General features: G+C 32.8%; 193 protein-coding genes, 5 tRNA genes, 1 other RNA gene, 2 pseudogenes and 1 riboswitch (2 of these 202 only partly in view). Of the genes and pseudogenes, 146 read left to right on the plus strand and 55 right to left on the minus strand.

All coding sequences use genetic code 11. The features are described from left to right. Together BQ5371_RS05350 and BQ5371_RS05355 are read left to right on the plus strand one after the other, a co-directional pair. Window positions 1-8,696, plus strand: partial view of a helicase-related protein gene (locus tag BQ5371_RS05350; protein WP_071132857.1) — the 3' portion only. The gene continues 61 nt to the left of window position 1, outside the view; 8,696 of the gene's 8,757 nt are visible here — the last part of the coding sequence; its start codon lies off the left edge, out of view; it ends in the stop codon at window positions 8,694-8,696. 40 nt (window positions 8,697-8,736) lie between these two features. Beyond that, the gene (locus BQ5371_RS05355; RefSeq protein ID WP_000384989.1) at window positions 8,737-9,396 is read left to right on the plus strand and encodes a hypothetical protein; all 660 of its coding nucleotides are present in this window, start codon (window positions 8,737-8,739) and stop codon (window positions 9,394-9,396) included. 69 nt (window positions 9,397-9,465) lie between these two features. Here BQ5371_RS05355 and BQ5371_RS05360 read toward each other — a convergent pair whose 3' ends face one another. Next, window positions 9,466-10,797: a relaxase/mobilization nuclease domain-containing protein gene (locus BQ5371_RS05360; protein ID WP_047200377.1), complete on the minus strand. Its 1,332-nt coding sequence runs from the start codon at window positions 10,795-10,797 to the stop codon at window positions 9,466-9,468. Window positions 10,798-10,802: 5 nt separating this feature from the next. After that, window positions 10,803-11,153 carry a plasmid mobilization protein gene (locus tag BQ5371_RS05365; protein ID WP_007895148.1) on the minus strand — a complete coding sequence of 117 codons (351 nt, stop codon included), beginning with the start codon at window positions 11,151-11,153 and terminating at the stop codon, window positions 10,803-10,805. Between the two features lie 414 nt (window positions 11,154-11,567). On the opposite strand from BQ5371_RS05365, the gene BQ5371_RS05370 reads away from it, so the two are divergent. The 26 genes and pseudogenes from BQ5371_RS05370 to BQ5371_RS05490 all read left to right on the plus strand — a co-directional run bounded on the left by BQ5371_RS05370 (window position 11,568) and on the right by BQ5371_RS05490 (window position 38,007). Then, a complete protein-coding gene (locus tag BQ5371_RS05370) occupies window positions 11,568-12,845 on the plus strand; it encodes an IS110 family RNA-guided transposase (protein ID WP_071132107.1) in 1,278 nt (425 codons plus the stop codon). A 580-nt stretch (window positions 12,846-13,425) separates the two neighbouring features. Further along, on the plus strand, window positions 13,426-14,040 hold the full coding sequence (locus BQ5371_RS05375; RefSeq protein ID WP_000155678.1) for a TetR/AcrR family transcriptional regulator: 615 nt from the start codon (window positions 13,426-13,428) through the stop codon (window positions 14,038-14,040). Window positions 14,041-14,106: 66 nt separating this feature from the next. Beyond that, window positions 14,107-14,706 carry an MptD family putative ECF transporter S component gene (locus tag BQ5371_RS05380; RefSeq protein WP_000797113.1) on the plus strand — a complete coding sequence of 200 codons (600 nt, stop codon included), beginning with the start codon at window positions 14,107-14,109 and terminating at the stop codon, window positions 14,704-14,706. Further along, window positions 14,707-15,411: an energy-coupling factor transporter transmembrane component T gene (locus BQ5371_RS05385; RefSeq protein ID WP_047200375.1), complete on the plus strand. Its 705-nt coding sequence runs from the start codon at window positions 14,707-14,709 to the stop codon at window positions 15,409-15,411. Beyond that, window positions 15,408-16,877, plus strand: a complete 1,470-nt coding sequence (locus tag BQ5371_RS05390; RefSeq protein WP_000569061.1) for an ABC transporter ATP-binding protein — start codon at window positions 15,408-15,410, stop codon at window positions 16,875-16,877. Before BQ5371_RS05385 ends, BQ5371_RS05390 begins: the two co-directional genes overlap by 4 nt. Beyond that, entirely contained in the window at window positions 16,867-18,621 is a 1,755-nt protein-coding gene (locus tag BQ5371_RS05395; protein ID WP_071132858.1) for an ABC transporter ATP-binding protein, read from the plus strand. The genes BQ5371_RS05390 and BQ5371_RS05395 overlap by 11 nt, the downstream gene beginning before the upstream one ends. Then, on the plus strand, window positions 18,618-20,372 hold the full coding sequence (locus BQ5371_RS05400; protein WP_009346315.1) for an ABC transporter ATP-binding protein: 1,755 nt from the start codon (window positions 18,618-18,620) through the stop codon (window positions 20,370-20,372). The genes BQ5371_RS05395 and BQ5371_RS05400 overlap by 4 nt, the downstream gene beginning before the upstream one ends. Further along, window positions 20,369-20,953 carry an L-2-amino-thiazoline-4-carboxylic acid hydrolase gene (locus tag BQ5371_RS05405; protein ID WP_047200373.1) on the plus strand — a complete coding sequence of 195 codons (585 nt, stop codon included), beginning with the start codon at window positions 20,369-20,371 and terminating at the stop codon, window positions 20,951-20,953. Before BQ5371_RS05400 ends, BQ5371_RS05405 begins: the two co-directional genes overlap by 4 nt. Continuing rightward, a complete protein-coding gene (locus BQ5371_RS05410) occupies window positions 20,954-21,694 on the plus strand; it encodes a class I SAM-dependent methyltransferase (protein ID WP_017646121.1) in 741 nt (246 codons plus the stop codon). Window positions 21,695-21,713: 19 nt separating this feature from the next. After that, window positions 21,714-22,322, plus strand: coding sequence for an MptD family putative ECF transporter S component (locus tag BQ5371_RS05415; protein WP_000739616.1), 609 nt, complete (start codon window positions 21,714-21,716; stop codon window positions 22,320-22,322). A gap of 68 nt (window positions 22,323-22,390) precedes the next feature. Continuing rightward, complete coding sequence (locus BQ5371_RS05420; RefSeq protein ID WP_235821183.1) at window positions 22,391-23,017, plus strand: energy-coupling factor transporter transmembrane component T family protein; 627 nt, start codon at window positions 22,391-22,393, stop codon at window positions 23,015-23,017. Further along, window positions 23,014-24,411, plus strand: a complete 1,398-nt coding sequence (locus BQ5371_RS05425; RefSeq protein ID WP_000566323.1) for an ABC transporter ATP-binding protein — start codon at window positions 23,014-23,016, stop codon at window positions 24,409-24,411. The genes BQ5371_RS05420 and BQ5371_RS05425 overlap by 4 nt, the downstream gene beginning before the upstream one ends. A gap of 21 nt (window positions 24,412-24,432) precedes the next feature. Further along, window positions 24,433-25,812, plus strand: coding sequence for an MATE family efflux transporter (locus BQ5371_RS05430; protein ID WP_009346279.1), 1,380 nt, complete (start codon window positions 24,433-24,435; stop codon window positions 25,810-25,812). After that, window positions 25,809-27,632 (plus strand): serine hydrolase domain-containing protein, encoded by a 1,824-nt coding sequence (locus BQ5371_RS05435; protein ID WP_050201758.1) that lies wholly within the window; start codon window positions 25,809-25,811, stop codon window positions 27,630-27,632. The genes BQ5371_RS05430 and BQ5371_RS05435 overlap by 4 nt, the downstream gene beginning before the upstream one ends. Before the next feature lie 277 nt (window positions 27,633-27,909). Continuing rightward, complete coding sequence (locus tag BQ5371_RS05440) at window positions 27,910-28,326, plus strand: sigma factor-like helix-turn-helix DNA-binding protein (protein WP_001051308.1); 417 nt, start codon at window positions 27,910-27,912, stop codon at window positions 28,324-28,326. A gap of 448 nt (window positions 28,327-28,774) precedes the next feature. Further along, entirely contained in the window at window positions 28,775-28,921 is a 147-nt protein-coding gene (locus BQ5371_RS07045) for an SHOCT domain-containing protein (RefSeq protein ID WP_001058405.1), read from the plus strand. A 64-nt stretch (window positions 28,922-28,985) separates the two neighbouring features. After that, window positions 28,986-30,782 (plus strand): recombinase family protein, encoded by a 1,797-nt coding sequence (locus tag BQ5371_RS05445; RefSeq protein WP_071132859.1) that lies wholly within the window; start codon window positions 28,986-28,988, stop codon window positions 30,780-30,782. A gap of 142 nt (window positions 30,783-30,924) precedes the next feature. Beyond that, window positions 30,925-31,029: pseudogene (locus BQ5371_RS07115) on the plus strand (DNA-binding protein); the annotation flags it as partial. A 190-nt stretch (window positions 31,030-31,219) separates the two neighbouring features. Continuing rightward, entirely contained in the window at window positions 31,220-31,429 is a 210-nt protein-coding gene (locus tag BQ5371_RS05455) for a helix-turn-helix domain-containing protein (protein WP_071132860.1), read from the plus strand. A 3-nt stretch (window positions 31,430-31,432) separates the two neighbouring features. Then, window positions 31,433-32,752, plus strand: coding sequence for an adenine-specific methyltransferase EcoRI family protein (locus tag BQ5371_RS05460; RefSeq protein WP_083377440.1), 1,320 nt, complete (start codon window positions 31,433-31,435; stop codon window positions 32,750-32,752). Beyond that, the gene (locus BQ5371_RS05465) at window positions 32,721-32,924 is read left to right on the plus strand and encodes an adenine-specific methyltransferase EcoRI family protein (protein WP_071132861.1); all 204 of its coding nucleotides are present in this window, start codon (window positions 32,721-32,723) and stop codon (window positions 32,922-32,924) included. The genes BQ5371_RS05460 and BQ5371_RS05465 overlap by 32 nt, the downstream gene beginning before the upstream one ends. Further along, complete coding sequence (locus tag BQ5371_RS05470; protein WP_071132862.1) at window positions 32,921-34,045, plus strand: GmrSD restriction endonuclease domain-containing protein; 1,125 nt, start codon at window positions 32,921-32,923, stop codon at window positions 34,043-34,045. The genes BQ5371_RS05465 and BQ5371_RS05470 overlap by 4 nt, the downstream gene beginning before the upstream one ends. A gap of 197 nt (window positions 34,046-34,242) precedes the next feature. Continuing rightward, the gene (locus tag BQ5371_RS05475) at window positions 34,243-35,574 is read left to right on the plus strand and encodes an ATP-binding protein (protein WP_071132863.1); all 1,332 of its coding nucleotides are present in this window, start codon (window positions 34,243-34,245) and stop codon (window positions 35,572-35,574) included. A gap of 35 nt (window positions 35,575-35,609) precedes the next feature. Further along, window positions 35,610-36,287, plus strand: a complete 678-nt coding sequence (locus BQ5371_RS05480) for a DUF4357 domain-containing protein (protein WP_071132864.1) — start codon at window positions 35,610-35,612, stop codon at window positions 36,285-36,287. A gap of 177 nt (window positions 36,288-36,464) precedes the next feature. Then, window positions 36,465-37,127: pseudogene (dinD, locus tag BQ5371_RS05485) on the plus strand (DNA damage-inducible protein D); the annotation flags it as partial. Between the two features lie 178 nt (window positions 37,128-37,305). After that, entirely contained in the window at window positions 37,306-38,007 is a 702-nt protein-coding gene (locus tag BQ5371_RS05490; RefSeq protein ID WP_071132865.1) for a hypothetical protein, read from the plus strand. Between the two features lie 774 nt (window positions 38,008-38,781). Here BQ5371_RS05490 and BQ5371_RS07015 read toward each other — a convergent pair. Further along, window positions 38,782-38,931, minus strand: coding sequence for a hypothetical protein (locus BQ5371_RS07015; protein WP_159428261.1), 150 nt, complete (start codon window positions 38,929-38,931; stop codon window positions 38,782-38,784). Between the two features lie 690 nt (window positions 38,932-39,621). On the opposite strand from BQ5371_RS07015, the gene BQ5371_RS05500 reads away from it, so the two are divergent. The 12 genes from BQ5371_RS05500 to BQ5371_RS05550 all read left to right on the plus strand — a co-directional run bounded on the left by BQ5371_RS05500 (window position 39,622) and on the right by BQ5371_RS05550 (window position 46,307). Further along, on the plus strand, window positions 39,622-40,455 hold the full coding sequence (locus tag BQ5371_RS05500) for a DUF4268 domain-containing protein (protein WP_205408033.1): 834 nt from the start codon (window positions 39,622-39,624) through the stop codon (window positions 40,453-40,455). Window positions 40,456-40,546: 91 nt separating this feature from the next. Next, the gene (locus tag BQ5371_RS05505; RefSeq protein WP_071132867.1) at window positions 40,547-40,741 is read left to right on the plus strand and encodes a hypothetical protein; all 195 of its coding nucleotides are present in this window, start codon (window positions 40,547-40,549) and stop codon (window positions 40,739-40,741) included. Next, window positions 40,725-41,069 (plus strand): GTP pyrophosphokinase, encoded by a 345-nt coding sequence (locus tag BQ5371_RS05510; protein WP_135354794.1) that lies wholly within the window; start codon window positions 40,725-40,727, stop codon window positions 41,067-41,069. Before BQ5371_RS05505 ends, BQ5371_RS05510 begins: the two co-directional genes overlap by 17 nt. 392 nt (window positions 41,070-41,461) lie before the next feature. After that, window positions 41,462-41,836: a hypothetical protein gene (locus BQ5371_RS05515; protein ID WP_071132868.1), complete on the plus strand. Its 375-nt coding sequence runs from the start codon at window positions 41,462-41,464 to the stop codon at window positions 41,834-41,836. Window positions 41,837-41,868: 32 nt separating this feature from the next. Beyond that, a complete protein-coding gene (locus tag BQ5371_RS05520) occupies window positions 41,869-42,162 on the plus strand; it encodes a DUF7675 family protein (protein WP_071132869.1) in 294 nt (97 codons plus the stop codon). Then, on the plus strand, window positions 42,162-42,284 hold the full coding sequence (locus tag BQ5371_RS07120; RefSeq protein WP_268873208.1) for a hypothetical protein: 123 nt from the start codon (window positions 42,162-42,164) through the stop codon (window positions 42,282-42,284). Before BQ5371_RS05520 ends, BQ5371_RS07120 begins: the two co-directional genes overlap by 1 nt. Before the next feature lie 46 nt (window positions 42,285-42,330). After that, window positions 42,331-42,612 carry a hypothetical protein gene (locus BQ5371_RS05525; RefSeq protein ID WP_071132870.1) on the plus strand — a complete coding sequence of 94 codons (282 nt, stop codon included), beginning with the start codon at window positions 42,331-42,333 and terminating at the stop codon, window positions 42,610-42,612. A 528-nt stretch (window positions 42,613-43,140) separates the two neighbouring features. Beyond that, a complete protein-coding gene (locus BQ5371_RS05530) occupies window positions 43,141-43,428 on the plus strand; it encodes a hypothetical protein (RefSeq protein WP_083377442.1) in 288 nt (95 codons plus the stop codon). A gap of 255 nt (window positions 43,429-43,683) precedes the next feature. Beyond that, a complete protein-coding gene (locus tag BQ5371_RS05535; RefSeq protein ID WP_135354795.1) occupies window positions 43,684-44,130 on the plus strand; it encodes a DUF2871 domain-containing protein in 447 nt (148 codons plus the stop codon). Window positions 44,131-44,228: 98 nt separating this feature from the next. Continuing rightward, entirely contained in the window at window positions 44,229-45,125 is an 897-nt protein-coding gene (locus tag BQ5371_RS05540) for a radical SAM protein (protein WP_071132871.1), read from the plus strand. 118 nt (window positions 45,126-45,243) lie between these two features. Further along, the gene (locus BQ5371_RS05545) at window positions 45,244-45,705 is read left to right on the plus strand and encodes a hypothetical protein (RefSeq protein WP_328586043.1); all 462 of its coding nucleotides are present in this window, start codon (window positions 45,244-45,246) and stop codon (window positions 45,703-45,705) included. Next, entirely contained in the window at window positions 45,687-46,307 is a 621-nt protein-coding gene (locus tag BQ5371_RS05550) for an NUDIX hydrolase (RefSeq protein ID WP_083377443.1), read from the plus strand. The genes BQ5371_RS05545 and BQ5371_RS05550 overlap by 19 nt, the downstream gene beginning before the upstream one ends. Here the strand turns inward: BQ5371_RS05550 and BQ5371_RS05555 are convergent. Both BQ5371_RS05555 and BQ5371_RS05560 read right to left on the minus strand, forming a co-directional pair. Next, the gene (locus BQ5371_RS05555; protein ID WP_071132872.1) at window positions 46,281-47,156 is read right to left on the minus strand and encodes a YitT family protein; all 876 of its coding nucleotides are present in this window, start codon (window positions 47,154-47,156) and stop codon (window positions 46,281-46,283) included. The genes BQ5371_RS05550 and BQ5371_RS05555 overlap by 27 nt on opposite strands. Window positions 47,157-47,419: 263 nt before the next feature. Then, window positions 47,420-48,187, minus strand: coding sequence for a formate/nitrite transporter family protein (locus BQ5371_RS05560; protein ID WP_071132873.1), 768 nt, complete (start codon window positions 48,185-48,187; stop codon window positions 47,420-47,422). Window positions 48,188-48,546: 359 nt separating this feature from the next. Between BQ5371_RS05560 and BQ5371_RS05565 the strand changes: the two genes are divergently transcribed. The 65 genes from BQ5371_RS05565 (at window position 48,547) to BQ5371_RS05885 (ending at window position 119,456) form a co-directional block, all read left to right on the plus strand. Beyond that, window positions 48,547-49,086 carry a flavodoxin family protein gene (locus BQ5371_RS05565; RefSeq protein ID WP_071132874.1) on the plus strand — a complete coding sequence of 180 codons (540 nt, stop codon included), beginning with the start codon at window positions 48,547-48,549 and terminating at the stop codon, window positions 49,084-49,086. 202 nt (window positions 49,087-49,288) lie between these two features. Further along, the gene (locus BQ5371_RS05570; protein WP_071132875.1) at window positions 49,289-50,449 is read left to right on the plus strand and encodes a phosphoglycerate dehydrogenase; all 1,161 of its coding nucleotides are present in this window, start codon (window positions 49,289-49,291) and stop codon (window positions 50,447-50,449) included. 216 nt (window positions 50,450-50,665) lie between these two features. Next, complete coding sequence (locus BQ5371_RS05575) at window positions 50,666-51,478, plus strand: AAA family ATPase (protein WP_071132876.1); 813 nt, start codon at window positions 50,666-50,668, stop codon at window positions 51,476-51,478. 19 nt (window positions 51,479-51,497) lie between these two features. Next, window positions 51,498-52,700, plus strand: a complete 1,203-nt coding sequence (locus tag BQ5371_RS05580; protein ID WP_071132877.1) for a vWA domain-containing protein — start codon at window positions 51,498-51,500, stop codon at window positions 52,698-52,700. Between the two features lie 61 nt (window positions 52,701-52,761). Then, a complete protein-coding gene (locus BQ5371_RS05585; RefSeq protein WP_071132878.1) occupies window positions 52,762-53,223 on the plus strand; it encodes an S-ribosylhomocysteine lyase in 462 nt (153 codons plus the stop codon). Next, the gene (locus BQ5371_RS05590; protein WP_071132879.1) at window positions 53,213-53,938 is read left to right on the plus strand and encodes a 5'-methylthioadenosine/adenosylhomocysteine nucleosidase; all 726 of its coding nucleotides are present in this window, start codon (window positions 53,213-53,215) and stop codon (window positions 53,936-53,938) included. Before BQ5371_RS05585 ends, BQ5371_RS05590 begins: the two co-directional genes overlap by 11 nt. A gap of 29 nt (window positions 53,939-53,967) precedes the next feature. Continuing rightward, window positions 53,968-54,720, plus strand: coding sequence for an acyl-ACP thioesterase domain-containing protein (locus tag BQ5371_RS05595; protein WP_071132880.1), 753 nt, complete (start codon window positions 53,968-53,970; stop codon window positions 54,718-54,720). Window positions 54,721-55,022: 302 nt separating this feature from the next. Beyond that, window positions 55,023-55,454 carry a division/cell wall cluster transcriptional repressor MraZ gene (gene mraZ / locus BQ5371_RS05600; RefSeq protein ID WP_071132881.1) on the plus strand — a complete coding sequence of 144 codons (432 nt, stop codon included), beginning with the start codon at window positions 55,023-55,025 and terminating at the stop codon, window positions 55,452-55,454. A gap of 10 nt (window positions 55,455-55,464) precedes the next feature. Further along, the gene (rsmH, locus tag BQ5371_RS05605) at window positions 55,465-56,394 is read left to right on the plus strand and encodes a 16S rRNA (cytosine(1402)-N(4))-methyltransferase RsmH (RefSeq protein ID WP_071132882.1); all 930 of its coding nucleotides are present in this window, start codon (window positions 55,465-55,467) and stop codon (window positions 56,392-56,394) included. Window positions 56,395-56,429: 35 nt separating this feature from the next. Further along, window positions 56,430-56,834: a casein kinase II subunit beta family protein gene (locus tag BQ5371_RS05610; protein ID WP_071132883.1), complete on the plus strand. Its 405-nt coding sequence runs from the start codon at window positions 56,430-56,432 to the stop codon at window positions 56,832-56,834. 108 nt (window positions 56,835-56,942) lie between these two features. Continuing rightward, a complete protein-coding gene (locus tag BQ5371_RS05615) occupies window positions 56,943-58,961 on the plus strand; it encodes a penicillin-binding transpeptidase domain-containing protein (RefSeq protein WP_071132884.1) in 2,019 nt (672 codons plus the stop codon). A 20-nt stretch (window positions 58,962-58,981) separates the two neighbouring features. Further along, entirely contained in the window at window positions 58,982-60,433 is a 1,452-nt protein-coding gene (locus tag BQ5371_RS05620) for a UDP-N-acetylmuramoyl-tripeptide--D-alanyl-D-alanine ligase (RefSeq protein ID WP_071132885.1), read from the plus strand. Beyond that, window positions 60,424-61,383 carry a phospho-N-acetylmuramoyl-pentapeptide-transferase gene (gene mraY / locus BQ5371_RS05625; RefSeq protein WP_071132886.1) on the plus strand — a complete coding sequence of 320 codons (960 nt, stop codon included), beginning with the start codon at window positions 60,424-60,426 and terminating at the stop codon, window positions 61,381-61,383. Before BQ5371_RS05620 ends, mraY begins: the two co-directional genes overlap by 10 nt. A 28-nt stretch (window positions 61,384-61,411) precedes the next feature. Beyond that, the gene (gene murD, locus BQ5371_RS05630) at window positions 61,412-62,797 is read left to right on the plus strand and encodes a UDP-N-acetylmuramoyl-L-alanine--D-glutamate ligase (RefSeq protein WP_071132887.1); all 1,386 of its coding nucleotides are present in this window, start codon (window positions 61,412-61,414) and stop codon (window positions 62,795-62,797) included. A 12-nt stretch (window positions 62,798-62,809) separates the two neighbouring features. Next, complete coding sequence (gene ftsW / locus BQ5371_RS05635; protein ID WP_083377445.1) at window positions 62,810-63,997, plus strand: putative lipid II flippase FtsW; 1,188 nt, start codon at window positions 62,810-62,812, stop codon at window positions 63,995-63,997. 2 nt (window positions 63,998-63,999) lie between these two features. Then, on the plus strand, window positions 64,000-65,112 hold the full coding sequence (gene murG / locus BQ5371_RS05640; RefSeq protein ID WP_071132888.1) for an undecaprenyldiphospho-muramoylpentapeptide beta-N-acetylglucosaminyltransferase: 1,113 nt from the start codon (window positions 64,000-64,002) through the stop codon (window positions 65,110-65,112). Next, window positions 65,102-66,247, plus strand: coding sequence for a cell division protein FtsQ/DivIB (locus BQ5371_RS05645; RefSeq protein ID WP_071132889.1), 1,146 nt, complete (start codon window positions 65,102-65,104; stop codon window positions 66,245-66,247). The genes murG and BQ5371_RS05645 overlap by 11 nt, the downstream gene beginning before the upstream one ends. A 164-nt stretch (window positions 66,248-66,411) precedes the next feature. Beyond that, entirely contained in the window at window positions 66,412-67,557 is a 1,146-nt protein-coding gene (gene ftsZ / locus BQ5371_RS05650; protein WP_071132890.1) for a cell division protein FtsZ, read from the plus strand. A 16-nt stretch (window positions 67,558-67,573) separates the two neighbouring features. Continuing rightward, entirely contained in the window at window positions 67,574-68,377 is an 804-nt protein-coding gene (locus BQ5371_RS05655; protein ID WP_083377446.1) for a TrmH family RNA methyltransferase, read from the plus strand. Window positions 68,378-68,396: 19 nt separating this feature from the next. Beyond that, window positions 68,397-68,873: a cell division protein ZapA gene (locus BQ5371_RS05660; protein WP_071132892.1), complete on the plus strand. Its 477-nt coding sequence runs from the start codon at window positions 68,397-68,399 to the stop codon at window positions 68,871-68,873. A gap of 43 nt (window positions 68,874-68,916) precedes the next feature. Next, window positions 68,917-71,310, plus strand: a complete 2,394-nt coding sequence (locus tag BQ5371_RS05665) for an endonuclease MutS2 (RefSeq protein ID WP_071132893.1) — start codon at window positions 68,917-68,919, stop codon at window positions 71,308-71,310. Between the two features lie 2 nt (window positions 71,311-71,312). Then, complete coding sequence (locus BQ5371_RS05670; RefSeq protein ID WP_071132894.1) at window positions 71,313-71,786, plus strand: DUF523 domain-containing protein; 474 nt, start codon at window positions 71,313-71,315, stop codon at window positions 71,784-71,786. A 59-nt stretch (window positions 71,787-71,845) separates the two neighbouring features. Then, window positions 71,846-73,561, plus strand: a complete 1,716-nt coding sequence (gene argS, locus BQ5371_RS05675) for an arginine--tRNA ligase (RefSeq protein WP_071132895.1) — start codon at window positions 71,846-71,848, stop codon at window positions 73,559-73,561. Window positions 73,562-73,569: 8 nt separating this feature from the next. Beyond that, complete coding sequence (locus BQ5371_RS05680) at window positions 73,570-75,081, plus strand: B12-binding domain-containing radical SAM protein (protein WP_071132896.1); 1,512 nt, start codon at window positions 73,570-73,572, stop codon at window positions 75,079-75,081. Further along, on the plus strand, window positions 75,069-76,142 hold the full coding sequence (locus BQ5371_RS05685; protein ID WP_071132897.1) for a tetratricopeptide repeat protein: 1,074 nt from the start codon (window positions 75,069-75,071) through the stop codon (window positions 76,140-76,142). Before BQ5371_RS05680 ends, BQ5371_RS05685 begins: the two co-directional genes overlap by 13 nt. A gap of 59 nt (window positions 76,143-76,201) precedes the next feature. Next, window positions 76,202-76,276: transfer RNA gene (locus BQ5371_RS05690), tRNA-Asn, on the plus strand. Window positions 76,277-76,291: 15 nt separating this feature from the next. Then, a tRNA-Leu gene (locus BQ5371_RS05695) sits at window positions 76,292-76,380 on the plus strand. 7 nt (window positions 76,381-76,387) lie between these two features. Further along, window positions 76,388-76,463, plus strand: a tRNA-Met gene (locus BQ5371_RS05700). Window positions 76,464-76,697: 234 nt separating this feature from the next. After that, a complete protein-coding gene (sufC, locus tag BQ5371_RS05705; RefSeq protein WP_071132898.1) occupies window positions 76,698-77,462 on the plus strand; it encodes a Fe-S cluster assembly ATPase SufC in 765 nt (254 codons plus the stop codon). Further along, window positions 77,462-78,883, plus strand: coding sequence for a Fe-S cluster assembly protein SufB (gene sufB / locus BQ5371_RS05710; RefSeq protein ID WP_071132899.1), 1,422 nt, complete (start codon window positions 77,462-77,464; stop codon window positions 78,881-78,883). Before sufC ends, sufB begins: the two co-directional genes overlap by 1 nt. 13 nt (window positions 78,884-78,896) lie before the next feature. Next, complete coding sequence (locus BQ5371_RS05715) at window positions 78,897-79,952, plus strand: SufB/SufD family protein (RefSeq protein ID WP_071132900.1); 1,056 nt, start codon at window positions 78,897-78,899, stop codon at window positions 79,950-79,952. Between the two features lie 8 nt (window positions 79,953-79,960). Then, complete coding sequence (locus BQ5371_RS05720; protein WP_071132901.1) at window positions 79,961-81,175, plus strand: aminotransferase class V-fold PLP-dependent enzyme; 1,215 nt, start codon at window positions 79,961-79,963, stop codon at window positions 81,173-81,175. Then, a complete protein-coding gene (sufU, locus tag BQ5371_RS05725) occupies window positions 81,165-81,632 on the plus strand; it encodes a Fe-S cluster assembly sulfur transfer protein SufU (RefSeq protein ID WP_071132902.1) in 468 nt (155 codons plus the stop codon). Before BQ5371_RS05720 ends, sufU begins: the two co-directional genes overlap by 11 nt. 15 nt (window positions 81,633-81,647) lie before the next feature. After that, the gene (locus BQ5371_RS05730) at window positions 81,648-83,147 is read left to right on the plus strand and encodes a DUF1538 domain-containing protein (RefSeq protein WP_071132903.1); all 1,500 of its coding nucleotides are present in this window, start codon (window positions 81,648-81,650) and stop codon (window positions 83,145-83,147) included. Between the two features lie 38 nt (window positions 83,148-83,185). Further along, on the plus strand, window positions 83,186-83,854 hold the full coding sequence (locus BQ5371_RS05735) for a P-II family nitrogen regulator (protein WP_071132904.1): 669 nt from the start codon (window positions 83,186-83,188) through the stop codon (window positions 83,852-83,854). Between the two features lie 9 nt (window positions 83,855-83,863). Next, the gene (locus BQ5371_RS05740; RefSeq protein ID WP_071132905.1) at window positions 83,864-84,049 is read left to right on the plus strand and encodes a hypothetical protein; all 186 of its coding nucleotides are present in this window, start codon (window positions 83,864-83,866) and stop codon (window positions 84,047-84,049) included. Window positions 84,050-84,207: 158 nt separating this feature from the next. Next, a complete protein-coding gene (rny, locus tag BQ5371_RS05745) occupies window positions 84,208-85,752 on the plus strand; it encodes a ribonuclease Y (RefSeq protein WP_071132906.1) in 1,545 nt (514 codons plus the stop codon). Between the two features lie 100 nt (window positions 85,753-85,852). Then, window positions 85,853-87,037, plus strand: a complete 1,185-nt coding sequence (locus BQ5371_RS05750) for a cysteine desulfurase family protein (protein ID WP_071132907.1) — start codon at window positions 85,853-85,855, stop codon at window positions 87,035-87,037. 28 nt (window positions 87,038-87,065) lie between these two features. Beyond that, complete coding sequence (gene thiI / locus BQ5371_RS05755) at window positions 87,066-88,268, plus strand: tRNA uracil 4-sulfurtransferase ThiI (protein ID WP_071132908.1); 1,203 nt, start codon at window positions 87,066-87,068, stop codon at window positions 88,266-88,268. Between the two features lie 72 nt (window positions 88,269-88,340). Next, a complete protein-coding gene (sppA, locus tag BQ5371_RS05760; protein WP_071132909.1) occupies window positions 88,341-89,363 on the plus strand; it encodes a signal peptide peptidase SppA in 1,023 nt (340 codons plus the stop codon). Window positions 89,364-89,388: 25 nt separating this feature from the next. Further along, window positions 89,389-90,093 carry a UMP kinase gene (pyrH, locus tag BQ5371_RS05765; RefSeq protein WP_071132910.1) on the plus strand — a complete coding sequence of 235 codons (705 nt, stop codon included), beginning with the start codon at window positions 89,389-89,391 and terminating at the stop codon, window positions 90,091-90,093. Window positions 90,094-90,103: 10 nt separating this feature from the next. Further along, the gene (gene frr, locus BQ5371_RS05770) at window positions 90,104-90,652 is read left to right on the plus strand and encodes a ribosome recycling factor (RefSeq protein ID WP_071132911.1); all 549 of its coding nucleotides are present in this window, start codon (window positions 90,104-90,106) and stop codon (window positions 90,650-90,652) included. 72 nt (window positions 90,653-90,724) lie between these two features. Beyond that, window positions 90,725-91,480: an isoprenyl transferase gene (locus tag BQ5371_RS05775; RefSeq protein ID WP_071132912.1), complete on the plus strand. Its 756-nt coding sequence runs from the start codon at window positions 90,725-90,727 to the stop codon at window positions 91,478-91,480. Further along, on the plus strand, window positions 91,477-92,268 hold the full coding sequence (locus tag BQ5371_RS05780; RefSeq protein WP_071132913.1) for a phosphatidate cytidylyltransferase: 792 nt from the start codon (window positions 91,477-91,479) through the stop codon (window positions 92,266-92,268). The genes BQ5371_RS05775 and BQ5371_RS05780 overlap by 4 nt, the downstream gene beginning before the upstream one ends. Window positions 92,269-92,291: 23 nt before the next feature. After that, window positions 92,292-93,437, plus strand: coding sequence for a 1-deoxy-D-xylulose-5-phosphate reductoisomerase (gene dxr, locus BQ5371_RS05785; RefSeq protein ID WP_071132914.1), 1,146 nt, complete (start codon window positions 92,292-92,294; stop codon window positions 93,435-93,437). Next, complete coding sequence (gene rseP, locus BQ5371_RS05790) at window positions 93,437-94,438, plus strand: RIP metalloprotease RseP (protein ID WP_071132915.1); 1,002 nt, start codon at window positions 93,437-93,439, stop codon at window positions 94,436-94,438. Before dxr ends, rseP begins: the two co-directional genes overlap by 1 nt. Before the next feature lie 8 nt (window positions 94,439-94,446). After that, on the plus strand, window positions 94,447-95,514 hold the full coding sequence (gene ispG, locus BQ5371_RS05795; RefSeq protein WP_071132916.1) for a flavodoxin-dependent (E)-4-hydroxy-3-methylbut-2-enyl-diphosphate synthase: 1,068 nt from the start codon (window positions 94,447-94,449) through the stop codon (window positions 95,512-95,514). Beyond that, on the plus strand, window positions 95,507-98,950 hold the full coding sequence (locus BQ5371_RS05800; RefSeq protein WP_071132917.1) for a PolC-type DNA polymerase III: 3,444 nt from the start codon (window positions 95,507-95,509) through the stop codon (window positions 98,948-98,950). Before ispG ends, BQ5371_RS05800 begins: the two co-directional genes overlap by 8 nt. 126 nt (window positions 98,951-99,076) lie before the next feature. Further along, complete coding sequence (locus tag BQ5371_RS05805) at window positions 99,077-99,385, plus strand: ArsR/SmtB family transcription factor (RefSeq protein WP_205408034.1); 309 nt, start codon at window positions 99,077-99,079, stop codon at window positions 99,383-99,385. Window positions 99,386-99,441: 56 nt separating this feature from the next. Next, a complete protein-coding gene (locus BQ5371_RS05810) occupies window positions 99,442-99,660 on the plus strand; it encodes a cation transporter (RefSeq protein ID WP_071132918.1) in 219 nt (72 codons plus the stop codon). A 60-nt stretch (window positions 99,661-99,720) separates the two neighbouring features. Continuing rightward, window positions 99,721-101,706 carry a heavy metal translocating P-type ATPase gene (locus BQ5371_RS05815; protein WP_071132919.1) on the plus strand — a complete coding sequence of 662 codons (1,986 nt, stop codon included), beginning with the start codon at window positions 99,721-99,723 and terminating at the stop codon, window positions 101,704-101,706. An 85-nt stretch (window positions 101,707-101,791) separates the two neighbouring features. Then, the gene (locus BQ5371_RS05820; RefSeq protein ID WP_071132920.1) at window positions 101,792-102,280 is read left to right on the plus strand and encodes a ribosome maturation factor RimP; all 489 of its coding nucleotides are present in this window, start codon (window positions 101,792-101,794) and stop codon (window positions 102,278-102,280) included. A gap of 8 nt (window positions 102,281-102,288) precedes the next feature. Continuing rightward, on the plus strand, window positions 102,289-103,458 hold the full coding sequence (gene nusA / locus BQ5371_RS05825; RefSeq protein ID WP_071132921.1) for a transcription termination factor NusA: 1,170 nt from the start codon (window positions 102,289-102,291) through the stop codon (window positions 103,456-103,458). Window positions 103,459-103,480: 22 nt separating this feature from the next. Beyond that, entirely contained in the window at window positions 103,481-103,759 is a 279-nt protein-coding gene (locus tag BQ5371_RS05830) for a YlxR family protein (RefSeq protein WP_071132922.1), read from the plus strand. Further along, window positions 103,759-106,614, plus strand: coding sequence for a translation initiation factor IF-2 (gene infB, locus BQ5371_RS05835; RefSeq protein ID WP_071132923.1), 2,856 nt, complete (start codon window positions 103,759-103,761; stop codon window positions 106,612-106,614). The genes BQ5371_RS05830 and infB overlap by 1 nt, the downstream gene beginning before the upstream one ends. Window positions 106,615-106,701: 87 nt before the next feature. Further along, a complete protein-coding gene (gene rbfA / locus BQ5371_RS05840; protein WP_071132924.1) occupies window positions 106,702-107,091 on the plus strand; it encodes a 30S ribosome-binding factor RbfA in 390 nt (129 codons plus the stop codon). Further along, the gene (locus BQ5371_RS05845) at window positions 107,091-108,074 is read left to right on the plus strand and encodes a DHH family phosphoesterase (protein ID WP_071132925.1); all 984 of its coding nucleotides are present in this window, start codon (window positions 107,091-107,093) and stop codon (window positions 108,072-108,074) included. The genes rbfA and BQ5371_RS05845 overlap by 1 nt, the downstream gene beginning before the upstream one ends. Window positions 108,075-108,078: 4 nt before the next feature. After that, a complete protein-coding gene (gene truB / locus BQ5371_RS05850; RefSeq protein ID WP_071132926.1) occupies window positions 108,079-109,032 on the plus strand; it encodes a tRNA pseudouridine(55) synthase TruB in 954 nt (317 codons plus the stop codon). After that, complete coding sequence (locus BQ5371_RS05855) at window positions 109,019-109,972, plus strand: bifunctional riboflavin kinase/FAD synthetase (protein WP_071132927.1); 954 nt, start codon at window positions 109,019-109,021, stop codon at window positions 109,970-109,972. The genes truB and BQ5371_RS05855 overlap by 14 nt, the downstream gene beginning before the upstream one ends. A 194-nt stretch (window positions 109,973-110,166) precedes the next feature. Then, a complete protein-coding gene (locus BQ5371_RS05860) occupies window positions 110,167-112,743 on the plus strand; it encodes a CHAP domain-containing protein (protein ID WP_071132928.1) in 2,577 nt (858 codons plus the stop codon). A gap of 201 nt (window positions 112,744-112,944) precedes the next feature. Further along, on the plus strand, window positions 112,945-113,211 hold the full coding sequence (gene rpsO, locus BQ5371_RS05865; RefSeq protein WP_071132929.1) for a 30S ribosomal protein S15: 267 nt from the start codon (window positions 112,945-112,947) through the stop codon (window positions 113,209-113,211). Between the two features lie 85 nt (window positions 113,212-113,296). After that, window positions 113,297-115,414 carry a polyribonucleotide nucleotidyltransferase gene (gene pnp, locus BQ5371_RS05870; protein WP_071132930.1) on the plus strand — a complete coding sequence of 706 codons (2,118 nt, stop codon included), beginning with the start codon at window positions 113,297-113,299 and terminating at the stop codon, window positions 115,412-115,414. A 66-nt stretch (window positions 115,415-115,480) separates the two neighbouring features. Continuing rightward, window positions 115,481-117,430 carry a DUF2207 domain-containing protein gene (locus tag BQ5371_RS05875; RefSeq protein WP_071132931.1) on the plus strand — a complete coding sequence of 650 codons (1,950 nt, stop codon included), beginning with the start codon at window positions 115,481-115,483 and terminating at the stop codon, window positions 117,428-117,430. A 59-nt stretch (window positions 117,431-117,489) separates the two neighbouring features. After that, complete coding sequence (locus tag BQ5371_RS05880) at window positions 117,490-118,056, plus strand: LemA family protein (protein WP_071132932.1); 567 nt, start codon at window positions 117,490-117,492, stop codon at window positions 118,054-118,056. A 41-nt stretch (window positions 118,057-118,097) separates the two neighbouring features. Continuing rightward, window positions 118,098-119,456, plus strand: coding sequence for an MATE family efflux transporter (locus BQ5371_RS05885; RefSeq protein WP_083377449.1), 1,359 nt, complete (start codon window positions 118,098-118,100; stop codon window positions 119,454-119,456). 80 nt (window positions 119,457-119,536) lie between these two features. On the opposite strand, the gene BQ5371_RS05890 is transcribed toward BQ5371_RS05885, so the two are convergent. Next, a complete protein-coding gene (locus BQ5371_RS05890; protein WP_071132933.1) occupies window positions 119,537-120,196 on the minus strand; it encodes an HdeD family acid-resistance protein in 660 nt (219 codons plus the stop codon). Window positions 120,197-120,313: 117 nt separating this feature from the next. On the opposite strand from BQ5371_RS05890, the gene BQ5371_RS05895 reads away from it, so the two are divergent. Continuing rightward, window positions 120,314-122,170, plus strand: coding sequence for a polyphosphate kinase (locus BQ5371_RS05895; RefSeq protein WP_159428262.1), 1,857 nt, complete (start codon window positions 120,314-120,316; stop codon window positions 122,168-122,170). Between the two features lie 5 nt (window positions 122,171-122,175). Here BQ5371_RS05895 and BQ5371_RS05900 read toward each other — a convergent pair whose 3' ends face one another. Beyond that, window positions 122,176-122,880: a queuosine precursor transporter gene (locus BQ5371_RS05900; protein WP_071132935.1), complete on the minus strand. Its 705-nt coding sequence runs from the start codon at window positions 122,878-122,880 to the stop codon at window positions 122,176-122,178. A gap of 181 nt (window positions 122,881-123,061) precedes the next feature. On the opposite strand from BQ5371_RS05900, the gene ileS reads away from it, so the two are divergent. The 15 genes from ileS to BQ5371_RS05975 all read left to right on the plus strand — a co-directional run bounded on the left by ileS (window position 123,062) and on the right by BQ5371_RS05975 (window position 143,666). Next, entirely contained in the window at window positions 123,062-126,181 is a 3,120-nt protein-coding gene (gene ileS / locus BQ5371_RS05905; RefSeq protein WP_071132936.1) for an isoleucine--tRNA ligase, read from the plus strand. Between the two features lie 4 nt (window positions 126,182-126,185). Beyond that, window positions 126,186-127,226: a 23S rRNA (adenine(2503)-C(2))-methyltransferase RlmN gene (gene rlmN, locus BQ5371_RS05910; protein WP_071132937.1), complete on the plus strand. Its 1,041-nt coding sequence runs from the start codon at window positions 126,186-126,188 to the stop codon at window positions 127,224-127,226. A 64-nt stretch (window positions 127,227-127,290) separates the two neighbouring features. Next, window positions 127,291-127,404: riboswitch (FMN riboswitch) on the plus strand. 158 nt (window positions 127,405-127,562) lie between these two features. After that, window positions 127,563-128,798 (plus strand): bifunctional diaminohydroxyphosphoribosylaminopyrimidine deaminase/5-amino-6-(5-phosphoribosylamino)uracil reductase RibD, encoded by a 1,236-nt coding sequence (gene ribD / locus BQ5371_RS05915; RefSeq protein WP_083377450.1) that lies wholly within the window; start codon window positions 127,563-127,565, stop codon window positions 128,796-128,798. Then, window positions 128,798-129,451: a riboflavin synthase gene (locus BQ5371_RS05920; protein WP_071132938.1), complete on the plus strand. Its 654-nt coding sequence runs from the start codon at window positions 128,798-128,800 to the stop codon at window positions 129,449-129,451. The genes ribD and BQ5371_RS05920 overlap by 1 nt, the downstream gene beginning before the upstream one ends. Window positions 129,452-129,466: 15 nt before the next feature. Beyond that, window positions 129,467-130,681, plus strand: a complete 1,215-nt coding sequence (locus BQ5371_RS05925; protein WP_071132939.1) for a bifunctional 3,4-dihydroxy-2-butanone-4-phosphate synthase/GTP cyclohydrolase II — start codon at window positions 129,467-129,469, stop codon at window positions 130,679-130,681. A gap of 27 nt (window positions 130,682-130,708) precedes the next feature. Continuing rightward, the gene (gene ribH / locus BQ5371_RS05930; protein WP_071132940.1) at window positions 130,709-131,182 is read left to right on the plus strand and encodes a 6,7-dimethyl-8-ribityllumazine synthase; all 474 of its coding nucleotides are present in this window, start codon (window positions 130,709-130,711) and stop codon (window positions 131,180-131,182) included. A 159-nt stretch (window positions 131,183-131,341) separates the two neighbouring features. After that, a complete protein-coding gene (gene plsX, locus BQ5371_RS05935; RefSeq protein ID WP_071132941.1) occupies window positions 131,342-132,364 on the plus strand; it encodes a phosphate acyltransferase PlsX in 1,023 nt (340 codons plus the stop codon). After that, window positions 132,354-133,061, plus strand: coding sequence for a ribonuclease III (gene rnc, locus BQ5371_RS05940; RefSeq protein WP_071132942.1), 708 nt, complete (start codon window positions 132,354-132,356; stop codon window positions 133,059-133,061). Before plsX ends, rnc begins: the two co-directional genes overlap by 11 nt. 14 nt (window positions 133,062-133,075) lie before the next feature. Beyond that, window positions 133,076-136,621 (plus strand): chromosome segregation protein SMC, encoded by a 3,546-nt coding sequence (gene smc, locus BQ5371_RS05945; RefSeq protein ID WP_071132943.1) that lies wholly within the window; start codon window positions 133,076-133,078, stop codon window positions 136,619-136,621. A 9-nt stretch (window positions 136,622-136,630) separates the two neighbouring features. Further along, a complete protein-coding gene (gene ftsY, locus BQ5371_RS05950) occupies window positions 136,631-137,527 on the plus strand; it encodes a signal recognition particle-docking protein FtsY (protein WP_071132944.1) in 897 nt (298 codons plus the stop codon). Then, window positions 137,520-138,842: a ribosome biogenesis GTPase Der gene (gene der / locus BQ5371_RS05955; RefSeq protein WP_071132945.1), complete on the plus strand. Its 1,323-nt coding sequence runs from the start codon at window positions 137,520-137,522 to the stop codon at window positions 138,840-138,842. Before ftsY ends, der begins: the two co-directional genes overlap by 8 nt. 2 nt (window positions 138,843-138,844) lie before the next feature. Further along, on the plus strand, window positions 138,845-140,236 hold the full coding sequence (plsY, locus tag BQ5371_RS05960; protein ID WP_071132946.1) for a glycerol-3-phosphate 1-O-acyltransferase PlsY: 1,392 nt from the start codon (window positions 138,845-138,847) through the stop codon (window positions 140,234-140,236). 24 nt (window positions 140,237-140,260) lie between these two features. After that, window positions 140,261-141,580: a tRNA (N6-isopentenyl adenosine(37)-C2)-methylthiotransferase MiaB gene (miaB, locus tag BQ5371_RS05965; RefSeq protein WP_071132947.1), complete on the plus strand. Its 1,320-nt coding sequence runs from the start codon at window positions 140,261-140,263 to the stop codon at window positions 141,578-141,580. A gap of 15 nt (window positions 141,581-141,595) precedes the next feature. Further along, a complete protein-coding gene (locus BQ5371_RS05970) occupies window positions 141,596-142,324 on the plus strand; it encodes a site-2 protease family protein (RefSeq protein ID WP_083377452.1) in 729 nt (242 codons plus the stop codon). Between the two features lie 22 nt (window positions 142,325-142,346). Then, window positions 142,347-143,666: a Na+/H+ antiporter NhaC family protein gene (locus BQ5371_RS05975; protein WP_071132948.1), complete on the plus strand. Its 1,320-nt coding sequence runs from the start codon at window positions 142,347-142,349 to the stop codon at window positions 143,664-143,666. Window positions 143,667-143,993: 327 nt separating this feature from the next. Here the strand turns inward: BQ5371_RS05975 and sstT are convergent, their stop codons facing one another. Next, the gene (gene sstT, locus BQ5371_RS05980) at window positions 143,994-145,226 is read right to left on the minus strand and encodes a serine/threonine transporter SstT (RefSeq protein WP_071132949.1); all 1,233 of its coding nucleotides are present in this window, start codon (window positions 145,224-145,226) and stop codon (window positions 143,994-143,996) included. Window positions 145,227-145,599: 373 nt separating this feature from the next. Here sstT and clpB point away from each other — a divergent pair, with 373 nt between their 5' ends. The 3 genes from clpB to BQ5371_RS05995 are packed head-to-tail and all read left to right on the plus strand — an operon-like array spanning window position 145,600 to window position 150,177. Beyond that, a complete protein-coding gene (gene clpB, locus BQ5371_RS05985; RefSeq protein ID WP_071132950.1) occupies window positions 145,600-148,134 on the plus strand; it encodes an ATP-dependent chaperone ClpB in 2,535 nt (844 codons plus the stop codon). A gap of 14 nt (window positions 148,135-148,148) precedes the next feature. Next, a complete protein-coding gene (locus BQ5371_RS05990; protein WP_071132951.1) occupies window positions 148,149-149,108 on the plus strand; it encodes a serine aminopeptidase domain-containing protein in 960 nt (319 codons plus the stop codon). Beyond that, window positions 149,095-150,177 carry a YkvI family membrane protein gene (locus BQ5371_RS05995; RefSeq protein WP_135354797.1) on the plus strand — a complete coding sequence of 361 codons (1,083 nt, stop codon included), beginning with the start codon at window positions 149,095-149,097 and terminating at the stop codon, window positions 150,175-150,177. Before BQ5371_RS05990 ends, BQ5371_RS05995 begins: the two co-directional genes overlap by 14 nt. Here the strand turns inward: BQ5371_RS05995 and BQ5371_RS06000 are convergent. Continuing rightward, window positions 150,174-150,860, minus strand: coding sequence for a GntR family transcriptional regulator (locus BQ5371_RS06000; protein ID WP_071132953.1), 687 nt, complete (start codon window positions 150,858-150,860; stop codon window positions 150,174-150,176). The two genes, BQ5371_RS05995 and BQ5371_RS06000, sit on opposite strands and share 4 nt — an antisense overlap. 121 nt (window positions 150,861-150,981) lie before the next feature. Here BQ5371_RS06000 and nth point away from each other — a divergent pair, with 121 nt between their 5' ends. The 10 genes from nth (at window position 150,982) to BQ5371_RS06050 (ending at window position 162,439) form a co-directional block, all read left to right on the plus strand. After that, window positions 150,982-151,680, plus strand: a complete 699-nt coding sequence (gene nth, locus BQ5371_RS06005) for an endonuclease III (protein WP_071132954.1) — start codon at window positions 150,982-150,984, stop codon at window positions 151,678-151,680. Between the two features lie 76 nt (window positions 151,681-151,756). After that, complete coding sequence (gene gap, locus BQ5371_RS06010) at window positions 151,757-152,773, plus strand: type I glyceraldehyde-3-phosphate dehydrogenase (protein ID WP_071132955.1); 1,017 nt, start codon at window positions 151,757-151,759, stop codon at window positions 152,771-152,773. A 102-nt stretch (window positions 152,774-152,875) separates the two neighbouring features. Then, window positions 152,876-154,063: a phosphoglycerate kinase gene (locus BQ5371_RS06015; RefSeq protein ID WP_071132956.1), complete on the plus strand. Its 1,188-nt coding sequence runs from the start codon at window positions 152,876-152,878 to the stop codon at window positions 154,061-154,063. A gap of 12 nt (window positions 154,064-154,075) precedes the next feature. Further along, a complete protein-coding gene (tpiA, locus tag BQ5371_RS06020) occupies window positions 154,076-154,840 on the plus strand; it encodes a triose-phosphate isomerase (protein WP_071132957.1) in 765 nt (254 codons plus the stop codon). A 130-nt stretch (window positions 154,841-154,970) separates the two neighbouring features. Then, window positions 154,971-155,204: a preprotein translocase subunit SecG gene (gene secG, locus BQ5371_RS06025; protein ID WP_071132958.1), complete on the plus strand. Its 234-nt coding sequence runs from the start codon at window positions 154,971-154,973 to the stop codon at window positions 155,202-155,204. A gap of 116 nt (window positions 155,205-155,320) precedes the next feature. Next, window positions 155,321-157,336, plus strand: coding sequence for a sodium-translocating pyrophosphatase (locus BQ5371_RS06030; protein ID WP_071132959.1), 2,016 nt, complete (start codon window positions 155,321-155,323; stop codon window positions 157,334-157,336). A gap of 125 nt (window positions 157,337-157,461) precedes the next feature. Then, window positions 157,462-158,499, plus strand: a complete 1,038-nt coding sequence (gene pheS / locus BQ5371_RS06035) for a phenylalanine--tRNA ligase subunit alpha (RefSeq protein ID WP_071132960.1) — start codon at window positions 157,462-157,464, stop codon at window positions 158,497-158,499. A 14-nt stretch (window positions 158,500-158,513) separates the two neighbouring features. Next, entirely contained in the window at window positions 158,514-161,024 is a 2,511-nt protein-coding gene (gene pheT, locus BQ5371_RS06040) for a phenylalanine--tRNA ligase subunit beta (RefSeq protein WP_071132961.1), read from the plus strand. A 61-nt stretch (window positions 161,025-161,085) separates the two neighbouring features. Further along, window positions 161,086-162,048 carry an ATP-dependent 6-phosphofructokinase gene (locus BQ5371_RS06045; RefSeq protein ID WP_071133144.1) on the plus strand — a complete coding sequence of 321 codons (963 nt, stop codon included), beginning with the start codon at window positions 161,086-161,088 and terminating at the stop codon, window positions 162,046-162,048. Between the two features lie 151 nt (window positions 162,049-162,199). Then, window positions 162,200-162,439, plus strand: coding sequence for a hypothetical protein (locus BQ5371_RS06050; protein ID WP_071132962.1), 240 nt, complete (start codon window positions 162,200-162,202; stop codon window positions 162,437-162,439). A 63-nt stretch (window positions 162,440-162,502) separates the two neighbouring features. Here BQ5371_RS06050 and BQ5371_RS06055 read toward each other — a convergent pair whose 3' ends face one another. Then, window positions 162,503-163,198: a thiamine diphosphokinase gene (locus BQ5371_RS06055; protein WP_071132963.1), complete on the minus strand. Its 696-nt coding sequence runs from the start codon at window positions 163,196-163,198 to the stop codon at window positions 162,503-162,505. Between the two features lie 113 nt (window positions 163,199-163,311). Here BQ5371_RS06055 and BQ5371_RS06060 point away from each other — a divergent pair, with 113 nt between their 5' ends. Continuing rightward, window positions 163,312-164,310, plus strand: coding sequence for a DUF975 family protein (locus BQ5371_RS06060; protein WP_071132964.1), 999 nt, complete (start codon window positions 163,312-163,314; stop codon window positions 164,308-164,310). On the opposite strand, the gene BQ5371_RS06065 is transcribed toward BQ5371_RS06060, so the two are convergent. Genes BQ5371_RS06065 through pepF form a run of 3 tightly spaced genes read right to left on the minus strand, consistent with a single transcriptional unit; the run spans window position 164,302 to window position 167,953 of the window. Beyond that, window positions 164,302-165,234 (minus strand): RluA family pseudouridine synthase, encoded by a 933-nt coding sequence (locus BQ5371_RS06065; protein ID WP_071132965.1) that lies wholly within the window; start codon window positions 165,232-165,234, stop codon window positions 164,302-164,304. The genes BQ5371_RS06060 and BQ5371_RS06065 overlap by 9 nt on opposite strands. Before the next feature lie 4 nt (window positions 165,235-165,238). Continuing rightward, on the minus strand, window positions 165,239-166,081 hold the full coding sequence (locus BQ5371_RS06070) for an NAD(+)/NADH kinase (RefSeq protein ID WP_071132966.1): 843 nt from the start codon (window positions 166,079-166,081) through the stop codon (window positions 165,239-165,241). A gap of 45 nt (window positions 166,082-166,126) precedes the next feature. Next, window positions 166,127-167,953, minus strand: coding sequence for an oligoendopeptidase F (pepF, locus tag BQ5371_RS06075; RefSeq protein ID WP_071132967.1), 1,827 nt, complete (start codon window positions 167,951-167,953; stop codon window positions 166,127-166,129). A gap of 91 nt (window positions 167,954-168,044) precedes the next feature. Here pepF and BQ5371_RS06080 point away from each other — a divergent pair, with 91 nt between their 5' ends. The 10 genes from BQ5371_RS06080 to BQ5371_RS06125 all read left to right on the plus strand — a co-directional run bounded on the left by BQ5371_RS06080 (window position 168,045) and on the right by BQ5371_RS06125 (window position 181,486). Beyond that, window positions 168,045-168,548 carry a hypothetical protein gene (locus tag BQ5371_RS06080; RefSeq protein WP_071132968.1) on the plus strand — a complete coding sequence of 168 codons (504 nt, stop codon included), beginning with the start codon at window positions 168,045-168,047 and terminating at the stop codon, window positions 168,546-168,548. A 10-nt stretch (window positions 168,549-168,558) separates the two neighbouring features. Further along, complete coding sequence (locus BQ5371_RS06085) at window positions 168,559-169,785, plus strand: M16 family metallopeptidase (protein WP_071132969.1); 1,227 nt, start codon at window positions 168,559-168,561, stop codon at window positions 169,783-169,785. A 13-nt stretch (window positions 169,786-169,798) separates the two neighbouring features. Further along, entirely contained in the window at window positions 169,799-170,236 is a 438-nt protein-coding gene (gene dut / locus BQ5371_RS06090; protein ID WP_071132970.1) for a dUTP diphosphatase, read from the plus strand. A 3-nt stretch (window positions 170,237-170,239) separates the two neighbouring features. Next, the gene (locus tag BQ5371_RS06095; RefSeq protein ID WP_071132971.1) at window positions 170,240-171,244 is read left to right on the plus strand and encodes a deoxyguanosinetriphosphate triphosphohydrolase; all 1,005 of its coding nucleotides are present in this window, start codon (window positions 170,240-170,242) and stop codon (window positions 171,242-171,244) included. A 56-nt stretch (window positions 171,245-171,300) separates the two neighbouring features. After that, complete coding sequence (dnaG, locus tag BQ5371_RS06100; protein ID WP_071132972.1) at window positions 171,301-173,097, plus strand: DNA primase; 1,797 nt, start codon at window positions 171,301-171,303, stop codon at window positions 173,095-173,097. 1 nt (window position 173,098) lies between these two features. Next, window positions 173,099-174,322 (plus strand): RNA polymerase sigma factor RpoD, encoded by a 1,224-nt coding sequence (rpoD, locus tag BQ5371_RS06105; RefSeq protein ID WP_331462942.1) that lies wholly within the window; start codon window positions 173,099-173,101, stop codon window positions 174,320-174,322. A gap of 497 nt (window positions 174,323-174,819) precedes the next feature. Continuing rightward, window positions 174,820-175,938, plus strand: coding sequence for a glycoside hydrolase family 25 protein (locus BQ5371_RS06110; RefSeq protein ID WP_071132973.1), 1,119 nt, complete (start codon window positions 174,820-174,822; stop codon window positions 175,936-175,938). An 85-nt stretch (window positions 175,939-176,023) separates the two neighbouring features. Further along, on the plus strand, window positions 176,024-176,725 hold the full coding sequence (locus tag BQ5371_RS06115) for a tRNA (adenine(22)-N(1))-methyltransferase (protein ID WP_071132974.1): 702 nt from the start codon (window positions 176,024-176,026) through the stop codon (window positions 176,723-176,725). A 26-nt stretch (window positions 176,726-176,751) separates the two neighbouring features. After that, window positions 176,752-177,096, plus strand: an RNA gene (gene rnpB / locus BQ5371_RS06120) — RNase P RNA component class A. Between the two features lie 58 nt (window positions 177,097-177,154). Further along, complete coding sequence (locus BQ5371_RS06125; RefSeq protein WP_071132975.1) at window positions 177,155-181,486, plus strand: acyl-CoA dehydratase activase-related protein; 4,332 nt, start codon at window positions 177,155-177,157, stop codon at window positions 181,484-181,486. 122 nt (window positions 181,487-181,608) lie between these two features. Here the strand turns inward: BQ5371_RS06125 and BQ5371_RS06130 are convergent, their stop codons facing one another. From BQ5371_RS06130 to BQ5371_RS06330, 42 genes are all read right to left on the minus strand, one after another. After that, a complete protein-coding gene (locus tag BQ5371_RS06130; RefSeq protein WP_071132976.1) occupies window positions 181,609-182,508 on the minus strand; it encodes a TVP38/TMEM64 family protein in 900 nt (299 codons plus the stop codon). Window positions 182,509-182,602: 94 nt separating this feature from the next. After that, window positions 182,603-184,009: a methionine gamma-lyase family protein gene (locus BQ5371_RS06135; RefSeq protein ID WP_071132977.1), complete on the minus strand. Its 1,407-nt coding sequence runs from the start codon at window positions 184,007-184,009 to the stop codon at window positions 182,603-182,605. Beyond that, on the minus strand, window positions 184,006-185,139 hold the full coding sequence (locus tag BQ5371_RS06140; RefSeq protein WP_071132978.1) for a tyrosine-type recombinase/integrase: 1,134 nt from the start codon (window positions 185,137-185,139) through the stop codon (window positions 184,006-184,008). The genes BQ5371_RS06135 and BQ5371_RS06140 overlap by 4 nt, the downstream gene beginning before the upstream one ends. A 13-nt stretch (window positions 185,140-185,152) precedes the next feature. After that, entirely contained in the window at window positions 185,153-186,589 is a 1,437-nt protein-coding gene (gene miaA, locus BQ5371_RS06145) for a tRNA (adenosine(37)-N6)-dimethylallyltransferase MiaA (protein WP_235821178.1), read from the minus strand. Window positions 186,590-186,598: 9 nt separating this feature from the next. After that, window positions 186,599-188,476, minus strand: coding sequence for a DNA mismatch repair endonuclease MutL (gene mutL, locus BQ5371_RS06150; protein WP_071132979.1), 1,878 nt, complete (start codon window positions 188,474-188,476; stop codon window positions 186,599-186,601). A 39-nt stretch (window positions 188,477-188,515) separates the two neighbouring features. After that, a complete protein-coding gene (mutS, locus tag BQ5371_RS06155) occupies window positions 188,516-191,131 on the minus strand; it encodes a DNA mismatch repair protein MutS (protein WP_071132980.1) in 2,616 nt (871 codons plus the stop codon). A gap of 27 nt (window positions 191,132-191,158) precedes the next feature. After that, window positions 191,159-192,175, minus strand: coding sequence for a type I glyceraldehyde-3-phosphate dehydrogenase (gene gap, locus BQ5371_RS06160; RefSeq protein ID WP_071132981.1), 1,017 nt, complete (start codon window positions 192,173-192,175; stop codon window positions 191,159-191,161). A 109-nt stretch (window positions 192,176-192,284) separates the two neighbouring features. Then, the gene (locus tag BQ5371_RS06165; protein WP_071132982.1) at window positions 192,285-192,521 is read right to left on the minus strand and encodes a phosphopantetheine-binding protein; all 237 of its coding nucleotides are present in this window, start codon (window positions 192,519-192,521) and stop codon (window positions 192,285-192,287) included. Between the two features lie 12 nt (window positions 192,522-192,533). Next, window positions 192,534-193,364: a GNAT family N-acetyltransferase gene (locus tag BQ5371_RS06170; RefSeq protein ID WP_071132983.1), complete on the minus strand. Its 831-nt coding sequence runs from the start codon at window positions 193,362-193,364 to the stop codon at window positions 192,534-192,536. Then, the gene (locus tag BQ5371_RS06175) at window positions 193,357-194,868 is read right to left on the minus strand and encodes an amino acid adenylation domain-containing protein (RefSeq protein ID WP_071132984.1); all 1,512 of its coding nucleotides are present in this window, start codon (window positions 194,866-194,868) and stop codon (window positions 193,357-193,359) included. The genes BQ5371_RS06170 and BQ5371_RS06175 overlap by 8 nt, the downstream gene beginning before the upstream one ends. A gap of 47 nt (window positions 194,869-194,915) precedes the next feature. Continuing rightward, window positions 194,916-195,980 (minus strand): hypothetical protein, encoded by a 1,065-nt coding sequence (locus BQ5371_RS06180; RefSeq protein WP_071132985.1) that lies wholly within the window; start codon window positions 195,978-195,980, stop codon window positions 194,916-194,918. Between the two features lie 11 nt (window positions 195,981-195,991). Continuing rightward, the gene (locus BQ5371_RS06185) at window positions 195,992-197,593 is read right to left on the minus strand and encodes an MBOAT family O-acyltransferase (RefSeq protein WP_071132986.1); all 1,602 of its coding nucleotides are present in this window, start codon (window positions 197,591-197,593) and stop codon (window positions 195,992-195,994) included. Window positions 197,594-197,607: 14 nt separating this feature from the next. After that, window positions 197,608-198,801, minus strand: coding sequence for a pyridoxal phosphate-dependent aminotransferase (locus BQ5371_RS06190; RefSeq protein ID WP_071132987.1), 1,194 nt, complete (start codon window positions 198,799-198,801; stop codon window positions 197,608-197,610). An 80-nt stretch (window positions 198,802-198,881) separates the two neighbouring features. Continuing rightward, complete coding sequence (gene thiD / locus BQ5371_RS06195) at window positions 198,882-199,694, minus strand: bifunctional hydroxymethylpyrimidine kinase/phosphomethylpyrimidine kinase (RefSeq protein ID WP_071132988.1); 813 nt, start codon at window positions 199,692-199,694, stop codon at window positions 198,882-198,884. A 1-nt stretch (window position 199,695) separates the two neighbouring features. Then, entirely contained in the window at window positions 199,696-200,394 is a 699-nt protein-coding gene (gene thiE, locus BQ5371_RS06200; RefSeq protein WP_071132989.1) for a thiamine phosphate synthase, read from the minus strand. An 18-nt stretch (window positions 200,395-200,412) separates the two neighbouring features. Continuing rightward, window positions 200,413-201,222, minus strand: a complete 810-nt coding sequence (locus BQ5371_RS06205; RefSeq protein WP_071132990.1) for a TlyA family RNA methyltransferase — start codon at window positions 201,220-201,222, stop codon at window positions 200,413-200,415. Next, window positions 201,222-203,084 carry a 1-deoxy-D-xylulose-5-phosphate synthase gene (gene dxs, locus BQ5371_RS06210; RefSeq protein WP_071132991.1) on the minus strand — a complete coding sequence of 621 codons (1,863 nt, stop codon included), beginning with the start codon at window positions 203,082-203,084 and terminating at the stop codon, window positions 201,222-201,224. Before dxs ends, BQ5371_RS06205 begins: the two co-directional genes overlap by 1 nt. A gap of 41 nt (window positions 203,085-203,125) precedes the next feature. Continuing rightward, a complete protein-coding gene (locus BQ5371_RS06215) occupies window positions 203,126-204,013 on the minus strand; it encodes a polyprenyl synthetase family protein (protein ID WP_071132992.1) in 888 nt (295 codons plus the stop codon). Window positions 204,014-204,037: 24 nt separating this feature from the next. Then, entirely contained in the window at window positions 204,038-204,247 is a 210-nt protein-coding gene (gene xseB / locus BQ5371_RS06220; RefSeq protein ID WP_205408036.1) for an exodeoxyribonuclease VII small subunit, read from the minus strand. Next, the gene (gene xseA / locus BQ5371_RS06225) at window positions 204,237-205,394 is read right to left on the minus strand and encodes an exodeoxyribonuclease VII large subunit (protein WP_071132993.1); all 1,158 of its coding nucleotides are present in this window, start codon (window positions 205,392-205,394) and stop codon (window positions 204,237-204,239) included. The genes xseB and xseA overlap by 11 nt, the downstream gene beginning before the upstream one ends. Continuing rightward, the gene (locus BQ5371_RS06230; RefSeq protein WP_071132994.1) at window positions 205,391-206,362 is read right to left on the minus strand and encodes a tRNA (adenosine(37)-N6)-threonylcarbamoyltransferase complex transferase subunit TsaD; all 972 of its coding nucleotides are present in this window, start codon (window positions 206,360-206,362) and stop codon (window positions 205,391-205,393) included. The genes xseA and BQ5371_RS06230 overlap by 4 nt, the downstream gene beginning before the upstream one ends. Next, window positions 206,355-206,750, minus strand: coding sequence for a transcription antitermination factor NusB (gene nusB / locus BQ5371_RS06235; RefSeq protein WP_071132995.1), 396 nt, complete (start codon window positions 206,748-206,750; stop codon window positions 206,355-206,357). The genes BQ5371_RS06230 and nusB overlap by 8 nt, the downstream gene beginning before the upstream one ends. 9 nt (window positions 206,751-206,759) lie before the next feature. Then, on the minus strand, window positions 206,760-207,101 hold the full coding sequence (locus BQ5371_RS06240) for an Asp23/Gls24 family envelope stress response protein (RefSeq protein WP_071132996.1): 342 nt from the start codon (window positions 207,099-207,101) through the stop codon (window positions 206,760-206,762). After that, complete coding sequence (locus tag BQ5371_RS06245) at window positions 207,094-208,401, minus strand: hemolysin family protein (protein ID WP_071132997.1); 1,308 nt, start codon at window positions 208,399-208,401, stop codon at window positions 207,094-207,096. The genes BQ5371_RS06240 and BQ5371_RS06245 overlap by 8 nt, the downstream gene beginning before the upstream one ends. Continuing rightward, window positions 208,402-209,655, minus strand: coding sequence for a peptidase U32 family protein (locus BQ5371_RS06250; RefSeq protein ID WP_071132998.1), 1,254 nt, complete (start codon window positions 209,653-209,655; stop codon window positions 208,402-208,404). It lies immediately after the preceding gene. Between the two features lie 12 nt (window positions 209,656-209,667). Then, window positions 209,668-210,336, minus strand: a complete 669-nt coding sequence (locus tag BQ5371_RS06255; protein ID WP_071132999.1) for an O-methyltransferase — start codon at window positions 210,334-210,336, stop codon at window positions 209,668-209,670. After that, window positions 210,337-211,389, minus strand: coding sequence for an endolytic transglycosylase MltG (gene mltG / locus BQ5371_RS06260; protein WP_071133000.1), 1,053 nt, complete (start codon window positions 211,387-211,389; stop codon window positions 210,337-210,339). It lies immediately after the preceding gene. A gap of 31 nt (window positions 211,390-211,420) precedes the next feature. Then, window positions 211,421-211,984: an elongation factor P gene (gene efp / locus BQ5371_RS06265; RefSeq protein ID WP_071133001.1), complete on the minus strand. Its 564-nt coding sequence runs from the start codon at window positions 211,982-211,984 to the stop codon at window positions 211,421-211,423. Window positions 211,985-212,016: 32 nt separating this feature from the next. Next, entirely contained in the window at window positions 212,017-212,367 is a 351-nt protein-coding gene (locus BQ5371_RS06270) for a YlbF family regulator (RefSeq protein ID WP_071133002.1), read from the minus strand. Window positions 212,368-212,383: 16 nt separating this feature from the next. After that, window positions 212,384-214,270, minus strand: a complete 1,887-nt coding sequence (locus tag BQ5371_RS06275) for a ribonuclease J (RefSeq protein ID WP_083377455.1) — start codon at window positions 214,268-214,270, stop codon at window positions 212,384-212,386. Window positions 214,271-214,275: 5 nt separating this feature from the next. Then, window positions 214,276-216,765 (minus strand): leucine--tRNA ligase, encoded by a 2,490-nt coding sequence (gene leuS, locus BQ5371_RS06280; RefSeq protein WP_071133003.1) that lies wholly within the window; start codon window positions 216,763-216,765, stop codon window positions 214,276-214,278. Between the two features lie 26 nt (window positions 216,766-216,791). Next, window positions 216,792-217,133, minus strand: coding sequence for a ribosome silencing factor (gene rsfS, locus BQ5371_RS06285; RefSeq protein WP_071133004.1), 342 nt, complete (start codon window positions 217,131-217,133; stop codon window positions 216,792-216,794). After that, window positions 217,126-218,388 (minus strand): nicotinate (nicotinamide) nucleotide adenylyltransferase, encoded by a 1,263-nt coding sequence (nadD, locus tag BQ5371_RS06890; RefSeq protein ID WP_083377456.1) that lies wholly within the window; start codon window positions 218,386-218,388, stop codon window positions 217,126-217,128. The genes rsfS and nadD overlap by 8 nt, the downstream gene beginning before the upstream one ends. Continuing rightward, window positions 218,381-220,210 carry an aspartate--tRNA ligase gene (gene aspS / locus BQ5371_RS06295; RefSeq protein WP_071133005.1) on the minus strand — a complete coding sequence of 610 codons (1,830 nt, stop codon included), beginning with the start codon at window positions 220,208-220,210 and terminating at the stop codon, window positions 218,381-218,383. The genes nadD and aspS overlap by 8 nt, the downstream gene beginning before the upstream one ends. 96 nt (window positions 220,211-220,306) lie before the next feature. Next, window positions 220,307-221,551 carry a histidine--tRNA ligase gene (gene hisS / locus BQ5371_RS06300; RefSeq protein ID WP_071133006.1) on the minus strand — a complete coding sequence of 415 codons (1,245 nt, stop codon included), beginning with the start codon at window positions 221,549-221,551 and terminating at the stop codon, window positions 220,307-220,309. Between the two features lie 25 nt (window positions 221,552-221,576). Further along, on the minus strand, window positions 221,577-222,854 hold the full coding sequence (gene hemZ / locus BQ5371_RS06305; protein WP_083377457.1) for a coproporphyrinogen dehydrogenase HemZ: 1,278 nt from the start codon (window positions 222,852-222,854) through the stop codon (window positions 221,577-221,579). A 173-nt stretch (window positions 222,855-223,027) separates the two neighbouring features. Continuing rightward, window positions 223,028-223,660: an MBL fold metallo-hydrolase gene (locus BQ5371_RS06310; protein ID WP_071133008.1), complete on the minus strand. Its 633-nt coding sequence runs from the start codon at window positions 223,658-223,660 to the stop codon at window positions 223,028-223,030. 2 nt (window positions 223,661-223,662) lie between these two features. Next, on the minus strand, window positions 223,663-225,873 hold the full coding sequence (locus tag BQ5371_RS06315; protein ID WP_235821179.1) for a RelA/SpoT family protein: 2,211 nt from the start codon (window positions 225,871-225,873) through the stop codon (window positions 223,663-223,665). Between the two features lie 36 nt (window positions 225,874-225,909). Continuing rightward, window positions 225,910-228,177: a protein translocase subunit SecDF gene (locus tag BQ5371_RS06320; protein ID WP_071133010.1), complete on the minus strand. Its 2,268-nt coding sequence runs from the start codon at window positions 228,175-228,177 to the stop codon at window positions 225,910-225,912. A 246-nt stretch (window positions 228,178-228,423) separates the two neighbouring features. Further along, complete coding sequence (gene yajC, locus BQ5371_RS07020; RefSeq protein WP_083377458.1) at window positions 228,424-228,900, minus strand: preprotein translocase subunit YajC; 477 nt, start codon at window positions 228,898-228,900, stop codon at window positions 228,424-228,426. 38 nt (window positions 228,901-228,938) lie between these two features. Beyond that, a tRNA-Leu gene (locus tag BQ5371_RS06325) sits at window positions 228,939-229,025 on the minus strand. A 46-nt stretch (window positions 229,026-229,071) separates the two neighbouring features. After that, window positions 229,072-229,154 (minus strand) — tRNA-Leu (locus BQ5371_RS06330). A gap of 134 nt (window positions 229,155-229,288) precedes the next feature. On the opposite strand from BQ5371_RS06330, the gene nhaC reads away from it, so the two are divergent. Continuing rightward, a protein-coding gene (gene nhaC, locus BQ5371_RS06335) for a Na+/H+ antiporter NhaC (RefSeq protein WP_071133011.1) crosses the window boundary here: on the plus strand, window positions 229,289-230,686 show its 5' portion. 54 nt of this gene lie beyond the right edge of the window; the window shows 1,398 of its 1,452 coding nt (coding positions 1-1,398); it begins with the start codon at window positions 229,289-229,291; its stop codon lies beyond the right edge, outside the window.

A 230,686-nucleotide genomic window follows, 5' to 3' on the forward strand; every position in this document is an offset into this window, starting at 1 on the left:
AAGCAGAGTATCTGAAGCTCTTAAAGGTTGTCGGGAACAATCAGAAATACGATTTTAGAAGTCAGTTAAGTATTTATAATAAAAATACTGAAGCGACAGCTTGTGCCAAGTTTGACTACTGGAGAGAACACTTTAACCGAACCGTTATGCGAGGTCAAAAGGGTATTCCCATTTTAGAGGACTACGGCACATACAAAAAGGTGGACTATATCTTTGATATTAGTCAGACAGTTTCCAAAAACAGAGATGTCAATGAGGTAAATCTTTGGAGATTTGATAAAGAAGCTCATAGAGATGTATTAAAAGAAATGATAAAAGCTGAAGGCTATGAAGAAAGTGAAAACACCATAGAAAATATCTTTTCTTTAAGTAGGCTCTACGGAGATGAAAAAATAGATAGCTTGATGAATGAACTTAGAATATCTGATGAGGACAGAATATCTTTTACTAAATTTGTTAGGGATTCAGTAAGCTATGCAGTAGCTTCAAGATTTAAGTTAGACTATCCTATGGATAAGGATCTGTTAAAGGAAAACTTTGCAATGTTTGACAGCATTTCTCTTATGAGCCTTGGAGAAACGGTATCGGACATTAGCGGAACAGTCATTGATGCAACCATTCAAAAAAGCAAAGAGTTAGAGCTTCAAAAGGAAGTTTTAAGAGGCAAAGAAGCAGGATATAATAAAATAAAAGAAGAATTAGAGGAGGTAGAAGAAAATGTACTTCGACGAGATGATCAGGAAAGAATTAGTGAAAACGAGCGAATTTTCCGAAATGGAGAGTACGGACGAGATAATAGAGAAAATCAAAGAGAATACACTGAATCAGTTGGAGGAAGAGATGGACTTTATGAGGGAATATCCGAATCCGACATACGCAGTGATGAGGTTGGATTATCTTTCAAACAGCGAGGATCAGAGCCACTTCGAGATGTTAGTGGATCTATACAAGGAAAAGAAGCTGATAGGACACCTGATGGATACTCAGAAACAGGCGATAGAATTTATGAGAGCGGAGAAGCCGAAACTGATGATAGCTTGGAAGATAGAGGACGAGAGCCATCCGCAGTACCAAGCGATGATTTCAGCCCTCAAAGAAATGACAATCAAGGAAGTAGTGGAAATCTAAAAGAAAATACGGATAAAGAGATAAAAGAAGCTGACAAGGCTTCTTTTTCTTTACCCGAAAAAAACTCAGGACAGATTAAACTTACAATACCTCTTACTCAAAATGATATTGACAGTATTCTTGTAAACGGTGGAAATCATGAGGGTGGTAGACTTCCTATTATTGCTGAATTTTCCAAAGGAAAAACAGTAGAAGAATTAGGAGAATACCTTAAAGATACCTTTAGAGGCGGAAACGGTTTATTTCTTAATGGAGCAGAAGTATCTTCCTGGTATTCGGATAAAGGCATTCATTTAGCTTATGGAACTTCGGCAAGAGAAGATAGCACGCAAATTTTAAGCTGGAGTGATGCTGCAAGAAGAATCAGTGAGCTTTTAGAAACAGGAGAGTTTGCTACAAATGTAGAGCTTTTAGAAGCACAGGACTATGAAAGAGATAGAGTTTCAGAATCCTTATGGTATCTATACCACGATTTAAGTGAAGAAGGGAAAGCACAGGGATATTTTGACTTTATAGAAAGAGGTGGCGGCTTTCCGAAAGAAACAAGACAGTTATCGGAAGCTCTTAAAAATCCTGACTATCTAAAAAATGTTATTTCCGAGTACAGCCGTTTTTTAGCAGGATACAAAGAAAATAGAGATGTACTAAGATTTCATTATCACAAGGTAGATAGCCTTTATCAAAAATTGCAGGAGCTTGAACTTCCGAGAAAGGAATATACCTCTAATCTTACCGAACTTCCAAAGGTACAAGGATTTATTACAGAAGATGAAGTCCTTGCTACGATTTCAAGAGGAAGTGGAGTAGATAGAGGGAAAGAAAGAATTACAAAGTATTTTAAAGAAAACCATACGCTTCAGGAAAAAGCAAATTTCTTAAAAGACGAGTATGGAATTGGCGGAGGCTCTCATGCTGTTTCAGGCGAAAGAGGAAGTGGAGAATGGCACGATGCAAAGGGACTTAAATTACAGAAGAATCATTGTAACGATGTATTTCTTACATGGTCAAATGTAGCAAAGTATATAGATGAGCTGCTTTCTAAAAATCTTTATCTTGAAGAGAATAAAATTGAAAGCAAGACAGCGATAGAAGAACAAAAAGAGCCAAGTTATTACTCTAAAGACGATCCATACAATCTGATGACTGATGAAATGCTTGAGAAAGTTCCTGAGCTTTATGCACAAGAGGATGTCGCTTTAGCGGATAAACAGGTTCATGCAGCATATATTATTCCTTTCCGTTCTAATTGGACTTGGTATATGACGGAGTACGATAGAGAAAGCAAAGACGCTTTTGGACTTGTTTTAGGTATAGAACCGGAATGGGGATATTTTAATCTTGATGAGCTAAAGGAATTAAATGCCCAAAGACTTGTTTTAGAGGATTTTCCAAAGACCTTTAGAGAACTTAAAGACAGTGAACTTAAAAAGCAGATGGATGAGCAGGAGCTTTACCATGTCTTTAATGGAGAACTTAGCTTTGAGGAGAATAATACAGAGCTTGAAGCACCTGAAGAAGTAGAAGAAAGCATACAGGCAGAACCTCTTCAGGCTACCTTATTTGATTATCTAAAGGAAAAAGAAGAAGTAGAGCTTAACGAAAAAGAGGACAGCCCTTCAGATGAGTTTGTAGTTAAAGAAGGCGATACCGTCTATTTTAATCATGAGGAGTACAAAGTAAGGGAGATCTCTAAAAATCAAATCACAGGAAGAAATGATTTGTGGCTTGATCCTACAAGACAAGGTAATCATCAAATACCGATTATATCCTTTACAGATGATGAGGATTTATTAAGACAAGTAAATCTTGAAAGACCTGAATTTATCATCGGTGATGAAGTGAAGTACAAGGGAAAAGACTATACCATCACAAGATTTGATGATATGGGAAATAACCTAAAGACAGTAACGGTCAAGGATAATACAGAGTATCTTGGAGGTATGATTACAGGCTCCGATGTAATTCCTTATTACAAAGAAAGTGAGCTTGATAAAATCTTTGAAAATCTCACCAATGCAAAGCCCGAAAAGACTTTTAAGGAAGTAGAAATAAAGAAAAATGAGGCACATAATTTCAAGATTACAGAAGAAACTCTTCCTCAAAAGTTATCTCCAAGTGAGAGATTAAACAATAACCTTGAAGCAATCTCTATGCTTAACAGGGTGGAAAGCGGAGAACGAGAGCTTGATATTATAGCTCAGGAAGTTTTAGCAAAATATGTAGGTTGGGGCGGACTATCTGATGTCTTTGATGAAAGTAAAGAAGTACAGTGGAAAGAGGCAAGAGCTTTCTTAAAGGAAAATCTATCGTCATCAGAATATGAAGCTGCAAGAGAATCAACCTTAACGAGCTTTTACACACCGAAAACCGTTATTGATGGCGTATATAAGACGCTTTCAGGTATGGGATTTAAACAGGGAAATATCCTTGAGCCGTCAATGGGGATCGGGAACTTTATCGGTAATCTACCTGATGAAATGAATAAGTCCAAGTTTTATGGTGTAGAGCTTGATTCGGTAAGTGGTCGTATTGGAAAACTCTTATACCCTGAAAGTGAAGTACAGGTAAAGGGACTGGAAGAAACGGGATTTTCCAACAACTTCTTTGATGTTGCAATCGGAAATGTTCCCTTTGGAGAGTACAAGGTAAATGACAGAGAATATAACCGCAATAACTTTCTTATTCACGATTATTTCTTTGCCAAGTCCATTGATAAGGTAAGAAACGGCGGGGTTATCGCCTTTATTACATCTTCAGGGACAATGGATAAAAAAGACGAAAGTGTAAGACGCTATCTTGCAGCAAGATCCGAATTTTTAGGGGCAATCAGACTTCCAAACGATACCTTTAAGGGTGTTGCAGGAACTGAGGTAACAAGCGATATTATTTTCCTAAAGAAAAGAGATAGCGTACTTGAGCGAGATGAAGATTGGATACACCTTGCGGAAGATGAAAATGGACTTGTATATAACAAATACTTTGTCGAACATCCGGAGCAGGTGCTTGGTTCTATGCGTGAGGTAAGTGGTCGATTTGGAAAAACTCTAACTTGTGAGCCGATAGCCTTTTTAGGGCAAGAGAACAATATGGCTTCGTTAAAGGATCGTATCGAGATTGCGGGAGAAAGAATTTCAAAAGATGCAAAGTATGAAGAAATAGAGCTACTTGATGATGAAATAACATCAATTCCTGCAACCGATGATGTAAAGAACTTCTCATACACCTTAATTGATGATGAAGTTTATTATAGAGAAAACTCACTCTTTATCAAAAAGGAAGTATCAGACAAGAAAAAAGAAAAAATCAAGGATTACCTTGAGCTGAATGCTGCCTTAAAAGATGTGATTTACAAGCAGAAAGAAGATTTTAATGAAGAAGAAATTAAGGCTTCACAGGAAAAACTAAATGAAGTATATGACAATTTTTCAAAGAAACATGGCTTTGTAAATAACCTAAGTAATACCAGAGCCTTGAAAGAGGATAGCAACTTCCCGCTTGTTTCATCCATTGAAATCCTTGATGAAGAAGAAAATTTCAAGGCAAAGGGAGATATTTTCTCCAAAAGAACCATTACAAAAGCCAAAGTCATAGACCATGTGGATACCTCTTTAGAAGCTCTTGTTTTATCGGTATCTGAAAAAGGCTATGTGGATTTTGACTATATGGGAAGTCTTACCGGAAAAGACAGACCAACTTTAATTGAGGAGCTTCGAGGGGAAATCTACCTAAATATTAGAGAAGAACAAAACTTTTACAGACCGCTTTCCTTTAACTTAGAAGATGGTGATTTACCTTTTGCCTGTGCCAATGGCAGTAATTCCTATAAATATGGCTATGTAACAAAGGATGAATATTTAAGTGGAAATATCAGGGATAAGATTGCCATAGTAGACAGTTACTTATCAAAGCTCAGACAAACGGAAAGAGAACTTCCTCATCTTGGCTATGAAGAAAATGGAAAAGAAAAAGAGCTGATAAGCTATGAGATGAACCGTTTGGAATATCAAAAAGCAGAGCTTACAAAAGTTCTTCCAAAGGAGCTTGAAGCAAGTGAAATCAATGTGCGTCTTGGGGCAACTTGGATACCGATTAAAGATATTGAGAAATTCATCTTTGAAACGCTGAAAACTCCGGGATATGCAAGATGGGATATTAAGGTTAAGTTTTCAAACCTGACAAGTGAATGGAATGTAGAAGGAAAAAGCAGGGACAGAGGAAATGACCTTGCGGAGATGACTTACGGTACATCAAGGGTAAATGCCTATAAGCTGATTGAAGATGCCTTAAACCTGAAAGAAACAAAGGTATTTGACCAGATTGTAAATCCGGACGGTTCTAAAACTTCTGTCCTAAATAAAAAAGAAACCATGCTTGCAGGACAAAAGCAGGAGTTATTAAAAGAAGAATTTAAGAACTGGATATTTAACGATCAGGAAAGAAGAAGTCGTCTTGTAAAGCTGTATAATGAGCGTTTTAACTCTATCCGTAACAGAGAATATGACGGAAGCAATCTTTCCTTTGAGGGAATGAATACGGAGATTGACTTAAGACCTCATCAAAGAAATGCCATAGCAAGAAGTCTTTATGGAGGAAACACCTTGCTTGCCCATGTAGTAGGCAGTGGAAAGACCTTTGAAATGGTAGCTTCTGCAATGGAGAGTAAAAGGCTTGGTATGTGCAGTAAGTCCTTGTTTGTTGTACCAAATCACTTAACAGGACAAATCGGTCGTGAGTTTATGCAGCTATATCCGTCGGCTAACATTATGGTGGCAGATAAGAAAGATTTTGAGCCGAAAAACAGAAAGAGATTTATAGGCAAGATTGCTACAGGGGAATACGATGCGGTTGTTATCGGACATACGCAGTTTGAAAAAATTCCTATGAGTAAGGAATATCAGGAAAAGCATATTCAAGATCAGATTGATGAAATCGTAAACTATGTAGAAGAATACAAGCATGACAGAAATCAGAACTTTACTGTGAAACAGCTCGAAAAGACAAAGAAAAAACTGGAAACAAGGCTTGAAAAATTAAATGATGATTTTAAGAAAGACGATGTGATTACCTTTGAGGAATTAGGAGTTGATAAGCTCTTTGTTGACGAGGCACATGGCTTTAAGAACCTTTATCTCTATACCAAAATGCGTAATGTTGCAGGTATCGGGCAGTCAGAAGCCTTTAAGTCCTCCGATATGTTTATGAAATGCAGATATATGGACGAAATGACAGGCGGCAAAGGCGTGGTCTTTGCCACAGGAACGCCTGTAAGTAACTCTATGACAGAGCTTTATACCATGCAAAGGTATCTTCAGTATGAGAGCCTTAAAAAGAATGGACTGGAGCATTTTGATTCTTGGGCTTCCACTTTTGGAGAAACGCAAAGCTCCTTTGAACTATCTCCTGAAGGTACAGGGTATAGGGTAAAGACGAGATTTTCAAAGTTCTATAACTTACCTGAACTAATGAGTATGTTTAAGGAAGTTGCAGATATTCAGACTGCGGATATGCTTAACCTTCCTACACCTGAAGCTAACTATGAGGTTATTAAAACAGAGCCTTCTGAAGAACAAAAAGAAATTCTAAAGAGCCTTTCTGAAAGAGCAGATGATGTTAGAAATAGAGTTGTAGAGCCAGAGGTTGATAATATGCTTAAGATTACCAATGACGGTAAGAAACTTGCCTTAGATCAGCGTTTAATCAATCCTCTGCTTCCTGATAATCCTGATAGCAAGGTCAATGTATGCGTAAAGAATGTCTTTGCCATTTGGGATAAGACAAAAGAAAACAGGTCAACACAGCTACTTTTTTCTGATATGTCCACTCCAAAAGGAGATGGAGAATTTAACATCTATGATGATATTAGAGAAAAACTCGTAGCTATGGGAATACCAAAAGAAGAAATCGCCTTTATCCATGAAGCAAACTCAGACAAACAGAAAGATGAACTCTTTGCGAAAGTAAGAAAAGGCGAAGTTCGTATCTTAATGGGTTCAACGCAGAAGATGGGAGCAGGAACGAATGTGCAAAATAAGTTGATTGCTTTGCATGACCTCGATGTGCCTTGGCGTCCCGCTGACTTAGAGCAAAGAGCAGGGAGAATTGTAAGACAGGGGAACGAAAATGAGAAAGTAAATATCTATCGTTATGTTACAGAGAATACATTTGACAGCTACTTATGGCAGACGATAGAGAATAAGCAGAAATTCATTTCTCAGATTATGACTTCAAAGACTCCTGTTCGTGTTGCGGAAGATGTGGACGAAAGCTCTCTTAACTATGCAGAGATTAAAGCTCTTGCAACGGGTGATCCAAAGATTAAAGAGAAGATGGATTTGGACAACGAGGTTACAAAACTTAAAATGCTTGAAGCAAACTATAAGTCCAACCGTTACAGATTAGAGGATAAGGTGGTGAAAAACTATCCTGAAGAAATCGCAAGAACGGAAAAACTCATTGAAGCTGTCAGAAAAGATATATCCGATGTAGAGCCTAAAGCGGAAGGCGAGGAAAAGTTTACTTCCATTACCATTGCAGGAGAAAAAATTACCGATAAGAAATTAGCCGGAGAAAGACTTCTTGAAGCTATTTCAAAGGTTAAAATCAATGAAAGCAAGGTTATAGGAAAGTATAGAAATATGGATTTAGAAGTAAGTTATAACTTCTTTACCAATGAACATAACTTTAGCCTAAATGGTGCTGCAAAGCATTCAGGAGAGCTTGGAACAAGTGCGGACGGTAACCTTACAAGACTGGATAATGCTCTTGAGAAAATGCCTGAGAAATTAAACAGGCTTGAAGAAAAACTTATCAGTACAAAAGAACAACTGGAAAATGCCAAAGAGGAATTAAAAAAGCCTTTTGAAAAAGCTGATGAGCTGAAAACTAAGGTATTAAGACTTGCAGAATTGAATAAGCTACTCGATATGGGAGAAGTGGAAGAAAAGAGAAATGATAATCCGCTTATAGAAGATGTAAAAAGGGCAATCATTGATTTCTGTAACAGGGAATATGAAGAAAATCATAGCTATGATGAATTTAATACCCTGTATCCTGATTTAAAACATATCGGTATCGCCTATACCAATACGCCGGATGAAAGACATGGTATTCAGTATGAGCTTGATTTAGAGGAAAAAACTTGGACACAGTATATTGATGATATGCCTATCAAAACAGAGAGCTTTGATTATGAGAATAAAGGAGAAAATGAAGCTCTAAGAAACATCAAAAATGAAATAGAAATGTCCTCTTTTAGCGATTTGGTTTATGTTGATTCAGAAGATTTAAGAGCAGCAACGGGTCTTGATATTGACGATGAGGGCAACTTCTATGATCCACTTTCTAAAGACCTCGATAATGACGGTATTCCTGATAGATATGACAATGACTTTAAGGACAGTGATTATTTTGAGTCAACTTATGATGTGGAGGATAATCTTCATAGCAAAGAAGAAACCACACAAAAATCAGATGATAAGCCATCTATTTTAGGGCAGATAAGAGCATATCAAAATGAAAGTAAAACAGAAGAAAAGCAAAAAACAAAAGAACAGGAATTTTTAAGATAGGGAGGGTAACCTCCCTTTTGCCATGAAAGGAGATAAAAACATGGATTACAAAACAATGAGAAATCAAATAGAAGATATGGTAAATGATAACCACAAGGACTTTGTAAAAGCGATTATAAGCATGGAAAAAGGTATCAATGATGAAAGTGCTTTAGATAAGCTCTATGACGCTTATATGGACAATGACAGCCTTAATTTGCTACATGAAGAATTTGACTATATGATTGAGGATTTAAGAGAACAGGGACAGATAAAAGACCTGCCTTATGCTCAGGAAGAAAAGGATAATCTTATCAATATTGTTGGAAATATCGTTGGAGAGGTTGATGTAGTAGAAAGGGAAAATAAGAACGGAGAAGCTTTTAAGGTAGCGAACTTTTCCGTTGTATCCAAAGACGATGAGGGTAACAAAGTATATCATAATTGCTCCGCTTATGGAGAAAAGAGTGATATTCCAAAGGACTTTAAGCAGGGAGATTTTGTTAAGCTCTTTGGACAAATCAGAACCTCCATTGATGATAACGGTAAAGAGCATAGCAATATCAGGATACTTTCTTCCAAACTACTAAAGGCAAAGGAGCAGATGAGAGGTCGAGATGAAAAGAAAGAATCTGTACTTGGAGCTATAAAGAAATATCAAGCTGAAGATAAGGAAAAGCCGAAAGAAAAGAAAGAAGCAAGCAAAGAAACTGAGAGATAAATTTACGGTCGGTGTGGTCTTAGGACTGCACCGGCTATTTTTTATTGGTAGAAAAAAGAGGAGAGAACACTATCTCTCCATCTCCTTACTCATGTAAATTCCATAGTTCTTTCGTATTTGATAAAGCTCGTCCATAGTAGATTTTGTAGAAGAATACTCTTGCATTAGGGTATTCTTTTTTTCTTGCAATTTATCAAGTTTATCTAAAATATCCTTAGAATCAGGTAGCTTTGAATAGGACTTTTTGAGTTTTGCAAGATCTGTTTCGTAGCGTGTGATTTCAGACTTATGCTCCTCAAAAAATGCCTTATCAGAAGGATTTGCTTTATATTCCTTGTAGTAGGCTCGATATTTTTTAACAGTATGAATTTGTTCCATCGTATTAGAAAGTAGCTGCATATCCTTGTCAATTTCTTTGATTTTATCTTGTAAGCTCAGTCTTTCTTCAGCACTTTTCTTGATGTATTCATCAAGCTGTTTAACGGATTTAATGCCATGTTCTCTGATAAAAATAACTGACTCAGCCATTGTATTTAAGTTATGTTTTGTTGCCCAGTATTCATAGCCTTTGCTCTCTTTTACTTTGGCATTGGTATTCATATTGATAACATTTCCGATTCGTTTTTTTACAAATGGGGATTTAATAGATTGATTTTCTGTAATACGATCTTTTAATCTTTCTTCGGTATAATCCTCACCAATCGTCTTAGCCCTTGTAAATCTCTGCTTATCTTTTGGCTTAAAGGATATATGTTTTCCATGCTTTATTTCATAACCAAGTCCCGCCATTTTCTTTAGAAATTCTTCCCAATCTTTAGACTGTTTTATCAAACGATCAATGTCAAATTGAAGCCTGCTTTTCCAAGAAGTACCTTTTTTAGATTGCTCATTCTCATACCATGACTTACCATTTGTTTTGTACTTTCTCTTATAGATCTCGTAGAACTCATCAATCACAGATAGGTTGTTTTCTTTGCATAGCTTATCGCTTTGATACCTGATTTGGTGGTAGCTTTTCTTGTTGGATTGATAGCACTTGCCCGTTACCATATTTACATTATTAAAAATAATATGGTTATGGATATGTCCTTTATCTATGTGGGTAGATAAGACAAATTCGTACTCATCCTTTAATATCTTTTTACATAGTTCAAGACCGATTTGATGTGCAATTTCAGGACTTGCTTCTCCGGGTAAAAAGGATTGGATAAGGTGTCTTGCAAGGACAGTTCCGTTTGTTCCGGCATCATTTCGTGTCTTTAAAAACTGGGTATGAGCAGTTTCTTGATGACATTTATGAGTGCTTACTAAGATTTGTTCATCTGTTTTTTCTCCATTAACAATATATGAAATGGCAAGATTAAGGGTTGATTTTATAGGATGTATTTTTGTAATAGCCATAAAATTTAATCACCTCCAGAAGTTCTGTTAAGAAGCAGTGAATGTATTTGCCACAACTCTTTTGAGAAATGTTCAATCTGCTTTTTCATATCGTTTATATCATCTTTGTAGATTATGCCGGTCGAATTTACACGCTTTGCAATCTGATTTATGTTGTTTGTAGCGTTGGAAAGTAAGCCTTGTAAATCTCTAAATGGCTCTAAATCCACTTGATATATTTCCTTTTCTAAAACGCACTTGCGAATGAAAAGGCTCATATTTCTACACTTAGCAAGTTTTCTTTTCTCTTCAAAAAGAGCCTTTTCTTCTTCGGTTAATTTAATTTCAAGTCTTTCATTTCGTATTCTATTTGCCATAGGTAAATCCTCCTTTGAATGTATTTCGGGGTCTTAGGGTACACCCTAACAAGTTAAAAATTGATAAAAAAAGAAGCAGATCCCAGAGGGCTGCTTCATCAATTTTTTCGTAAGTGTCCGTACACTTACTGTGCTTGCTCATATACTAATAGTATAAGAACAGCTTTAAGCATAGTTCTTAAAAATGAACCTAATCATCTATGATAAAATTATAGATATTAGGGATGAAATGGGATTGTTTTATGTGCTTGCTGGGTTTCCAACTTAGGAATTACTCATTTGGTAGACTCCACCCTCATTCCATTGCCTTTCATCTTTTCGGTTGGTTAGGTTCATTCATTGATTACCTGTATAACTCGTGAGCCTGTTGTGGTTTTGGATTAACAGGGCATCCCAAATTATAGGAGGTATATTATGTCAGAAAAAATTGTTGTAGGAATTGATGTGAGTAAAGCTTTCAGTGATATCTGTATTCTATCACCTAATAATGACATCATCAAAAGACTTAAAATTTCTAATGATATTAATGGTATGAAGTCGCTCATCTATGTACTTGAAAAGGTAGAAGATGAGTACGAGGACAGAGCAGTAATTATCATGGAAGCTACTGCACACTATCATCAAATTTTAGCTAATTTTTTCCGTAAGCATAATTACGAAGTCATTGTAATTAATCCGATTCAAAGTGGAGCATTGAAAAATATCAATATCCGAAAAATTAAATCAGATAGAACAGATGCATATAATATAGCGTTGCTATATCGTATTAAGAATTACAACGAAACAATTACACATTCAGATACCGTTAACAGTATCAAAAAGCTTTGCAGACAGCATAAAGAATTGACGGATGAAATTGTGGAACACATCAACCGATTAATCGCTTTTTTAGATATTTCCTTTCCAGATTTCAAGAAAGTATTTGCGGATTTGCAAGGGAAAACACCTTTGTCTTTGCTTGAAAAATATCCTACTATACAGGAAGTCTTATCTCCTGAAAATAAGCAAGATATTATTCAACTGATAAAAGAAAATTCACATAAAAGCAGCTCCTATGCCGAAGTAAAATATGAAAAACTATTGAAAGCTGCTGAAAAATCTATTGAAGTTTGTATAGTAAGCCTTAGTTCAGCAGTACTTATTCAAACAACTGTGAGGGTTATTTTTAGTTTACAGGAAGCTTTGAAAGCAATCGATAATGAAATCAAAAGGCTATCACTTTTAGATGAAAAGTTTCATAAAGAAATAGTGCTTTTACAAAGTATTCCAGGAGTTGGAGAGTATACAGCATGTGTTGTTTTATCAGAGCTTGGAGATATATCCAATTTCTCGAAACCGAAAGAATTAGTTGCCTTCTTTGGCTTGGATCCAGGAGTAACCCAAAGTGGAACATACAATAGGAAAAACAATAAAATCTCTAAAAGAGGATCACCTCATGTTCGCTCAATTCTCCATATGCTGGCTAAATCTAATGTGTATCCAAATCGCAACAGAGAGTATTTAAATCCTGTTATGCGAGCTTATTTTGAAAAGAAGATAGCTGAAAAACCATACAAAGTTGTAATGTGTGCAATTATGCGAAAGATGGTTCAAATTATTTTTGCTGTCCTCAGAAATCAAAAATCATTTGAGTTAAGAACACCCGAAGAGCATCAAAAACTAATTCGAGAAAAGAGTAAGTTAGTCGCATAAACTATTAAAAGTGTTGCCTCAAAAAATGAAAGTGTATGAGGCTTGTTTGCTATGCACATTTTTAAGTTTTGTGACTTAAAAATTTTTAAAAAAATTTTTAAAATAACTATTGACTTCCTTAGTTGGTCTACAAAAGAATGATTAGGGTAGCAAGCGTTAAGCTTTTATTAAGTATTACATTTGTATTATACCATAAATCAATTCCTTTAGCTGTATTTATATCATAGGTTTTGTATTAATTTTAAAATATTTCTCTCCATAGAAGAACGCAGATTTGTTGATTTATATGGTGAATAATTCCAATCGAAGGACTTTTGTAATTCTTTATTATTTTGCAATAGTTTACATTCATAATAAACATTTCTTTGTTTTAAGGCTCAAAAAGTTTTGGATTAAAGATAACATTAGCATTATAAGTTTAATTTGTTCTCGTATGATTTAATTTTTAGAGTAAATTTCAAACAGGAAATTGAAAAAATGTGAATATTATTATGAATGTAAAAAAACTATTGACAACAATATACCATCGGTATATACTGGTGGTATATACCGATGGTATATTGTTGATGGAGGTGTTTAAATGACTATTTCTGAGACTCAAAAGAAAATATTGGCAGTCGGCAAGAAAGAATTTTTAAAAAAAGGATTTAAGGATGCTTCACTTAGAATAATTGTCGAGGAAGCAGGATTTACGAAAGGTGCTTTTTATGGTTACTATCCTAATAAAGCGGCCTTATTTGAAGCTATTGTTTCTGATGTAGCTGATGGGTTAATAGAACAGTTCAAAGCTGCACAAGATGCACATTTTGATTTAATTCCAGAAAATAAAACTTTAGAAAGCAGAGAGCTGTCTACAAAATATCTTTTGCATTTTGTGAATTATATTTATGATTATTTTGAAGAATTCAAGCTTGTAATTTGCTGTTCTGAAGGCACAAAATACGAAGATTATATTCATGAACTTGTAGAATTGGAAGTATCCCGTACGGAAAAATATTACGCTATTCTTAAAGAAAAAGGCAAAATGGCAGGAAACGTCAGTCATGATTTACATCACATGATTACCAGTGCATATTTTACAGCTGTTTTTGAAACGATTGTGCATGATATGACAAGAGAACAAGCCATTAAATATGTTAAAGAGCTTGCAGTTTTTTTTAATTCGGGATGGGATGGACTTTTAAGGTTTAAATAAAGCGTAAAATTTTCACGCAAGGTTAGCAAAGGCTAACAACTATATTTAGAAAGGATATAGATTATTATGAAAAATAGAGAAAATATATTACTAACAAGAGATTATATTTCCATAGGCGTTTTTTCACTTATTTATTTTGTTATTGCATTTGTTATAGGCGGTATCGCACAAATGACACCTGTCACTTTTCCGTTTATGCCGATGATAGTAGCTTTATTTGCGGGCAGTGTTTTTATGTTATACACCGCTAAAATACCGAAGCGCGGATCACTTTCCATACTTGGTATACTTGCCGGAATCTTGTTATTTGTTACCGGTATGTTTTGGATGATGTCGGTATTTTTCATCGTATTTGGATTTATTGCGGACTTTATTTGCCAATCAGGAAATTTCAAATCATTCAGAAGAAATTTACTTGCCTATTGCGTGTTTGCGCTGTCTCCAATGGGAGCCTATATTCCCATGGCTATCATGCCTGCACAGTTTGATGAATTCATGCGTAGAAAAGGAGATGTTTCTTCTTTTGAAGGAATCATCAATGCTATTAGAATAAATTGGTGGGTTATCCCCTTAATGATTTTGGGGACAATTATTTGTGCCATAATCGGAGGCCTTATAGGTAAAAAATTATTGAAAAAACATTTTGAAAAAGTGGGGATTATATAAATGGCTTTAGATCCCAGAACAAAGCTGCTGATTTTATCAATAACAAGTATTTCCGTGTTTCTGAATGAAAGTATCGTTATAGAATGCCTTTTTACAGCAATCCCTATATTATTGCTCTTACAGGCGAAAGAGTTCCGTACTGCTTCAAAATACGGAATTCTCTTTATTGTGTTATTGATGGTACAGCTTTTTGTTATATCAAAATTACCTGTTACGATCGGAGGCATCATATATATGTTTGATGTCTATATAAGAAAACTTATTCCTTGTTTTATGCTCGGCACATTTTTAATACAAACTACAAAGGTCAGTGCTTTTTTAGCTGCATTCAGTCGATTGCATTTGCCTAAAGGTTTCACTATTGCACTTTCTGTTACATTGCGATACTTTCCGACAATGGCTGAGGAATGGAACTATATTAAGGACGCCATGGCTCTTCGAGGGATAACCGCTTCTTTTACAGAATTTTTACGCCATCCGGTCAAAATAATGGAGTATGTATATGTACCCATGCTGGTATCTGCTTCTAAAATCTCTGATGAAATCACACAAGCCGCAATTACAAGAGGAATAGATCATGTCGGAAGGCGCAGCTGTATGGAAAAAGTTTGTTTTTCAATCCATGATGCTCTGATTGTAACAATCTATATAGGGATTATTTGCATGATATTTTTTGATTTTTTACGAGGAGGTGTATTCCCTTGATTGAATTTATAAAACTTTCTTTTTCCTACAAGGATATGGAAAAAGCTTCTTTACGGGAATTACACTTAAATATTCCAAAAGGACAATGTGTTCTCTTGTGCGGTGCATCAGGATGCGGAAAAACGACTCTTACCAGATTGGTAAACGGGCTGATTCCTCATTTTTTTGAAGGAAAACTTTCAGGCAAAGTAACTGTAAAAGGAATGAATGTTGCCGAGACCGAAATTTCAACTCTTTCCGATAGTGTCGGCACGGTTTTTCAAAATCCGAGAACACAATTTTTCAACACAGATACAGATAGTGAAATTGTTTTCGGACTGGAAAACAGAATGCTGGAGATGAAAGAATTAAAACAGCAGCTTGAAAGGATTACTAAAGATTTGCATATAGAAAAATTAAAAGGATGCAGCATTTTTGAACTTTCCGGAGGGGAAAAACAAAAAATTGCATTTGCGTCTGTGTATGCCACGAATCCGGATATTTTTGTATTGGATGAACCGTCCTCAAATCTGGATTTTCATTCCGTGCTTGAACTGAAAAAACTGATAGAAAAAATAAAACAACAAGGGAAAACGATTATCATTGCAGAACATCGCTTGTGGTATTTAACAGATGTTGCAGACAGGGTCATCTTAATGCAGGAGGGTCAGATTTTTAAGGATATGAGTATACAGGATTTTTGCGAGCTCCCGCTTGAACAAATACAAAATATGGGGCTCAGGTGTCGAAATCTTTCTGAAATCAAAACAAATACCAATGATAAAAAATTTTCCCAACACACCTTAGAGCTGAAAGATATTCATGTCAAATATGGTGAAAAGATTATCTTGCAAAACATCTCTTTTACCGCAAATGGTGGAGAGATCGTCGCAATTACCGGCGCAAACGGAACAGGAAAAACGACACTGGCACGCACGATATGCGGACTGATAAAACAAAAATCGGGAAATATTTTTGTAGACGGCAGGAGTTTGTCTGCAAAAGCGCGTATTAAAAAATCTTACATGGTGATGCAGGATGTCGGACATCAACTTTTTACGGATTGTGTGGAAACAGAATGCACACTCGGAACAAAAACAACAGATGAGTCTGTTATTGACGAAACTTTATCGGCCTTATCTCTTTCCGAATTAAAAAACAGACATCCCCTTTCACTTTCAGGAGGACAAAAACAGAGGTTGGCAGTGGCAATCAGCTTGCTTTGTGATAAAGAAATTCTTATTTTCGATGAACCGACCAGTGGGCTTGACTTAAAAAGCATGCGGGAAGTAGGAACGATGGTAGAGAGACTTTCTGAACAGGAAAAAATCCTGCTCATTATTACACACGACATTGAATTTATAAAAACAATATGTTCCAGAGTTTTGCTTTTGTCAGGCGGTAAAATAATTGCCGATTTGAGAGGTGAAGAAAAGAAAAATATCGAAAAATATATTTTAGCAGAAGGAGATCGAAATGAAGAATAAGAAGAACAAAAACACATTGCATCGCTTATTTGAGTTTGCCGGATCATGTAAAGGCTTGCTTTTAAGTTCGGTTGTTTTTGCCGTTCTTGGTGCAGGGTTTGGAATCGTCCCGTATATTGCAGTTTCACGCATTATTATTCAAATATGCGCCGGTGATTACAGCTTGAAATCAATCATGCCGATGGCAGTAATTGCTCTTTTGGGGTACCTTTTGCAGCTTGGTCTATCAACTGTATCTACGGTGCGGTCTCACAAAGCCGCATTTACTATACTAAAAAATATTCGTACTGCACTTACGAAAAAGTTGTCACGAGTGCCCATGGGATTTGTCTTGGATACCCCGTCAGGAAAATTCAAAACGATGCTTGTAGATACGGTTGAAAAACTGGAGTTACCCCTTGCTCACATGATACCGGAATTAACAGCAAATATTATGATTCCTGTCTTAATGTTGATTTATTTCATGTTCCTTGATTGGAGGCTGGCACTTATTGCTCTTTCAACCTTTCCTGTCGGGATGCTCTGTTATATGGGAATGATGAAAGATTATGAGAAGCGTTATGACAGAGTTATTAAAGCCGCAAAAGCTATGGATGCCGCTACGGTTGAATATATAGGCGGAATCGAAGTGGTTAAGGCTTTTAATCAAAGTAGCGATTCTTATCGCAAATATGCAGAGGCGGTAAAGGAGAATGAAAATTCTAAATCGGAATGGTTCAAAAAGACGAATCCGTACTATGCGGCAGGTATTGCAATAGCACCCTCAAGTCTAATCGGAGTTCTTCCTGTCGGAAGTTTGTTTTATATAGGCGGAAGCATAAGCGCAGGCAGTTTTATATCCTGCATTATTTTATCATTGGGCTTGATTGCTCCGCTTATTCAGGCATTGCGATATACAGACAGCCTTGCTATGGTAGATGCCACCGTAAAAGAAATCGGAAGCCTTTTGGATACGGAAGAAATGGAACGCCCGGAAAAACGAGTACAGCTTAAAGGAGAAAAAATAGAATTTTCCAACGTCTCTTTCTCTTACAAGGATACAGAGGTTTTACACAGCATTTCCTTTGAAGCGAATGAAAATGAAATGACGGCTTTGGTCGGACCGTCGGGATCGGGCAAATCCACTGTCGCCAGACTCATTGCGTCTTTTTGGAATGCGGGAAGCGGAACCGTGAAAATAGGCGGTGTCGATGTGCAGAACATACCGCTTTCGCAGATAATGGAACATATTGCGTATGTTTCACAGGATAATTATTTGTTTCATCTTTCTATACGAGAAAATATACGAATCGGTAAGCCGGATGCTACAAACAGCGAAATCGAAAATGCAGCAAAAAAAGCGGCATGCCATGATTTTATTACATCACTTCCCAATGGCTACGATACCGTTGTCGGAGACAGCGGAAGCAATCTTTCCGGCGGAGAAAATCAGCGCATTGCCATTGCAAGAGCCATATTAAAAGACAGCCCCGTAGTTATTTTAGATGAAGCTACCGCCTTTACAGACCCTGAAAATGAGTCGATAATTCAGCACTCCATCAGCGAGCTTGTAGCGGGAAAAACGCTGATTGTCATTGCACATCGATTATCTACTATCACATCAGCCGATAAGATTATCGTCATGAATGCAGGAAATATAGAAGCGGAAGGAAAACATGAGGAGCTTACCCAAAATTGTGTTCTTTACAGAGAACTTTGGAATACACATATCAGCACGCTTGATATGAAGGAGGTATCAGCATGATTCAGATGTTCAGACGACTTTTGGATTTTTCCGGAATGGAAAGAAAAAGATTGATTTTATCGTTTATTTTTCATATGTGCAATTCCGTGTTTGAGATGCTTCCCATTATGGCTGTGCTTGCAGTTTTGAACGGAATACTATTATCACTTTCAAGTGGCTTCATGTCGATTAAAACAATATGGGCAGCCTTGGGGATTATGCTTTTAAGTATTTCAGGACGCATTCTATTTACGAATCTTTCCGCTGTAAAAAGAACCCTTGGAAGCTTTTCCATGTGTTCCAAATGGCGCATGGAGCTTGGCGAAAAATTAAAACGCGTACCTATGGGATATTTTAATGAGCATCGCCTTGGAGATATTACAGCGGCAGTTACTACAACACTTGGAGATCTGGAAACCAATGCAGTTACCGTCATGGAAGCGGTAGCCGGAGGATTTATCCACGCTGCAGTGATAGGGATATGGCTTTTGTTTTATGAATGGAAAATTGGAGTTTTGATGTTCATAGGGCTTTTTCTTTCCCTTTGTGTGTACGCAAAAACACAAAAAGCTGGTATGAAATATTCTCCGCGCAGGCAAGCTGCACAGGCCGGACTTGTTACAGGCATTTTAGAATATATACAGGGGATGTCCGTGATAAAGGCATTCGGACTTGCCGACCGTTCGGACAAATCCGTAGACGCTGCAATCAATGAAAGCGCAGAGGCAAACATTGCTTTAGAAAAAGTTTTCTCCGGCTTAGCTGCCGTCTTTCAAATGATATTCAAATTTGCCAGATTCGCAATCCTTGTTGTTGCACCATACCTGCTTATGAACGGAGAAATAACTCCTGAAAAGTGCCTGCTCCTTATTGTCGCAAGCTTTATGATTTATACGACTGTGGAGCTTGCAGGAAGTACGGCTGCCGTTGCAAGAGTTGTGGATGCTTCTTTAGACAGATTGGAAACAATATCCAATATTCCCCTTCTTGATGAAAAGGGAACAGACCTTATCCCGAAAGCATACGACATAACCGTTTCAAACATTTCCTTTGCATATGAGGAAAAGGAAATTCTGCACGATGTAAGCTTTTCTGTTCCTCAAGGTACGAGCTGTGCCATTGTAGGACCATCAGGCTCAGGAAAGACGACCCTTTGCAGTTTAATTGCACGCTTTTGGGACGTAAAAGATGGTGAGATTCTTTTAGGTGGCGTTAATGTAAAAGACTATACTTGCGATAGCCTTCTTAAGAATTTTTCCATTGTGTTTCAAAGGGTTTACCTTTTTGAAGATACCATTGAAAATAACATTCTTTTTGGAAAACCGCAGTCAACAAAAGAAGAAATAGTGTCCGCGGCAAAGAAAGCATGCTGCCATGATTTCATATCCGCACTTCCGGATGGATACCAAACAAAGATTGGAGAAGGAGGTGCAACCCTTTCCGGCGGTGAGAAGCAGCGAATCTCTATCGCACGAGCGATTTTGAAAGATGCACCTGTTGTCATTTTAGATGAGGCTACGGCAAGTGTCGATCCTGAAAACGAACGGGAATTGCAGCAGGCTATTTCAGAGCTGACAAAAAATAAAACGCTTCTGATGATTGCTCACAGGTTGAATACAGTTCGAGAAGCAGATCAAATTCTTGTTCTTGAAAATGGACGAATTGTGCAAAGAGGAAAACATCAGGAGCTGATACAGCAGGAAGGACTTTATCGACGATTTGTTGAAATTCGGGGAAATGCAATTGGATGGAAATTAGGAGGCCTGGAATGACATACAAAAAATTTTACTTCGGAAAGTTAAATGCACAGATATTAAAAAAAATAGATGCGGAACATAAAACAAAAATGAAGCAGCTCATCAAAGAAATCAATCAAGGATCATGGACGGAAAAACAGAAAAAAAGGCAAAAAAGAAGCATTATTTCAAATATAGCCCTATACCGATGTTTCATAGATAAAGGGCTTTCAAAAAATGAGGCAAAAGAATTGGTAAAGGAGCATTCATTTTATGTTGCCCAAAAGGCACATAAGCTTTTGAAAACATTTTTTTATATCCCCGGGTTTTTCAGGCTGTTCCGCTTGTTTATGAAAAAAGGGATGTCGGGCGATGAAATATGGAAAAGCAGAATCCTGTCGGATGACGGGGAATACTACCGTGTCGATGTGCTCAAGTGCCTTTGGGCGGATACCTGCAATTTTTTTGAATGCCCAGAGCTTTGTGAGATATTCTGTCTGTGTGATCATATCGTATTCGGAAATATAAAGGGATTTGTATTTGAAAGAAGTCAGACACTGGGAATGAACGGTGAAAAATGCGACTTTTGCTTCATAAATAGGAAAGGGGAAAGTTAAATGAATAAGGCTGAGGAAAAATGGTCCGGGGATGCCGGAAAAATGAAAATGTTTCTTCTTCAAGAAATAGAAGAAAGAGGTCTGGAATGGAGAGGTTTGTTAGAACGGTGTCTTGGAGATTGTCAAAAAAACAAAATTTTAGATGTCGGATGTGGAACCGGGTTTATTTCGCTGCTTCTTGCACAAATTGGGTGTGATGTCATTGCAATAGACAATAATGTCGCAATGCTCAAGGAAGCTGAAAAAATATCTGAGGAGTTAGGATTTTCAAATAAAATCACTTTTATGCTTAAAGACACAGAGTTAGTGGATTTTCCCGATAATACCTTTAATGCAGTGGTCTCAAGACATGCCTTTTGGCTATTTAATAATCCGAAAAAAGTTTATGCGCAGTGGTACAGAATTTTGAAATCCGGCGGTTGTATGCTGAATTTAGATGCAAATTGGCTTTTCCCTTTTTGGGGAGAGGAACAGGCAAAGCTCTTTCAGTCAGATGAAAACATTTTAACAAAACGCTACGGCAAATTTCAGGATTATTATCATGATACAGATATGATGGACGAATTGAAAAAACTCCCTTTAAGTTATATAAAACGCCCGGAATGGGATTTGGAAACATGCAGAGAAACAGGTTTTAAGAACATTGAAACAGAGACACTGTTACAGGAAAAGTATTGGAATCCTTTTATGGCACGCAGGTATCGCACGATGCCGACCTTTATCATCAAAGCTCAAAAGTAATATTTACGGAGGAAAATAAATGAAAAAAAATAAAGCATTAAAATGGGAAATTAAAGATGTCATTGCGGCTGCTCTGTTGAGTCTCTTTCTCATTCTCATCCAGTTTATTGTAAATATGGTATGCATGACCAATCATTTTGTCAGTATGGTTTTATCAGTTGGTTTTACCATGTTCTTATGTGCACCTGTCTATTATCTGCTTTTGTGTCGGGTAAGGAAGCACTTTGTCAGCCTTGTTTATATGAGTATCGTCGGTATGATTTATCTGTTGATGGGGAACTGGTATCTTTTACCGTACTTTGTTGCAATTGGTATGATATGCGAAGCAATCTTGTGGAAAGATTGTTCTGAAAGGAATTCAAAACAAATTATAGCATCGTGGACTGTTGCCAGTCTTTTATATAACGGTGTCAATTTACTGCCGATTTGGTTCTTTTGGGAAACCTATTACAGCTTTGCAAAAAGCGGTGGCATGGATCAAAGCTATATAGACTCATATATCAGCTACTATAAGACTCCCGGATGGATTATATTCATTGTTATCTTTACGGCGATATGTGGGCTTGCGGGTGGTCTGGCAGGCAAAAAAATTATGGGAAAACATTTCAAAAAAACGGGACTTCTATAATGAGAAAAATTTCTTTTGCTGTCATAACTAAAATATGGGGATTCATTTGTGTACTAATAGCCATTTATATGGGAAAAGATGTCGTTTTCAGCTGCATCCTTACAATTGCCACTTTTTTATATTTAGGTATACAAGGGAAATGGAAAATCGTATTTGATTACGGCATATTCTATATCTTATTGGGAATTTTACTCTACGCCATACAACGTTTCGGACTCCATATGCTGATTTTTTCGGAGTTTTATGTGCTGATGCTTTGGAATCTTTCTCCTGCTTTCTTGGTATCATGGGATTTGATTACAACACCGCCTGGAAAAATTTCGGCATTCCTAAGTTCCATTCACCTTCCTACATCCGTTATTTTGGGTGTCCTTGTAGTATTTAGATTCTTCCCTACCATGAAATCGGAGTTAAGGAGTGTGTATCTATCTATGAAAAACAGAAATTTGACAGGTCTTAAACAGATATTGAAAGCACCCGCAAAGACATGTGAATATGTGCTGATTCCCCTACTCGTCAGAATCTTGATGATAGCAGATCAGCTTTCCGTTTCAGCTATTGCAAGAGGTGGGGAATCACCGGGGAAAAGAAGCAGCTACTATGAGAGCAAGATTGAAATAACGGATATATTTGCCATGATTTTATGGTTCGCTTTGATATCGGGTTATTTATGGATAGGAGGCATGAGAATATGATCGACTTACAGAATGTTTCCTTTCAGTATGCGGATAGCAATTATGGTGTGACGAATATAAATTTAGTGATAAAAGCCGGTGAATGTGTGGTTTTGACAGGAAAATCAGGATGTGGAAAAACGACCATTACAAGACTTATCAACGGTCTTGCTCCAAAATATTACAAAGGAACAAAAAAAGGCAGTATACGAATTGCAGGAAAAGATATTGAAATGATGCCGTCCTATGATATCGGTAAAATTGTTGGCAGCATATTTCAAGATCCTCAAAGACAATTCTTTTCATCAGAGCTTGAGGGTGAAATAGCATTTGGATGTGAAAATTACGGTTTCTCAAAGTTTGAAATTCAAAAAAGAACAAAGGATGCTATTCATAAGATGAGATTGGAAAACATAGGAAAGATTTCCTTAGATTTGCTTTCAAGTGGTGAAAAACAACGAGCAGCAGTAGCTTCTGTATATGCAATGCATCCGGAGGTTTTTGTGTTTGATGAGCCGACTGCAAATCTGGACAAAGACGGCATCATTCAAATGAAAAACATCCTTATGCAGTTAAAGAAAGCAGGATACACATTGCTGATTGCCGAGCATCGTCTCAGTTGGACAGAAGAACTTGCCGACAGGTATTTATATATGAAAGACGGACAGATACAGCATGAATATTCTTCTTTAGAATTTAGTACAATGAATGACTTGGAACGCATTTCAAAGGGACTTCGCCGTATTATAAATAAACCTTTTACAAAACAGATTGCCCCACCCCGAACGGACAATATTGCAATACAAGGAGAAAGGCTCTCTCTCAAGAAAAATAAAAAACAAATATTAAAAAATGTGGATATTTTTGCTAATGAGAAAAGTGTTACTGCAATCACAGGCAACAATGGTGCGGGAAAAACCAGTTTAGCTTTAATTTTAAGCGGACTTGAAAAATTAACAGAAGGTAATGTTTATATTCATGGTGAGAAGGCAGGGTACAGAGAACTTTGCAAACATACCTATTACTGTTCAAATGACACAGGGACACAATTTTTTACAGAAAGCATTTCAAAAGAACTTTTGCTTGGAACAAAATATGATGCAGAGAATTTAGAAAATGCAAAAAAATTGCTTAAGGATATGTGTTTATACGAATATAAAGATTCTCATCCTGCTTCCTTGTCGGGAGGTCAAAAACAAAGACTTGCAGTATGCTGTGCGTTGTTGTCAGGTAAAGATATTTTGATACTTGACGAACCGACCAGTGGCTTGGATGCCGAAAATATGTTTTTGATTGCAAGGGAACTAAAGAAAGCTGCAGAAAAAGAAAAAACTATTTTGGTAATCACTCATGATGAGGAATTTATGGATGCTTGCTGTGAATACAGAATAAGTATCGATAAAACGCAAAAATAAAGGACAAGGAGGGTTTTTATAATGGATGTTCGTGATAAATTACTTATGGAAAATCCTTGGAAATTGATGATTCATCTTAGTTTGCCGGCAATTTTGGGTCAACTGATAGTAGGATTATATGCCTTTGTCGATTCAATTTATGTCGGGCAAATGGTGGGAACCGATGCCATGAGTGCAGTTTCGGCGGCATCTCCGTTTGTATTAATCAATAATGCGATTGCTGTTCTTCTTGGGATAGGTTCGGGCTCTGTACTTTCTCGGGCAATCGGAAAAAAAGATAAAGAAACCGTGGATAAGATTATAGGAAATCTAACTTTCTTGGTAATCGTTTTATCATCAGTAGTTATGATTATCGGTATCATATTTGCTCCTGAATTTTTACGCTTATCTGGTGCCGGCGGTGAAGTGATGGAGATGGGTGTTTCTTATTTAAGAACAGTATATCTCGGCTCCATATTCGTAAATTTTATGCAGGGTGCAAATATGGTAATAAGGGCAGAGGGTCGCATGGGAATTGCAATGGGAATCATGGCGGCTGGTGCTATTTTAAATATTATATTAGATCCTATATTCATTCTGTTTATGCCATCTCGAGGACCGCAAGCTGTTGCAATCGCAACTGTGATTTCTCAAATCAGTCAAGCTTTGGTCACCTTAATATACTTCTTGAAAAAAAGTCCGGTGGTTCGTTTTCATGGGATAAAACCTGCAAAAGATTTATTACCTGAAATTTTTTCCGTGGGAATGAGCGCTATGCTCATGCAAATTATGATGTTGGTTCAAATGACAGTTGTATATAATACGGCAGTGCATTTTGGCGGAGAAAAGCAAATAGCTCTTATGGGAGCCGCTCAAAGAGTTATGCAGCTTGCATTTGTTCCGATATGGGGAATGAGTCAAGGGATGCAGCCCGCTGTCGGAACAAATTTCGGAGCAAAAGAATATATAAGGGTTAAAAAACTTACGAATGTATTTATTATAGGTTCTACTTGTCTTGCCGGATTTTTCTTTGCCATAATTGAAATTTTTTCAGTGCAGATATTATCTGCATTTATTACCGATTCAGTTATTGTAAGTTCAGGATTATCTAATTTTAGGCTTATGTACTGCATATTTCCTACTTATGGCATGCTCATAATGACAGTCACTTATTTTCAGGCTATCGGTAAAGCAAAGCAGGCAGGAGTATTGGTTATACTAAGGCAACTTGCGCTTGTAATCCCTTTAGTATTGATATTACCTCGTTTTCTGAACGAAAATGTTCTCGGAGTATGGCTGGCGTTGCCTTTGAATGATGTCGTTATAATTTTGATTGCCATTATATTGCTAATTAGTGAATACAAGCGCATTACTAAGCTTGCACAGGAAATAAACAAGGTTAATGTTGGTGAGATATCATGAAAAAAATCGTCATTTTGAGTTGTTTCATTGCTTTTGCCTTTGTCGTTTTATTTCCGCGTTCCTTTATTTTTGCTGCGGAAGAAACTGAACATTACGAAACTGTTATTGATAAAGTTGCGGATGCGTATATAGGTAAAAGCGTTCCAGGTGCATGTGTCATTGTATCTGAACACGGAGAAATTGTGTTTTCAAAAGCCTACGGATACGCTGATTTAGAAAAAAATATACCTATGGATCCTGAAAACACAGTTTTTGAATGGGGATCAATATCAAAAACCTTTATATGGGTAGGTGTGATGCAATTAAATGAAGAAGGAAAAATTGATTTGGATGCGGATATTCGCAACTATCTACCAAAAGGTTTTTTGAAAAATTTACACTATGATACACCTATTACAATGCGTCATCTCATGAATCATACGGCGGGCTTCGAGGAGCAGCTTATTAACCTTCGCTATTTTGAAAGTGATAAGGAATTTACATTAGCCGAAGTCTTGTCCTCACATCAACCCGAACAGGTATTTTCACCGGGCAAGGTAAGCGCATATTCTAACTGGGGCGCTGCATTAGCTGCATTTATTGTAGAAAGAGTGAGTGGTCAAAATTACAAAGAATATGTAAATGAACACATTTTGAAACCTTTAGATATGAACAATACATCGATAGGTCCATTTCAAAATGATAATCCTACGATTTTGGCAAGAAAGGCAGTCGGTTATTCTTTTTTTGAAAAGAGATTCCGCAAAGAACCGAATATGTATTTAAGAATGTACCCTGCTGGTGGAATGAATGGCTCAGCTGGGGATTTGTTGAATTATGCACAAGAGCTGGCTAAAAATAATGATAAAGATAATCTATTGTTTAATAATCCTCATACTAAAAAAGAAATGTTTACAGAAACCTATCGCTCCTATGGTGCAAATTCAGGTTTATCTCACGGCTTCTGGCAATATGCGAATAATCCGGAAATGCATGGACATGAAGGTGGAACATACGGATTCAAAACACAAATATGGGTAGAACCGAAAAATGAGAGAGCAATTTTAATATTGACAAATGTAATGGAGACGGAGTTTTGCTCGGAGATTATGGAAAAAATTGCATATACAGAAGCTGATGAAAAAAAGATAAAAGAAAATTTAGATCTCAAGATGTTAAGCGGAGATTATCTTCCTGCCCGCTCTGCATTGAAAAATGTTGGAAAAATACAAGGGAAAAAGCAAATGATTTCCATTAGAGTGACAGATGGAAATCGTCTTTGTCTTACCATGCCATTTGAAGATAAAAAGCAATATTACGAACAAATAGATTCTAACATTTTCTTTTGCAAGGATGCGAGTCCTGAAGAAAAAATACTTGCTTTTAATATAAATGACGGCAAAGTACATTCTATGAGCTTTAGATTAGCTCATGATTATATCCCTGCCACTAACACACAAGGGAAAATAGCATTTTTGTTCAGCTTGGGAACTTATATATCAACCACATTATTATTTTTAACATTACTGATTATATGCATCATTTCAACGATACAAAGGTGGAAGAGATGTATGCGACATCATATATATCTATATATTTGTGGAGCTATGCTTGGGATTTCTGGAATTACAGGAATGGCTCATTGGTTTTCAATATATGAAATTCTTGCTCATGAACTTATGATTATTATTATTGCTGGATGGTGTTTTAGTATTATAGGGATTTTATGTGGAGGATATGCAATTTTCAAAGAAAGAAGTATCAAAAACAGTGGATTACTACTAATATTTATAGCTCAGATTTTTTCGGCATATTATCTTGGGTTTTTAACTGTTGTATAGAGGATCTTTTAAAAGAATGCTCTAATATATATTTTTCGAGTAAGGAAAATTTGATTAAATAGTGGAGGTAATTGCTATGTGTTATGTAGGGTCTGTTATTTATATAGAAAATAATAATAGACCTTTTTGATGTCAGTAATTATTATAAACAATTAAATTTAAAACATTTTGGAAGAACAGGTTTCTTCCGTTTTCGAGGACTTTTTATGCTTATGTGCAGGAGTCCTCCTTTTTTGTCTGAAAAACAAATAGACAAAAAAGAAATGGAGGAAACTTTATGGCAAAAGAGTATTACCTTTATGTCAGAGGGCAAAAGGTAAAAGTCAGTGAAGATATTTATAAAGTCTACTGGCGAGAAAAAGAACACGAGAAGTATTTAGAGCAGGTGGACAGAAAAAACCACCTGCTTTTCTTTTCCTCTTTGGATCATGATGGGAATTTTGTAGATAACATCGCTGATGAAAGCGTTGATGTAGCAAAGATTGTTGAAACACAGATGATGATTGAGGCAGTCAGAAATGCTATATCAAAACTAAACGATGAGGAAAGGGACATCATAGAGCGTTTGTATTTCAATGATGAAACGCTATCAAGCATAGCGAGAGGTAAGAAAGTGAGCTATCAAGCTATACAATGGCGAAAAAATAGCATTCTTAAAAAACTAAGTGTGCTATTGGAAGAATTTATGAAGTAATCGCCTTGTGCATGAGGGCAGATTTTCCTTGTATAAAGTGAAGGGAGATCTGTCCTCTTAATCTAATTGAAGAATTATTTTCAAGAATTGCTTAAAAGAAAATCTCTCTAAAAGCCAATAGGCACTTGTTCCTTGACAACTGAATAGACCAAGGTAGGACTTTATCTACTTGTGGAGAATTATGACTTACGCCATGACCTTTCTGCTGAAAGAAATTTTGGTTTTATGAATACTGATAAATCAAGGAAACAAGAAAGCGAGCGATAAATAAGAATACATAAAAACAGATGTGGCAATCTGTTCGTTGAAACAAGTAGTGATAATGATACTTCAATAGTTTAAGCCGGCTCGTCTGGAATAAGAGGCGGAGGTGAGATTCCTATGTTGCTGCCAAGCACCTACCAATGTCATTAAACTTAAAAATAAATTTGAATGAGGAGGAGTTGAAATGAATAATGAATTATTAAAATACAGCCTCCAATTATCTATGCTGTCTATGTTACTTTCTAAGCACTTACTCAGCGATATTGAATATAAAAAGATAAAAATTAAATTGATGAAAAAGTATAACATTCCCACAGAATTATATTTATAATGTCTTGGAAGTGTGGTATAATAAAACTGCATAGAAAGATACAAAAAAAAAGGAGGCGGGTGCAGTGAAAAGAGATGTAAAAGTTATTAAAGGTGATACCACACTGAAAAGAACTGCATCAGGCTGTGTAGAGCGCTCAATAAAGAGGGTAGCAGCTTATTGCAGAGTCAGCACGGATACCGAAGATCAAATTAACAGCTATAATTCTCAAGTAGAACACTACACAGATTTTATAAAGCAAAATAATGAGTGGACACTTGCGGGGATATATGCTGATGAAGCGATAACCGGCACACAGGTTGACAGAAGAATTGATTTTCAAAGATTAATCAATGATTGTATGAACGGAGATATAGATATGGTAATTACAAAATCTATATCAAGATTTGCAAGAAATACTTTAGACACCTTGAAATATGTTAGAAAGCTGAAGGAATACAATGTTGCAGTATTTTTTGAAGAAGAAAATATCAATACATTAACGATGGATGGCGAATTGCTTTTGACTATTTTAAGTTCAGTCGCTCAACAGGAAGTGGAAAATATTTCAGCCAATGTTAAAAAAGGCTTGAGAATGAAGATGGAAAGAGGAGAAATGGTCGGGTTTCAAGGCTGCTTAGGTTATGACTATGATCCGGAGACCAAGAGTATTTCCGTCAATGAAAAAGAAGCTGAGATTGTACGATATATTTTCAGGAGATACCTTGAAGGTGTTGGTGGGATGGTTATTTCCAGAGAGCTTGAAGAACAAGGTTATTTATCACCAAGAGGGCATAAGAGGTGGACTGAAACCACTGTTTTAGGAATCATTAAGAATGAAAAATACAAGGGCGATCTTCTTATGGGCAAAACATTTACTGTTGATCCTATTTCAAAAAGAAGATTGGATAACTTCGGAGAACAAGATAAATTCTATATTGAGAATCATCACGAACCTATTATTTCTGAAGAAGATTTTGAAAAGGCGCAGGGGATTAGATTAAGAAGAGCAAAAAATAGAAATACTGTTGCTAACAATGGTGGCAAAAGAGAAAAGTATTCAAGAAAATACGCCTTTAGCAGTATGCTTGAATGTGGTTTTTGTGGACACATGCTTTCAAGAAGAAATTGGCATTCAAGCTCTGAATATACAAAGGTAATTTGGCAATGTGTTAATGCAACAAAAAACGGAAAGAAATATTGTCCACATAGCAAAGGCATTGAGGAAGAAGCCATAGAAAAAGCATTTATGGAAAGCTATCGTCAGGTATGCCACAATAATGTAGAAATTACAAATGAGTTCTTGAAAACTGTGGAAGAAGAGCTAAAAGATAATAGCTTAGCAAAGGACTTGAAGAAAATAAGCAATCAACTTGATAAAATACTGAAGAAAGAAAAAGACCTTGTAGAATTAAGACTTAATGAAGCAATCAGTATGGAGATATATCAAGAGAAATATAATGAAATAGCCATAAGCAAGGAAAAATTGCTCGAAGAAAAGAGGACTTTAGAGGTAACACTGACTGATGAAAAAGCATTGAAGAAAAGGCTTGAGGGGTTTAAGAAGTTACTGGAGTCTAATAAATATCTTGAAGAGTTTGATAGGACAGTATTTGAAAGTATAGTAGACAAAATCGTAATCGGTGGGACAAATGATGATGGTGATATTGATCCTGCAATGATTACTATCATATATAAGACAGGGAAAAAGGATTCTCAAAACGGACGATTATTCAAGAGCAGAAGAAAAAATGCAAAGGTTGTTGAGGAAAATGATGGCGATAAATTGTATTCTCAGTCAAGCAACGAGGTTAATAAATTGTGTTCCTATTCAACAGACAACACATATTGTAGTAGGAGAGTTAAAGACAAAATTAAGTAAAAATCTTTTCAGGAAATTAAATGAGCATTCTAAAGAATTACAGGTTAAACAAGAGGAGATTGCTAAGAAATATAATTCGTTAACAGCAGAATTAAAATATCTAAAATTTAATATGAATGAATATCTTGTAAGGGATATAACGGAGGAGAAAAAGAAATCCATTGTTGGAGAAATTAAGAAGCATCAAGCTGAAGATAAGGAAAAACTAAAAGAAAAGAAAGAAGCAAGCAAAGAAGCTGAGAGATAAATTTATGGTCGGTGTGGTCTTATGACGACGACGACTTCTTATATTTTATGACTTCACATATTTATATTGAGAAAATATAGAAATTTGTAAAATATAAAATAAAAATAGAGAGAACGCTATATTTTTGTCTTGGAATATGATATAATATTTTAAGTTAGATTTAGAGACTCATAGAAAGTGAGGAAATTTAATGAAAGCTAATTATAAAAAGCTATGGCATATTTTATTGGATAGGGACATGAAAAAGAAAGAGTTAGCTCAAATAGCTGGAGTCAGCACATATACTATAAATAAACTTAACAAGAACGATAATGTAACGGTGGAAGTTTTAGGTAAAATTTGCAAAGCTTTGAATTGTACATTAGACGATATTATGGAATTTGAAGAGGATGGTGAATAAAGAATGGCAAAAAATTCGAGTCTTAATGCTGCGAGTATAGCAAAGCAGGATGAGTTTTATACTCAGTATAAAGATATACAGAATGAATTAAATCACTATGAAAAACACTTCAAAGGAAAAACGGTTTTATGTAATTGTGATGATCCGTTTGAAAGTAATTTTTGCAAGTTTTTCTTGCGTAATTTTAACTATCTTGGTTTGAAAAGATTGATATGTACTTCTTATAGCACTTCAACTGTTGTAGGGCAACAAATGACATTATTTGATTATATGAATGAGCCGGTTGTTACTGGAAATGGTTATGTCATGGACATAACGGAAGTTCCAATGGCAAACGGTAGAGGTGTTTCCGATGAAGATATTGATAATTTACTAAAATCAAAAAAGCGTGGAGTAAAAAAGCTAAAAGGAGATGGTGATTTTCGTTCAGATGAATGTATTGAATATATGAAACAAGCAGATATTGTTGTAACAAATCCGCCTTTTAGTCTTTTTAGAGAATATGTAGCACTGCTGATGGAATATGACAAGAAATTTCTGATTATAGGAAATCAAAACAATATAACATATAAAGAAATATTTCCATTGATACAGGAAAATAAAATATGGTTGGGTTGCAAGTATGGAGATATGGCTTTTAGAGTTCCAGACCATTATGAACCGCGAGCTACAAGATTTTGGATAGACGAATCTGGACAGAAATGGCGTAGTTTTGGAACTATTTGTTGGTATACAAACTTAGACCATGAAAAGAGACACGAAGAATTGATATTGTATAAGAATTATTATGGGAATGAAGAGGACTATCCTAAATATGATAATTATGATGCAATCAATGTAAATAAAGTTGCAGACATTCCGAAAGATTATTTTAAGAGTATGGCAGTCCCTATCACATATGTTGATAAACATAATCCGGATCAGTTTGAAATAGTTAATGCTAATGATATTAGAACTAATCCTGATACTCCGCAAAAGGGGCATGGTTTGATAAAGGATAAAGATGCGGTAATTACCACAAAAAAAGCCTTGACAACAAAAGATGAAGAAAATTACGCTCTAACAGACAGACAGACAGACAGACAGACAGACAGACAGACAGACAGACAGACAGACGCATTACCTATGCGAGAATTGTCATCAGACGCAAGATGTAACGGAGTTATGGGAGTGCCAATCACATTCCTTGATAAGTACAACCCAGACCAATTCATCATCGTTGGGCTTGACAGATATGTCCCAGATAATCCGAAGTATGGACACAGATTCAAGGTTGGTGGACGAGAAACCTATGCAAGAATACTTATCAAGAGAAAAGTGTAGTGGAGTTATGGGCGTACCCATTACCTTTCTTGATAAATATAATCCGGAACAATTTGAAATACTTGGGTTAGCAAATAGTGCAAGATATTTAGGTAATTATCCATGTTATACAATAATTGATGGTAAGAAAATTTATAATAGAATTTTAATTAGAAGGAGAAAACGGCAATGAAAATAGAGCCTAAATCAATAAAAGTTAGAGATATATTCGAAAGCTATTCGGATAACGGAGATGACGGGGTTTTTGCTTATGGTGGTAAATTAGCGATAAGACCAGAATATCAGCGAGAGTTTGTTTATAGCACAGAACAAGCTGAAGCGGTTATGCATACAATATTAAAAGGCTTTCCGCTAAATGTTATGTACTGGGTAAAGATTGGAAATGAAAAATATGAAGTATTGGACGGTCAACAAAGGACGATTTCTGTAATGCAATATCTTAAACATCAATTTCCGATTACAATTGACGGCAAAAAGTATTACTGGGATGCATTGCCGGATGATAAATACAATTCGATTATGAATTATGAGTTTATGATTTATATTTGCGAGGGCAACGAGTCGGAAAAATTAGATTGGTTCAAGGTTGTAAATATCGCCGGTGAAAAGTTAACAGAACAAGAACTACGAAATTCTGTTTATACAGGTGAATGGCTATCCGATGCAAAGAAGTATTTCTCCAAGCGAAATTGTGCAGCTAAAGGCTTGTCAGATAAATATTTTACAGGAGATCCAAACAGACAGGAGCTTCTTGAAAAGGCTTTGAAAGGCATCAGCGAATTTCAAGGAATAAGAGATATCACGGAATATATGGCTGCACATAAATCGGATAATGATGCAGATGAATTATGGCAATATTTTCAAGATGTCATCAGTTGGGTGCAAAAGATATTTCCTAAATACTATTCAGATATGAAAGGATTGGATTGGTGTCATTTTTACAATGAATACCATTCAAACTCCTACAACTCATCAACGATGAATGCTGAAATTAAAAGGCTTCACGAAGATGAAGATATTCAAAAACCAAAAGGGATTTATGAATATCTTTTGTGCAAAGACAAAGACCCTTTTGCCGGAAGATTGCTTAATTTACGAGCATTTGACAAGAGAGATAAAATGGCTGCTTATAGCAAACAAGATGGCATTTGCCCTATTTGCAAGCAACATTTTGAGTTTGAAGAAATGGAGGGTGATCATATTAAGCCTTGGAGCAAAGGTGGTCATACAACTCCAGATAACTGTCAAATGCTGTGTAGAGATTGCAATGGAAAGAAAATGGATAAGTATTAGGTATTAAATATTAACTTAGAAATCGTCTATTCATATTGAGTACGATATTATTCTTTGGGATAAATTTGTGTTTGTGAATTTGAAAAACTATATATCATTTGTTGTAAAGAAATATCAATATTAATTAAATAATGATATTTCAATAAAGCAAAAGGTACAGGAAGAAAATTTAAAGAAATATATTGAGGAAATTGATTATGGAAGTAGAGAACCCTTTATCTGAATTTAAAATTACAAAACTATTTACTCCAAGTAAAAATAATGTGAACTACATAAAAGCAAGGGAAAGTACGACCATCGAATATAAAGAATCATATAATCATGGTTCAATGGCTCAGTACTTTAAAACTATGGCGGCTTTTGCCAACACAGATGGCGGTTATATTATTTTTGGGATAACTGACAGTCCGAGGACATTCAAAGGGTTATCAGATAAAGGTAAATTTCAGTTTGAAAATATCAAAATTGAAGAATTTACAAACAACTTAAATGAGTATTTTCAACCAAGTATAAAATGGGCTAATGTGATTTTTGAATATAGAGATAAAACCTATGGAATAATATATACCTATCCTTTGGATAATAAACCTTGCATATGTTCGAAAATGTATGATGATAGAGGGAAAAAATATAGCTTAGAAGAAGGTGATATATACTATAGATATAGGGGAAGAAGTCAAAAAATCAAATATGCAGAATTACAAACGATTTTTGATGAAAATAAAGAAAAAGAAGCAAAAAAATGGATTAAGTTGATAGAAAATACAGCTAAAATAGGTATATCTAATGCCTCCTTGTTAAATCTAAGTAATGGAGAATTTCAATTGGATAATTCTACAATTGTTATGGATAAGGCACTAGTTGATAGTATAAATTTTTTAAAAGAAGGTAGCTTTGTTGAAAACGGTGGAACTCCAGCTTTGAAGTTAATGGGTTGTATAAAAGATATTCGGACTTTTGAAGGTATTGTAGTAACAACTCCAAAGTTAAAGGCAATAGAGCCTTCAGATATAATCATCGAATTTTTAAGAAGTTCAGTCGTAGATTCACCTATTGAATTTATAAAGGTTATTATGAATTGTAGTAGTGGATTTCAACCAATTTATTATTATATAAAGCAAAGTGGACGAGATATAGACTGGATAAAAAATTTTATTAATGATAGTGGTAAAGATACCCAAACTATAAAACTATTGATTAGTAGATTAAATGGAAGATTAGAGAAAAAACAAGAATTAAAATTAAACGAGTCTGAAGCTAATTATTTTAAAAGGAGATATTTTAATTACTTTAAAGATAAAAAACTAAAAAATGATTTGAGTGAATTATTAGAAGAAAAACATCAAATATGGTTGCTACAGTCTTTTATGTATTTAGATGATATGAAAATAATTGAAAACGAAGCATACTATAAATCTATATTATTGGAGTTATATGAAAAGCTTTTAAAAAATAAGCGTGGAAATGTAGCTTCTTGCTTTAGAAAAGCTATTTGTAGATTAGATGAAGTGCTGTTTTTTAGTAAATAGTTACTAAGATATAATTTAAGTAATAGGAGTCAGTTATGGCAAAAGGTATAATATATGTAATGACTACAGTAGTTTCTGGTCTTATCAAGATTGGCAAGACAGGAAATGAGCAATTTGAAAAAAGAATGAGATTTTTAGAAAGCAATGGATATGCGAATATCACAGGTTTAAAAAGGGAGTTTGCTATAGAAGTAGATGGATATGATGAAAAAGAAAAACTTATTCATGATATTTTTAGTAAAAGTAGAATTGTAGGCACTGAACTATTTGCGTTAGATATAGAGGTGGCAAAATCATTATTATCTTCTTTAGATGGTAAACAAATTTATCCTAAAGATAAAAGTAAAAAAGAAGTATTCAAAGAATCTACAGAAGAGATAAAGCTTAAAACTGAGGGTGGATTTGTTCCGGATGGAGAGTATGTATTAAATCGCAACATAAAAGGTTTCGGAAAAGTAAATGGGAAAGCTATAGCTAAAGATAGAGTATTCACAGTATTGAGAGGAAGTGTTTGTGGTAATACCGGTAAAGGATATATTCCATCTATTAGAAAAAATGCAAAGATAGAAGATAATATATTACAAGAAAATATTGTTTGCATGAATCCATCAAGTGCCGGATGGATAGTTATTGGTAAATCTAATAATGGATGGAGAGAATGGAAAGACTCAAATGGGAATTCTATTGAAAAATATAGAGATAACGAAGAGTAGTTATAGAAAAGTTAACTATTATAAAATATAACGAAAGGGAAGTTTATGCCAAATTTAAAAGCAAAAGAATATAAAAAATTTGAAGATATCAAGTATGTTAGAGAAGATGGAAGCAAATATTGGAGTGCAAGAGAGCTTGCTGATGTACTTGATTATTCTCAATGAAGAAATTTTCAAAAGGTAATTGATAGATCGATGATTGCTTGTGAAAATAGCGGACATGAAGTAGCCTACGATTTTGCTGAGGTCAGCAAAATCGTGGAAGCAGGTGCTACAAGCAAGTCTATAAAAGATTATGAGCTTACAAGATATGCTTGCTATTTGATTGTGCAAAACGGAGATCCGAGGAAAGAGGTTATTGCACTTGGACAAACCTATTTTGCTATACAAACTTATCGTCAAGAAATAGCAGATCATTTTAATCAGCTTGATGAAGATAAAAGAAGACTTGTCGTTCGTGGTGACATTAAACAATGGAATCAACTTCTGGTAGAAACAGCACATGATGCCGGAGTTATCACAAAGGAAGAATTTGCCATATTCCAGAATGCAGGGTATATGGGATTGTATGGTGGGCTAGATGTAGAAGATATACATGATAGAAAAGGCTTAACCGCAAGACAAAAGATTTTGGATTATATGGGAAGCACTAAACTGATTGCTAATTTATTTAGAATCTCACAGACAGAAGAAAAGCTAAGAAAAGACAGAGTTGAAGGTGCAGAAGCAGCAACAAAAGTTCACTACTCAGTAGGAAAAGAAGTTAGAAGTGCTATTGAAAAAATTGGTGGCACTATGCCGGAAGATTTGCCTGTTCCGGAGAAAAGCATTCAGAGATAGAAAAAGAACAGATGAAGCGTTTAAAGGATAAAGCTAAAAAAGGAAAGCTGATGTTGGATGAATAACAGAAGAATTTAATGATTGAAATCAAAGAAATTTAGGGAGAAAGTTATTAATATAAATACATTAAAAGATAAAATAGAAGATAAATAAATTTAATTACAGAATGGTATGACTAATGGAATATTTTAAGGATATAAAACATGATATAGATTCTTGTATGGATGTTTGGGAAGGATTATACAAGAAGATATATCCACAATTTTTTGATACATATTTTGATTTTTCCATTATTAAAGATGTGGAGACAAATTCGAAATGTAAACGATGGTATATTAAGTTGAGGAGAGATATAGACATTAGCAATAAGTTTCCAAAATTTAAAATGGCAGGAGATTGCATTTTTAATTTTAATGACAAAAAAGTAGAAAGGTTTAATAAATGGATTAATAAATCAGTAAAAGGAAAAATATTGTTAAAAAAATGTGCAGAAAAACATCATAGCTTCGAAAACTTTGCATTTATGCCGATTACTGGTGGAATGAATAATCAAAAAGGAAGACAAGCATTTGATAGACCAGATATTCATATTTTTGAGCTTAAAAAATTTTTTAATTCTGAAGAAAATATAATATTAAGTAGTGCTAGAAATAATAAAGAAGCTCTTGAATGGTACTTGTCTATTTTTGAAAAAAACATTTATAAATATTGTAGCTGGATTTATTTGATTGAAAATAGAAATTTTATAGATAAAGAATTTTTGCCATTTGCAAACAAAAAAATAGAAAATGAAGATTCTGCAATTCAATATATGAATTTAGCAATTAAATTTTGGAATTTAAGAAAGAACAGTATTGACAACTATCTCAAAAGCAATTAACTTGATTTTTATAAAATTATTGAATAGTACAAAAACAAAGTACATATCTTTAGGATTATTAATCTTTCTGCTATGTGCTTTTCTGTGCTTATTTTATATCCATTGAAATTTTTGCTCATATGTCACATTTAAACAACTTTACACAGCTTTTTTAAAAGCAACATAATCTCTTTTCAAATTTTGTTGAAATTAGCCAACCATCCAACCTTGCTTTAATGCTCTTATTAGGTTATTGTCTTTATATATTTCTATTTAACAGCTCTATTTGTTTTAAATCTATAATAAAGTTTCTGATTTTATATGCATATTTATCTTTTCTATTAATGTAAATATATAAATTTATTATTAAAACTATAATTAAAATAAATATTGCAATTTCTACTATATATAATAGTAATTTATTATAACTATTAATTTTGTCTATTATACTACGAGCAATAATTCCAAATACTAAAAAAAAATAAATTTGAGCCAAAGGATGATAGTGACTTTAATATTGGATATTCTTTATACACCTCATTTAAAGCTTCTAATTTTAATGTGAAATATTCAATAACATTATTAATATTTTGTAAGTTTATATTATATTTATCAAGGAGTTCGCATAATTCATCACACCTAATTTGATTCATTTCATCATTGTATTTTTCCAATTTGTCTTTGTTACTCCATATAATAAATATAGTAATAGCAATTAATATAATCCAGCAGATAGTAACACCTTTACTAAAAGCATTAAAAAAACACATATAACTAATTATATAAATTGTAAAATCAATAAATAGTAGTCCTATATTTTTTATATCTATTCTTTTTAATTCTTTCTTTTATATTATTATAACTATCTATTTTCTTATAATCTTGAAATAATTTAGAGTAATTATTTCTATTCTCATTTACTAACTTTTCTTGTATCTCTATCATTTAGCATAATCTCCTCGTAATATAAAAAAATTTACCCATTTATTCAGAGCCAATATAAATCCATTTATATGTATATCTTTTAATTTAATATAGGCGAATTTGCCTCATTGTTATCATGAAGCATTTTATTTATTAATCTAAAACTATAATTTTGAGCTTACTAAAATTATATCAAAACATCATAATTATTATATAGACATTTTTTATTTAACTATATGAATAAGGATTTTTTTACTAAATTAATTATAGGGAATTAATTCAAAATTTTTGGAGAAAAAATATTTTTAACAAATATATAAATATGCACTTATTTAAAAATGGTAAAAAATTAGTAAATAACCATAATAAGATGAAAAGTTTAGCTGCTATAGCAAAATTTCATTAATATATGTGCATGATGAACATAGACTTAAATGTTAGAAAAGATAGTATAATAAAAATGTCATGAATTAGTTTTATTTTGATATAATATAATAAAAAAACAATTTTTGCATTTTTAACTTGTCACATAATTTATTCAGCAGATTCACGAATCATATAATGCTTTATAAGAAAAAAATTTATATATAAAAAGAAATGGTGGTGATACAAATTGAAATTAGGTAAATTAGAAGAAGTTGACATTAGAGAACTATGGAAACATGAACAATATGATTTTTCAGAATGGTTATCAAAAGAAAAAATATTGAAATGTTAAGCGATGAAATTGGATTAACATTGACGGATATAAGTAATGAAGTCTTTGTTGGTTCTTATCATTGTGATTTAGTAGCAAAAGATGAAACCACAGGAATTAAAGCAATTATTGAAAATCAAATGGAAGTTACCAATCATGATCATTTAGGCAAAATAATAACATACGCATCAGGATTGGATGCGAATATTGTAATTTGGATAGTTAAAGAAGCGAGAGAGGAACATAAAAGTGCGATAGAGTGGTTGAATAATAAGACAATTAAGGATATTTCATTTTTTTTAGTTGAAATTCGTGCATATAAGATAGGAGATTCTTTGCCTGCACCTAAATTCGTAATTATTGAAAAACCTAATGATTTTGTAAAAACTGCAAATCTTAGCACTGATAGCGGAGAATTAAGCAAAGCTCAATCTGAAAGGTTGAATTTTTGGAATATTTTTAATGAAACTCTAATTTCAAGGAATAAACCGTTCAATGTAAGAAAAGCTACAACAGACCACTGGTATGATGTGGCACTTGGCACAAGTGAAGCACATATAAGCATTACATTGGTAAATAAAACTAATAGCATAGGAATTGAAGTTTATATTAATGATAATAAAAAACTCTTTGACAAGCTGTTTTTAGAATCTGAGGAAATAGAGAGCAAATTAGGATTTAGTATGGATTGGCAAAGGTTAGATAATAAAAAAGCTTCCAGAATTATTTATTATATTGAAGGATTAGATTTTGATAATCATGATAACTATGATAAATTAATAAATGAAGTTATTAATAGGGTTATTACTGTTAAAGAAACCTTTAGAGATCACATACTTCCGATTTAAATGTAGAAAATAAAAAATAAAGAAATTTCAAATTATCAACTAAGGTTATAAGAAGCAAAATAAACAATCCAATTAATGTTGAGAGGATATTATGAAAGAACATTTAACACCAACCATTTACTATTTCTGCCCAGATTATAATAAATATGTAAAGCGAGAGGGCGGAATGTATTACTGCATAAATAATGGTAAAGAAGTATTTAATGATTTTTATTCAAAGATTGATATTGGTGATATTTACACTGAAGATATAACTGAGGAACAATATAATGAGCAATTATATTAAAGCTTTATTTATAATGTTAAATGCACATAAGGGGCAAAAGGATAAGGGTGGACATCCATATTTTCTTCATCCATTAAGGGTGTCAATGGCAACAAAAAGCAAAAGAACTAAGGTTGTTGCACTCCTTCATGATGTTTTAGAAGATAGTAATAAGCATGAAATTAATGATTTTAATTTCTTAGACGAAGAACAAGAGGAAGCGTTATTACTTCTTACGCATAATGATAGCTATGAATATTTTGAATATATAAAAAGAATTAAGCAAAATAAGATTTCACGAGAAGTAAAGCTAATGGATTTAAAAGACAATATGAACTTAAAAAGTTAAAGAAAATATCAAATAATGATGAAAAAAGATTAGCAAAATATAAAATGGCAAGAAATATTCTTTTATCATGAATGTCTAATGAAAAAGTAAAAAATTAAGTAAAAATGCTAATTTCTATAAAGATATTTCATATATTATTGAAGAACAATAATTGAAAATAAAGGAGAAATAATATGTTTATACTTGCTTGTATATTAGCATTTCCTATAGTATTGCTTGTAGAACTTGTAAAAATGAATAAGTAAATTTAATCATTCAAGGTATACATTTTGATTATGTAATTAAGGATATGAAATAATAATAATATAATTAATTTAAAACAGCCGTGTGGCTGTTTTTGTTTTTGAGTATTAATGAATATTAAAGACTAGATTGAAAATATTAAATATGCAATGCCCCCTAAATGTAGAAGCATTTATACGATTGTAATAGATGAAGATAACATAACAAGAAGAAATGCAGATAATAAAAGCGATGAAAGCCTTGCAAATACAAGCGTTAAGCACTATAAGAATTTGAATAATAGTGATGAAAATGATATAATAGTAAAAGAAAGCGAGTATCTGCAATGGTTATCAAGTAAAGATATAGAGCGTAAGCCAGTAAACAAACTTGATACACCAAGAGAGCACCAAGAAATCATTAGATATATCGCGGGCGAGGACAAGACAGGTGGTTCTTGCACATCACAAGCATTAGCATATATAGGAAATATAGCCGGCTATGATGTAAAAGATTATAGGGGCGGAGCAAGTATGAAATTATAGATATATCAATACTGCTAATTAAGGAGTTTATTATGAAGTATGTTAAGTATGATGATGAATACGAATTTTACAGAAATGATGGCGATAAAATGTGGGATGCTTATGATGGGAGTCCATATAGAGGCATACTTAAATTCACATTTGACAAAAAGAAGATATATAATTTTTGGGAAGACTATCCTCAGAATTTGACTAAAGAAGAAAAAGAGATATTTGATAAAGAAAATCCTCACTGGGCAGCACTTAAATGCGAAACAGAAGAAGAATATTTGATATTGAAAAAGCGAATTGAAGAAATGAGCGAGAAATATGACGAGGAAGAATAATGTCAAAAGATGATTATTTTAAAATAGTTTATATCATATTATCCGAGCTATACGAAAGCCTAAAGCAAGGAGAAAAAGTCGATATTCAAGCCATTAGCCCTGAAAGAATATGTAAAAACTAAGGCTATGCAATTGATATATCATGATGAACATAATAACAGTTAAATGATGAAAAAATTAGATAAAAAAAGATTAATTAATATAGGCAAAGAACATATAATAGATATGTTAGGACAGGATTTAATTTCAAATCCATCAGTATTAGTAGGGTGGTGGCACTCTATAGATACAAGCGAAGAATTATTTAGCGTTGGTGGTGGTGTAGCACTTAATCCAAACTCAAAGTTTAATATAGGTGATGAAACTCCTTTAGATTTTATTGCACTAGTTAATATCAATACTTTAACAGGGGAAGTTATTAGAGATTATAAAAATAGTAGACTCCCATGATAGTATATAAAGAAAGGTGTCTAATAACTTAAAAACAATAAAGGATATAGCAACTGGTCACCATCAATAAATCAGCATTTTGTACAAAGAATTTTTGTTTGCCAAATCTAAATTCTAATATTATAATCTATATAATAAAAAGTAAGAGAGCTTCTCTTTTGAGTAGTTAATAAATTTAGAAGATAAATTATTTATAAGATTATAAAATCTCTAATACGCTGATTATGGATTAGAAAATAAAGGGATAGTATATTTGTAAGTTAATGAATTAAAGAGCTAAACTGGTATAAATTTAGCAATATATTAAATATATCAAATTGTCATACTATCACATTAAAGGATTAATATTGTAATGAGGAAACGAAACAACAGGCTAACATTTTATCAAACTATCAAATCAGCAAATTATCACTTTAATATGATACATCAAAACAAAATCAAAAATTAGAAATTTCAAAATCTTAAAAATCCAATCTATCATTTACATTGCATAATAAATTAAAATTTATAATTGGGAGGTGAACTATATTGAATAATAGAGCGAATAAAAAAAGTAATATAGGTATTTACACATTTGCTATAGGACTAATTATTTATATAATTTCATATTTAGTGCCAACAAATATATTTAATGATTTTACTCAAATTAAACCAATAGGAATGAGCACAATTTTTATATGTCCTATACTTGGAATTATTGGCTTGATTTTTTCGATAAAAAGTAAATCTATATTATTTTCAATATTAAATTTAATACTAGTATTTTCTTTTCCAATTACTATGTTTGTTGTATATACTTTATTAGGTAATGCATAAAAGAGAAAACTAAATTATTTTTCATAAATTCTTATCTATAAATGCTAATTATTTCTTACTAATAATTAAGCATTTTTTTATCAATTTCCATAAAATTATATAAATATTTTTCTTTAAATAGTTTTGAAAAAATCATTAAATATTATCGCGAAAATTTTAAATATGTTATATTAAACATATTGATTCTTCACATAATTTTACCTATTTGCTATATAATCACACAATAATAAGCTTTTAATAACGGAGGTTATGGCAATGAAAAATTATATTGAAAAATATTTAAAAGTATCATTTCTATATGCAATTCTTGCTATGGTAGGTGGGGTATTTTATCGTGAATTTACGAAGTTTAACGGATTTAATGGAAAAACGACCCTATCTATTGTACATACACATTATTTTATCTTGGGTATGTTTATGTTCTTAATTCTTCTTTTGTTTGAAAAGAACTTCCATATTTCAGACGACAAACTAATCAAGAAAACTGTATTTTACCAAATTGGCTTAAATATCACAGTTTTGGCATTTTTGATGAGGGGCATATGTCAGACTTTAGAGATGAATATTCCTAAGGGTTTTGATGCGGGTATTTCCGCAGTTGCAGGTATTGGACATATTTTAATCGGTGTGAGCCTATTTTTAATTCTAATTGACATAAGAAAAAAGATTATTGCCTCAGACGATTTAATAAAAGAAAGTTAATAATGTTCTAAAAAAAGAAAAATAAAAAAATAAAGTAGAAATAAAAAAATAAAGAAAAAACAAAGAAAACAAAGAAAAAAGGATAAAAGGATAATAAGATGAAATATACAGGAATCACATATAGACCTCCATTTGAAGCTGGCTCACTACTTCTTCAAGTCACGAGTGGTTGCTCGCATAATAAGTGTTCATTTTGTTATATGTATAAAGATGTGCCTTTTTCGGTTGAACCGATTGAGCAGGTAAAAAAAGATCTTGCTGAAGCGAGAGAATACTATCCTGATACAAGGCGTGTTTTTCTTGAAAATGGGGATCCATTCTCTTTGAGTGCGAGAAGACTTATCGAAATAGGTCAGGCTATTCATGAATATCTTCCAAAGGTAGAAAATATTTCTATGTACGCATCGATAAGAAATATAAAGGGTAAATCTGATGAAGAACTTGCCCAGCTAAGAGAACTTGGATTTAACCAGTTTAATATTGGAGTTGAGAGCGGACTGGATGAAGCTCTTAAATTGATGAATAAGGGGTATAATGCGAAAGAAGCGTTTTACGAATTGAGCAGACTTAGAAATGCTGGAATTGATTATGCAGCAAATGTAATTCTTGGAAGTGCAGGCCCTAAGCTTTTAAGAGAAAATGCAATCGCTACCGCCAGGCTTATAAATGAAACGACACCATACCTTGTTTTTACGACCACGCTTCACGCTGAGCCGGTATCTCCGATTTATGAGGATATGAAAAGCGGGAAATTCATAGAAAGTACAATAGGCGAATATATTGAAGAAGAGGAAATTTTATTGAAAAATTTAGACCTAAGTGATACACTCTTTTTCGGCTTGCATCCGTCAAATATTCTTCGTTTATATGGCAGGCTTCCTGATGATAAAAATGCACTTCTAAGAGAAATTAAAGCTCAAAAAATAAGGCTTGAGGATAAGCTTGACAGTAGGCCGATTAGGAGAAGCGAGGGATCGATTTTTAAAATAGACTAAATTTTTAAAACAGCTTATAACATATAAAAATAGACTAATACAGATTAAATTAATTTATTTTTATATTTTATTATATATTAATTTATATCGAGTTAGATTTAATTTATGCGAGGGGAAATTGGATAATAAAAAATTTTGGATGGTAAGTAAAAATTCATTGATATTAATAGCGGGGATAGTTTGGTGTATTGCGGGCTTTAATGTTGCAAGGCTTGGAATAATTTCATATAAGAATTTAGAGACTTTTACAATTATACACATCATATCTTCAATTATCATATTTTTAGCATTTGGAACGATGTTTTTAAAAATGAGTAGCAAGCATGTAAAAAGAATTAGGAATGATAAAAATGAGTATAAACCTTTTTGGACTTTTTTTGATTTAAAGGCTTATATGATAATGATTTTCATGATGTCTGGGGGAATAGGGCTTAGAGCAGCCCATGTTTTGCCTGAGAAATTTATCGCCTATTTTTATACAGGCCTTGGCTCTGCCTTAGCCCTTGCTGGAATATCTTTTTTAATCAGACTAAGCAATAATACAGTAAGAGATGAAGAAATATGTCAGAAATACCAGTAATGATAGATAAGATTGAAAAATTAAAAAATGTTAATGAAGAATATAAAAGCATTGAGCCAATCATTAACAAAAAAGCCTCGGTGGTAATTCCGCTAATAGCCTGTAAAGACGGCATTGAGATTTTATTTGAGAAAAGAAATAGTAAGATACCTCAAGGAGGAGAAATATGCTTTCCGGGCGGGGTTATTGAAGATGGCGAAACTCCAGACATAACCGCAGTAAGAGAGTTAAAAGAAGAATTATTGATTAATGATGAACAAATTGATTTTATAACAAAGCTCCATCTTATGAGTACGGAGTATGGAACACAAATTTTTTCAAATCTTGTTATAATAAAAGACTATAATTGGACATTTTCAAAATTGGAGGTTGAGTCAGTATTTTCAATACCAATTAGCTGGTTTATAGAAAATGAACCTGAGGTATATGATGCACATCTAATAAGGGATGAAAGCGATGACCTGCCATATGAACTAATTCCTAATGGAAAGGGTTATGACTGGAAATCGCTAAATTCTAAACTCTATTTCTATAGAAGTGAGCCTGAAATCATATGGGGTCTTACTGCAAAACTATTATATTACTTCATCAAAAGCATCTGAAATATAAACCTTTTCTTTGCTAAAACCACGACCATGAACATGGGTTATCCTGTGGTTAATTATAAAAGCCTCAGGATCTATATCTAAGATGAGTTTTTCTGCGAAAAAAACTTCCCTAGGTGATACGACGACAATGAGAATATTAATCTTTTTACTAAGCTTTCCTGTCTCGCCATGATAGATTGTTACGCCTCTATCTAGATCAGACATGATTTTTTCTTTAATCTCTTTGTGCTTTTCGCTTACAATCTCAAGCTCATTTCTTATCTCACCAGATGAGAGGAATTTGTCTATAGTATATGTATAGATGATGACTAGCAAAATTCCATAAAGAACGCCAATCCTTGAGGTAAAGAAAGATTGGAGAAGGAGAATTATGCTATCAACCACATAAAGGCTTTTTGAAAGAGGTAGTCCGGTTTTATTTTGAAGTATTAGAAGTGGAATGTCTATTCCTCCAGTGCTTCCTCCAGTCCTTATAATCAATGCTATAGATATTCCAAGTAGAAGCCCACCGAAAATAGTGCATAGTAAAATATCATTGGTTAGCTCAAAATCTCCTATAATTTTTTCAAGTATAAATAAGAAGATTGGATATGATACCGTGCTCACAGTAGTTCCAAGGGCAAATTTTTTCCCGAAAAATATATATCCAAGAATAAACATCAAGACATTAAAAATTCCTATGACAATGGAAACATCAAGCCCAAAAGCGTTCTTGAGTGCTAGGCCAATTCCTGTAGTTCCACCAGTTATGAGTCCTCCCGGAATGATGAATAAAACTATGCCTAGGGCATATATTAAATTACCAAGAAGTATTTTTATATTGCTTTTAATTAGTCTAGACATTTAAAAATCCCTTTCGTTATAAGTAATATAGATTAAATTATGGGTTAAATTAAGGATTAAATTATGGTAAAAAAACCACGAAGAAAGGGGTTTTCCCTCGCATCGTGGATCGAAGCTTGTGCTTAATACTTAATACATACTATTATACTTAACCTACAAGGTTTATTAAAAACAAAAATATTATACATAATAATGAAAAAACCGCAATACTATTTTTAATATTTTTCGATTTTTTATTTATTATAAGTGTTGTTATTTAATGCTTAATTTTTGTGATAACTTAAATAATACATAAGTCCGACGAAAAGTCCTCCAAGCATATTTCCTATAGTAACAGGAATTAGAGAGTTAAGGATAATGCTTGAAATAGGGGCCTTGGTTCCACCTAGAATACCTTCAGTATAATAATAAAAATTTGCAACTATATGCTCAAATTTCATAAATACAAAGACGAGTATTGGAAAAGCTGATGCAATGATTTTGCTCGAAACCTGCTTTGCTCCAAAGCTCATCCATACTGCAAGGCAGACAAGCAGGTTGCAGAGGAAGGCTAATGAAATGCACTGAATAAAAGAATATGATGTTTTTGTTTCAAGCATATTGGCGGCTGCTTTAATTACGGGGTCATCTTTTCCAAAAGCAAGGAAGATGAGAATCGCAAAGAAGAAAGCACCAATAAAATTCCAAAGATAAACCCTTGCCCAATTTACTATGAGCTCTTTTGCACTAAGTTTTTTATCACAAAATGCAACTATCAAGAGGATATTGCCTGTAAAAAGTTCTGCTCCTGCAACTAGGACGAGAATAAGTCCAATTGTAAATAATATTGACGAGGTTAGAGAGGCATATTTAGAGCCCGCAAGCACTATATTGGCCTTCGTGCTTGTAGCTCCACCGATTGCAATAAATAACCCTGCCATAATTGAAAGGAGCCTTGTTCTCCAAGGAGAAAAATTCGCCTTTGAGACACCTATGTCACTTGTAAAATCTGTGATTTCATTTGGCGTTAAGATAGATTTAAAATTATCCATTTATAATTCCTCCTTAAAAGAGATACGGTAAGAGACACGGTATATAAAACATACTAAAACATGATATATAAAATCATTAAGATGAAATATATTTAATATTGGAAATTAGTTATTTATAAATCTTATATAACAAGGAAAATATAGCACATAAAAAATTATTATTCAATTAAAATAAAAGCAAGATAAATATGTTACAATTAGTAAAAGATTAGGTAATTTTTATATTTTGCTTATTTATTGTAAAGAAAATATTATGTAATTTAATATTAGTTTTTATTTTAAAAATTTTTTCCAAAAATATGAGCTTGTATATAAAATATATAAATAAAGATATGTGTTTTGGCTAAGGAGGTAGTGTTATGAAGCGTGTTCTTGTAATATCGTCGAGTTTTAGGGAATTTAGTAATTCGGATGGGCTTGCTCAGGAATTTATTCAAGGAGCTAGAGAAAACAATAATACAGTTGAATATATTTCACTTGCCGGTCAAGAAATCAAGTTTTGCACTGGCTGCTTTACCTGTCAAAGTACAGAAGAATGCGTATTTGAAGATGATGCGAGCAGAATTGTAAAGAGAATGGCTACAGCAGATGTCCTTGTCTTTGCAACTCCAATTTATTATTTTGAAATGAGCGGTCAGATGAAAACGCTTTTGGATAGAACCCTTCCTATATATGAAAAAAATTATAAGTTTAAAGAAGTATATCTTCTCGCAACAGCGATAGAGGAAGGCGATGAGGTATTTAATGCTACTAAAGAGGGGTTTTTAGGCTGGATAAAATGTTTTGAAGGTGCTGAGCTTAAAGGCACTATATTTGCAGGTGGACTAAATGAAGCTGGGGAGATAAATTCGCATCCTGCCAGAAAAGAAGCTTATGAAATGGGAAGGAGCATTAGTTAACTTCGCACCGAATGATTATAAAAAAATACAAAAAAATTAAAAAATAGTTGTTAAAATGCTTTAAAATACATCTTTGTATGTGCTATAATACAATCCATCTTGTGAAGAAAAAATCTACACAAGGTGGTTTTTATTTATGAGATTTTTATTTATAAAGATTTTATTTATAAGATAAAGATGCAAAACAGATGGAGGAATAATTATGTACAAATATGCAACGCTCAACAATATATCTTCATTGGGATTGTCGAAGTTTGATGACAATTTTGAAAAAACTGATCTTACCTCAGATGCTCATGGCATCGTAGTAAGAAGTGCGAATATGCACGATATGGATTTCTCCAAGAATTTATTATCAATTGCAAGAGCGGGTGCAGGTGTGAACAATATTCCACTATCTCGTTGCACGGAGGAGGGCATAGTTGTATTTAATACACCGGGTGCAAATGCGAATGGAGTTAAAGAGCTTGTTATAGCTGGAATGTTGCTCGCTTCAAGAGATGTTTTCGGAGGCATAAAATGGGTAGGAGACAATGCTTTTAACGAAGAGATTTCAGCTTTGACTGAAAAAGAAAAAAAGAAATTTGCGGGAACTGAGTTATATGGAAAGAAAATAGGAATAATTGGTCTTGGTGCAATAGGCGTAAGAGTTGCTAATGCTGCTGTTCATCTTGGGATGGATGTGTATGGATATGACCCTTATGTTGGAGTAGACAGTGCATGGCATATGTCAAGCAGGGTTACCTATGTTACGGATATAAATAAGATATATAAAAAATGTGATTTTATAACCATCCATGTGCCGGCGATGGAATCCACTAGGCATTATATAAATCGAAAAGCTATAGAGATGATGAAGCGTGATGTAATAGTAATAAACATGGCAAGGGATATTCTTGTTGATGAAGAGGCTATGATTGAAGCTCTTGATGATGGCAGGGTAAAAAAATATGTATCTGATTTCCCAAATACAATTGTTGCAGGGCATAAGAATTGCATAACCACTCCTCATCTTGGGGCGTCTACTAAGGAATCTGAAGCGAATTGTGCTGTTATGGCAGTTGAACAGCTCAAGGCATATATTGAAACTGGCTCAGTCGTAAACAGCGTAAACTATCCAAGTTGCCTGGTTGGACCTTGGGAAGAGGGAAAGAGAGTGACCCTATTTCATATGAATGCCAATAATATGCTAAACAATTTTACGAGCATAATTGGTGAAGCAGGTATAAATATTTCTGCCATGACAAATAAATCAAGAGGCGAATACGCTTATACGGTTCTTGATGCAGATTCAAAGATTGGCGATGATATTTTTGACAAACTTGTTAAGGTAAATGGAGTTATAAGGGTTAGAATCATATAAAGCACTTAGTTCAAAACAAATATTATAAAACATTTATTTCAAAAAAATGATTTAAACATATTTCCTTATTATATTACCTTATTAAATTTCAAGGGGTGAATTTTCACAATAAGTTCATTCCTTGATTTTTATTTATGTTAAAATAACAAGAATAGTGGCTAGATATGGCAAAATAATATTTGCAAAATAATTAGAAAGGAATATTAAAATAATATTATGCTAAATAAATTCAGTGGAAGCGAAGAATATGTTGCATCAGCAGATTTGATGAGCTCTGTAAATGTTGCTATTACGCTTGAAAAACCGCTTTTGATAAAAGGTGAGCCGGGGACAGGTAAGACCATGCTTGCAAAGGCTATCTCGGAATCACTGGGAAAGGAGCTTATTACTTGGAATATTAAGTCCACAACAAAGGCTCAAGAGGGATTATATGTCTATGATGTCGTACAAAGGTTATACGATAGTCAATTTGGCAATCAGGGAGTTGATGATATAGCTCATTATATTACCATGGGTAAGCTTGGTGAAGCTTTTGAATCAGATGAGCAGGTGGTACTGCTGATAGATGAAATTGATAAGGCAGACTTGGAATTTCCTAACGATTTACTTTATGAGCTTGACCAGATGGAATTTTACATTCCAGAGATTAAGAAAACTGTTAAGGCGAAGAATAGACCGATTGTAATAATAACTTCAAATGCAGAAAAAGAATTGCCAGATGCTTTTCTTCGCAGATGTATTTTTCACTATATAAATTTCCCTAGTGAAGAAGAGATGAGGAGCATACTCAATGTACATTTTGAAAATCTTGAGGAAAGCTTGCTAAATCAAGCATTAAAATCCTTTTACTGGATAAGGTCGCTTGATGCTTTAGAAAAGAAACCAAGCACATCAGAGCTTATAGACTGGATAAGGGCTCTTAATTCAGGTGGAATTAGTTCAGCAGATATTATATCTAGGATTCCTTTTGCTGGAGCACTTTTAAAGAAAGATAAGGATATAGAAAATTTAGGAAAAAGCCTCAGATGATTTTATTTAGGAGATATATATGTTCGTTCAATTTTTCTTTTTGCTTAGAAAGAGAGGATTAAATATATCGCTTAACGAATGGATGACCTTGCTAGAAGCTTTACAGCTTGGACTTCACAATTCCAGTTTAAGCGACTTTTATTATCTATGCAGATCTATTCTAGTTCATGACGAAGCTGATTTTGACAAGTATGATCAGGCTTTTTTGGAGTTTTTTAAAGATATTCCATTTGGAGAAGAGATCCCAGATGAAGTGATGAGCTGGCTAAACAAGCCACTCGATGATATTCCCTCACTTATGGATGATTTATTGGCTATGGGATTTCCTGAGGAGGACATTGAAAATCTTTTGAATGAGCTTAAAGAGCGAATTAAAGAGCAAGATGAAGAACATAATGGTGGAGGATACTGGGTAGGAACGAGGGGAACTTCGCCATTTGGAAATAGTGGCTGGCATCCAAATGGTATTAGAATAGGTGGAGAAAGCAGGCATCGTACTGCTATGTCGGTTGCTGGAGAAAGAAAATTTAGGGATTTTAGAAAAGATAGTGTAATTGATTCGAGGCAATTTCAGCTTGCATTTAAAACATTAAGGCAACTTTCAAATCAGGTAATTACATCTGAAAAGGAATTTGATATTGATGGCACGATAAGAGCAACCTGCGATAATGGCGGAAATCTTAAAATAAAATATAAGCATCCAAGAAAAAATGCAGTAAAGCTCATTTTACTGATGGATTCGGGGGGATCTATGGACTATTATTCCCTTCTATGTAGCACGCTTTTTCAAGCGGCAGTTAAGAGCAATCATTTTAAGGAGCTACACACTTTTTTCTTTCATAATTGTATCTACGATAAACTCTGGAAGGATCCAAAGCTTATGAAAGATAGCGAGATTGATACGAACTGGTTATTAGATAATTTTGATGGGGAGTACAGAGTTTTAATAGTTGGTGACGCAGCGATGAATAGAGCTGAGCTTCTCGGCAGAAATTATAATTGGCTCACTGGAGAGTATACTTCTATAAGTGGATATTCTTGGCTTGAGATTTTCAAAAGACATTTTCCTCATCTTGTTTGGATAAATCCTGAGCCTACGCCTGAATATGTTAGCTTTTGGACGGAAACGCAGGTTATAATATCTGAGCTTATAAGTATGTATCAACTGACTGCTGATGGACTTGAATTGGCAATGAAAGAACTGATGGTTAGAAAAGCGTAGAGCATAATAAGGTGTTGTGGGCGTAGAGCATAAGGTTCAGAGCGTATAAGGGGAGACATTAATGAAAAAAATTGCAAGCTTTCAAGTAGACCATAATAAATTAAAAAAGGGAATGTACATCTCAAGAATTGATGGAGATATTATAACCTATGATATAAGAATGAAAGAGCCTAATAAGGGTGATTATGTTTCAAATGGAGCCTTACATACCTTTGAACATCTGTTTGCTACTTATGCAAGAAATTCCAAATTTAAGGGTAGCGTAATTTACATAGGACCAATGGGCTGTAGAACCGGATTTTATATGCTCTTAAGGGATGATATAAGTTATAAAAAAGCAATAGATCTAGCATATAATTCATTTAAATTTATTTGCGAATTTGAAGGAGAAATTCCAGGAGCAAAAGAGATGGAGTGCGGGAATTATATAGAACACGATTTAGAGGGTGCTAAATTGGTAGCAGAAGATATGCTTGATATTTTAAAAAATTGGAATGAGGAAAAGATGATATATGAAAAATAGGGAAGTTATAGGAATCATAGGTGCTATGGATACAGAGGTTGCTGGCCTAATATCTAAAATTGATTTCTTGGATAAAAAGTCAATATATGGAAATGATTTTTACTTAGGAAAGATAGATGATACTGATGTGGTTATTGCTAAATCAGGAATAGGTAAGGTTAACTCAGGAATTTGTACCCAGATTATGATAGATAGATTTGAAATTACAGCCTTAATCAACACTGGAATAGCGGGAGGACTTGAGCCTTCGCTTCATATAGGTGATATATGTATCGGTAATAAGATGATTCAGCATGATTATGATTTAACTCCATTCGGATATGTTAAGGGATATATACCAAATGGTTCTGGTGGAGATAAGCCAACGGAATTTGAATCAGATAAAAGGCTTGTTGATATTGTTGAGAAGGCTTCTGATGAAATCAGTTATAGCGAAAGAGTTTTAAAGGGCACTATAGTGTCAGGCGATCAATTTATAGCGGATTTATCAAAGAAAAAATCTTTGCATGAGGAATTTGATGCTATTGCTGCAGAGATGGAAGGAGCTGCGATTGCACATTGTGCTTCCCGTGCAGGTATTCCTTTTGTTGTCATAAGGGTTATATCAGACCTTGCCAATGGTGACGGACCTGCTTCGTTTGAAGAATTTGAAAAAGATGCTACAAATTTATCAATTGCAATAACCGAAAGAGCGATTAGTTTGCTTAATAGTTGATCTTCGAGGAGAAATTTTGAGGAGAAATAATGAAATTTAGCATAGATTTAGATGTCAAGTCATATGAGGTGGATTCTAGATCGGTTATTAGGCCGTCTGTAATTCTTCAATATATGCAGGAAGCTATGGAAAAGCAAATGCAAAAGTCCGACATGGGATATAAGGAGCTATTTGATATAAAAAGGCTTGCTTTTATAGTCAGCAGAATGAGCATCGAAATCTTTAAAACGATAAAGCAAAATGATAAGCTCAGGGTGAATACATGGTGCGGAATGTGCAAGGGTGCAATATATCCTAGGTATTATGAAATATTAAGAGGTAATGATGTCTGCGTTAGGGCATCTAGTAAATGGGGACTCGTCGGAGTAGATAAAAAAAATATTCTGCTTGACGGAGAATATGATATTAGTGCTTATCCAATAGACGATGAAATAAAACTGGGTATACCTGATAGGGTAAGGCAGCCTAGGGATATAGAGTATAAACAAATAGCCGATATAGAAGTTAGATATTCTAAAATAGATATAAATAAACACATAAATAATACTATGTATGCAGATCTTCTATATGATTTTATACCGCAGATTGAGGAATATAATTTGACATCTATGAATTTCAGATTTGTTCATGAAGCAAGGCTTGGAGATGTACTAAGCATATATGAAAGCGATTTCATGCCACCTAGCGTGGTTGATCCAAAAGCAGAAAAAATAATATATATTCACTCTAAAATAGGTGGGAAGAAAAATGTCGAAGCAAGCTTCGGATTAAAAAAACGATAAAAAAATAATAGATATAATTAATATAAAAAAGTAATCAGGGTAGACCTGATTACTTTTTTTATGCAAAAAATAAATAAAGCTAAAAAGAACATATATTCTATTTTTTGTATAAAAAAACAAAAAAAATAAAAAAATGGAGGGAAATACAAGTAAAATTATTGCATAATGTAGTAAAGTGTTGTAAAATGGTGGAAATTAAAGATAAGCCTTGCTCTCAAGCGACCTAATGCGTGTTGCAAAGGAGCAAGGCAGATAAAAACTAAGATAGATAAAAAATATAAAGTTAAAAACTGAGGATATAGATGTTCACCGGTACATACGAAAATTCCATTGATGGCAAAAATAGAATGATTATTCCATCTAAGCATCGTGAGAAGCTTGGCGGAAGATGTATGCTCAGCAGAGGGTTTGATAAATGCCTCTATATTTATGCTATGGAAGATTGGGAAGTACAGGTTGAAAAATTTAAAAAATTAAAGCAGTCCGATAGAGATGTTCGTAAATTCATAAGAGAATTTTTTTCAAATACAGAAGAATGCCAACTTGATAGTCAAGGAAGAATATTAATTCCATTAAATCTAAGAAAATATGCAAATATCAACAAGGATCTCGTAACTAAGGGAGCCATGGACAAGATAGAAATTTGGAGCAAGGAAGAATATGTTGATCCTGAGGGAGAAAATATGATGGACAATGAAGAATTTCTTGCAAAACTCGATATGTACGACTTATAGGGGGATTTAGGTGGAATTTAAGCATACACCGGTACTCTTTGAGGAAGTAATAAGAGAACTAAGGATAAAACCTGATGGTATATACATGGATGGAACCCTTGGAGGAGGAGGACATTCAGAGGGAATATGCAAGAAGCTTAATAGACAAGGCGTCCTTCTTGCCGTAGATAGAGATGTTGATGCCTTAGAGGCATCGAGAAAAAGATTGAACGACTTCAAGTGCAATATTCAATTTATTCACTCTAGTTATAGCAATGAAGAGCTTATATTTGAAGAATTTAATAAGGTAGACGGAATACTTTTAGATCTAGGTGTGTCATCATTTCAGCTAGACAATGCGAATCGTGGTTTTTCATATATGAACGATGCACCCATGGATATGAGAATGAATGAAGAAGATGAATTTACAGCATATGATGTTGTAAATGGGTATTCAGAGGAAAAGCTCACCGAAATTATAAGAGATTATGGTGAAGAAAGATGGGCATCAAGGATAGCTAATTTCATAGTTAATGAGAGAGAAAAAGAGCCGATAATAAGGACAGTAGAACTAGCTGAAATAATAAAAAAAGCGATTCCTGCAGCAGCCAGAAGAAAGGGTCCACACCCTGCAAAAAGAACTTTTCAAGCCATAAGGATTGAAGTAAATGGTGAATTATCTCATTTAAAAAAGGCTATGGAAATTTTGCCAAACCACTTAAATTCCGGAGGGAGAATGGCAATAATATCCTTTCATTCATTAGAAGATCGAATAGTAAAAGAGGCAATTAACGATAAACTCAATCCATGCACCTGCCCACCGGATTTTCCAATATGTGTGTGTGGAAAAAAGACAGATATAAAGAAAGTGTCAAAGAAACCAATTTTGCCATCAAGCGAGGAAATAGATTCTAATCCAAGAGCGAGAAGTGCAAAGTTAAGAATTATAGAAAAGTTGTAATCATTGATGCGGAATAGATAAAAAAGGAGATGGACATGGCATCAATAGCTGTAGGAAATGGATATGCAGGTGAACTTGCTGCTAAGAGAATTAAAGCAAAGAAGGTTAGAGAGAGAACAGCATTAGCGAGAAAACAGATTGTATTAACAATAATATGTATTGGAACATTATTATTAATTGCAGTAATGCTTTCAGCAGCATCAGCCAATATAAAGCTTGAAAACAACAGGCTGGAGGGGCTTAATGCCAATATCGAGGCAGAAATTGACGCACTTAATGGTAGTATGAGTGATGCTAACAATATAAGTATTATTGAGGATAAAGCCATAAATGAATATGGAATGATACATCAGAGCAAATCAAACATTAAAAAAATTGATGGGGATAAATCAGGCAATATTGATTTAGCGGATAAAATCAAACAAGATGCCTTTAAATAAGAACAAAATCAATAACGAAGCCGCTAATTCTTTTTATGAATTAGTGGCTTTTTTTAAATAATTTTGCGATAATAAAAACATAAAATTTTGGAATGGTGAAACGCATATATGAAAAAAAGCGAAATAAAAAATAAAATCGGCGGAAATAGGGTAAGTGCATATAATAAAAAAAGATTGATGATTGGCTTTATTATTATAGTACTACTTTTTACTACCTTGCTTTTCAGAGTTGCCTATCTACAGGTTGTAAAAGGTGATAAGTTAGCAGAGATGGCTGATTCGATGCAAAAAATAGATAGTGCAATATTGCCAACTAGAGGTCAAATTTACGATGCTAATAGGAAGCCTATTGCAGAAACAGTTAAAATTTATAAATTATATGGATATACAAACAATTTATATAAGTCATCAGAGCTAAAAGAAGCAGAAAAAAATAGCAATCTAAAGGAAATGTGCAAGATTACTAAGGTGCCTGAAAAAGAAATGAAGAAAAAGTTCACCGGAGTTGATAATTTGGCAGTGCTTGCAAGCGGACTGGATCAGAAACAGGTCGATAAGCTCGAGAAAAAATTCGGTGCACAGATTGTTGTAAAAACAGAATCAAGGCGTATATATCCAAACAAACAGATGGCTTCTCAGATTATAGGTAATGTAGACGGAAATATGGTCGGAAGGAGTGGAATTGAAAGCAAATATAATGAAGAATTAACAGGCACAAAGGGTAGAGCGATCAAGACGGCAGATAGTCAAGGCAATACGCTCTCAGGAAGCAGATCTAAGTTATATAAACCGAGAGACGGTTATAATGTAATTACTACAATTGATGAAGTTATACAAAATTATACAGAGGAAGCTTTGGAAGAGGGAATGAAAAAAACTAAGGCTGAATCAATAAACTGTATAGTTATGAACCCAAAGACAGGAGATGTTTTAGCTGTTGCGAGAACTCCAGGATATGACCCAAACTCACCAAACAAGCCCATTGATAATGAAGAAAATAAAAAATTCCAGAAATTAAGTCTTAAAGATAAGAATGAATACCTTTCTAATATGTGGTCGATACCTGCTGTAAGCAGTGATTATGAACCAGGGTCTACATTTAAGCTTTTGGTAGCTGCGGCAGCAATTGACTCTGGTGCTGCAACAGAGAAAACCGAATACTACTGCAATGGAACTAAGAATGTTGATGGAGTAACCTTGCATTGCTGGGGTGCAGCACATGGAAAGCAAAACCTTAAAGAAGCTGTAGGGAACTCATGTAACCCCGCAATGGCAACGGTTGCCCTTGACATGGGCTCTGAAAAGCTATATAGATATATGAACTTATTCGGGTTAAATGATAGGACAAATATTGATTTGCCGGGAGAAACATCATCAATAATAAAGAAAAAAACAGATCTAACATCGGTTGATCTCGCTACAACCGGATATGGCCATGGTCTTGCTATAACACCTATTCAAATTCTAACAGCGGTTAACTCACTAGGTAATGACGGCTGGTTAATGAAACCAAGAATAGTCAGCAAGATAGAAGATAAGAATGGCAAAACTATAAAGGAATTTAAAAAGAAAAAAGTAAGACAGGTAATATCGAAAAAGACAGCAGATGAGATGAGAGATATTATGGAATATTATGTAAGAGAAGCTGGAGGAACAATTGCATATATTCCAGGATATAGGGTAGGTGGAAAAACGGGTACCGCATATATTGCTGAAGATGGAAAGTATTCTTCGGATACTATCGCATCATTTGTGGGAATGGCACCTATGGATGATCCCGAGGTTTCAATTATAGTAATAGTAAATAGATCAAAGAAAGCTAATTTCGGTGCTACTGCAGCAGGTCCTATTATGAGAGAGATACTCGAAAAAACCTTAGAATATAAAGGTGTTGAAAGAAAGTATTCAGAAGAAGAGAAGTCAAAGATTAGCGATAAAAAGATAAAGGTTCCAGATGTAACAAATATCAATAGCAATAGGGCAAAGGCAATAATTAAGTCTAATGGATTTAATTATATAATAACTCCGGATAATGGGGATGATTCGTCATTTAATGTTATCGACCAATATCCTAAAGCTGGAACTGAGCTTCCAAAGGGAAGCACGGTATACATATATAAAGAGTAGTTAATTATAAGGAGTAATTGATGAAAAAAATATCACCTGAATATATCTCATCTGCATTAAGATGCAAGTTTTTCAAAAACTCTGATGAGCTAGTTAGTGGCGTTTTTATTGATTCAAGAAAGGTTACTGATGGAGGTATATTCTTCTGTATAATTGGAAATGTTAATGACGCACATAAATTCATACCAGATGTTCAAAAAACTGGTTGTAAGAATATTGTACTTTCAGATATTAATTGGGCTAATAAATTAATAGATGAGGGAGGGACAAATATTTATTTAGTTGAAGATACAACGAGGGCATTAATGGATCTTGCTACTAAATATTTTGCCGATTGGAAAAATATCATCAAAATTGGAGTGACAGGAAGCGACGGAAAGACGAGCACAAAGGAATTTCTTTATTCAGCTCTTTCTTCAAAATATAGGGTAGGTAAAACAAAGGGCAACTTTAATAGCGAATATGGCGTGGCACTTACTATTTTTGATTTTGAAGATGATATTGAGGTAGCGGTAATAGAGATGGGAGTTGGAGATACCACTCGCATGGGGGATTTAAGAAATATTGTAGACCCAGATGGGGCGATAATTACAAATATTGGCACCTCTCATCTTGAAACATTTAAAACAAGAGAAAATTTAGCTATAGAAAAATTAAAGATTGCAGAGGGATTCGATAAAAAAAATCCACTTGTGGTCAATTCAGATAATGACATACTTGGGAGCGAAAAACTTCTGAATTTAATAAAGGGTGATCCATATGTAATCAAGGTCGGCACAAAGAATAATTCATCATATAAGATTTATGATATTAAAGATTTAGGAATTGACGGCATAAAATGTAAACTGCGTTTTTCTGATGATATAATTGAGAAGATGAAAAAAGCAGGTAAAACAAGCAATAAATCGAGTGAAGTAGCAGACCTAAACCTTAGAGCAATAGGAAGGCACAACCTTTTGAATGCTACAGAGGCTCTTGCACTTGCAGTTGGTATAGGCGTGCCTCTCTGTGATGCAATAGAAGGTATTAATAAGACAGATATTAATATAAATGAAAAAAGGCTTGATATAATAAGAGCCAAAGACTGGACAATAATAAATGATACATATAATGCAAGCCCAGAATCGATGATAGCTGGAATTGATGTTTTGATAAATAGCAAGGCGTCGAGATATGTATCAATTCTAGGTGACATGCTCGAGCTTGGACAAAATTCAGAAGAAGGGCATATGATTGTAGGGAAGTATCTTGCTTGTAAAGGCGTAGATCTATTGATAACAGTAGGAGAAAGGGCAAGGGATATAGCCAGAGGTGCAAGGGAAAATGGCATTAGAAATATCATTGAATATAAGGATTTAGATGAAGCCAAAGATAATATAAGACGGAATATTTGTAAAGGCGATTTGATTTTAATAAAGGCATCTAGGGGAATGATGCTAGAAAATATTGCAGAGGAGTTAAAATGTATATAAATAATGCGAAAATGTGCCTAATTATTTCTATGATTGTTTCGTGGTATATAACAAAAAAATTGATACCAATTTTTCGTCATAAACAGTTAGGACAATATATAAGAGAAGAGGGACCAAAGGCTCATTTGAGCAAAAAAGGAACACCGACAATGGGTGGAATTGCCATTATCGCCGGCGTTACGACTGGACTTCTAATAGGCAAAATTTTTACCTTAGATACCTTGATGATAATAATTACGATGTTTTTGTTTGGGCTTATTGGATTTATTGACGATTATGAAAAAATTGCAAAAAAGAATAATTTGGGCATGACTCCAAAACAAAAGATCGCTCTTCAATTGCTTTTTAGCTTGCTTATTGCTCTTTACATGATGATTTTTAAAGATGATGGTACTTTGATTTTTGTTCCATTTATAAAAAAATATATTGATTTCGGCATATTATTCATACCATTTGTTATTTTTGTTGAACTTGCTATGTCTAACGCGGTTAATCTTACAGACGGGCTTGATGGGCTTGCATCTAGTGTTACACTTGTTTTTTCAATCATTTTGATAGCTATTGGTATATCTAAGCAGGACAAAATCTTGGTTGTAACAGGGGCTTCAACGGCTGGAGCACTTGTAGGATTCTTATATTTTAACTGGAGTCCAGCAAAGATATTTATGGGGGATACGGGTTCTATGGCTCTCGGTGGACTGCTATCTGCGGTTGCTATTGTAACGAAGATGGAGCTACTTCTTCCAATCATTGGAATAATCTATGTTTTGGAAGCATTATCAGTTATTCTTCAGGTCACTTATTTTAAGAAAACAGGCGGGAAAAGACTTTTTAGAATGTCTCCTCTTCATCATCATTTTGAATTAGGCGGAATGAGCGAGAAAAAAATATCATTTTTATTCAGCTTTGTAACGCTTATATTTGGAATTATAGCATTTATATTTTCATAGAAAATTTTGAGAAAATAGGGAGTTTATGATGGAAAATAGAGATGTAAATATACAAAGAATTAAAGATAAAAAAATAATTGTAGTTGGAATGGGTAAATCAGGTCAGGCGGTAGTTAAAGCACTTAAAGAGATTGGAAGCGATATTAGCATTCAAGATAGCAATCCGAGAGAAAATATGAAGCCTGCTATCATTTCTTACATTGAAAAAGCTGAGATTCCTGCTTATTTCGGATCATTTCCAAAAAACATAGAAGATTTTGACATGATGGTTTTAAGCCCTGGCGTTTCATTAGAACTCGAAATTGTCAAAGAAGCGATTAGAAAAGGCGTAGAGGTCATTGGTGAACTTGAACTAGCATATAGACTTTCGAAAGGAAGATATATTGCAATCACAGGTACTAATGGAAAAACTACTACAACTACTCTGGTAGGAGAAATTTTTAAAGAAGCAAATAAGAGAGCATATGTGGTTGGTAACATTGGTAATCCAGCGATAACAGATGCTCTTATATCAGAGGATAGCGACTGTTTTATCTCTGAAGTTAGCAGTTTTCAGCTCGAAACAGTTGACAGATTTAAACCATCTATATCAGCTATATTAAATTTTACGCCGGATCATCTTAATAGACACCATACCATGCAAGCTTATGGTATGGCAAAGGCTCGCATATTTGCTAATCAAAATTTTGGTGATTATCTTATAATAAATAAAGATGATACCGCTTGCTACAAACTCTCTCTTAATGCAAAAGCAAATATTATTCCATTTAGCAGAAAGGAAAAGCTTGACAAGGGGGCTTATCTTGATGATGGATTTATCGTCATAAAAGATGAAAATAAAAATGAATATAAAATATGTAAGGTTGATGATATTAAAATTCCAGGGAACCATAATATAGAAAATATATTAGCAGCATCAGCAATCTCATTTTTTGCAGGAATAAAGCCTGAAATAATAAGAGAAACTATTAAGAACTTTTCCGGAGTTGAGCACAGAATTGAATATTCAGGAGAAGTAGATGGAGTTAAATTTTATAATGATTCAAAAGGTACAAATGTCGATGCGAGCATAATAGCTTTAAAAGCGTTGAAAAACAAAATAATACTGATTGCAGGTGGAGATGGAAAAGGTCAGGACTTCAAAGAACTTGCAAAAAACTTAGCTGGCAGGGTAAAAGCTGTTATATTATATGGAAGAGATGCGGGACTTATAGAGAAGGATATAAATGAACAAAATTTTAGTGAAGTATATTTAGAAAAAGACCTTCCTAGCAGCGTTGCTAAAGCCTTTGAAATATCTGAGAAAGGAGATAAGATTCTATTATCACCTGCTTGTGCAAGCTGGGATATGTACGACAGTTATATTCAAAGAGGAAATCATTTTAAAGAATGTGTTAATTCACTTTTAAAATAAATATATTTAAAAATGTTTAATAAGAATAAAAAGAATAGAAAAATAAAAAATGAAAATAGAAGAACAGTTCATAATGGGGGATTTATCTCTAAGCTCGTAACAGAATACAATTTTAGAATACTCGCATATATAATTATTCTTGTAATTTTTGGCTTGGTAATGGTACTAAGTGCCGGATATTATTCGACTGTTAATCTGAATAATCCAACACCTTTTTATTTTCTAAAAAGACATGGTGCCTATGTTATAACCGGCTTTATATGGATGTTTTTACTAGCTGAATATGATTATCATAATTATAAGAAGTTTTCGCTCTGGGCTGTTATTGTAAGTATTATAAGTCTTTGCCTAGTATTTACACCGCTTGGAATAACTGTAAACTTTGCTACAAGATGGATAGGATATGGCTCATTTAGAATTACACCTAGTGAATTTTCAAAACTCTTTATGATAGTTTTCACATCCGCATTTATTGCAGAAAACCCAGCTAAGATAAGGAGCTTCACGCATGGTGTCTTGCCAATTTTGTCAGTGGCATTAATTCATTTCGGTCTTATAGTAAAACAGCCTAACCTATCAACAGCTATTGTTATAGTGGCTATTATGGTCGGAATAATGTTTGTTGCAGGTTTAAATCCATGGTATTTTGTTGCGGGTGGTGCTTTAGGAGCAGCAGGAACAGCCTTTATATTGCTAAAGCTTCCTGATTCTCACTGGTATTCAAGATTGACAAATTGGATTGATCCATTTAAAGATTTTCATGGTGCAGGTTATCAGCTCTCACAATCAGTTCTTGCTGTAGGGACGGGCGGATTATTTGGAAAGGGGCTTGGAAGAAGCGTCGCAAAAAATCTTTATTTGCCAGAGCCACAAAATGATTTTATACTTGCAATTATCGCAGAGGAGCTTGGATTTGTGGGAGTAGCTATCCTGCTTATAATATATCTCCTCCTCATATATGAGGGATTTAAGGTGGCTGCCGGTGCAGGCGATAAGTTAGGAATGTATATGGCGTCAGGAATTACAATAATGCTTGCCCTTCAGGTAATAATCAATGTTGCGGTTGTTACAGCTTCAATGCCGACAACAGGAATAACGCTTCCATTTATCAGTTATGGCGGAACATCAATATGGGTATTTATGATGTCAATGGGAATTTTACTTAATATATCAAGAAAAAAGGGCATTAAGAGAGTGTAATTATGAAGATAGTTATGACTGGTGGAGGAACGGGCGGACATATTTATCCGGCTCTTGCAATTGCAGATAAATTTGTTCAAAAACATCCTGAAACAGAAATTATATATATAGGTAGCGAAGACAGGCTTGAGAGGGATATTGTACCAAAGCATGGATATAAGTTTGAATCTGTCGATACTATGTACCTAGATAGAGATAATCCTCTAAAACTTGTAAAGACAGCCGTTTCTAATATGCGTGGGATTAGACAGGCTAAGAAATTACTAAAAAAATATAAACCAGACTTGGTAATTAGCACGGGAGGATATATCAGCATTCCGGTTGTTATATCAGCATCTTCTATGTCAATTCCAATATTTATTCACGAACAAAATGCCTTCCCCGGTATGGCTAATAAATTTCTTGAAAAATATGCTGATAAAATTTTTCTGGGATTTAATGATGCAAGGGAAAGATTTAAAAATAAAGATAAGCTCATATATACAGGAAATCCTGTGAGGGATGATTTTTATAAAATAGATAAAAATTCAGCAAGAAAAGCACTTGGAATAGATGAAGGCATATTTAACATATTTATATTCGGAGGAAGCCTTGGCTCTAAAGTAATTAATAGTATAGGGATTGAAATAATTAAAAAATTTTCACAAAATGAAAATATTCATATTATGCTTGGCACCGGAAATGATATGTACGACGAAGTAATTAGGACCTTAAGAAAAGAAGTTGGGAATTTAGGTAAAAATATTAATATATCTGCATATATAAATTATATACCAAATGCAATTTCATCTGCAGATATAGTGATATGTAGAGCGGGAGCTCTATCTGTTGCTGAGATAACAGCTAGCGGAAGACCTGCGATATTTATCCCGTCCCCAAATGTTACAGAAAATCACCAGTATTACAATGCAAAATCCGTGTCTGATAATGGTGGAGCATATCTTGTGGAAGAAGATGAGATGACTGCTCATAGAGTAATTGAGAAGATTGAATATTTATATAAAAATCCATATGAGCTTATTGATATGAGAGAAGATAGCAAACATTGTTCAAACCAAGATGCGACTGAACTGATTTATAAATCCATTACCAAGGAACTTAAAAATGAAAGATAATACTACAGGCTTATTTGATGAAGAAGTAAATGCAGAAGAAATAAAGGAAATACTTACAGAGGGAAGCAGTCTAATCGAAGGCGAAGAAGAATATTTGCGAGATGATGAGAATATCGTTAATCTTGATGATGATTATGAAGAATTTGCCAGAACTGAACCCGATGATTTTTTCTATGAAGAAAATTCATATGAAGAAAGCCCTTTTTTAGAGGGAGAAGAAAATCAAAAAGATAATAGAAAAGCTCTAAACGAGGGAATGAATCTAAAAGATAATAAGGAATCAAATGAAGAATTAAAAAAAGAATCAGAGAAGGATATAAAAGAGCAAGAAATTGGAGAAAATGAGCAAAATAAAGAAATAGACAAAGAACTTGAAGAGATATTAGATAGAATAAAAAAAAGAAAAGAGGAAAGAAAAGAAAAAAATAGAAAAAGAAGGAATTTATTTATAATAGCAGGAATAATTATTGGCTTATTTATACTCTCCTTTACCAAATTAGTGAATGTTGATAGAGTCGTTGTAAAAGGCAATAATTACTTCTTAGATAGCGAGATAATAAGTATGGCTCATGTAAAGATGGGTAATAATTTAATATATAAGCCGGGGAAGATAAGGATTAAATCTTATTTACTTCAAAATCCATACATAGAAAAGGTAAAGGTTCATAGAAGGCTTCCGAGCACCCTAGTTATAAAAGTAAAGGAAAGAGAGCAGATGGCAGCCATTCCTTATGATGGTAAATATATAGTCACCGATAGTGATAGAATTGTCCTTAGAAAGACGACGGATATGCCACATCTAACAGTAATTGAGGGTGTAAAAATTAAAAAAATGAAGCTAGCCAAAGAGCTAGAGGGTGAAAATAGCAAACATCTAAATGATTCATATGAGATTTTGAATTTAATGAAGGACCATAAACTATTTTTTAAAAAAATCATAGTAGATGGGGATAAGACAACCATATATATTTACGATAATTTAATATGCACAGGAATGACATCTGATATAAAAACTATGATTGAAAAAAATAGGATGCAGGAAATATTAAAAACATTGATAGATAAAGGGGTTAAGCGTGGCAGAATTGTCGTAAGCGAGAATGGATACGCCACATATATACCTACATTCAACTAGACAATAAAAGCGTAGATATGGTGGTTTTATTTACGATAAACATATATATGTTGTAAAAAAATCAAAAAAATTGACAAAAACATTGATTTACAGCCATATTTTTGGTGCATTTAATACATTATTATGTTATTATTCAAATATAACTAAATGGAGGAAGGAGCATTATGATGGAATTTGTTTCGGATTTGGTATCAGATCAGACAGCTGCAGCGATTATTAAAGTTGTAGGCGTAGGCGGAGGCGGTTGCAACGCTATCAATAGAATGGTCGATGCTGAAATGCGTGGGGTAACATTTATTGCAGTTAATACAGATAAACAGGCGTTGTCAAAGTGCAAGGCTGAGATAAAAATTCAAATTGGAGAAAAGATAACAGGCGGAAGAGGAGCTGGGGCTAATCCAGAAGTTGGTCAAAAGGCTGCCGAAGAAACCTTAGAAGAGATAAATACATATCTTCAAGATGCCGATATGGTATTCATCACAGCTGGAATGGGAGGAGGAACAGGAACAGGTGCAGCTCCTGTTATTGCAAAAGCATCGATGGACGCTGGAGCTTTAACTGTTGCAGTTGTAACAAAACCTTTCTCATTTGAGGGTAAGAAGCGTTGGAATAGAGCAAATAAAGGAATTAATTACATAAAGAATTTTGTTGATTCACTGGTAGTTATTCCTAATGACAAGTTGATTGATTCAAGTGAAAGTAATACATCTATGCTTGAAGCATTCTCAATGGCTGATGATGTACTAAGACAGGGCGTGCAAGGAATTTCAGATTTAATTTCTGAATATGGACTTGTAAATGTTGACTTTGCAGATGTCAAAGCTATTATGGAAGGCAGAGGAATTGCACACATGGGTGTCGGCCGTGGTTCTGGTGAAGATAAGATTGATCAGGCAGTTAAGATGGCTGTAAACAGTCCGCTTCTTGAGACATCAATAAGCGGTGCAAAATCAATTCTCCTATATGTTGCAGGTGGATATGATATGGGAATGTTAGACATCAGCAAGATAGCTTCTAAGATTCAAGATGAAGCAGATCCTGATGCAAATATCATCTTTGGTGCTACAGTAGATGAAGACTCGACCGACAAGATTACAGTAACTCTCATTGCAACAGATTTCGCATCTCAGGGAGACCTAATTACCGATGAAGATATAGAAAATGTATCTTCTTCACATGGTAAAGCCGTTCAGACTCCAGATGGTCTTGAAGGATATGAGATGGATATGAGTGACATTATGTCAACGGAGAAGATGTCAACTGGAAATGGTCAATCATCAGTATTTGATGTTCCGGATTTCCTCAAATAGTATAATAATCTAAGAAATGCACTCGAGGATAGAGTCAGAAGACAACAACAAAATTAAGCTTATTAGAAAGCTTCGTAGTAAGAAGTTTAGAGATTCCATTGGAAAATTTACGATCGAGGGCATTAATCTGGTGTCAGAAGCAATTAGACATCAGATTTCCCTCGATTTTCTGATTATTTCTGAATCAACAATCAAGAATAATAATGATAAAGAAATAATTGCCTTATTGGACAGTGCAGATTGTGAGATATTTACCCTTGAGGACAGAGCATTTGAAAGATTGACTGAGGCTGAACATGGAGTTCAGGTTATTGGTATAATTTCGAAAAAAGTTTTTGATGAAAGCTTATATCCTCCTTTATTAACGGATGATAATATCTTAATTTTGGACAGACTACAGGACCCCGGTAATATGGGAACAGTTTTAAGGACTGCATATGCAGCAGGATATAAAAGGGTCTATATATTAAAAGGATCTGCCGATATATATTCGCCAAAGGTACTTAGAGCAAGCGTAGGTGCGATATTTAATATCAACATTTTACTTATTGATGATGTAAAGACGCTACTTGAACTTGACGAAATAAAATCAAGAAATGTCGTTGTTACAGTTCCGAGCGGAGGAGTTCCATATTATAAGACAGAGATTTCCAAGGGGATAGCACTTGTAATTGGAAATGAGGGCAAGGGAATTTCTAATGAACTTATAAATAGTTCTGATACCAGAGTAAGCATACCAATGAATGAGGGAATTGAGTCTTTAAACGCAGGGATTGCAGCTGCAATTCTTATGTATGAGAGCGTTCGTAATAGAGATTAAAATAATAAGGAGCAAAAAAATGGAAGTTACGAAGAACATAGCAGATGTTACTATTGCCGGAGCAAAATATACGCTTTCTGGTGAAAAAACTGAAGAAAAAATCAAAGAAATTGCAAATTATGTAGATGAAGAGCTTACTAGAACAAGTGAAATGCTCGGCACAAATCCTAATTTCAAGTCAGCAGTACTTACCTGCGTTAATATGGCTGAGAAATTAATGGATAATAGCGATCTTCTTCTTAAGGTTCAAGCAGAAAAACATCAACTTGATAATGATGTAAAACACTATGTCAACCTTTGGGAAAGTGCAAAAAGACAGGTAACTGAGCTTCAAGCAAAGATCGGTGATGAAAATGATAAACAAGTTCAGGATGATGAGAAATATAAGGAACTTGAAGAAAAATGCACAGAGATGGAAAATGCTTATTTCGATTTACAGATGGAAAATGTAAATCTCAAAAATGAGATGAGAAGTCTCAAAAAAATGAGAGGCTAAGAGAGGCTAAGATAGAATATTAAAAAATTACGGAAATGATTATATGAAAACTGGTATATCTACTTCCATTGAATTAAATAAGATATTGTCAATGCTGGCTGAATATACCGGCACCGAAATGGTGCATAAAAAAGCATTAGAATTAGTGCCTTTTGAAGATGAACGCATGATTAGAGAAGCTTTAACGGAAACTGCCGAGGGAGTTTCCGTTATTCTATGTAAAGGAGTAATGCCAATAAGCTCAATCAAGGATATAAGAGAAGTTCTTGAGATGGCTAGAAAAGGCAGGATTTTATCCATAAAGGATCTTATTTATATAAGAAGTGGCTTAAAAAATGCAAGAGAGCTGAAAACCTTTTTATCATCTGATATTACCAACATAAATCATATTAAAGAAATAAGTGATTTAATAGAGGTACTTTTGGAACTAGAAAATTCTTTATATAAAAATATTATATCTGAGAATGAAATATCAGATTTTGCTTCTCATGAGCTTGCTGAAATAAGAAGAGGCATAAGAGAAAAAAATGAAAAGATTAGATTAAAATTAGCAGGATATGCGGTTGCTGATTCTAAGTATATGCAGGAAGGACTTGTTACAGTTAGAAATGGAAGATATGTTATTCCTGTAAAAAAAGAATATGCCTCTCAGGTTAGGGGTATAATTCAGGATAGAAGCAGTAGCGGAGCAACTATTTTCATAGAACCGCAAGCTATAGTAGATTTAAATAACGATTTAAGGCAGTTAAAGATAGATGAAGAAATAGAGATCAATAGGATTCTTTCAAAATATACAGATGAAGTTGCGAGGAATTACTATTCAATATTAAACAATCAGGACTTAGTTGAAAAGCTGGATCTTATAAATGCTAAGAGCAGGCTTGCCATAAGCATGGAAGCCATTTGTCCTGATGTAAACACAGATGGAAGAATTAATATTATTTCAGGAAGACATCCGCTTATTAAAAGTGATGAGGTTGTTCCTATTGATTTAAGCCTTGGCGATAAATTTACAAGCTTGTTAATAACCGGACCAAATACAGGAGGAAAGACAGTAACATTAAAAACCATCGGTCTATTTTCTCTGATGATAAAATGCGGATTACATATTCCATGTAGTGAGGGAAGCGAAATTGCGATATTTAAAGATATATTTGCAGACATTGGCGATGAACAGAGCATTGAGCAGAGCCTGAGCACTTTTTCATCTCATATGAAGAAAATTGTTAATATATTAAATCATGCAAGTAGCGACTCACTAGTCTTATTAGATGAACTTGGAGCGGGAACTGATCCGGCTGAGGGTGCCGCCCTAGGAATTTCGATACTTGAAGCACTTAAAGACAAAGGGGCGAAGATAGTAGCGACAACGCATTATACAGAATTAAAAAAATATGCAATAGAAACTGACTTTGTAGAAAATGCTTCTATGGAATTTGATATAGAAACCCTTTCACCTACATATAAGCTTAGACTTGGCTTGCCGGGCAAATCAAATGCCTTTGAGATTTCAAAAAGGCTTGGAATAAATCCCTTAGTCATAGAAAATGCTAAGAAAATCCTAGATGCAAATGAACTTGATTTTGAAAATGCAGTTAATCTAATCGAAAAAAATAAAATCAATTCTGAGCACGAACTTAAGGAGGCGGAAGAATTAAGATATAAAGCTGAGGTAAGGCTGAGAAGTGCTGATATAGAGATAAAGAAAATAGAAGAAAAAAGGAAGAAGATAATTGATAAAGCTAAAATTGAGGCTCTTGAAATAATCAGAGATGCAAAGAAAAGTGGAGATGAAATTATAAGAGAGCTTAAGAAAGAAAAAAATAATTATTCCAACAATTCTTCAGCAGATATTATAAAAATATCAAATAATGCAAGAGATGAATTTAAAAAATTAGAGAAAAAGAATAAAATTGAAGAACAAACACCAGGTATTTCAAGCATAAAAAGACTTACAAGAGATACTGCACAGATAGGTATGCGTGTAAAAGCCCTCAATATAAATCAGAATGGTCTTATCGAGTCAATAAGCGATGATGGAAGAAAAGCCAAAATTAAAATAGGCTCGTTAAATATGGATATAGACCTTAGCGACTTAATCTCAATTGAGGATAATAAATCAAAGAAAAAAGATAAAAATAGAAGCGGATATGTGTCTGCAAGAAAGATTTATAAAGATAAGACAAAGAGCATAAGTCCTGAAATCAATGTAATCGGTAAAAATTTAGATGACGCGATTCAAATTGTTGAAAAACACCTCGATGACTCAACTATGGCTGGTCTTAGCAAAATTACAATAATTCATGGCAGAGGAGAGGGAATATTGAGAGATGGCATCAGAAAATTTTTAGGCACTAATGGACAGGTTAAATCATTTACCAAAGCCTCTTATGATAATGGAGGAGATGGTGCTACCGTTGTAATATTAAAGGAGTAGGAATGTACATTATTTCTAAATGTCTAATCGGAATAAATTGCAAATATAATGGGGGAAATAATAAGAATGATGATGTTATAAAATTTTGCGAGAACAAGGCGTTTGTTGGAGTATGTCCCGAATGTGATGCTGGACTAGGAACCCCAAGAATACCATCAGAAATTTCTTTGGCTTTGCCCGCCGATAAAAAAAAGAGGATAGTAAATAGAGAGGGTAAAGATCTTACAAAGGAATTTACTCTAGGTAGCAAGATTTCATATGATAAGGCATTAAAATCAGCAAGAGAAGTTAATCAAAGGATTGAAGGTGCTATTTTAAAATCCAAAAGTCCCTCGTGCGGAGTAGGAATGATATATGATGGGACTTTTACGGGGACGCTTATAGAAGGAAATGGAGTTTTTGCAGATTTACTAATTGATAAATCAATACCAGTATATACAGAAAAGAATTTTAAAAATTTTATCATTGATAAATAAAAATATATAAATAATAATATATAAATAAAAACAAGAATTATATGGAGAAAAATTAAAATATGATTGATTTTAAAGAAGAAATAGCAAAGCAAATTTCAGAAAAATGCGAGGGGCTTCAAAGGGAAGAAGTTAAAAGGGCGATTGAAATACCAACAGATTCAAAGATGGGCGATTATGCTTTCCCTTGTTTTAAGCTTGCAAAGGTTTTTAGAAAATCTCCACAGCTTATAGCAGAGGATATTGCAGAAAAACTATCAGATGATGATATATTTAGCAAGGTAGAGCAGGTTAATGCCTATGTAAATATGTTTATAAATTTTGAACGAATTGCAGAAGAAACAATAGGCTCGGTTATAAAATCCGGTGATAAATATGGAGAATCCAATATAGGGAACAATAAAACAATTATCGTTGAGTTTTCATCACCCAATATTGCAAAGCCATTTCACATAGGACATATAAGAAGCACAGTTATAGGTAATTCCATATATAAATTATATGAAAAAATAGGTTATAAGGTGGTTAGGATTAATCACCTAGGCGATTATGGAACACAATTTGGTAAGCTTATTGTTGCATATAGAAGGTGGGGCAGTGAAGATGAGCTTATAAAAGAGCCGATAAAATCTCTCCTTGGTTGGTATACGAAATTCCATGAAGAAGCTGAAAAAAATCCAGAATTAAATGATGAAGCTAGAAAAGCTTTTGCAAATCTTGAACATGGTTCTCTAGAAGAAAAAAGGCTCTGGGAAATATTTAGAAAGTATAGCCTTGAAGAATTTGAAAGAGTTTACAAGCTTTTAGGTATAAAATTTGATTCATATGCAGGAGAAAGTTTTTATACTGATAAGATGCCTCAAATTATTGAGGAGTTAAAGGATAAGGGGCTTCTTATAAAATCACAGGGTGCAGAGATAGTAGACCTAGAAGAATATGATTTGGGTGCCTGCATGATTGAGAAATCAGATGGAACAAGCTTATATGCTACAAGGGATATTGCTGCAGCGATATATAGGAAAAATCATTATGATTTTGATAAATGTATTTATGTGGTTGCCTCACAGCAGAATCTGCACTTTAAGCAGTGGAAGAAAGTTCTTGAACTTATGGGATATGAATGGCAAAAAGACTGCATTCATGTACCTTTTGGACTTGTAATGCTTGAAGATGGAGCTATGTCAACAAGAGAGGGCCGTGTAGTATTCCTTGAAGATGTTTTAAATCAAGCTATAAGTAAGACAAAAGAAATAATTGATGAGAAAAATCCGGATGCTCCAAATGTAGAAGAAATTTCAAAGCAGGTTGGAGTTGGAGCTGTTGTATTTAATGAATTATCAAATAATAGAATTAAGGATTATACTTTCTCTTGGGATCATGTTCTAAATTTTGAGGGAGAAACAGGTCCATATGTTCAATATACTTATGCAAGAGCATCAAGCGTAATTAGAAATGCTAGTGAAGATGACATGGATAAGGTGAAAAATTGCAATATTGAATGTAAATATATAAATTCAGATTCTGCAAAAAATCTTATTAAGTTGATATATAGGATTCCTGAGGTTATAATTGATTCGGCATATAAAGATGAACCATCTATATTAACAAGACATACAATAGATGTTGCACAAGCATTTAACAAATTTTATCACGATGAACACATACTTGTAGATGATGAGTATGAGAGGTGTGCAAAACTGGCATTGGTAGAAACTTCAAGGATTGCAATAGCAAATTGCCTTAAATTAATCGGTATTGAAGCACCAGAAAGAATGTAGGAGATATTATGAGACTACTACTAACTACCCTAGACTGTGGATGTATTAAGACAGATTTAGCACTCAAGTATTTGTATAATGTAATTGCAGATGCTCCTATTGATATTGACTTTAGAGAGTTCGATGAGTCAATAAGCGATCAATCAATCTATAATGACATAATTCTTGGAAAGTATAATATTATATATTTTCATAATAATGTCATGAATAAGGAAAGGCTTGAATTTATCGCTGATAATGTAAAAAAATCTATGCCAACATCAGTCATAGTAACTGGTGGCATTGAGACTACATTTGATACCAAGGATTTTCTGCAACAAAATCCAAGTATAGATTTTGTTATTAGAGGAGAGGGTGAGCTCGTTTTCTATAATTTTATAAAGAGCCTTATCCAATACGACTTTGATTTTGCCTCAATTGCAGGACTTGCATATAGAGAAGATGGGAGAATTTATGTAAATCCATTAGAAGCTTCAATAAGATTTGAGGACCTTCCTTTTCCTTATGAAAAGTTTGAAGTTAAGCAGGGTGATATTGTTGGATATGAATCGATGAGAGGAGCAATCGATAGGTGTGCCTACTCTCAGAATTTACCTGATATTAGACTTAGAACCTTGCCTGTTGACAGGATTTGTTCAGAAATAAAATATTTTATATTGAGAGGAGCGGGCGAGGTACATTTCACAGATAGGTATTTTAATTACAATCCTCAGAAAGCATATAAAATATGGGAGTATATAATAAATAATGACAACGGTCAGATTAAATTCTATTTTGATGTCGATGGCGACTTGCTAGACGAAGAATCCTGCGAACTTTTAAAGAAGGCTAGAAAGGGATTATTTGAATTTAACATAGATATTGAGAGCACCAATCCGGAAGTTTTAGATGCTGTTGGCAGAAAGGCTAATATTTATCAATCGCTATATAATGTTAGCAAGCTAATAACTGAGGGGAGCGTATTTATCAATGTAAATATTAAGGCAGGACTTCCATATGAAACGCCAAAACTATTTGCTAGAGCATTTGACAAGGTATATGGACTTGGTGCGGATAGAATCAATATTGAAATTCTAAGGTTAAAGACAGGGTCGCTAATTCGTGAAAATGCTTCAAAATATGGATATGAATTTTCAAAAAACCCTCCCTATGAAGTTTTAAAAAATGATTATATGAAGCCAACAGATATTATCAAGATTAGGATGATTTCGGAGCTTTTGGATAATATCCAGATAGGATTTGAAGATACAATAGAAAAATTACGCTCAGATCTTCATATGAAACCTTATCACTTGTTTACTAGTATAGTAGAACATATTATATCAGGCAATTTAAAAGATAAATTAAATACAAATGATGATTACTATAGGCTAATAAATGCTTACGCTCTAAATGTTTATGATGCCTCAGGAGATACAATTCAAATTCCGGTTTTAAAACAGGTGATAAAAAGTGATATGAAAAAAGTCATGAGTGAAGATGAAATTTTATCATTTGAAGAAAAAGGGTGGGAGTTATAGAAATTAAAGAGAATATTTTAGATTCTAATAATGGCGATAGAATATCGAGATATTTGACTCATTTGTTAGATGAAATGATATTTGACGAGCTCGCAAATGATTATTTAAAAAGAACAGGAACCTCAGATTTTATGCTCGGGGTTCCTATTCCTGTTGGAAATTCTAATGTAAGTGAGGTTGATACGCTTAAAATAGCCCATAATATGGCTAAGGTGATAGGCTGCGATCCACATTTTCCATATCAAAAAGAATATATTAAATTCCTAAATATAATATTTGATGGCAATGCAGACAAAGCTCTTATTTCAGAGGGAGCAAAGAGCGGAGAGTTAGCAAATTATGAACTTTCATGTGCTTATGAGAGGGCTGCCTTGTTAATTGAGCCGAAGTCTAAGGATGCCTTATATCTATATGCAAGAGCTTGCTTAGATGCGTATCAAAGTGGAGAAAATACAGAAGAATATATAGGCCTATTTAAAGCTGAAAGCCTTGAAATGTTTGAACTTTTAACTATGATACATCCTGACTTTGAACTTGGATTTTACTACCTGGGGTATGCATATGCCAATCTAGGTTTATATCTTAAAGCAAAACTCACTTGGGAAGAATTTATCGATTTGACGGAAGGAACAATTAATAAAGACACAATTAAGCAAAGAGAAGAAATTAATGAAAGGCTTTTCCATCTTAAAGACCCTGTTTTAATAGAACAAGCAATCAATGAAATTCTAAGAGGTAATTACTCATATGGCAAAAATGAGCTTGCTAAATATATTAACTCATCATATGCAGAGTGGTGGCCTCTTTGGTATTATTTGGGTGCTTCTGAGTCAGCTCTAGCAAATTATGAGCTTGCCATTCAATATTATAAAAAAGCACTAAATTTTTCACCTAGCAATCTTGACATTATGAAGGAATTAGTAGAAATATATGAGGCTATTTCTGATGAAGATGGTGCTAAGAAATATAGAAAAAAGATAGATATAATTGAAAAAAATAGGATAGAAGATGTAAAAGATAATAAAAAAGATCTAAAAAAGGATATAATTGATAAGATTTAAGTTGACAATTATTCTTTTTAAAAGTATAATTAATAAGTCGCAAAAAGCGGGGTAGATGTTCCGAGGTAGCTCAATGGCAGAGCAACCGGCTGTTAACCGGTAGGTTGTGGGTTCGAGCCCCACCCTCGGAGCCAATACTTTATATAAATGCCGGAATGGCGGAATTGGCAGACGCCCGGGACTTAAAATCCCGTGAGAAGTAATTCTCGTACCGGTTCGACCCCGGTTTCCGGCACCATTAATATCGCGGGGTAGAGCAGTTGGTAGCTCGTCGGGCTCATAACCCGGAGGTCGGAGGTTCAAGTCCTCTCCCCGCAACCAAGCTAACAGAATATGGCAATTGGATATAGAACCAATTGCCATATTTTTTTAATAAAAGATTAATTAAATATTAAAAAAAGATAAAGATTGAGTACAATTTATATTCCTTAAATACTTGATTTAAATAATAATCTATGCGATAATCAAGACGATACTTATTCCTATCATATTACTAGGAATAAAAACCAAAATGAAGAAATAGATAATAATGTTGATATAAATATGGAGGGATAGATGACAGGAAATTTATTGAAAGTAGAAGGCCTACATGCAGGAGTTGAAAATAAGGAAATCTTGCGTGGAGTTGATCTTAATATTGGAGCTGGAGAGGTCCATGTCCTTATGGGACCAAATGGTTCAGGCAAGTCTACATTAGCTACAACAATCATGGGTGATCCTAGGTTTGAGATTACATCCGGTAAGATTTACTTTGAGGGAGAAGATATTACTAGTCTAAGCACAGATAAGATAGCTAAGAAGGGGTTGTTTTATTCATTCCAAAATCCTATCGAAGTTCCCGGTGTAACACTTAGAAATTTCATAAGAGGCACCATGGAGGCTGTTACCGGAAAGAGGGTAACACCATTCAAACTCATGAAGATGTTAAAGGAACCAATGGAAGTTTTGGGAATTGACGAAGCATATCTCGATAGAGATTTAAATGTAGGCTTTTCAGGTGGTGAAAAAAAGAAGGCTGAGATATTACAACTTCTTATGCTAGAGCCAAAGCTTGCAATCTTAGATGAAACTGATTCAGGTCTTGATGTAGATGCTGTTCAAGTCGTATCAAAGGGAATAAGAGAATATAGAAACAAAGTTAATGGAGCAATTATCGTAATTACACACAATACTAAGATATTAAGTGCTCTTGAGGTTGATGCAGCCCATGTTATTGTCGATGGAAATATAGTCGACAATGGTGATGCCAGCCTTGTTGAGAAAGTCAATAGTCAGGGTTTTGAAACTTACCTAAATATGGAGAAAGGCAAGGATTTATAATGGCTCAGGAAAAAGCAAAGATAGCCGATATAGATAGAACTCTCTACGATTTTCGTAATGAAGAAAATGAATCAAACACATATAGACTTGACGAAGGATTGACTCCTCAAATTGTTGAGCAGATTTCCAAAGAGAAAAACGATCCTGATTGGATGAGAGAGTTCAGGCAAAAGTCACTTAAAATTTATAATGAAATAGATGTTCCTAATTGGGGACCTTCCATCGATGGTCTTGATATAGAACATATTGCGACATATGTAAAACCTAAAGATAACAAAATGCACGCGGACTGGGATGATGTTCCTGAAGAAATTAAGGACACCTTTGATAGACTGGGTATTCCGGAGGCTGAGCGTGAATCATTAGCAGGTGTAGGTGCTCAGTATGACAGTGAGCTCGTATATCACAATGTTCAAAAAGGCGTAGCGGACCTTGGCGTAGTATATTCCGATTTGGAAAGTGCAATGCACAAGGAAGAATATAGCGATATGATTAAGGAACACTTTATGAAGCTTGTTCCTCCAACTGATCATAAATTTGCCGCACTCCATGGAGCGGTCTGGTCAGGTGGTTCCTTTGTATATGTACCAAAGGGAGTATCGGTAACCATTCCGCTGCAATCATATTTTAGACTTAACGCTCCAGGAGCTGGTCAATTTGAGCATACGCTTATTATAGTTGAAGAAGGTGCATATCTACACTTTATTGAGGGTTGCTCAGCTCCAAAATATAATGTGGCTAATTTGCACGCAGGCTGTGTTGAGCTTTATGTTGGGAAAAATGCAACACTTAGGTATTCAACTATAGAGAACTGGTCTAAGAATATGTACAATCTGAACACCAAAAGAGCTATTTGCGAAGAGGGTGGAAAGATTGAATGGATTTCTGGGTCATTCGGATCGCATATATCATATCTATATCCAATGAGCATCTTAAATGGTGACGGGGCGAGGTCTGAATTTACAAGTGTAACTTTTGCAGGAAATGGTCAAAACCTAGATACAGGCTGTAAAGTTGTACACAATGCTCCGAGAACTACATCATATATAAATACAAGGTCAATTTCTAAAGGCAATGGTATAAGCACATTTAGAAGTGCGGTCGTTGTAAATAGCAATGCAAAGGGAAGCAAGTCTGCGGTAAGCTGTCAAAGCTTAATGCTTGATAAAGAAAGCAGATCAGACACAATTCCAGCTATGGATATTAGAACAGATGATGCTGATATTGGGCACGAAGCAAAGATAGGAAGAATTAGCGATGAAGCGGTTTTCTATCTTATGTCAAGAGGAATGTCCGAAGAAGAGGCAAAGGCATTAATTGTTAGCGGTTTTGCCGATAATGTAGGAAAAGAATTGCCACTTGAGTACGCAGTTGAAATGAATAATTTGATTCGCGTCGAGATGGTTGGAGCTATGGGTTAGTAAGGAGAGATAGATGAGAGATATTATAAAGGTAAATGAGCTTCCTTCACCAACCTGGAGATGGCTCAAAATGAATGAAGCATTGTTAAAAAATGTTGAATCATTAAAAGAAAAAGAAGTTGATTTTTATATTCCTAAAGATGTTCAAAAAAGTAAAATCAAAAGGAATGAAATATCAAAGATAAAAACAGCATTAGGAAGCGATATGGACATGATTATTGATGAAGCAATAGACCAAGCTGATCTAATTGCAAGTTCAGACAAAATCATGGGACCTGTAAGAATTGATATAGATTATCTTAATAACGATAATTCAGCTAATTCTTTTATGATTGATGCTAAAGATAATTCTGAAATATATGTAATAATGAAATTTACAGGCGGAAGTGGAAAGGGAACGGGAGCAGTTCAGACTAAGTATAAGGTTGGTAAAAATGCTAAGATAACACTTGTGCAAGTTCAGACGCTTGGAAATGATTTCAGATTTTTGAATGATATTGGCGGAGAGTGCGATGAGAATGGTGAGTTTAAGCTAATTCAATTGGTATTAGGCGGTAAGGAAACATATATCGGAAGTAGGACGGAATTGTATGGAGATAAATCCAATCTTGAAACAAAGATAGCATATAAAACTGCCTCAGAAGAATTTTTGGATATGAATTATATATCGAATCACCATGGTAAGAATACATATTGTGACATAAAGGCAAATGGAGTTATGAGAGATAATTCCCACAAGATGTTTAGAGGAACAATTGATTTTAAAAGAGGGTGTGCCGGCTCACTTGGCAATGAGAATGAAGACATATTGCTCCTTGATGAAAATGTAATAAATAGAACTATACCTGTTATTCTTTGCACAGAAGAAGATGTAGAGGGAAATCATGGTGCTTCTATTGGAAAACTAGATGAAAATACCATGTTCTATCTGACTTCTCGCGGAATTCCAGAAGAAGATGTACTTGAGATGATGGCAAAGGCTAGAATTGACGGAATAAAGAATTTAATAGAAGATGAAAAGACAGTTCAATTCATAGATCTTTATTTAAATGATATGGGGGCTAATTAAGGTTAAAAATGGATAAATTTAATATTGAAGATTTTACGCTTTTGAAACAACAAAATATTCATTATCTGGACAATGCAGCAACGACGCAGAAACCTAACTGCGTTCTTGAAGCTGTAAGAGAATATTATGATAAGAAAAATGCCAATCCTATGCGTGGTTTATACGATCTTTCTATTGCTGCAACCGAGGCATATGAAGATGCAAGAGAGGCAGTATCAAAGTTCATAAATGCAAGAGATGTAAGTGAGATAATTTTTACAAGAAATGCTACGGAGAGTTTAAATCTTGTAGCATATAGCTATGGTATGAACTTCATAAATGAGGGTGATGAGATAATAATAAATATTTCAGAGCATCATAGCAATATGCTACCGTGGAGAGAGGTAGCTAAAAAAACTGGAGCAATTATCAAATATTATGAATGTGATTCAGATGGAAGAGTCGATCCTGATAAGCTTGATGAGATGATGAATGAACGCACAAAGATTGTTGCAATTGCTCAAGTATCTAATGTTTTTGGGTATACTCAGGATATTAAAGAAATTTCAAAGAGAGTCCATAAATATGGTGCATATATAGTATGTGACGGTGCTCAGAGCGTTCCTCATATTCCTGTTGATGTTCAGGATTTAGATGTAGATTTTCTTGCATTTTCAGGGCATAAAATGTATGCCCCAATGGGAATTGGCGTCTTATATGCTAAAAAAGAGATACTAGAAAAAATGCCACCATTTTTGTATGGGGGTGAGATGATTGAATATGTTACAAAGGATAGTGCAACATATGCAGAGTTGCCACATAAATTTGAAGCAGGAACAGTTAATGACGGAGGTGCTGTCGGGCTTCATGCTGCGATTGATTATATGAATAATATCGGCTGGGATACGCTAATTGGAAGAGAATTGCATCTTACTAAGATCGCTATGGAAGAGATGGCAAAGATTCCAAATGTATCAATTATCGGTTCTGACAAAGCAGAAAATCATTCCGGTATAATAACATTTAAAATAGATGGCGTTCACCCTCACGATATTGCAGCAATTTTTGATAGCAAGAATATCGCAGTCAGAGCTGGTCATCACTGCACTCAGCCATTACATCAGCATATGGGACTTATGTCAACTACTAGAGCGAGCATAACATTTTATAATAATGAAGCTGACATTGAAGCATTCATAGATTGTCTTAAAGGCATAAGGGAGGCTATGGGTTATGGCAAATAATACTTTTTATAATGAAGTTCTCACATATCACAATATGAATCCAATTCATAAACACGATATTGATGATGCGAATTTTGAACTTGAGGGTGTTAATCCATCTTGCGGAGACGATATAATTTTAAAACTAAAGATTGACGAGCAAGGGAAAATAGTAAATGGTGGATATACTGGAGATGGATGTGCAATATCTCAGGCATCAGCTGATATGATGCTCGATCTTGTGATAGGTAAGCCTAAGGAAGAAGCCATAAGACTTGCGGATATATTCTTTAGAATGATAAAGGGAAATATAACAGATGAAGAATTAGATGAACTTGATGAAGCTTCAATCCTACAAGATATTTCTCATATGCCTGCAAGGGTAAAATGTGCTGTTCTTGGATGGCATACACTTGAAAATATTATTAAAGATGCTGATGAGAATGGTATTCCCAAAATAGGAATTGAAAAGAAATAGCATAGGGGTATTATATTGACTGAATTAAAAGAAAAATTAAAAGAAGTTTTATTTTCTGTCTTACCAATAACTGCGATTGTACTCATATTGCATTTTACAATTACTCCATTAAATTCAAATTTGATATACCCATTTCTAATTGCCTCTCTTATGGTCATTATTGGTCTAACATTTTTTTTGATAGGAATAGATCAAGGAATTGAGGAAATAGGAAGGGGTATAGGTAATACGATAACGAAGTCTAATAATTATGCTATAGCCATTACGGCTAGCTTAGTTTTAGGCTTTTTTATTTCTTATGCGGAGCCAGATCTTCATATTCTAGCAAAACAGGTCGACGGAATAACTTCTGGCAGTTTTAATAATCTGCTTATGGTTACTGTTGTATCGGTTGGAATCGGGATAATGATGACTGTAGGTATGTTACGCTCTTTAAAGAATATAAAGATTAAATACATATTTACAATTTCATATTTATTAATTTTAATATTATCCTTTTTTTCAAATTATAATTTTATAGCTATTGCATTTGACGCTTCAGGGGCAACAACTGGTGCTATAACAGTACCATTTATGTTGGCACTTGCATCAGGCATATCTTCAATGAAAAAAGATAGTAAGGTTAATGAAAATACAAGTTTTGGAGTTATTGGAATATCATCGACAGGTGCAATACTTGGAATAATAATAGCAGGGATTTTTTTTAGAAATGATGCGATAAAAGGGAGTTTACCGAAGACGGTGGTAAAGAGCAGAGACATTACAAGCTTATTTGGAGATAATCTAATACATATTACATATGAAACAATATTAACCTTGCTTCCGATTATTTTGACATATGCAATTCTTCAGATATTCTTTTTGAAGCAGAAAAAGAACAGGGTAATAGGCGTAATTAGTGGAATTGTTATGACTTTTATAGGGCTTGTTATTTTTCTTGTAGGTATAAACGGTGGATTTATGGAGGTAGGTCTTCAGCTAGGCATAAAATTATCGAGTCTAGATTCAAAAATTCCAATAATTATAATTTCACTCTTACTAGGAATTACGACTGTTTTAGCAGAACCTGCGGTTCATGTTTTAACTCATCAAGTTGAGGATGTTACAGGTGGCTCTGTCAGAAGAGAATGGGTTCTAATATTTTTGTCTTCGGCTGTAGGCCTTGCAATTTTGCTTTCCTCAATTAGAATTATGATAGAAGAAATAGAGCTTTGGATGTATCTAATACCTGGATTTGCTCTTGCCATAATACTATCATATTTTGTACCTGAGCTCTTTACAGGAATGGCGATAGATGCCGGAGGAGTAGCATCAGGGCCAATGACAGCGACTTTTTCGCTTGCCTTTATTCAGGGAATATCTGCAGGAATACCAAATGCAGATTTAATTAAAGATGGATTTGGTATGATAGCAATTGTAGCAATGGTTCCAATTATATCTATAGAAATTCTAGGAGCCTTATATCAATTGAGCGTGAAAAAATCTTCAAATAATTCAAATAGCATAAAACAATAAAAATAATTAAAAAGCATAATAAATTAAAGGATAATAAAATGGACAATAAAAAAGGATTGCTGGTAAGGAATGAATTTAATGTTATGACGCTTATACTTAACGAGCATCAGACAAAACTTTTTATGCACATTATAAAAGAAAAAAATCTATATGATGGAATTATGCTTTTAGCAAAAGGTACTGTTAAAAATTCCTTTTTAAATCTAATTGGATTAAAAAATCAAAATATGACAATAATAGATGTTTTGATCCCAAAAGATAAGTCCAAGGAAATAATTGATTATACGAGTGAAAAATTAAAACTTAATGAAAAAGACCACGGCATCGCTTATTTAACCTCTCCAAAGCTCGCAGGGCATAGGCAGGCTGAAGGCAAAATATTGAAAGATATGGGAGCAAAGAAAATGTTTAAAAAATTAACTGTGATTGTAAATAGGGGAATGGCAGATGATGTCATGGACATTGCAAGAGAGTCAGGAGCAAAAGGTGGTACAGTTCTTCATGGTAGGGGAACTGGGTCAGAAAAGGCCACAAAATTATTTGGCATAGAAGTTGAGCCTGAAAAAGAACTCGTGCTTATTGTAATACCTATTGAAATTGAGGAAAGAGTGGTAAGCAATTTATATGAAAAACTAGAGATGCAAAATGCCGGAAATGGGATTTTATTTGTAGAAGATATAACTGATGTAAGAGGAATTGTTAATTGAGGTAATGCGATGTTAGAAGTTCTTTTAATGCAATATAAGGATATATTTGGAAGAGATTTTCCTTTGATTGATTTTGAAGGGAGACCTGAGATAGATGTAATAAATACAATTTATGAATGTGTTCATAATAATAAGCCATACGAAGAAGATATGGAGATAAAAACCAAGATAATGGACGCTCCGTCTGCTAGATAGATTGCTTTTGTAGATACTATATATTATTGACTAAAAACTGTGCAAAGGCTATAATATACAAGTGTAATTAAAAATACTTGTTAGTTTTATAGCGTAAGCACATTTTTTATGTGATACGGATATTATACAAATTTAATATTAAATTGGGAGGTTTAGCTATGGCACCGTTAGTTACTGCCATATTAGTTGGCATTTTGTGTCTAGTTGTTGGACTTCTGGTTGGTTATGCTTTACGCAAAAATATCGGTGAAAAAGAGATAGGTAGTGCCGAAGCTAAAGCAAAAAATATTATACTTGATGCGGAAAATAATGCTGATAATTTAAAAAAAGAAAAAATAGTTGAAGCAAAGGAAGAAGCATATAGGATAAAGTCTGATCTTGAAAGAGAATTAAAGGAAAGAAGAAACGAAATTCAAAAAGCTGAAAGACGAATCAATCAGAAAGAAGAAAACATCGATAGAAAATTAGACAAGATTGAAAGACGAGAGGAGAATATTACAAAGAGAGAGCGTTCTCTCGAAGATAAGCACAATGAGTTAGACAAATTTGTTCAAAAGCAAATAGATGAGCTTGAAAAGATCTCCGGTTATTCAAAAGAAGAGGCCAAGCATATGCTTCTTCAGGAGATTGAAGCCGATGTCAGAAAAGACGCTTCTATGCTTATAACAAAGATAGAATCAGAGGCAAAAGAAGAGGCTGAAAAGCACGCTAAAGAAGTTATTACAATGGCGATACAAAAATGTGCTTCTGAGACAGTCGCGGAAACTACTGTATCAGTTGTGCCACTTCCTAGTGATGATATGAAAGGAAGAATAATCGGTAGAGAGGGAAGAAATATTAGAACGATAGAAACTCTTACCGGTGTTGACCTTATTATAGATGATACACCTGAAGCAGTTCTTCTATCCGGATTTGATCCTGTCAGGAGAGAAATTGCAAGAATTGCTTTGGAAAAACTTATTATTGATGGAAGAATACATCCTGCAAGAATTGAGGAAATGGTTCAGAGGGCAACCAAGGAAGTCAATAATATTATCAAAGAAGAAGGCGAACAGGCTTGCTTTGATACAGGCGTTCACAATCTACATCCAGAATTAATTAAATTACTGGGCCGCCTAAAATATAGAACCTCTTATGGACAGAATGTATTAAAACACTCCATAGAAGTAGCTATTTTAGCAGGTATAATGGCTGACGAGCTTGGATATGATTCAAAGCTGGCGAAGAGGGCTGGATTATTACATGATATTGGTAAATCAATAGATCATGAAGTTGAAGGTACTCATGTAGAAATAGGACTTAATATATGCAAAAAATATAAGGAATCATGGAAGGTACTAAATGCAGTTGAAGCACATCATGGCGATGTAGAACCAAGCACTATGGAGGCGGTTTTGGTTGCTGCTGCTGATGCCTTGTCTGCTGCAAGACCTGGTGCAAGAAGAGAAACGCTTGAAGCATATATTAAAAGACTTGAAAGCCTTGAAAAAATTGCTAATGAAACAAAGGGTGTTGATAAATCTTATGCTATTCAGGCAGGTAGAGAGATTAGAATTGTTGTAAAACCTTCACAGGTTAAAGATGATGAAGTCGCTATACTCGCTCGAGATGTAGCAAAGAAGATAGAATCTCAGCTTGAGTATCCTGGCAATATCAAGGTCAATGTAATTAGAGAAACACATGCAGTTGATTATGCAAAATAAATAATAATTATAATAGCTGTCGCTTTGGTATTATTCATTGCGATGGCTAAATTTATGCTAAGGGAACAATTAATAAAAATATGATAAGGATAGGATAGCATTGATTTATCTTGATAATAGTTCAACAACTAAAGAATATGACGAGGTCAGGTCGCTTATATATAATATGAGCGGAAATTCTTTCGGAAATGCGTCGTCTCTTCACAGTCTTGGGTTTAAAGCACATAATGAACTTGAAAATGCGAGAAAAGAGATTGGCAAATATTTTTCTGAAGATGGAGATATTATATTCACCTCCGGTGGCACTGAAAGTGATAATATGGCAATTTTTTCTTCATGTATGAAAATGAGAAAAAGAGCCAATAAAATTATAACTTCACATATTGAGCATCCGGCAGTACTAAATACCTGTAAAAACCTCGAAAATTATGGTTTTGAGCTCATAAAAATTGAAAATGATGATAGGGGTATTTTTTCATTAGAATCATTAAAAGATAATTTAGATAAGGATGTATGCCTTGTTACACTTATGACAGTAAATAACGAGGTAGGAACTATAGAGCCAATCTCAGAAATTTCTGAAATAATTAGAAATTTTAATAAGGAGAATGGAACTGATATTATCTTTCACACAGATGCAGTTCAGGCTTTTGGAAAGATTAAACTTGATAAGTCTTTGTTTGATTTAGCATCGGTGAGCGGACATAAAATTCATGCTCCAAAGGGCATAGGTGCCTTATATATGGATAAAAAGTTAAGACTGATGCCTTTACTTAATGGCGGTGGTCAGGAGAGCGGATTTAGATCCGGAACTGAAAATATTCCAGCTATAGCAGGATTTGCATTAGCTTCAAAGCTAACACATGAAAATCTTTCAAACAATCAAGCCAAGTTATCAAAACTGAATGAGTATTTTATTAGAGGATTATCAGAAGAAATATGCGATTATAGCATTAATGGGGTTTCTGATTTGGGATTTTCCCTTGATGATAGCGGGCTTAGGTTACCAAATATTTTATCTATATCTTTTCATGGGACAAGGGGAGAAGTTATTCTTCACATATTGGAGCAAGATGAAATCTATGTATCAACAGGCTCAGCCTGCTCGTCGCATAGCAATAGCGACAGCCATGTTTTGAAAGCTATGAATAAGAACCATAAAGAAATAGAGGGGACGCTTAGATTCAGTTTTTCAGAATTTAATACGATAGATGATATGAACATAGTAATTGACAGATTAAAATTAGCAATAAATAGGTTTAGAAAGCTTGGATCATTTAGATAGTAAGGGATAAATTTAGAGGATAATTGTAATGAATAATGAAGTGATAAATAAAAATATATATATCATTAGATGTGGTGAAGTATCATTAAAGGGAATGAATAAGCCATATTTTGAAAGAATTCTCCTAGAAAGGCTGAAAAAAGCATTTAAGTTCAATAATTTTAATGATGCTGATATTAGATGGATAGATGGACTTATTATTGCAGAAGTGCCAAGCATTTATGATAGGGAGGAAATTATAAGGGCAGCCTCAAAGGTTTTCGGTGTTGCTTCTGTAAGCTATGCGATCAAGACAGGAAAAGAAATAGAAGAAATATCAAATGATGCGATAATCTTTATGAAGAATATCATGCTTAAAGAGGATATTAAGACTTTTAAGGTAAAGGCTAAAAGAGCTGATAAGACTTATCCTATACAGTCACCTGAGATTGCTCGACTAATTGGAGGAGCAATTTTAAAGGGTATAAATTCTCTAAGCGTAGACATTCATAATCCTGACTGCGAGCTACATATTGATGTGAGAAGAGAGGGAACATATATTTATAGGAATAAGGTTAAGGCGTTTGGCGGATTGCCTCTAGGTACTAATGGCAGAGGGCTTTTATTGATGTCAGGAGGAATTGACAGTCCGGTTGCTGCCTTTATGATGGCAAAGAGAGGAATGACTATTGATGCGATACATTTTCATTCATATCCATATACAAGCCAAAGAGCACTTGACAAGGTGAAAATGCTTGTAAAACAGTTATCTTCATATATGGGAGACATAAATTTACATATTGTCAACTTACTTCCTATTCAAGAGGAGATAGTAAAAAACTGCCCGGCTTCGGAGGTGACGATTCTAGTCAGAAGATTTATGATGAGAATTGCTGAAATCATTGCTAAGAAGAATGAGGATATGATGTTAATAACGGGAGAAAGCCTTGGACAGGTAGCAAGCCAGACAGCAGAAGCTTTGGTAGTAACTGACTCATCGGTTAATATACCTGTGATGAGACCTTTAATAGCAATGGATAAGGTTGATATTATGGATTTAGCTAAAGAAATTGGCACTTATGAAATATCGATTGAACCATATGAAGACTGTTGCACTGTATTTCTTCCAAAGCATCCAGTGACAAAGCCTAAATTAAATTATATCGAAAATTCAGAGTCTGCTCTAAAGGTTCAGGAGCTCATAAATTCTGCGGCGGAAAGTGCTGAGCTAATTAAAATAGGTTTAAAGTAAGATATATATGATAAATGAATAATTACTTTTATATTAAATGATGTTATAATTTATAAGGAGATAATACATTAGATGACTGGATATAATAAATCAAATGAGATTTCACTTAGAAAATATAGAAAGAGAAGAAATAAGGCGATAATTATTGCCATTATCTTTGCAATCTTTTTATTATTTATTATTCTCGCTATATTTATGAAGTCATTTAATTTTAATAAGGTGAGCACATCTATTGATAGTATGTCAAGACATATTGCCGTGCTTGATATTGATGGGGAAATGAGTGATTCAAGCGATTCATCATATGACCATTTCTGGCTTATGAATACAATTGATAAGATAGGCACGAATCCGAAGAATAGGGGAATTCTGATTAGGGTAAATACGCCGGGTGGAAGCGTTTATTATTCAGATGAATTGTATAATAAACTTATGGAGTATAAAAAGAGAACTAAGAGACCAGTATATATTTATATGGAGGACATGGCAGCATCAGGAGGATATTATATTTCTGCAGTTGCTGACAAAATATATGCCAATAGAAATTGCTGGACTGGTTCAATTGGCGTCACTACGGGAACTATGATAAATGTGAAAGGATTGCTAGACAAGTTAGGAATTAAGGCGGAGGCAATTACTTCTGGCAAAAATAAATCCATGGGAAGTTCAACTGAAGAGATGACAGAAGAACAAAAAGCTATAATGCAGGCCCTTATTGACGAATCATATGAGAGATTTGTTGAAATAGTAGCAAAGGGTAGAAATATAAAGATTGAAAAAGTTAAAGAGATAGCAGATGGCAGGATTTATACAGCATCTCAGGCAAAGGACTTAAATCTTGTAGACAGGGTATGTACCGAAGATGAAGCGACATCAGATATTATAAAGGAGAATAAGTTTGGTAATATCAAATATGTTTTATTTTCTCCACCAAAGCCATCTATTTTTGATAGACTGGGATTTGTAGATTCATATATTAAAAAAGATAAAAATTATAAAATTAGTAAGGAATTAAATAAATATAATGACTTAATAGAGCTTGCAAAAGGAGGAAATTTCATTAGCATATCGTATATATCCAATATTAGAAAATAGTTATTAGGAGAAGAAAGGTATAATAATGGCAATAAAATACAAAAGAGTTCTTATAAAATTAAGTGGTGAAGCAATTGCGGGAGAGGATAAATTTGGTGTCAATGATGAGATGACACTTAAGGTTGCAGGCCAAATTAAAGAAATTGTCGATAATGGTGTCGAAGTATCCATAGTTGTTGGTGGAGGAAATTTCTTTAGAGGTAGAAATGGCGGTAATATCGATAGAGCAACAGCTGATTATATGGGAATGCTTGCAACAGTTATGAATGCACTTGCATTACAAGACTCCTTATTATCAATTGGATGTGATGCTAAAACGCTTACAGCGATTGAGATGAGAGATCTTGCAGAAGGATATTCAAGGAGAAAGGCACTTGATTATCTTCAGGACGGGAAGGTAGTTATATTCGGAGGTGGAATAGGAAGCCCCTTCTTTTCAACAGATACGGCAGCTGCATTAAGGGCGGCAGAAATAGATGCAGAAGTTATTTTGCTAGCAAAGAACATAGATGCTGTATACTCAGACGATCCAAAAATAAATCCTCATGCAGTTAGATATAGAGAGCTAAGCTTTATGGATATTTTGGAAAAGGACTTAAAAGTTATGGACTTAACAGCAGCTACTCTATGCAGGGATAATAAAATCAATATATATGTTTTTGCACTTTCCGGTGATGGAAATTTAATGAAAGTTATCAATGGTGAAAATGTAGGTACTTTAATACATTAAGGAGGAAAAAATGTCTTTTAAAAATATTGAAGAGAGAATTTTATCAACAAAGGATAATCTAAAAGAGAACTTAAATACTGTAAGGGCAGGAAGGGCAAATCCGGCACTGCTTGACAAGGTAATGGTTTCATACTATGGAGCACCAACACCTTTAAAAAGTCTAGCCAATATTTCGACTCCTGACCCAAGGACACTTATGATTACACCTTTTGATGTAAAGGCAATTCAAGATATTGAAAGAGGAATAAACGAGGCGGACATAGGAATTAATCCTGCAAATGATGGAAAAGTAATTAGATTGGTTATACCTCAGCTGACTGAAGAGAGAAGAAAGGAACTTACGAAGGTTATTAAGAGATTTGGTGAAGAATCAAAAATAGCAATAAGAAATGTCAGAAGAGATTTAAATGACCAATTAAAAAAAGATCAAAAGAGTGGAGAAATATCAGAAGATGATTGCAAAAAAGAGATGGATGATCTCCAGAAAAAGGTAGATAAGGCAATCAAGGAAATTGATAATATGGTAGAGGAAAAGAATAAGGAATTGATGTCGGTATAGATATAGAACACAATATTTATTTCCTTTGCGTGGCTTATGCCACGCTTACTTATATAAAAAATAGGATAATTTATGAATGATTTAAAGACTAATAATCTCCCAAGGCATATTGCCATTATAATGGACGGCAATGGAAGGTGGGCAAAACATAGAGGTAAGCCTAGATTGTTCGGACATAGGGCAGGAGCAACATCGATGAAAAAAATTGTGATTGCAACTGCAAAAATGGGAATTGAATACTTAACTGTATACGCATTTTCAACTGAAAATTGGAAAAGAAGTACGGAAGAAGTATCTGGCTTATTCAAATTAATAATTCAATATGTCGCTTCAGAGTTAAATGAGCTAATCGATGCAAATGTTCATATCAATGTAATAGGTGATTATAAAAAACTTCCTGACGCCTCGGTAAAAGCACTAGATAAAATGATAGATAAGACAAAATATAATGATGGTCTTAAATTTAATATAGCCATCAATTACGGCGGAAGAGATGACATAACAAGGGCAGTAAATCAAATAATAAGAGAAAGAGAAATTAATAATCTTTCATTTAAAACAGGTAAAACCGAGGTTACCGAAGATGATATTTCAAAGCATTTATATACGGGAAAGATGAACTTTGATATTCCTGACCCCGACCTCCTTATTAGAACAAGTGGTGAGCAAAGACTGTCCAATTTTTTGATATGGCAATCTTCATATAGTGAACTTATCTTCACAAAAACTCTATGGCCGGATTTTGATGAAGAAGAGTATAGAAGCTTAATAGAAGCATATTCTAATAGAGATAGAAGGTATGGTGGGATTAAGGAGGAAATAAAATGAAGACGAGAATTATATCAGGTCTTTTAATGGTTCCACTTCTTATTATAATTTATTTTGGTAAAATTCCACTTCTCTTAGCTAGCATGGTGATTGCTATTATAGGAATAAAAGAATTTTTTACCATGTATGAGAAAAATGGTATTTTTCCGTCAAAGATAATAGCTTATTTACTTACAGCTCTCTTATACGGATACCACCTCTTTGCAGGATTTAATTTTTATTTTTTGGTATTTTGGATTGTAATATCCATAGCAATATCACTTCTATATGGACTTAATATTTCTAATAGAGGTCCATATGATGCGATTATAACGCTTACTGGGGTTATGTATATTGTCCTTTTCACCTATCATATAGTAATGCTTGATGGAACTATTTATAGAAACCTAGTTTGGATGATTGTAATTTCTGCATTTGGTTCTGACATATTTGCATATTTTGTTGGCTCATTTTTTGGAAAACATAAGATGGCACCTAATTTAAGCCCTAAAAAAAGCATAGAGGGAGCAATCGGAGGAGTTATGGGAGCAGGTCTCCTAGGCATGATATTTGGTTTAATCTTTATGCATGAGATATGGTATCACTGCCTTATAATTGGAATTACAGGGGGAATTGTTTCTGAATTTGGCGACCTAGTTGCCTCATCATTTAAGAGATATATGGGAATAAAAGATTATGGTAATCTAATTCCTGGACACGGAGGGATAATGGACAGGTTCGACAGCGTAATCTTCGTCGCTCCAGCAATTTATTATTATGTTTTGTTTGTTATCATACAGATAAATTAATATTGAATAGGATTATAATTAATATGAAAGATTTAATTTTACTTGGAAGCACAGGTTCAATTGGAAGACAGACCCTTGATATTATAAGAAATAATCCAGATAAATTTAATCTTGTAGGAATGTCTTGTAATAGCAATATTGAACTACTTAGAGAGCAGATTGAAGAATTTAAGCCTAAGGTAGTTGCTATTGCAGAAGAAAATAGTGCTAGAATTATCAAATCAGAGTTCGATAATTTAGATGTTCTTTCAACTAGCAGGGGCTTATGTGAGCTTGTAAAATATCCAGCAGACATCGTCTTAAATGCTCTCATGGGAATAAGTGGTTTAAAACCGACATATGAAGCAATTATATCAGGCAAAGATATTGCACTTGCAAATAAAGAAACACTTGTTACAGGCGGTCAGATTATAGTCGATGCTATCAAAGAAAATAGAGTAAATTTATTTCCAATAGATAGTGAACACAGTGCAATATTTCAATGTTTAAAATCATCTTTAAATAGCAAGGTTAAAAGAATAATTTTAACTGCATCAGGAGGACCTTTTAGAGGATACTCACTAGAAGATTTAAAAAAGGTTAAGCTTGACGAAGCATTAAATCATCCTAAATGGAAGATGGGTAAAAAGATTTCTATTGACTCTGCTACTATGATGAATAAAGGACTTGAAGTTATTGAGGCAAGATGGTTATTCGATATTAAGGAAGATAATATTGAAGTCCACATTCATCCAGAAAGCATAATTCACTCAGCAGTTGAATTTGAGGACAATTCAATTATAGCTCAGATGGGAACTCCAGATATGCGAATTCCGATAAGTCTCGCATTAAATTATCCCGATAGATTAAAACTTGAAAGTGAAAAGCTTGATTTATTTGAAATTGGAAAACTTAGCTTTGAAAGACCTAATAGACAGGTTTTTAGGTGTCTTGATATTGCATACAATGCACTTAAAGAAGGAAGCGGAGCTACGATTGCCATGAATGGTGCTAATGAAGAGCTAGTAAATCTATTTTTAAATAAAAAAATTCAATTTATAGATATACAAGAAAATCTCGAGATATTGATGGAAAGAGAATCCTTTGAATCACCAAAATCAATAGATGATATTATGATGATTGATAAAGAAGCAAGAGCTATAGTTAGAGAGATTATAGGTAAAAATTAATGTTAACATTTTTATTGACAATATTATTATTTAGCGTGATGGTAATACCGCATGAATTTGGACATTTTGCGGCAGCTAAGCTATCGGGAATCAAGGTCAATGAATTTTCTGTAGGAATGGGTCCTAAGATTTTTCAAAAGCAAGGAAATGAAACAAAATATTCAATTAGAATATTCCCAATTGGCGGATTTTGTGCTATGGAAGGTGAAGATGAGGAAAGCGATAACCCAAGGGCATTTAATAATGTATCAACTCTAAAGAAAATTTTTGTACTATCATCAGGTGCTATAATGAATATCCTCGTTGCATTACTTCTTATGATAATAACCGTACAGATAATTGGAACACCTACCAATGTTATTGGGTCTATTGAAAAAAATTCACCTGCAGAGATAGCAGGGCTTAGAGCAGGGGATAGAATAGTTGAATTAGATAATAAAGAGATAAATTCATGGGAAGATTTTGTTCAGGAAATGAGAACAAAGGAGTCCGAACAAATAGAAATTGGAGTAGAAAGAAAAGGAAATTATAAAGAATTTATTATAAATCCAATATATAAAGATGGGAGAGAAGTAATAGGGGTTACATCAAAGCCAGGTCATGATGTCTTTAAATCGGTAATTTATGGTTCCAAGTCGACATGGCAAATTAATTCAGCAATGTATTCAGGTCTTTATAAAATGGTAACAGGAAAGGTTAATTTTAAGAAAAATGTTGCAGGTCCTATCGGTATAATAAGCTTGGTTGGTAAAACTAGCAAGGAAGGATTTATTTCATTTATCTATCTTGCAGTCATCATTTCAATAAATTTAGCTGTAATAAATATGTTGCCATTTCCTGCTCTTGACGGAGGGCGAATAATATTTACGCTCATAAGAAAAATTACAGGCAATGCCATTTCAGATGAAATGGAAGGCAAGATTCACCTTGCAGGATTTGCAATTCTAATTGCTTTACTTATATTCGTGACATGGAATGATATTTTAAGGCTTATAAGTTAGGAGAAGAAATGAGCAATCAGGTGAGATGCGGAAGAGTTCTCATAGGAGGAAATGCACCTATTTCAATACAATCAATGACTAATGTTGATTCAAGAGATGAGAATTTATTGATTAACCAGATCAATGAACTTGAAGAAGCAGGCTGCGACATAGTAAGGATAGCAATTCCTGATGAAGAATCAGCAAAAACCTTAGGGAAAATAAGGAAGATGACGGATATGCCACTTGTTGCAGATATTCATTTTGATTATAGACTTGCAATCTTAGCTATGGAAAATGGTGCTGACAAGATAAGAATTAACCCAGGTAATATTGGCGGGCGAGATAGATTAAAAAAGGTCGTTGATTTTGCAAAAAAGAAAAATATACCAATTAGGGTGGGTGTAAATTCAGGTTCATTAAGCCGTGATATTATTTCAAAACATGGAGGAGTTACACCAGAAGGACTTGCAGAAAGTGCAATTAACACCCTAAAAGTAATAGAAGATATGGGTTATGACAATCTTGTTCTTTCTATAAAATCTTCTAATGTTACAATGAATTACAAGGCACACCTCTTGGCAAAAGATAAGATAAATCATCCCCTTCATATTGGAATAACTGAATCAGGATCTTCAAATAATGGAAAAATCAAGTCGGCAATTGGAATTGGAGGGCTACTTCTTGCAGGCATAGGTGATACGATAAGAGTTTCACTTACTGACAATCCAATTGAAGAAGTCAAATTTGCAAAGAAAATTTTAGAAACACTTGATATAAGAAAAAAGCAGATAGAGATAGTCTCATGTCCAACCTGCGGAAGAACAAAAATAGATTTAATTTCACTTGTAGATAAGGTAGAAAAAGTGCTAGAGCAAGTTGAAAAAGAAAGGAAATTATTAAATTTAAAACCTATAAAAGTCGCTGTGATGGGCTGCGTAGTTAATGGACCAGGTGAATCTCGTGAAGCTGATTATGGAATTGCAGGGGGAAGAGGAGAGGGCATCATATTTGCAAAGGGAGTTATTATAAAAAAAGTTCCGGAAGAAGATCTAGTAGAAGAATTAATAAGAATTATTAAGAGCGATTATGAATAAAAGATTTAAATATGAATTTCCCGAGGAAATTATTACGAGGGAAGAACTTGCGAAAATTGCAAATAAAAGAGAAGAAGAACTTCATTTTGAAGTCGGAAAGATTGAATTTGACAAAAAAAGCTTGAAACTGATTATTTCGGGCAAGCTGAATTTTGTTATGTCACAATTTATTAAGAAAAAATATAAAGAGTGGCTTAGAACTAGGATTGATGGCATTAAAAATATAGAATTTATTGAAATATATGATAATGAATATAGCTCAAATAATAATGACAAATCAAGAGATAAATCAGAAATTAAACAAGATAGGATAATATACGGAAAAAGGATTAAAGATGATTCAATAGAATATAGAGAAGCTATTGATCTAATTGGTGATAAAAATGGCGTAGTAGTTGAAGGAGAGATTTTTAAGATAAATGAACCTAAAAAAATAAATAAAGAAACGCACCTTGTTGAATTTGTAATATCAAAGTCAAATGATACGCTTAGAATTAAATTTTTTATGAAAAGCAAAAATTTTGATGAAAAATTTAAACAGCTAGTCACTGGAGGATATGTTAAGGTCTTTGGAGATTCTGAGATAGATAAGTATGATAAGAGACATCTTATTAAAGCTCGTTCGATAAATATAATAGATAAGCCGGAAATTATTGATAGATATGAAAATGGGAAAAGAGTGGAGCTACACGCACACACAGTTATGAGTGATAATGACGGATTTACAGAAGCTGAGTATTTGGTAAATCAGGCTGCTAAATGGAATCAAAAAGCAGTTGCCATAACTGACCATGGAGTTGTTCAGTCATTTCCTGATGCGTGCATGGCTGCTGATAAATTAGCAAAAAAGGGAATTGATATAAAGATAATCTATGGAATGGAGGGATATATATACGACGACGAGGGATGCATTAACGACGACGGAAGTATTGATATAAAGAAAAAAGGTACGAATCATATTATTTTGCTTGCTAAAAACATGATTGGTCTCAAGAATTTATATAAGCTTGTTTCGATTTCTCACATAGATTATTTTTATAAAAAGCCTCGTTTACCTAGAACTATAATAGAAAAATATAGAGAGGGAATAATAATTGGTAGTGCCTGTGAGGCAGGAGAAGTGTATAGAGCCTTGCTAGATGGAAAAACAGAAGATGAGCTTTTAAAAATTGCTTCTTTTTATGATTATCTGGAAATTCAGCCTAGAGGAAATAATCGCTTTCTGGTTGAAAAGGGAATCTTGTCCTCGGAAGAAGATATTCTTAACCTAAATAAAAGAGTGGTAGAACTAGGAGATAAACTTGGTAAGCTGACTGTTGCTACCACAGATGCTCATTATCCTACTGCTGAATCAGCTATTTATAGAAATATAATAATGTATGGAATGGGATTCAGTGAAACTAATTCAAACAACCTATATCTTAAAACCACGGATGAGATGATTGAAGAATTTGATTATCTTGGAGAGAGGGCTCATGAGGTAGTTGTAACAAATACAAATAAAATCGCAGATATGATAGAAGTGATAAGACCTATTCCTGCTGAAAAATACTATCCTGAAATACCTGATGCAAAGGAAAAATTATATAAGAGTTGTTATGACAGGGCAGGCGAGCTCTATGGAGATCCACTTCCGCCTGAAATAAAGGAAAGGCTCGAAAAAGAGCTTGAATCCATAATAGGAAATGGATATGCCGCACTCTATATAGCAGCCCAGATGCTGATTAAAAAGTCTGAAGAAGATGGTTATGTTGTAGGTAGCAGAGGTTCTGTAGGTTCGTCCTTTGCAGCAACTATGGCAGGAATAACAGAGATAAATCCAATCGCACCACACTATAGATGCCCCAAATGCAAGCATTTTGAGTTCGCAGAAGATATATTGAAGTACGATGTTGGCTTTGATATGCCTGATAAAAAATGTCCAGAATGTGGAGAGCTTCTTATAAAAGATGGATTCAATATTCCATTTGCAACTTTTTTGGGATTTAAAGGAGATAAGGAGCCTGATATTGACTTAAATTTTGCTGGTGAATATCAAGCTAGAGCACATAAATATGTAGGAAAGATATTTGGTGAAAAAAATATCTTTAAAGCGGGGACTGTTTCAAAGATAAAAGAAAGAACGGCCTTTGGCTTTGTAAAGAAATATATTGATGAAACAGGACTTAATGCTTCCCAATCAGATATTGATTTACTTGTAAAAGGTTGCAGTGGAGTTAAAAGAACTACAGGTCAGCACCCAGGTGGAATTATTGTGCTTCCTGAAGGGCATGAAATATATGAATTTACTCCGATACAAAAACCTGCTAATAAGAGGGACTCAGACATTATAACTACCCATTATGATTATCATAAGATAGATAATAATTTGCTAAAACTAGATATCCTCGGACACGATGCGCCATCTATTTTAAGGCATCTCCAAGATATGACCGGAGTAGAGCCTAAAGCCGTTCCTCTTGATGATGAGGAGACGATGAGTATATTTACAAGCCTAGATGCTCTTAAAATAAAGATTAAAGATTATAAATTTAAGCATGGAACATATGCAATACCCGAATTTGGAACACATTTTACAAGAGGAATGCTTGATACTATTAAGCCTACAACTTATTCAGAACTTGTTAAGATGTCAGGATTTTCGCATGGAACAAAGGTGTGGCAGGGCAATGCCGAAGACCTAATTAAAAATAATATAGCAGGAATTGACGAGGTTATATCATGTCGTGACGATATAATGAATTATTTAATTGTAAAAGGCGTTGAAGATAGCAAAGCTTTTAGCATAATGGAACATGTTAGAAAAAATAAAGATCTAACGACCGAAGAGATTGATATAATGAGAAATCATGATGTTCCCGAATGGTATATAGAATCATGCAAAACATTGCAATACTTATTTCCTAGGGCTCATGCAGCTGCCTATGTTATGCACGCACTTAGGTTTGCTTGGTTTAAGGTAAATTATCCTGTTGAATTTTACGCAGCCTACTTGACAACAAAGGCAGACGATTTTGATGTGGAAACCGTTAGCGGTGGTATTTCCTCTGTTTTAAGAAAAATTGGTGAGCTTGAAAATTTGTCTAATAGTGCGTCTCAGACTGAAAAAAACCAGCTAACAGTACTTGAGGTAGTCTATGAGATTTTTGCTAGAGGATTTGAATTTAGTATGCCTATATTAGGGAAAAGCGATCCCCTAAAATTTAATGCAATAGATGGGAAAATAAATATACCATATAGAGCCTTTAATGGAATAGGAGATACAGCAGCCATAAGCATTGATGAGGAATATAAAAAAGAAAGATTTTTCTCGCTCGATGATGTTAGAGCAAGAACTAAGCTTGCCGAAAAAAATATTGAAATGCTAGCATCTAAAGGAGTATTCGGAGATATTCCTAACTCAGCTCAAATATCAATAATGGAACTTATGTCTTAGAACTTTATAGTGTTAAAACAATGAGGATGTATAAAAAAATTAAATAGTAAAAAGTGTTGACAATATATGAATAAATGATAATATATACATATATAAATCTTTACTTATTTATAAGGGGTTAACTTAATGAAAAAAGGAATGGTAAATAGAGAGCTTTCAATTGAGGAATTATATGACCTTGCAGAACTTTTTAAAGCATTCGCAGATTCCACTAGGATAAGAATCTTATACGACCTTTTTAATGAAGAAAAAAATGTCACAGAGATTACCTGTGACCTCGAGATGAATCAAAGTGCTATATCACATCAGCTAAAGCAGTTAAAAAATTATAAATTGGTTAAATCTAGGAGGGTAGGTCAGGCGATATACTACTCACTTGATGATGAGCATGTAAAGACAATTATAGAGATGGGTGTTGAACATATAGATGAGTAATTGTATTTAAAATTTAAATTATAAACTAATTAATAATTAGCAAAAGGAGAATTAAGATGAAAAAGAAATTTAGAGTAGAAGGTGTAGACTGTGCTGATTGTGCAGCGAAGATGGAAGAAGGAATTAAGAAAATAGATGGAGTAAAGAGTGCAAAAATAAATTTTTTGACAGAAAAACTTACCATAGAAGCAGATGATATGAAATTTGATCAGATAATTAAATTAGCCGAAGCTGAGATGGATAAGGTTGATTCGGGAGCGAGAATAATAAGATAAATATATTAGATTTAAATAAAAATTAATTGATAAAAGAATTCTAGTGGAGAAAGTTTAAAAATGGCAGTCTTTGACAAAGAACAAAAGAAGAATTTCATATGTATACTTATTTCAGGTCTTATCATATGCTTGATTATATTATTTAAAATTTATTCTAGATTAAATATAGATGAGCAACCCACCTACCTAAGATTATTAATTTACCTTATTCCATATATAATAGTTGGACATCAGGTTATATTATCATCAATATCAAATCTATCAAAGGGAAAGATTTTTGATGAAAATTTTTTGATGACTATAGCAAGCATAGGAGCATTTGTGGTTGGAGAATATACCGAAGCGGTTGCAGTCATGCTCCTATATCAGATTGGAGAGCTATTTCAGGATTATGCAGTAAATAAATCAAGAAGGTCAATCAAAGAACTCATGGAGATTGCTCCCGCTTCTGCAGTAAGGGAAGGAAAAGATGGAAAATATGAAGTAATAGATCCTAGCGATGTTAAGATAGATGACATTCTAATAATTAAACCGGGAGAAAAGGTACCTGTCGACGGTGTAATAATAAATGGAGAGGGAGAAGTTAACACCTCTGCACTCACGGGTGAATCTATACCTAAGTATTTAAAAGAGGGCGATGAGATATTATCAGGATATGTAAATGGAGAAAAATTACTTAAAATAAAGGCTAATAAGCTATATGATGATTCCACTGTAGCTATTATTCTTGAACTTGTCGAAGAATCTCTTGATAAAAAATCAAAATCAGAAAAATTCATAACAAAATTTTCAAGATATTATACTCCAGTAGTTGTTATATCAGCTATTTTACTATTTATAATTCCATCTATCTTAACAATGAACTGGAGAGAATGGCTTGTTAGAGCTTGCACTTTTCTTGTAATTTCGTGTCCATGTGCACTTGTTATATCTGTACCACTTGCATTTTTTGGAGGAGTAGGTGCTGCGTCAAGAGCTGGAATTTTAGTTAAAGGTTCTAATTATTTGGAAGCATTGTCAAAGGTAAAGACAATAATTACAGACAAGACAGGGACTCTGACTACAGGGGAATTTAAGGTTTCAAATGTTTATCTAACCAGCTCTTATTCAGAAGAATATGTACTTAAAATAGCAGCATCGCTGGAATCGTATTCAACCCATCCAATAGCTAAATCAATTTGCGATGCCTATGATGAGCTTTATGGTGAATCTCGAAATAATAAATTTAACAAAGAAAAGAAAAATAATTTATTAGAAATTAATGAGGTGAAAAATATATCAGGGCTAGGTATTACCGGCAATTTAGATGGGAAAATAATTGCTGCCGGGAATTATAGACTTATGAATGAATACAAAGTTGATATTAAAGCTGATATAAATAGTAATGAATATTCATTTGAAGATACTTTAGTATATGTTACAAAAGATAATAAATTAATAGGAATCATTTCAATTAGTGATAAGGAAAAGTTAGGTGCAAAAGACACTTTAAGAATGCTAAAAAGCGATGGAATAGAAAGGATAGTAATGCTAACAGGTGATAAGAAGGTTGTAGCAGAAAAAATTGCAAACAATCTAGGAATAAGTGAATATTATTCAGAACTATTACCGCAGGACAAGGTCAAAATCGTCGAAGATCTGATGGAAGAAAATAAAGATGATAAAAACAATCTATATGCTTATATAGGAGATGGTATAAATGATGCACCTGTATTATCAAGAGTAGATGTAGGAATTGCAATGGGAGGAGCGGGTTCAGATGCAGCAATAGAGGCAGCAGATATTGTCATAATGGACGATGAACTAAATAGAATTGAGCAGGCAATAAGAATTTCAAAGAGAACTACATTTATCTCTTGGCAAAATATAATATTTGCACTTTCTATAAAGGTTATCTTTTTAATACTTGGAGCTTTTGGCATAATCGGAATGTGGTGGGCAGTTTTTGCAGATGTAGGTGTTGCCATAATATGTATATTAAACTCAATGAGAATGCTCAAGAATAACCAAGTTATCAAAAAGCTTGATTTTTCAAAGAATATGTGATAATATTCTCTCGATAGTTATTTCTGTGAAAGAGTGGGGTATCCCACTCTTTCATTCATGTTAAAACACTTATAAGGAATATGCTATGGCAAAAAACGATGTTGCTACAAGGGTTTCAGAAATGCTTAAAGATTTTTTAGATGCAAACGACCTTTGTATTTATAAGATTGATTATAAAAAGCTTGGCAAAGGCTGGAATCTTGATATTTATATCGATAAGAATTCAGAAAATGAAGATGACTTCGTAAGCATTGAGGAATGTGAAAAGGTCAGTAAATTTTTAAGTGATAAGCTCGATAAAGAGGATATAATTCCGCATCAATATACACTCTCAGTTAATTCTCCCGGCTTGGACAGGGAGCTGATCAATGAAAATGATTTTATTCGTTACAAGGATAGAGCAGTTGAAGTTAAATTATATGAAAATATTGATAGACTCAAGCAATTCGAAGGAACTCTCTTAGGGCTTGAAGATGGAATTGTTTTAATAAAAATACTTAAAAATAATAAAGATGAATTGATAAAAATACCGAAAAATAAAATTGCAAAGATAAATCTTGCGGTAGTTTTTTAGGAGGAATAATGAATAAAGATTTTTTAGAAGCACTGGACGCACTTGAGCAAGAAAGAAATATATCTAAAGATGAGATAATAGTAGCAATTGAGTCAGCTATAGAGAATGCTTATAAAAAGATATATCGTAAAAGCGGTGAGGCATATACACCAAATGTAAAAGCAACAGTTGATAAAAATACAGGAGATGTTAGCGTTATTCTGAGTAAAGAGGTTGTTGATGAGGTTGTGAATGAAGCTACAGAGGTATCTATTGATGAAGCATCTCAATATGGATACGAAGTAGGGGATATTATGGAATATAGCATTGACCCTCAGGACTTTGGAAGAATTGCAACTCAATCAGCTAAGCAGGTTGTCATTCAGAAGGTCAGAGAAGCAGAGCGTGAGCACACCTATGAGGATAATAAGGGTAAGAAGAATAATTTAATAAGTGCCAAAATTGAGAGAATAAATAATGGAACTATTTTCCTGAATGCTGGCAGCGTAGAGGGAATTTTGCCTAGGTCAGAACAGGTAAAGAGCGAAAATTTACAGGTAGGCGACAGAATTATGGCATATGTTACCGATGTTAAAAAGGATAGAAAAAGAGGAACTCAAATATTTCTTTCCCGTTCACATCCGGATCTTGTCAGAAAATTATTTGAAATGGAAATACCTGAAATATCTGATGGTACTATTGAAATCAAAGGCATTGCCAGAGAAGCAGGCTCTAGGACAAAAATAGCAGTAAAAACCAATGATGAAAATGTCGATCCCGTTGGTGCTTGCGTAGGAACCAGAGGAAATAGAGTTCAAAATATCGTTGATGAACTATTTGGCGAAAAAATAGATATTATCGTATGGGACGAAGATCCTGCAGTTCTAATAAGTAATGTATTAAAACCTGCAGTCGTTGAAGCAGTATTTATAAATGACGAAGAAAAGATAGCAACAGCACTGGTTCCAGAAAATCAGCTTTCACTTGCAATAGGTAGAGAGGGTCAAAATGTCAGACTTGCTGCAAGAGTAAGCAAATGGAAGATTGATATAAAGAGCAAGGCACAGCTACTTGACAGCGGTTTTAATTTTGATGAGTATGAAGATGTAGATAATAAGGATGAAGATGCAGATAATAACCAAAGTGATCTTTCATCTGATGAAAAGATAGAAGTTCAAGATAATCAAGAAATAATCTAATATATAAGGAACGATATTTTATATGAATGATAAGCACATTCCAATGAGGAGATGCATAGGTTGCATGAAATCATATCCTCAGAACACATTGATAAGAATATCATTTGATGGTAAATCACTCAATCTTGATATTGATGGAGAAAAAGACGGCAGAGGAGCATATCTTTGTAAGAATGATTCCTGTATAAAAGAGGCAAGAAAGAGAAAATCATTTAATAGAACTTTCAAGCAAGGATTTATGGATAGTGATATAGATGAACTTGTTATAAAGTTAAATAAAGGCATAAGGGGAGGTATTTAATGGCAAGAAAGGTTTCAGAGCTGGCAAAAGAGCTTGAAATGTCAATTGAAGAAATAAAAATTCAATCGGAGAGACTTGGGATTGAAATTAAAACAAGCAGGAGCAGTGTGTCTGATGAAGATGCGAAAAGACTAATCAGCACAATGAATCTTTTGCATGGAAAACCTTCCTTAAAATCTGAAAAAGATAATAAACCGAAGATTAAGGCAGTACCATTAAAGGCGGCACCTAATTCAAAACCAAAACCTAAGAAAAAAGTAGAGACTCCTGAAAAGCCTATAGATAAACTTGAAGAAACTCAGGTAAAAGATGAAAAAGCTATAGAAAAGAATGATAAACCTCTGGAAAAACTCGAAAAACCAGTTAAAAAGACAGAAAAGGCAGAGGAAAAAGAAAAAGTAGAGAAAGTAGAAAAAGTAAAGAAAGTAGATAAAATAGAGAAAAAAGAGGTTAAGCCAGAGGAAACATCTGAGCTTAAAAAATCTCATGCAAAAATAGATAGTGAAAAAACAAGCGAGGAAGATTCAAGTAAAGAAGATTTAGGAAAAGAAGAAAAGCCTATAGAAAAAGAGAATAAAAAAGAAAATCCTAAAGAAGATTATGTCAACGCTCCTAATAAACCTATGCGTTTTAAAAAGGTATTTGACGCATCTCGAAATAATTCTCAAAATCTTACACAAAAAGATAAAAGCGTAGAAGAAAAGAAGGATAAAAAGACTGATAAAAAACAGAATATTAAAAAAGTTAAAGCAAGGAATGAAAATCAGCCTGAAAAGAATCTAGATAAAAAACAAAAAGATTTTAAAGATGATGGACGCAAGAGAAAAAGCAAATCAAGTAATGAAAAACACCGCTCTGATAGTCCAGATATAGGAAGGATTTCTTCTGATTCTAGACCATCAAGGGGAAAGAGCAAGAAATTTTTCAAAAATGATAATGATGGAGAAAGAGAAAGAAAAAAACGCATCAAAAAGGATAATGATAGAAGGAATAATAACAACTACTTCGATGAGAGGTCTTTAGAAAAGAAAACAAGGAAGAAGAAAAACAAGCCTAAGGTTGAAGAAGTAATAGAAACACCAATAGAAGAGTTACTACCTGAGGGAAGCATAGCAATAACTGTTCCTATAACTGTCGCAGGCTTATCTGAACAAGCTGAAATTTCTACTTCTAAGATTATTATGGAACTTATGAAACTTGGAATTATGGCGACGATTAACCAAACTCTTGATAAAGATATAGTCGAGCTTTTGGCAGAAGAAATCGGTGTTAATATTGTTGTTACAGAGGAAGAACCAGAGATAGAAGAAGATGGTCTTGATTTACATGATGATAGAGAGAGTGAACTCGAGTATAGAGCACCTGTAATAACAGTAATGGGTCATGTAGACCATGGTAAGACATCGCTTTTAGATGCAATTAGAAATACGAATGTCACAGCGGAAGAATCAGGTGGTATTACCCAGCATATTGGTGCATCTGAAATAGAAATAGATGGCAAGAAAGTTGTATGTCTTGACACACCAGGTCACGAGGCGTTTACAACAATGCGTGCAAGAGGTGCTCAAATTACAGATATTGCAATTCTTGTCGTTGCAGCAGATGACAGTGTTAAACCTCAGACTATCGAATCAATAAGTCATGCTAGGGCAGCTAATGTTCCTATCATTGTTGCGATTAATAAGATAGACAAACCGGGAGCAAATCCTGATAAGGTTAAAAAAGATCTTGCAGACAATGGAATTTTAGTAGAGGACTGGGGCGGAGATGTAATCAGTGCGAATGTTTCTGCAAAAACTGGTAAAGGTATCAAGGAATTGCTTGAGATGATCCTTCTTCAAGCTGAAATACTTGAGCTAAAGGCTAACCCTAATAGACTTGCACTTGGAAATGTAATTGAAGCAAGACTTGATAAATCAAAAGGTCCGGTTGCAACACTTCTAGTAATGAATGGTACATTAAATACTGGTCAAAGCATAGTTGCAGGAACAACTTACGGAAGAATTAGAAAGATGACTGATTTCAAGGGTAGGCAGATAAAGAAAGCTTTACCTGCTACACCTGTAGAAATTCTAGGATTAAATGATGTTCCTATGGCTGGAGATGCCTTTAATGCAGTAAAAGATGATAAGACGGCTAGGGACATTGCAGAAAATAGAGCTCAAAAGATGAGAGAAGAAGTTCTTGCAAAGAATTCAAGCACAACTTTAGAAAAGCTTTTCAATCAGATAAAAGAGGGAGAAACAAAGGAACTAAATCTTGTAATAAAGGGAGATGTACAGGGTTCAGTAGGAGCTATAATCAGCTCTCTTGAAAAATTAAATACTGATGATGTTAAGGTTAATGTTATACATAGCGGAGTAGGAACAATAACAGAATCTGATGTTATGCTTGCAGAAACTTCTAATGCAGTTATTATCGGATTTAATGTAAGACCTACGACAACAGTAACAACAGAGGCAGCTAAGGCGGATATTGAAATTAGAACATATAGGGTAATTTATGACATCATAGATGATGTTGAGGCTGCTATGAAAGGCTTGCTTGATCCTGAATTTAAGGAAGAGGTACTTGGCAAGGTTGAAGTTAGAGATACATTTAAGGTACCTAATCTTGGAACAGTTGCTGGAGGATATGTTACTGAGGGCAAGATTAGAAGAAGTGCAGAGATAAGGCTTGTAAGAGATGGAATTGTTATTCACGAGGGTACAATTTCTTCGCTTAGAAGATTTAAAGACAATGTCAAGGAAGTAATGCAAGGATATGAATGTGGTATTGGCATTGAAGATTATAATGATATAAAAATTGGCGATGTAATGGAATGTTTCCACATGGTCGAGGTTGAAAGAAATTAAAATTTTAAAAAAATAATAGATAAGTAAAAAGAAGTTTGAAAATAAAAAAAATAATAATAAAATAAGAAAAAATAAAAAGGTAGGTAAATGGCTAAAAACTACAGACAAGGGAGACTTTCCGAAGAAATAAAAATAACCATAAGCGAGCTATTAGTTAATGGTATTAAAGAACCAAGGCTAAAAAATCGCATAATAACTGTTTCCGGAGTAGATGTAACAAATGACAATAGTTACGCATATATATATGTCGTTCCTTTCGTTTTAGATGGAGAAGACAGGGAAAAAGTTTATGAAGAAGTTTTAGATGGGTTTAATAGAGCAAATGGAATTTTCAGAAATAAAATTTCTAAAGATTATAGATTGCATCATGCACCTGAACTTATATTTAAAATCGATAAATCTGAAGACTATGGAAGACATATAGATGAGCTACTTGAGGGCATAAATAATCCCGAGAGAAAGGAAGAATTTAATTAATGGAAAATATAAATTTATTTTCAGAAATATCAAAAAAGATGAGTGAACAAGACTGTTTTCTCATCTTTCCTCATCTTCACCCAGATGGCGACGCACTTGGTTCGTCAGTAGCGTTGGCAGAAGCGCTTAGATTAATGAATAAAGAAGCTTGGGTATTGGTAGAAGAAGCTTTTCCTCATAATCTTGACTTTTTAGACAAAAATATGTCGACAACTGACAAAGATATTTTTAAAGGTAAAGATTATATATCAATTATGCTTGATTGCAGTGATAAGAATAGAATAATAAATCGTTATTCATCATTTGAAAGAGGCAATATAAAAATAGTAATAGATCATCATCTAACGGATAATCTTAATTTTAAAACAGATTATGAAGTAATTGAACCTAAAGCAGCGGCGACTGGCGAACTTGTTTATAACCTCATTAAAGAACTAGGGGTTAGTATGAATAAATTTATTGCTGATTCAATATTCACCGCTATAACGACTGATACGGGGAATTTTCAGCACTCCAATACTACGGCACTCACGCATAAGATAGCAATGGAATTATATGATGTCAGTGGTTTTAATTCCAAGCCGGTTAGCAATTTAATTTATAATAGAGAGTCTTTAAACTCTATTCAATTAGAAAAATTAGTAATAGACAGCATGATGACATATGAAGATGGAAAGATTGTTATAGCTTTTATTACAAATAAGATGTTAATAGAAACAAATACGGATATGAGCGAGACAGACAGATTTATAAATAAACTTATGACAATAGAAGGAGTTGAAATTGCTGCAGTATGCAAGCAAGACATGGGTGATAAAACCAAGGTCAGCCTTAGATCTAAGAATTATACTGATGTATCTAAAATAGCTAAAAAATACGGCGGCGGAGGTCATGAGAGAGCTTCAGGATTCAATTTAGATGTCCTTCCTTATGATGCCCCATATATTTTTGTAGATGATTTAAAAAAGGCTATAAACATATAAAAATATGAATGGAATTATTAATATTGACAAGGAAAAGGGCTGGACATCACAAGATGTGCTTAGCAAGTTAAAAAACACTCTAAAAAAACATGGGATAAGAGAAAAGATTGGTCACACGGGAACGCTAGATCCGATGGCAACAGGACTTTTGACTATTTGCATTGGTAAAGCTACAAGGATTATTGAATATTTTGATGGAGATATAAAAACTTATCAATGCACAATGGAGCTTGGCAAAACGAGCGACACCCTTGATATAACAGGGGAAATATTATCTCAGACTGATTATTCAAATATCAAAATTTTAGATATAAGAAATGCTTTTGATAGATATAAGGGAGTAATAGAGCAGATACCACCGAGGTATTCAGCATTAAAATATAATGGAAAACCTTTATATGAATATGCAAGAAGGGGAATTGAAATAGATTCATCTATTAAAAAAAGAAGAATATATATAAAGGATATTATTATTACTAATATAGATTTAAATCATGGAGAGATAGAATTTGAAGTATCATGTTCCAAGGGAACTTATATAAGAACAATATGTGACGACATTGGAAGAGAACTTGGTACAGGGGCGGTAATGAAAGATTTAAGACGCATTTCAAATGGTATTTTTTCGCTTAAAGATGCGATGAAAATTGATGAGATAAGCTCTCTAAGCATTGATGAATTCAAATCTATTTTAGATTCGCCAGATAAGGCCTTGGTTAATCTAGGTAGTGTTTTGATTGATGAAGAAGAAATAATAAAATTTATAAATGGGAATTTTATTGATAAAGATAAATATGAAATTATAAAAGAGCCTAAAAGAGAATATTATTATGAAGTAGGTGATAATATGTTTTCTTATAAAATATTTAATGATGATACTTTTCTCGGCATAGGTAAAATAGATGATAATTCTGCATTAAAGGCTAAAAAGGTGATTATAGGATATGATGATATTTAATTCAATAGATGAATTTAACATAGGAGAGCAGGCAGTAGTTGCACTTGGAAATTTCGACGGTGTGCACATAGGTCACCAAGAGCTTATAAAAACATCCGTAAAAGTTGCTAAAGAAATGGGCATAAAATCGCTATGCTATACATTTTCAAATCACCCCAAGAATGTCTTGGCAAGAATAAATAATAAGATTGGAGTATTTCCGCCTGTTAGATTCATAAGTAGCAATCAGGAGAAGTATGAATATATAGAATCACTAGGCATAGATTATATTATATCTATTCCATTTGATGAAAAGGTTATGAACACATCAGCCGATGATTTTATCAATAAAACTCTTATAGAAAAATTAAATGCTAAAGGTGTGGTCTGTGGATTTAATTATACATTTGGAGCAAAGGGAAGCGGGAATACGAGGACTTTGATAGGCAAGGGTAAAGAGCTTGGATTTAATACATATATTCATAATCCCGTTACGATTGATGGAGAAGTCGTTAGCTCTAGCTTAATAAGAAAAAATATTGAGTCGGGGAATATGAAGAAATCAGCGAAACTCCTCGGTCACCCATATAGGATTAGCGGAATAGTAACGCATGGAAATAGTCTGGGAAGAACTTTTGATATGCCAACTGCCAATATAAAACTCGAAGCAGAAAGAATTGTTCCTCCAAATGGCGTATATTATACTAAAACAGAAGTTGATGGAGAAGTATATAATAGCATAAGCAATATAGGTGTGAAGCCTACAATAGGTAATTATGCAAAATCTATAGAAACAAATATGTTTGGATTAGATAAAAATATTTATGATAAAAGAATAAAGGTTGAATTTTATCACTGGAAAAGAGCAGAAAGAAAATTTGACGATATAAACGAACTGATAGAACAGATTAATATTGATGCTCATGAGGCTGAAATATGGTGGAATGAACGCTCAGAGTAAAAAAACTAAATATTGGTATGTTTACAATAAAAAATGTGTAAAAGATGAAGAATTTATGTAATAAAAATACATATTCTTCATTTTTTATATAAAAATATCTGTAAAAAAATGATTTTTCTCCTTTAAATGATAGAATTATCAAAATTAATTTAATATTTTAAAGAAAAGCAATAAGTCATTTGGGGGTTATTTTTATGAAAATGCTTAGCTTATTTAAATCTATCAATATAAAGTTAGTAAATATTTTATTTATAGTGCTTTTAGTTGCAAGTTTACATATTTTTACATTTTCTATGTATAAAAATATTTTTTCTTTCGGATATATCCACTCTGAATCTAACCAAAATATTGATACTAATTATGCTTCTACATCAAATAATGGCATTAAGTATGAAAATAATAATTTATATTTTTATTCCTCAGGAAATAAACAATATAGCTGTTGGATTCTAGATGGAAGCAATTGGTATTATGCTAAAGCTGATGGAACCCTTTATACAAATACTATAGTTACGATTGACGGAAATGATTATGCGTTTGATAAATCAGGAATTATGTATATGGATATGTTCAACTTTAATGGTAATTATTATATTACTGATGAATATGGACATATAATTAAGTCAAGATGGAAATATTTTAATAAAAATTGGTATTATGCAAAATCAAATGGTGAACTTTACACCGATTCCATAATTAAGATTAATAATAAAATGTACGGGTTTGATTATTATGGTGTTATGTATACAGGGAAGTTTTCTAATAATGGAAATAATTATATAGCAAATAAAGATGGAGAAATATTAAGTAATTGTTGGAAATACATAGATAATTATTGGTATTATGCTAAATCAAATGGTGAATTGTATTCAGATGGTTTATATAAAATAGGAAACGAAAAATTTGCATTTGATAAAAATGGCAAGATGTACTTAGGAGAATTTGCATATAATGATTATAGATATGTAACAAATGAAAAAGGATATATTCAAAATAATGGATGGAAATATATAAATAATAAATGGTATTTTGCAAAAACAGATGGTAGATTATATGCCAATAGTGTTGCTCTAATAGATGGAAATCACTATGGATTTAATAAATCAGGAAGTATGTGCACTGGACTTTTCAATATTAATGGTGATTATTATTTCGCAAATAAAAGCGGCTCAATATTTAAATCTGGTTGGAAAAATATTAGCGGAAAAAGATATTATGCTCAAAACAATGGTGTCTTATACTCTAATACTGTAAAAAAAATTGGGGATAAAATATATGGATTTGATAGTTATGGTGCAATACAAAGAGGAATATTTTATCAAAATGGGAATAATTATATAGCAAAAAAAGATGGTGAAATTGCAAATAATGGTTGGAATTATATAAATAAGGCATGGTATTTTGCACAAAAAGATGGAAAATTATATTCGAATGGTTTTCATAAAATAGGATCGGAAGAATTTGCATTTGATAAGAATGGCAAAATGTTTTTAGGAGAGTTTACATATAATGATAATAAATATATAACGAATGAAAGAGGAGATATATGGAAGAACGGCTGGAATAAGATAAATAAAACATGGTACTATGCAAAAAAAGATGGTTCATTATATGCTGACGGCTTTTATAAAATTGATGTTGCTGAGTTTGCGTTTGATAAAAATGGCAGAATGTTTTTAGGAGAATTTACATATAATGGTAATAAATATGTAACAAATGAATATGGATATATACAAAAGAACGGCTGGAAAAAGATAAACAAAACATGGTACTGTGCAAAAAATGATGGTGCATTATATGCTGACGGTTTTCACAAAATTGACGGTGCAGAATTTGCATTTGATAAAAACGGAAGGATGCATATAGGAGAATTTATATATAATAATAGTAAATATGCAACGGACGAAGATGGTCATATACTAAAAAATGGTTGGAATAAAGTAAACGAGGCATGGTATTGTGTAAAATCAGATAGAACCCTATATGCCGATGGCTTTTATAAAATTGACGGTTCAGAATTTGCATTTAATAAAAATGGCAGGATGTATATAGGCGAGTTTTCATATAATGATAGTAAATATGTAACAGATGAAGATGGTCATATACTAAAAAATGGCTGGAAGAGTGTAAATAACAATTGGTATTTTGCGGATGATCAAGGTAAACTGATATGCAGCAGATGGTATAAGGAAAATAGTAAATGGTATTACGCAAAAAATAGTGGAGCTTTTGCAAAAAATGAATCATTGAACATCAGTGGTACAATTTATTATTTTAACAATAGCTGTGAAAATATATCAAAAGAAGAATATTATGAAACAGTTAATAGTCAAAGCAACATTCTCGAAATTGCAAAAAATGAAATTGGAACTAAGATTGGGAAGAAGTATTGGGAGAGCGTGTTTGGAAGTTCATATGCTTATAGCAATGGAGATAGCACTCCTTGGTGTGCTTGCTTTGTAAAATGGTGTTTTGATAGAGCAGGTCAAGCTGAGAGACTAAAGGGAGTTTCTAATAAGGCTTATGTACCTTCATATACAGCATGGGGTAACAGAAATAATCTATGGACAAAGAATCCATCCCCTGGAGATATAATAATATTCCGTTATTCTGCTGGTTCTACAGGCTCTCATATAGGTTTCGTTGAATCTGTTAGAGGTAATACTATAACGACTGTAGAGGGAAATACAGGTACTTCGTATCATGGAGAGGTAAAGAGGAATACATATAATATAAATAGCAGTTACATATATGGCTTTATTCACTACTAGTGCACTCATAGAACATTAAAATAATACTATAAATGAGGGCTTGTCAAGGCTTAAAAGTATAGACAAGCCCTTTTTTTTATGGTAGACTTACAAAGACAAAAATTACATACCTTGACTTCAGCAACTTGCTACTCCAGCTATTGCGATGTTTTGGTGAATTAAATACACATAGAGTGTAAGATGATTTATAGGAGGTTTAAAATGTTAACTAAAGAAAAAAAAGCAGAAATTATGAAAGAATATGCTATTAAGGAAGGCGATACAGGTTCTCCTGAAGTACAGATTGCAATTCTTACATATAGGATTAATGATTTGAATGAGCACTTCAAGTCACACCCTAAGGACAATCACTCAAGAAGAGGCTTGCTCAAGATGGTTGGACAGAGAAGAAATATGCTTAGATATTTGAAAGACACTGACATCGAGAGATATAGAACACTGATAGCTCGCCTCGGACTCAGAAAATAATAATCGAAATTTTGAGCGGGATTTTTCCCGCTCGTTTTATATTTTTATAAGGTAATACAATTAACAGGAAGGAGTTGTTAATTCAATGGGAAGATTTACAGATTATAAGGTATTTAAGTATCCACTTGCAGGAAGACTGCTTCAGCTTGAAATTGGTAAATATGCTGAGCAAGCAAATGGTGCTGTTATGGTTAAGTATGGAGATACTGCGGTTCTTTGCACAGCTGTAGCGTCAAAAGAAGCAAAACAGGATGTAGATTTTTTCCCTCTAAGTTGTAATTATGAGGAAAAAATGTATGCAGTTGGAAAGATACCGGGCGGATATATAAGAAGAGAGGGAAGACCTGGAGAGCATGGAACGCTAACATCAAGATTGATGGATAGACCTTTAAGACCTCTTTTCCCAAAGGGATATAGAAATGATGTATCAGTAATAGCTACAGTTATGAGCGTAGACCACGATTGTTCACCTGAGATGGCTGCAATGATAGGGTCTTCTGTAGCATTATCCATTTCTGACATTCCTTGGGATGGACCTACCGGCTCAGTTAAGGTAGGAAGAATTAATGGAGAATTTATCATAAATCCTGCGACAGAACAAAGAGCTGAATCAGACATAGATCTTACGGTTGCAGGAACAGAAGAAGCGATAATGATGGTAGAAGCAGGAGCGAAAGAGGTTCCAGAGATGGAGATGCTCGATGCCATTATGTTTGCACATGAAGAGATAAAAGGCATATGTAAATTTATCAAAGATGTGACGAAAGAGGTAGGAAAAGAAAAAGCTGAATTCAAAGTATTTAAGCCAGGAGATGATATAGAAAAAGCGGTAAGAGAATATTCTACAGAAAAGATGATTTCAGCAATAAAAACCTTTGATAAACAGGAAAGACTTCTAAACATGGATAAGGTATCTGAAGATGCGGTTAATCATTTTGAAGCAGAGTTTCCTGATAGAGAAGCTGAGGTTAAGGATGTTATCTATGCGATAAAAAAAGAAGAAGTTCGCAGGATGATTTTAGATGAGGGAAAGAGACCTGATGATAGAGAGTTAAAGGAAATCAGACCTCTTTGGTCAGAAACAGGACTGCTTCCAAGGGCTCATGGATCAGGTTTATTTAAAAGAGGACAGACACAGGCACTCACCGTTGCAACGATTGCACCATTAAGTGAGAAACAATACCTTGATAGCATTGATGTTGATAGACCTACAAAGAGGTATATGCATCAGTATAATTTCCCAGGGTATTCAACTGGAGAGCCAAAATCTCCTCGTTCGCCTGGAAGAAGGGAGATAGGACATGGAGCACTTGCAGAAAGAGCATTGTTACCTGTAATACCAACGGAAGAAGAATTCCCTTACGCTATAAGAGTTGTTTCTGAGGTACTTTCATCAAATGGCTCATCTTCAATGGCTTCGACCTGTGGTTCAACGCTCGCACTTATGGACGCCGGTATTCCTATCAAAAAACCGGTTTCTGGAATCGCGATGGGTCTCATCGAAAGAGTAAATGAAGATGGCAGTAGCGATTATGCAATTCTTAGCGATATTCAAGGCATGGAGGATTTCCTTGGGGATATGGACTTCAAGGTGACTGGTACACCAGACGGTGTAACTGCAATGCAAATGGATATTAAAGTTCATGGTCTTTCTAGAGAAATCTTGGAAAAGGCTTTAATTCAAGCCAAGGAAGGAAGATCTCATATTTTAGAAAATATGCTTGAGGAGATACCTGAACCAAGGAAAGAATTGTCGAGGTATGCACCAAGATGTATTTCAATGAGGGTTCACCCTGATAAGGTAAGACTTGTAATTGGACCTGGCGGTAAAAATGTCAATAAAATCGTTGAAGAGACCGGATGCAAGGTTGATATTTCAGATGATGATGTAGGCTTGATAATGATTTACAGCGAGAATCAGGAAGGTGCTGAAAAAGCAAGGCATATGATAGATTACCTAACTGCCGATGTTGAAGTAGGAAAGGTATATGAAGGTGAAGTTAAGAGGATAATGAACTTTGGTGCCTTTATAGAAATTCTGCCTGACAAAGAAGGGCTTTTGCATATATCAAAGATTTCAAATCATAGGATAGATAAGGTTGAAGATGTATTAAACATTGGAGATAAAATCGAAGTAAAGGTTACAGAGATAGATAATCAAAATAGAATTAATTTGACAAGAAAAGATTTAATCAAAGAATAATAAATACAAATAGCTGAAGATTATCCAAAATAAAATTGCACAAGTAGAAGTAAAAGGAGGAAAGAAATGAAAATGATTATTTTTAAAAATTATAAAAACAAGATAAAACCATTTTTGATTATTTTGATATTTTCATTTCTTTTAATCACTTTAAATTCGGCATGTATTAATGCTGATGCACCTACATATAACACTGATAGATTTAATGTTGATGTAGAAATAAACAAGGATAATTCCTTTAATTTTAAGGAAATGATAGATGTAGATTTTACCTCTCCTAGCCATGGGATTTATAGGAATATTCCAATTAGTAGCAAATATGACATTAAGAATATAATTGTTGGGAATCATCATTATTTTACTATATTAAATAAAGAAAATAATAAGGTAATAAGGATAGGAGATCCTGATAAGCTTGTAGAGGGAAAAGAGAGTTATATTATAAAATATAAGATAGCTGGTTATTCTCAAGGTAAAAAAGATTATCTTTATCTTGATATTTTGCCAACTGGATGGTCAACATCAATTGGAAGCGTGACTGCTAATATAAAACTTCCAGAAGATATGCCTATGGATAAAATCAAGGTCTACTCAGGGAAATATAAATCAAGCGGAAATAAAGAGCTTCAATATGGAGAAGTTCAAATAGATGAGGAAAATCATACCATTCACTTTTATGCTGAAAATTTACCGAGCAATGTAGGAGTTTCAATTGGGAGTGAATTGCCGAGCGGATACTGGCAAGGAGCTAAATCAAAGGGACTTATAACCATATCATTATTATCAATTTTTTCAATACTTATAATAATATTAAGGTTGACATGGGGTAGAAATCCAAGGGTAACAAATGTTGTAGAATTTAATCCGCCAGAAGGCCTTCCGCCGATGGAGCTGGGATATGTGATCGATGGAATAGTAGATAAGAATGATATTTCATCAACTTTATTCTATCTTGCAAATAAAGGATTTATTAATATTAAACAAACAGGAAAGGATAATTTTAAATTTATACTTAAAGACTATCCTAAAAATGAAAAAAAATCAGCACAGCTTTTCTTTGACGGAATTTTTGGAGATAAGGCATCAAAGGGAGAAGTTAACAAAGATAAGACAGTGACGAAAGATAATATAGGAACTGGCATAGGAGAAAAATTAACTGATATTGAAGGTGCTGTAGAGGCGGAATTTACAGGACAAAATAAAATTTTCTCAAAGAAATCGAAAAAAGCAGACAGCTTTTCAAAGACAATATTTTTCATTGGAAATATGATTGTATTTTTGACATTCAGATTTTATATGGGACTGGATAGCACGAGCTTATCAGTAATAATATTTGATATTATATTTGCTCTCGTCTATGCTTCAGTTGCAACAATTCCTTTATATGTACTTATAAATGCTTATTATCATAAATATTCAGGCAAAAAGAGTTCTGCCTTATTTAAGATTTTTATTTTTACAATTCCATATATATTAGTTGCCTTGTGGCTAAGTTATTATACCTGTGCTCGCAACTATTCAATAAATGATCCTAAGGTATGGCTTGTTTATATAATATTCTTATTAATTGCTCCGATTTTTATATGTGGAATGAGAAGCAGAACTGACGAAAATGCAAGACTGCTCGGCAGGATTCTAGGATTTAAGAACTTTATTGCCAATGCTGAGATTTCAAAGCTTGAAGAGTTAATAGATGATGATCCTAATTATTTTTATAATATACTTCCTTACGCATATATATTTGGGCTTACTAAAAAATGGGCAAGCAAGTTTGATGATATTATAAAGGATGAAAATCCTGAATGGTATGAGACTGCAGACGGCCTAGCTGCTCAGAACTTATATAATACAGCTGTTTTAACCTCTATGGTTGATAGTATTTCGCATGACATGATAGGTTCTATGAATGTCACTGACAGCGATAGTGGAGGTGGATTCTTCTCCGGTGGCGGAGGCTTCTCTGGAGGTGGATTTACAGGCGGAGGCTTCGGCGGCGGAGGCGGCGGAGCATGGTAATTTAGAGCTTTATTAAATTTTAATTTATCAATATAATTAATTAAAAGGAGGACACGAAAATGATTTTAGTAATTATAATTGCTGTCGTTATCATTATCGGACTTATGTTTCTTTCAATTTACAACAAATTTGTTCGCTTAAGAAATGATGTTGAAGAAGCATTTGCAACTATGGATGTATATCTCAAAAAGAGATTTGATCTTTTGCCAAATCTGGTTGAAACAGTCAAAGGATATGCTATCCACGAAAAAGAAGTATTAGAAAATATTGTTAAGGCAAGAAGTGCAGTAAGCAATGCAAGTGATACAGAGGAAAGAGTAAATGGAGAAAATCAAATCTCATCTACACTTAAAACCTTATTTGCAGTAGCAGAGGCTTATCCAGATCTTAAAGCTAATACAAATTTTCAGGAACTAATGGGTCAGTTGCAGGTCATTGAAGCAGATATTGCAAATTCTAGAAAATATTATAATGCTGTTGTTAAAAAATATAATATCTGCGTAGAAACATTCCCATCTAACATAGTTGCAAATATTTTCGGTTTTACAAAGAAGCCTATGTTTGAAGTTACAGATGAGGCAGAGCGTCAGAATGTTAAGGTTGACTTTGGTTCATTAAGCCAGTAATGCATAAAAGGCTTAATTAATAATAAGAAAGCGTATATTTATTGAATAAAGATCTTTATAAAAAAAATGATATAGATATGCTCAGCGGGCCATTATTGAGCAAGATAATTGTCTTCGCATTACCGCTTGCTGCTACAGGAATCCTGCAGCAGCTTTTTAATGCTGCAGATACTGCTGTTGTTGGTAAATTTGCTAATAGCACGGCACTTGCTGCAGTTGGTAGCAATGCTCCTATAGTTCACTTGATAGGCTCTTTATTTATGGGCACTGCATTAGGAGCAAATGTTGTTATTGCTAATGCAATTGGAGCTGGCGATGATGAGCGAATAGAAAAATCCGTTCACACAGCGATTTTATTTTCTATAATAGCGGGTTTTTGCATGATGGGAATCGGTGAAATACTTGCAGGACCTCTCTTGAAAATGGTTAATGTCCCAAGCACAGTTATGCCGGAAGCTTTGCTATATTTAAGACTTTTATTATTAGGATCTCCTTTTATGCTCTTATATAATTTTGCTGCATCAATATTAAGAAGTAAGGGAGATAGCAAAAGACCTCTTTATATTTTAATATTCACCGGCATTTTAAATGTTATACTTAATATTACCTTAGTACTCGGATTTAATAGAAGCGTTGATGGAGTTGCCATTGCAACAATCACAGCTAATGTAATAAGTGCGATTATAATAATTAAGATTTTAATTAATGAAAAGGGTAGTATTAAATTAAATTTTAAAAAACTTTCAATAGACAAAAATATTCTAATCAATATTATAAGGATAGGAATACCCGCCGGCATTCAGGGAATGGTATTTTCACTATCTAATACCATACTTCAAAGCGGAATAAATACGCTAGGAAAAGATGTAATTGCAGGTTCATCTGCTGGTACTATATTTGAATTTATCTGCTTTTTCGCAATAAATGCTTTTGCACAGACTGCAACGACATTTATCGGTCAAAATTATGGTGCAGGAAGATATGATAGATGTAAAAAAGTTTTTCTTTATACGATGATTTCATCTGTAATACTTTGTGCAACATTAAATATTCTTATATTATTATTTAGAAATAATCTATTACTTCTCTTTACTACCGAGGAAGAGGTAATTAGATATGCTAGCATAAGAATGTTCCATGTGTTAATTTTTCAGTGGTTAGCATCTTCATATGAGATAAGTGCTGCAAGCATGAGGGGATTTGGATATTCTATGACGCCCGCACTTGTCACAATTTTCGGTACCTGTGTTACCAGAGTGGCTTGGGTATATCTAGTCTTTAGCAAAGTACAAAGCTTTGAAGTACTGATGAACATATATCCAATAACTTGGATAATAACGGGAGCTATAATGCTCTTTGTATATTTTAGAAAAAGTAAGAAAAAGTATTATTATAATTAAATATAAAAAGAAAAAATCAAATATATAGAGATAAAAAAAATAGAAAAATATTAATATAAATATTAAAAAAGATGTTGAAACTAATTAGTCTCAACATCTTCTACATCAATAACATCTTCATTTTCTTCTATCAAATTGGTATCTTCATTTACTTCTGATGGGGATACCTTTTCTGTTGTAAATTCCACATCAGTTGCCTTAGATTTTTCATTAGCTGCCTTTATTACAAAGATATTATTAATTGAACCTGTAACACCGCTCACAACTAGTGAAATGCCTATGAACTGAATTAGTATGAATTGTGTTTCAAAGCTGTATAAAGTGCATAATAAGCCGAGTATTATACAGATTAGGCCGAAGATAATTGAGACCATTCCATGCTTAGGAAGGAATAATCTATATACAACACCAAGCCCAAGAATTAATAAACCATTAGCAATGATGAACAATCCAAGAATTATAGGTATGATTTGAGAAATTGTCGTTGGTCTTAGCATTAGGAATAGACCAAGTAGAGATGAAAAGACAGCAGATATAAGGGTAAGAGTTGATCTACCTCCTCGTTCATTTTTAGTTGTAAAATACTCTACAAATTTAGATGATGAATATGCTAAAACTGCAATAGCAACAGCATAACATATGAGTTTTAATGAAATTTCAGGGTCTATCAAAAGTACTGCTCCTACGGCTACAGTTGCCAAAGATAGGATTGTTGATGATATTTTATATGTCTTATTCATATTAGTTCATACCTCTTTTTAGCTTTAAATAAATATATTAATTTGATATTATAATATAAGAAAATATACGCTGTATTCTAGCACAAAATGCTTATAAATTCAATTGATGAGGCAGATATGGTTAGTATGAACAATAACAAGGTTTTTATGGCTAGACTTAGATATATTGAAAAATATCTTGAAAAAGCAAATCAAGATGAAGTACCTATTTTTGAACGCCTTAAATATATAGCAATTTTTACAGATAAACTTAATAATTTTCTTTCTTCTCAGGAGCAGATATTTATATATGCAAAAAATTCAGATACTTTTTCAATACAATTAGAGTATTTAAGAAAATTAAATATAAAGAGGGATAGATATTTTCAAAAAATTACAGAAGCACTTAGGGATAAAAACATCATTCATCAGCGAATAAGGGATATTGAAGATGGTTTAAAATCATATATTCATAATTTATTTTATGGGAAAATACTTCCTGAGCTAAATATTTTTATACTTGATGAAAATGATGACCTACCATTTATAAAAAGCGAAGTTAGTTATATAACTGCAATATTAAGAGCTAATAATGAAGATTCGCATAAATATTTAATTGCAGAAATTCCAATGGATCAGGACATTATATATACCAGAAGCGAGGGAATAAAATATATAATGATTGAAGATATTCTGCTCTCTCACATTAACACGCTTGCAATTCCTTATGATGCAGAAGAGGCTATAATATTTTCTCTAACTAAAAGCTTAGATAAAAATTTACCAATAAAGCTAGAAATAAGTGGGAGGATTTCAAATAATTTTAAATCATTTTTGTCTAAAAAACTTACTATCGATAAGGTGCAAATTTTTGAATCGCTAAGTGGAGTATCATTTAAATATGTTAATAAACTAGAAAACATTTTAAATGATGAGCAAACTCATGAATTAACCTATCCTAAAATTATTAAAAAATCATCGCATATTCCATTCTTGAAGATAGAAGAGATATTAAAAAATAATGAGATTATATCCTTGATTCCATTTGAACCCTCAGATATTTCATCGAAGCTTTTGATAGATATAGCAGAGAATCATAATTTAATAGAGATAAGAGGAACTACTAATGATATAGATGATAATTTTGTGTTTGCAGTAGAAAATGCCTTAAAAATAGGCGTCAGAGTTAATCTCATGGCTGAATTAAAAGAGGGAATATGCGTTGAAAAAATAATTCCTGAAATTATTAAGATGGAAAATTTAGGAGCGAATATTTATTATTCATCTACTAAAAGTAATATTAATTTTAATTATCATCAACTCCTTTATACAGACGATAAATCGGAGGAGCTAAGGACAATTACATACTTTTCAACGGGGAGTATATTTTTAAATAATGAAGATAATAATAAGGTAAACCTATCATTTTTAAGTGGTGATAGAAAATTATCTAAAGAGCTTGCATCTTATTTTGATTATCTTAGCGGAGTAGATCTAAATTTTAATAATCATAAAAAAAATGATGAATATTCCGTCATATTATCAGGAGATGATTTTTTCGATAGTATCATTAAGCTTATAGATAATGAAAAAAGGAAGGGAAGCAAGGGCAGGATATTTATTAAGGTAAAAAATCTTACAAATATTGAAATAATTAAATATCTAATTATGGCTGCTGATGCTGGTGTACAGATCAAAATTATTACGAGCGGAGCGAACCTTCTTAATGAATTAAATATAAAAGAATATAAAAATATCCATTTCAAAGAAATTATAGGACAATTTGACGATGAAATGAATATATATTTATTCGGGCAAAAAGAAGATGAGAGATTATATATTTCTTCAGCTGATTTTAATTTTGACAGCATCAAGAATTATGAGCTTGCCATAAGATTAAAAGACAAAATAGCCATTAATAAGGTTAAACATATTTTAAATTTGTATTATAAATATAATATTGATACTGTCTATGCTAAATTAGGTTCTAGATAATATTATTAATCAGTCTTATCTGGTGAGGTTGCCCATTTCCTGCATAGGTAGATGAAAGGAGTATCAGCTAAGCTTGTTATAACAAAAACCAGATATGACGAAATAATTATTGAAACGAGCGTTTTAGCCGGATAAGTTCCAATGAAGGCAAAGATATTAAATAAGATCGTATTTAGAAGCTGTGAAAAAAGCGTCGAACCATTATTTCTTATCCATAGGTATTTTTTCTTATCGCCAAATCTATTTGTGGTAAATTGCCACCATCTGTGATATAGCCAAACATCAAGAAATTGAACAACAATATATACCGAGATGCTTGCAAGCATAAGCCTTGGAGTATATGAAAAAATGCTTTTTATAGATCCAAAGGCGAAGTCATTAGGAGACGGCGCGTATGCTAACCAAGATGATGAAATCATTATAAAAATAATTGAGGTAACAATTCCTATTTTTACAGCCTTATATGATTCTGATTTTCCATATATTTCGCTTATTATATCAGTTGCGAGAAAGGTTGAAGCAAATAGGATATTACCTAGAGTCATCTCTATTCCGAAAGCTTTCACCAGAATAAGGACTTCTATATTTTGAGCAATAGTTGCAACCGCAATCCACATATAAAGCCCATATTTACCTAGAAATTTGTGACAGATTATCACGAGAGTGAACTCGACAAGAAGAGTGAAAATTAATAATAATTCGTTTGACATGAAATCCCCCTTAGTTTTGTTTATAGACAGGATGGTTACGAACTGTCTTTAAATTGTCTTAATATTAAGGGATTTTAACACAAATCCTTGAAATAATATAGTAATTTTTATATAATTACACGATAAATTTTTATAAATATTTGAAATAATTTGAAATAAATAATTTGAAGGGACATAGGGTATGTTTGATAAATTATCAGATAAAAAAATAGCCGAATTACAAGATGAGCAAATAAAAAGATGGAATAACATCGACTTGCTTGATAAGTGCATTACCGAAAGAGAAAATGATCCGAGCTTTATATTTTTTGAGGGACCACCTACTGCCAATGGAAAGCCGGGTATTCACCATATAATGGCTAGAACTCTCAAGGATAGCGTATGCCGTTATAAGACGATGAGAGGTTATCAGGTTAAGCGTAAGGCAGGCTGGGACACACATGGACTACCTGTTGAAATTGAAGTTGAAAAAGAACTCGGAATAAATGGCAAAAAAGATATAGAAAAATATGGAATAAAAGAATTTAATGAAAAGTGCAAAGAAAGCGTTTTCAAATATACAGGTATGTGGAGAGAGATGACAGAGAAGATGGGATACCTTGTAGATCTCGATGACCCATATATTACCTATGACAATAATTATATCGAAAGCGTTTGGTGGATATTAAAACAGTTTCATGATAAAGGTCTTATATATGAGGGACATAAAATTTTGCCATACTGCCCTAGATGTGGGACGGGGCTTGCTTCACATGAGGTAGCTCAGGGATATAAAGAGATTACAGTACTAACACTTACCATAAAATTTAAAAGAGTAGGTTATGATAACGAATATTTTCTAGCTTGGACAACAACTCCATGGACCCTTCCTTCTGATACTCTATTAGTTATGGGACCGGAAATAGATTATGTTAGAGCTAAGATGCTTGAAGGTAAGGACGAAGGCAAGATATTTATATTAGCAAAGAATTTAGCAGACACAATTCTTGGAGAAGGAAAATATGAAATTCTTGAAGTAAAAAAAGGCAGAGAATTTGAATATGAAAAATATGAACAGCTAATGCCATTTCACTCTGTTCCTAACGATGCAAAAGCATTTTTTATAGCTCTTGGTGATCATGTAGAAACATCAGACGGAACAGGAATAGTACATACTTCTCCTGCCTTTGGTGAGGATGACTACAATGTCGCAAGGAAATATGACGCATTTATGATACAAGATGTCGATGAAAGAGGAATGTTCAAAGACGGAACTCCTTGGGACGGCAGATTTGTAATGGAAGATGGACTTGATGTTGAAATTGTTAAATATCTTGGCGATGATAAAATATTTATGAAGCAGAGAATTAAGCATAATTATCCTCACTGCTGGAGATGTGGTACACCGCTAGTATATTATGCAAATCCAGGCTGGTACATTGAGATGACAAAATTAAGAGATCAGCTTATAGAAAACAACAATCAGGTTAATTGGTATCCGCCTTTCGTTGGTGATAGAAGATTTGGTAACTGGTTAAGCGAGGTAAAGGACTGGGCTATATCAAGGACGAGGTACTGGGGTACACCTCTTCCTATATGGAAATGCGACTGCGGTAATGAAATTTGTATAGGTAGCAGGGAAGAATTAAAAGATCTTTCTATAGAAGATATTGACATAGATAGCTTTGATATGCACAGACCATTTGTTGATGAAGTAAGATTAAAATGTCCTGAATGTGGTAAGGAAATGAAGAGAACAAGCGAAGTCATTGACTGCTGGTTTGATTCAGGCTCAATGCCTTTTGCACAGTGGCATTACCCATTTGAGAATAAAGATAGTTTTGATAAACTTTTCCCTGCAGATTTCATATGTGAAGGAATAGATCAGACAAGAGGCTGGTTTTATAGTCTTATGGCAATATCGACATTTATAATGGGAAGACCGCCATACAAAAATGTACTTGTTAACGATTTAATCCTCGATAAAGAGGGTAAGAAGATGTCAAAGCATGTTGGAAATACCGTTAATCCATTTGAAATGCTAGATAAATATGGAGCAGATGCTCTCAGGTGGTATTTGCTCTCAGGTTCTCCTGCATGGTCTCCTACCAAATTTGATGAAGAAGGAGTTAAGGATGTAATAAGCAAATTCTTTGGCACGCTTAAAAATACTTATAATTTCTTCGTTCTATATTCAAACATGGATAATATTGATGTCAAATCACTCGATGTTCCATATGAAAATAGAGCATTGTTAGATAGATGGATAATATCAAGATATAATAAGATTCTAAAAAAAGTTATAGAAAATATGGATTCGTATGACCATATGAAATCAGTTAGGACTATAAGCGACTTTGTCATTGATGACTTTTCTAATTGGTATATAAGGAGAGCAAGGCGTAGGTTCTATGTTGACGAAATGACAGAAGATAAAAAGAGTGTTTATATTACGACATATGAGATACTTCTTGGAATTGTCAAGATGATTGCACCATTTGCTCCTTTCATTTCAGATGAGATATATATCAAACTGACTGGCGAAGAAACTGTCCACTTATCAAAATTCCCTGAGGTGCAGGATTCTCTGATTTCAGATAAAGAAGAAGAGAGAATGAGCCTTGTAAAAAGCTTGGTTAACCTCGGAAGAAGCACTAGAGAAAATGAGAATTTAAAAGTTCGTCAGCCTCTAAACAGTGTTCTTGTTGACGGTGCTTATGAGGATAAAATATATGATTTGGTTCCACTGATTGAAGAAGAACTCAATGTAAAAAATGTCATCTTTGAGAAAAATCTGGATAAGTATATGAATTTCAGTGTTAAACCTAATTTTAAAGAAGCAGGACCTGTACTTGGCAAAAATGTAAAAAAATTTGGTTCAGTTCTAACAAAGGTCGATCCTCTTGAGGTTATAAATCATGCGAAAGAAGGGAAGCTAAAAATAAAGCTAGACGATGAGCTTCTTGACATTCCTGAAAATTTCCTAGACATAAGAATTACAGCAAAAGAGGGATTTGTTGTCGGTATGGATAATAACTTATTCACAATTTTAGATACAAAACTAACGCCTGAACTGGTTGAAGAAGGGTTGGTTAGAGAGTTTATTTCAAAGATACAGCAACTAAGAAAACAAAATGACTTTGAGATGATGGATAAGATTGAGATTGAATATAGTGCTGATGACGAAGTTACAAAAGCTATTTTAAATAATAAGGATTTTATTATGAAAGAAACTTTGGCTAACTCAATTGAAGAATCAAAGGATTTAGAAATCTTCGATCTTAACACACATAAGACAGGAATAAAGGTCATTAAGGCGTAGTCATATGGAAAATATCTTAAATTATAATATTCAAGATTTAGAAAAATATATGACCAAAGTTGGTGAGAAAAAATTTCGTGCAAGCCAAGTATTTAAATGGATCTCTAACGGAATTGACTCTTGGGATAAAATGACCAATATTAGCAAAGAACTTTCAAAAAAGCTGGAGTCCGATTTTTATATCGGATTACCAGCTCCAATTTTAATTCAAAAGTCAGCAATTGATGGAACGATTAAGGTATTATTTCAGCTTTTGAATAATGAAAATAGATTGAGTGAAGAAAATATAGAATCAGTTTATATGAAATATTCCTATGGAAACACAATATGTATTTCTTCAGAGCTTGGTTGTAAGATGGGATGTAAATTTTGTGCATCAACCAAGAATGGCTTAATTAGAGGTTTGAGCAGTGGCGAGATGTATGGGCAAGTCCTTTCAATAAATAATTTAACAGGGGAAAAAATCAACCATATAGTTGTTATGGGAATCGGTGAACCCTTTGATAATTACGAGGAATTATCAAAATTTATAAGACTTATAAATAATCCTAAAGGATATAATTTAGGGATGAGAAATATTACAATTTCGTCATGTGGAATAATTCCTTATATAGATAGATTTGCTCATGATTTTCCTCAAGCAAATCTCGCAATTTCACTTCATGCACCTAATGATGAAATAAGAAAAACTATAATGCCCATAGCTAATAAATATATGATTACAGATCTTATTGATGAATGTAAAAAGTATACGCTAAAGACTCATAGAAGAGTTACATTTGAATACGCATTGATAAGAGGAATTAATGATAGCATTGAAGATGCTAGAGAATTATCAAAGCTATTATCTGGAATCTTATGTCATGTGAATCTAATACCACTTAATGATGTCGATAATACCAATTTAAATGCTTCCAAAGAGGTTAGTATTTATAATTTTAAAAAAGTTTTAGATAATAATTCGATACCTGTCACTATTAGAAGAAAGCTCGGCTCAGATATTGATGCAGCCTGCGGACAGCTTAGAGCGAGAAAAGGAGTATAAAATAATACTTGATTTAAATATTTAATTAAGTTATCATAACAAAAGAAAATCAAATATAGAAATTAAGCGTCTTCAGGGCAGGGTGAAATTCCCGATCGGCGGTAAAGTCCGCTAGCGATTAGCATGAACCGGTTAGATTCCGGTACCGACAGTATAGTCTGGATGGAAGAAGATAATAATATTATTATTGTTATGCCCTGAGATTATCTCTGGGCATTTTTATTTAGTAATTTTTATAATAATTTATATTAAATCTATTAATATTATCTTAGATTAATTAGATAAAAATATATGAGATATATAAGAAAATTATAATTAATATTTTAGGTAATTAGTATGAATATAGATAACGAATCAATGAATATAGACAATGAATCAAAAAATAAAAATGATGAAAAATATATGAGGCGGGCTATAGAAATTGCCAAAAAAGGAATTGGATGGGCTAATCCCAATCCTCTTGTTGGTGCTGTTATAGTAAAAAATGACAAGATAATCGGTGAAGGGGCTCATCTTAAATATGGCTCACTTCATGCAGAAAGAAATGCCATATTATCAGCAAAAGATAATTTAGAGAAAGATGATAATATAGATTCTATAGAGGGTTCAACTATCTATGTTACCTTGGAACCATGCTGTCATTATGGCAAGACGCCACCATGCACAGAGGCGATTATTGATAATAAGATTAAAAGGGTTGTCATAGGCTCAAGAGACCCAAATCCCAAGGTTTCAGGCAAAGGTGTCAGGATATTAAGAGAAGCAGGAATTGAAGTAATAACGGATTTTTTGAAGGAAGAATGTGATGCACTTAATGATATTTTTTTCCATTATTTAAAAAATAAAAGACCTTATGTCCTAATGAAATATGCGATGACAGCAGATGGAAAAATAGCCACATCAACTGGCAAATCAAAATGGATTACATCTGCTTTGGCAAGAGAGTATGTTCAGGAGATAAGACATAAATATATGGGGATAATGGTTGGAATAGGAACGGTTTTAGCTGATGATCCATTATTAAATTGTAGAGCAAAAAATATCTCAAATCCAAGGCACCCTATCAGAATAATATGTGATAGCAATCTTAGAATTCCTATCGATTCAAATATAGTAAAGACAGCTTCAAGATATGAAACAATTCTTGTTATTGCAGATAAAAATTTAAATATGGGCGAGGTTGTGGCAGAGGATATTAAATTAAGCACAACTGAAAAAGGAGAAAAACTTAATTTCCTCTTAGATAAAAAAATTAAGATACTAAATATTTTTGATAAAAATAACACTAGGATTGACCTAAATTCCCTTATGAAATATTTAGGTGAGGGAGGAATGGATAGCATTCTTCTTGAAGGTGGAGGAATACTTAATGAAAGTGCATTAGAATCAGGAATAGTAAATGAGATAATGTCTTTTATTTCACCCAAAATTTTTGGGGGAGGAGGCAAGAGCCCGGTATCTGGGAATGGTATAGATGAAGTGAGTGACGCAATAAAATTAAGTATAAAAGATATTAAAATGATAGGAGATGACATTCTTACCTGCTATTATGTGGGCAGAAAGGAGAAATAATGTTCACAGGAATTATCGAAGAAATTGGCAAAATCAATTCTTTATCATTGAATGGAAATTCAGGGGTAATAGATATAAAAGCGAAAAAAGTTCTTGAAAAGACAAGGATAGGAGATAGCATTGCAGTTAATGGAGTATGTCTTACAGTTACAAAATTAAAGACAGATGGGTTTAAAGCAGATGTTATGCCGGAAACTATTAATAGAAGCAATCTTCATTTTTTAGAATCGGGTTCATTTGTAAATCTAGAGCGTGCGATGCCTGCGGACGGCAGATTTGGAGGGCATATTGTATCAGGACATATTGATGGGACTGGAATGATAGACGAAATATATAGAGACGAAAATGCCATAAGAATAAATATAAAAGCAAAGAAGAGCATATGTAATTTAATAGTTGAAAAGGGTTCAATTACAATCGATGGCATAAGCTTGACTGTTGCTTCGGCAGATGAGAATAGCTTTCAAGTGTCGATCATACCTCATACAGGAGAGGAAACTACCTTGACTAAGAGAAATATTGGAGATTATGTTAATTTAGAAACTGATATTTTAGGTAAATATGTTCAAAAATTGCTTTTAATGAGCACTGAAAAGAAAGAAGATGAAGAAGGTAAATTGACTATAGAATACCTTAAAGAAATGGGATTTTAAGAAATGGAGAAGATGATGACAAAGGAAAAATATAATTATAATACAATAGAAGAAGCTCTAGAGGAATTGAAAGCAGGTCGAATGATTCTGGTTACTGATGATCCTGATAGAGAGAATGAAGGTGATTTAATTTGTGCTGGTGAGTTTGCAACTCAAGAAAATATGAATTTTATGGCAACCCATGGCAAGGGACTTATATGCACCCCTATGAGTGCTGAAGTTGCAGCAAGATTGGGGCTTCCACCGATGGTGTCTGAAAACACAGATAATCACGAAACAGCATTTACAGTCTCTGTCGACCATATTGAAACAACAACAGGTATTTCGGCACTTGAAAGATCATTTACTATAATGAAATGTGCTGATAGAAATACAAAACCGACTGACTTAAGGAGGCCAGGCCATACATTCCCACTTATTGCAAGATATGGAGGTGTGCTAGTAAGAAATGGACATACAGAGGCAACGGTAGATCTTCTAAGGCTGGCAGGTCTTGAGCAATGCGGAGTTTGTTGTGAAATCATGGACGATGACGGCACTATGATGAGAACACCAAAGCTTTGGGAAATGGCTAAGAAATACAATTTAAAATTTATTACAATAAAAGAACTTCAGGACTACTGCCGTATTCATGAATCCCATGTTATTTGCGAAGCAGAATGTGATTTACCAACAGAGCATGGTAATTTTAAGGCATATGGTTATGTTAATAATATTACAGGAGAGCACCATGTTGCACTTGTGAAAGGCGAAATAGGGGATGGCGAAAATATCCTATGCAGGGTTCATTCAGAATGTCTTACAGGAGACACCTTCGGTTCTCTAAGGTGCGACTGCGGACACCAATTGCAAAAATCCATGGAAATTGTCAATGCTGAGGAGAGAGGTATAGTCTTATATATGAGACAAGAAGGCAGAGGTATCGGACTTATAAACAAATTAAAAGCATATGCACTTCAGGAAAAGGGAATGGATACAGTTGAAGCAAATATTGCCCTTGGATTTGAACCTGACTTAAGAGAATACTGGGTAGGAGCTCAGATTTTAAAAGATTTGGGAGCTAAATCATTAAGACTTTTGACAAATAATCCGGATAAAATATATGGCATAAGTGATTTTGGCTTAGAAATAATTGAAAGAGTGCCAATTGAAGTAAAACCTCAGAGGTATGATGAAAAATATCTAAGCACTAAAAAAACTAGAATGGGACATTTACTGGATTTGGTATAATATTATTTAATATAAAAGGAGATAAAGATGAAAAAAATTAATTTGCTAGAAGGAAAATTGGTTGCACCCGAAGGTATGAAGGTAGGAGTTATAGCAACGAGATTTAATGAGTTTATCGTATCAAAATTATTAGATGGAGCGTTAGACGGTCTTGTAAGGCATGGCGTGGATGAAGATAATGTAACTGTTGTTTGGGTTCCAGGTGCTTTTGAAATACCTACAATTGCAAACAAAATGGCTAAATCAGGGAAATATGATGCTGTAATATGTTTGGGCACGGTAATAAGAGGTCAGACAAGTCACTATGATTTGGTATGTAATGAAGTAGCAAAGGGAATAGCACAGGTATCGCTTGGTACAGGAATACCAACTCTATTTGGTGTAGTTACAACAGAAAATATCGAGCAGGCGATCTCTCGTGCAGGAACAAAGGCAGGAAATAAGGGATATGACTGTGCACTATCCGCTATAGAGATGGTTAACCTAGATAGACAGCTTTAATCTTGTAATTTAAATAATTTCTTATTTTTTTAAATCCGTTGCTTAATGCTTCGGATTTTTTAAGCGATTAAATAATATATCTTATTTTTATGTTATAATTAAATGTCATAAATAAGAAAATATTATTATATTTAATATTTCAAAGGAGATAGCGAATTAATGAAACTTTTAATTGATGGAATGGGCGGAGATAATGCACCTTTCGATATTGTAAAAGGTGCGGTTAGAGCGGCAAAAGAAATTGAAGATAAAATTTTAATAATAGGTAGAGAAGATGAAATATTAGACTGTCTAAATAAAGAAAACTGGACGGGAGAAAATATAGAAGTTATCAATGCAACTGAGGTAATAAATAATGATGAATCGCCTGCTATGGCAGTAAGAAAAAAGAAGGATTCAAGTATATCTAAGGGAATGAAACTTCTTAAAGAAGGTGCTGCTGACTGCTTTATTTCAGGTGGAAGCACTGGAGCACTCCTTTCAGCCGGTTTATTTACCTTAGGAAGAATTAAAGGAGTTAAAAGACCCGCTATAGCCAGCTTTTTCCCAAGACTCGACAATGATTTACCGCTCCTTCTAATTGACTGCGGTGCAAATGTTGAAAGCAAACCCGAGTATATACAGCAAAATGGTATTATGGGAAGTATATTTATAGAAAAAGTACTGGGTATAAAAAATCCAAGTGTAGCCTTATTAAATGTAGGTGCTGAAGATGAGAAGGGCGATGATTTACATAAAGAGGCATTTCAATTATTGAGCAAATCAAATATTAATTTTAAAGGTAATATTGAAGGTCGTGATGTAATTTTTGGTAGCATTGATGTAGTTGCAACTGATGGATTTTCTGGAAATATTTTCCTCAAGACATCTGAAGGCACAGCACTTGCACTTTTAAAAGCTATAAAAGATAAGCTTACTGAAACTAAGACTTCTAAGCTGGGAGCACTAATGGTTTATAAAAAATTAAAAGGGCTTAAAAAAGATTTCGACTATAAAGAGGCAGGAGGAGCTCCTATATTAGGACTCAAAGGACCCGTCTTAAAGATTCATGGAAGCTCTGACGATTTTGCCATATATAATGCCTTATTAAAAGCAGCAGATTATGTAAAAGCTGATGTAAGCCATGAAATAGAAAAAGCGATAGAAAATTTCTCTGGTAAGGAGGCAGTTGATGGAGAGTAGAAGTTATTCAACGCTTCAGCAGAGAATTGGATATAAGTTTAATGACCTAGAAATTTTGAAAAACGCTCTGACTCACAGTTCTTACGCAAATGAGGCAGGCCTGCCTTTTAATAAAAATAATGAAAGACTTGAGTTCATAGGAGATGCGTATTTAGATGCTTTTATAGGTATAGCACTGTTTGAGCTCATGCCAAAGGTTAAAGAGGGAGTTCTTTCAAAACGAAGGGCTGATATAGTCTGTGAAAAGTCTTTATCTCAGGTAGCAAAAGAAATTGGACTTGGTGAGTTTATTCTTCTTGGAAAGGGCGAAGATCAGGGTGGAGGAAGAAATAAATCATCTATTCTAGCAGACACAGTTGAGGCAATTATAGGGGCTATTGTAATAGATGGAGGAGTCACTGAAGCTGAGAGAGTAGTTCTTGACCTCTTTAATCAGTATATTTTATTATCAGTTCAGGGAAGACTCAATCAAGATTATAAATCCATGCTTCAGGAAATTTTGCAAGAGAGATATAAAAATATAAGGATTGAATATAAAGAAGTATCAGAAAAAGGGCCGGATCATGCAAAGGAATTTGTCGTTGCTCTTATTGCAAATGATAAAGAGCTCGGCAGGGGAAAAGGTTCGAGCAAAAAAGAGGCTGAGCAAAATGCTGCAGGCAATGTAATTAAAAGCATTAATCATAAGAATGTATAAGAGAGGGTATTATAGTGCTATTTAAAAAAATATACATGAATGGGTTTAAATCATTTGCTGACCCTGTAACAATAGAATTAAATGATGGCATAACTTGCGTTGTCGGTCCAAATGGTACAGGAAAAAGTAATATTTCTGATGCACTTAGATGGGTACTTGGGGAGCAAAGCCCAAAACAGCTAAGAGGTGGGAAGATGGAAGAAGTCATCTTCGCTGGAACTAGGACTAGAAAACCCAAGGGAATGGCAGAGGTAACTTTAACAATAGATAATTCTGATAAATCTCTTCCTATTGAATATAACGAGGTTGCAGTTACCAGAAGAATGTACCGCTCTGGAGAAAATGAATATATAATCAATGGAAATCAGTGCAGACTTAGAGATATTCGTGAATTATTCATGGATACAGGTATTGGAGTTGAGGGATATTCAATAATAGGACAGGGAAAGATTGCAGATCTAATTAGCACAAAACCTGAAAATAGGCGTGAAGTTTTTGAAGAAGCTGCCGGCATTGTTATGTATAAATCAAGAAGAGCTGAGGCGGAGCGAAAACTCAAAGATGCCGGAAACAATTTAGAAAGAGTTAGAGATATTATCTCAGAAATTGAAGGTAGGATTGACGGATTAAGACAGGATTCAGAAAAGGCAAAAGAATATATCAAGCTTCGAGATAGGTATAAATATCTTGAAATAAATATTATCATTCACAATATCGAGGGAATTGATAAAAATCTTTCATCATCCGTGGCTTATTTAGAAGAGATGAGGGAGACACTTTTAAAGAATACAAGTGAATTAAGCGATATTGGCATCGAATTAGATAGAATTAGAAATAGAGAAGATGAAATAAATGATGATCTTGAAGAATCAAATGCCTTACTAATAAAAAATATTAATGAATTAAATAGATTATGTAATAGAGGTGAACTCGATAGTGCGAGACTTGTTCAGCTGGATAAAGATATTGATAGATTAAAAAATTTAATAAAAGAAAATAATGAAAAGCTTAAACTAGAGCAAGAAAAATTTAATGAACTTCAAAAAAATGAAATTAAGATAGATGATGATTTAAAAAAAGATAAAAATAGAATAGAAGAAGCTTTAAATTTAAATGAGGAACATAAGACAAAATTCGAAGATATAAATAGACAAATTGATTTCAATAACAACGAAATAATTGATTTAAACAATGAGTCAATAAAGAAAAAAGCAGAGATTGGCGTCTTATCTAACTATTTAACAACCCTTGAAAGTAGAAAAAATGAAACAATAAATGATTATAAGTCAAAAGATGATAATTTAAATTCAACTAGGATTGAATTTGAAAGAATTGATAATGAATTAAAATCTAAGATAGATGAAATAAAAGATAATGAAGAAAAATTAAATAGGATCAATGATGAAATAGTTAGAACTTCTGAAATCAATAAGGATTTGGAAGAAAAAATCAAATTAAATATTGAGAGTAAAAATATCAAGGAATCAAGAAAAAATACGCTTAATGAGCTTGAGGATAGATACGAAGGATATAATAATGCTGTTAAAGCTCTCATGAATAATACATCAACTGGCATAATAGGAACAGTATCAGATTTAATTTCTGTACCTGATGGATATGAACTTGCAATAGAGACGGCACTTGGAAATCAAATGCAGAGCATCATATGTGATGATGACGATTCAGCAAAAAATGCGGTTAAATGGTTAAAAAGTTCAAGAAATGGCAGAGCAACATTTTTGCCTGTTAAATCCATATATGGACAGCAATTTAATGCCAATGATGAGATAATAAGTTCATCAGGATATTTAGGAATAGCATCTAATATCATATCATATGACAAAAAATATAAGAATATAATGGATTATCTTTTAGGACGAATTATCATAACTGAAAAATTAGAAGATGCAATTAAATTATCCAAAAAGAATATTAAAGCGAGCAGAATAGTCACACTTGAAGGTGAAGTTATAAATATGAGCGGTGCCATAACAGGCGGAAGATATAAACATAAAACCGTAAATTTTTTGGCGAGAAAAAAAGAAATAGAATCTCTATCTCTAGAAATTAAAAAATTAAAAATAGAAGAAAAGAATTTTATAGAAATGCTGTCTTCTAATAGGGAAGATGTAAAAAAATTAAAAGAAAATAGAGTTAATATATATGAAATTCTTAAAAAAATGGAGATAGATAAGAATGTGCTATCAAATGAATTTGAACATATCAATAAACTTTTGAAAAATAAGAAAGAGTCTGATGATAAATTTGATAGAAATATTAGAAATATCGAAGGAGATATAAATAATACCAATAATCTAATTAATAAATATCAGGAAGAAATTAAAGAATTTGAAAATAAAGCACAGGATATAAGCACTGAAACAGACTTTCTTTTAATAGAATCAGAGAAATACAAAGAGATTATAGAAAAAGAAAATGAGGAAGTGCTTGATATTCACCTATCATTAAATAATAATCAGAATAAAAAGCTTGCAAACAACGAGCTGATTGAACAGATAAGAGATAAAATGACTGATTATGAAGATATAATAGATTCTTCAAATGAAGAACTAAGCTCATTTACAAGAGAAAAAGAGATATTAAGCGGAAATAGTGAAAATTCAGATGACAAGATAAATGAATTAAAATTGTTAAAAATTAATTTGGAAGATAAAATATCTTTAGCAACTGCTCAGCTTGAAGAAAATAAGGATAGTTATAAAACTTATTTAAAAAAGCAGGAAGATATTAATCTTGAAGTAAACAAATTGCAAGATGAAATCCACAAGGCGGATATTAAGCTAGCAAAAAATGAAACAATTAAAGACAGTCTTAAGACAAAGCTATGGGATGAATTTGAAACTTCATATGCAGAAGCTTCCGACTTAAAAGATGAAAATATAAAGATTACTACTGCAAGCAAAGAAGCAAAAGATGTTAAAACAAGACTGGAAGCCTTGGGAGATGTGAATATAGGTTCAATATCAGAATATGAGAAGGTAAGCAAAAGATATGAATTTATGACAGCTCAGGAAATAGATACTCTTGAAGCTATAAAAGAGTTAAATCAAATAATAAGTGGAATTGAAAAGACAATCAAAATTAGATTTAAGTATAATTTTGACAAGGTTGTCCTCAATTTTGAAGAGATGTTCAAAAAACTCTTTGGGGGAGGAACTGCTGAGTTACGACTTGAAGATGAAACAAATCCGCTAGAATCAGGCATTGATATTATTGCACAGCCACCTGGGAAAAAATTAAAGAATATCAATCTGATGTCAGGAGGAGAAAAGACGCTTATTGGTGTTGCCTTGATGTTCGCAGTCCTAAAGGCAAAACCAACACCATTTTGTATTTTGGATGAGGTTGAGGCTGCACTTGACGAATCAAATATTGAGAAATTCGGCAATTGTTTAAAAAGTTTCAAAGATATACAATTTGCGATTATAACACATCAAAAGAAAACTATGGAGCATGGAGATGTTTTATATGGAGTAACAATGCCTGAGCAGGGAATATCCAAATTGCTATCACTTAAATTATCAGAGAGGACTGAATAGATAAATAAAATGAGTATATTTAATGAAAAAGGAACACTTAGAAAGATAGGGGAAAGGCTAACAGATATTCTTGTCAACAATCCAAAGATAGATGAGAATCTTATGGATGATATTGAAGAAGCCTTGGTTATGTCTGATATTAACCTCGATACTACTGAAAAGATAATGGAAATGCTAAGGCATGACATTAAAGTTAAATATATAAAAGATTCTGAAGATGTTAAAAAAGCCTTAATTGAGATAATATCAAAGCTTATTGATAAGGGCGAAAGACAAAAACTTATAGATGAATATCCTCTGATTATTTTAGTTATTGGTATAAATGGCGGTGGCAAGACAACTTCAATTGCAAAATTAGCAAAGAAATTTAAAGATGAAGGAAGAAGCGTTATACTTGCAGCTGCAGACACTTATAGGGCTGCAGCATCTAAACAACTTGAAGAATGGGGCAAAAAAGTTGGTGCAAGAGTAATTAAACATAAGGAAGGAACTGACCCCTCAGCTGTAATTTATGATGCAATTCAAGCGTCTAAGGCTAATAAGACGGATGTCTTAATATGTGATACTGCGGGTAGACTTCAAAATAAGACAAATCTGATGAAAGAACTTGAGAAGATGAACCGCGTAATTGATAGAGAATATCAGGAAGCAAAAAGAGAAACCTTACTTGTCATAGACGCGACTACAGGTAAAAATGCAATAAATCAAGCTGAAGAATTTAATGATGTTGCCGAGTTAACAGGCATGATAATTACAAAATTAGATGGAACAGCACGAGGAGGGATAGCTATAACAATTACCGACCAATATGATATACCAATAAAATATGTTGGAATTGGAGAAGGAATGGACGATCTAATCGAATTTATTCCCAAGGACTTTGCAGGAGGAATTTTTGATGAGTAAACCTGTACTTGCGATTATAGGTAGACCAAATGTGGGTAAGTCTACATTTTTTAATAAAATTATAGGCGAGAGACGAGCTATCGTTGAAGATACTCCCGGTGTAACAAGAGATAGAATTTATGCTGAAACTGAATGGAATGGAAAACCATTCGCCATAATTGACACAGGAGGAATAGAACCAAACTCAGAAGATCCAATTCTTTCTCAAATGAGAGAACAAGCTGTTATGGCTATGGAAATGTCAGATGTCATTTTATTTATGGTTGATGGTAAAGATGGAATTACAACTGCTGATTCTGAGGTTGCCTCAATGCTTAGAAGAACCGGAAAGCCGGTAATCCTTGTTGTAAATAAGGTTGACAACATGAAAAAGGGTTCCGACAATTTATATGATTTTTATGAACTCGGGCTCGGCAATCCAGTGCCAATAAGTTCTGTAAACATGCTTAATTTTGGTGATCTCTTGGATGATATTGTAGCTTCATTTCCAGATGATGAATATGATGATAATGAGAGCGAGATAAAAATTGCTATTATAGGAAAACCAAATGTTGGAAAATCATCACTTGTAAATGAACTAACAAATAAAACGAGGGTCATTGTCTCTAATATAGCGGGTACTACAAGGGATTCAATAGATATGCCTTTTGAATACAAAGATTCTAGATATACCCTAATAGATACAGCAGGTATAAGAAGAAAGAGCAAGGTAAGTGAAAACATAGAGAAGTATAGCGTTATAAGGGCAATATCAGCAATTGAAAGATGTGATATATGTGTCCTTATGATAGATGCAGAGTCAGGGATAACTGAGCAGGATAAGAAAATTGCAGGCGTTGCACACGAAGCTGGTAAAGGACTTCTGATAGTAGTTAATAAGTGGGACTTGATTCAAAAAGAAACAAATACCATGAGAGATTATGAAAAAATTATAAGAAGTGAACTGCTATTCGCATCATATGCTCCTGTGCTATTTATCTCAGTATTGAAAAGAAGAAAGATATATGATGTAATAGAAATCGCAAAAAAAATTCAAGACAATAGAACGCGTCGCATTTCGACAGGACGGCTTAATAATGTAATTGAAGATGCAATTATGATGAAACAACCTCCGTCTGATAAAGGAAAGCGACTTAAGATATATTACACAAGTCAGATAGGCACAATGCCACCACTTTTTTCTTTTAATATTAATTCTAGAGATTTAGCCCATTTCTCATATATGAGATATTTGGAAAACAAGATAAGAGAAGCTTTTGATTTTGAAGGAACATCATTAAAATTCATATTTAATGAAAAACGCGAGGGTAGATAGATATGTCTAAAGAAATAATTGTAATTTTTAACAATATTGCGAGCTATAATAAGGATCAATATTTGTTGCTTATCTTATCATTGCTAATATCTTATTTGATAGGATCTATTTCACCTTCTACAATAATTTCTAAATATAAGGGTATTGATATAAAGAATTCAGGAAGTGGTAATGCAGGGACAACAAATGTACTTAGGCTTTTGGGTATTAAGGCGGCAGTTATAACTCTCGGTATCGATATTATAAAAGGCATGATTGCTGTTAAAGTAGGAATGGGATTAGTAGACTTTAATACTGCAGCCCTCTGCTCAATTGCTGTTGTATTAGGGCATATATTTCCTATCTTTTACAAATTTAAGGGAGGAAAAGGCGTTGCAACTGCTTTTGGAGCCGTACTTATGATTAACTGGCCATCAGCACTTGCAGCACTTATATTGGTAATTCTAACTGTTGGCATTTCAAAGAAGATGTCGCTTGGTTCTCTTATTGGTGCTATATCATATCCATTACTAATATTATTTTATTTTCCAAGATTTTTTATATTTGGAAGCATTCTTGCACTGACTTTAGTTTTAACACACATATCAAATATCAAGAGATTAATAAAAAAAGAAGAAAAGGCTATATCTGTAGCAAATCCAGAAGAAACAAAGGATATTAAAGATATAAAAGATAGCAATAATATAAAAGAATTAAAAGAAGATTCAGAGCTAAATAAAGAAGTTAATAAAAATAATAAAGAAGATAGCATTGCAAAAGTTACTGATGAAAGCAGTAACAAAGCAAATGACGAAGATATACCTAAGAATTATTTTGATGAAAAAGCAGTTCCAAATCTTAAACCTAAAGATAAGAGAAAAATTGCCTTTATCGGAATTAATAAATATCTATTATCACTTGCAAATATAATGGCATATAATGGACATAATGTTATGGTCTTTGGAGAAGATAGAGAGCTTATTTCAAACCTTAGGGATACTAATATGCTAGAGAATGAATTTCCAGACATAAAGCTTTCTTCAAGGATACAATATACTTATCACATTATGACCGCTGCAAATAAAAGGCATATCATAGTCATAAATGGAAGCTATGAAAAATTGAAAGATTTACTTAATAAACTCTCAAAGAAAGCAGATAAAAATACTCTTATAATTAATTTAATAGATAATAACGATTGTAAAAATATTACTGAAGAAGAAGTTAAAAAGATTATGAAAGATAACCCTTATTTAGAGCTATCTTATAAAGGTGACTGCAAGGACTTAATTATGAATAAAAAGGCTGATTTATTCGTAATTGAAGATGATGGTGAAAACATCAATGAGGTCATTAAATCACTTGGAAGCCAAAAGATTAATATTATATCTAAGGAAGTAGGCTCTAAGAACTAAGGAATTTTTGAAGGAATATGCAAAATGAAAAAATATAATATAATCACCTACGGCTGCCAGATGAATGAGCACGATTCAGAAAATATTGCAGGAATGCTTGATTCAATGAATTATATATATACCGATAATCCTCTTGAAGCAGACCTTGTTGTTATGAACACCTGTAGTATAAGGGAACACGCCGACAAGAGGTTTTTTGGTATGCTTGGGCAGTTTAAAAATATAAAGAAAAATAATAGAGATTTTATACTTTGCATATGTGGTTGTATGCCTCAACAGGATAGAATTGTTGAAGAGATAAAAAATAGCTTTTCATGGGTAGACATAATATTCGGAACTCACACAATAGGTGAATTTCCAAATCTATTAAAAAAAAGATTAGAAACAGGAAAAAAGCAAATCTCAATCGTGGGTGATAGTAGCAAAATATGCACTTTTGAAAACACAAGAAGGCTTTTTAAACACAAGGCTTTGGTTAATATAACCTATGGTTGCAATAATTTTTGCACCTATTGTATTGTTCCATATACAAGGGGAAGGGAAAAAAGCAGATCCCTTGATGATGTAGTAAGAGAGATAAAATCTCTTAGCGAAGATGGAGTAATAGAAGTAACTTTGCTCGGACAGAATGTCAATTCATTTAAGGATATAAATGGAAATGATTTTTCAGATCTGATTAGGGAAGTTAATAAGATAGATAGAATAAAAAGAATTAGATTTATGACTTCACATCCAAAGGATATATCAGATAATTTGATAGAATGTTATAGGGACTGTGAAAAACTATGTAAACACATTCACCTTCCGGTTCAATCAGGAAATAATGAAATTTTAAGAAGAATGAATAGGCATTATGATGTAGATAGATATAAGGAGATAATTCTTAAACTTAGAAAAGTATGCCCTGATATTGCAATATCTACAGATATAATTGTTGGATTCCCTGGAGAAAGCGATGATGAATTTAAAGATACATTGGATCTCATAAAAGAAGTTCAGTTCGATAGTGCATTCACATTTATATATTCGCCAAGACCGGGTACACCAGCAGCAGATTTTGATAATCAAATTCCTGATAAAATTAAACATGAAAGATTCGACAGGCTTACAGAAATTGTCAATGAATCTTCACTAAGAAAAAATAAGATGCTCGAAAATAAAATTGTTCCAGTCTTAGTTGATGGTAAAAGCAAGAGAAATAATAAAATGTGGACTGGAAGAAGTGAAGATTTTAAGCTAATTAATTTTTTCAGTAAAAGAGAAAATTTAACAGGGGAAATAGTACCGGTCTTGATAGATGAAGCTAAGACATTTAGCCTTGATGGCAGAGAAGATATTTCCTAAAATATGGAGAAATACATGAAAAAATCAATAAATTTTTTACCTCTAATAATATTAGCCATTTTATTAATAAGCAATTTAAATCATGGGATTTTAAGCAATCCTAAGGGATATATAATTAATATGATATTAATCCTACCAGGCATAGTAGTCGGTGTTACTTTTCACGAATTTGCTCATGCTTTTGCTTCTTCAAAGCTTGGAGATCCTACTCCCAATATGCAGGGAAGGCTTACTTTAAATCCTGCCGCACATTTTGATTTATATGGGTTAATATCTTTGATATTCTGCGGTTTTGGCTGGGGAAAACCTGTACAGATTAATAATAGATATTATAAGTCTAAGAGGAGAGATGAGTTAGTTGTTTCGATAGCAGGTGTTGCTATGAATCTATTTTTGGCTTTTCTATTTTCTATTATTTTAAAAATTTGGTTTAAATTTAATGGAAGTTTAATTATGAAGCCTGATTCACTAATAGGAATTATCTCAACTATTCTTATGGGAATTATATCAATTAATATTATTTTGGCAATTTTTAATCTGCTCCCAATTCCGCCTTTAGATGGTTTTTCAATATTGAATAATTTATTTAATTTAGAAAAATACGATTGGTATTATAAGATATATAACAATGGGTTTATAATACTTCTGCTTCTGCTTGTAACAGGCGTAGTAAATTTTATAATATCTCCGATTTCTAGTTCATTAAATTATTTATTTATATATAAAATAGCAGCTGGACTATAATTTATTTTTTTTAGGAGGAAATATGAACGAAAAAAAACCAAATGCTAAAGCGTTGCTTCCGATATTAGTTTTTCTTCTGATGTACCTAGGCAATGGAATTTACTTTGAATATATTAAGCCGATTGAAGGTCAGATGGGTTTTTATATAATGTCGGTTGTAGTAGCTTTTGTAATTGCTTTAGTTGTTGCACTTCTTCAAAATAGAAAGCTTAGTTTTGAAGAAAAGATCAATATATGTGCAAAAGGAATAGGGGATTATAATATTACAATAATGTTGCTAATCTTTTTGGTAGCAGGGGCGTTTAGTGGTATAGCAAGTGCTGCGGGTGGAGCGTCAAGTACAGCCAATATGCTTTTAAATATAATACCACCGCAGTTTGCTATGCCAGGTTTATTTATTATTGCTTGTTTAATCTCAATGGCAATGGGTACAAGCGTTGGTACTATTACGGTTATAGTTCCAATAGCAGTAAATGTTGCTATGGCTACAGGTCTTAATATGTCAATGTGCGTTGCAACTGTTGTAGGTGGTGCGATGTTTGGAGACAATCTAAGCTTTGTTTCTGATACAACAATTGCTGCAACAAATACTCAGGGAGTTGAGATGAAAGATAAATTTCGCACAAATTTTAAAGTGGCACTTCCTGCAGCTATTCTAACCTTGATTATCCTAATTTTTATTTCGCTTGGAAAAGATTCTGTATCACTTGAACATTATGATTTTAATATATGGCAGGCAATTCCATATTTTATTGTCTTGATAGCAGCTATTATTGGAATTAATGTATTTACTGTCCTATGCTCTGGTACAGTATTATTCTTTATAGTAGGTCTCGCAACTGGCTCTTTAAGTATACACAGTGCATTTATGGCAATGGGTGATGGAACATCAGGAATGTTTGAGACTATGATAGTAACGATACTTGTTGCATCAATAGGTGCTCTGATGAGAGAAAATGGTGGTTTTGCATCTATTCTAAATTTTATAAAAAAATATTTTCATGGAGAAAAGGGTGGAAAATTTGGAATAGGTATACTCACAATGCTGATGGATATAGCAACTGCAAATAATACAGTAGCTATCGTTCTAGCCGCTCCAATTGCTAGTGAGATTAGAGATGAGTATGATATAGATCCAAAAGAGACAGCATCTTTGCTCGATACATTTTCTTGTATAGCACAGGGCATTATACCTTATGGAGCACAGCTCTTAATAGCTGCAGGGCTTACAAAAGGTGCAATATCATCCCTGAATATAATTCCATATCTCTATTATCAATTCCTATTACTTATTTGCGTATCACTATCCATAATATTAAAAAAGAAATCAGTTAAAAAATAAAAAATAATTAATTGATAATATTATTAGAATATAATTAATAAAATCCTGCAGATTTTGCAGGATTTTTAGATAAAAAATTTTTATTAATAAAGGTTGACAAAAGAATTAAACCAATGTATACTTAAAAAGCGTTAGGTAGTAAAAAACTTAACGAGATAAATATGTAATATTTACCTTCAAACTTAACGAATCTTTAAATATTATCCTTATAATTTTTCTAAAAAATAGCTTGAAGAATTCTTCAAGCTATTTTTTATATTTATTAAATATATTCATTTAATATTATTAATTAGTAATTTATATTAAAAATAATTAATAATTGTTTTTTTATATATTTATCTGTTTTTTAATAGCATTCTTACGATTATTATATAATTCTGCAGTTGCAGTAAATAAAACATCAGAGGAGGAGTTAAGTGCTGTTTCGCATGAGTCTTGAATTACTCCACATATAAAGCCAACTCCGACAACCTGCATTGAAATATCTGCAGGAAGTCCAAATAATGAACAAGCTAGAGGTATAAGAAGCAATGAACCGCCAGCTACTCCAGATGCTCCAGCAGCACTTAGAGCAGTTAAAAATATTAAAAGTACTGCCGATGGAATATCTACCTTTACGCCCATGGTGTTACAAGCAGCAAGAGCCATTATAGCTATAGTAATCGCTGCTCCAGCCATATTAATTGTTGCACCAAGAGGAATTGAGATAGGGTAGGTATCGTTATCAAGACCAAGGTCTTTACACAATTCTAGGTTTACAGGGATATTAGCTGCTGAACTTCTTGTAAAGAAAGCAGTAACTCCGCTTCTTCCTAGAGTTTTAAATACAAGCGGGTATGGGTTAATTCTAGCTGTTATAAATACTATTAAAGGGTTTACTATTAGAGCTACAACAAGCATTGTTACTACCAATAATAGAATAAGAGAAGCATATTTCTTTAATGCTCCTAAGCCACTAGTTGATATAGAGTTAAAGACAAGACCCATAACTCCAAGAGGTGCAAATCTTATTACCCATCTTACACACATAGTAATTGCATCTGAAAATTCTACAATAATATTCTTTGTCGATTCTGAAGCTGGTCTAAGTGCAACACCTATTATTAATGCCCATACCAGAACGCCGAGGAAGTTAGCATTACTAATTGCAGTAATAGGATTATCTACCATATTAAATAAAACAGTAGTAAGAACAGAAACTATTCCATCAGGTGGTGTAACTTGCTCTGCACTATTTGCTAAAAGTAAGGTCTGAGGGAATAAGAAACTACCGACAACAGCTACAAAACCTGCTGAAATAGTACCGACAACATATAAAACAATTACAGTTTTCATATTTGTTTTTACACCTGATTTATGCCTCGCAATAGCAGCCATAACAAGTATAAATACCATTAGTGGTGCAATAGCTTTTAATGCACCTACAAATAGATTTCCAAATATTGATAAAAAAGATAGCTGTTTGGGTAGAGCGATAGCACAAATAATACCGATTAAAAGCCCAATAGCTATTTGTAAAATAAGGCTTAACTTATTCCACGCGTTAAAAAGTGATTTCATGTTTTCCTCCAAAATGTTCTAATTAATAAATAATATAGGTTGCAATAATAATTACATATGTTATCACATTATCATCGCATACCTATCACATGGGAGATATTTTACATCAAGATTATTAATATATCAATACAATAAATATAAAAAAATTTTGTTATTTTACATAGTTTAAAAGCAAATAAAAAAATATAACACATAAACATCACAATATTTGTTAGCACTCTACATAATTGAGTGCTAAAATACAGATACTGAATTATAATTAATAAAATATAAATAAAATCTTTTGAATAAAATTTAAAAATAATATTTTGAAATAAAAATTAAAATTTAAAATCAGAAATTTAAATTAGAAAGAATTTATGGAGGTAAGCATATGAATATTGATAAATATACAGAAAAAATGCAAAAAGCTCTATTAGATGCTCAGAACTTAGTATCGTCACTCGGTCAGCAAGAGATAACGGCAGATCATTTGCATTATGTAATAATTGATGATGTAAGTGGTCTTATTCCAAAACTTCTTGTATCGATGAATGTTGATACCAATGAATATAAAATAGAACTAAAGAATATAATCGAGAAGAGACCCTCAGTCAGTGGTACTTCGGCACAAATTTATATGTCACAGGATTTAAGTAATGTTTTAACTAATTCTGAAAAAATAGCAAAAGAATTCGAAGATTCTTATGTAAGTGTGGAGCACGCTTATCTTTCAATTTTAAATAATGAAAAATTAGAATCTGCAAATTTAATAAAAAAATTCGGTATATCTAAAGATAACTTTATCAAGGCTTTAAAAATGGTGAGAGGGAATCAAAAAATAAATAATCAAAACCCAGAGGACACCTATGATGCTTTAAAAAAATACGGAATAGACCTTGTTGATTCAGCTAAAGCTGGGAAAATTGATCCTGTTATAGGTAGAGATAAAGAGATCAGAAGGGCAATTGAAATATTGTCAAGAAGAACGAAAAACAACCCTGTTCTCATAGGTGAGCCGGGCGTAGGAAAGACTGCTGTTGTTGAAGGACTAGCACAGAGAATTGTAAATGGTGATGTCCCAGAAAATTTAAAAGATAAAACTATTTTTAGCCTTGACATGGGTGCATTAATTGCAGGAGCAAAATATAGAGGCGAATTTGAAGAAAGACTAAAAGCGGTTCTTAATGAAATAGATAAAAGCAATGGCCGTATTATTTTATTTATAGATGAAATACATAATATAGTAGGAGCTGGAGCAACCGAAGGGTCTATGGATGCTGGTAATCTTCTAAAGCCTAAGCTAGCAAGAGGAGAGCTTCACTGCATTGGTGCTACAACACTCGACGAATATAGAAAATATATAGAAAAAGATGCGGCTTTGGAAAGAAGATTTCAAAAGATATTGGTTGATGAACCTAGCGTTTTAGATACAATATCAATTCTAAGAGGATTAAAAGAAAAATTCGAAATTCATCACGGAGTTAGAATAACGGATAATGCCTTGATTGCTTGCTCAGTTCTAAGCAACAGGTATATTTCAGATAGATTTTTACCAGATAAGGCTATAGACCTTATGGACGAAGCGGCTTCAAGAGTAAGGACCGATATTGACAGTATGCCTTCAGAACTAGACGAAGTTTCAAGAAAGATAATGCAACTTAAGATAGAAAAAGAAGCTCTTTCAAAAGAAGAAGATGATGATAGCAAGATGAGAATGAATTTGATTGAAAAAGAACTTGCTGAACTTATCAGTGAAAACGATTCTCTTATGGCTCAGTGGAATAATGAAAAAACCAATATTCAGGCATTAAAGGATAAGAAAAAAGAAATTGAATCTATTAGACATAAGATGGAAGAGGCTGAAAGAAATTATGACCTTGAGATGCTTGCTAGACTTCAATATGGTGAACTTCCAAAGGCAGAAAAAGAGCTTGAAAGCCTAAAGGAAAAAATAGAAGAAATTAATAAGAATGGTACCTCTATTATAAAAGAGGAAGTTGGAGAAAACGAAATTAGAGATGTCATATCTGATTGGACCGGTATTCCTGCTTCAAAATTAGCAGAATCAGAGAGGACTAAACTTCTCAATCTTCCTGAAATTTTACATAAAAGAGTAATTGGTCAAGATGAGGCAGTTGACGCAATATCAAAGGCAATTCTCCGTGCAAGAGCAGGATTAAAAGAAGAAAATAAGCCAATTGGATCTTTTGTTTTCCTAGGACCAACTGGAGTGGGAAAGACGGAACTTGCAAAAACACTTTGCAGGACATTATTTGATACTGAAAAAAACTTAATAAGAATTGATATGTCTGAATACATGGAAAAGCATAGCGTCTCAAGACTTATTGGAGCTCCTCCAGGATATGTAGGATATGAGGAAGGTGGTCAATTAACTGAAGCGGTAAGGAGAAAGCCATATAGCGTTATTCTCTTTGATGAAATAGAAAAAGCACATCCAGATGTATTTAATATACTATTACAATTGTTAGATGATGGTAGGTTAACAGATAACCAAGGTAAAACAATTGATTTTAAGAATACAATAGTAATAATGACATCTAATTTACCACATGAAAAGCTAAACACATTTTTTAGACCAGAATTTTTAAATAGGGTAGATGATATTATATTATTTCATCATCTTCATATTGATGACATTAAAAAAATTGTTGGATTAACAATTGATGGGCTTGCTTACAGATTGAAAAATAAGAAGATTAGTATTGAAATAAGCGATAAAGCTATGGAACATATGGCAAAAGAATCATATGATGAAGTATATGGTGCTAGACCTGTAAAGAGATATATTCAAACGAATATCGAAAATGAAATTGCAGGAATGATAGTACGCTCTGATGTACACGAAGGTCAGACAATTAGAATAGATGAAGATGAGGAATCAAAATTGAAATTCATCGTCAAGTAGTTTATAATTTCATCATGGATAAATTATTTAATGAAACAAATGAAAGATATTGCAAAGCAGCGAATGGCGAAGGTAAATTCTATTTAAAGACTTATTTTGTAGATGAGCCTAAGGCAGTCGCTGTTATTTTGCATGATTTAATATCTCATGGCAAAAGATATGAAGAATTAGCAGAGGCTCTAAATAAAGAAAAAATTGATGTTTTGCTTCCTGACATAACAGGGTTTGGGATGAGCAAACAAGGTCATTCAGGAGCTTTTGCAATGAAAAATGGTGGATTAGAATTTGTTCAAAGAGATATAAAGAGATTATTTAACATTTATGATAATGAAAAGGGGATATTGCCACATATTCTTATATCAGATGGTAAAACAAATATAATATCATCTCTATTTACAATGAATTATAAATCTGTTGATGCACTAATTCTTATGGGATATATGCAGCATTTTAATGTTAGCTCAGCAATGCTCGCCGCTGCTAAGAGTTTTGTTATGATGAGCGGTTATCATTCGGTATCAAATGCACTTATAAACATGACTGAGGCCCCAGCTTCACAGGGGAGAGGTGAACTTAATAAATACTACTGGATAAGTAGCCTTGAGGAAGAGATATATAAGTTTATTGAAGATGAAAACTGTGGTATTCCACTCACTGCTTCGGCATATCTCGAGATTTTTTCTGGTGAAAAACTAACCAATAAGGCAAAATGGATATCGAAATTTCCAAATTTACCAGTACTATTTTTAGCAGGTGCAGATGATATGATGGGAAATTATGGCAAATCAGCAAGAGATATGGCGAATAATTTATGGGATTCATATCATGATTTGGTTTCTATTAATATATATTCAAGTTGCCGTCATGACTTGCTTCATGACAGTCGTAAAAATTCAGTAATCAAAGACATTATAAATTGGATTAATGACATAGGTTTAGATATGGATAATGATATAGATAATGAAGCCAAATAAGTCTAAGTTACAATCGAATAATAAGTTATCGTGGATAGGGGTATCGGCAGTCTATATTGGAGTTATAATGGGTGCTGGTTTTGCTTCTGGCCGTGAATGCTGGCAATTTTTCGGAGTTTTTGGCAAACATGGGTTTTATGGCACCTTATATGTAACGATAGCTTTTTTTATTATAAGCTTTATGCTTACCTTTATTAGCTTAAAAAAGAACACAAATGATTTAGGAGAATTAATATCACCTGTAGACAATTCATTCATTAAGAGAATTATCAAGATAATATTAGCAATTACATATTATTCTATGATTATTGCAATGACAGCGGCAGGAGGTTCACTCTTAAATCAACAATTTGGAATAAATAAGGCAGTAGGCGGAGCTATAATTGGAGTAGCTGTTTTGATAACAATTCTTGGTGATTTTGAAAGAATTTCAATGATTTTTAAATATATTGAACCAGTTATGATTACAATAGCATTAATAACAATAATTTCTATAATATTTAATAAAGATATATCGCAAAGTGGTAATATATCAGGATTTGAAATAAGTAAAATGACTCCTAATTGGATTATTAGCAGTATGCTATTTGTGAGTTTTAACAGTCTTGGAATGATAACTATAGCTTCAGACGCAGCTTTAAATGCAAAAGATAAGAAAAATGCTTTTTGGGGAGCTGGTATTTCAAGCATATTGCTAGGTTTATTAACAATAATTCTTTTATTTGCACTTCAAAAAGATATGACATTTTCAGATTCTTTAGATATGCCAATGTTAGGATTCTCAATGAAAATTAATAAAATTTTAAATATATTATATGCTACTATACTTTGTCTTGGTGTTTATTCAACGGGTTCAGGCACATATTACGCTTTTGGTAAAAGTATACCTGAGTCTAAGCTAAAAAAACCTATATTGATATTTGGAATCTTAGCTGGATATGTAGTTGGTTTGACTGGGTTTAAAAAAATTGTTTTATACTTATATCCAATTCAAGGTTATCTTGGAATAGTAATATTGGTACTAATATTTTTAAACTTTTGTAAAGAGCTTAGAAATAATAAAATTTAGAAATATCTAGACATTCTCCTGAGCTTTGACTGGTTCATATGATATTCCATAGCTTTTTTACCTGCATGAACATTGTGATTTTCAAAAGCATCAAATATAGCCTTATGTTCATTTAATATCGTATTTAAGTAATCTTCAAAGATTATGCGTGGGGGAGTGCTATATTTTAAATATATTTCATAAGTTGAAAGAGCTTGGCACAGCATTCTATTTTTTGTCCCATCATAAATCGTATTATGAAAAATTGAATTAAACTGCATCACCTTTTCTGCATCATTTTTTATGGTATAAAATTCCATAAATTCGATTGTTTCTCTCAGCTTATCAATTTCATCATCGCTCATTCTTTCTATTGCCCATTCAACTGCTTGCACTTCAAAAGTGCATCTTAAATCAAATAAGTCGCTAATATCTCTTACAGTTAAAGCATTTATATAAGCTCCTCTGTTAGGAATGTTGTCGATTAAACCATCAGCTTCAAGTTGTTTGAATGCCTCTCTTACAGGGGTTCTACTGACATTATATCTTTCGCATACGGATTTCTCAGTTATCTTTGTATCAGAAGGTATCTTGCCTGAAAGTATGTCAATTCTTAGCGAATTAAATAGGTCATAAGCTAAAGATTTTGATCCTGTCTTATTATCAATATTTTTATTAATATTATTTTCAACATTCTTATTCATTTTGGATACCCCTTGTATTATTTTTCATCGATTTTAAATTGTATATATAAAAGCCTTTTGCATACAATAATATATCCCCATATAAAAACTCTGTCAATAGAATATGTGTTATAATCTGAGTATGAAAAGTATTTATTCAAGAAAAAATGCAAATATCGTTTTAGACTTATTAAAAAAAGATTATCCAAAAGCAGGTTGTGCTTTAAATTATGATACAAAATTTCATCTTTTAATTGCTGTTGCATTATCAGCACAAACAACAGATGTGAGCGTAAATAAAATCACACCGATTCTATGGAATAGTTATCCTGATTCAAAAGCATTGTCAGAGGCAAATCAAAATGATGTCGAAGAAATAATCAAGAGCATAGGGTTGTATAAAAATAAGAGCAAAAATATAATAGGAATCTCTAAGTCTTTACAAAAGAGGTTGAATAATCTCGATGAAATTGAAAGAAAGAAATATCAAAATTCTATTGATAATAAAGATGGGGTTCCTGATAAATTTTCTGAACTTATAAAACTACCGGGAGTGGGCAGGAAAACTGCAAATGTAGTCCTAGCAGAAGCTTTCGGATTTCAAAAAATAGCGGTAGACACACATGTTCTAAGAGTTTCCAATAGAATAGGACTTGCTGATAATGATGATCCTTATAAGACAGAATTAGACCTAATGAATACTATTCCTGAAAATAGGTGGACAGAGGCACATCATCTATTAATTTGGCATGGAAGGAATTGCTGTAAAGCGAGGAAGCCTGAATGTCATTTATGCTCAATAAGGAGATTCTGTTTATTTGCTAATAAAAAGAATGATTGAAATAGATTTTATAAACTGATAGAATATTAAAGCAAATTATTTAATTTTTTTACCGCTCGATAGGAGGATTATCTTAATGATTAAGATAGGTATAAATGGATTTGGAAGAATTTCAAGAGTAGTGATAAGAGCTGTCCAAGATATGAATGATATAGAGATAGCTGGTATAAATATCAGAAATGCAGATTTAGATTATCTTGCATATATGATTAAATATGATTCTACTTTTGGAAGATTTAATGGTACCGTTGAAAGATGGGACGACAAAGGATTGATAATTAATGGCAAAAAAGTCCCAGTTTATAGCAAGGAAGTTGCTTCAGAAATACCTTGGAATGAGTGTGGCGTGATATATGTTATAGATGGAACAGGTGCTTATAATACAACTGAAAAAGCCAAAGCACATATTGATGCGGGAGCAAAAAAAGTAATAATATCAGCTCCAGCTAAAGATGATATTACACCTACCTTTGTATATGGAGTTAATCATGAGGAATATAAAAAGGATATGAATATTATTTCTAACGCCTCATGTACAACGAACTGCCTTGCACCATTATGTAAAATTCTTCAAGATAATTGGGGAATAGAAGGCGGACTTATGGCGACGATACACAGTGCTACTTCAAAGCAAAAAACCGTAGATGCAAGGTCAATGAAGGACTGGAGAGTTGGAAGAAGTGTATTCAACAATATTATTCCAACATCAACAGGAGCAGCAAAGGCAGTTGGGCTAGTTATACCTGAATTAAAGGGAAAGATGACCGGAATTTCCTATAGAGTACCAACACAAGATGTTTCCGTTGTTGACCTTAATGTTGTATTGAGTAAGCCTGCTAAGAAAGAAGAAATTTTAGAAGAAGTTAAAAAAGCTTCTGAATCCTATTTAAAAGATGTTGTTGAATATGTTGATGATGAAGTTGTATCTTGTGACTTTATTGGTGATTCTATAGCTTCAATATTTGATGTTCGTCAGGCAATTCAGCTTAATGATAGAACATTTAAATTTGTATCCTTCTATGATAATGAATGGGGATATAGCGTACAGATATTAAGAATGATTAGACATATGGCATCTGTAGATGAAAAATAATAATTTTAAAAAATATATAAGAGTTAATAGAGAGGTTGCCGATTTAAAAGGCAACCTTTGAATTTTTATTTTAGTAGAGATGACTGTCGGAGGCTATTTCAAATGAAAAAAACTGTAAAAGATATTAATTGGCATAATTTAACAGCTATAGAAAGATGTGATTTTAATGTACCGCTAAAAGATGGCAAAATAACAGATGAAACAAGAATAATTGCAGCCTTGCCAACAATTAAATATCTGATTGATAATGGAGCAAAGATTGTTCTTTTATCACATTTAGGACGGCCAAAGGGAAAGCCAAATGAAGATTGCTCTTTAAAACCTGTTGCTTCAAAACTATCAGAGCATCTTGGCATTGATGTTAACTTTTTGAAAAGTGATAATGTAGTCGATGACGGTGTAAAAAATGAAATTAAAAAACTAAAGGCTGGAGAAGTTGCAATTTTAGAAAATACAAGATTTAGAAAAGAAGAAGAAGAAAACGATACTGATTTTGCAAAAGAACTAGCCTCACTAGGAGATATTTTTGTACAAGATGCTTTTGGAACTGCACATAGAGCACACGCTTCAACAGCTGGAATTGCATCATTTCTCCCAGCAGTTGCAGGATTTTTGATTGAAAAAGAATTAAATTTTCTAGGTAAAACGCTTGACTCTCCTGAGAGACCTTTTGTTGCCATTATGGGAGGAGCAAAGGTAAAGGATAAAATACCTGTGATAACAAGCTTGCTAGAAAAGGTTGATACGGTAATTATCGGCGGAGGAATGTCATATACATTTTTTAAAGCAAGAGGTTTTGAAATTGGTAAATCAATATGTGATGATGAAGGACTTGAATTGGCAAGAGATATTATGGCAGCAGCTGATGAAAAAAATGTTAAATTCCTAATTCCTGTTGATACATTAGCTTCGTTTGAATTTGACAATGATTCTCCAAGTGAAACATATGACATGGATAAAATACCAGAAGATAGAATGGGAATGGACATAGGAGAAAAGACAATAAAACTTTATAAAGATGAACTAAAAAATGCAAAAACAGTTATATGGAATGGACCTATGGGAGTCTTTGAAATGCCTAATTTTGCAAGAGGTACAGAAGAAATAGCAAAATGTCTAGCTGATCTTAAAGATGCCAAAACAATAATCGGAGGAGGGGATAGTGCTGCTGCTGTTGCACAATTTGGACTTTCGGACAAGATGACTCATATTTCTACAGGTGGCGGTGCAAGCCTTGAATTTATAGAAGGTAAGAGTTTACCTGGAATTTCATGTATTGAAGATAAATAATTAGGAGATACGATGGATAGAATATTAATTGCGGGCAACTGGAAGATGAATAAAGATGCCAAAGGAACAATTGATTTTGCAAAAAAAATTAAGAAGTATTCTTTTAATGAAGGTGATGAAGTATGCTTAATCCCTCCATTTACTGATTTAAAAATTTTAAAAGATGAGCTGGATGGAACTAATATAAAGATAGGTGCACAGAATTGTCATTTTGAAGATAATGGAGCATATACAGGCGAAATATCTTCAGAAATGCTAAAGGAAATTGGAGTAGAATTTTGCATTGTTGGACATTCTGAGAGAAGAGAATATTTTGGCGAAACAGATAAATCATGCAATAAGAAGATAATTAAATTATTAGAAAAGGGAATAACTCCTATTTTATGCGTTGGAGAAAAAGAAGATATAAGAGAAGCAGGGGCAGAACAATCACTTATAAGCAAACAGCTTGGGGAAGCCTTTATAGGAATAAAACAAGCTGATGTTCCAAAAGTAATAATTGCTTATGAACCGATTTGGGCAATTGGAACAGGAAAGACAGCAACACCAGAGCAAGCACAGGAAATGTCTGCATTTATAAGGGGTTTTATGAGCGGTCTTTTCAGTGAAGCAATCGGTGAATGTATGATGATTTTATATGGCGGTAGTGTAAAGCCTGAAAATGCAAGAGATATACTAAGGCAGAGGGATATTAATGGTGCATTAGTAGGCGGAGCAAGCCTTGATCCTAAATCGTTATATGAACTTGTTAAAATTTCTGCTGATCTAAAGAAATAAATTCTATTATTTGAGGCCTTTAGGCATAAAATTCGTTGACTTTATATGGCTTGCATGGTAATCTAAATAGGCTAAAAAGAAGATTGTATCGTCGGAATTAAAGTTCCGACTTTTTGTTGGGAGGTTATAAATGCACACATTTTTGATGGTATTATTGCTTGTCGATAGTATTATACTAATTCTCAGCGTATTGCTTCAATCAAGCAAAAGCGACGGACTTAGCGGTTCTATTGCAGGAGGAGCGGAGCAATTATTTGGAAAGAAAAAAAGCACAGGTTATGATGGAATATTAGCAAGAATAACAATTATCACTTCTATATTATTTTTCCTAGTATCACTTGTCACTCTTGCTTTTTTTAGCTAGAAAAATTGTAGAATTAAACAATAGATCTTATTTAGATTTAACTTAATAAGTTTATAACAGAGATTATTTTTTCTCTGTAATAATATAGTTATTTATTATCAAGGAGGTTACAGGTAATGAACAGTTTCATTATTCCTATTGTTGCCCTTGTTGGATTGCTTGTTGCATTTGCATTAGCATCATTTGTTAATAAGCAAAATCAGGGTAATGACAGAATGAAAGAAATTGCAGGTTATATCAGAGAAGGTGCTTTTGCTTTCTTAAAGAGAGAATATAGGGTTATGGTTATCGTAATCGTAGCACTTTTCTTAATTATTGGATTTGCAATTAACTGGATTTCAGCAATTTTATATGTATTTGGTGCACTTCTCTCTGTGCTCGCAGGTTTCTTCGGAATGAGCGTAGCTACAAAGGGAAATGTTAGAACAGCAAATGCGGCACTTGAATCAGGAATGCCTCTTGCTTTAAAAGTTGCATTTAGAAGCGGTGCGGTAATGGGTCTTTGCGTAGCAAGTCTTGGATTGCTCGGTCTCGGTATAGTTTTTGTTATACTTGATCTCGCTACAATAACGCAGTGTATAACAAGCTTTGGTCTAGGTGCATCATCAATGGCTCTTTTCGGAAGAGTAGGTGGAGGTATCTATACAAAGGCTGCTGATGTTGGTGCTGACCTTGTAGGTAAGGTTGAGGCAGGAATTCCAGAAGACGATCCAAGAAACCCTGCTGTAATTGCTGACAATGTAGGTGATAATGTGGGAGATGTTGCAGGAATGGGTTCAGACTTATTTGAATCTTATGTAGGATCAATAATATCTGCTATAACTCTTGCTGCTGTCGCAGTTAACGAATCAGGAGTATCATCTACTTTCACAAAAGGCACTGCAGCACTATTTCCTCTCCTAATTGCAGCAATTGGTATCATAGCATCTATAATTGGTATTCTCTGCGTTAGGGGTTCTGATAATATGAATCCTTCAAAATCTTTAAATGCAGGAACATATATTGGTGGAATTATAGTTATTATTTGCTCAATATTCTTAAGCAAGAGTATGCTAGGTTCATATCGTTACTCATATGCTATTATAGCAGGACTTGCTGTAGGAATTTTAATTGGTACACTCACAGAAGTTTATACCTCAGATTCATATAAGCCGGTTAAAACAATTGCAGATGAATCTGAGACAGGAGCTGCAACAACTATAATCAGCGGTCTATCAGTTGGTATGAAGTCAACAGTATGGCCAATACTACTAATCTGTGTTGGAATTGTAATTTCATATAAGTTTGCAGGATTGTATGGTATCGCCCTTGCGGCAGTAGGTATGCTTTCAAATACAGGAATGACAGTAGCAGTTGATGCTTATGGCCCTGTATCTGATAATGCTGGTGGAATTGCTGAGATGAGCGAATTGCCTGAAGAAGTTAGAGATATTACAGATACTCTTGACTCAGTAGGTAATACGACTGCTGCAATTGGTAAAGGATTTGCTATTGGTTCTGCGGCTCTTACAGCACTTGCATTATTTGCATCATTTGCAACAACTGCAGAATTGACAGACATTAGCTTGCTTGATCCTATAGTAATTGTCGGACTATTTATTGGTGCAATGCTTCCATTCCTTTTCTCTGCTCTAACAATGAGCTCAGTTGGAAAAGCTGCTAATCAGATGATTCAAGAGGTAAGAAGGCAGTTCCATGAAAAGCCGGGAATCCTCGAGGGTACTGAGAAGCCTGATTATGCAACTTGCGTTGGAATATCAACGGATGCTGCTCTTAAGGAGATGGTTGCACCTGGACTCCTCGCTATAATTGCTCCAATCCTAGTTGGAATTTTATTCGGCGTTGAGGCACTTGGTGGTATGCTTGCTGGTTCTCTAGGTTCTGGCGTTCTCTTAGCAATTATGATGTCAAATGCCGGAGGTGCTTGGGATAATGCTAAGAAATATATTGAAAGTGGAACTCATGGTGGAAAGGGAAGCGAAGCTCATAAGGCAGCTGTAGTTGGTGATACAGTTGGTGACCCATTCAAAGATACATCAGGTCCATCTATCAATATCTTAATCAAACTTATGACTATAGTATCTCTCGTATTTGCACCTGTATTTGCTGCAATTGGCGGAGTTCTATTCTAAGTTATTAAATTGAAATATCATGGGATGCCATAAAATATGGCATCCTTTTTTTATTGAGTTTTATTACATATCATGATATTATTTTTTAGTATGAATTGAAAAAATATTCCAAGGGGGAATAAGTTATGTCAATAAGTTTTGAAAAAATTAGAGAAGATGGTTTAAAAAAAATTGATGAAGCAAAAGATGTAGATATTCTTCAAGATATTAGAAGAGAGCTTACGGGTAAGAAGAGCGTTATCAGCGATATGCTAAAAAAACTAAAGGACTTATCTCCTGAAGAGCGAAAATCTTTTGGAAAGAAAACAAATGATTTAAAGATGCTTTTCTTTGAGAAAATAGAAGAAAAGAAGAATGAGCTAATTAACAATTCTTCGTCAGTTAGTTCAGATTTTGATATAAGCTTGCCAGGTAATTTAATTAAGCAGGGGACGCTTCATCCAATTACTCAAATGCAATATGATCTTAATGATGCCTTTAGATCACTAGGCTTTGAAATATTTAAAGAAGATGATATATCAAGTGAGAAATTTGCCTTCGATAATTTAAATTTTCCCCCAGATCATCCTGCAAGAGCTACTATGGACACATATTGGATAGATGGAACTGAAAATAAGAGGGGTACAAAAAGACTTTGTTTAAGACCTCATTTAACAGGTGCAAGCGTACGCTATCTTCTAAAAAATGGTGCTCCTGCTAGATTTGTATATCCTGGAAGAGTATATAGAAATGAAGCAACTGATGCCAGACATGAAAGAGCATTTTTTCAATATGAAGCCCTTGTCGTTGATAAGGATATTAGTTTTTCAAGTGGAAAACTCATGATTGATACGATTATGGAAAAGGTATTCGGAAGAAAGGTTAATACAAGAATGAGAGAGGGATTTTTTCCATTTACTGAACCGGGTTACGAGATAGATATGGAGTGCCTTGTTTGTAATGGTAAAGGATGTAAGGTTTGCAATGGCAATGGATGGATTGAAGTTATGCCGGGGGGAGTTATACATCCTAATGTATTAAAATCAGCCAATTTAGATCCTGATGTTTGGAGCGGTTTTTATACAAATATCGGTCTTGATAGACTTGTAATGATGAGATATGGTGTTGATGATGTAAGACTATTTCACAGTGCTGATTTAAGATTTCTTAAGCAATTCAGGTAATAGGAGGATTAAAAATGAAAATATCATTAAATTGGATAAGAAAATATGTTGATTTGCCTGAAGATTTAAGCGAAAAGCAGATAGCTTATGACCTTACAATGAGGACGGTTGAAGTAGAAGATCTTATAGATACATCTTTAAAATATCATAATATAGTAGTCGGTAAAATTATAAATGTTAACCAGCATCCCAATGCAGATAAATTAAAAGTTTGCACTGTAGACTGCGGACTTGATGAATTAAAAGAGATAGTTTGCGGAGGTCTTAATCTTTATGAAGGACAATATGTCGCAGTAGCTCTACCAGGTTCGAGCGTTGTATGGCATGGTGAAGGAGAGCCTGTAAAGATTAAAGAAAACAAGCTTAGAGGTGTTAAGAGCTATGGAATGATTTCTGCCTCTGAAGAAATATACCTCGGTGATATTTATAAGGATGAACCAGAGAACATAATGGATTTAGGAAAAATTGAGGATATTAAACAAGATGAACTAGTAGCAGGTGCTTCTATTTCTGATGTTTTAAATCTAAATGATTTTATTTTAGATATTGATAATAAGAGTTTGACCAATAGACCTGACCTATGGGGACATTATGGCGTTGCTAGAGAAATTGCAGCAATTTATAAGCTTAAATTAAAGGATTTATTAGATGAGCAAATAAATATACAAGATTATAAATCACTACCTAAATATAAAATTAATATTCTAGAAAAAGAAAAATGCAAAAGGTATCTTGCTTTAAAAATTGAAAATTTATATGTCAAAGAGTCACCAGCTTGGCTAAAAATTGCTTTAAAAAGCGTAGGAATTAATCCCAAAAATGCAATAGTTGATATAACAAATTATGTAATGCTTGCTACAGGACAGCCAAATCATGCCTTTGATTCAAATCAGGTAGAGGGTGAAGAAATAGTTATAAGAAATGCAACAAAGGGGGAGAAGATAGTACTACTCGATGATAACGACCTTGAGCTATCAACAGATGACCTTGTAATTGCAGATATAGAAGAACCTATGTGTCTTGCCGGCATTAGAGGTGGCAAAAAGGATTCTGTCCTAGATAGTACAGAAAGTATAGTTTTAGAGATTGCAAATTTTTCACCTAATACTATAAGAAAAACCGAGCAAAGATTTGGAGAAAAAACAGATTCTGGGATTCGATATGAAAAAGGCATTGACACAGAAAGAATTGATATTGCTTTAGATCTGTCACTTGATTTATTTAATAAGATTTATCCTGAAAATAAAATCACAGCATATGGAGAAGTCACTAATGAACATACAGCATCTTCTGAAATTGATATTTCTCAAGATTTCTTGGATAGAAGAATAGGTACAAAATTAAGTGAGAAAGATATAATTGATACACTTTCAATCCTAGGTTATCAGATAGAGGTTAGAGATAAGGGAGCTTATAAGATTGATAAATCTATAAGAAAGGATTCTAACGGTAATCCGATTGAAGATAAATACTATCATATATTAGCTCCTACATGGAGGTCAACGGGAGATGTTTCAATTCGAGATGATATTCTTGGAGATCTCGCGAGAATGATAGGATATGAGAATTTTAAAAGAAAACCTTTGCCTGTTGAATTTAACAAAGCTATTAAGCAACCAAAAGAAGAACTTGAGAGAAGGATACGAGAATATCTTTCATTTAGATGTAATTTCTATGAGATTTTTACCTACCCATGGGTAAGTGATAAATATATTAATGCTATTAATTCTGATATAGAAAAAATGGTTAAACTCGCAACTCCACCTTCACCGGAGCAAGCATATCTAAGATCTACTTTAATCACAGGCTTACTAGAGTCTGCAGAAAAAAATCTAAGATATTTCAACGAATTTAATTTACATGAAATAGCTGAAGTCTTTGAAAAAGGTAAATATAGTCCTAGTACTGATGAAGAAATTTTACCGATTCAAAAGATGATGATTTCCGGAATTTCTGTATCAAATTCAAATGAAAAAGCTTTCTTTGATATAAAGGGAGTTCTGGAGTCTATGAGCAGATATTGTCATATGGAAGATTTTACTTTTAAAAAGATTGATAAGCCATCATGGGCAGATGAAAATGCCTATTTAAATATATTATCAAACGAAAATATCATAGGAAGTTTTGGACTTGTATCACTAAAATCACTGCATGAATCGGGGATAAATAATCCTGCTGTAGCAGTCTTTGAAATAGAGATGTCAAAGCTTAAACCATTTACATCTAGGACAAATAAATATATAAGTTTACCAGTTTTCCCTCAAGTTGAAGAAGATTTATCGATTGTTGTTGATGAGCAAATTAAATGGAAGGATATTCATTATGCAATTATAAATAAATGCAATGAGGTGAAATTTAAAGAAGTTTACAGAGGAAAGCAAATTCCTGAAGGTAAAAAGTCCATAATGTTTACAATTTCAATTGGTTCTGATAAAGGAACTCTAAACTCTAAGCAGATAGATAAGAAGATGAGATCTATTATTGAAACTTTAAAAAAACTATGTGGAGCTGAGTTAAGAAGCTAATTAGACTATATTTTATTGGCATTATAATAACAGATTAAGTTTTGAAAGGTATAATATGGATATTTCACGAATTGGGGTATTAACCAGTGGTGGAGATGCTCCAGGTATGAATGCAGCGGTTAGGGCCATCGTTAGATATGGTATTGAGGCAGAGCTAGAGGTCTATGGCATATATAAAGGTTATGAGGGTCTTATTAATGGACTTATCAAAGAAATGAATAGAAGGTCTGTCTCTGATATATTGCAAAGAGGTGGCACTATATTAAAAACCGCAAGAAGTGAAGAATTTAAAACAGAAGAAGGTGTTAAGAAAGGCATTGATAGGGCAAGGATATTTAACCTTGATCTAATTGTTGTAATAGGCGGAAATGGTTCTTTTAGAGGAGCAAAGGCAATAAGCGATATGGGTATGCCTGTGATATGTATTCCATGCACAATAGATAATGATCTAGCTTATACAGAGCAAACAATAGGATTTGATACCGCAATTAATACCGTTCTTGAAGCCATAACGAGAATTAGGGATACATCATCAGCCCATGAAAGAACAACTGTTATAGAGGTAATGGGTAGAGAGTGTGGAGATCTTGCACTATATTCAGGCTTAGCCGGCGGAGCAGAGGTAGCCTTGGTGCCGGAGCTAGTTGCTGATATGGATTATGTCTGCATGAAGGTTATGCAGGGTGTAAATAGTGGTAAACAGCATAGTATAATAGTAAAAGCCGAGGGTTATCCTGTTAGCACTGATGATATTGTCAAAGAAGTTGCCAAGAGAACAGGTCGCTCAGTAAAACCTGTTGTTCTATCTTACCTACAAAGAGGTGGCTCACCGTCACTTAGGGATAGACTAATAGCCACAGAATGTGCTGATGTAGCGATTAATTTGATTAAGGCAGGAGAATATAATAGAGCTGTAGGAATTATAAATGGTAAGGTTACAGATATAAGTCTAAGCAAGGCTCTCGAAGCAAAGAGAACATTTAATGAAGCTATGTATAACTCTATTGACATTTTAAGCAAATAATTTTAAATTAATTATAATAATATGAATAATTTTAATATTTTGTTTATTAAAATGCACAAATAAAATTCTTGTATTTTATCAGTTAAATGGTATAATTCAATTACAAAAACCGAGCTAATTATGTAAATTTCAATGCACGGGAGGTTAAAGAATGATTTTTTATTATAAGGCAAATAACAAAGTAACTAAGCCACAAGAGAAGTATGTCCCGGGCATGGGTATGTGTTGGGAGTTTACGATGCTTCCATTTAAAGATGAGGAAGAGAAGAAATTATACAAAGATACTCTTGCTGAATTTGAAAAAATTCATGGCCCAATTGAGACAGATAGAGAGCTGAAAGTTTTCTATGATTATACTGTAATTAAGGGATTGATTCCTAGAGGAAAGTAAAATTGTAAAGACGGAGCTATGCTCCGCCTTTTTTATGTACTTCTATTTCCTTGCTAATTTTACTTAGTCATTTGATCTTATTATTAATAGGTCTCCATCACTTATAGTGACAGTTGCTATCTTATCATTTTTATCAAGAACTTCATTGCTGATACCAAGCGTTCCTGCTCTAGTAAGATCATAATTATCAAGATTATATTTAGCTCCTTTTATTGTCACACCTCTAGCTACTTCATCATAAGGTATTATACTAAAATACTTGTAATTTTTAGAATAGGGAAGTAAGATGGTATTATTAGCCTTCGATGATATAAATTCTGCCGTATTTTTCATATCAACCAACCTTATTTTTATATTTTTGCTCGAATATTTCCTAATTGTATTAATAGCACCGAGAGTATGATCAAGCCTTCCGCCAATTCCGCCCAGAAGAGTTATATCTAATTTTTTATTGTTAAAACGATCTATTGCCTCTTTTATTGATGCCTCTGCATCTGTTAAATTCTTTTCAGATGGATAGGTCACATATTCAGAGTTAAACAATCTATAATTTTTAATATTATTTGTATCTTTATTATCAATATTAAGTTCGGAAGTAGAATCAAAATCTCCTACGCAAAGGTCAGGGGAGATATTGTGATTTTTTGCAAAAATTTGCCCACCATCAGCACAGATAATATATTCTGATTTTTTTACAAGTTCCTTAACAAAAGAACTATTAAAATTTTCAATATAGGAGAGTATTATTAAAATATTCATATTTACATCCTTTATTATTAAAGTATGATTAAAGTATCAATTCCTTAACTTGAATTATATTTTATCTTATTATAGAATATATTCCAATATTTAAATATAAAGGAATTGTTTTTATGAAATATAATATAGTTACAAAATCACCATTGGAAATTAAGATGGGTCTAGCTCAAAAAACAAATGGCACTTTAATGCAATATGTATGGGGAATTATTATTTTTTTTGTTTTTACTGACTGGGCTTCATCGCTCTTAGGGCATTATTATCCTATGAAGAATATAGATCTTATAATTAATTTTTATAAGAATTTAAATGTTGACACTGCTAACCTTTCAAGATTAGCAGAAATTTTACCTAGTCCAGCAGCATCTTCCGCACTTTATATGACTATAATTGGAGGAATATTTATATTCGGGAGATGTATATATACACTTCATTATCTTAATAGTTTAAAAAGCGAATATCCTTTGATTTTAAGCGGGTTTAAATTCTTTATTAAGGCGGTTATTCTTAATATTTTAATGGGATTCTTTGTTGCATTATGGTCTATGCTATTAATTGTTCCTGGCATAATTGCTTTTTACAATTATAGACAGGCTTTTTATATCCTAGCCTCAAATCCTGAGAAGTCGCCATTCCAATGTATTAAGGAGAGCAAATTTATAATGAATGGAAATAAATTTAATCTGTTTAAGCTGGATTTAAGCTATTTACTCTTGATTATAATTCTTTCACTACCGGCAACAATTATATTAAATTTTGTAGATACAAAGACCCTTTATGGTTTGATGACATTTTTAATATTTTCAATCCCTCAATATATTGCTTATGCTTCAGCATACCTTGGGCAGGCTGAGTTTTTTAGATTATTAATAGAGCCATCTGCCAAAGAGTTTTATGCAGGCGATGATATTTCCTATAGCAAAGGGGAAAATTTTATCAATTCTGATAATTCAGAAATTATTAAAGAAGATAGAGTATATGCAAATACAAAGATGAAGATAGAAGACTTAAGGAATGTTGCTGGGACTCTTGGTATAGAATTTGATGAAAATTATACTGTAGAAGAGCTGGTAATGCTAATAAATAATGAATTAAATAGGGGATCAAATTAGAGATGAAAGTCTCTTTATTAGCAGGTTAATATCTGATGGAATTTCTGCATTAAGTTCCATTTCTTCACCACTTGTAGGATGTTTAAATTTAATATATTTTGAGTGAAGTGCCTGCCTTGTCATTTTTTCATCCTTGATATTAGAATATAAACCATCGCCAATTATAGGGTGATTTATATGGGATAGATGAATTCTAATTTGGTGAGTTCTACCAGTATACAAGGTGAGTTCAGCTAGCGTCGCACCATCAAATGGTTCAGGCAATTTTTTATTATAAAATCTTTTGATGACTTTGACACCTGTAACAGCATTTTTTCCGCCCTTATCAATTGATAGAACCGAGCGTTTTGGCGAGGAAGGGTCAGGTCTTCCTACAGGTAAATCAATTATAAAATTGTCTTTTTCAATTATCCCATAAACAAGGGCAATGTACTTTTTTAAGACTAGATCTTTTTGCATTTGTTTTGAAATTTCATTTTGTATATTAGAGTTCTTTGCAACTATAATAAGACCACTCGTATCCATATCTAGACGATTACAAAATCTAATTTTAAAATTTTGATTGGTCTTTTCTATATATGAAGTTATTCCATTTGCAAGAGTGTTATTTGGATGACCTTTTGTAGGATGAACTGTAATTCCTGCCTGCTTATTTATTATTAATAGGTCAGAATCTTCATATACTATATCTATCGGAATATCCTCAGGCGGAAAATTGTTCTCTTCGATTGGAAGTCTAACACTTATCAAATCACCTAAATTTGGTTTTATAAAACCTTTGGATTTAACACCATTTAAGTCAATTAATTCCTGAAATTTAATCTTAGTTTTAAATCTTCTTGAAAATGTAAAATTTGCACGAAGTATCTGATTAATTGTCATTCCAAGTTCATCTCTATTTACAATGTGTTCGTATTTACCCATAAATTTAAATCAGCTTATCCCTTAACTTTGTCCAGTAGTCATATTCTTTAAATCTTATTAAATTAATTAAGCGTGATGATTTTTTAATTTCAATATATGAAACATCATCAAATATTGATTCAAATCCATCATAGGTTATGTAGATTGGTTCATCTGCAGTTCGTCTTGCTGTAGTAAGCCTAATAACGCCGTCAATAGGGAGTATTATGCTTGAATGATAGGACCTATACGCATTTGTACTTGCAGGAGCTACAGGCGTTAATTGCAATACACCTAGTCCTGGAGCAACTATTGAGCCACCTAGTGAATAGTTATATGCTGTCGATCCAACTTCTGAAGAAACAAGTATTCCGTCACCGCTAAAATTTTGGATTACAGTATCATTTATTTTTACCTCAAAATGAGTTAGATTTGTTAATGGGCCTCTAACCATCATCTCATTTATTGCATAAATTCTTTCTTTTATACCATTTTTAAATACTATATCTGTTTCTAACACCGGTATAACCTGTAAAATATATTCATTATTAAAATAAGCCTTGGAAAATCTTTCAATATCTCTATTGTTAGCATTTAATTCTTGAAAAAAACCGAGATGACCAGTATTTATTCCTATTATTGGTTTTGATGGGAAGTCACAATCATGGGCAAAATGAAGAAATGTTCCGTCACCACCAATGCAAGCTATTAAATCTGCATCTAATGCCAGCTCTTTTCTACTTTTCTCATTATATAGAACATCAAAATTAGAATTTTTTAGAGAATTTATAAATTTATTTCTAGCTTCAATGGACATATCTGTTCCATTTGTATAAATATAAATTTTTCTCAGCTTTGTATCTTGCATAATTTTTCCCTATCTTTAATAAATTAAACTTATATCAGGATATATTTATATAAGGCTATCTAATTCATCAACCATAATATCAAAAACTTCCATTGCTCTTTCAATAGAATTCTTTGAGTTCATATCGACTCCTGCAATCTTCAAAAGGTCTATAGGATAATTTGAATTTCCACTTTTCAAAAAATCGATATAATCATCTTTTGCTCGAACGCCATAATTCCCATTGTCATTTGAAAATTTAGAGGAAGTGCCCACTATAGATTTTGCTATTGCATTTGCTGCAGAATAACCTGTTGCATATTGATATACATAAAAAGGCCTGTAAAAATGGGGTATTCTCGACCATTCGTATCTTATAAATTCATCTTCTTTAACATTAGGTCCATAGTATAGCTTATTAAGCTCATCATATTTTTTATTAAGCCACTGTGCTGTTAACTGACCGCCTTTTTCAACATATGTATGAGTAAGTAATTCAAATTCAGCAAACATAGTCTGTCTAAATAATGTTGCTCTAAAAGCGTCAATATACTTATTTACCCAATAAATTTTTTCTTTTTTATTTTTTGCATTATCTATTAAATAATTAATTAAAAGTGTTTCATTAACCGTGCTTGCGGTCTCTGCAGTAAATATAGAGTGACTTCCATAGATGAAAGGCTGTTTTTCTCTCGTATAAATAGAGTGCATTGAGTGTCCGCCTTCGTGAATTAAAGTAAAAGCGTCATCTATCTCATTATTATAATTCATCAATATATAAGGATAACTGTCATAAGATCCAAAGCTATAAGCTCCAGAAGTCTTCCCTTTATTCTCATATATGTCAACCCATCTTTCATTTAAGACGCCTTTTTTAAATCTTTTTACATAATCATCACCAAGTGGAGATAATGCTATAGAACAAAGATTCACAGCTTCTTCAAAGGAGCATTTTTTATCTTCAAGGGAAGTAATAGGAAGATATATATCGTGCATACCAAGGTCATCTATGCCAAGAACTCTTTTTTTAATTTTAATATATTTATACATTGACGGCAAGTGATCATGAACTACATCAATTAGATTTCTATATATTTCAGGGGATATATTTTCGGAATCAAGTGCATAACTTAGAACATCATCATAATTTCTTATCTTAGAACCAGTAACATAGTTTTTTACATTGTATGAATATATAACAGAAAGGGTATTATTGAGAGATTTATACTTTGAATACATCTGCTTATATACTTGTTCTCTCAAATCTCTATCATCAGACTCCATAAGCTTAGTATAATTACCATGAGTTAAATTAAATTCTTCACCTTTTTTATCTTTAACTATTCCAAAATCTAAATCAACATTATTTAACATGGTAAAAATTTCACTTGAGGCATCTCTAATATCCGCCAAGTTTGCAAGCAAGGATTCTTCTTTAGATGAAAGGATATGTTTTTTCTCTTTAAAAATTGAAGCTAACATGAACTCGTATATTTTAAGCCTTGGTTCTATTTTAAAAAAGCTCATAATTTCATCTTCATCTTTTGATATTAATTCAGGTGTAAAAAAAGCTGTATTAGAAGATATTATAGACGCTGCATCAATTGCCTTACCCATCATTTCTATATATTTGGGATTAGCATTATCCTCATCTCTCCTCTGCCTTGCATAAACTATAACATTTTCAAATAATCTTGAGATATTTGAACTTTGTTCAAGCTGCACGAGAAGGGCAGAAGGATTTTTTCCAACACTACCTTGATATTTTAAAAAGTCATTAGACAATTCAATACATTTATTTAAATCTAACTCCCATTTATTCTCATCAGGATACATTCTTTCAATATCCCATTTATATTTATCTTTGATTTCATTCCTATTTAAAATTGGCATAGTCACCTCGTTAACCTATAATTATTATTGATATTATGATATAATTTGCTATGTTTGTAATTATATCATATTAAGTATTAAAGGTGAACGCATGAAGAGAGATGAACTCTATTCGTTAATAGATATTGAGACTCCAAGTGATTTTAAATACTATGAAAATCTTGAACTGCTACTTGAAAATGATAAAAATATAGATTCATATTTATTAGAAGAATTATTCTATTCTTTAAATTGGGAACAATTAATTGATTTATTTAAATCATATTTTGATGAGGTAATTAGAATATTACCTGATAATGAAGATGACCTTTATATAAAATTTGATGTAATTAAAAGGAAGTTTTTAGGTATTCTTGAAAGAGAAAAGGATAGGGAAAATGTTAAGATTCTTGTTTCTGAGATAGAATCCTTTAAAAAATGGTTTATAGAAGATAAATTAGTTAAATATAATGATAATAAAAATACCAGCATTTATGATGCCATATATGATATATATGCTTCAAAACTTTTAAATAATGATTGTAAATACGATTTTTCAAATATTAATGATTATAAAATTGATGCTTTTGAAATAAAGATTTCAAAGCTGATATAAGCGGGGGAATATGTTAAAGACTTTAAATTATAAATCCGGTATAAGATTAATCATGGAAAAAATTGAGGGTTCACGCTCTCTATCTTTAGGAATCTGGGTTAATACCGGTTCATCTCAAGAGGAATCTAGGGATTTTGGTATTTCTCATTATATCGAACATATGCTATTTAAGGGTACTTATAATAGGACACCTTTTGAAATAGTTAATGAGATAGATATGATAGGTGGTCAGCAAAATGCTTTTACTGGTAAAGAAAAGACCTGTTATTTTATAAAGGTCTTGGATGAACATTTTAAAATAGCAGCCGATGTATTAGTGGATATGATATGCAATCCTCTCTTTGACTTGACAGAAATGGAGAGAGAAAAATTAGTTATCTGCGAAGAGATTAAAATGAATGCTGACGATCCTGATGATGTAGCTATTGATAATTTAGAAAATATAGTCTACAAAAATACGCCTATGGCACATCCTGTTTTAGGAAGCAGGGAAAGTGTAATGTCTTTTACTAGGGAATCAGTATTAGATTATTATAAAAGTCATTATACAAAAGATAATATAGTAATTTCGGTTGCAGGTTCTTTTAACGAAGATGAGATAATAGATTATTTTGAAAATGCTTTTGATAAATTAGGTAGCAAATCACTTCCTAAAAAAGAATATAAGCTCCCTAGCTCAAAAGAAGTTAGCGGATATAATGAAATTCATAAAGATATAGAACAGTCGCATTTAGCCTTAGGAATCAAAGGAATAGGAGCAAATGATGATAAAAAAACACCTCTTAGGATTTTAAATACAATTCTAGGCGGTGGAATGTCATCTAGATTATTTCAGAATATAAGGGAGAAGAAAGGCCTTGCATATTCCATTCATTCATCTCTAGGCTTTAATAAAAAAAGTGGATTATTTCTTATTGAAGCAGGAGTTTCTAATGAAAATGTAGAAAAAACACTGATGAGCATTAAAGAAGAACTAGATAATATTCACAAATATAAAATCTCTGATTCTGAAATAAATAGTGCAAAAGAGCAGATAAAAAGCACATATATATTTTCATCAGAAAATGTACAGTCAAGAATGATATTAAATGGGTTAACTATTTTAAATGAAGAAAGGATATTAACCCAAGATGAAATGCTTCGTGAGATCGACTCAATTAAAAGTGAAGATATTGAGAGGGTAAAATATATAATAGATGATTATGATAATTATTCCATAATAAATGTTTGTAGCTAAAGGAGAAACTAATATGAAATTAAATATAGTAAGCAAATCAGGCAGAATACCTTCATATGCGACAGCTGGTTCTTCAGGTCTTGATATTACAGCTTTTATATCAGAACCTATAATTTTAAAACCAATGGAAAGACTTCTTATACCTACAGGAATATTTGTTGAGATTCCTAGTGGATATGAGGGTCAAATAAGGGCAAGAAGTGGGCTTGCCATAAAGCATGGAATTGGGCTTGTTAATAGCATAGGAACGATAGATAGCGACTACAGAGGAGAACTTAAAATCCCACTTATTAATTTTTCAAACGAAAATTTTACTATAAATGATGGTGATAGAATTGCCCAGCTTATTATTACTAAATATGAAAAAGTAAGCATAGAAGTAGTTCCAAAGCTGTGTGATACTGAAAGAGGAACGGGTGGATTTGGACACTCAGGAATAAAAAGTAATTAAATAATGATTAAACATAGAGAAGATTTAGAGAAAAGCGAATATAAAATGCTAAGCCCCCTAGCTACAAAGTCGGCAGATTCAAAGGGCAGATTGAATTATGAAGAAAAGTGCCTCTATCGAACAGATTTCCAAAGGGACCGCGATAGAATAATTCATTCAAAGGCATTTAGGCGGCTTGTTCATAAAACTCAGGTTTTTATATCTCCTGAGGGTGACCATTACAGGACAAGACTAACGCATACCTTGGAAGTAGCTCAAATATCGAGGACTATATCAAGAATTTTAGGATATAACGAAGACCTTACAGAGGCAATTTCTCTCGGTCACGACCTTGGACACACACCATTTGGGCACAATGGAGAAATTTTTCTTAATGAAATACATCCGGGCGGATTTCATCATAATGAGCAAAGCCTTAGAGTTGTTGATCGTCTTGAGAAAAAAAAGGATAATTATGGCTTAAATCTAACATGGGAAGTTAGAGATGGAATTTTAAATCATAGAAGCAGGAATATGCCATCAACACTAGAAGGGCAGATTGTAAGAATTTCCGATAAAATAGCATATATAAATCACGATATTGATGATGCTATAAGAAGCGGTGTAATTACTGAAAAAGATTTGCCGGAGGAAGACCTTAATATTTTAGGATACACACATGGTGATAGAATTAATAACCTCATAGAAGATCTCGTAAATAATAGCGAAAATAAAAGGCAAATATCTTTAAGCGAAAATTTTAACTACGCTCTAATGCATTTAAGAGCTTTTATGTTTAAAAATGTATACAATAGTGAAAAGGTGAAAAAAGAGGAAGAACTTCAGAGAATTAAAGAGCAGATTGAGGGATTATACGACTTTTTTATAAAAAATCCGTCGGAATTACCTGATATGTATGTTTCTATAATAAAAGAAGATGGTTTAAATATTGCTGTAAAGGATTATATTGCAGGCATGACAGATAGATATGCGAATAAAATCTTTGATTCTATTATAAAGAATAAATAAACTAAATTTAGTAATAAATAAGTTATAAATAATGATACTTAACAAAAGGTAATATAATGTCATTTGATAATAGATTTATTGAAGACTTAAAAAATAGAATAGATATAGTAAATATCATTGGCAAGGATGTTAGGCTAAAAAAGAAAGGTGCAAATTACTGGGGTAATTGCCCATTTCACAATGAAAAGACCCCGAGTTTTTCTGTGAATGAAGAAAAACAGTTTTATCATTGCTTTGGGTGCGGAGTAGGTGGTGATGTCATAAAATTTGTCCAAGATTTTTATAAATTGGATTTTAATGAAGCAATTACAAAAATATGTGCTGATAATGGAATAGAACTACCCAAAATGGTACATAGGTCAAATGTTGATTACAAGAGATTTTATGAGATTAATCGTCTGACAGCTACATACTATTTTAAAAGCCTAAGGAAATTACCAAATTTGGGTTATAAATATATATCAAATAGAAAGATAGATAATCAGGCTTTAAATAAATTTGGAATTGGTTTTTCTAATAATTCCTGGGATGGTTTATATAAATATCTTCATTCACAAAATATTAAAGATGAAGAAATGATTAATCTAGGTCTTGTTAAAAAGGGAAAGAATAATAAGCTCTATGATAAATTTAGAAATAGAATTATGTTCCCTATTATTGACACTCGCTCTAGAGTCATAGGTTTTGGTGGAAGGAGCGTATCAAATGAAGATAAGCCTAAGTATCTAAATTCTGATGAAAGCGATATTTTTCACAAAAAAAATAATTTATATGGGCTAAATATTGCCTCTGAATATATAAAGAAAGAGGGGAATATAATCATTGTAGAAGGTTATATGGATGTAATAAGCTTATATCAATCAGGTATAAGGAATGTTATAGCTTCTCTAGGAACAGCACTCACAGATGAGCAGGCAAGGCTTATCTCTAGGTATACAAAGAATATTATCCTCTCATATGATTCTGATGAAGCAGGGATAAAGGCGAATTTAAGAGCGATAGATGTATTAAGAAAAAACAATTTAAATGTAAAAGTAATACAAGTCGAAGGTGGAAAAGACCCTGATGAATACATAAAAAAATATGGTAAGGATAAATTTAAAAATTTAGTAACAAATGCCCTTCCTTCTACAGACTTTATACTGATTACCTTAAAAAGAAATTTCGATCTAAAAAGAGATGAAGATAAATTAAATTATATTAAAGAATGTATTAGGGTATTAAACACCTTATCACCAGTAGAGCAAGATTTTTATATTAAAAAAATATCAAGAGAACTTGATATTTCTGAACAAGCTATTAGGACTGAAGTGAGCACGAGAGGAAGAGAAGAGGTTAAAAGATATACGAATGAGAGGGGAATCTACAAGGATAATATAAATAATGAAATAACGGCAATATTAAAGACTGAACTTTATTTGCTATATATAAGTTCAGTAGATTCATATTATTTAAAAGAATTAGAGAAAGATAATGTAATATTTACAACATATCTTGCAAAAAAAATTCATAAAATTTTGATAGAAATTTGTAGCAAGGATTTAAAAAACGATAGCTATAATATTAAAGATATTAATTTAAATATAATTGATGAGATAAGTAAGAATCTTGATAAAGATGAAGATATGGCTTTTCGCAAGGCTACTAAGGGACTTTTTATCGGGGGAGATATTGAAGAGTTTTACAATAAATGCTTAAAAAAATACAAACTTGAGATTTGTATTGAAAGAAAAAATCAATTACAAAATGAACTCGAAGTATCTGAAAAAATAAATGATAATAGTTCAAGCGAAGATATTGCGAAAGAATTACTATTTTACGAATCAGAAATTAGAAGGTTGAAAGGGGATTAGAATGGCAAAAAAAAGAATCGATCCTAACAGTATTGAAGGCAAGGTAAAGGCTATTGAGCATAATATCGAGCTAACTCCTGAAGAGAAAGAAAATGCAATAAAAAAAGAAAAAACTCTAGCCATGAGAGATCAATATGTCATGGACCTAGAACAAATTGCAAAGAAAACAAATAATGAAATCACAATTGGAGAAGTTAGCAACTATCTATATGATTTAGAGCTTGATAAAAATGATATAGAAATGACCTATAAAATGCTCGAAGATAAGGGAATAAAGGTTGTTGAATTTAGAGAACCTGCTGATTCAGAATTAAAAAATGATGAAGATGCGGACGATGGAGTTGTAATAAATAAAAATGGAGAGATAGATGTCGAAGCTACAGTCCCTAAGTCTGTTCCTACTGATGACCCTGTAAGAATGTATCTTAAAGAAATAGGTAAAGTTAGCTTGCTAACAGCAGATGAAGAAAAAGAGCTTGCAAAGCGTATGGAAGAAGGAGATGAATGGGCTAAGAAGAGGTTATGCGAATGTAATCTAAGACTTGTAGTAAGCATAGCAAAGAGATATTTAAATAGGGGCTTATCTCTCCTTGATCTAATACAGGAAGGTAACCTTGGTCTTATAAAAGCTGTAGATAAATTCGACTATACTAAGGGATACAAGTTCAGCACATATGCTACTTGGTGGATAAGGCAAGCTATAACAAGGTCTATAGCTGATCAAGCAAGAACGATAAGGATTCCTGTTCACATGGTAGAAACTATAAATAAGTTAATAAGGGTTAGTAGACAGCTACTTCAAGAATATGGTAGAGAACCAACATCTGAAGAAATTGCCGAAGAAATGGGAATAACTGTTGACAAGGTAAGAGAAATAAAGAAAATATCCCAAGACCCCGTCAGCTTTGAAACACCAATTGGAGAAGAAGAAGATAGCCACCTAGGTGATTTTATTCCTGATGAGGATGCTCTTGAACCAGTAGATGCAGCGGCTAACTCAATGTTAACAGAACAATTAATGGAAGTTTTGGACACACTTAGTGAAAGAGAAAAGAAAGTATTATTACTGAGATTTGGTGTTGAAGATGACAGACCAAGAACTCTTGAAGAAGTGGGAAAAGAATTTAATGTAACAAGAGAAAGGATAAGGCAGATTGAAGCAAAGGCATTAAGAAAGCTTAGGCACCCATCAAGAAGGAAAAAATTAAAAGAGTATTTAGAGTAATTCTTAATAAATTACTTATAAAAGTACCAAATAGTTTAAATAATTTAAGCATTCTAAATAATTTAAACTATTTAAATTAGCTCAATAATATTAAGAAATATTAATTGATTGTAAGAGGTAGAGGTGAGAAATCCTACCTCTTTTTATATTTTATATTGGAGCTAATAAACAAAAAAACAAATACTTATTTTTTAAAATATTTATGAAATATAAAAAAATTAAAACAATAATCAAAAAAGAAAGAGTAAAAAGGGTTAAAAATCTAAAAATAGATTGATTGGACATATTGTTATCTTTTTTTTAATAATTTACAAAATATAGATTGGTTTACAATAAAATATAGTCTTTATGTGATATAAATATGTATAATAAAATCACATTACTTTTATTTTTGCTTTATTTTTTTATTTTTTCTTTTTTATTTATAAGTAGATGCTAAAATCTCGTTAACATTTTTATAGATTTTGCTACGAATTTTAAAGACGAGGTATTTAGAAATGAAAAAACAGATATTAAAGATTGGAATAATTACATTGATAATGATATGCTTTTCCATTCCAAGTTTTGCAAGCAAAAGTGGTATTAGAGGAATAATAAATAAGCCTGCTTCATCTGCTTTTAAATCCTTACAAAGTAAGACTTTAGAAGCTGTAACGGATGCTTTAATAAAAAAGCAGATTTCTGATAATGCTGAAAAAAGTGAAATTAATATTAAAATGGATGAATCAAAGAAGAGTGTCGCTATAAGAGAAGCTGATGAGGCATCTGGTAAGGCTGCTGCAGAGCACAAAAATGCTTTAGAAGCAAATTCTTCATCTAATGCTCAGCAAAATGTAAAGCCACAGGCTAAAGCAAAAGAATTTGATAGCAGTGAGTTAACTACTCCGGATTCTTCAATAGATAATTCTTCATCTGATAATAATAATGATAGTGCTACTGATAACAATACTAATAATACAGATAGCTCAACTGATAATAAACCTCAGAATAATCCTAGTTTTGACAGTTCAATAATTCCAGCTGGTAGCCTTGGAATAGATGTATCAGAATTTAATGGATATATTGATTGGCAAGCAGTTGCAAACTCAGGTGTAAAATTTGCTTACATTAGAGTTGCGGGTAGATTTAGCGTTAGTGCTAGTATATATGATGATGCAAGATTTGATTATAATATTGCTCAAGCTAAGGCAAATGGTATAAAGGTTGGTGTTTACTTCTTTACACAGGCTGTTAATGCTGATGAAGCAATTGAAGAAGCAAGATATACAATAGAAAAGATTAAGCCTTATGGAGTTGACCTTCCAATAGTAATCGATTCAGAAAATGTAAGCGGTGGCGGAAGACATTCAGCAATTAGCACAGCTTCAAGGACTGAAGTTATTAAAGCATTCTGTGATGAAGTGTCTAATGCTGGATACACTCCAATGCTTTATGCAAGCACATGGTGGTTAAATAATAAGCTTGATATGAACCAGTTAAATGGTTATAGAGTATGGGTTGCACAGTACTATGACAAGGTAACATATGGAGGCTCATATAATGTATGGCAGTACACAAGCACAGGCAGAATTACAGGAGTAAATGGAAATGTTGACTGCAATTACTGGTATAACTAATTTTAATATTATTACTGGTATAACTAAGTTGAATTTAATTGTAGTTTTAACAATATAGTTGATAGAATTTTTAGAAATAATATAAATGAAAATTAGCAATCGTCTTTATAAAATATATGAAGAAGTAGCAACAGGTGAAACTGTTGCTGATGTCGGAACGGATCATGGATTCGTTCCGATTCTTCTAATAAAAAATAAAATATCGCCAGCAATTATTATGAGTGATATTAGTTCAAAATCCCTAGATAAGGCTATTAATAATTTAAAAGATATAAAAACAAGCACATTAACATCATTTAGAGTGTCAGATGGCTTAATTGAGATTTCATATGGAGAAGTCGATGATATTATTATTGCAGGTATGGGAGGACAGCTTATTATAGATATTTTAGAAAAGGATATTGATAAGACACATTCTTTTAAAAAATTAATTTTACAACCTAGGAATAATAGTGGCAGGCTAAGACATTGGTTATATAAAAATAATTTTAATATAGAAAAAAATGTACTTGCAAAAGAAGGAAAGTTTGTATGTGAAATAATAGTTGCAAAAACAGATTTTAATATCAATAAAATATATGAAAATATAGATAAAGATAGTATTAAATGGGAATTTCCTAAGTCGTTTAAATACTCTGAAAAAGAGCTTTTAAAAGAAAAAATCAATTGGAAAATTGAAAGTATAAATAATGAGATTAATAATTTAAAAAAAAGCAAAGATGATAAAACTTACTTAATAAAAAAGCTTGAAATAGATTTAGAATATCTAAAGACTTTATTAATATAAAATATATAATATGGTATAATACTTCCAGGGTAAACCAGACGATCGCGTGTCTTTAGACATGAGGAAAGTCCGGGCTCCAAAGGGCAAGAATGCCTGATAACATCAGGCGCAGGTAACTGTAGGGAAAGTGCAACAGAAACATTCCGCCGAAACGGTTAGGCCGTGGTAAGGTTGAAATGGTGAGGTAAGAGCTCACCGGCGTCATGGAGACATGACGGCCGTGTAAACCCCATTCGGAGCAAGACCAAGCAGGGCATTATTTGTGGCTGCCCGTCACTGCCCATAGGTAGGTCGCTTGAATCATTTAGCAATAGATGATCTAGATGGATGATCGTCAAATACAGAACCCGGCTTATAGGTTTGCCCTTTTTTTATTAGGGGCATTTTTTATTTTTTGTTCAATTTTTAACTATTTAAAAGAGGAATGAAATGAAACTTGGTATAGATGTAGGCTCTACAACAGTAAAGCTAATATTGCTTGGTAGTAATGACGAAATAATATATTCGAGATATGAAAGACATAATTCTGATGTTTTTCAGAAGGTTAGAGAACTTCTATTTGAATTAATTAAAGAAATGGGAGATCTTTCAATAAAAGCTATTATAACAGGTTCAGGAGGTCTTTCCCTTGCTAAAATATTAAATTTGAAATTTGAGCAGGAGGTTATCTCATGCACTGAAGCTGTTAGTAAAATTATACCGGAAACTGATGTATCTATTGAGCTTGGCGGTGAGGATGCAAAGATTACATATTATAATCCATCTATTGAACAGAGAATGAATGGTTCTTGTGCAGGAGGTACAGGAGCTTTTATAGATCAAATGGCAGTCCTTTTAAATACCGATGCAAGCGGTTTAAATGAAGCTGCTAAATCATATAATATCATCTATCCTATTGCATCAAGGTGTGGAGTTTTTGCAAAAACTGATATTCAGCCATTAATAAATGATGGTGCAAAAACATCAGATATTGCTATTTCAATATTTCAAGCTGTTGTAAATCAACTAATATCAGGACTTGCATGCGGTCACCCAATTAAAGGTAATGTTGCTTTCCTAGGTGGCCCTTTGACATATTTAAGTGAGCTTAGAAAAAGATTTATTGAAACGCTAAAGCTTCCAGAGGAAAATGTTATTTTTCCCGAAAATTCAAAATATTTTGTGGCTATAGGTGCCGCTTTGCTTTCTGAAAATGAAGATAATACTAATATCTCAGATCTTATTTCTAAAATCGATAATTCTGATTCTAAAGATATATCATCTACAAAATACATAGATCCTCTATTTGATGATGAAAATCACCTTGAAAGTTTTAGGAAAAGACATGACAAATACAAGGTAAAAAGAAACGACCTATCTATGGCAAAAGGGCCTTTATTCTTAGGTATTGATGCAGGTTCAACTACAACCAAGGCAGGTTTAATTAATAGTGAAAATGAGCTACTTTATGAATATTATGAAAATAATAATGGAGAACCTTTAGAAGTTGTAAAAAAAATATTACTTGATATTTATAAAAAAATTCCAAATGATGCTTTTATAGCAAGATCTGTAGTAACCGGATATGGCGAAAATCTTATTAAAGCTGCTATAAAGATGGATGATGGTATTATTGAAACAATGGCACATTATAAGGCAGCTGAAGAATTTTTGCCAGGCGTAAGCTTCATACTCGATATTGGCGGTCAAGATATGAAGTGCATGAAAATTAAGAATGGTGCTGTATCTTCAATAATGTTAAATGAAGCATGTTCTTCAGGTTGCGGTTCTTTTATTGAAACCTATGCTAAGAGTGTAAATATGAGTGTCCCTGAATTCGCAAACTTAGCTTTAACAGCTGAGAATCCCGTTGACCTTGGGACCAGATGTACTGTTTTTATGAATTCCAAGGTTAAACAGGCACAAAAAGAAGGTGCAAAAATAGGGGATATATCCGCAGGACTTTCTTTATCAGTAATTAAAAATGCTCTATATAAGGTTATAAAGTTAAGAAATCCAGATGAAACAGGGGATAAGGTAGTAGTTCAAGGCGGTACATTTTTAAATGAAGCAGTTCTAAGATCTATTGAAATAATACTAGGAAAAGAGGTTATTAGACCCGATGTTTCAGGACTTATGGGAGCCTATGGTGCAGCTATAATTGCTCATGAGCAATACGAAGAAAAAATAAAAGAAGATGCAAATCTTAGCTCAAGTTTACTGCCTAAAGACAAAATTGATAATTTCAAAATTACTACATCAAACAAAAGATGCGGTAAATGCGGAAACAACTGTCTTTTAACCATAACAGAATTTGGTGATGGCTCAAGATATGTAACAGGAAATAGGTGCGAAAGGGGAGCCGGCGAAATTGCTAAACAAAATGATAATCCCGATCTCTATAAAACCAAATTTAAATTGTTATTTAATAGACCTAGCCTGGAAGATGATGCAGCTTATAGAGGAATTATTGGTATTCCAAGAGTATTAAATATGTATGAAGATTATCCATTTTGGCATACATTTTTCAGTAGGCTAGGGTTTAAAGTTGTTTTAAGCCAGGTAAGCTCTAAGGATATTTATGAGCTCGGAATGGACTCAATATCTTCTGATACGGCTTGTTATCCAGCTAAGCTTGTCCATGGTCATATTAAATGGCTAGTAATGCACAATATAAAAAGGATTTTTTATCCATGTATAAATCACGAAATAAATGAAGATCCTTCGGCTCCTAACCACTATAATTGTCCAATAGTAGCGACTTATCCGGAAGTTATAGATAAAAATATGGCTGATTTTTTCAATGATAACGATGTTGAATTTTATCATCCATTTCTACCATATGATAGTGATTCCAGATTAAATGAGGAATTATATAAGTTTTTTAATGGTAAAAGAGATGTCGATATTGAAGCAAGGGCTAATATAAATAATTTATATAATTTTGATAATAAAAATATTAATTATTCCTTATTTAAATTAGGCATAAATAGAAGAGATATAGCAGAAGCAATAGATGAAGGTAGAATAGAATATAAAAAATTTAAGCGTTCTCTTATCAAGGAAACGGATTTCGCCCTTGATTATATGAAAAAGCATAATAAAAAAGGTATTATACTTTCAGGAAGACCTTATCATATAGATCCCCATGTAAACCATGGAATAAATAATATTATTACACAGCTAGATATGGTTGTTTTAACTGAAGATGGAGTAAGCGATAGAATAATCGAAGAAAGGCCCCTCAGGGTGCTCGATCAATGGGTATATCATTCAAGGCTATATAAGGCTGCCTTGTTTGCAGGGCAAAGACAAGATCTTGATATTGTACAATTAAATTCTTTTGGCTGCGGTGTTGATGCGGTAACAACTGATGAAATTGAAGAATTATTAGAGTATAACAACAAATTATATACAGTATTAAAAATTGATGAGGGTTCTAACCTAGGAGCTATAAAAATTAGGCTTAGATCGTTAAAAGCAGCCCTTGATGAGAGAAGCAAAACTGAAATTAAGCCTCTTGGTGTCAATAAGCCATATGAAAGAATTAAGTTCACTAAAAAAATGAAACTAGACGGTTATACTTTGTTAATTCCACAGATGTCACCCATACACTTTCAATATTTAGAGCCTATTTTAAATCACCTTGGTTATAACGCTGTAATGCTACCGCCAGTGACAAAGAATTCAGAAGAAGAGGGGCTTAAATATATTAATAATGATGCTTGTTATCCTACAATTGTAACCCTAGGTCAGATTATATCGTCATTAAAATCGGGCAAATATGATTTGAATAAGGTAGGTGTCTTTATGTCGCAAACGGGTGGAGGATGCAGGGCTTCTAATTATGTTGCTCTATTAAGAAAAGCTTTGATAGATCTTAATATGCCTCAAATACCTGTAATATCTTTTAATATGGCTGGACTTGAATCAAATAAGGGATTCCGCATTTCTATGAAAATGCTTTTATCCTTTGTAATTGCTACTATGTATGGAGATTTAATGATGAAATGCTTATATCATGTAAGACCATATGAAAAAATAAAAGGTTCAAGTAATAAGATAATGGATAAATGGTTTGATAAAATTATATCAAACTGTATCAATTTGAAAACAAATCAGTTTAAGAAGAATATTAGTGAGATTGTCAAGGACTTTGATAAACTTCCAATTGATGAAAACATGGTTAAACCTAAGGTTGGAATAGTTGGAGAAATTCTAGTTAAGTATCATCCAAATGCTAATAATAACCTTGTAGAATTAATAGAGGAAGAAGGCGGTGAGGCAGTAGTACCAAGCCTTATAGACTTTTTTGAGTATGGAATGTATAGTAAAAAATTTAATTATAAACATCTATCTGGAAAGATGAATGATATGATGATAAATAATACTGCACTTAGTATAATTGAGCATTATAGGGATATGGTTAGAGAAGTTTTGCGAAATTCATCTCGATTTACACCTGATACAACAATTGAAAAAACAGCTAAAAATGCATCAAAAATACTTAGCATAGGCAATCAATGCGGAGAAGGCTGGCTTTTAACTGGAGAAATGGTTGACCTTATAGATGAAGGAGTCAAAAATATTCTCTGCCTTCAGCCATTTGCGTGTTTACCAAACCATGTCGTAGGAAAAGGCATGATTAAGGCTATAAGAAATTATGATAAGGATTCTAATATAGTAGCTATAGATTATGACCCTGGTGCATCTAATGTAAACCAGCTTAATAGGATAAAGATGATGATGGCTACAGCTTTTAAAAACATTTATAGGAATTAAAGCAAGCTTATTAAGGTGTGATTTAAAATAAGTAATTTAAAATAAAATAAAGGGAATATAGAGAATATAATGGTAGAAGAGAGACATAACTATTCCTAAAATCACAATTTTGGGAATAGTTATTATTCCTTTTTATCATTCATATCAATTTTCCTATTTTTATTCTCTATATCAATTTCTATCTTTCTCTTTTTCTCTCTGCGTTCCTTATTTATATTTTTAATCTTAAGTCTATATTCACGATCTAGTTCTTCCATTCGATCGCCTTTTTCTTCAACGCTATCAATCCATTCTGCAATTTCTTTTCTTCTATAAATTGAAACTCCAAATATTAAAATAGCTATTACGGATACTATTGCTAACCCTTCATAATTATGTGTCTTAGAAAAATATCCTAGCAAAAGACTTCCTGCTACACCTGGGATTCTTCCAAGTGTAGATAAATATATAAATGGTCTTAATTTTATCTCTGATATACCTGCTATATAGCTCACACTATCCTTTGGTATACCTGGTATAAGATATAAAATAAATATAATTAGATAAGATTTTCGATTATTTAATTTTTTGGAATATTCATTAATCTTATCTTTACCAAAAATAATTCGCATGGCACTTCTTCCAAGAAATGATGCTAGCATATATGTTATTATAGTTCCTAAAATAGCACCTGTGAGAGTTATTAAAAGTCCTCCCCAGAATCCAAAAGTATAACTTGCAGCTATTTGTATAGGTTGACCTGGTATAATAGATATGATTATCTGGGTTATCTGCGTTAAGATAAGGACTATAAAAGCTTCAAATTTATTATTTGAAAATGATGTCAAAAGATGCCTTAAAGACTTGGTATTAAAGAAAATATCCCTATAAAAAATAATAATTATAAGTGGCAAACCAATTATAATAAAAAGAAAAGCCATTAGCTTAGCAATAATGATAAACTTTTCTTTTCTTGTTAAATCAGCTGTATTAGTCTTGATATTATTAATTATATTAAATCGCTTTTTTTTATTTTTAAGCATCTATAAATCCTATCCCAGTAATTTTATCTATAAATTATATTTCAGTAATTTTTAAATAAAAATTTTTTGATATTATTAATAATTTTTAATTAGTTTACGATAATGATGTATCGTCAATTAAGCCTTTTTTTACAAGTAAATCCAGACTTTTTATAACTCCATATTTTGAATGTTCATATGTTAAACCGCCTTGAAAATAAGCGATATAAGGCTCTCGCATAGGTGCATCTGCACTTAGTTCAATTGATGATCCCTGTACGAAATTACCTGCTGCCATGACTACCTTATCATCATACCCTGGCATTTCCCATGGTATCGGTGTTACATAAGAATCAATCGGTGATGCAGCTTGTATTGACTGACAAAAAGTTACCATTTTTTCGGGATCATTAAATTTGATAGCTTGCACAATATCATTTCGCTTTGCTTTTACAGGTGGACATACCATAAATCCAAGCTTATCATAAACAAGGCCACATAATAAGGCACCTTTAGCAGCTGAATTAACAACCTTTGGAGCTATAAAAAGGCCTTGCAATATAGTTCTATTTTGACCAAAGGTTAATCCACACTCATCGCCTATCCCAGGGCAGGTAAGCCTGTAAGATGCTAGTTTTACCAGTTCTTCTCTTCCTGCAATATATCCTCCGCTAAGTGCAAAACCACCGCCCGGATTTTTAATAAGTGACCCTGCAATTATATCTACCCCTATATCTGTAGGCTCTATAGAATCAATAAATTCTCCATAGCAATTATCTACAAAAATAATTATATTGGGATTGATTGATTTAATTAAGGTTGATGCTTCTTTTACCTCAGATATGCTTATAGCTGAACGCCAAGCATACCCAGTTGACCTCTGTAATGCTATAACCTTTGTTTTATCGCTTATCATTTCTTTTAATAAATCTAAGTCTATGTGTCCATCTTTTTTTAATGGAACGGACTTAAATTTAATACCATAGTCTAGAAGAGTTCCCTTGTTATAAATTTTATCTTCATTGTTTTTGGCATCTTTATATTCAAAATTTGAAGAATTATTTACCTGTTTTTTACCTGATAAGTGTTTACTGCTTGCTGTTGAACTAATGCTTCCTGACATAGTTCCTATAACCGTCTTTAATGTGTCATAAGGCTCCCCTGTCGCATATATTAACTCATCACCTGCTCTTAAAAGTCCAAATAATACTGTTGAAATTGCATGGGTGCCATTTACAATTCCAGTTCTAACTAGGGCAGTATCTGTATTAAAAATAGAGGCATATACTCTCTCTACTGCATCTCTTCCTGAATCATCATAACCATATCCTGTATTCCAAGAAAAATGAGAGTCATTAATATGATTTTCCTGAAAAGCAGATAAAACTTTAAGCTGGTTTATAGAACATATTTCATCTAGATAATTAAATTCTTCTGAGAGCTCATTTTCACTATTTTGAATAAAATCATATACTTTTGGATTTATTTCAAATTTATCTAATAAAAAATCTTTATAAATCAATTATCTTCCTTTCTTTCAAGCTCCCATTCCATATCATTTACAAGGTCCCTCTTAACATTTATCTTGTGCGAAGCATAGAGCTGGGTAGTAGTAACCTGCTCGTGGTCAAGAAGTGCTTGAACATCATAAATAGAATTACCCCTGCCGATAAGACTTGTAGCTGCAGTTGCTCTTAATTTATGTGGGCTATATCCATCTTTACGACTAGTACTAAGTGCAATCGATGTATATTTTTTTACAAGATCTCTTATCGCTCTTGAAGTAATTCTTTTTCCCTGTAATGACAAGAAAAGTGCTTCTTCATCGCTAGCTTCAGGATTTCTTTCGTTGTCAATATAGTCCTTTACAACAATTTCAACGCTTCTATTTATTGGCATCGTTGACTCTTTTCCTCTTTTTCTATATATCTTAAAGTCACCTCTTGAAAAATTAAAACTGCTAATATTCAGTTGCTCAAGTTCCGACAATCTAAGACCATATGTTAAAAAAAGAACAAGAATTGCCTTATCACGAAGTTTTGTTTTTTCCCAATATTTTTTTTCATGTTCAGTCAGATGAGAACCGGTAGTAACAGCATCTAGCATTATCATCACTTCATCGTCTTGAAGTGCTTTTATTTCTTTTTCGCCTGGTTTTGGAACTCTTATCGGGTCAAATCCATCAGTTATATTTTCCTTAATTAAACCGTCCCTATAGAGCTGTTTAAATAAAACACTTATGGAGCTTTTTTTCCTTGCAAGTGTTTTATTTGAGTTTTCATAAACAACTATGCTATCACCCTCATCAACTGTATATTTTCTGCAGTAATCAATAAAGAGATTGATGTCTGAAGCTCTAATATTATCAATTTCAGAAACCGTTATATCCTTTGCACTTTGTGCTTTTGTCAAATCAGTTTCACTTATAAGATAATTAAAGAAAAATCTTACATCTCTTAAATAAGCAAGTCTACTCATAGGAAGAATATTTCCCTTTAAATAAACGAAATACTGACGAAGAAATCTTGGAAGTTCTTCTTCTATCTTCTCACATTCAAGATAAATTTGATTCTCTTTCTCAACTATATTGTCAGGCTTATCGCTTTTATTATGAATCCTATATTCTTTTTTTGTTATCTTAGTTTTACCCATTTATTACTCGATTTTAATTATTTGCTTTTTCAATTATTGATAGCACAATACCGCTTAATCTATCGCCTTTATTTATCTCTATCCACTTAATGTCATCATATCTTTTAAGCCAAGTTAACTGTCTTTTAGCATAATGCCTAGTATTTTTCATCACATCCGTAATAGCTTCCTTTAATGTAATTTCTTTTTCAAGATACGAATAAATCTCTTTATATCCAATCGCTTTCATCGCTGATGAATTCTCAGGAATACCCATTTCTTTTAATTTTTTAACCTCATCAATAAGACCATTTTTTGCGAGTTTTAGCGTCCTTTTATTAATTCTCTCATATAGCCAATCTCTATCCATTGTAAGTCCAAAGAGCTTAAAATCGTACTTATTATTTGGCTTGCACTTGTTTATCGGTTCAATATTACTTCCTAATTCATAAGCCTCAATCGCTCTGATTATTTTACGAGTATTATTAGGATGTATCCTTTCTGCTGTCTTTTTATCAACAGATGACAAATACTCATGTAGATATTTTGAACCATTTTCGCTCGCTAATTTTTCAAGTTCTTCCCTCCTCTTTTTATCAGGAGATACTACTGCAAAATCCATATCATATAAAATAGAATTAAGATATAAACCTGTGCCACCACATATAATTGGAGTCTTTCCTCTATTTATAATTTCATCTATGGTATCAAGTGCCATTCTTTGATATTCGGCTACAGTAAGTGGAATTCTTGGGTCTTGAAAATCATATAGGTGATGTGGAACCTTATTCATTTCTTCTTTTGTTGGCTTTGCACTACCTATATCAAGATATTTATATATTTGAACCGAATCACAGTTAACTATCTCGCCATCTATTTGTCTAGCAAGCATAGCTCCTATTGAACTCTTCCCTACTGCTGTTGGTCCAGATATAATATATACTACTGGCTTAACCTTTGGTGAATTTGAATTTATCGCATCTATGGCATCTGAAGAATCTTCTTTAATTTCTATATTAAGTTTTTCAGCATTTTCTTTCTTTTTTTCTTCTAAATTCTTAAGGGCCTTTTCCCTCTTTTTCTGAATTAGAGCCTTACGAATAAGTTCAAGCCTTTCATTTTGCTCCTTTTTTCTCTTAATTCTTTGCATTTCAAGCTCATGTTGCTTTTCTTTAAAAGCTATATCCTTTTGCCTCTTTAAGTCTTCTATATCTTCTTTTAATTGTATTTTTGCCTCTATTTTCTCAGCAATTTCTTCCTTTTCATTTAATTTATTTTCAAGTTCATCTCTATGCTTTATAATTTCATCATCTAGATTATTTGCCTCTATATCTTTTCTTAGTTTTAATTCAGCTATTGCAACATTTTTAAGAGCATTTTGTTTCTCTTTAAGGCTATCCCTTTTATTTTTTATTTCTTGAATACGCTGTAGAAGTTCTTCTTTTGATAAATAATTGTTATCTTTGCTCATTTCTGTCCTCTACTTTCTCTTAAATATCTTTTCTACATCATTTTTGTTAATTTTTATCATCGTCGGTCTGCCATGTGGACAGCTAAATGGATTGTCGCATTTACTCATATCATCAATTAGTTCCTGCATTTCCATTATACTTAGTTTATCTCCGCCTTTAACCGATTTTTTGCAAGATTTCATAATAAGCTTATCAATAACCCTGCTGTTTAAAAAATTAAGGTTTTCATACCTATTTAGAAATTCTTCGTCAAGCTCATCTATAAAAGTTTGAACAAATAGTCTTGCTTCTTCTATATTCATATATTTAGGTATGCCTCTAAATATAAATGTTCTATCTCCAAAGTCATCAAAATCAAAGCCAAGTTTTTTTAGAATTTTAGACCAAATGTCTTCTCTTTCATATATTGAACTAGATACTTCAATTGAAAAAGGAGTTAAAATGCTCTGAGGTGATTGTGTTTTTTTATTATATGCTTCTACCAATCTCTCATAATTAATTCGTTCATGAGCTGCGTGTTGGTCTATAATATATAGATTATCACCTGCGTTAGTTATTATATATGTTTTAAATATATATCCTGCAATCTTCAAATCATTAAAATCAAGAGAATTGAACGAATTATTTAAGTCTTTTTTTATTTGGATAATATTATCAATGTTGTTATTATCATCATTAATATTATCAATATTATTTATATTATCTATAACTTCTTCTTGCTTATAGAATATATTTATATCTTCTTTTAATTCTTCTAAATCTTTCCTTCCTTCTTCCCTTAGTGATACCTTCCTTTTTTCTTTCAGATAATTTTTAATATCAAGCTGATAATCTAAGGTCTTACCTTCTTCTTTTTCATTTACTTTTTTATCATATATAGAAATTTTTGGAATTGATTTTTCAGCTTTCATTGAGCTAGAAATAGCCTTAGAAAGTACATATATAATATCATTTTCATTTATAAATTTAATTTCTTTTTTACTTGGGTGAATATTTATATCGATCAAGCCTGCCGAAATATTTATAAATAATATTGTTACAGGAAAGCCTTTAAAAACCCTATCTCCATATCCATTATCTATTCCCTTATCTATTATTTTACTTGATACGATTCTTCCATTGACAAAGGTTATTTGAGATTTCCTTGTTTTTTTTGTGCTCATTGGGTCACTAATATACCCATTAATACTGATATTTGATAAGTAATCATGAAAATCCACTTTAATCATATCTTTATAATCTTTAAATGGATATATATTTTCAATTGTATTTTTTAAATTCGAATCACCAGCTGTATTAAAAATATCCCTTCCATTATTTATCAGTCTAAATTTTATATTTGAATAATATAGTGCTATTTTTTCTAAAAAATCAATTATCGCAGCTGCTTCAGCACCATCTGATTTCATAAACTTTCTTCTTGCTGGCGTATTATAGAAAATATCTTGAACGATTATACTTGTACCTTTATTAATACCTATTGAGTCATGATATATTTCTTTACCAGCATGGAGTATTAGTTTTGTGCCCAAAATTTCATCATTTGTTTTAGTTAAAATTGTCAGCCTTGAAATTGCAGCAATACTGGTTAAAGCTTCCCCCCTAAAACCTAAGGTGTGGATATTATTTAGATCATCTAAAGAACTTATCTTTCCCGTTGCGTGTCTATAAAAAGCTATACTGACCTCATCTTGGGGAATTCCATCGCCATTGTCGGTTATTCTTATAAATGATTTACCGCCATTTTTTATCTCTATTGTAATTTGACTCGCATTTGCATCTATTGAATTTTCTACTAGCTCTTTTACTATTGAAACAGGTCTTTCTATTACTTCTCCTGCAGCAATCTTATCTGCAATATTCTTATCTAAAATATTAATGGTCATTTTCGCTATATTATATTTCCCCCATATTTTTCATATGATTTATATCATCTGTTTTAACTCATTTAGCTTGTTAAGTGCATCAATTGGAGTTATATTATCTATTTCAATATCGTAAAGTGCATCAATTAATTTGTCATTATTACTCGTCGCATCATCTATTTCATCAAAAAATTTAATCTGCCCCATGTTATTATTTATACCAATTGAAAGACTTGATTTTTCAAGCTCTTTTAACTTCTTTTCAGCCGATATTCTAATTTTTGAAGGAACGCCCGCAATTTTAGCGACATGAATACCATAGCTCTTATTAGCTGGTCCATCAACAATCTTATGTAAAAATACAACATCTTTCCCATTATCTGATACTGCAACAGATAGGTTTTTAACTTTTTTATTCTGAGACTCAAGAAGCGTTAGTTCATGATAATGCGTTGCAAACATCGTCCTTATAGCATCTTCGTTCGTTGAAAGATAATCTGCTACTGCCCACGCTATTGATAATCCATCAAAGGTGCTGGTGCCTCTCCCAACTTCGTCTAAAATAATAAGGCTTTTTCTAGTTGCATTTCTAAGTATGTTTGCCAGTTCGCTCATTTCAACAAAAAAAGTTGATTGTCCATAGCTTAGATTATCTGAAGCCCCTATTCTCGTAAATACTCTGTCTACAATTCCAATTCTTGCATAACTAGCAGGGACATAGGAGCCAATTTGAGCCATTAAAACTATCAGAGCTGTCTGCCTCATATATGTTGATTTACCTGACATATTTGGACCGGTTATAATAAGCATACTCTTATCATATGGTGGCTTATCATCGAGAGAAATTAAGGTATCATTTGGAACAAAAATATTATCTCCTAGTATTTCTTCAATTGACGGATGTCTTCCTTCTTTTATATCAATGATGCCACTATCATCAATAATTGGTTTTATATAATTATTTCTAATTGCGACTTCAGATAGTGAGAGGAGTACATCAATTTCTGCAACAGCCTTGGATGCTTTTTGTAATCTAATGGTATATGGAATGATTTTTTCTCTAATTTCTTGGAAAATCTCATATTCAAGCTTATTTATTTTAGCCTCTGCTGTTATAACCAAAGATTCTTTTTCTTTTAATTCTGGGGTAACATATCTTTCATTATTTACAAGAGTTTGTTTTCTTATATATTCATCAGGAACATTATCAATCTGTGACTTGCTGACATCAATATAATATCCGAAAATCTTATTATATCCCACCTTTAATGTCTTTATTCCAGTCCTCTCCTTTTCGCTGTTTTCTAGGTTTAAAATCCAAGACTTTGCAGACTTAATGGATTCTTTTAGAGAGTCTAATTCTGTAGAATATCCTTCATTAATTATATTCCCCTCTCTTATAGTTACAGGTGGTTCTTCAACTATTGAATTATGAATAAGCTCATATAAATCATCAAAATCATCCAGATTTTCATATATCTCTTTTATAAGCACTGAATCAATTGGCTGTAGAATTTTTTTAATTTCTGGTAGGGCTGAAATGGTTTGTTTTAAAGAAATTAGATCTCTCGCATTTGCCCTTCCCTTTGCAATTTTTGATGTTAGTCTTTGAAAATCATAAATCTTTTTTAACTGATTATTTAATTCTTTCTTTGCTATATTATTATTTATAAGAGACTCTAATGAATTCTGTCTTTTGATTATTTCATCCTTATTAATCAAAGGCTCTCTAATATATCTCTTTAAAAGTCTCTCCCCCATAGAGGTCTTAGTCTTATTTAATACTCCAATAAGAGAACCCTTTGCCTTACCTTCATATATCGTCTCAAGCAATTCCAAATTTCTTACAGTAGATTTATCTAGAATCATATAATCTTTATTATTTCTAATTTCAAGCTGTTTTATATTTGTTAAATCTTGCATCTCTGTTTCTAATATGTATAAAAGCAAAGAACCGCAAGAGCTTATTATCTCATCACGACCATCAAGTCCGATAGGAATAAGCGTATTTACTTTAAACTGCCTTAAAATAATATCCTTACAATTTGAAATTTTATAATAGGAATCGTCAATTATATTGATATATGGCGAAATTAAATTGTTATTTAGATAATCTAATAGTTTGCCCTCTGTATCCTTACTCATAATGAGCTCTCTAGGATTTATAAGTGATATTAACGAAATCAAATTTGCATAATCACTTTTATCAAAGCTCGTGGATATTAATTCACCAGTTGAAATATCAGAATATGTAAAAGAATATTTATTTAAAGCAAAGGAAATAGATCCAATAAAAACATTATCATTTCCATCTATTTCGCTATTTAAATCAACTGTTCCGGGAGTTACTATTCTGACTACTTCTCTTTTTACTATTCCTTTTGATAATTTAGGATCTTCTACCTGCTCACATATGGCTATCTTATATCCCTTGTCGGCAAGTAATTTTAAATATGGTGCCACTGAATGATATGGAACACCACACATTGGTGCTTTTTCTTTAAGACCGCAGGCTCTACCAGTTAATGTAAGCTCAAGTTCTCTAGATACTGTTATTGCATCATCAAAAAATAGCTCATAAAAATCACCTAATCTGAACATTAGCAAGCAGTCTGGGTATTCATTTTTTACAGCAAGATATTGCTGCATCATCGGTGAAAGATTCTTAGTGTCCAAAGGATACTCCTTAAAGTAGTTCATTTTTTAAATTAAATTTGCCATATGTCTAAAAGTTCTTATAAGCTGAGCGGTGTATCCCATTTCATTATCATACCATGAAACAACTCTTACTTCGTAAATATGAGTGCCTGATTTCTGAACCAAGGTCTGGGTAGCATCAAATAGAGAACCATAAGAAGTTCCAATAATATCACTTGAAACAATTTCTTCTTCAGTATATCCGTAGCTTTCATTAGCAAATGATTTCATACATTCATTGATGCCAAGAGCTGTTACTGAGTCCGTCTTATCTTTTAACATAGCGTCTAGTATGGTAATAGAACCTGTTGCTACCGGCACTCTTTGTGCAGACCCAATAAGCTTACCATCAAGCTCAGGTATAACAAGACCAATTGCACTTGCAGCTCCTGTCGTTGTTGGTACTATATTGATAGCAGCAGCTCTTGAACGCCTTAAATTTCCTTTATCAGCAGGTGCGTCGAGTATTTTCTGATTGCCTGTATAAGCGTGTATAGTAGTCATAAATCCAGTTCTAAGCTCTCTATAAGATGCTAAAGCCTTTGCCATGGGTGCAAGGCAATTTGTAGTGCAAGATGCACCAGAGACTATAATATCATCTTTAGTGAGCGTTTCATGGTTAACCCCATAGACTATGGTTTTGATGTCATCTCCAGCAGGTGCAGAAATAAGAACTTTTTTTGCTCCTGCATTTATATGTGCCATAGACTTTTCTTTGCTCGTATAAAAACCCGTACATTCAATTACAATATCAACTTCTAAATCCTTCCAAGGCAGGTTGTTTGCATCTTTTTCTTTGAATATTTTAATCTTATCATTATCAACAATCAAAGTTCCATCTTTGAGGCTTATATCGTGACCGTGATAAGCTCCCTGCGTACTGTCATATTTTAGAAGATATGATAACTGTACTTCATCTGAGAGATCATTTATAGCAACTATATCTACATCATTCATTTCATGAATCTTTCGAAAAGCTAATCTTCCTATTCTTCCAAAACCATTAATTGCCACTTTAATCATAATTTCTCCTATGTTTATTAATCAAAGAACTGCTTTTATCTTATAAATAATATAAAAAACTCTTGGATGCATTTAAATGTTCAAGAGTTTTTGGTAGCGAATATAAAAATTAAAAATCTTCTTCCTGAAGTTTATGTATTAACTTAACCATCGATTTAACATCATTAAAATTTTCAGCTTCAAGATCATCAGGATTGATATTTATATCGTATTCCTCATTGAATTCTTGAACAATCGCTATAATATCAAAAGAATCAAGAATATCATCATCAATAAGCTTATTTTCAGCTTCAAAATCTACATCAGGTCTAATATCTTCTAAAATTTCAATTACTCTTTCGTTCATATTGTCCTCCATTTATTTAATATATTCATATGCCCTTTTGTTGGATAAATTATATCCAAACTTATTATACATTGATAAAGCAGGTATATTATCTATGTCAACCCAGTGAATAAAACCTTTAACTCTATCATAGTAATCGTAATGATATTTATTTATAAGTGAATTTGCAACACCCATACCACGAGCATCTTGGTTAACTAATATATGGTTAATTATAGCATATGATTTGGTAGAACAACAATTTAAAAGACCTAGTATTTTACCTGAATAAGACTTTGCTATATATACTTTATTATTTAGAATTTTATTAATTAATTCATCTTCTGTTGGAATATATGCATAAAGTTTATTGAAAGTATTTTTTATATTATAAAAAATTTCATGTAAGTTTGAGGGATCTGCATATACTATTTCATAATCTTTGCTTTTTGAATTGCTAATTATAACATCTTCAGAAGATAGTAGCATTTGTGCACTATTTCTACCAAGTTTAAATCCCATTGTTTTCACAAAATTAATATCTGAATATATTCTATTTTCTCTTAACTTACTATATGGTAATTCAATTACTGCAGGTTTACATAAATTTATCTTGTTACAATAAGGCTCTTTAATACTATAATAAAAAAATATCCTGTAAAAACTAATTTCATCTTCAGCAATTATTAGAGAATTATTTATAAAAGAGTACATTAGCTTTTTTGAGAGTATTTTTGATAATAATGTATCCCCTATATAATAAAAATTATTTTTATTTAAACCATTTAATTTAGCCTTATTAATTATTTTATTATATGTTTCAATATCATCTATATTTGAAAAAGTTAAAAAATTATTATTCATTACAGTATTTTTTCCTTAAATAATCTCTATCAATTTTACCATTTATACTAATAGGTAATTCTGTTAATTTTATAAATCTATTTGGCCACATATATTTTGGTATGATTTTTTTTATTTCCAATATTATTTCTTTCTTATCAATATTACCAACATAAATACATATTATTAAGTCTTTATCTTCATTAAAAACACAACAAGCTCTATCAATACCTTCTAGAGAATTTAAGGCATTTTCAATTTCTCCTATTTCTACCCTATATCCCCTATGCTTTATTTGGTCATCTTTCCTTGTTAAAAATAATAATTCACCTTTTTCATTATAAACACCGATATCTCCTGTTCTGTAAACAATTTCATTATATTTATTATTAAGAGGGTTTTGAATAAAGGCTTCATTAGATTTTTCTTTATTATTATAATATCCCATGGATACCGAAGTTCCTCTAACATATATTTCTCCAATTTCTCCTGGGTTTGCCTTTTTATTATCTTTAATTAAAAGAATATCTATATTTTTACAAGGATTTCCAATAGGAATATTATCTTTATATGTAAAATTATTGTCTAATATATAATAAGTACAATCAACAGCTGTTTCAGTTGGACCATAAAGGTTGACATATTTTGCTTCTGGAAGATATTTTTTCCATATATTTAAAGCATTTATCGGCAATGCTTCGCCCGCAAATGCTATTGTCTTTAATGTTTTAGGAATTTTAATTTCAAATATTTTTTCATTTGCTGCTATACATAAGGCTGATGTCGCCCATAAAATTGTGTTTATTTTTTTTTCAACTAAATATTCAAATAGTCTACCAGTCATGCCAAAAAATTTTTTAGGGATAATTTCTAGTGTTGCTCCACATTTAATTGTACTATATATATCCTTAACAGAAGCATCAAAAAAAAATGGTGTTTGATTACCAAATACTGTATTTTCATCAAATTTCAACGCTGGTACAATCCATTCAACTAAATCAATTATGTTTTTATGGTTTAAAACAACCCCTTTCGGTACACCTGTTGATCCGGATGTAAAGATTATATATAGAGGATCAGTGTCAATATGTTTATTTCTAATTGTATTTAATATATTATCATCTATTTCATCACTTATTGCTTGATTAAAATTAATAATCTTTCCAGTATATTTAATTGTTTTTAAAATATTCATTCCATTGTCATCTGTTACAACTATAGGAAAATCAAGCACTTCTAAGATTAACTTAATTCTCTTTATAGGCATTTCGTTATCAATTGGAGAGTAAGGATGCCCTGAATAAACAATTCCAAAATATGTGGCTAATGAGTCAATACCTTTTTCCATCAAAACTGCTATAGGCGTATTATCGTTATCAATATTTTTTGATAACGATGTACCTATTTTTTTTGATATATTTATTAATTCTTGATATGAATACTTTCGTTCATTTTCAGAAAAAACTGTTTTATTAGGAAATTTATTCTTACTGCTTTCTAAATATTCTAAAACATTGTATATCATGATACCTCCTCCCATGGAATAAAAATGTAGAAGATTTTTTAGCAACACTAATGAACATAATAAATATATTCGTCTGGATTTTTATTATATTCTTTATATTGGTTTTCTATAAATTCATAGTAAGCTATAGCATTCTCGTACCAATTATCATAGTTTTTATCATTTCTATGATCTATCAAGTCATATTTTTGTTGTATATAATTAGCAAAATATTTAGAAAATTTTTCTACTCCCCAATAATTAAAATGCTCTATATCCATAAAATCTTTTTGTGTATCTAGTCCAATTTCATTAATTTCGCTTAATTTTTCAAATTTTAATAAATCTATATTGTTATCTTCACAAAATTGCTTTGCAGAAAGCAAATAATTAATATCTAATTCTTTTTTAGGCGTAATAACAGCCTGAATTTTTATATTTCTTTTTTTACATTCTTTGACAATTCTTTTATAGTATTCTATTTGCGGATTGTTTTTATTTTTATTATTAACTACAAGGTTTTCTGACCATGATTGCGACTTAGTTGTAAAATATGAAGCAACTCCTTTTTCGTAACCAGAATAATATCTTGATATTGAATTATCTCTTGAATATATCCATCTATCATGATATCTGAGAAGCGGGAACAACCAACTAGATTTATAATTACTCCTTTTTATTACATCTACAAAATATTTTCGTTTTAAATCTTTATCAGGGAAAGTATCAAGAAAAAGTCTGTATCCTACTTCCCATTGTTCATCATCTGGACTTCTTTTATCTGAAATTCCGGAAAGATCAAGAACTATTAATTTAGGAGTTTGAAATTTAATTGCATACATAAATAGATAATATATCGAAATGGGATTTGTTGTTTGAGCACCTAAATTAAAGCTTGTAATACCGGATTCCAAAAAAACTGCATTCGGATTAATTCCATCTTGAATTGAACTTGTTCCTAAATATAACACATCAATTTTATTTTTATCTTCTTTTTCATAATATGAATATCTCTTGGTATAAAATTCATCATAATTATATTTAAATATTAAAAAATAACTAAAAAAACACCAAAGACAAATAAAAATAAAAATAAAAACTATTGATTTTATAATAATTGTTTTATTTTTCAAGTTTATCTCTCCTAAAACCCCTGATATATAAAGCGTGCAGCATAACCTATACCATATTTACCAAATATTATTATTGAAAAAATACCGATAAAATATAATGTCCATCTAAATACGATGTCTTGTTTTGATATATATTCTCTAATTTGAATATTATTTTCATGAAGAATATCAATTATAATCCATAAAATCATTGCTAAAAATAAAATTGTAAAGTCGTAAATTCCAATTCCTCCAATTTCTAGGATAGATGGTCTTATTATTACCCACGGATCAAATCTTTTTAATGTATTTTTAATCAATTTTAATGCAATATTAAAACTGTCAGCTCTTGTCATATACCTTCCCACAGTAACAAGAAATATAGTTCTAGCAGTTTGAAAAATCCTCCATGAAATTAAATCATCAGTTATTTTAAGTTTTGATTTTATTTTTATATAATTTTTTTCAAATAAAGTGCCCGAAGAAACAAAAAAAGCATTATATATTCCATAAAATATATATTTCCATGATGCTCCATGCCATATACCTACACACAAAAAAACTATAAAAGAAGCAATAACTGCTGGCAATATTTTCCCCACTTGATTTCCAAAAATACTTCGTGATTTTTTGCCTAATTTATTAAATTTTTTTGATAAGGCAAGAGGATAGAATAGATAATCTCTCATCCAAGTACCAAGCGTTATATGCCATCTTTGCCAGTAGTCTGCAATACTTTTTGCCATAAACGGTTGCTTAAAATTTTCTTCCATTTTAATGCCTAGTATTTCAGATGTTCCTATTATAATGTCTATTCCACCTGAAAAATCAGCATATATTTGAAATCCATATAAGAAAGCTGCAAAAAATATAATGAATCCTGAATAGTTATCAGGATTGTTAAAAATAGCATCTACAATAATAGTTGCCCTTTCGGCTATAATAAGTTTTTTGAAATACCCAAAAAGCATCCTTTGAATTCCAAATTTAGCTCTTTTATAATCCCATTGGTGAGTATCATAAAGTTGATTTGCTAGTTGATTATATCTGGATATTGGTCCTTGTATGATTTGAGGGAAATATGAAACAAAAAGAGCAAACTTAAAAATATCTTTATCTGCTTTAATTTTACCTCTGTATACATCAATAATATATCCAATGGATTGGAATGTATAAAAAGAAATTCCTAGTGGTAATAACAAGTTAGGTGTAGCAATGTTTTTATTAAGATTGTTATGTGCAAATATATGATTTATTTGTTCAACGATAAATCCGCTGTATTTTAATACTGCCAATATTCCAAGATTAAATATAATAAATATTGAAAGTATAATTCTCTTTTTTGTTCTATTATCAACTTTTAATTGTTTTAATTTATGTTTTTCAAATTTATCTTTATTTTCCTTAATAAAACATTCATATTTTTTTTGAGTCTTTTCCAATAAAATTCCAGCTATGAATGTTGAAATAGTAGTAATTATTAAAAATGGTAAAGTTTTTAAACCACCACAAAAAATATAAAATAAGTAACTGGCAATAAGTAAACATACCCATTGCCTGTTCTTTAAGATGGTAAAATAAAATAATACAATAACTATAAGGAAAATAATAAAGTAAGTGGAAAATAGAGACATTATTGCTCCTTAGTTTATTTAGAATTATATTCCGCTATACCTAGTTTTATAAGTTCACAAGCACGCTTCATATCCTTTGGATTAAGAACATAAGCAAGCCTTATTTCCTTTTTACCCTTACCCTCGCTTGCATAAAAGCCTGCACATGGAGCAAACATTGTAGTTTCATTATTGTCTCTAAATTCTTTTAACATAAACATGAGAAAATCTTCTGCATCATCTACCGGTAGCTCAGCACTTAAATAAAATGCTCCCTTAGGTTTAACGCATACAACATCAGGAATTTGACTAATTTCTTCGTAAGCAGCATCTCTTCTAGCTTCATATTCATCTCTGGCTTCTTCATAATATGAGTGTGGAAGTTCAAAGAGTGCTGTAGCACCAACTTGGTCAATAGTAGGTATACATAGTCTTCCTTGGCAGAATTTAAGAACACTTTGCATAAATTCTTCATTATGCGAGGCAATAAATCCAACCCTCGCTCCGCAAGCAGAATATCTTTTGGAGACTGAATCTATAACAATCAATCTATCTTTAATCCTTTCAATAGATGCAAAAGTCATAGCCTTCTTTCCATCATATACAAATTCACGATATACCTCATCTGCAATTATCCATAAATCGTGTTTGATGGCAAAATCAGCAATAAATTCCATTTCATCTTCAGATAGAACATATCCAGTAGGATTATTAGGATTTATTATACATATAGCCTTAGTTTTATCGGAAATAGCATCTTCTAAAAGTTCTTCTTTTGCATAATTATACCCATCATCAGGTCCAGTTGTAACAGGTTTAATCTTTCCGCCACTTGTACTTATAAATGTTGAATAATTTGTATAATAAGGCTCAGGCATAAGCACTTCATCATCAGGATTTAATATGCAGGCAAACATAATTGTTATAGCTTCGCTTCCACCCATGGTAGTTATTATCTCATCGGGTTTAAAATTTACGCTGAACTCATTTTTAAAATACTTAGAAATAGCCTCTCTTAATGCAGAATCCCCCTGAGATTCCTGATATGCTATAACGCTTTCATCAAAATTCTTTATCTTATCAAGAAATACATCAGGTGTTTTAACATCGGGCTGTCCTATATTTAATTTATATACCTTAACTCCGCTCTTTGCAGCTTCTGCTGCTATTGGATTAAATCTTCTAATCGGTGAAAATTGAAGCGAACTTGCAATCTTGCTTACTTCCATTTTTAATTCCTCCCTTATAATATTAAAATCATCAGTTTATTATACCATTCTGAAGTACTAAGAACATCATTAAAATAAAATTATATATTTATTAAATATGCGTGGTCCAAAGGTCCATCACCTTTTCCAATATCAAACTTGGCGGAAATTGCACCCGTAAGATAGTCTTTTGCTTTTTCTACTGAATCTTCAAGATTTAGCCCCTTAGCCAAATTAGCGGTAATAGCACTTGATAGCGTACATCCTGTTCCATGTGTATTATGATTATCTATTTTTTTCATATAATACCATCTTCCTACACCATTAGAAATATCATACAGGTAATCATTTGCAAACTCTTTTCCATGACCGCCTTTTATCAATATTGAAGACTTATATTTATTTGCAATGATGAAGGCAGATTTTTCTATATCATATTTTGAATTAATCTCTATTTTCTCACCAATTAAATTTAATATCTCCCTTGTTTCGGGAATATTAGGTGTAATTAATGAGCTAATTGGAAATAATTTATCTATAATTAGTTTAAATGTTTCATTCTGATTAAGAGTTGTTCCTGTTGTTGATGAAAAAATTGGATCTAAAACAATATTATCTACCTTATATTTGATTAATTCTTCAAGAATTACACCAACAAGGCCTTTGGATTTAATCATTCCAATCTTAACTGCCTTGGGATATAAGTCAGATAAGACAGCTTCTAGCTGGGCTTTTATAAATTTTGGCGATATTTCATATATCTCTTTAATTCCCAAGGTGTTTTGTGCAGTAAGTGAGGTGATAACAGAAGTTGGAAAAACTCCATTCATGCTCATAGTCTTAATGTCTGCCTGTATACCTGCACCAGCACCGCTGTCACTACCTGCAATTGTTAGAGTAATAGGTTTCTTCATCTTATTTTTCTTTCTTTTGTAAAATCATATTATCTAATCTTCTTCTTAAATTCTTAGTAGCATAGTTTATATCTTCTTCTGAAAATATTGCACTAATCACCGCTACTCCAGATATATTGCTATAGGTAAGTTCTTTTATATTATTTGAATCAATACCTCCTATAGCAATTACAGGAATGGATACGCTATTACAAATATCTTTTAAAATGTCAACTGAGATATGCCTTGCATTATCTTTCGTTAAAGTTCCAAATATATCGCCGACGCCAAGATAATCTGCACCATTCTCTTCGGCAATCTTAGCTTCATTTACATTTGAAGCGGATATTCCAATTATTAATTCATCTTTGATATCCTTCCATTTTTCAGATTTTTTTAAATCAGCTTGCCCTAGGTGAACTCCATCAGCAGAGATAGCCTTAGCAACCTCAATATTGTCATTAATAATGAGTGGAATGTTATATTGGTTGCAAATTTTCTTAATTGATATAGCTTCTTTTAAAAAATCATTGTAATTAATATCTTTCTCGCGAAGTTGAAGCATTGTTATCCCAGCTTTTATAGATATTTCTACCTGCTCTTCTAAGGTCATCACAGGTTTTCTCTTATTACCATTTTTTGTAATTGATAGCCATCTTCTGTCTGTTATGGCATATAGAAGCAAGTTCTCTTTTTTTAAAATTTTCTTTTTTGCTTTCATAAAAATATTTGTCCCTATTTACCTTAGATTGTTTAGATTATCATGGGAAATTTCAACTAATTTTATTATTTCTTCTTCATAATTTGTTATAGTTTCTTTATTTTTTTCAAAATATGATAGATATTCTATATTACCTTTTGTTCCCTTTATAGGTGAAAAGGTTATTCCTTGCAAGTTTAAATCCTGCTCTTTTGCATAATTTATAACTTTTTTAATTACATCAATATGTGTTTTTTGGGATTTTACAATTCCGCCTTTTCCAACTTCTTCCCTGCCTGCTTCAAATTGTGGTTTAATAAGAGATACTACCTTGCCATCTTCTTTTAAAATATCTTTACATACTGGAAACATATGCTTAGTTGAAATAAAGCTCACATCTATAGATATAAAATCAACAGGCTCTTTTATCAAACTTCTATCCAAATATCTTATATTTGTCTTTTCAATATTAATAACTCTATTATCAACTCGAAGTTTATATGCAAGCTGTCCATATCCAACATCTATAGAATATACTTTTTTAGCTCCATGCTGTAACATACAATCCGTAAAACCACCGGTTGACGCACCCATATCAACGCATATTAATTCTTCTAAATTTAAATCAAAGGTATTAATTGCTTTTTCTAATTTTAAACCACCCCTGCCAACATATGGACAAGGGTCACCTTTTACAAGAATATCCGAATCAATATCATATTTAATACCAGCTTTATCAGCTAATTGTCCGTCAACGAAAACTTTGCCGGACATAATTATTCTTTTGGCCTTATCCCGCGATTCAGAAAACCCATTGTTTACAAGCAATATATCTAGTCTTTCCTTCATTATTTTTGAAATACCTCTAATATCTTATCTGTAATTTTTTCTGGTGACATTCCACAAGAGTCTAGCTGTTCATCAACAGTTCCTTGTTTAATAAATGCATCTGGAAGATTGAAATTAAGAATCTCCTTGTTTAAATTATTGTTCTTAGAAATAAATTTTTCAGCAAAACCCCCATTAAAAATCCCATCTTCTATTATCGCAAGAAGCTTAGTATTTGAATCTTTCTCAAATTCTGATAAGGAAAAATCATATGGCTTAACTATATTTATCAAGACAATTCCTGCGTTAATATCATATTTGCTAAGTAAATCCCTTACTTTTATAGCAATAGAAATCATTGTCCCAACAGCATAAATTGTAATATCTTCACCTTTTTGAATCCTATTATTTTTGCCGTTGAAAGGTAGTTTTAAATCATTGCTCTCTCCTCTTGGATATCTTATTGAAACTGGTGTACTACATTCATTAATTGCATAATCGAGCATTTCTTCAAGCTGCGAAGCGGATGCAGGAGTTAAAATAGTCATATTTGGAATCATATTCATATATGAAATATCGAACTGTCCCTGATGTGTTTCACCATCAGCACCAACTAATCCTGCTCTATCTATTGCAAAAATTATATGCAGATTATGAAGTGCCACATCTTCAATAAGCTGATCAAATGCTCTTTGAAGAAAAGACGAATATATGGCAATAACCGGTATGTATCCATTTATCGCCATTCCTGCTCCAAATATTACCGCGTGTTGCTCTGCTATTCCGACATCAAAATATCTATGTGGAAATTTTTCGTAAAATTTGCCAAGTCCTGTTGCTGTACCCATGGCTGCGGCAACTGCTACCACCTTATCATTTTTATCAGCAATCTCTGTAATTTTATCTCCAAAAATGGCAGAATATGTAGGTAAATTACTTTTTTTTATGCTCTCACCCGTATACTTATCAAAAGGCCCTATTCCATGAAATTTTCTTGGATATTTTTCAGACCATTCATATCCCTTCCCCTTTTTTGTAATGACATGAACAATTGTTGGACCATCAATTTTATTCGCATTGTTAAAAGCTCTAATTAATTGTTTATAATCATGTCCATCAACTGGCCCTATATATTTTATTCCCAGATCTTCAAATAAAATCCCCTGATTGGTTAAAAGGCTAAATTTCACCTTATCTCTTGACCTCGTCAAACCGCCGGCAATTTTTTTACCTATAAAAGGTATTTCTGGAAGTTTATTTTTCATAGACTCCTTCGCATTAAGATATTTTTTTGATGTGCTTAAATTCAAAAGATGACTTGATAATCCACCGACATTTTTTGAAATAGACATTCCATTGTCATTTAAAATTATTCTAATTTTTTTACCTGATGAGCCAATATTATTTAATGCTTCAAAAGAAATACCACCGGTCATTGACCCATCGCCAATTACACTGATAACCTCATAATCTTTCCCCGAAAGATCCCTTGCTGTAGCTATTCCAAGACCTGCACTTAATGAAGTGCTACTATGTCCTGTATCATATATATCATGGTTACTTTCTTCTCTTTTTGGAAATCCTGATAGCCCATCTTTTTTTCGTAGATTTTTAAAATCACCTGCTCTTCCAGTTAGTATCTTATGTACATATGCCTGATGTCCAACATCATATATAATCCTATCTTTAGGTGAGTTATAGACCCTATGTATTGATACGATTAGTTCAACAGCTCCGAGATTTGATGATAGGTGACCTCCTGTATTGCTAACATTATCTATTAAAAAACTCCTTATCTTTTTTGATAAGTTATAAAGATCTGAAATATTTGATTTTTTAATTTTTTTTATTAAATCAGGGCCTTCTAAATTAAATTCTGACATTTATTACTTCCTTATTTTGTTTGAAAAGATTCAAATAAATCCTATTTTGTTCTTTTTTCTAATTTAACCAAAAGTGTTCTAAAAAAGTCAGCTCTTTCATCATATTTTGAAATAGCACTTAGTCCAAGTTCCGTTGACTTTTTGAGATGCTTTTTTGCCTCAGCAATTCCATGTAAATTAACATAATTTGTTTTATCATCTCTTGCATCTTTACCTATTGTTTTTCCAAGTTCTTCAGATGTACTTGTAATATCTAAAATGTCATCAACTATCTGAAATGAGACTCCAAGCTGATAAGCATAATCATCAAAATCATTAATAATATCTTCATCAGCTCCTGCTAGATTTAAACCTGAAATTATAGACGCCTGCAAAAGTCTTGCAGTTTTACCTTCATTAATAAATTTAATAATTTCATCATCACATTTATTTTGAAGATTTGATACATCGGCAACCTGCCCTGCTATCATTCCATATATTCCTGAATTCTTTGTTATTTGATATATAGCCTTGATATGATTACGAATTTTATCAATATCATGTAACTCCATAATATTTTTCATCATAATTTCAAAAGCTGTATTTAACAAAGCATCTCCTGTCAAGATTGCAATATCCTCTCCAAACATCTTATGGCTAGTAGGCTTACCCCTTCTTAAATCGTCATTATCCATTGCTGGTAAATCATCGTGTATTAGAGAGTATGTATGGATATATTCGATTGCACAGGCATAAGGCAATGCTTCATCAATATTTCCATTTGCAAAATCGCATGATGCCAAGAGAAGAACAGGTCTAATTCTTTTCCCTCCAGCCAAAAGGCTATATTCCATGGCTTCTCTTAGTATTGCAACCTTAGAATCTATGCTTGGAATATATTTAATTAAATTTTCATCAATTATTTTTTTATATTCATTATAATTTTTCATTTTTTCACCAAAATTATTAATTTATTATTCATTTTCTGCTCTATAAATTTCTATTTTTTGCTCAGCATTATTTAAAATATCTTCGCAAAACTTAGCTTCTTTCATTCCTTCGTCAAAGAGTTTAAGGCTATCCTCTAAACTTGTAGACTGCTTTCCTATTTCATTTGCATTATTTTTTAATATCTCTAAGGACTCTAAAAATGTTTTTTCTTTTTCAGGCATATTACTCATCATCATTCTCCTCTTTTGAAATAGCTCTTACATCAAAATTTCCATCCTGAATTACTACATTATACTCTTCACCTATGTCAATTTGATTAATATTTGATATGGTATTTCCATTTTTATTTCTAACTAGCGAATATCCCTTTGAAAGAATATTTAATGGATTATTTTCATTTAAATATAGCTCTGCTTTTTCAAGCTTAGATCTTTCATTTTGCAATTTAACATTTATATTGCTATATAATAGCTCTGTTAAGCTTTGAAATAAGCTTCTTTCATATTTAATTTTTGTTATTATATTTTCATTAATATATTTTTTTAAATTGGTTATATCTTCTTTTAGTTCAAAAGTGTTCATTACCGCCATTTCACCTGCTCCCGTTGGAGTATTTGCCCTTGCATCGGAAACAAAGTCCGCTATGGTAAAATCTGTTTCATGTCCAACTGCTGATATTATTGGAATTTTAGATGTAAAAATTGCCCTAGCCAAATTTTCATCATTAAAACAGGATAGATCTTCAGCTGAACCCCCGCCTCTTCCAACAATTAATGTATCTATCTTAATTTTATTATTTTTATTAAGCATATTTGCAAGCATTATAGCATCTATTATGCTTTTAGGAGCATTTTTCCCCTGAACTATAGCATCAAAGATTAATATGTTTACATAATCATTTTTATATGTGATAGATTTTTTTATGTCTTCTACAGCTGCTCCATTTGCAGCAGTTATTACTCCTATGCACTTAGGAAAAGATGGTATTTCTTTTTTATATTTTATGTCAAAAAGACCTTCATATTCTAATTTTCTTTTTAATTTTTCAAATGCTTCTTGCTCAGAACCTTTACCTTTTTCTTCTACATGGTTAATATTTAAAGAATAGGTACCATTCTTAGCATATGGACTAATGGAGCCTACCGCTATAATGCTTTTGCCATTTTCAATTATATTTTCATCAATTAAATATCTTTGAGATTCCCATATTGTGCAGCTTATCTTGCTTTCACTATCAATTAGGTCAAAATATAAATGTCTACCTGCTCTTTTGCGAAATCCCGATATTTCTCCAATAATTACAAGTTTAGAAAGGTTAATGTCCTTCCTTAACTTATCCGAAATATATTTATTTAATGTTGATACTGTTATTGGTTTCATTTGTTTTTATTTGCAAGCCATGCAACTCCTATGGCATTATCACCCGAAAGTCCTTTCTCCGGAAAAATTACTTTAAATGGTGAATTATCTATTTCTATCATCTGCCTCATCATATATCTAATAAAATTGCTCTCGGATACTCCTCCGCACATATAGATTTGCCTTATACCTATTTTATTATATATCTCTTCCGATATTCGATATAGTAGGTCAGTTATGAGATAAAATAATAGTGGAATATTTTTAATATCAAGTGTTTTTTTCATCTGAGTTTCAAGTCCTGATAAATTAAAAAACCCATCATTAAGCTTAATATATGACAATTTTTCTTTCCTTATGTCAACATCATCTAAAATATTTATATGATTTAGTGCATATTCATCTAGATATTTACCGGAAGGAAAATTAAAATTTAAATTTACACCTATTCTATCAAAGAGCTGTCCAATGCTTATATCCTTGCTCCCGCCTATTATTTTAGTATCATAATGCAAAATATTTTCTTCATTTTTATACAGGCTAAATTTCAAAACCTCTGATGTACCACCCGATAGATGCATTATCGCCGACGGAAAGCTTATACTATCCATATAATTATGGACAGATGCTTCTATATGCCCTTCTTGATGTGAATATTCATAAATAGGTATATTAAGTGCTGAAGATAAAACCCTTGCAATATTATATCCTGCCATAAATACAGGCATATATGAATCAGGCATATTTCTTGGTATTTTAGATACACCAATTTTTCCTATTTTATAATTTGAATATTTAATTGCTTCATCAATAAAAATAGGCAATTTACTATTGTGCATAAAAAAAGCTGTTTGCTGCCTAAGTCCTAAACTTCCCTTTTTTACATCAAGAAATTCCGACCTAGAATAAACAAGCTTATCATCTTCATCAACAAGTGCAATTGATGTTTTATAATTAGATGTATCTATCCCAAGAGTATAATTATTCAATATCTTCTCCAATTTTTCTTAATATCGCATTTATAAAAGCGAAAGATCTTTCATTTCCATATTTTTTTGCAATATCGACAGCCTCATTTATTGATACAGCAATAGGAATCTCTTTCACATATATCATCTCAGCAACTGCTGTTCTTAAAATTGCAAGATCCGTCTTTGATATTCTATTAATAGTCCAACCTGAGGTATGTTCTTCAATAATTTTGTCTATATCCAAATGGTGATCCTTTATAAGCTGAAAGATCTCTATTGCTCTTTTATTATTAATTATTTTTTTATCTTCTTCAATTATGTCAAGCTTTTCATAGTCGAAAATACCATGAGCTTCCATTTGAAAAATAACACGCATTATCTTTTCTCTTAAAATCTTTTTTTCCATATTATTCCCTTACTCATATATGACTCCATCCACTGTTATGTCAATAGAAAGTATTTTTAATCCTATCTCAGATTCAATAAATTCTTTAACTCTCTGCTGTATTTCATAACAAAGCTGTGGTATATTGCTCCCATAATAAATCAAAATATGTAACTCAATTTGAATGCCTTGGTCAAAATTTGTTATCTTTATCCCTGTAAATTTTGTGCTGTCTTCAGTAACAAACCTCTTAAGAATAATATTTCTCTTAATATTTAAGCTATATATACCATTTATCTTTGGAATTTCTTTTAAAATAAATTTAATTATCTTTTCTTCTCTATATTTATTTAAAATTTGAGCTTTAGGCATTTTTCATATCACCATCGATGAGTTCAATTTTAACTTTTTCTATCCTATGGTCCTTTACTTCTAAGATTGAAAATTTATAATTATCGCTCTTTATCGGCTCATAATTTCCCCCATCCTTAGGTACTTCTCCCATTAAATCAATAATATATCCACCTATGGTTTCACTTGTTGAAGACTCTAAAGATATTCCAATTTCTTCATTTAAATCATCAAGATAGACATTTCCATCAACGATAAATATATTATCGCTAATCTTTTTTATAACCCTATCAACCTCATCAAATTCATCATCTATATCTCCTACTATCTGCTCAATTAAATCTTCAAGAGTTACAATTCCACTAAAACCGCCATATTCATCTATCAATATCGCCATATGCTGTTTTTTCTTCTGTAATTCGACAAAAAGAGTATCAATATTTTTTGTTTCAGGTATAAAATGTGGCTCTCTAAGTATTTTCTTTATATCAACATTTTCAATTCCTTTGTCTAAAGCTGTAAGTAGATAGTCTTTAATATGCATTATCCCGATAATATTGTCTGAATCACCGTCATAAACTGGAATTCTTGAGTATTTCATCTCCATGAGTTCTTTTAAATACTCATCAATATTGTCCTCAATATCTATCATAAAAACATCTGTTCTAGGTGTCATTATTTCATATGCGAGGAGATCATCGAACTCAAAGATGCTGTCTATCATCTTATTGGCTTCTTCTTTCAGCTCTCCAACCTCAGTGCTTCTATCTATTAGAGATTTAATCCTATCTTCTGAAAATGAGGCATCATCTATATCGGTATCCTTTCTTAAAATTATAAGAAAGATATTAGATAGTAATATCGATAATTTAACAAATGGCCAACCTATAATGCATATTATCTTTTGAAAATAAATCAAAAGAATAGCACATTTATCGCTAACTTGTACTGCTAGTCTTGCTGGTAAAAACTCCGATATTATAAGCCAAATTAATATAAATAAGGCATTAAATAAGAATAGATGTTTATTATCATATGAATTTAATAAATATATATTTAAGATAAGAAAGTTAATTACAAGAAGTATATTGCTAATTACAGTATTAGCAAATCTGTATTTATTAGGATTTTCTGTAAGTCTTAGAACCAGATCAATCCTTTTAGAGTTACAAGGCTCAGATGCTTTCATTTCCTTTACTGCACTTCTATCGATAAAATCTAAAGCCTTCCCTGATGCAACAATGAATGTGTGAATTATAATATTTAATATAATTAGTATAAAAAATATATATGTTTGCCAGTCACTTATGTCAGAATTCATTTATTTAGCAATCTCCTTTTTTCTCATAATAAAACCTGCATTTACTTTATTTTTAAACTTTATTTTTAAAATCTGCTTTGGATGAGGTGCTGAATCTATCAATTTATTCTTATCATCATACATCTCATCAATAACCTCTTCGACGAAGTAAACTCCCTTGCCATATAAGGCTTTCATTTCTGATGGTGGACCGAAGATTTCTATTTCATCTCCATTTACCATTTTATTCCTCTGTTCAACTGTAGCATAACCGGTTTTTTCATCATACTCTTTTATAATACCTATAAAAGTATAATCTCGAACATAGTCACTTGTATCATAGGTTGAATCATCAGAGCTTGGCTTATTAAAATAAAATCCATGGGAAAATTCTCTATGACTTGCCTTAGAAAGTTCAGTGAGCCATTTATAATCAAATTTATAATCTTTGGGGTTTTCAAGATATGAATCAATAGCATATCTATAAGCTGAAACTACAGTAGCTACATAATATGCACTTTTATTTCTCCCCTCAATTTTAAAGGAACTAATTCCTGCGTTAATCATCTCTGGGATCGAATCGATCATACATAGGTCTTTAGAGTTTAAAATATATGTTCCTCTAGAGTCTTCTTCAATAGGATAATATTCATTTGGTCTTTCTTCTTCTACCAGCCTATACTTCCATCTACATGGATGAGTACAAGCACCCTTATTTGCATCTCTACCTGTCATAAAATTGCTAAGCAGGCACCTTCCCGAATATGACATACACATTGCTCCATGTGCAAATGACTCGATAATAATATCCTTAGGAATATTCTCTCTAAAGGTTTTTATTTCATCAATACTCATTTCTCTTGCTGTAACAATCCTTGATACTCCATTATCTATCCAAAATCTAGCTGATAGATAGTTTGTGGTGTTCGCTTGGGTGCTTAGATGAATTTCAGCATCTCCCAATATCTCTTTTATCAACATCAAAATGCCCGCATCAGAAATAATAAATGCGTCAATAGGTATATGTTTAATAGATTTTAAATAATTAGATAGAGATTCAATGTCATAATTATGTGCGTAGATATTTAAGGTTAAATATCCCTTGCAATTATTTGTATGGAGAAAATCTATTCCTTCTTCTATCTCTTCTATTGTAAAATTACCAGCAGCTGCTCTAAGGCTGAAATTCCCACCAAAATATACGGCATCAGCTCCATATTTTACAGCTGTCTTTAATTTTTCAAGGTCGCCCGCAGGGGCTAACAATTCAATCATTTAATCTCCGATTCAATTTAATATTGATATAAGCAATCCATCTCCACAGCTTACAAGTGATGATGTAATATTAGCCTTAGAATTTATATAGTCTATAAATTCTTTCATCCTTTTTATATTGGTCCTATGCCTTCTTCTAGCATCGAATTTATTATCGGCAATAGATCCTTTTAGCAAAACATTGTCACAGATTATTAAAGCATTTTTATCACATAGCTCAATTGATTTGTCAAAAATCTCCTTATACCTGCTCTTTGCTCCATCAATAAAGACCATGTCATACTTATAATGTTCCATATTATCACATCTAGGATACCTAAGCTCATCTAATACTGTCAGTGCATCGCCAAAAATGCACTTTATTCTATCATTTACTCCAATCTGCTTAATATTTTCTCTTGCTATTTTATATAATTCATTATTTTTTTCTATAGTATGAATCTCAGCATTCGTAGTTATTGAAGCAAAGAATGAGGCTGAATAACCATATGCAGTTCCAATTTCTAGTATCTTACTTGGTTTTTTCATCCTAATAAGAATTTGTAAAAAAGACTCGGTTTCTCTAAGTATAAGAGGAATATTATCTTCTTCACATTTTTTTCTTAGTTTATCAAGCTTTATATTTAGAGGCATATAAAATTTGTTAATATATTCAGTAACCTTCTCATCAGTAATATACATTTAGTTCTTTTTCTCTCTAGCCTTAGTATATGACTCTTTATTCTTTTCAAAATCCGATATATCTTTTGAAAATTCTGAGCTACCGTCAAGCTTTCCACTTAAAACAAAGTATAGATAATCTGTTTTTTCAGGATTTAATGCAGCCTCAATTGATTTTTTACCTGGAGAACAGACTGGGCCTGCCGGTAAACCCTTATGTATATATGTATTATAAGGTGAATCAAATTGAGTGTCTTCTATGCTTAAATCCTCTTTATGTGGAAGTCCAGCTAAGCTCTGAGCATATTGAACGCTAGAACATAGCTGAAGTGGCATATCTATTTTTAGCCTATTGTAAATAACACTAGCGATCTTACCTCTATCCTCATCTATTCCCGCTTCCCGTTCAATAAGCGAAGCTATTATCATTATCTCATTTAAATTATATCCGAGCTTTTTCGCCTTTTCTTCATTCTCCTTGGTAAAGAATTTTGATGTTTCAGAGAGCATTGACTCGACAATCTGCTGAGATGTTGCATTAACTGCCACATGATATGTCAGTGGATATAAGTACCCCTCTAGGTGATTATCTCCTGATTGAGCATTATTTAAAAATTTAAAGTTTTTGTCATAAGATTTAGATCTAACTGCTTTTAAGAAATCATCTTTTCTTACAATCTTATTTTTGTCAAGCCTATCAGCAATTTGTAAGATACTAAAGCCTTCAGGAATCGTGAATATCTTAGCTTCTACCTTTCCATCTGCAATTTTTTTCGCTATAATCCTCGGCCTCATAGCTGGTGAAATAGCATATGTTCCTGCCTGATATTTTCCATCGAACCTATAAATTCTTGAAATAATCTTAAAGCTTTTTTTACTTGATATTACGCCCTCCTTGTAAAGAGCACTGGCAATATCATCTGTAGAATATCCCTTTTCTATACTTATCGTTTTAAATGATTCATCATTTTTATCCTTAGGTTTATTTAAATAAGATAGAGAACCGAAGAATATTGCAAGAATTATAAGTATGAATAAAATAATTTTCGTTGCGATTTTTATAGATTTTTTCATGCGGATAAGCTCCTTTAAAATTTTTATACGACTATTCTTTAGATCTGCCTAGGTACTCACCCTTCCTAGTATCAATTTGGATTTTTTCTCCTTCTTCTATAAAAATAGGCACCTGAATAACTGTTCCCGTTTCAACCGTAGCAGGCTTTGTAACATTTGTTGCTGTATCTCCCTTGATGCCTGGCTCAGTTTCAATAACCTTAAGATCGACAAAATTAGGTGCTTGCACATCAAAAGCCATTCCATCATAAAATCTTATTGTAGCCATATCATTTTCACGAATATATTTTATTGCTTCAGATACCTTTGATGCGTCAAGAGGTACCTGTTCATAGGTAGTATTATCCATGAAATAGTATAATTCACCATCGTTGTATAGATATTGCATGGTCTTTGTATCAATCTGTGCATTGTCAAATTTGTCATTTGGATTAAAAGCTTCTTCTCTTGTTGCACCCGTTATAATATTTTTGTACTTAGTTCTAACAAATGCAGCTCCTTTTCCCGGTTTTACATGCTGAAAGTCGATAACAACATGGGGTTCCCCATTTATTACAAATGTTATTCCTTTTCTAAAATCACCTGCTGTAATCATATTATTTTACCTCTTTTCCTTTATAAATATTATTAACTATTAAATAATTCATTTGGATTAAAATCTATGGCTTCAGATATAATTTCATATACATCCTTCATCATCATAGAAAATCTTGCCTGTGCTTCAATATATTTTATAGCAATGGGTTTTCCTTGAAGCATGGTCATAACTCCCTGCATTTGGCTCATCATTTCGCTCTGATTAATCTCTCCAGAAATAATTTTAGCCTGCATTTCAACTTGCATCTTATTGAAATTATTTATCATCTCATTTAGTTCAGCATCGTCTTTAATTACTTCTTTAATATCATGAAGCTCCTTATATTCGTTGCTAAGCTTAATAGCACGAGATAAGTTATGAGCTTCTTCATAAACATTCATCTAAGCCTCCTTAAAATTATACATATAAAACTACCGGAAGAATCATCGGACTTCTTTTTGTTTTCTTATATATAAAGCTCCTTAAATCGTTTCTAAGAGCATTTTTTAATGTGTTAAAATCAGTGGTCTTTCTATCAAGACATTTTTGAATTGACTGCCTTGAAATTTCAATTGATTCCTGAATTAATGTTTCATTATTTTTTACATATATAAACCCTCTGGTGGTGAGCTCAGGATTTGAAATCATGATGCAATTGTTCTTATCTATTGCAACAACAACCGATATAAGTCCTGATTCTGAAAGCTGTTTTCTATCTCTTAAAACAACATCACTAATGTCACCAATTCCATATCCGTCGACCAATACAGCTTCAGCATTTACCTTGTTTCTTTCAAGTTTTGTGATTTTATTTCTAATTGAAAGCTCATCGCCATTGCTCATTACGAATATCTTCTTCTGGCTCATTCCAAGCTCTGATGCTAATTTAGCGTGCTCAATTAGATGCCTGTATTCACCATGAACTGGTATGAACATCTTTGGTTTTAACAAGGCGTGAATAAGCTTATGTTCTTCCCTGCAAGCATGACCGGACACATGAATATCAAGAAAATCTGATAGCTTTACCTCTACCTGCTTTTCATATAGTTTATTTACTATATCTGTAACAGCTCTGTCATTTCCCGGTATAGGTGAGGAGCTAAATACCACTACATCACCCTTTTTTAATCTTACAGCCTTGTGCATATCATTTGCCATCCTTGTTAAGGCTGACATTGGCTCTCCCTGACTTCCCGTTGTTATTATAGTAATATTATTGTCAGGTATTCCCTTTATTTGTCTAATATCAACGAAGGCTGTTTCAGGTATATTAAGATAATTTAATTCTCTTGAAATTGCAATAACATTCTCCATAGACCTTCCGGAAATTGCAATTTTTCTTCCATGTTTTATAGACTCTTCCATGAAATATTTAATTCTATATACATTAGAAGAAAATGTAGCGATAATAATTCTGCTGTCCGTCTCATCAAATATCTTATTCATGGAATTTACAACGGTTTTTTCCGATGGTGTAAATCCTGGCTTCATAATATTTGTACTTTCGCTAAGCAGTACATCTACGCCTTCTTTACCTATCTGGGCATATCTACCTAAATCTATAATCTTACCATCTAAAGGAGTGTAATCTATTTTAAAGTCTCCAGTATGAAAAACATTACCACCCGGTGTTTTAATATAAAAAGCGACAGCATCTGCAATGCTATGATTCGTTCTAACAGCTTCTATATTAAATATACCAAGGTTAAAAACATCCTTTGGATTTATATCATAAATTTCAGGTTTAATTCCTCTAAATTCTTTAAGCTTATTTTGTATAAGGCATCTTGCCAATGGAGGAGCATAAATCGGTACATCTATCTGTTGCAAAAGATATGGTACTCCACCTATATGATCTTCGTGACCATGTGTTATAATAAGTCCCTTAATTTTTTCCATATTGTCCCTTAGATATGAAAAATTAGGAATGACTACATCAATACCTAGCATATCATCTTCAGGAAATGACAGCCCACAGTCTATTATGAGAATTTGATTCATACATTCTAAGGCTGTTATATTCTTCCCTATTTCCTTTAGACCGCCAAGCGGAATAATTTTAAGTTCCTCATTTTTAGCAACGATTTTGTTTTTGCTATTTTTATTATTATACTTGTTATTCTTATTATTATGATTGTTGTGATTTTTATTATTATTTTTATTACTTATATTTGTATTTAAATTCTTTTTATTCGAATTTTTAGTCCTTGCCTTTGGTGACACAACTCCTTTTGTTGCATTATTAATAATATCATTGTTTTGATTATTATTCTTATTTCTTTTTTTATTATTATTTGTATTCATTTCTATTATTTAACAACAATATTAACAAGTTTTTTAGGTATCGCAATTACCTTAACGACATCTTTTCCTTCAATAAATGGCTTTATCTTGTCACTTGTTAATACTTCGCTTTCCATCATCTCCTTTGTATAATTATTTGGAATCATAAGCTTAGCTCTTAGCTTACCATTAATTTGAATTATAATTTCAATCTCATCTTTTATAAGTGCATTTTCATCGTAGGAAGGCCAGTTTATTTCAAAAACTTTTTTCTCATGACCTAACTTCTCATATAACTCCTCAGTTATATGAGGAACGAAAGGATTTAAAATTATTACCAATTTATTAATAGCATCATTTAGTAGTGGAAAATTAATACCTTCATTTTGTTTATATTTATATAATTCATTTACAAGCTCCATTATAGAAGCTATTGCAGTATTGAAGTTAAATCTGTTACTTAAATCATTTGTAATCTTTTTTATTGTATTATTAAGAATATAATTTAATTCTCTATCTTTATCATCCTTTATTATAATTTCTTTGGTACTTAAAACTTTGTCAGCACTTTCATTTATAAAATCGGTAACGAGTCTATATAGCCTATTTAAAAATCTATAACTACCTTCAACTCCTTTATCTGACCATTCAAGTTCTTTTTCAGGCGGAGCAGCAAATAGCATGAACAGACGGGCCGTGTCAGCCCCGTATTTGTTTTGAATTTCTTCTGGACTTACAACATTTCCAAGTGATTTACTCATCTTGGCTCCGTCCTTAATAACCATACCTTGTGTAAGAAGATTTTCAAAAGGTTCTTTAGCCGGAACTAGATTAATATCAGACATAAACATTGTAAAAAATCTGCTATATAGAAGATGCAAAATTGCGTGCTCAACGCCACCAATATATTGATCCACATTCATCCAGTAATCAGCCTTGTCCCTCTCGAAAGGATTATCCTTATTTTTAGGATCGGAATATCTTAAAAAATACCAAGAGCTGTCAAGGAAGGTATCCATCGTATCAACTTCTCTTCTTGCTTTTTTCCCGCATACCGGACATTCACACTCTAAAAAGCTTTTCGATGTTGTAATTGGTGATTCACCTTTTCCACTAAATTCAACATCAGTAGGAAGTAAAACTGGTAGGTTTTCCTCCTTTTCCATTACCCAGCCACAGGTATCACAGTAAATCATAGGAATAGGCGTCCCCCAATACCTCTGCCTAGAAATAAGCCAATCCCTTAGCTTATATTGAACCTTTGGCTCTGCAAGTCCACTTGATTTTAACTCACTTATAATCTTAGGTATTGCTTTACTATTATCCATTCCATTGTAATCACCTGAATTAATCATAATGCCTTCTGCTTGGAATGCTTCAGTAAGGTTATTTACATCAATTTTACTATCCTTAGGTGGTTCAATAACGGGAATAATATCAAGATTAAATTTTTTCGCAAAATCGAAGTCGCGCTGATCGTGAGCAGGAACACCCATAACAGCACCTGTACCATAGTCCATCATTACATAATCCGAGATAAAAAGCGGAATCTCGGAATTAGTTACAGGATTAATTGCATATTCTCCTATAAAGATTCCTGACTTCTCTTTCTTAACAGCCGTCCTCTCCATCTCTGATTTATTCGTGCATTCTTTTTGATAAGCTTTTACATCATTTTCATACTCAGTAGACTTAACTATTTCATCTACCAAAGGATGTTCAGGAGCAAGCACCATAAAAGTTGTTCCATATATTGTATCGGGCCTAGTCGTATATACTTTAATATTTTTATTTAAATTTTTTAATTTAAAATCAACTTCTGCACCGCTTGACTTTCCAATCCAGTTTTTTTGCATAAGCTTGACCTTGTCCGGCCAACCTTTCATATCATCTAGGCCTTCAAGCAATCTGTCGGCATAGTCAGTAATTTTAAGATACCACTGACTTAGTTTTTTCTTTGTAACCGATGTATGACATCGTTCACACTTGCCATCTACAACCTGCTCATTTGCTAAAACCGTCTGGCAACTTGGACACCAGTTAACTGAGCTTTCCTTTTTATATGCAAGATTGTTCTTATAAAATTGTAAAAATAGCCACTGAGTCCATTTATAATATTCAGGTTTACTCGTTGCTACTTCCCTATCCCAGTCATAACTCAGTCCAAGTGAGTCAAGTTGATCGTGCATAGCTTTAATATTGCTATCGGTCCACTTAGCAGGATGTATTTTATTTTTTATTGCAGCATTTTCAGCAGGCAAGCCAAAGCTGTCCCACCCCATTGGATGTAGGACATTATATCCCTCTAATTTTTTAAATCTAGCTATAACATCTCCTATTGAATAATTTCTTACATGGCCCATATGTAACTTTCCTGATGGATATGGGAACATCTCAAGAACATAGTATTTCTCCTTATTCTCAAGAGCTTCGTCCTCAGTTTTAAAAGCCTTTTCATCTCTCCATATTTTTTGCCATTTATCTTCTATATTTTTAAAATTATATCTGTCTTCCATTCTTCGCTCCTCAATACAAATCATAATCAGTCGATAGTTTTTATTTCGCAGTCACTCCACAATCTGTCAAGATCATACTTATCTCTCATCTTTTCTGTAAAAATATTAATTATTATGTCACCGCAGTCAACTAGAATCCAACCCTTGCTATTTTTCCCTGTTGAACTCTTAATTTCAAGTCCGGATTCTATCGCAATTTCTTCGGCATAATCTGAAAGTGCTGATAGCTGTCTTTCCGAGCCGGCTGTTAAATTTATGAAAAAATCAGCAAATGAGCTTTTTTCCCCTATATCTATAATAGTAATATTCTTTGCTTTTCTATCTAAAAGTTTTTCCGCTATCAGACTGGCTATTTCTTTGTTATTCATTATTTCTCCTTTTTATTTTTTTTAAAATCCATTCTCTGGCATGAATTGTATCTCTATCAATCTCTTTATTTTTTTTATTTAAATCTTCTATGCAAAAATCGAGTATAAAAAGGCAGATTTTATCTAAATCTATCTCTGCTTCTTTTCTTAGCCTTTCAACCTCATTATACTTCCTATTTATTTCAATCGCATCTGATACATATAAAATTTCTTCAAGAAGGCTCATCTCGGCTCTTGCCGTCGTATGATATGATATAGCATTTATTATATCGATGTCCTCGACACCCAGTTCATCTTCAGCAAACTTGGCTCCAACCTTAGAATGGGCAATTTGAATATTATTTATATATTTATAATCAATACCATAATATCTTACATATCTATTTGATTCTTCAACTGATAGGCATTTAGCCATATCGTGAATATATCCTGAAAAATAAGCCTTATCTTCATCTATGCCATATATTCGTGCAAGCCTTTTTGCCATATTAGCTACACCAAGGCTGTGAATATATCTCTTTTTTGTCAAAAGTTTTTCTAGTTTATATTTTAAATTTTCATCTATAAGAAAATTATTATACTTTCGCTTATTTTTATTTATATTATTAGGGTCATTTAATTTCTTAATTATCTCAAGTTTGCATTTATTTAGATTATTTTTGTATAAGTCATTTTTTAAAATATAATCTCTAACTTCAGCTGTCAGATATTCTGAAATATCATCTTTTAAAATTAAATTATCTCTAATAGCCGACGAAGAAATATATTTTGGTATCTTTTTTAATAAAATTATGTCTGAATTAAACTTTTTCTTATAATATGCTATCTTTTCAATTAGTTTTTCAATTGGAAATCCGACTCTTTTTACAGCGATTATCTTAAATTTTGACAATAACTCAGGCCCTCTATGCCACTCTTCCATTGAATCTATTGAGTCAGCTCCTGCCACAAAGCATATATCATGAGAAAATTTTCTTTCAAATGCTTCTAGGGTATCTATTGTATAAGATGGGGATTTTCTTTTTATCTCATAATCTGATGCTTCAATACTAGGTAGATCTCTTATAGCAATATTTATCATATTGATTCTATCTTCACCTGATGAATGTATCTCACCTTGTTTAAATGGACTGATATAATTTGGCATAAAGAATAATCTGTCGGCAGCTTTTTCCTCTATGACAGCCTTAGCAACCTCGAGATGCCCCATATGTATGGGATCAAAGGTCCCTCCGTATATAGCAATCCTAGTCATTTTTAATTAATTCTAATCCTAGTTCATTCAGCTGCTCGCTGCTTGAATGTGCAGGAGCATTGCTTACAGGTTCTTCTGCATTTTGATTCTTAGGAAAAGCGATGACTTCTCTTATGCTATCTTCGCCCAAAAGAAGCATTACCATCCTATCTAGTCCATAAGCAAGGCCCGCATGAGGAGGTGTTCCATATTTAAGAGCATTGATTAAAAATCCGAATTTTTCCTCACACTCTTCTTCGCTAAGTCCAAGAATGTCAAACATTTTCGCCTGCATAATGCTGTCGTGAATTCTTATAGAGCCACCACCTAGCTCTACTCCATTAAGTACAATATCATATGCATCGGCTTTTAGTGATAGAATATCATTTTCATCTATTTGGCTAATTTCATCAATCTTTGGTTTGGTAAATGGATGATGCATAGCAGAAATATTCCCGTCATCGTTTATTTCAAACATTGGAAAATCGACAACCCATAGGAAGTTAAATTTATTTTGATCAACTCTTCCTAGAAGCTCATTTGCTCTACGCCTTAAAAATCCTAATGAATCATATACAATTTTGGGCTTATCGCTACATATAAATACAATATCGCCATCCTCTGCTCTTCTGTCTGAGGTAGAATCCTCTTTCATAGGTATAGGATTAATCTCAGCACCTTTTGCACATTTATTCATAAGAATTTCAAGTTCTTTTTCATCAAAAAACTTATTGACGGAAGAATTGAATTTTCCCTCTTCCTTTTTTATCCAAACAATTCCTTTTGCACCATATTGTTTTGCTTCAAGAGTAAGCTTATCAATCTTCTTTCTTGAAAATTCTTTCGCTCCATTTGGAATACAAATACCTCTAATATCTCCACCATTCATCAAGTTGTCAGAAAAGACTTTGAATGATGTATCCTTTAACTCTTCCGATAGGTCTACTAACTCTGAGCCAAATCTTGTATCAGGCTTATCAGAACCAAATCTAACCATAGCTTCCTGCCATGAGAGTCTTGGAAGAGGTAATTGAAGCTCTATTCCCTTTATTTCTTTCATAAGCTTTTTTAAGAATCCCTCTTGTATTTTTATTACCTCATCTTGGTCTACAAAACTCATTTCAAGGTCAATTTGTGTAAACTCAGGCTGTCTATCCGCTCTTAGATCCTCATCCCTAAAGCATTTAACAATTTGATAATATCTGTCAGTTCCTCCAATCATGAGTAGTTGCTTATACATTTGAGGACTTTGAGGAAGAGCATAGAAAGAACCTTGTTTTATCCTGCTAGGAACTAGATAATCTCTCGCACCCTCTGGTGTTGGTTTTATCAAATATGGCGTCTCAACTTCTGTAAAATTATTATCGTCAAAATAATCTCTTGCTATCTTGCACACCTTATGCCTTGTAGAAAGATTGTTTTGCATCTTATTTTTTCTTAAATCTAAATATCTATATTTAAGCCTTAGTGAGTCAGAAGCATTGTCATCATCTTTAATATAAATTGGCGGTGTTTCAGCCTTTGAATATATGATAATATCATCTGCAACAATCTCAATATCTCCCGTGTCAATCGCAGTATTTTTTGAATTTCTTTCTCTTACAATTCCCTTAACTCCTATTACAAATTCAGACCTAAGCGACTTTGCAATTTTAATCAATTCGTCTTTAGCATTTTCATTTATAACTATCTGCGTAATCCCACTTTTGTCACGAATGTCAACGAAAATAAGTCCGCCTAAGCTTCTTTGTTTTGCAACCCAGCCATTTAATACGACTGATTTACCCTCATCACTAAGTCTAAGATCTCCGCACATATGAGTTCTTTTGAAAATATTGGACATCATCTATCCTCTCTCTTTATTATTACTTTATTTAATATCTTATTTTATATTTATTATTAATTTATTATTAATATTTTTTATTGCTTTATATTTAACTTAAACTCTAAGCAGTTCATTCCTATCTACTTTAATCTGATTTCCAGTAGTCATATCTTTAATTGTCAATTTATTGCTATTTATTTCATCTTCTCCAATAATAATTGAATATTTTGCATCAACCTTATCTGCAAGCTTCATCTGAGATTTTAACTTTCTCTCACATACATCAATTATGGCAGACTTACCTGAATTTCTAAGAGCATTTACAAGATTTATGGCATATAATCTTGCTTCATCAGATACAAATGCTACGAAGTAGTCCGGCTTATATATACCACCAAAATTATGTCCATTTTCACTCATTAGCATTAGAAGTCTTTCTTTTCCCATTCCAAATCCAACGCCTGTCAAATCTTGCCCGCCTATCTCCTTTACTAGATGGTCATATCTTCCACCTCCACACACAGTCCCTTGGGATCCAAGTCTTTTTGAAATAAATTCAAAGGCTGTTTTCGTATAATAATCAAGACCTCTTACAATTCCCGAATCAACAATATAAGCGATATTCATTTCATCAAGGAGGAGCTTTATATCAGTAAATGCTTTTCTGCAGTCATCACATAGGTAGTCAAGTATTGTTGGTGCATTTTCTACTAATTCCTTATCACATTCCTCTTTGCTATCGAGTATTCTCATTGGATTTGTTTCAAATCTCTTCTTGCTATCATCACTTAATTTGTAAAAATTAGGCATCAAATAGTCTTGCAATGCCTTCCTATATACAGGTCTACATTCTTTGCAACCAACGCTATTAATTCTTAGTTCTAGATCATCTATTCCCATCTTTCTTAAAAAAGAGTCTGCTAGGGCAATTACTTCCGCATCTGAAAGCATAGAATCCGAACCAAAAATTTCTACTCCAAATTGGTGAAATTCTCTATATCTTCCCTCTTGTGTATTTTCATATCTAAAGCATGGGATATCATAATAATATTTATGTGGCTTAATAGCTCTAACATCGGTGCTACAAGAAAAGGCTCTTACCGCAGGAGATGTTCCCTCAGGCTTAAGAGTTAAGCTCCTTTTGCCCATGTCATTAAAAGTATACATCTCTTTTTGAACAATATCTGATGTCTCTCCTACGCTTCTTTTAAAAAGTGCGGTGTTTTCAAACATTGGAGTTCTAATTTCACCATAGCCGAATTCTCTAGCCATCTTTGAAAAATTGTCCTCTATGAATTGCCATTTATATGAATCAGCTGGAAGAATATCCTTTGTCCCCTTAGGTGCTTTTATATTCATCTTATCTCCTTTAATAATTTATATATCAAAAATACAAATTCTTTTTTTCTAAAATTTCATCAAATCTATCCATATATATTTTATAATTTCTAGGATTTGCAATTCTTTTGATCGAAAAACCGGTTTCACTTTTATTAGGATAATATTTTTTACCAATACCCCCTGCACCAAGTGCAATAATGGTCTGATTTTCTTCAATTATCCTAATATTATATATTGAGTGCACATTTTCTTTGCACCAACCGATATTTTCAAGTCCTCCAACTTGATTTTTTTGTTTATATATATAATAAGGTTTATATCCTGAATTTTTAAGTTTATCATATGAATATCTTAACATTTCATAAACCTTTTTTTCGCCATCTCTAAATATATAAGGCGAAACTTCTTTTAATTCCGAGCCTCTTTTTACTGAAAGCGTATGAATTGTAATATTTTCAGCCCCTAATTTTATTATTTCATCTAGCGAATTTTTAAAGTCCCTAACTTCTTCACCTTTAAGGCCAGCTATAATATCTGAATTTATAATACTTATATTATTTAATCTAGCTTCATAAAAAGAATTATAAATATCCTTTACGCTGTGCTTTCTGCCAATAATATCCAAGGTTTTTTGATTTAATGACTGAGGATTAATGCTAATTCTATTTATATTGAACTTATTAATTGTTATCAATTTTCCCTTGGTTATTGTATCAGGTCTTCCCGCTTCAATAGTAATTTCAGTTTTTTCAGGATTTATCTTAAAAGCATTGATAGTCGTATTAATTAAAAGTTCTAGGTCTATTTTGTCAAGAATAGTTGGCGTTCCTCCGCCAAAATAAAGCGACTCTATTCTATATCCATTTTTTATAGCTATTTCTCCAGTAAATTTAATCTCTTCAATCAACAAGTTTAAATAGCTTTTTATAATAGAATAGTCTGTAACTTCTGATGCAAAAGAACAGTAATAACACCTAGTTGGGCAAAAAGGTATCCCGATATATAAGCTTACTAACTTGCCATCATTATATGGCAATTCTTCTCCAGCTCCCCTAACAAAATCATTTTGATAATTCAATATATCAATTAAAATATCTGCTTTTATATCTTCTAATAAATATCTATTTTTTAAATTTAGTTTTAATTGCTTAATTCTATCTTCTATCTTAATTGACAAATTACCATCTATTTTTTGCTTTTCTTTATATGCAAGTTTTAATGGATGGACACCTGTTAATGTACCCCATGAATAAAACTTGCCTGTGATTTTAGATAAAATTTTATATAATTCCTTTTTTAGTGAATCTCTTCTATCTGAAATATTTTTTTCATTTGAGTCTACAAAAAACTGTCAGGTCTTAAATTTAATTTTTTTATAAAATCATCATTCAAGTTAACAGGAATAACTTCAAATTCATCATTATTTAAAAATATCCTTATAAGCTCAGAAAAATGATATTCATTATCTATATTATTTATATAAAATCTATACATTTAAATTATTGATGACATTATATTATATCTTTTTTCACGGCCAATGGATGAAGAAGGTCCATGCCCTGGGTAGACGATAATATTTTCAGGTAATTTAAATAATTTGTTTATAATAGAATTTTTTAGTTTTAAAAAATCTCCTCCATAAAGGTCATATCTTCCAATATCTCCTCTAAATAAGGTATCTCCTGTAAATATCAACTCTTCCGTTAGAATACACATTCCACCTTCGGTATGACCTGGAGTTTCTATAAACTTAAATACTGTATCTCCAAGGCTTATTTCATCTCCATCTTTAACATAAATATCGGGATCGAATTCAAGCTTTTTACCGGTAAGCTGATATACCATATTTATATTACTATTATTAAACATTATTTTTTCTTTTGCTGAGCCTACAACCTTAGCCCTTGGATATAATTCTTTATATATTGGTAGTTCGCATATATGGTCGGCATGACCATGTGTTAGAAATATGTATTCAAGTCCATTGGAATTTTCTATAATATTATTTATCTTGGAATTATAAGTTCCAGGGTCAACTAATATAGTTTTCCCAGTCTTTTCTTCTATTCCTACATATGTCATTTCCATATACATATTTTGATCAAACCAATGTACTTCTATACTCATTACTACCTCCTAGCTCTATATGCCTGATCAATTCCATCAAGATTTCTTAGTGCAACAAGCAATCTATGGATTTGATGTGTTTCTGTAATTCCTATTGTAATTTCCATTGAGACTGCACCGCCATCAACAGGTTTCATAATAACGCCCGCAAGTCTAATGTCCTTATCGTCGCAAGCCTTTGATATTTCGCTGAATAAACCCTTTCTGTCGTGCCCCTCAAGGATAATATTCACATAAAATTCCTGACCAATCTTAGGTTTATCCCACTCTACTTCAATTAATCTCTCTTTTTCTTCTTCTGGAAGATGAATAATATTAGGACAATCCTTTCTATGAACTGCAATTCCATTACCCTTGGTAATATAACCGATAATTTCATCGCCAGGGACAGGGCTACAACAGTGAGAAACCTTTATCATGAGATTATCAGCACCTTTTACAATAATTCCCGAATCGGATGATGCCTGTAAAGATTTTAGATTGCTCCCCTGATTAAACTTTTCTTCCTTATTCTTATTATTTTTTTCATCATTTAGATTATCAAATTCGTAGTAACCAATTAGTTTATTGGCAAGCTTATTTAGTGCTTGACCGCCATGCTGAATTTGGCTATAAAGTTCATTAACATTTAATAATCCGCTATCCTTAACTGCCCTTAATATATAAGAATTTTTACAAATTAAATCAGAGTCATATCCTTTCTTCTTGATATAATCTATAATTCTCTGCTTTCCTCTTAGATTAAGTTCTTCTTTGTTCGCTTTTTTCAGGAAATTTTTAATCTTATTTCTTGCGTGCGAACTCTTAACCATATTTAACCAGTCCATACTTGGACCTGAAGAATTTGAAGATGTGATAATTTCTATAATATCTCCATTTTTTAGCTTCGTTCCAATTGGGACCATTTTCCCATTAACCTTTGCACCAACACATCTAAGACCAATATCGGTATGTATTTTAAATGCAAAATCAAGTGGAGTAGATCCATATGGAAGCTCTTTAATATCGCCTTGAGGTGTAAAAACAAACACTTGATTTTCAAACAAGTCCATCTTTAGAGTCTCTAAAAATTCGAGAGAATCATCTGATTCCTGTTGCCAGATAAGTGCCTGTCTGAGCCACGAGAGCTTTCTATCGTTTTCATCAGAACTTCCTTTGATATTTCCCTCTTTGTATTTCCAGTGGGCAGCAATACCATATTCCGCAATCTGGTGCATTTCTTTTGTTCTTATTTGAATTTCAAACGGTTCACCCTTGTCATCTAATACTGTGGTATGTAGGCTCTGATACATATTTGGTTTTGGCATTGCAATATAATCTTTAAACCTACCTGGTATAGGAATCCACCTTGTATGTACCAGCCCCAAAACTGCATAACAATCTTTAAGATTATCAACTATGACTCTAATAGCTATCAAATCAAAAATTTCATCTAATTCTTTTTTCTGCATTACCATCTTTCTATATATGCTATATAGATGCTTTGATCTGCCATTTACCTCACAATCAATATCCTGTTTTTTAAGAAGTTCTTCCAGTTCTTCAATTAGTTTTACTACAATTTTTCCTCTGAGTTCTTTCTTTTTATTAACCTGTTTTAATAGCTTTTCATACTCGCGAGGATGTAAATATTTCAATCCGAGGTCTTCTAGCTCAAATTTAACATTATACATTCCAAGTCTGCCTGCAAGAGGAGCATAGATTTCAAGCGTTTCCATAGCCTTTTCTTCAATCTTATTACTTGGCATAAATTCAATTGTTCTCATATTATGGAGCCTATCAGCAAGCTTAATTATAAGAACCCTTATGTCCTTAGACATAGCAAGAAACATCTTTCTAAAATTTTCAGCTTGCATCTTCTCTTTTGAGTCATATTTGATATTTCCAAGCTTTGTAACGCCATCAACTAGGAGAGCCACCTCATCTCCAAATTCAGCTTTTAGATCGTCTTCTGTGAAATCAGTGTCTTCAACCGCATCATGAAGAAGCCCTGCAATCAAGGCTTCTTTATCAATTCCAAATCCAGCTAAAATTTTAGATACTGCAATTGGGTGAATAATATATGGTTCACCACTCTTTCTAAATTGCCCATCATGTAATTTAACAGCTAGATTAAAGGCCTTAATAACAGACGGATCGTCATACTTACTATTTATTGCCTTTATATCCTCGATATATTGTTCTGCTGTAGGAATTAAATTATTATTTGCCAAGTTTACCTCCATTAAGGCAAAATCAATGCGATAGATTTATTTTACTATTCCGTCATTTGGTTTATTGATTTTTTTCTTTTTCTTTTCAATTTTGTTTCTTTTTTCATCATATCTTGAAATGCTATCTTTTTTATTAAATTCATAATATAGCGGACTGCATAAGAATATAGATGAATAAGTACCAAATATTACACCAATCATAAGCGGTATTAAGAACTGCTTCATTTCAATTGTTGCCATTAGATAAAGCGGTATCATAACTACCAAGGTAGTAAGTGATGTAAGTATTGATCTTGTAAGAGTTTCATTTACTGATGTATCTATGAGAGTCTCAAGCTCTTTTCTCTTGAAAAATCTACTATTTTCTCTAATCCTGTCAAATACAACAATTGTATCGTTAATAGAGTAACCGACAACAGTCAATATACCAGCTATAAATGGATTATTTATGGTAAATCCGAAGATAGCATATAATGATAGTGTAACCAGTACATCATGCCCTAGTCCTGAAATTGCTGAAAGACCATATTTCCAATTTTTAAATCTAAATCTTATATATATAAGCATGAAGAATACAGCTATTAGAATTGATTTAACAGCATTTTTTCTCAAAGTTTTTCCGACTGTTGGTCCAAATTCTTCAGATGAAAGGACAGCATCCATTCCACCAACATGATATTTTTTATCTATGGTATTTACGACCTCATTCCTTTCATTTGCATTTAGTGATTTTATTGTCTTAATGACAATTTCTTTATTTCCCTCTCCTGCATATACAATCGTAGGATTTAATTTATAATCTTTTATTGTATCTTTAACTTCTTCGATGCTAACCTTCTTACCCATGTCCATCTGTATTGTTGTACCGCCGGTAAAATCAATACCAAAATTAAATCCTCTAAAGATTGTAAAAATAATTCCTAATATGATTATAGACGAGCTTATAAGGTAGTATATCTTTCTATTTTTTATAAATTTAATATGATGTTTCCATTTATATCTTGCTCTTCCATCTTTTTTAATTCCAAAGAAACTATTTTTTGAAAGCTTTTTGGAGTCAGCCATTAGCGTAACAAAGAGCTGAGTAATAAATACTGCGGTAAAAATACTTATTACTGTACCAATCATAAGAGTCAAAGCAAATCCCTTAACTGAGGTTGTACCTATTAGATAAAGTACTATTGCAGCAATAAGAGTTGTTGTCTGAGAATCTATTACAGTAGATAGGGCTGAATGAAAACCACTATCAACAGCGACCCTTATAGATTTACCTTTTTCTATTTCTTCTGCAATTCTTGTAAATATAATTACATTTGAGTCAACGGCCATACCTATGGATAAAATAATTGCTGCTATGCCTGGTAACGATAAAACAACTCCTAGAGCAGACATTATCCATAAATCAAGTAAAATATATAAGGCAAGTGCAATATCAGCAACCACACCCAAGGCACCGTAGGCTATTATCATGACGAGGAATACTATTCCAAGTCCTATCAGACCTGCCTTAACACTGAGCTCTAGAGCGTTAGCCCCTACCGTAGCTGTTTCTACAGATGAATTAACTTCTGTTAGCGATGCAGGGAGTGCTCCTCCTCTAATAAGTCCTGAGGTTGTCTTTGCTTCAGCTTCTTTAAATCCGCCATTCCTCGTTATTTCACAGGTTGAACTTGAAATCTTTTCTTTTGTTGTCGGTGCCGATATAACCTTATCATCAAGCATTATAACAATGGCTGTAGGATCTACTAATTGATTATTTTCATCGCGAAGTGCAGGAACTACCTTGCCGCTTGATGATTTTTCAGTTGCATTTGCAAAAGCATCTTGACCCTTAGCCGTAAAATCCATCGTTATCTTATATCCACCATTTTGTGAATCCGTAGTATAACTAGCATTTTTAACCCCTTCTCCCGTCATTACAGGGGTGCCGTCAGCGAGCAAAAATTGTAATTGTGCCGTTTTACCAATTTGGTTAATAGCTTCTGTGGCATCTTTAACTCCTGGCATCTCTACTCTTATCCTTTTAGAACCTTCGATAGATACTGCCGCCTCTGATATTCCCATTGCGTTAACACGGTTTTCTAATACGGTCTTTGTTTGCTCCATCAATTTGGTAAGCTCTGTTCCTTTTTCTTTTGTATTAGCCTCTAATAGAACATATACTCCGCCATTGATGTCTAATCCATATTTTAACTGTTTAGATAATTTTTTAAATGGACCAGCTCCCGTTATAGAAAATATCCACCCAAAAATTAAAACAAATAGTATTAGAATTGCAAAAAACTTTTTAGTTGCTGATTTCATATTATTTATAACCTTTCGTAAAATAATAAATTTATGATTTTCTTCCTATATTAAATAAAAATATATCATGTTATTTTACATTAAAAGTCTTGTGTTTTCAAGCATTACACTTTATTATTTTGTCTATAAATTATAAGTGTAAATGTTAAAATTCATAAGATAAGTCGCATAAAAAGACGATTAGTAAATAAACTATAAATAAATAAAAAAGCGTTGCACGGGCAACGCTTAAATATAAAACAATTCTTACTTTTCTTCTTTTGATTCTTTCTTTGATTCTTCTTTCTTAATTTCTTTTTTTACTTCTTTTTTTGCTTCTTTATCTTGTTTTTCATCTTTATTAAGCTTTTTAGGACGAACTTTTTTATTCCTATCAGGCTTAGGAGCGTTGTCTTCTTCCTCAATAATTGCTTTCTGAGACTTTTCTTTCTTAGGCTCAGCATTGTCAGCTTTTTTATCTAGTACAGTGCCAATAGCAGACTTTACAAATTCAAGTTTTACCTTATCAGCTCCAACAGCTATAGTAACCGTATCCTCCTTAATTCTAACAATCTTACCCTTAATACCTCCGATTGTCAAAATCTCATCGCCCGGTTTAAGTGCATCTCTCATAGCCTTTGTCTCTTTATCTCTTTTTTTCTGAGGTCTTATCATCAAAAAATAAATTACGGCTATAAATACTACAATAAGAATTAAATTTATTGCTTGTGCATTACCTCTCATAATATCCTCCATTTCATTTTTTTGAAATAATAATGTGATGGTGCCGATGGTGGGGGTCGAACCCACACGATATTTCTATCACGGGATTTTGAATCCCGCGCGTCTGCCAATTCCGCCACATCGGCTTAGTGTTATTATTTAGTATTATTATATAGATTATTATAAAAAAAATGGTGCGGCTGACTGGACTCGAACCAGCACGGTCTCCCACATGCCCCTCAAGCATGCGCGTCTGCCTATTCCGCCACAGCCGCACGAAATTACCTAAATATTATACCAGTAAAAAAGTAAAAATCAAATATTTTTAATAAAATATACACCCTCTTCCGAAATTTTATTACCATAAACTATAGATGTATGGTAAAATAACAAATTATTGGAGGAAATCATGGATATTAATAATAAAAAAGAAAGACTTCCAAAACTTTGGGAAGCGATATTAACTTTTCTGACGCTAATAGCAATTATGGCTGTTGGAATAATTGTATTTAAAACTGAACCTCATGTTCCTATGTTTATAGGGGTTATATCCGCTGCAATTATGGCTATGCACCTAGGATATAGCTGGGATAAGATAGAATCCTTTATGGTAAAAGGAATTTCAAGAGCTATGGGATCAATAATGATATTGATCGTTATAGGAATTCTAATTGGAGTGTGGATTGTATCCGGTGTAGTTCCTACAATGATATATTATGGGCTTAAATTAATTTCTCCAAAAATTTTTTTAGTAGCTGCCTTGTTAATATGCTCAATAACCTCCCTTGCCACAGGCTCATCATGGGGAACAATGGGTACAATGGGCTTAGCTCTAATGGGTATCTCGCAAGGACTTGGCATTCCACTTCCTGCAACGGCAGGTGCTGTTATTTCAGGTGCTTATTTTGGTGATAAAATGTCACCCCTCTCAGACACGACAAACCTAGCACCTGCAATGTCAGGTAGCAATGTTTTCTCTCATATAAGATTTATGATTTTCCCTACAACTATTACCTATGTGATAAGCATATTATTTTTTGGAAGTCTCAGTTTACATTTTTCTTCAAACCTCGGCAATGCTTCTATACGCTCTGTAAAAATAATCAGCGAAGGATTAAGCAATAATTTTAATATTAATCCTATCCTTCTCTTGCCACCAATTATAGTTATACTTGCAGTAATAAAAAAAGCTCCAGCTTTACCTGGGATTGTTTTAGGTATAATTTCAGCAAGCATCTTAGGACTCATCTTTCAAAGGAGTGGTTGCACCTTAGGTGATATTCTTGACTGCGGAATGAACGGATTTACAAGCGATACAGGAGTTAAATCTATAGACAAACTATTATCAACAGGCGGAATCACTAATATGTTATCTTCTGTTTCACTTACTATAATATCTATGATGTTTGGTGGAATAATGGAGGAAACAAAGCAACTTGATGTGATAGTTAATAGAATATTAAGGCATATAAAAACCGACGGTGGACTTGTTACACTAACTGAAGCAACCTGTCTTGCAAGCAATATTACAATGCCTGAGCAGTATATTTCAATTGTTGTACCTGGAAGAATGTATGAAAAAGCATTTGAAGAAAGAAATCTTAGCCCTGCAACGCTGAGCAGTGCCCTCGAAAATTCAGGCACTGTTACATCAGCTCTCGTACCTTGGAACACCTGTGGTACATTTATAAAATCTACTTTGCAGATAGGAACATTCCAATATCTTCCTTTTGCAATATTTAACTACCTAATGCCTATTGTAAATATTATTTTAGCATATGCAGGAATTACAGTTGCTGACTTAAAT

The sequence above is a fragment of the Alterileibacterium massiliense genome (assembly GCF_900104645.1).
GTDB classification, from domain to species: domain Bacteria; phylum Bacillota; class Clostridia; order Peptostreptococcales; family Anaerovoracaceae; genus Alterileibacterium; species Alterileibacterium massiliense.

Bases quoted from the DNA above. Each gene is read 5' to 3' on its own strand.
- BQ5371_RS05540 (WP_071132871.1), top strand. From the start codon at position 44,229: ATGAAATATACAGGAATCACATATAGACCTCCATTTGAAGCTGGCTCA.
- BQ5371_RS06250 (WP_071132998.1), bottom strand. From the start codon at position 209,655: ATGATTGAATTGTTAGCCCCTGCGGGCGACCTTGAAAAATTAAAGACA.
- BQ5371_RS05805 (WP_205408034.1), top strand. From the start codon at position 99,077: ATGAAAAAAGGAATGGTAAATAGAGAGCTTTCAATTGAGGAATTATAT.
- BQ5371_RS06110 (WP_071132973.1), top strand. From the start codon at position 174,820: ATGAAAAAACAGATATTAAAGATTGGAATAATTACATTGATAATGATA.
- BQ5371_RS05590 (WP_071132879.1), top strand. From the start codon at position 53,213: ATGAAAAATAGGGAAGTTATAGGAATCATAGGTGCTATGGATACAGAG.
- efp (WP_071133001.1), bottom strand. From the start codon at position 211,984: ATGATTACAGCAGGTGATTTTAGAAAAGGAATAACATTTGTAATAAAT.
- mltG (WP_071133000.1), bottom strand. From the start codon at position 211,389: ATGAAAAAATCTATAAAAATCGCAACGAAAATTATTTTATTCATACTT.
- rseP (WP_071132915.1), top strand. From the start codon at position 93,437: ATGTTAACATTTTTATTGACAATATTATTATTTAGCGTGATGGTAATA.
- BQ5371_RS05565 (WP_071132874.1), top strand. From the start codon at position 48,547: ATGAAGCGTGTTCTTGTAATATCGTCGAGTTTTAGGGAATTTAGTAAT.
- frr (WP_071132911.1), top strand. From the start codon at position 90,104: ATGTCTTTTAAAAATATTGAAGAGAGAATTTTATCAACAAAGGATAAT.
- BQ5371_RS06085 (WP_071132969.1), top strand. From the start codon at position 168,559: ATGTTAAAGACTTTAAATTATAAATCCGGTATAAGATTAATCATGGAA.
- BQ5371_RS05645 (WP_071132889.1), top strand. From the start codon at position 65,102: ATGAAAGATAATACTACAGGCTTATTTGATGAAGAAGTAAATGCAGAA.
- gap (WP_071132981.1), bottom strand. From the start codon at position 192,175: ATGATTAAAGTGGCAATTAATGGTTTTGGAAGAATAGGAAGATTAGCT.
- BQ5371_RS05810 (WP_071132918.1), top strand. From the start codon at position 99,442: ATGAAAAAGAAATTTAGAGTAGAAGGTGTAGACTGTGCTGATTGTGCA.
- BQ5371_RS05395 (WP_071132858.1), top strand. From the start codon at position 16,867: ATGAAGAATAAGAAGAACAAAAACACATTGCATCGCTTATTTGAGTTT.
- BQ5371_RS05520 (WP_071132869.1), top strand. From the start codon at position 41,869: ATGAAGTATGTTAAGTATGATGATGAATACGAATTTTACAGAAATGAT.
- BQ5371_RS05875 (WP_071132931.1), top strand. From the start codon at position 115,481: ATGAAAATGATTATTTTTAAAAATTATAAAAACAAGATAAAACCATTT.
- BQ5371_RS05360 (WP_047200377.1), bottom strand. From the start codon at position 10,797: ATGGCTATTACAAAAATACATCCTATAAAATCAACCCTTAATCTTGCC.
- sppA (WP_071132909.1), top strand. From the start codon at position 88,341: ATGACTGGATATAATAAATCAAATGAGATTTCACTTAGAAAATATAGA.
- BQ5371_RS05665 (WP_071132893.1), top strand. From the start codon at position 68,917: ATGAAAACTGGTATATCTACTTCCATTGAATTAAATAAGATATTGTCA.
- BQ5371_RS06030 (WP_071132959.1), top strand. From the start codon at position 155,321: ATGAACAGTTTCATTATTCCTATTGTTGCCCTTGTTGGATTGCTTGTT.
- BQ5371_RS05460 (WP_083377440.1), top strand. From the start codon at position 31,433: ATGGCAAAAAATTCGAGTCTTAATGCTGCGAGTATAGCAAAGCAGGAT.
- BQ5371_RS05845 (WP_071132925.1), top strand. From the start codon at position 107,091: ATGGAAAATATAAATTTATTTTCAGAAATATCAAAAAAGATGAGTGAA.
- BQ5371_RS07120 (WP_268873208.1), top strand. From the start codon at position 42,162: ATGTCAAAAGATGATTATTTTAAAATAGTTTATATCATATTATCCGAG.
- pheT (WP_071132961.1), top strand. From the start codon at position 158,514: ATGAAAATATCATTAAATTGGATAAGAAAATATGTTGATTTGCCTGAA.
- pepF (WP_071132967.1), bottom strand. From the start codon at position 167,953: ATGCCAATTTTAAATAGGAATGAAATCAAAGATAAATATAAATGGGAT.
- BQ5371_RS05855 (WP_071132927.1), top strand. From the start codon at position 109,019: ATGATGATATTTAATTCAATAGATGAATTTAACATAGGAGAGCAGGCA.
- mraY (WP_071132886.1), top strand. From the start codon at position 60,424: ATGTATATAAATAATGCGAAAATGTGCCTAATTATTTCTATGATTGTT.
- BQ5371_RS05505 (WP_071132867.1), top strand. From the start codon at position 40,547: ATGAAAGAACATTTAACACCAACCATTTACTATTTCTGCCCAGATTAT.
- BQ5371_RS05610 (WP_071132883.1), top strand. From the start codon at position 56,430: ATGGCATCAATAGCTGTAGGAAATGGATATGCAGGTGAACTTGCTGCT.
- BQ5371_RS06140 (WP_071132978.1), bottom strand. From the start codon at position 185,139: ATGGGTAAAACTAAGATAACAAAAAAAGAATATAGGATTCATAATAAA.
- BQ5371_RS06270 (WP_071133002.1), bottom strand. From the start codon at position 212,367: ATGAATGTTTATGAAGAAGCTCATAACTTATCTCGTGCTATTAAGCTT.
- nadD (WP_083377456.1), bottom strand. From the start codon at position 218,388: ATGACTAGGATTGCTATATACGGAGGGACCTTTGATCCCATACATATG.
- yajC (WP_083377458.1), bottom strand. From the start codon at position 228,900: ATGAGAGGTAATGCACAAGCAATAAATTTAATTCTTATTGTAGTATTT.
- tpiA (WP_071132957.1), top strand. From the start codon at position 154,076: ATGGATAGAATATTAATTGCGGGCAACTGGAAGATGAATAAAGATGCC.
- BQ5371_RS06320 (WP_071133010.1), bottom strand. From the start codon at position 228,177: ATGAAATCAGCAACTAAAAAGTTTTTTGCAATTCTAATACTATTTGTT.
- ispG (WP_071132916.1), top strand. From the start codon at position 94,447: ATGAGCAATCAGGTGAGATGCGGAAGAGTTCTCATAGGAGGAAATGCA.
- BQ5371_RS05990 (WP_071132951.1), top strand. From the start codon at position 148,149: ATGGATAAATTATTTAATGAAACAAATGAAAGATATTGCAAAGCAGCG.
- BQ5371_RS05420 (WP_235821183.1), top strand. From the start codon at position 22,391: ATGGGAAAAGATGTCGTTTTCAGCTGCATCCTTACAATTGCCACTTTT.
- BQ5371_RS05680 (WP_071132896.1), top strand. From the start codon at position 73,570: ATGAGACTACTACTAACTACCCTAGACTGTGGATGTATTAAGACAGAT.
- BQ5371_RS06125 (WP_071132975.1), top strand. From the start codon at position 177,155: ATGAAACTTGGTATAGATGTAGGCTCTACAACAGTAAAGCTAATATTG.
- BQ5371_RS06000 (WP_071132953.1), bottom strand. From the start codon at position 150,860: ATGAATAAGAATGTTGAAAATAATATTAATAAAAATATTGATAATAAG.
- plsX (WP_071132941.1), top strand. From the start codon at position 131,342: ATGAAACTTTTAATTGATGGAATGGGCGGAGATAATGCACCTTTCGAT.
- BQ5371_RS05440 (WP_001051308.1), top strand. From the start codon at position 27,910: ATGGCAAAAGAGTATTACCTTTATGTCAGAGGGCAAAAGGTAAAAGTC.
- BQ5371_RS06115 (WP_071132974.1), top strand. From the start codon at position 176,024: ATGAAAATTAGCAATCGTCTTTATAAAATATATGAAGAAGTAGCAACA.
- nth (WP_071132954.1), top strand. From the start codon at position 150,982: ATGAAAAGTATTTATTCAAGAAAAAATGCAAATATCGTTTTAGACTTA.
- BQ5371_RS06185 (WP_071132986.1), bottom strand. From the start codon at position 197,593: ATGTCTCTATTTTCCACTTACTTTATTATTTTCCTTATAGTTATTGTA.
- BQ5371_RS05975 (WP_071132948.1), top strand. From the start codon at position 142,347: ATGAACGAAAAAAAACCAAATGCTAAAGCGTTGCTTCCGATATTAGTT.
- BQ5371_RS05720 (WP_071132901.1), top strand. From the start codon at position 79,961: ATGGATAAATTTAATATTGAAGATTTTACGCTTTTGAAACAACAAAAT.
- BQ5371_RS05455 (WP_071132860.1), top strand. From the start codon at position 31,220: ATGAAAGCTAATTATAAAAAGCTATGGCATATTTTATTGGATAGGGAC.
- BQ5371_RS06255 (WP_071132999.1), bottom strand. From the start codon at position 210,336: ATGTATATTACTGATGAGAAGGTTACTGAATATATTAACAAATTTTAT.
- BQ5371_RS05525 (WP_071132870.1), top strand. From the start codon at position 42,331: ATGAAAAAATTAGATAAAAAAAGATTAATTAATATAGGCAAAGAACAT.
- BQ5371_RS05880 (WP_071132932.1), top strand. From the start codon at position 117,490: ATGATTTTAGTAATTATAATTGCTGTCGTTATCATTATCGGACTTATG.
- BQ5371_RS05430 (WP_009346279.1), top strand. From the start codon at position 24,433: ATGGATGTTCGTGATAAATTACTTATGGAAAATCCTTGGAAATTGATG.
- rbfA (WP_071132924.1), top strand. From the start codon at position 106,702: ATGGCTAAAAACTACAGACAAGGGAGACTTTCCGAAGAAATAAAAATA.
- BQ5371_RS05995 (WP_135354797.1), top strand. From the start codon at position 149,095: ATGAAGCCAAATAAGTCTAAGTTACAATCGAATAATAAGTTATCGTGG.
- BQ5371_RS06190 (WP_071132987.1), bottom strand. From the start codon at position 198,801: ATGGAAGTAAGCAAGATTGCAAGTTCGCTTCAATTTTCACCGATTAGA.
- xseB (WP_205408036.1), bottom strand. From the start codon at position 204,247: ATGATGAGTAATATGCCTGAAAAAGAAAAAACATTTTTAGAGTCCTTA.
- sufC (WP_071132898.1), top strand. From the start codon at position 76,698: ATGACAGGAAATTTATTGAAAGTAGAAGGCCTACATGCAGGAGTTGAA.
- BQ5371_RS05405 (WP_047200373.1), top strand. From the start codon at position 20,369: ATGACATACAAAAAATTTTACTTCGGAAAGTTAAATGCACAGATATTA.
- BQ5371_RS05385 (WP_047200375.1), top strand. From the start codon at position 14,707: ATGGCTTTAGATCCCAGAACAAAGCTGCTGATTTTATCAATAACAAGT.
- BQ5371_RS06275 (WP_083377455.1), bottom strand. From the start codon at position 214,270: ATGAATACAAATAATAATAAAAAAAGAAATAAGAATAATAATCAAAAC.
- rny (WP_071132906.1), top strand. From the start codon at position 84,208: ATGGCACCGTTAGTTACTGCCATATTAGTTGGCATTTTGTGTCTAGTT.
- rsfS (WP_071133004.1), bottom strand. From the start codon at position 217,133: ATGAATAACAAAGAAATAGCCAGTCTGATAGCGGAAAAACTTTTAGAT.
- BQ5371_RS05370 (WP_071132107.1), top strand. From the start codon at position 11,568: ATGTCAGAAAAAATTGTTGTAGGAATTGATGTGAGTAAAGCTTTCAGT.
- BQ5371_RS05815 (WP_071132919.1), top strand. From the start codon at position 99,721: ATGGCAGTCTTTGACAAAGAACAAAAGAAGAATTTCATATGTATACTT.
- nusA (WP_071132921.1), top strand. From the start codon at position 102,289: ATGAATAAAGATTTTTTAGAAGCACTGGACGCACTTGAGCAAGAAAGA.
- BQ5371_RS05655 (WP_083377446.1), top strand. From the start codon at position 67,574: ATGCACTCGAGGATAGAGTCAGAAGACAACAACAAAATTAAGCTTATT.
- clpB (WP_071132950.1), top strand. From the start codon at position 145,600: ATGAATATTGATAAATATACAGAAAAAATGCAAAAAGCTCTATTAGAT.
- mutL (WP_071132979.1), bottom strand. From the start codon at position 188,476: ATGACCATTAATATTTTAGATAAGAATATTGCAGATAAGATTGCTGCA.
- argS (WP_071132895.1), top strand. From the start codon at position 71,846: ATGATTGATTTTAAAGAAGAAATAGCAAAGCAAATTTCAGAAAAATGC.
- BQ5371_RS05715 (WP_071132900.1), top strand. From the start codon at position 78,897: ATGAGAGATATTATAAAGGTAAATGAGCTTCCTTCACCAACCTGGAGA.
- BQ5371_RS05595 (WP_071132880.1), top strand. From the start codon at position 53,968: ATGAAATTTAGCATAGATTTAGATGTCAAGTCATATGAGGTGGATTCT.
- BQ5371_RS05490 (WP_071132865.1), top strand. From the start codon at position 37,306: ATGGAATATTTTAAGGATATAAAACATGATATAGATTCTTGTATGGAT.
- BQ5371_RS05365 (WP_007895148.1), bottom strand. From the start codon at position 11,153: ATGGCAAATAGAATACGAAATGAAAGACTTGAAATTAAATTAACCGAA.
- BQ5371_RS05830 (WP_071132922.1), top strand. From the start codon at position 103,481: ATGAATGATAAGCACATTCCAATGAGGAGATGCATAGGTTGCATGAAA.
- BQ5371_RS05375 (WP_000155678.1), top strand. From the start codon at position 13,426: ATGACTATTTCTGAGACTCAAAAGAAAATATTGGCAGTCGGCAAGAAA.
- BQ5371_RS05890 (WP_071132933.1), bottom strand. From the start codon at position 120,196: ATGAATAAGACATATAAAATATCATCAACAATCCTATCTTTGGCAACT.
- BQ5371_RS06080 (WP_071132968.1), top strand. From the start codon at position 168,045: ATGAAGAGAGATGAACTCTATTCGTTAATAGATATTGAGACTCCAAGT.
- BQ5371_RS05515 (WP_071132868.1), top strand. From the start codon at position 41,462: ATGCCCCCTAAATGTAGAAGCATTTATACGATTGTAATAGATGAAGAT.
- sstT (WP_071132949.1), bottom strand. From the start codon at position 145,226: ATGAAATCACTTTTTAACGCGTGGAATAAGTTAAGCCTTATTTTACAA.
- BQ5371_RS06065 (WP_071132965.1), bottom strand. From the start codon at position 165,234: ATGGGTAAATACGAACACATTGTAAATAGAGATGAACTTGGAATGACA.
- BQ5371_RS05895 (WP_159428262.1), top strand. From the start codon at position 120,314: ATGGTTAGTATGAACAATAACAAGGTTTTTATGGCTAGACTTAGATAT.
- BQ5371_RS05900 (WP_071132935.1), bottom strand. From the start codon at position 122,880: ATGTCAAACGAATTATTATTAATTTTCACTCTTCTTGTCGAGTTCACT.
- BQ5371_RS05560 (WP_071132873.1), bottom strand. From the start codon at position 48,187: ATGGATAATTTTAAATCTATCTTAACGCCAAATGAAATCACAGATTTT.
- thiE (WP_071132989.1), bottom strand. From the start codon at position 200,394: ATGAAAGCAAAAAAGAAAATTTTAAAAAAAGAGAACTTGCTTCTATAT.
- BQ5371_RS05615 (WP_071132884.1), top strand. From the start codon at position 56,943: ATGAAAAAAAGCGAAATAAAAAATAAAATCGGCGGAAATAGGGTAAGT.
- ribH (WP_071132940.1), top strand. From the start codon at position 130,709: ATGAAAAAAATTAATTTGCTAGAAGGAAAATTGGTTGCACCCGAAGGT.
- BQ5371_RS05740 (WP_071132905.1), top strand. From the start codon at position 83,864: ATGTTAGAAGTTCTTTTAATGCAATATAAGGATATATTTGGAAGAGAT.
- mraZ (WP_071132881.1), top strand. From the start codon at position 55,023: ATGTTCACCGGTACATACGAAAATTCCATTGATGGCAAAAATAGAATG.
- ileS (WP_071132936.1), top strand. From the start codon at position 123,062: ATGTTTGATAAATTATCAGATAAAAAAATAGCCGAATTACAAGATGAG.
- BQ5371_RS06130 (WP_071132976.1), bottom strand. From the start codon at position 182,508: ATGCTTAAAAATAAAAAAAAGCGATTTAATATAATTAATAATATCAAG.
- ftsY (WP_071132944.1), top strand. From the start codon at position 136,631: ATGAGTATATTTAATGAAAAAGGAACACTTAGAAAGATAGGGGAAAGG.
- hisS (WP_071133006.1), bottom strand. From the start codon at position 221,551: ATGAATATAAAAGCACCTAAGGGGACAAAGGATATTCTTCCAGCTGAT.
- pyrH (WP_071132910.1), top strand. From the start codon at position 89,389: ATGGCAATAAAATACAAAAGAGTTCTTATAAAATTAAGTGGTGAAGCA.
- BQ5371_RS05585 (WP_071132878.1), top strand. From the start codon at position 52,762: ATGAAAAAAATTGCAAGCTTTCAAGTAGACCATAATAAATTAAAAAAG.
- BQ5371_RS06060 (WP_071132964.1), top strand. From the start codon at position 163,312: ATGAAATATAATATAGTTACAAAATCACCATTGGAAATTAAGATGGGT.
- BQ5371_RS06215 (WP_071132992.1), bottom strand. From the start codon at position 204,013: ATGAAAAATTATAATGAATATAAAAAAATAATTGATGAAAATTTAATT.
- BQ5371_RS05775 (WP_071132912.1), top strand. From the start codon at position 90,725: ATGAATGATTTAAAGACTAATAATCTCCCAAGGCATATTGCCATTATA.
- miaA (WP_235821178.1), bottom strand. From the start codon at position 186,589: ATGAGCAAAGATAACAATTATTTATCAAAAGAAGAACTTCTACAGCGT.
- sufU (WP_071132902.1), top strand. From the start codon at position 81,165: ATGGCAAATAATACTTTTTATAATGAAGTTCTCACATATCACAATATG.
- BQ5371_RS06055 (WP_071132963.1), bottom strand. From the start codon at position 163,198: ATGAATATTTTAATAATACTCTCCTATATTGAAAATTTTAATAGTTCT.
- BQ5371_RS06245 (WP_071132997.1), bottom strand. From the start codon at position 208,401: ATGAATTCTGACATAAGTGACTGGCAAACATATATATTTTTTATACTA.
- BQ5371_RS05660 (WP_071132892.1), top strand. From the start codon at position 68,397: ATGGAAGTTACGAAGAACATAGCAGATGTTACTATTGCCGGAGCAAAA.
- BQ5371_RS05920 (WP_071132938.1), top strand. From the start codon at position 128,798: ATGTTCACAGGAATTATCGAAGAAATTGGCAAAATCAATTCTTTATCA.
- BQ5371_RS05510 (WP_135354794.1), top strand. From the start codon at position 40,725: ATGAGCAATTATATTAAAGCTTTATTTATAATGTTAAATGCACATAAG.
- BQ5371_RS06095 (WP_071132971.1), top strand. From the start codon at position 170,240: ATGATTAAACATAGAGAAGATTTAGAGAAAAGCGAATATAAAATGCTA.
- pheS (WP_071132960.1), top strand. From the start codon at position 157,462: ATGTCAATAAGTTTTGAAAAAATTAGAGAAGATGGTTTAAAAAAAATT.
- rpsO (WP_071132929.1), top strand. From the start codon at position 112,945: ATGTTAACTAAAGAAAAAAAAGCAGAAATTATGAAAGAATATGCTATT.
- der (WP_071132945.1), top strand. From the start codon at position 137,520: ATGAGTAAACCTGTACTTGCGATTATAGGTAGACCAAATGTGGGTAAG.
- nusB (WP_071132995.1), bottom strand. From the start codon at position 206,750: ATGGAAAAAAAGATTTTAAGAGAAAAGATAATGCGTGTTATTTTTCAA.
- thiI (WP_071132908.1), top strand. From the start codon at position 87,066: ATGAATAATGAAGTGATAAATAAAAATATATATATCATTAGATGTGGT.
- ribD (WP_083377450.1), top strand. From the start codon at position 127,563: ATGAATATAGATAACGAATCAATGAATATAGACAATGAATCAAAAAAT.
- BQ5371_RS06310 (WP_071133008.1), bottom strand. From the start codon at position 223,660: ATGAGTATAGAAGTACATTGGTTTGATCAAAATATGTATATGGAAATG.
- BQ5371_RS05480 (WP_071132864.1), top strand. From the start codon at position 35,610: ATGGCAAAAGGTATAATATATGTAATGACTACAGTAGTTTCTGGTCTT.
- BQ5371_RS06170 (WP_071132983.1), bottom strand. From the start codon at position 193,364: ATGAATAATAATTTTTTAACTTTTTCAAATATAGATGATATTGAAACA.
- BQ5371_RS07045 (WP_001058405.1), top strand. From the start codon at position 28,775: ATGAATAATGAATTATTAAAATACAGCCTCCAATTATCTATGCTGTCT.
- BQ5371_RS06050 (WP_071132962.1), top strand. From the start codon at position 162,200: ATGATTTTTTATTATAAGGCAAATAACAAAGTAACTAAGCCACAAGAG.
- ftsW (WP_083377445.1), top strand. From the start codon at position 62,810: ATGTTTAATAAGAATAAAAAGAATAGAAAAATAAAAAATGAAAATAGA.
- BQ5371_RS05550 (WP_083377443.1), top strand. From the start codon at position 45,687: ATGTCAGAAATACCAGTAATGATAGATAAGATTGAAAAATTAAAAAAT.
- BQ5371_RS05925 (WP_071132939.1), top strand. From the start codon at position 129,467: ATGACAAAGGAAAAATATAATTATAATACAATAGAAGAAGCTCTAGAG.
- BQ5371_RS05535 (WP_135354795.1), top strand. From the start codon at position 43,684: ATGAAAAATTATATTGAAAAATATTTAAAAGTATCATTTCTATATGCA.
- BQ5371_RS05355 (WP_000384989.1), top strand. From the start codon at position 8,737: ATGGATTACAAAACAATGAGAAATCAAATAGAAGATATGGTAAATGAT.
- BQ5371_RS05465 (WP_071132861.1), top strand. From the start codon at position 32,721: ATGCAAGAATACTTATCAAGAGAAAAGTGTAGTGGAGTTATGGGCGTA.
- BQ5371_RS06070 (WP_071132966.1), bottom strand. From the start codon at position 166,081: ATGCAAGATACAAAGCTGAGAAAAATTTATATTTATACAAATGGAACA.
- BQ5371_RS05735 (WP_071132904.1), top strand. From the start codon at position 83,186: ATGGACAATAAAAAAGGATTGCTGGTAAGGAATGAATTTAATGTTATG.
- BQ5371_RS05435 (WP_050201758.1), top strand. From the start codon at position 25,809: ATGAAAAAAATCGTCATTTTGAGTTGTTTCATTGCTTTTGCCTTTGTC.
- BQ5371_RS05800 (WP_071132917.1), top strand. From the start codon at position 95,507: ATGAATAAAAGATTTAAATATGAATTTCCCGAGGAAATTATTACGAGG.
- xseA (WP_071132993.1), bottom strand. From the start codon at position 205,394: ATGAAACCAATAACAGTATCAACATTAAATAAATATATTTCGGATAAG.
- BQ5371_RS05575 (WP_071132876.1), top strand. From the start codon at position 50,666: ATGCTAAATAAATTCAGTGGAAGCGAAGAATATGTTGCATCAGCAGAT.
- rnc (WP_071132942.1), top strand. From the start codon at position 132,354: ATGGAGAGTAGAAGTTATTCAACGCTTCAGCAGAGAATTGGATATAAG.
- BQ5371_RS05380 (WP_000797113.1), top strand. From the start codon at position 14,107: ATGAAAAATAGAGAAAATATATTACTAACAAGAGATTATATTTCCATA.
- sufB (WP_071132899.1), top strand. From the start codon at position 77,462: ATGGCTCAGGAAAAAGCAAAGATAGCCGATATAGATAGAACTCTCTAC.
- rlmN (WP_071132937.1), top strand. From the start codon at position 126,186: ATGGAAAATATCTTAAATTATAATATTCAAGATTTAGAAAAATATATG.
- BQ5371_RS05475 (WP_071132863.1), top strand. From the start codon at position 34,243: ATGGAAGTAGAGAACCCTTTATCTGAATTTAAAATTACAAAACTATTT.
- BQ5371_RS05780 (WP_071132913.1), top strand. From the start codon at position 91,477: ATGAAGACGAGAATTATATCAGGTCTTTTAATGGTTCCACTTCTTATT.
- BQ5371_RS05670 (WP_071132894.1), top strand. From the start codon at position 71,313: ATGTACATTATTTCTAAATGTCTAATCGGAATAAATTGCAAATATAAT.
- BQ5371_RS05415 (WP_000739616.1), top strand. From the start codon at position 21,714: ATGAAAAAAAATAAAGCATTAAAATGGGAAATTAAAGATGTCATTGCG.
- leuS (WP_071133003.1), bottom strand. From the start codon at position 216,765: ATGGAAGACAGATATAATTTTAAAAATATAGAAGATAAATGGCAAAAA.
- dxs (WP_071132991.1), bottom strand. From the start codon at position 203,084: ATGTCAGAATTTAATTTAGAAGGCCCTGATTTAATAAAAAAAATTAAA.
- pnp (WP_071132930.1), top strand. From the start codon at position 113,297: ATGGGAAGATTTACAGATTATAAGGTATTTAAGTATCCACTTGCAGGA.
- BQ5371_RS05500 (WP_205408033.1), top strand. From the start codon at position 39,622: ATGTTAAGCGATGAAATTGGATTAACATTGACGGATATAAGTAATGAA.
- gap (WP_071132955.1), top strand. From the start codon at position 151,757: ATGATTAAGATAGGTATAAATGGATTTGGAAGAATTTCAAGAGTAGTG.
- BQ5371_RS06240 (WP_071132996.1), bottom strand. From the start codon at position 207,101: ATGCCTAAAGCTCAAATTTTAAATAAATATAGAGAAGAAAAGATAATT.
- plsY (WP_071132946.1), top strand. From the start codon at position 138,845: ATGTCTAAAGAAATAATTGTAATTTTTAACAATATTGCGAGCTATAAT.
- infB (WP_071132923.1), top strand. From the start codon at position 103,759: ATGGCAAGAAAGGTTTCAGAGCTGGCAAAAGAGCTTGAAATGTCAATT.
- dut (WP_071132970.1), top strand. From the start codon at position 169,799: ATGAAATTAAATATAGTAAGCAAATCAGGCAGAATACCTTCATATGCG.
- thiD (WP_071132988.1), bottom strand. From the start codon at position 199,694: ATGAAGAAACCTATTACTCTAACAATTGCAGGTAGTGACAGCGGTGCT.
- dxr (WP_071132914.1), top strand. From the start codon at position 92,292: ATGAAAGATTTAATTTTACTTGGAAGCACAGGTTCAATTGGAAGACAG.
- BQ5371_RS07015 (WP_159428261.1), bottom strand. From the start codon at position 38,931: ATGATAGAGATACAAGAAAAGTTAGTAAATGAGAATAGAAATAATTAC.
- BQ5371_RS05570 (WP_071132875.1), top strand. From the start codon at position 49,289: ATGTACAAATATGCAACGCTCAACAATATATCTTCATTGGGATTGTCG.
- BQ5371_RS05860 (WP_071132928.1), top strand. From the start codon at position 110,167: ATGAAAATGCTTAGCTTATTTAAATCTATCAATATAAAGTTAGTAAAT.
- BQ5371_RS06205 (WP_071132990.1), bottom strand. From the start codon at position 201,222: ATGAAGGAAAGACTAGATATATTGCTTGTAAACAATGGGTTTTCTGAA.
- BQ5371_RS05555 (WP_071132872.1), bottom strand. From the start codon at position 47,156: ATGTCTAGACTAATTAAAAGCAATATAAAAATACTTCTTGGTAATTTA.
- BQ5371_RS05400 (WP_009346315.1), top strand. From the start codon at position 18,618: ATGATTCAGATGTTCAGACGACTTTTGGATTTTTCCGGAATGGAAAGA.
- BQ5371_RS05425 (WP_000566323.1), top strand. From the start codon at position 23,014: ATGATCGACTTACAGAATGTTTCCTTTCAGTATGCGGATAGCAATTAT.
- rpoD (WP_331462942.1), top strand. From the start codon at position 173,099: ATGGCAAAAAAAAGAATCGATCCTAACAGTATTGAAGGCAAGGTAAAG.
- BQ5371_RS05580 (WP_071132877.1), top strand. From the start codon at position 51,498: ATGTTCGTTCAATTTTTCTTTTTGCTTAGAAAGAGAGGATTAAATATA.
- BQ5371_RS06165 (WP_071132982.1), bottom strand. From the start codon at position 192,521: ATGAACGAAAGAGTAATTGAAATTTTAGAAGATATTAGACCTGATGTA.
- murG (WP_071132888.1), top strand. From the start codon at position 64,000: ATGAAGATAGTTATGACTGGTGGAGGAACGGGCGGACATATTTATCCG.
- BQ5371_RS05470 (WP_071132862.1), top strand. From the start codon at position 32,921: ATGAAAATAGAGCCTAAATCAATAAAAGTTAGAGATATATTCGAAAGC.
- truB (WP_071132926.1), top strand. From the start codon at position 108,079: ATGAATGGAATTATTAATATTGACAAGGAAAAGGGCTGGACATCACAA.
- miaB (WP_071132947.1), top strand. From the start codon at position 140,261: ATGAAAAAATATAATATAATCACCTACGGCTGCCAGATGAATGAGCAC.
- BQ5371_RS05970 (WP_083377452.1), top strand. From the start codon at position 141,596: ATGAAAAAATCAATAAATTTTTTACCTCTAATAATATTAGCCATTTTA.
- murD (WP_071132887.1), top strand. From the start codon at position 61,412: ATGGAAAATAGAGATGTAAATATACAAAGAATTAAAGATAAAAAAATA.
- BQ5371_RS06015 (WP_071132956.1), top strand. From the start codon at position 152,876: ATGAAAAAAACTGTAAAAGATATTAATTGGCATAATTTAACAGCTATA.
- secG (WP_071132958.1), top strand. From the start codon at position 154,971: ATGCACACATTTTTGATGGTATTATTGCTTGTCGATAGTATTATACTA.
- aspS (WP_071133005.1), bottom strand. From the start codon at position 220,210: ATGTCCAATATTTTCAAAAGAACTCATATGTGCGGAGATCTTAGACTT.
- dnaG (WP_071132972.1), top strand. From the start codon at position 171,301: ATGTCATTTGATAATAGATTTATTGAAGACTTAAAAAATAGAATAGAT.
- BQ5371_RS05410 (WP_017646121.1), top strand. From the start codon at position 20,954: ATGAATAAGGCTGAGGAAAAATGGTCCGGGGATGCCGGAAAAATGAAA.
- BQ5371_RS05820 (WP_071132920.1), top strand. From the start codon at position 101,792: ATGGCAAAAAACGATGTTGCTACAAGGGTTTCAGAAATGCTTAAAGAT.
- BQ5371_RS05620 (WP_071132885.1), top strand. From the start codon at position 58,982: ATGAAAAAAATATCACCTGAATATATCTCATCTGCATTAAGATGCAAG.
- ftsZ (WP_071132890.1), top strand. From the start codon at position 66,412: ATGATGGAATTTGTTTCGGATTTGGTATCAGATCAGACAGCTGCAGCG.
- BQ5371_RS06175 (WP_071132984.1), bottom strand. From the start codon at position 194,868: ATGATATACAATGTTTTAGAATATTTAGAAAGCAGTAAGAATAAATTT.